Origin of the sequence: Allobosea sp. (assembly GCF_030695125.1) — a bacterium.
In the GTDB taxonomy this organism is placed as follows: Bacteria; Pseudomonadota; Alphaproteobacteria; order Rhizobiales; family Beijerinckiaceae; genus Allobosea.
The window spans coordinates 222,365-447,451 of sequence record NZ_JAUYTP010000029.1; the positions used below are offsets into that span (position 1 = coordinate 222,365).

Consider the following 225,087-nt stretch of genomic DNA (forward strand, 5'->3'; position numbering starts at 1 on the left):
GATGATGATGCGCGGCAGGCGTGCCGGATCGAGCGCACCCTCCTCGAGGTCGAACTGCCAGGAGCGATTCTGCTGCGCCATCAGTCGCCGCTGCAGCCGGTTGGCAAGCCGCGCGACGACGCCCTGCAGATGGGCGAGCTGCTTGTCGAGATAGGCCCGCAGCCGCGTCAGCTCCTCGGCGTCGCAGAGGTCTTCCGCCGTGACGACCTCGTCGAACTTGACCGTATAGGGCTTGTAGTCGGTCTGCGGCCGGCCGTCGTTCTTGGACTCGCGCGGGCGCGGCGCCTCGCCGGCCTCGTCGGCTTCCGAGTTCTCGTCCTCATCGTCCCAGTCGCCCGAGGGCGCGTCGGAGGCTTCGCTGGCCCCCTCCTGCAGCTCCTCGGTGGCATCATCCGAGACCTCGACCTCGGAGCGCTCGCCGGCGCTTTCCTGTTCGGCCTCGCCGTCCTGCTGCTGCTGTTCTTCGGAGGACTGGTCCTTGTTGTCCTCGTCCTCATCCGAATCCTCGCCCTGCGAGGTCTGCTCGGCCATGTCGAGAGAGGCCAGCATGTCGCGCACCGTGCGGGCGAAGGCGCGCTGGTCCTCGACCGCTTTCGCAAGGCGATCGAGATCGCCGCCGGCCTTGGTCTCGATCTGCTCGCGCCAGAGATCGACCAGCTTCTCGGCCGCCTTGGGCGGCTTCAAGCCGGTGAGCCGCTCGCGCACCATCAGGGCGAGAGCGTCCTCTAGCGGCGCGTCCGCGCGGTCGGTGATCTCCTCATAGCGCCCGCCGCGATGGTAGCGATCCTCCAGCATGGCAGTGATGTTGCCGGCCATACCGGCCATCCGCCGCGAGCCGACGCATTCGACGCGCGCCTGCTCGACGGCGTCGAACACGGCACGTGCCGCATCCCCCTCGGGCGCGGCGCGGCGATGCACGCTGGCGTCGTGACAGGCCAGCCGCAGCGCCATCGAATCGGAATGGCCGCGCAGAATCGCGATGTCCTGCGCCGTCAACTTGCGCGGCGGCTCGGGCAGGCGGGCGCGGTCGCCGACCAGCGAGGGTTTATCGGCCGCGAAGACGATCTCCATCTCCGGCTTGCGGGCGATTGCCTTCATCGTCGAGGAGATCGCGCGCTTCAGCGGCTCGGCTGGCGCTTCCTTGGTCGTGCCCGGCTTGCGGTTTGAAAGGGTCATAGCGCCTTCGCGAAATGGTGGATCCGGTGGCCCGCGACGGGATAGTCCTCCATCACGCCATATTGCCGATAGCCCAGCTTCGGATAGAAATCCGGCGCCTGGAGGCTCATCGTACTCAGATAGACGCCCCGCGCGCCATGCTCGCGCGCGGCACTCTCGGCCATGGCGACCAGGGCCTCGCCATGGCCCTTCCCGCGATGCCCCGCGTCGATCCAGAGCAGATCGACATGGAGCCACTCCCACTTCAGCTCGCCGATCAGCCCACCGACGATCACGCCGTCATCGTCGCGCAGGCTGAGCGCCAGCGGCGCGCTGTTGCGCGCGCCAACGACCGCCGCGTTGTAGGCGCTGAGCCCGGCGACAACGGCCTCCCTCGTCGCCGCGACATCGGTTTCGCGCTGGAGGGTCGCCATGGCGGGGACGCCCGTCAGCTCAGGACCACGTTCGCCGCGCTCTCCGGCAGTTCCTTGCCGAAGGAGCGCTGGTAGAACTCGGCCACCAGCGTGCGCTCCATCTCGTCGCATTTGTTGAGGAAGGTGACGCGGAAGGAGAAGCCGATATCGCCGAAGATCGCGGCATTCTCGGCCCAGGTGATGACCGTACGCGGGCTCATCACGGTCGAGAGGTCGCCGTTCATGAAGGCGTTGCGGGTCAGGTCGGCGACGCGCACCATCTTGTCGATGACGCTGCGGCCTTCCGGCGTGCCTTGGAAGTGCTTCGACTTCGCCAGCACGATCTCGACCTCGTTGTCATGCGGCAGATAGTTCAGCGTAGTCACGATCGACCAGCGGTCCATCTGGCCCTGGTTGATCTGCTGCGTGCCGTGATAGAGGCCCGACGTGTCGCCGAGACCGACCGTGTTGGCGGTGGCGAAGAGCCGGAAGGCGGGGTGCGGGCGGATGACGCGCTTCTGGTCGAGCAGCGTCAGCTTGCCCGACTGCTCGAGCACGCGCTGGATCACGAACATCACATCAGGGCGGCCGGCGTCGTATTCGTCGAAGACGAGCGCGATGTTGTTCTGCAGCGCCCAGGGCAGGATGCCGTCCTGGAACTCGGTGATCTGCTTGCCTTCCTTCAGCACGATCGCGTCCTTGCCGACGAGGTCGAGACGGGAGACGTGGCTGTCGAGGTTCACGCGCACGCAGGGCCAGTTGAGGCGCGCCGCGACCTGCTCGATATGGGTCGACTTGCCGGTGCCGTGATAGCCCGAGATCATCACGCGCCGGTTGTGGGCGAAGCCCGCCAGGATCGCGATCGTGGTGTCGTGGTCGAAACGGTAATCGGGGTCGAGATCGGGCACATGGGCCTCGGTCGTCGAATAGGCCGGCACCTCGAGGTCCGAATCGATCCCGAAGGTCTGGCGCACCGACAGCTTCATGTCGGGCAGGCCGGCGGCAGTCGTCGTTGTCATCATCAAGTCTCCGGGCGTGGGAGCGTGACCGGAAACCGACCGGTTGTCCCGACGCCGACCGAGGAGGGAGGCAATGCCCCTAATTAGAGGCAAAGCCCGGCAGCGGCAATTCGCAAAGCGCCGGGTCGGCTGTTCGCAAGAGGCATGCCTGAAGCCTCGAACGCCCGTCAGCCACGCTGCGCCAGCAGCCGCTTCACGAGGGCCGAGACCTGGCCCGCCCCATTGCGATCGATCGCCGCGCCGGCAGGGGCGTCACCGGCCAAAGCCGCAGCGACCGCAGTGGCGAAGGACGCGGCCGTAGCCGCTTCCGGTCCCGAAAGCCGCAGGCAACGCGCCAATCCGGCCCGCTCCATCGCCTCCGCGCGCAGGTTTTGCTCGGTTTCGGCGCCTTCGTCGAACGGCATGACGAGGGCGCGGCACCCGGCCTCGACCAGGTCGAGCACCGTGTTGTAGCCGGCCTGGCTGATCGACAGCGCACAACCGGACAGCAGCTCCGGGAAGTCAGGACGGGCCCGCTCAACGATGACGTTTGGCGAGGCCGATTGCCGCAGTGCGGCGAAATCACCCTCGGAAACACCCCGTCCGGCGAGAATCCGCCAGCACCGGGAGGGATCGCCGAGCCGCGCCGCAACGATAGAGAGCCGAAACAAGGGCAGCGCCGCCCCCGAGCCGCCGCCGGAGACGAGAATCTCCCCTGAACCGTCACCCATCCGGGCCAGGCGCGGGGAACCCCTCTCCTGTAAGGAAAGGGGCAGGGGTGAGGTGTCGGCCCCTGGACCAGCGGGGCTACGCCCTGATGGCGAAGGCGGTGAGGTCACGGCCACAGTGTCGGGTGGCCGACCCCTCACCCTGCCCTCTCCCTTTGGGAGAGGGTTCCCCGCGCCTATCGCGGCAACCGCCGCCAGATACCCCGTGTAATGCAGCCGTGCCGCGAGCGCGGGCGAGACGGGCCAGGACGCCTCCAGCGGCAGGAAATCCCGGTCGCCATGCACGAGGACGCCGTCGAACAGCTCCGCCAGCCGCGCCTCCGCCTCTGCGATCCGGTCCGGCCGTGGCGTCACCAGCACGTCGCGGACGGAAGCCAGCACCAGGGCGCGCGGGTTGGCGGCCTTGGCCGCCGCGATCAGCCCGAGGAATTCGTCGGCCAGCTGCCGCCGGCCGAACGGGAAATGCTCGGTGATCACCACATCGGGCCGCAGCGTCGTCGCGAGCCCTGCAAGTACAGCCTGCCGCTCCGCCCGTCGCGAGGCCGTGATCGGCCGGCCGTCCTCGTCGAGCAGATTGCGAAAATCGACGCCCTCGACCTGCACCGGCGGCAATTGCACGAAAGCGAAGGGCTCGTCCGCCATCGCCCGCAACGGCATGCCGCCGCTGGCGAGCGTCACGGCAAAACCGCCCTCAGTGAGCGCCCGGGCGAGATGGGCGGCCCGCACCAGATGCCCGCTGCCGAGCAGATGCGTCACCGCGATCAGAACCGTGCCCGACACGCCGGTCGCGCTCACGGCGAAAGCCCGGCGGAGGCCCGCAGCCGCGCGGCGATCGCGTCGAGACCGGCCGACGCCGAGAACGCGCCCGTCAGCCGCCGATGCGCGCCCTGCCCCAGCACCGTCCGTCGTGCGGGGTCGGCCGCCAGCTCGGCCAGCGCGCGGGCCAGCGCGTCGATGTCGCCGGGTGGCACCAGGAGCCCCTCGAGGCCCTCCCGCACGAACTCGGGAATCCCGGCGAAGTCCGTCGCGACGATCGGCAGCGCCTGGCTCGCCGCCTCCATCACCACATTGGGCAGGCCGTCGCGGTCGCCGTCGCCGGCCTGCTTCGAGGGCAGGACGAACAGCTCGGCCTCGCGCAGCGCCGCGATGACATCGCCCTGCGCCTTCGGGCCCGCCCAGGTGATGCGGTCACTGATGCCCAGATCGGCACCGAGCGCCTGCAGCGCCTTCAGCTTCTCGCCGCCGCCGATATGCGTCAGGCGCCAGTGCAGGCCGGCGGGAAGCTGCGCCAGCGCCGCGAGCAGATCGTCGAAGCCCTTCTTCTCGACCGCGCGGCCGATGGTGACGAAGCGCACCGGGTCGGTGGGTTGGCTGCCGTCGCGGGCCGGCCGGGCCTGCGGCTCCGGAAAGCGCGCCAGCTCCAGCCCGTGATAGACCAGCGCGACCTTGTCCGGGCGGTCGGCCAGCCGCTGCAGCTCGCGATAACCGTCCTGCGTGCAGGTGACGCCCCAGGCGGCCGCCGCGATCTTCTCGCGCTTCTCCCAGTCCGGCGTCGTCCAGATGTCCTTGGCATGGGCCGAGAACGACCAGGTGATCCCGCGCAGCACCGCCGCATAAGCGATCACCGAGGCCGGCGTGTGCAGGTAATGCACATGCAGATGCGTGATCCCGGCCGGCAGTTCGTGCGCCATGACGCAGGCCTGTCCGAAGCGGCGCACCCGGTTGCGCGTGCGGTCGCGGGCGAGATCACGCAGGAAGGCCGGCAGCAGCCACAGGAAGCCCGGACGCAGCAGCGCCGACATCACGCCGCGCAGGACGCGGCCCGGCTCCTCATGCAGATACTCCGGCAGATAGCTCACCGGCGCGGTGATCTGGTTGTGCATCAGATGGCGGGCGACATCGGTCGGCCGGCGCAGCGACCAGATCGCGAAAGGCAAGCCGCGCTGCTGCAGACCCAGCAATTCCTGCGCGATGAAGGTCTCCGACAGCCGCGGATAGCCCTTCATCGCAATGGCGATGCGAGGAGTTGTCATCGCCGGCCGATCAGCATGAAGCGGGTGTAGTTCTTGGTCGGCAAGGCGCCCGCAAACAACGTCTCCGACAGCCCCGCCTGCGCCTGAAACGCTTCGAGCGAGGGCACGCAGCTCCGATGGTCGGGCTCGCGCACGTAGTCGTTGGACTGGAGCAGCATCGGCAGCCCGTGCGGCAGGGTCGACATCCAGCCGGGCACATCCACCAGATGCTCGCAGCTGGTGTTGATGACGAGGCCGGGCGCAGGCGTCTGCGCGGCGAAATCGAGCGTCGTCATGTCGGCGGTTAGCGCGCGGAAATGCCCCGAGGCCACGTGCCGGCGGTTCAGCCGCTCTGCGACCGGCGCGCAGACCGGGTCGAGATCGACGCTCACGACCGCAGGGATCGCCAGCCGCGCGTCGTCGAGAAGCAGGGCGCCGAGCACGCCATACCAGGCGCCGAGCACCCAGACCGGCCCCTGCGGCTGCGGCAGGACGTCGGCCAGCGCATCGACCAGCCAGCGCTTCGAGCCGATCTGCTTGTGGTTGAAGGCGATCCAGAGATCTTGCGGCATCCCGTCGGCGACGAGGCGCGCGAGATCGGCCACCACGCCATTGCCGGTGAGGGCTGCGACGCCGCGCAGAATGTCATAGAAGGCGTCGGGAGGCGTGTCGTGAGTCATGCCGGATCGGGAGGCGGTTTGAAGGTGGCGGGACCATATGCAAGCACGCCGGCAAAGGCCAGCGACGCGCCCGCCGGCACGCTCCTGCCCCATCTGGCGAGCCCCGCCGCAGCCCTGCGGCAGGTGCTCGCCGCCCATGCGGTGCGATCCTGCGCGCATATCGTCGAGATCGGCGGCGCCGGCCTGCCGATCACCGGCTTCCTGACCCATCGCCCCGACAGCGTGACCGTGATCGACCCCAAGATCCCGGATTTCGCCGCTGAGACTCTGAACGGCGCGCCCTGTCGCCTGCGCCACCGCGCCGCCAAGCTCCAGGAGGTCGAGATCGAGCCTCCGGGCCCCTACGCCCTGATCCTGCTCGGGCTCTCGCTCAAGCCTTTCGGGCGCAGCGGCGCGACGCCGCCACAACTGCTGGCCCTGGCGGCCGACGCGCAGGTGTTGGTGGTCGACTACGCGCTCGATCTGGAACGCGCCCAGGGACAGATCGGCGCGCTGGCCGCGACGCGCGACGCCGCGCCGACGATCGATCTGGCGTTGACGATCAACGACGAGGCGCTGCGGGCCGCCGGCTTCGACCGCCGGCGCTTCCTCGTCTTCGGTCCCGCCTGAGGCGGGACGCAGAGCCGGCACCGCCTCAGGCGCCGGAGCCGTCGGAGGGCTCGGATGGCCGCGCGACCGCCTTTTTGCGCGGCGCTCTGCGGGCCTTGGCCGGCACGGGATCGGCTGGCATCGTCTCCAGCGCCGTCACCTCGACCTCCGGTGCCAACCGGACGGTGCCGTCTCCAGCCGCGAGCCGATCGCCAGGCTCAGCGTCGGCTTCGACGGACACGGCGACGATTTCGGCTGCAACGCCCGCATCCTCATGCGTCTCGGCCAGTTCCGGCGCGCTGGCGAAGCCGACGGCGCCGAGCGGTTTCTCGCGCCCCCGGATCGCGATCTTCAGCGAGGTCGTGCCGCGATAGCTGCGGCCGCTGGCTCGGATCGTGTCCTCCGAAACGAGGATGTCGGCCAGAACACGGCGCGTCGCCAGTTCGAGTTGCGTCGCCACCGCCACGGTCTCCCCGACCGTGATGTCGCGCCGGCCGAGGCTGTCGTTCTCGACCGCGCCGGTGATCGCCTGGCCGCTGTGAATGCCGATGCCGATGCGCAGCGGCAGCGGCAGCGCCGCCCCGAACTCCCGGTTCAGCGCCTCCACCGCGCGGACGATGTCGCCAGCAGCGGCGATCGCCGTCTGCGCGCTCTTGGCCGGCGTGCCCTCGAGGCCGAACACCGCCATGAAGCCGTCGCCATAGAAGGCGTCGATGCGCCCGCCATGCGCCGCGATGGCCTGCGCCATCTCGTCGAAGAAGCGGTTGAGCAGGCCGATCAGCTCCTGCGGCAATTGCCGCGCCGACAAGGCCGAGAACGCGCGCAGATCCGCGACGAGAACCGTCAGACCGCGCTTGCCCATGCCGGTGTCGGGCGTAAGCTGGCCCGGCGTCGTCGCGCTCAGCCGCGAGGCCAGAAGGATCTGCACCTGGAGATCGTCCCGCGGCCGGATCTGGCAGGCCAGGCGAACCCGATCGGGCGCCGCGATCCGCCGCAGCAGCTTGGCTTCATTGGCCCCCGGAGCCGGAAGATCGTCGCCGCCATCCAGAACCAGCACACGGCAGGTGGCGCAGCGCGCCCGCCCGCCGCACAGGGCCGCATGGGGAATGCCGAAGCGCCGGAACATCTCCAGCACGGTCAAACCGGGCGCGAGCTTGCGGACGCCATGACCGACGAAGCGCACGGTGATCTGTCGCGTCGTCCGGACCCGGAATTCGCGAATGCCGACGAACAGGACGAAGCTGCCGACGAGGCCGTAGAACACCGTCTTCGCCCAGGTCACGTTCTGGTTGAACATGGCGATCTGGGCATCGGTCACGAATTCGGGCGCCAGCGCCATGCGGGCCGCCTCCCGCCCGCCGACGGCAAAGCCGATCAGCGACAGGACCGGGATCAGGATCGCCCCGAGCAGGAAAGGGTCCCGCCAGCGCTGGTAGCTGTCGCGCGCCCGCAGCGTGAAATGCAGGCCGATGATGCCATGCGCCCAGACCAGCAACAGCAGCAGGGTTTGCGAGGTCGCCAGGCCAGGCCAGAGACGGCGCAGAACGGCCGGGTAGCTCTCGTCGAGATGGAAGAGGCTGCCCATCACCCGCGTGCCGACGATGTGGTCGACGAGGAACAGCGGAATCGCCAGGCCCAGCCCGATCTGCAGCATCTCGCGCGCCGGCATCTTGAAGGTCCGCCGCTGCGCGACGCGCACCATCGCGAAGAACGGGTGCACGATCAGCGCGCCATAGAGCAGCACCGTCCCGAACCAGGAATGCCAGAGCCAGTATCGCCAGGACTGGACCTCCTCCATCGCCGCGACGCCGGCGATGCCCGCGGCATGATTGAGGAAATGGGTCGTGGCGAAAAACAGCAGGACCATGCCCGAGGCGAAGCGGATGTCGCGGCTCCAGGACGAAACCTGGTCCATGCCCCCGCCCATGCCGGTCCGACGCCCCCCGGCAGTCTGCTGCAGGCTCATGAGGTCACCTGGATCGTCAATGCACCTGCTCCGCACGCAGCGTGAAATCGGCCAGCCGGTAAAGCCGCGAGGCGAGGTCGCGCGACAGAGCCAGGCTGAAATCGGGGATCGTTTCGAGCAGCTCGAAGAACAGATCCTTCGGCAGCCGCAGGGCCGTGACGGCCGTCTTGGCGGTCACGGCGCCGACATAGTTCTGCCCCGTCAGCAGAGGCACGTCGCCGAGCAGGCTGCCCGAATGAAGGCTCAGCCTGCGACCATGGCCCTCGGCCGTCAGATGCTTGAGTTCGAGATCGCCCTGCAGGACGACGAAGACGCATTCGGGCTTTTCGCCCTCGGCGATGATCTGCGTGCCGGCATCGAAATGCAGCTTCTCTCCCATCAAAGCCACGAGCTTCAGGCGCGGTAGCGGCAGGGCGCGAAACAGCGGCAACTGGCGCAGACACGAAATGTCGGTTTCGAGGGTCATCGTCTCGCCTCCATCGGCTCGCGGCCGCCTCGTCCTGGGGCCGGGAAGGCGGCGGCATCGTCGGTCGCCCCGCCATCGCTCTCGAATGCCCCGCTCGGGCCATTGAAGACGATCCGCTGGGGGATGTCATCGACCAGATCGGCGTCCGCGACCAGAAGGAACAGGGTCATGCCGTCGCAATGCTCCCGCAAGCGGCGGACGATCATCTCCGGCTCGGCCGATGTCCCCAGGAAGGATCCGATGTCGAGAACCGCGACCTGCGGCGCCTTGATCAGCGCCTGCGCGAGCGGAATGGCGAGCCTCAGCCGCGTCGGCAGGAAGCGCCCGCGGATGCCGCAATCGGTGTCGAGGCCGATCCGGTAGAGATCGCCGTCGAGCCCCGCCCGCGCCAGCGCCTTGCGCACGATCATCGCCACCTTCTTGCGGGCGTCGGGAATGCCGTGACCGATGCGCCCGAACATCAGATTGTCGCGCAGGCTGGCGCCCAGCATCACCTTGCCCGTGTCGTAGAAGTCGACATCCTCCGCCGCATCGGCCGGGAGATGCAGCTTGAAGCTAACCCGCGCCCGCAGGATGCGCCGCTGCAGCCGGTCGTCGAGCAGATTGAGGCGGTGCCTGGGCTCGATATAGCCCAGCGCCAGCGCCACGAAGTCCCGCTCGGCCACGGCGTCGAAAGGCAGCCGCATGTCATGCTTGGTCAGCAGCGTCGCCAATTCGTTGAGGCGGTCGAAATCGAGCCCGGAGCCGAAGGAGTAGCGCTCGAACAGCGCATGCCCGAGCGGCAGGCCGGCGAAGATTTCGACCACGGTGGAGGCGATGCGCGAGCCGACCTCGACCAGCGGCTCGACCAGCGACTCCGCCTTCAGGATCGCATGCGCGTAGGGCTCGAACAGGAGCGTCTCATTGGCGAAACGCACGCCCCGGCGCGCACCGAAGATCAGGTTCTCGGCGATCGAGGCGTTGGTGTTGTAGCGGTCGGGATCGAAGGGCGTGATCAGGCCGGTCTGATTGCTGCGGGCGAGCTCGTCCGCCACGGCCCGGCGTGCATCGGTGATCTTCGCCTTGGCATCCTCGCTCAACACGCCGGTGACCTTCCCGTCGAGGCCCAGCTCATAGACGTCTTCGGCACAAGCCAGCACGTCGAGCACCGCCTTGACGCGTGCCGCAAGCTCCGCATCGTCGGCCACGCCGGCGCCCTCGTAGTCGGTCCAGTCGGCCTCGAAGGACAGGGGCGTATTGCCGGAGCGGATGGCCTCGACGAAGCGGCGATGCTCGGCCGGCGTGATCTTGCCGCCGGGCCGGATGCCGGGCCGGCGCCGCTTCAGCGGCAGCAGGATGTTGTCGCGGATCGTGCCCGCGATGATTTCGGTCTCGCTCCCGGCATAGCCGATCAGGTGGCTCGCCCGCTCGACCGACATGCGCGCCAGCGGCGCCCCGTCGATGAGGACCCGCCCGGAATAGTTCATCGCCTGCCGCCCGAGAATGCGACCCAGAACCTCCAGAGCCCCACCCGTCGGGCCGATCACGGCGACCACGCCCGGTCGCTCGATCCGCGCCGACAGCGGCATCAGCAGGGGCTGCCCGCGATTGTCGAGCATCTGGACGCCGTCGAGCCGGATGTCCCCGGTCGGCGGCAGGCGCACGACGCCCTCCTTCTCGTCGAGCTGGACGGTGTCGTCGGTGTTGAACTGGGCGATGACCTGTTCGTACTTGATCGAGACGTCGTTGCGCTGCTGGTCCCAGTCGATCAGCTCCTTGATCGGCGGCGGCAGGTCGCGATAGGCGGCGATCACAGCGACGAGCTGGCCGATGTCGAGGCGGCCCTGCAGCGCGAAGAACCCGCCGATCGCGTAGAAGAAGAACGGCGTGATCTGGGCCAGCAGATTGTTGAGGAACTTGACGGCGAATTTGCGCTTGAACAGCGCATAGCGGATGTCGAAGAGGCGTCCCAGCCGCCCGGCGATGTCGGATTGCACATAGATCGTCGCGCCATGGCCCTGGATCGTCGGCCCCGCATCGACGATCTCGCCGATCCGGCCTGCGAGCTGGCGCGAGGCGATCTGCCGTTCGCGACCCAGCCGCAACTGCTCGCGCCGCAGGATCGGGACGATGATCGCCTGCGCCAGCACGATCAGCAGCGCGATCGACCCGAGCCAGACGCTCTGCACCATGATGAAGGTCAGCGCGGTCAGCGCCTGGCTGAGCAGGAAGACCGGCTGGATGAAGGCGTCGCCCACGAAGCCGCCGATGGGCTCGACCTCGTCCTTGATCATGCTGGCGACCTCGGCCGGCTTGACCGCGCGGATATCCTCCGGCCGAAAGCGCATGAGCTGGCTGAACAGGTCGTATCGCATGCGCCGCAGCATGCGCTCGCCGAGAATGCCCTTGCGGACGTTGATGACGTATTTGAAGGTGCCGTTGATCAGGACGAGGAACAGGAAATAGAAGCTCAACCCGAGCAGCAGCCCGACCTGACCGACCTCGAAGCCCTCGAAAAGCTTGAAGCTGGCGCCGCCGAGGAAGGAGGGCAGGCCGAGCGTGACGTCGAGCAGCGTCGCGCTGGTCTTCCCGTCCTTGAACGCCCCGCCCTGGATGGCGTCGTTGACGATCCGCTTGGGCACGTCGAAGGACGCCCAGTAGAACGGGATCGAGGCCAGGATGATGAGCAGGACGACGATCTGCTCGCCGCGGCTCTTCTCCCAGACATAGCGGAAGAGATTGGTCTCCAACGGGGATCCTCGCCGGCGCGTCGGACCCTGCGCCCGCGTCCTGACCTGACGCTCTTATGTGTGCCAGCTTCGCGCGAAGCGCAATGTGGCGCCTCCTCCGTTCGCAGGACGGCGGCGAGCGCCTCCGACGGTCGAAGCGACCGGCTTGAGAGCGTCGACGGCCGCCGCACGGCTGGGCCCCGTTGAGGCACGGGTCCCGTTGCGCCGCTGTCATGCCGGCCGGGCAATCTCGGCTCGAATGACGCAACCCGGTCGAAACCCGTTGGCAACGCGGCCGTTTAGACGTCTAGTGGCGTCATGGTCTCATCAGGAGGCGACGAGGCGTTCCAGCGGAAACGGCTGATGGATACTCTGCGGATCAGCGATTTGCGTATCGGCTTCACGGTCCACGGGCTCGCCCGCGAGGTCGTGAAGGGCGTCAGCCTGCGCGTGCCCGCGGGCAAGACCGTGGCGCTGGTCGGCGAATCCGGCTCCGGCAAATCGGTGATCTCGCAGGCCATCATGGGGCTTCTGCCGCGGGCCGGCGCGGTCACCGGCGGCGAGATCCTGTTTCGCGACCCGCAACAATCCGATTCTCAAATCGACATCGCGCGGCTGCCGGCCGAGGGCAAGGAGATCCGCGCCCTGCGCGGCGGCCGCATGGGCATGATCTTCCAGGAGCCGATGTCCTCGCTCTCGCCGGTCCACACCATCGGCAACCAGATCGAGGAAGCGCTGCTGCTGCACCGGCCGATGTCCAAGGCGGAGGCCCGCGGCCTGATCGAGACCATGCTCGGCCGTGTCGGCTTCAAGGACCCGGCGCGCGCCTTCGGGCTCTATTCCTTCGAGCTGTCGGGCGGCCTGCGCCAGCGCGCCATGCTCGCCATGGCGCTGATCTGCCAGCCGGCTCTGCTGATCGCCGACGAGCCGACGACCGCCCTCGACGTCACCATCCAGGCCCAGGTGCTCGACCTGATGCGCGATCTCCAGGCCGAGATGGGCATGGCGATCCTGCTGATCACCCATGATCTCGGCGTCGTCGCGAACATGGCCGACGAGGTGGTGGTAATCTACCATGGCGAGATCATGGAAAGCGGCCCGGTCGAGGACATCTTCCGCCGCCCGCGCCACCCCTATCTCAAGGCCCTGCTCAAGGCCTCTCCGCATTTCGACATGGCCGAGGGCGAGCGGCTGGTCGCGCTGCGCGAGGCCAGGCCGCGCCCGCCCGCCGCGCCGCGCGCGATGGTGCCGCCGCAGCCCGGCGTCGAGGCCGCTCCGCTGCTGCGCGTGCGCGGCCTGCGCAAGGCCTATACCACCGGCTCGCGCAGCTTCTTCGGCAAGGGCACGCAAGCGACGGTGCTGGCGGTCGACGATGTCGGCTTCGACATCCAGCGCGGCGAGTGCCTCGGCCTCGTCGGCGAGAGCGGCTGCGGCAAGACCACCGTCAGCAAGATCGTGATGCGGGCCGTCACCCCCGACGCCGGCACGATCGAATTCGACGATGGCCGCGAGAAGGTCGATGTGCTCGGTCTGGAGGGCGAGGCGCTGCGCGCCTTCCGGCCGCGCGTCCAGATGATCTTCCAGGACCCGGTCTCGTCTTTGTCGCCGCGCATGACCGTGATGAACATCCTGCGCGAGCCGCTGGTCGTCCACGGCAAGGGCAGCGGCAGCGAGCAGACGGCGCGGGTCAGGGCGCTGATGGAGGATGTCGGGCTCGATACCCGCTTCCTCAACCGCTACCCGCATTCGTTTTCCGGCGGCCAGCGCCAGCGCATCGGCATCGCCCGCGCGCTCGCCCTCGATCCGGACCTGATCATCTGCGACGAGCCGGTCTCGGCGCTCGACGTCTCGGTCCAGGCCCAGATCCTCAACCTGCTCAAGGATCTGCAGGCCGAGCGCGGGCTGACCTTCCTGTTCATCTCCCACAACCTCGCCGTGGTGAACTACATGGCCGACCGGATCGCCGTGATGGCCAATGGCCGCATCGTCGAGATCGCCCCGCGGCATGCGCTGTTTGCCCGGCCGATGCACCCCTACACCCGGGCGCTGCTCAAATCGGTGCCGTTCGCCGATCTCGACCGCAAGCTCGACTTCAAGGTGGCGGCGCCCGGCGGGGCCTCCGACGCGACCCATTGGGCGCCCGCCTTCCGCCGCGATCCGCAAGGCGAGGCGCTGGCGCATCTGCCGCTCGGCGACGGCCATTTCGTGCTCGCCCGCCCGGGCGCCGATATCCGGGAAATGGCCTGATGCGGGAGACGGTTCGATGACCGCGCGACGCCTCTCGTGCCCGACCCGTCGCGGCGCGCTGTTGCTGGGCTCGGCCGCCCTGGCGGCAGCCGGTCTGCCGCGCCTTGCCCCGGCCGCCTCGACCACGCCGGCGCAGCTGATCGACAGCCCGTTCTTCGCCCGTCAGGTCGCGGCGGGCACCCTGCCGGCGGTGGCGCAGCGCGTGCCCTCCTCGCCCCGCATCGTCGATATCTCGGGCGAGGACCGGACGCCCGGCCGCCATGGCGGCACCATGCGCATGCTGATGGGCGACCAGCGCGACATCCGCATGATGACGCTCTACGGCTACACGCGCCTCGTCGGCTACGACGACAACCTCGAGATCGCCGCGGACGTGCTGGAGAGCTATGAGGTCGAGGAAGGCCGCATCTTCACCCTGCGGCTGCGGCCCGGCCATCGCTGGTCGAACGGAGCCCCGTTTACGGCGGAAGATTTTCGCTACTGGTGGGTCAATGTCGCCAACAACCGGCGGCTTTCGCCGGGCGGCCCGCCCCAGGCCCTGCTGGCGGGCGGCGAGCCGCCGGTCTTCGAGGTGCTCAGCGAAACCGCGATCCGCTACAGCTGGAGCAAGCCGAACCCGATCTTTCTACCGGCACTCGCCGGCGCGCAGCCGACCTATATCTGCATGCCATCGGGCTATCTGAAGCAGTTCCATATCGACTTCGCCGACCCGGTGACGCTGCATACGCGTGTCCGGCAGGCCCGCGTGCGCGACTGGGGTGCGCTGCATGAGCGGCTCTCGCGCATGTACCGGCCGGAGAATCCCGATCTCCCGACGCTCGACCCCTGGCGCAACATCACCCCTTTGCCGGCCGAGCAGTTCACCTTCCAGCGCAACGCCTTCTTCCACCGGATCGACCAGAACGGCCGGCAGCTGCCCTATGTCGACGAGGTCACGCTGACCATCGGCACCAGCGCGCTCGTGCCGGCCAAGGCCGCCGCCGGCGAGGCCGATCTCCAGGCCCGCTACCTGCGCTTCGACAACTATACCTTCCTGAAGGACGCCTCGAAGCGGATGAACTTCGACGTCCGGCTCTGGAAGCGGGCCGAGGGCTCCTATTTCGCGCTGATGCCCAACATGAACGCGATCGACCCGGTCTGGCGCGATCTCAACCGCGACCTGCGCTACCGCAAGGCCTTGTCGGTGGCGATCAACCGCAAGGACATCAACCACGTCATCTTCTTCGGCCTGGCCAAGGAGAGCGGCAATACCGCCTTGCCCGAAAGCCCGCTCCACAACGCGGACTTCGCGAAGCTGTGGATGCAGCACGATCCCGCCCTCGCCGACCGGCTGCTCGACGAGGCCGGCCTGGACAAGCGCGCGCGCGACGGCATCCGCTTGCTGCCGGACGGCCGCCGGCTCGAATTCACCATCGAGACCGCTGGCGAGAGCACCGAGGAGACCGACATCCTCGACCTGATCAAGCAGGACCTCTACGCCGTCGGCATCAAGATCTACCCGCGCTCGACCCAGCGCGACGTCTTCCGCCGCCGCATCACCGCCGGCCAGACCGTCATGTCGGCCTGGGCGGGCATGGATAACGGGCTGGTGGCTGCGGATATGGAGCCCGACGCCATGGCGCCGACCAGTTCGGCCCAATTCAACTGGCCGCGCTGGGGCCAGTTCCTCGAGACCGGCGGGCGCGAGGGCGAGGAGCCCGACGTTCCCGAGGTCCGCGAACTCGTGGCGCTCTATCACGCCTGGCGCACCACCGCGACGCAGAGCCAGCGCCGCCAGATCTGGCAGCGGATGCTGGAGATCAATGCCCAGCAGCTCTTTGCGATCGGCGTGGTCAACGGCACGCTGCAACCGGTCGTCGTCTCGCGCGACCTGCGCAACGTGCCGCAGAAGGGGCTCTACAGCTTCGAGCCGGGCGCCTTCTTCGGCCGTTACATGCCCGACACCTTCTGGTTCGACACCAACAAGACCGCCGGTCTCGACAAGGCCAAGGGCTGAACCATGCTGCTGAAATACATCCTCAAGCGCATCCTGGTGATGATCCCGACGCTGCTGGTCACCAGCGCGCTGATCTTCACGGTCATCAACCTGCCCGAGGGCGATTATTTCGAGACGCTGGCCGCGGAGATGCAGGCCCAGGGCGAGAAGGCCGATCTTTCGCGCATCGAGTTCCTCAAGAAGGAGTACGGCTTCGACCGGCCGGTGGCCGAGCGCTATGTCTGGTGGGTGCTCGGCCTGCTCCAGGGCGACATGGGCTATTCCTTCGAATATCAGCGTCCCGTGCGCGAGATCGTCGGCGACCGTCTGATGCTGACGATGATCGTCTCCTTCGTCACGATCATCGTCACCTGGGTCGTCGCCTTCCCGATCGGGATCTACTCGGCGACGCATCAGTACAGCTGGGGCGATTACGGCCTGACCTTCGTCGGGCTGCTGGGGCTGGCCGTGCCGCATTTCCTGCTGGCGCTGGTCTTCATGTATTTTGCCAATGTCTGGTTCGGCACCTCGATCGGCGGCCTCGTCGATCCGCAATATCTCAACCAGCCGATGAGCTGGGCCAAGGCGGGCTCCGTGCTGGAGCATCTCTGGATTCCCGTGATCATCATCGGCGCCGGCGGCACGGCGGGCATGATCCGCGCGGTGCGCGCCAACCTGCTCGACGAACTGCAGAAGCAGTATTACGTCACCGCCCGCGCCAAGGGGCTGCCGCCCGGCAAGGCGCTGCGCAAATACCCGCTGCGCATGTCGCTGAACTTCTTCGTCTCCGACATCGGCGACATCCTGCCCTCGATCGTCTCGGGCGCCGAGATCGTCGCCATCGTCCTCTCGCTGCAGACGACCGGGCCGCTGCTGATCCGCGCCCTGCAGAGCCAGGACATGTATCTCGCCGGTTCGTTCCTGATGTTCCTGTCTTTCCTGACTGTGATCGGCGTGCTGATCTCGGACATCGCGCTCGCGATCCTCGACCCGCGCATCCGCCTGCAGGGGGCGGCGACCAAGTGAGCCCGATCGCACAAACGAGCCCGCTCTCGCCCTCGACCTTGCCGCCCGAAGGCGCGCCCCTGCCGCACACGGCCTCGACCGCGCCCTTCGAGCCCAATGCGGTCGAGACGATGACGCCAGCGCAGGAGCGGATCTACCTCGCCTCGCAATGGCAGCTGATGTGGTGGAAGTTCCGCAAGCACAAGCTCGCGGTCATCTCCGGCTTCGTCATCCTGGTGATCTATGCCATGGCGGCCTTCGCCGAGTTCCTGGCGCCCTATCACTATACGACGCGCAACACCGACTTCATCCGGGCGCCGCGGCAGGAGGTCCATCTCTTCCACGAAGGCCGCTTCCTCGGCCCCTTCGTCTATCCCTACACGCAGCGCCTCAACATGGAGAACCTGAAGCGCGAATACGACGTCGATCGGACCCGCCCGCAGCCACTGCGCTTCTTCTGCAAGGGCGACGACTACCTGTTCTGGGGGATGATCCCCGGCAACCGTCGTCTCGTCTGCGCGCCGGAGGACGGCACGCTCTTCCTGCTCGGCACGGATCGCCTGGGCCGCGACATGCTCTCGCGCATCCTCTATGGCGGGCGCATCTCGCTCTCGATCGGCCTGCTCGGCGTCTTCGTCTCCTTCGTCCTCGGCGTCATTATCGGCGGGATCGCCGGCTATTACGGCGGCAAGGTCGATCTCGTGGTCCAGCGCCTGATCGAAATCGTCCAGTCGCTACCGCATATCCCGCTCTGGCTGGCGCTCGCCGCGATCATGCCGCCCTCCTGGAGCCCGCTGCTGGTCTATTTCGGCATCACCGTCATCCTCGGCCTGATGGACTGGACCGGGCTGGCGCGCGCGGTGCGCTCGAAACTGCTGTCGCTGCGCGAGGAGGATTATGTCGTCGCCGCCCAGCTGATGGGGGCCAAGCCCGCCCGGATCATCGGCCTGCATCTGGTGCCGGGCTTCATGAGCCATCTCATCGCCTCGGCGACGATCACCATCCCCAAGACCATCCTCGGCGAAACGGCGCTGAGCTTCCTGGGGCTGGGCCTGCGGCCGCCGATCACGAGCTGGGGCGTGATGCTCAACGAGGCGCAGAACATCAACGTCGTGGCGCTCTACCCCTGGCTGCTCTATCCGGTCGTGCCCGTCATCCTGATCATCCTGGCCTTCAACTTCCTCGGCGACGGCCTGCGCGACGCAGCCGACCCCTATCGCTGAGGCCCGACCTTTTTATTGAGCCCGACGCCCGGTGCGCATCGCCTTCCATACCCCGCTCAACGCCTATGATGATGGCCGCATCTCGGGCGACCGCCGCATGGCGCGCCAGCTCGTCGCCGTGCTGGAGGGGCTCGGCCACGCGGTCGAGCCCGTGCTCGGCGCACGCGATTTCATGCCGACGCCGGAACCCGACCGGCTGGCGCGCCACCAGGCGCAAGCCGCGGCCCGGGCCGACGCCATGCTTGCGCGCTGGGAGACCGGCGAACCGCCGCCCGAGCTCTGGTTTTCCTATCACAACTACTACAAGGCCCCCGACCTGCTGGGTCCGGCCATCGCGGGTCGTCTCGGCATTCCCTATGTCGTCGCGGAGGCCAGCGACGCAGCGCGCCGCGCCAGCGGCGAATGGGCCGCCCATACGCGTATCGTGCGGGCCGGCCTCGCCGCCGCCGACCTGCATCTCTGCTTCACCGATCGTGATCGGCAGGGTCTCGAACCCTGGCGCACGGCCCACAGCGCGCTGATGGAACTGCCACCCTTCATCGCCCTCCCGGACGAGCCACCCGCCGCGGCAGGCCAGGCGACTGTTCCGCGCCTCGTCACAGTCGCGATGATGCGCGAGGGCACCAAGGAAAACAGCTACCGGGTGCTCGCCCGCCTGCTCGCCGCCCTGACGGACCGGCCCTGGACGCTGACCATCATCGGCGACGGCCGCAAGCGCGGCGACATCGAGCAGGCCTTCGCCGGCCTGCCTGCGGGGCGGATCGCCTGGCGCGGCGCCATTCCCCATGATCGCGTCGTCGCCGAACTCGCCGGACACGACATCTTCGTCTGGCCGGGCGTCCGTGAGGCCTATGGCCTCGTCTATCTGGAGGCGCAGGCCCTTGGCCTGCCGATCGTCGCCTTCGACAGCGGCGGCGTCTCGGCCACCGTGCGCAACGGGGCGACCGCCCTGCTCGCCCCCGAGGGCGACGAAGCCGGCTTCGGAGAGGCCTTGCGCAGGCTGCTGGGCGACGCCGATCTGCGCCAGGCGATGGGCGCCACCGCGCGCCGCTTCGCCCTGACCGAGCGCAATCCGGCGCAAGCAGCGCTCATCCTCGAACGGGCGCTGGCGGTCGCAGTCGCCAACCGCGCCGCCCGCGCGGCGTCCCACCCGCAGACGCCGCGATGACCGGCAGCGACACGTCACTCTGGAGGCCGCTCCAGGTCGAACTCGACCGCTGGAGCGTCGCTGGGCGCGCGATCAAGCTCTGGCTGCGCGACGACGACGCGGTCGCGCCCAGCCCGGCGCTGAACCGGCTGGCGGCGCTCGGCGAACGCTTCGCGCTTCCAGTCCTCCTGGCCGTCATCCCGATGCTGGCCGAGCCCGCCCTGGCGGCGAGCCTGCGGGCGATGCCGCTTCTCCTGCCCTGCCAGCATGGCTGCTGGCACCGCAACCATGCCCCCGCCAGCGCCAGGAAGAGCGAGTTCGGGTTGCAGCGCCCGGCCGAAGAACTTCGCGCCGAGATCGACGAGGCCCGCTTGCGCCTGGAGGATCTGCTCGGCCCCGCGCTCCTGCCGGTCTTCGTGCCACCCTGGAACCGGATCGACCCCGCCCATGCCGCCTTGCTCCCCGGCCTCGGCTTTGCCGGGCTCTCCTGCTTCCGGGGTTTCGGCCTTGGCCCCTCGGGTGGCCCGCATCTGGCCAACACCCATCTCGACATCATGGACTGGGGCGGCGGCCGCATCGGGCGCACGCCGCAGGATCTGGTCGCGGAAGCCTGCCGGCTGCTCGCGGGCCAGCGCGACGCGACGGCGGGCGATGCGGAACTGGGCCTGCTCCTGCATCATCGCGACCACGATGCGACGGCCTGGGCCTTTCTCGACTCGTTCCTGGGCTGGACCCGCCACCATCCGGCGATCGTCCCGACCGATCCGCGCCATCTTTTCCAGATCCCAGTTCCCTCCTGACGTTTGGAGAGCTAAATTGCGGGAACCCGGCCCCTGCAAAAACGTTGTGCGCGTATGAAAAACCTGATCGCCGCCCTTCTTGCCACCGCGACTGTCGCCGCCTGCAGCGCTCCCCCCCGGCCGCAGTTGGAGGGCATGCCGAGCGCCACACCGGCCAAGCGCATCGCCATCGTCGGGAGCGAGGTCGTGCTGCCCGACGGCACCCGCGCCCCGATGGATGCCACCGGCGGTTTCCTGCTGCCTAATGGCGAGCGCGTGCTGCGCGACGCCCGCGGAGCACTTGTGCTGCCCAATGGCAACCGTTGCCTGCCCGATGGGCGAGGCTATGTCTGCCCTTGACCTGAATTAGGGCGCCGACCCTGCGTCAGCGGGCTTGGAGCGAGGCTGACCGCGCGCTATAAGAGGGCCGCGTATTCTCAGGTGCGTTCGTCCTCGGCATGAGGTCGTCTGACCTATCTGCGGGGGGCGACGCGGATATGCCTTTCAATGTCGTCGATCTCGCGAGTGCCGAACGGGCGCCGCGAAGCTCCCATGCGCCGCGCGTCCTGATCTACAGCCACGATACATTCGGCCTCGGCCATATCCGCCGCTGCCGGGCGATCGCGAACTCGCTCGTCGCGAGCTATCCTCATATATCAGTGATCATCGTCTCGGGGTCGTCGGTGATCTCGAGCTTCCAGTTCGGCGACGGCGTCGATTACGTCCGCATCCCCGGTATCGAGAAGCAGAGCGACGGCCGCTACGGCCCCCACCATCTCAATCTCGATCTGAACGACACGATCCGGCTGCGCACCGACATCATCAAGCAGGTGGTGTTGTCGTTCGATCCCGACGTCGTCATCGTCGACAAGGAGCCGATCGGCCTGCGCGGCGAACTCGTGCCCGCACTCGACATCCTGCGCCGCCGCGGAGCGCGGATCGTGCTTGGTCTGCGCGACGTGCTCGACGAACCCGCCAAGCTGCTCGAGGAATGGCGTCAGAGCGGCGCCGTCGAGGCGCTCGGCCAGATCTATGACGACATCTTCGTCTACGGGCTGGAGAGCATCTACCAGCCGCTCGCGGGCCTGCCGAACCCGCATCTCTACGCCCACAAGATCCGCTACACCGGTTATCTCAAGCGCGCCGTGCCGAGCCCCGTGCCGCCGACCCGCTATCCGCGGATCACCAAGGGCCCCTTCATCCTGGTGACGCCCGGCGGCGGCGGCGACGGTGCCGGCGTGATCGACTGGGTGATTTCGGCCTATGAGGCCGATCCGACCATTGCCCTGCCCGCCTTGATCGTGTTCGGGCCCTTCATGTCGCGCGAACGCCGCAAGGATTTCTCCGAGCGCATCGCCCGCATCCCCAAGCTCGAGAGCCTCGGCTTCGAGCCGCGCCTCGAATTGCTGATGAACCGGGCCCACTGCGTCGTGGCGATGGGCGGCTACAACACGTTCTGCGAGGTGTTGTCCTTCGACAAGCCGGCCCTGATCGTGCCGCGCGTCAAGCCCCGCCTTGAACAGGCGATCCGGGCCGAGCGCGCCGCGCAGCTCAAGCTGGTCGACGTGCTGCACGATCCGCTCGAAACCGGCAGCGGCGAGCGCGATGCAGGCGTCATGGCCGCAGCCCTCCATGCGCTGCCCCAGCGCATGCCACCCTCGCAAGCTTTCGTGCCGAACCTTCTCGACGGCCTGCCGACGGTCAATCGCGCCCTGGCGGACGATCTCTCGATGCCGATCCGCGGGCGAATCCTCGCACAAAATGCCGCGCTGACGAGTTAGACGCGTCGTTGCTGCGGATCGTCGGGGTCGACGCCTCCGGCGATGGACAAGCGGAGATAAACTTTCCAATATATCAGGCATTGCAAGACGGAGTGCCGCGCGCCGCCGCCATTCCGGAGGAGATGCCCGTCATGGCCGCCCTGCACTTCAAGAATTTCGCGCTGCTCGAGCCCGATTTCGGCGACGTCCGCGCCGGTTATGAATTGCTGGTCGAGGGCGACACGGTCCGCGAGCTCTCCGACAAGCCGATCAAGGCGGACTTCGCCGACGTCGTCGATTGCGGCGGCCGCACCCTGATGCCGGGCCTGATCGACAGCCACGTCCACGTCTTCCTCTCCGAGGTCGTCATCCGCTCCATGGAGAGCATGCCGCTCACCCTGATGACGGCCCGCGCCATCGGCCTGATGAAGCGCATGATCGACCGCGGCTTCACCACGGTGCGCGACACCGGCGGCGCCGACTGGGGCATCAAGGAGGCGGTCGAGACGGGTCATGTTGCCGCCCCGCGCCTGTTCATCGCCGGCCAGGCGATCGGCCCCACCGGCGGCCACAGCGATCCGCGCCGGCGCACCGATTTCGGCACGCGCTGCCAGTGCTGCAACGCCATGGCCTATACGATGAACGTCTCCGATGGCGTGTCTGCCGTGCGCAAATCGGTGCGCGAGCAGATGCGCCAGGGCGCCGACCACATCAAGATCATGATGTCGGGCGGCGTCGCCTCGCCCTACGATCCGCTCGATTCGCTGCAGTTCAGCCTCGACGAGGTCCGCACCGCCGTCGAGGAAGCCGCCGCCTTCGGCCGCTATGTCTGCGCCCATGCCTACACGCCCGAGGCGATCACCCGCGCCGCCCATTGCGGCGTGCGCGCCATCGAGCACGGCAACCTGATCGACGACGCCTCGGCCAGGCTGATGGCGGAGAAGGGCATGTTCCTCACCGCCAATCTCGTCGCCTATTACGCCATGAAGGAGCGTGCCTCGGAATTCGGCATGAGTGGCGACATGCTCGCCAAGAACGACCTCGTCATCGATGGCGGCCTGCGCTCCCTTGAGATCTGCAAGCGCGCCGGCGTGCCCGTGGCCTATGGCTCGGACCTGCTCGGCCAGCTCCAGGTCGACCAGTCCCGCGAGTTCCTGTTGCGCCGCGAGGTGCTCTCGCCGATCGAGATCATCCGCTCGGCAACCACCGTCGGCGCACAGCTCCTGCGCATGGAGGGCAAGCTTGGCACGCTGCGTGCTGGGGCTTATGCCGATATGATCCTGGTCGACGGCAATCCGCTCGAGGATCTCGGTCTGTTGCAGGATCAGGGCGCGCGGCTGCCCGTCATCATGAAGGGCGGCGTGTTCCACAAGAACACGCTGCAGTGAGAGCAGATTGAATGCGTAGGAAAACACGCCGTCATCCTGGACAAGCGGCGAAGCCGCGCAGTTCCGGGATCCATCATAGGGCTCGACTGCGCCTCATGATGGATCCCGGCGCTCCGCTTCGCTTCGGCCGGAATGACGGCGTCCTGTCCGGCATCGCCGGAGAAACCCAATGAGCGCCAGCACCCGCCCGAGCCTGGGCAGCGTCGCACTCAACGCGGCGGCGGGCCTGTCGCTGCTCTACATCCTGCTGCCGCTGATCTTCGTCACCTGGCTCGCCTTCTTCCGGCAGGAGATCCCCTCCTTCCCGCCTGAGGGCTATTCGCTGAAGTGGTTCGCCGCGGCGGCCAACAACCAGCCCTTCATCAACGGCTTCCTGCTCAGCCTGCAGGTCGGCGTCGCGGCAACGCTGCTCGGCCTGCTCGTCGGCGTGCCCGCGAGTCTCGCGCTGGTGCGCCACCGCATCGTGCTCGGCCCTCTCTTCAACACGCTGTTGCTGATGCCGCTGGTGATGCCGGGCATCGTTTTGGGCACAGCGATCTACGTCTTCCAGATCGAGACCGAGATTGCGACCGGCCTGCCGGTGATGGGCTCGCAGGGCGGGCTGATCGCCGCGCATACGCTCGTCGTCATTCCCTGGGTGGTGCGCCTCGTCACGGCCAGCCTCGTCGGCTTCGACCGGACCATCGAGGAGGCCGCGCAGAATCTGGGTGCCGGCCCCTTCACCACCTTCCGTCGGGTGACCCTGCCGAGCATCCGGCCGGGCATCGTCGCGGCCGGTCTCTTCGGCTTCGTCACCTCCTTCGGCAATCTGGAGATGAGCCTGTTCCTGGTGGGACCGGGCCGCACCACATTGCCTATCGCCATCCTGCAATATCTCGAATGGAAGATCGATCCGACCGTGGCAGCCGCATCCCTGATCCAGATCGTCCTCATCGCGGTCGCGATGATCATCACCGACCGCTACGTCAAACTGAGCCGGGTGGTCTGAAGACGATGGCACGGCTTTCGATCGAGCATCTGCGCAAGACCTATGGCGACCTGACGGTCGTCGACGACGTCACCATCGACATCGCCGACGGCGAGTTCCTCGTCCTGCTCGGCCCCTCCGGCTGCGGCAAGACGACGACGCTGCGCATGGTCGCCGGCTTCATCGCCCCCAGCGCCGGGGCCATCACCATCGGCGAGCGCAGCGTCACCGCGCTGCCGCCCTGGAAGCGCAATTGCGGCCTCGTCTTCCAGAGCTATGCGCTGTTTCCCCACATGACGGTGGCGGAGAACGTCGCCTTCGGCCTGGAGATGCGCAAGGTTTCGCCGGCCGACCGCATCCCGCGCGTCGCCGAGGCCCTGCGCCTCGTGCAGCTCGCCGGCTTCGACGAGCGCTATCCGCGCCAGCTCTCCGGCGGCCAGCAGCAGCGCGTCGCGCTGGCGCGCGCGCTCGCGATGGAGCCCGATGTGCTGCTGCTCGACGAGCCGCTGTCCAATCTCGACGCCAAGCTGCGCCAGGAGGTCCGCGTCGAGATCCGCGACCTGCAGCGCAAGCTCGGCCTGACCACCATCATGGTCACCCACGACCAGGAGGAGGCGCTGACCATGGCCGACCGGCTGGTCGTCATGGAAAAGGGCAAGGTTCGCCAGATCGGCAGCCAGCGCGAGCTTTACGAGAAACCCGCCGACCGTTTCGTCGCCGGCTTCATCGGCCGCAGCGCCTTTCTCGATGGCGAGATCACCGCGCCGGGCCGCTTCCGCACCAGGGGCGGGGTCGAGATCGGCTGCGCAGCGGCGACCGGCACCGGCGCAGCAACGCTCGCCCTGCGGCCGGAGCGCATCGCGGTCGGTGGCGAGGCGCAAGGCCTTCACAACCATTTCCAGGCCCGTGTCGAGCACGCCTCCTATCTCGGCGCGATCCTCGACATCGACGTCAGCCTCTCCGGCCATGACCGGATGCTGTTGCAGATCCCGAACAAGGCCGGCGTCGCCGAGCCGAAGCCGGGCGAGACCATCACCATAGGCTGGGCCGAAGACGCCGGGCTCGTTTATCCGCGCGAGGCCTGAATCCAGGCTTCGTCGGGCGTCCAACAGGGGAGTTTGAACATGACCACATTCGACAGACGCGATCTGCTCAAGGGCGCCGGCGCCGCCGCGCTCGTTTCCGGGCTCGGCGCCCCGGCTCTCGCCCAGGCGGCCGGCAAGGTCGTGGTCGGCACCTGGGGCGGCGACTATGCCCGCCTGCTGACCAAGAACATCGAGGACCCGATCCTCAAGCCCAAGGGCATGGAAGTGGTGCAGGACCAGGCCGGCGACGCGCCGCGCCGCGCCAAGATGGTCGCCGAACGCCGCCTGCCGCGCGGCACGGTCGACATCCAGGGCCTCTCGGCCGCCAACATGTATGAGATGAACGAGGCCGGCGTCATCGAGACGATCGACTACGCCAAGATCCCCAACGCCAAGAACCTGATTCCGGCGATGAAGTATCCCTATGGCGTCGGACACATCTATTCCGGCAACGTGGTGATCTACAATCCCAAGGTCATCACGGCAGCCCCGACCGGCTTCAAGGACTGGCTCGACCCCAAGCACGGCAACAAGATCGGCTTCATCGACATCCAGTACCAGTCGATCATGATCGCGGCCTCGCTCGCCGGCACCAATGGCGCCAGCATGAACGACCTCGACAAGGCCAAGGAAGTGCTGATGGCCGTCAAGAAGGCCGGCGCCCGCGTCTACCCGACCAACGAAGCGTTCGCCGCCGCGATGAAGAACGAGGAGATCGGCATCAGCGCGATCTGGAAGGCGCGCGTCGTGCAGTGGCAGAACGCCGGCATCCCCTGCGAGGCCGTCTCGCCGGTGGAAGGCATCCCGATCTATGTCTCGGGCTTCGTCATCCAGAAGAACGCGCCCAACAAGGACAATGCCTACGCCTACATGAATGCGATGCTGGAGAAGGCGCCGCAGGAGGCCTTCGCGGTCGACATGGGCTATAACGGCACCGTCACCGGCCTCACCGTCGCGCCTGATCTGCAAAAGCGCATCGGCTTCACGCCCGAGGAGGAGAAGAAGCTCCGCGACCTCGACTACGCCTTCCTCGCCAAGAACGATTCGGCGATGAAGGAGTGGTGGGACAAGGTCTTCAAGGCGTGATGAACGCGGCTGGCACGTCATTCTCGGGCGGCGCTTTGCGCCGCCCCGAGAACCTCGTCACGATGAAGGCGCGGTCGTCCGCGTCCGCGTCCGGAGATGCTCGGGTCGAGCCCGAGCATGACGGAGCCATGCCATGAGCACGACCGCTCCCGAACCCGTCGCCGGCGCGCGCACCGGCCTGGCCGGCCTGCTCGTCGTGCCGGCGACGCTCTTCGTCGCGATCGGGCTTCTTGGCCCGATCGCGATCCTGTTCCGCTATTCGCTCAACCAGTTCATTCCCGGCCAGTTCATGGTCGACGGGCTGACGATCGAGAACTACGTCAAGTTCTTCACCGACGGCTATTATCTCAACGTGCTCGCCCGCACCGTGCGCGTCGCCGTGGTCTGCACGGTGGCGTGCCTGATCATGGGCTTCCCGCTGGCCTATGTGCTCGCGCGCACCCAGAGCCGCTTCAAGAACCTGCTGATCATCGCGGTCGTGTTGCCGCTCTTCGTCGGCAATGCGGTCCGAGCCGCCGGCTGGATGACCGCGTTCGGCAGCAGGGGCGCTCTCAACGCCTCGCTGATGGGCATGGGGCTGATCGACCAGCCGCTTGAGATCATGTTCACCGAGAACGCCGTGCTGATCGGCATCATCGCCGTCAACCTGCCCTTCATGGTGCTGACGCTGCAGAGCGTGATCGAAGGCATCCCGCGCAATGTCGAGGAGGCCGCCTTCAGCCTCGGCGCCGGGCCGGCCGCGATGTTTCGCCGCGTGCTTTGGCCGCTCGCTTTGCCCGGCATCCTGGCGGGCACCATCCTGACCTTCATCCTGGCGATGAACGCCTATGCCACGCCGGTCCTGCTCGGCGGACCCCGGTTCCAGATGATGGGGCCGCTGGTCTACGGCCAGTTCGCCCAGCAGAACAACTGGCCCTTCGGCGGCGCGATCTCGTTCATCCTGATGACGGCGACGATCATCCTCACCGTCGCGGCGCATCTGATCGTGCAGCGGCGCTATCGCTGATCCGGGCCGCGCGCCTGCGGCCCAGCGTCACTGGCCCCCGCGCTGGTCAAGCGCGCGGGGGCCCTTTAAGGGCTGATCCATGACATTCACAGGCTCCCTCGTTCCAGTCGCCGTCGGCGCTGTCGCCGTCGTTCTCGTCCTCGGGCTGGCGAACATGCTGCGCGGCGGCAGCGCCGGTACCTCGCAGAAGCTGATGCGCCTGCGGGTGATCCTGCAATTCGTCGCGATCCTCGTCATTCTCCTCGTGCTGTGGTGGCGCAGCGCCTGAGCCGGCGTCGCCCGCACCGCGCAGGCGCGTGCGGCGTCACAGAGCGTTTCCACAACCCACAGTTTTCACAAGACCCTGATATTTAACGCTTAATGCTTGCCGGCCGTGTCTGCCCCCGGCCCGCCGCCGCAATCGAGCCATAATCTCGTCATGAGTTTCGGCGATCCGTTAACCTCAATCCCGCCGACACAAAGAACAATTTGCCCATGTTTCGCGTCGCGTTGCTGCTCCTGGCCGGTTCCCTGATGGCGTGGCCCGTCGCCGCGCCCGCGCAGGGTCTCCCGGCCGGTGCCTCCAGCTACGCACCGACGGGCGAACCCGCACCCGCCCTGTCCTGGGAAGCGCGCATCGGCGCCGCCGTCGCCAATCCGGGCGGCCGCGAGAGCGGGCTGCTCAACTTCAGCGGCGAGATCGCGACGCCGCGGCCCTTCACCCTGACAGACCGCTTCGCCAACGCCTTCATGCCGCGCTTCCATCTCGGCACCAGCGCGAATTTCAACGGCACGCGCTATGCCTATGCAGGCGCGACCTGGACGCTCGATCTGACCAAGACCGTCTTCGCCGAGGCCAGCTTCGGCGCGGCTGTCAACGACGGCAAGACCGGCGCCATCATCCCCCAGGACCGTCTCAACCTCGGCTGCAATTCGGGCACCCGCGAGGCCGCCGCGCTCGGCGTCCGCCTCAACGACCGCTGGAGCCTGGTCGCGACGCTCGAGCATTTCAGCACGGCCGGCTGCTCCGACCGCACCCAGCCCCGCGGCCCCGCCAATGTCGGCGCGCGCCTGGGCTACACCTTCTGATAGAAGGCCTCTGCGCTCACGCGACACCTTCCGTCCCGCGCGCGGCGCGCTATAAGGCGGTCATGGTCAAGCTCAATCGAATCTACACCCGCACCGGCGACGACGGCACCACGGGTCTGACGACAGGCCCCCGGCGCCCGAAATACGATCTGCGCGTGGCCGCCTATGGCACGATCGACGAAACCAATGCCTGCATCGGCATCGCGCGGCTGCACGCCGCGCTCGAGGATCCCGCCGTCGATGCCATGCTTGGCGCGATCAGCAACGACCTGTTCGATCTCGGCGCTGACCTGTCGACCCCCGATACGGGCGAGCCGCCGGCCTATGAGCCGCTGCGCATCGTCCAGGCTCAGGTCGAGCGGATCGAGGCCGATATCGACCGGCTCAACGAGGAACTTCCGCCTTTGCGCTCCTTCGTCCTGCCCGGCGGCACGCCGGCGGCGACGCATCTGCATCTGGCGCGCACGGTCAGCCGCCGCGCCGAGCGGCTGATGACCGAACTGGCCCAGACGCAAGGCGAGATCGTCGGCGAGCCGGCGCTGCAATACGTCAACCGCCTGTCCGACTTCCTCTTCGTCGCGTCGCGCTATCTCAACGCCAAGGCAAAGGGCGACGTGCTCTGGGTGCCCGGCCAGAACCGCTAGCGCCAGGGGTGTTCATACCCCTGCATGACGGTGTGCCGCTGCGCTTCATGCGCGCGCCTTACGTCTCCTATGCGCTGATCGCGACCTGCGTCGCAGTCTATCTGCTGATGACGCTGTGGCAGAGCACCGAAGAGCAGATCGCGGTCGCTGCCGGCTTCGGGCTGATCCCCTCCGTCTTCTTCGGCGCGGCGCAATTGCCGGCGGATCTGGTGCAGGCGCCGCCCTGGCTGACGCTGTTCAGCAATGTCCTGCTGCATGTCGGCCTCGCGCATCTGTTCGGCAACATGCTCTTCCTCTGGGTCTTCGGCGACAATGTCGAGGACGCGATGGGCCATCTGCGCTTCCTGCTGTTCTTCGTCCTTTGCGGGCTCGGCGGCTCGCTGGCGCATGCGCTGATGAATCCGACCTCCGACCAGCCGCTGGTCGGGGCCTCGGGCGCCATCTCGGGCGTCATCGCGGCCTATCTGATGCTCTATCCGCGCGTGCGGATCTGGGGGCTGGCCTTCAACTGGATTCCGCTGCGCATCACCGCGCTCTATGCGATCGCGGCCTGGATTCTGTTCCAGCTCGTGCAGGGCCTGGTCGATCCCGATGGCCATGTCGGCTGGTGGGCCCATCTCGGCGGGCTTGGCACCGGAGCGGCTCTGACGCCGCTGTTCATCCACCGCCGCATGACGCTGTTCGGGCGCGCCGCGCGCGGCTGAGGCGCGCCCTTGGGGCATCGTGCATGGGCAAATCGCGGCGTTGACAAGCGCAAACGGCCGTCGTTACGGTCCCACCGCATTCCAGCCGAGAGCCGCGATGCCGCCATCCTGCCGCCGGTCGCAACGCGGCCTCGAACAGGGTGCAGGGTGCGGCTGAGACAGCCTCTTTTCTGAACGGTGATGATGACGATGAAGATCCTGGTGCCCGTCAAGCGGGTTGTCGACTACAACGTGAAAATCCGCGTCAAGGCGGACGGTTCGGGCGTCGAACTCGCCAACGTCAAGATGTCGATGAACCCCTTCGACGAGATCGCCGTCGAGGAGGCGCTGCGCCTGAAGGAAGCCGGCAAGGCAACCGAGGTCGTCGTGGTCTCGATCGGCCCGGCGCAGGCCGCAGAGACGATCCGCACCGGGCTGGCCATGGGCGCCGACCGCGGCATCCTGGTCAAGGTCGACGGCCCGGTCGAGCCTCTGGCCGTCGCCAAGCTGCTGAAGAAGGTCGTCGAGCAGGAAAGCCCGCAGCTCGTCATCCTCGGCAAGCAGGCGATCGACGACGATTCCAACCAGACCGGCCAGATGCGGGCGGCCCTGCTCGGCTGGCCGCAGGGCACCTTCGCCTCGAAGGTCGTGGCCGGCGACGGCGAGATCGACGTCACCCGCGAGGTCGATGGCGGCCTGCAGACGGTCGGCTTGAAGCTGCCCGCGATCGTCACCACCGATCTGCGCCTGAACGAGCCGCGCTACGCCTCGCTGCCCAACATCATGAAGGCCAAGAAGAAGCCGCTCGACGAGACCTCGGCCGAAGCGCTGGGCGTCGATGTCGCGCCGCGCCTCAAGGTCATCAAGACCGTCGAGCCGGCCGGCCGCTCGGCCGGCATCAAGGTCGGCTCCGCTGCCGAACTGGTGTCCAAGCTCAAGAACGAAGCCGGAGTTCTCTGATCATGACGACGCTGCTTCTCGCCAAGCACGACAATGCCAGCCTCAACGAGGCGACCCGCAAGGCCCTGACCGCCGCCCGCCAGCTCGGCGCCCCCGTGCATGTCCTCGTCGCCGGCCACGGCGCAAAGGCTGTGGCGGACGCCGCCGCCAGGCTCGACGGCGTCGAGAAGGTGCTGCTCGCCGATGACGCCGCCTATGCCCATCGCCTGGCCGAGCCTTTGGCCGCGCTGATCGTCTCGCTCGCCGGCGCCTATGACGCGATCGTCGCGCCGGGCACCACCACCGGCAAGAACGTGATGCCGCGCGTGGCCGCCCTGCTCGATGTGATGCAGGTCTCCGAGATCACCAAGGTCGTCTCATCAGACACCTTCGAGCGGCCGATCTATGCCGGCAACGCCATCCAGACGGTGCAGGCGACTGACGCCAAGAAGGTCATCACCGTGCGCGGCGCGTCCTTCCAGGCGACCGCCGACGGCAGTGCCACCGCTCCTGTCGAGGCGGTCGCCGCAGCCGGCCATGACGGCCTGTCGAGCTTCAAGGGCGAGGAGGTCGCCAAATCCGACCGTCCCGAGCTCGCCTCGGCCAAGATCATCATTTCCGGCGGCCGCGCGCTGGGGTCGTCGGAGGCCTTCGGCAAGATCATCGAGCCCGTCGCCGACCGTCTCGGCGCGGCCATGGGCGCCTCGCGCGCCGCGGTCGATGCCGGCTTTGCCCCCAATGACTGGCAGGTCGGCCAGACCGGCAAGGTCGTCGCCCCGGATCTCTACATCGCGGTCGGCATCTCCGGCGCGATCCAGCATCTCGCCGGCATGAAGGATTCGAAGGTCATCGTCGCCATCAACAAGGACGAGGAGGCGCCGATCTTCCAGGTCGCCGATTACGGCCTCGTCGGCGATCTCTTCACCCTCCTGCCCGAGCTCGACGCCGAACTCGCGAAAATCGGCAAGTGAACTCGGGTGCGCCACGCGCCTGTGATTGATATATGAAGAGGCTGCCCTTCGGGGCAGCCCGTATCCGTTTCCGCCATGGAAGCGATGACACCGGAGATGGAACAGACCATGTCGGCTCAGGCGATCAGGACGATCGGCATCATCGGCGCGGGCCAGATGGGCAACGGCATCGCCCATGTGGCGGCCGTTGCCGGCTTCGAGGTCAGGCTGCACGACCTCGCCGAGGAGCGCATCAACGCCGCGCTGGCGACGATCGACGGCAACATGGCCCGCCAGGTCGCCAAGGGTGCGATCGGCGACGAGATCCGGCGCGACGCGATGGCGAAGATCGTCGCGGCTCCGGGTCTGGAGGGCCTCGCCGATTGCGATCTCGTCATCGAGGCTGCGACCGAGAGCGAAGAGACCAAGCGCAAGATCTTCACCGCCGTCTGCCAGCACATCAAGCCCGAGACGATGCTGGCCTCGAACACCTCCTCGATCTCGATCACGCGGCTGGCGGCGGCGACCGACCGGCCCGAGCGCTTCATCGGCATTCATTTCATGAACCCCGTGCCGCTGATGCAGCTCGTCGAGCTGATCCGCGGCATCGCCACCGACGACCAGACCTTCGAGCTGGCCAAGGAGTTCGTCGGCAAGCTCCACAAGACCGTCTCGGTCTCCGAGGATTTCCCGGCCTTCATCGTCAACCGCATCCTGTTGCCGATGATCAACGAAGCCGTCTACACGCTCTATGAGGGCGTCGGCTCGGTCGAGGCGATCGACACCGCCATGAAGCTCGGCGCCAACCACCCGATGGGCCCGCTCCAGCTCGCCGACTTCATCGGCCTGGACACCTGCCTCTCGGTCATGCAGGTCCTGCATGATGGCCTCGCCGATTCCAAATATCGGCCCTGCCCGCTGCTGGTGAAATATGTCGAGGCCGGCTGGCTCGGCCGCAAGACCAAGCGCGGCTTCTACGATTACCGCGGCGAGAAGCCGGTCCCGACGCGCTGAGTTCGGCGCAGGATCTCCTGCTCATCGGAAACGCGCCGTCATCCCGGGCGAAGCGAAGCGTAGACCCGGGATCCATTCCTGAACCTCTCAGAGCTGCGTTCCGGCATGGATCCCGGATCGGCGCGGCTACGCCGCTTGTCCGGGATGACAGCATGGTTGGCGTCGCGCGACATTGGCCACGCCATGTCCCGACGGCCCAATCGCCGCACCCCTTCACATTCCTGTCGTCCCGCGCTTACATTGATGTCGAGACGGGTTGAGTCCCGTCCGATGAAGCGGAGGTGCGGCGGGTTTGACGGCGCATGTGATGCATCCGATGGCCTCACCGGACAGTTGTCCGGCGCTGGTCCTCAACGCCGATTTTCGGCCGCTGAGCTATTATCCCCTCTCCTTGTGGAGCTGGCAGGATGCGATCAAGGCGGTCTTCATGGACCGCGTGAACATCGTGTCCGAATACGACACGGTCGTCCGCAGCCCGAGCTTCGACATGCGGCTGCCCTCGGTCGTCTCTCTGAAGACCTATATCAAGCCCTCGCGCACGCCGGCCTTCACCCGCTTCAACGTCTTCCTGCGCGACCGCTTTTCCTGCCAGTATTGCGGCACCCGCGACGATCTCACCTTCGACCACGTCATTCCGCGCTCGAAGGGCGGCCTGACGACCTGGGAGAACGTCGTGGCGGCCTGCTCGCCCTGCAATCTGCGCAAGGGCGACAAGATGCCGGCGACCGTCGACATGTTCCCGATGCAGAAGGCCTACGCCCCGACGGTCAACGACCTGCACCGCAACGGCAAGCTCTTCCCGCCGAACTACCTGCACGAGAGCTGGCTCGACTATCTCTACTGGGACTCCGAACTGGAGCCGTGAGGCCGCGCGCTATGCGCTTCGCCGCCTGACGAGACCGCCCAGCGCCAGCCCCAGCAGCGCCAGCGAAGCCAGCGCGTTCCAGCCGGCCAGCGACAGCCCCAGAAACCGCCAGGCGGCTTCCGAGCAGGCGACGACGCGTGTCGTCTGGAGCTGCTTCATGAAGTCCTGCACGCCCGCCGCGACCGGCGCGGCCGCGCCGCCGCAGTCGTTGGGGCCGACGAACCAGCCCCATTCGACGCCGGAATGGTAGAGGCCGAGCCCGGTGCTCCAGGCCATCAGCCCGGCCAGCCCGAGCAGGACGAGCCCTTGCAGCCAGGCCGAGCGCGCCAGGACGAGACCAGCGGCCGCCAGCCCCATCGCGGCGTAATGCGGCAGGCGCTGCTCGAGGCAGAGCTTGCAGGGGCGCAGGCCCCAGACGATCTCGAAGAACCAGGCGCCGGCGATCAGGGCCAGGCAGCACAGGCCGATCAGCGCGATCAGGCGGGCGGGCGTGATCACCGGGGTCCGCACGTCAAGGGCAGAAGATGTCATCGGCGGGCTCGGCGGCAGCGATCGGCGGGAAACGGCCGGACGCAATCCTGCAACCGGCTTTGCGGCCGAAATACAGCATCGGGGTCGTGACCGCAGCCCCTGCGCGATGACTTTTCCGGCGAGACCCTGGATCCGCGACAGCTGACCCTGTTCGGCGGGAGCACCGATCCTGGGGCGGGCCGACAACGCGACGGCGACGGGCGCTTCCACTTTTTGCCGCCCACCGCCCGATTGACCGGCGGCGGTCGATCGCTATAGTCCGGCCCGCCCGCAAGGGGCCCCTGTGGCGGAATTGGTAGACGCGCTCGACTCAAAATCGAGTTCCGCAAGGAGTGCTGGTTCGATTCCGGCCAGGGGCACCACCTCATTTTCAGCCATTTTCATGCCTCCTATCATCTTAAAGGGCATGGAGATTTGCGCGGTTCGATATCCTTCGCCGCGCGCATAGGGCAGCTTCTCCGCAAACACTAATTTCAGCACCGCACGACGATCTTCGATGTGTGGAGAATGCCAAAGCTTGCAAGGACTTGCGAGGAAGTCGAAGGCGGTTCGATACGTCTCGCTAAAGCTCTTTAGCGGCTTACCGCAATTCGCGATCCGATCGCGCATCACCGCCTTCTGCATTTCAAGATCCTTGATCCGCTTTTCATACGCGCGGACAACGGAATCGCTCGTCGCATCGACGATGCGATCGAGAAGCTGATCGACTTTCTTCTCGACGAGTTTGATTTCGCTTTCGAGCGACGCGCCTTGGGTGCGCGCGTTCATCAGCTTCGCGTCCCACTGATCGCGAAACATTTCGAAGGCGAGATTGAAGAGCCCTTCGGTCGGTTGAAGCGCGTTTAGCAGCGTCTCAAACTCGCCCTCGATCTTATCGCGGCGGATGGACTTGCGAGCTTCGGGGCAACCGCGCGTGTCGCAGAGATAATACGGATAGCGCGCGCTTCGGCCTTTCGACCAGCACGCGGTCAACGGCTCCGAGCACGTCGCACAGCAGACAAAACCGCGCAGCGGAAAATCCGCCGACTGGTCAACACGCGCAGGGACTTTGGGTTTCCCGTAGCGACGCTCTTGAATCGCCTGCCACGTCGCGAGCGAGATCAGCGCCTCATGCTTTCCTGGCACAAGATGCAGACCCCACCCCTCATGCGTAATGTGACCGGCATAAACCGAGCGATCGAACATTTCCTCGACGCGTCCGATATGCACTTCGTTGTTGCTGTTGCGCGGATAGGCAGGCTGGCTTTCAAGGAAGCGCTTCACCTCGGTCATGGATTGCAGTCGACCGCTGGCGAACCCTTCGAGCGCATCCGCTATAATCGATGCAAGCGGCTCATGCCTCACCAGTAGCTTGCCGTGCCCGGCGATACGTTCGAACCGATAACCGATCGGGGCTTTCGTTACCCAATATCCGTTCATCGCGCGGGCGCGCATCCGGTTTTTAGTCTGTTCGGCATTCTTCCGGCGCTGATGCTGGGCGACGGTCGCTAGGATGTATTCCTGCAATTCGCTATCGGCATCCTCGCCGAACTCGACGGAAGGGGATTCCAAAATGCCGCCCACCAGACTGATGGCGGCGCGCAGCTCCATGTGAGCCTTCATCCCTCTGGCAAGACGAGAGATGTCATCGACGATCACGACATGCGGTGTACCGCGCTGCTTTTTGAGATAGGCGAGCATCGCCTTCATGGCGGGACGATCTGTCAGGCTCCCGGACACATCGTCCCTGAAGACCTCGACCACCACGTAATTCCTGTGGCCCGCGAACTCCCGGCACCGCCCCTCTTGGCTGCCCAAGCCATCGCCCTCGCGAACCTGTTTGGCACCGGATACACGGCAATAGATGACGGCTTTTTGTATTTTGGCGGGATTCATGGGCTAGCGCTTCTCCTTCCGGCGCCCTCGGCCAGCGCCTTTTTGGAACGCAGCCCTCAGGGCTCTATCTCCTGGGTTGATGTGATGACCCGAGGATACCACAGCCGGGAATCGCGATTCACGCGCAACCTGAATTTCATCCCCATCCTTGATCGCAAGCTGCGCGGCGTCGTCGCCGAAGGCGCGATCGACGGACGAACGCATGATCTGGCCGACCATGCGCACCAGCTCGCGTTTGCTCTCAATCGGCAGATTGAGGTGCGCGAGGTGATGCAGATAGCGATCGGCATCGATACCAACGGCAGCATGTTCGCCGGAGGCCGGTTCAATCTTTTTCATGACGGCCTCCTTTCCATTTCGAGCCAAGGCAAAAGAGAAAGCGTACCAAAAACGGGGTCAAATTACAAGGACTTTATTCCTATTTGCTATAAGGCTCCCGATCCGACGCCGCAGCGTCTGCGACGTTGGATTGATGGAAAAACATAAGCAGCAGTGTAACTTAGCTCCAGATATCGGCCAGCCAGCGCCGGAGCACTTTATACAAGGAGATTGAGCCGATCGCGGCAGCGCTGTGCTTCTAACCCGCTGATAAAAGAGTGGAAATCAGCCCATGGGAAAGTCCGTCAAACCGAAAGCCAAACGGCCCGCCAATCGCTTCTATCATTTGGCGAAAGTGAGCGAATATCAGTTCAAGCGGGTGCTCTGGAGCTTCGTGCTCGACAGGCCGGTGGCTGAGGCCGCGAAGACCATCGACCTCAGCGCAAACAGCATCCAGGCGATCTACGCCAAGCTCCGCGTGTTTTTCACGGAGATCGGCGTGTTTAGAGATATCTATGAAGGCGGCGATCCTCGGGACGGAACCGCGAAGGGCGAAGACTACGAGGGCTTCGAGCACATGCTGATCCCGTTTCACATCAAGCGCGTGAAGGGGAAGCGGCGAACGAAGTTCACGACGATCGACGATGTCGATTACAATTGGAACGAGAGCTTCTGGCGCTTTCACTATTGGATTTTGACCGAAGGGCGACCGTCCGAGGCGATCCATCGGATGCAATACGCGCACTTGCTCGCGCAAATCAGGCTATGCGGTCCCATCGGCTTGCCGCCTCGAAACCGGGAGCGAGGAATCGAATTGGACAAGCATCATTTCAACCAGCGCCTCTTGTGGTTGGAGCGAAACTCACCCCAATTCAGCTATGAGGCCGCCCGCGCCCAACTACGGGATTATCGCGAGAGAAACGCGACGGACTTCGATAAGGACTGAGTGCATCCGGCCATGCGCCTGGGCTCAGATAAGAATATTTGTGATTTTCGCTTATTTTTGATATGATAGTGGAAATAGGAGGTGCCCCATGGCGACCATGACAATTTCCCTGCCCGATCCGATGAAGGACTGGATCGAGGCGCAAATCAAGGAAGGCGAATACGCCAGCACGAGCGACTACGTCCGCGACCTGGTTCGCCGCGACCGCGAGCGCCGCGCGCATCCCGAACTCTCGCTCGACGACCTTCGCCGCATCGTGGATGAATCCCGCGCCAGCGGCATCAGCAAAAATTCGGTGTCCGACATCGTCGCCCGCGCCAAGAAGCAGGCAAAGGCCGACGGGTTCCTGAGTGAGTAGCTACGACCTCACCGAACGCGCCGAAGCGGACCTCTTCGATCTGACGCTCTATGGCATGAAGCTATTTGGAGCCCGGCAGGCGGAGGCCTATGCCGCCGACCTTGAACGCATATTTCAATTGATCGCCGACACGCCCCGCATGGGCCGCAAGGCTGATGGCATCCGACCCGGCGTGAGACGTCACGAGCACGGATCACACATCATCCTGTATCAAGAAGCACCGAGCGGCATCACCGTTCTGGCAATCGTTCATAAGAGCAGCGTGAAGCGCCTGGCCCTGTAAGAACGCTGGCATGACCCGCTGTGCATCATCCCTGATTTTGAGACCGGCATACGCCTAAGGAAGAATGCAAGATGTGCGGTGTAGTACCGCAATCTTGGCAGGGGGCCGCTGCGCGCCCCCGTGCACCCCCAAGCCATTGGCGCATTCCGGCATCGAGCCTTCATGCGCCAAGCGAAACGTCCGCCGTTTCATCGCGCTTGGGAAAGGCCTCCGTGCCCCTCCCCAAGACCCCGCCCAGGCCACCGTGATTGCCGATGGAGCGCAACCAGGGACGTATGCCGCCCTGCATCTTCGCCACACTTTCATGCGTGGCACCAGCGGGCTGCAGCGTCATGAAATTAGATGGCATCGTCCATGACAACCGCAGAGCGCTCCTCCATCGCGTATTCCCCGTATTGACTCGGCCGCTTCCACACGCGGGTTTTAATGAACCAGGCAATTTTTAAACCTTCCGGAACGCGGTTCAAAAGCGTCTCGAATATCTCCTTCTCCAGCTCCGCTACCGCCCCGCACCGCGTGTTGCCCCCTCGTGGATAGGTTGGCCTCCATGCGTCATTCCAAATCCTAGTGGTTGCAAAGTGCTCGTCTTCAACGCCCAACTCAAGCGCTCCCCCTCGCACTTGAATGAATGCGTCTCGAGGTAGGCAATAGGGCGTAACGATAGGGAGCCCGAGTGCAAAATAGTCCGCATTCCAGTAGCCATGCGGAAGAGGCAGGAGCGAAGAGCATACCGGGGCAGCCCATCCGGCCTTACCCTCTCGCCTCATATCTTCGATCTTCGTGTTTTGAGCGATGCCGTCAACGGAAATTCGGTCAGTGTTCAACGTGAAGTCCATCGGTTCGTAAAGCCCGCGCTTCTCATCCAACTCGAAATCGGGCGTGACGAAGTAGGCTCCCACATACACCTCCCCATACTTCATGAGGTCCAAGGGGAAAGGACTTTTCACCGAGACGCACCGCATTTTCGAAGACCGACCCGCACGGACCCAATCGGTAAGGACCGCGCCAAGCACGCTTCCCTCCCTCAAGCAGTTTTCAGGCAGATCAAACAAACAATCAGGCTTCGCGCCCGGATCGAGATCGAAGATGCCACCGACGGCGGGGATGTGATCCAGAAGATAACCCGCAGCTTTCGAGAATGGCATTCCCCATTCGACAACCGCGTGCGCGAATGTACGGATATGCGCGGAGCGGTAAGCTTCGGTCTGCCGCTGCAGATACTGACCCATCACTTCCCCGCGCGTCTCGTCATACCCATCGAAATAATTGGGGTATAATGTCAAGCCGATACTAAATTCTTCACACAAATGCTTCCACTCCCACGCCCATTGCCGGATGAATGGCAGTGATGTCATGCGCTGAAGCTTCCGAAGCTCGTTATATAGCACCGGCGGGACGTGACTGCCCTTATGTTTGATAAAGTAATCATCGGGCTCGAACTCGTCTGGTACTTGACCGGAATGTGCTGTCTCCCAACCACCGAGCTCCGCCCCCGCTCCAAAGATTTTCTGAAGTAGCAAATCAGCAAGTATTGATGGGCGCCTGATCCTCTCAACGATATCGTTCCTGGCTGGCCGTGCGTGGCTGTCTGTTAGGAGCAGTAGCGTGAGCACGGAGCAAATTTCCGACTCCGTGTTGCACCTTTCTAGAAACCTCATAAGCTCGGACGTTATGCTGGCCCGGGTACTTTCGTCGTGCAATAAGCTTCGAATTTCGCGTGCGGCGCGCCATCGTACCATCGGCACCGGCCATTTGAGCCGCAGCACGAGCAACGCCGTCGTCGTAGCGATCACTGTTCCTACCGAAGCCATGTAGCCTCCTCGATAGGCTGATCTTTAGTTTCGGCTATGAGCGTAGATACGAATTCCGACGTGACATCTTGTGCCAGCGCTGTCTGACCAACGGCCAGAAGGAAACGAACGAGGTGGCGGAACCCAATCGAGAAACCGTGGCCTCGACGCGCATAGAAATCCAATGGTGTCGATGTATCGCGGATGAAGTCCTTCCAGCGCTCAGGATAGACGCGTGCTGCGTTCTCAAGGCGCGCTTCAACCTCTTCCTTGGATGTAAAATAGCTCGCCCAGCCATGACGTCGGATATGGCCCATTACCAGCCAATGATAAGCCGAATCTCTTCCCTCTGATTCAAGGCTAATCTCGAACACAGTATCCAGACATTCTTCAACATGATAGGTCATGTTGTCACTTTCAAAATACGACTTTACCGATGCAATCGCTTGGCGAGACTTCTTCTTGGCATGCCAATAGCGAAGCCAACGTTCAATAAAATTCTTCTTTTGACTATAGTGAAAATGTGGCCTGCCGACGGTCTTTGCGATACCGGAAAAATCGTCGGGACCAAATAAAGTTGGGTCCTGTCTCGTAATATTAATTTCTTCTTCAGTTAAATCTCGATCAGGCGTCGAGTGCTCACGTTTGGTCGGAGCAGCAGATCCACCTAAGAAAGCTATCTGCTTAGCAAGCAACGCTTGGGCATCAGGTTTATCCGCTGCCCGTTTCGCCAATTCATCAAGTGTCGCCTGATCCACAAGCGTCCCAATAAGGGCTTCGAATTCGCGGCTATCCAATTCAGAAAACTTAATGAAATTTTCTAAGCATTGATTAGCATAATACCATTCGTCGCCATCAAGGTGGTGTTCATAGAATTTTGGCAAGAGATGCGGTAGTGCGTAAGAAACTAATTCAATAAGCTCTGATCGTGCGTGGCGTGTCTCATCTCCATCGGTGAAATCTGTAATACAATCGACGATCGGAGTAATTTTCGAAATCCACTCTGCGGTTTTGCCTGGGTCAACGCGATGGACTTCTTCGATACTGTCAAGAACCTCGAACGCAAAAGTATCCTTCCGATGCCCGTAGCCAATCAGGCATGACGCCGCTCTGCGTATCAATGCTCCTGCATTACCAAAGCCATAAAGATGCGAGAGCGAGGCATATTTCGTCCACTGCTCTGCCCTCTCGTTGAACTCTGAGACCTTGGAAGCTAAATCTTTTGACAGATCATCAAGGAGGCATTTGGCGGCCTCGGCACTCAGGTAAGGGATACGGTTTTCGACGTTAGCCTCGATCAATAACTCGTCGACCCAATGAACTGACGCCCGTGCGATCGCAAACTCATCTGCCGAAATGCCAACCACGTTCTTATCTGGTAGGCCGATCAGGTGAATGTCCAGAGCAATTGACGTCAGCAATTTTTTAAACGCGAAGTAGAGAGCTTGTTCTGTGTCGTTGCGGCCCGTGAATGATACGCTTGCGATATCTGCGGCAGCCAAGAAGGGCGTAGAGTATGTCCATGGAATCCGTCCAGATATTAGATCCGCCGCGCAACTTTCAATGCAATCTAGTACAGTATCAATGAAGCCGAGGTCGCCGCGCACTAAGCCAGGATAGATCAGTGAAAAGGGCCCTTCAGCCAATATATTAGCACGGACAGCGATCCAAAACGAATCAACAAAGAAATTGTGCATATCTACGCTGTCTGCTGGCGACGAGCGCTCCCGAGTCAGATTCGTGGGCAGTGGAGGCACGAAAGCGCTGGATCTTACAGACGGGGCCTTATGCGATAGCCAAGCCGCCGCAAACGGCAAGTGATTGAATTTTCCCCGTTTGAGACGCTGAAGCGGATCAGCTCCCAAGAATAGCGCTGCTCTCAAAATGTGTTGTTGAATTATCCGTCGCTGATCAATCCATTTTGATCCCTTAAGTGAATTTTCAACTGCCTCTAGCGCCTCGATATCATGTACTTTTGCTAATAATTCGACATAACGAATGATATGCGCAGAGGGTTGACGATACCCATTGAGAAAAGCCATTATTCTTACGACCCGCTCCTTGCCACCAAGAGCCGCAACGTCCAAAAAAGCATGCGAGAGCTTGGTGAAATCATCTACAGGTCGATGACGAAGAACGATCCACGTGTTTATTCGTCGACCAAGCTCCGCATAGCATCCTTCGACAAGATCGCTACGCAGGGCTTCCGGACCGTGACGCGCGAGCGCACTGAGTTCGTCGTTCGTCAGATGACCGAGTGCGTCGAGAAGATTGATCGCCTGCTGGCGATTATCTGCCACAGCCAGAGCTGCGCCTCGGAAAGGACCGAAATCCCAAGCCTGATACTCTCGAACATTGCTCACCCGAGTCTTTATCGCTCTCAGTCGCACGGTCGCAGGCAGATCGACATTTTGAAACGTGAGACGCTCAGCTGCAGAGAGAATGTCCTGGATTTGCGATTCTGGCCACCCGCTGGCTAATGAATCGACAGCCCACTCCCGGGTCGTGCCGCCGAGAAGCGGCGCTGTGTTGCCGGCGGCAGCCTGCATCAACCAAAGCCATCCCCACCGCCAATAATCCGGCGCTTCCTTATCGAGCCAGTGTACAATTCTAGGCAGGAGCGCCGCGTAACGCTCTTCATGATCGGCGCGCTCCCTAACCCATGCAAAAATGCTTCCATGGAATGGCATCATTCCAGAGTTGTGGGGCTCAAGAAGAAATGAGACTTCGCCGTATTCCCCTATACATGCGCGGATGCCCGAGCTTGGCCAAAAAAAATCAGACCCCGCGAGCATGTGAAGAATATTACGTGAAGGTTCGCTGATGCGAAGCCACAAGCTTTGATAATATGTTCGAATGTCACCGTCGGGACACTGCGGCAGCGCCAGTACGGCATCGTTGTCTAATGGCTTCCCCGATCGAACCAAACTCTCAAAAGCATAGATTAAATGAAGAGGGTGGCCATGACTTATTTGAAAGAGTGCGGTACCGATCTTGTCGACCTCTTCCGCACGCCGACCGCTCCATCGAAGGTTGAGGGGGCGGGCTCGGTCTTGCCGTTCGAGCCATCTGCGGACTGCGACCTCGTCCATACGTGGTATCTCAATCCAGTCATCATCCTTTGCATTGATAAGTAGCTTCGAAGGCAGTCGGTCGTCGGCCACGCGCTGAGTTCCGACAATCAACGACAAATTGTCGGGTAGCGGAAATAACACGTTGAAGAGGTGGTTGAGCTGGTCGGTCCGATGCGTGTCCCGATAGACGTGGTCAAGCCCGTCGACAAATAGATAGAGCCGTTTCCCCTCGCGCGCGAGATTCTCGGCAGCGATTCCTAGACCAAGCCTCAGATTCTCTGTGTCGTCGGTTACGCCTGCCGTGAATTCGGGATATCGGCTGAAAAGTTGATCATAGAGCGAGACAGCAATGTCGGTATATGACGCCCGATTTGCACTCGAGCTTTCTGACGATATGAAATAGTGGTGCCGCAGCACCGCATTGCCTTGTGACTGCAATTCGCGCGTAAGGTAGCTGAGATACGTGCTCTTACCCCGGCCCGGCGTGCCCCACATTATTGTCAATGGGGTTGTCTCGTCTACGATCCGCGTTCGAAACGCTTCGTCGAAAGACGAGGAAGGCGGAGCATAATCGTCAGGAACGAAATATTCTTGGCTAATTGGCCGTGGGCGCTTCCGCGAGATTAATCTGACGACATGATCTCTAAGTATCCTTCCGTCAGGCGGCGGCTCACGTTGAAGAATGGCCCATCGTGTAACCTCGTTACGCAGAAGCAACCACCCAAATAGATCAGTATCGGTAGGCACGATTCGGTCACGTAAGGATAATTCTAATTGGTCGAGATTGGGAAGACTTGAGTTAAATGAAAACGTCTCAAAGAAAGCCTCCATCATGGCCCTGCCGCCGCATTCGGCTTCAAGGCGAATCAGCACGTCGGCATCGACCTTCGCGAGATCAACGAACGATCCGTTGAGGCAAGCTGAAAAGGCGGGTGTCGGGACTCTATTCGTCTTAAGTTGCGCGCTATGGATTGGACCGTTCGTCTTGGCGCGGGCGAGAGACTTGGCCCATTTTGCCAGCATACTAGTCCCGTTCTCTTTCTTGGAAAGAAGGTAATCCCAATCGAGAGCATATTCTTCGGCGTTAACGGTAAACTTGACTTGCACATATTCGACAGACCCGTCCTTGCGTTTGGCAACGACATCGTCCAGAGCCTTCACATTCGGATCGTCGGACTCAAGCTGGACCCACTCAAACAATTCCGGATCGCGATAGTGCCTAATAAGAAGGTCGATCCCCACTAGATCCTGATATTCGTACCCGGCGCGCGTGATCGCGCTATATTTTATGGTTTTGTTCCCGGCCAATTATCCACCCCGTCCTACTTGGTAGGCCACACGATACTGAAGCGCTACGTGAAACTTATGCCCTCGTTCAAGGCGAAGTCCACTTGCGTTTTCAATTATCGAAATTTTGGCAGACTTTTGGATTGGGTTAAATAGGCAAGTTTTTCCGGCTTGAACTGGATATTCCGCAACAGGCCGCTCAGCTCGGGCCGTTCCCAAAAACTCGGCACATCGATGACAAAATACCCATGATCGCGCGCTTCCAATAGGGCTGACTCGCCACCCGTCGCCGCGCGAATGTCCTCGACCTGGAGCAACGGGCGGGGCTGCTCCGACAGATTGTCACCCGAGCCGTTCACCTGGTTCTGGCTCACATTGAATCCGCGCACCATCACGCTCGTCTTGCCCGAGCGATGCTCGATATCGCGTAGCGTCTCATTGTCCGGTAGACCGCGATAGAGCGTGTGCGCGACGGCCTTTTTCCAGATCCGCACGGTTTCCTTGCCGTACTTAGCTTCGATCTGCGCCGTGGCGTTCTGGAACACGCCGAGGAAATTGATCCCGCCCTGGCGATAGAGGGTTAGGATTTCATAGAAGTTGGAGACATAGAGCTGTCCCCATTCCTCGCCGACGAGAAGGGCGCGTAGTGGCCCGTGCGCATCGGCAAAGCGCTCAACAATGGCCGCCGTCATCGCGCCGACGAAAGTGCGGCTTGTCTCACTACGGGCCGATCCAATGATAAAGAGCGCCGTGCGCTCGCGCTTCATATCGGCAGGGTCGAACGTGTTGCGATCAGTGGCCGTGCGCGCCGCACTACCAGGCTGATACGCGCGCAGTCGCTCGATGATGACGGAGTTGTAGGCATTCCATTGATCCTGGGAGCCGGTCAGGCTCGCAAGCTGCTGGCACATGCCCCAATCATCCTCCATCCGGCTGTCAGACGCCCAGACGAGGAAATCGTCGCGAATATCTTCGCGGTTTCTTGCGAAGAAATCCCACAGCCCGCCCGCTGTTGATGGCCAGCGGTCTGTGGGATTTAAGGCGGTGATCTTGTTGTAGGTCGAGAACGCCGTACGGACGCCTTGCCCGATCCAGCGGTGATTAGGATTGGGATCGACCGGCACGAGATAGCTCGCGCAGTCATAGGCGACATCGCCGACAATGCCGCGCAGCTCGGGCCGGGCGGCGACTTCGAGCAGCCCCGTGTTGAAATTGAAGCTCTCGGACGGATAGCCATAGAGCCGGTCAGGGTTGATGAAGCGGACACGGTAGCCTTGCCGCTCCAGCGTCTTCCAACACACCCAGGCCAACTCGGCATCCTTGGGATCGGTGATGATCTTCGTCAGGTGCGCCGTACGCGGCGATACGAGATTGACGCCGAGGAACCGGGCCAGCTTTCCCTTACCGGCCTGCGCATCGATGGCGACAGGCTCGGTGCCGTCATAGATGACGGGGCGGCCCCGGAAGAAGCCTAACTCGATGCCAAGGCGCAGATGGCGCGACGGCGAGGAAAGCGTCAGCTCATTCATATCAGCCCCGCATCCTTCAAGGCCTGTTCGTCATTGAGCTGGGCGTGACCGAGCGAGCCACTCGGATTAGCAACGAGCATCGCCTGGAGCTGCGCGGCGGCCTGGTGTTCGGCCCGCAGCCGCGCAGTCCGCATCTGTTCGGCGTCTTCCCACGCAAGCCGCTGCTGCGCGTGGGATTCGAGCATCCAGAAGAACTGATAAATCTGGACGAGCCGTCCGATGCTCATCGCCCATCCTCATCGTCCCAACTGGCGAAGCGGAAGGGCACGCGCGACGGCTCATGCTGTTGCGGCGGCGTGATCTGCTGGCTCGGTGGAATGATCGTCTGGTTCGGCGGCGCGGGTTGATTGTCTTCCTGCGCCCAGAGAATTTCTAAGCCGATGGAGCCGAGCGTGTATCCACCCAGCAGGATGTAAGGCACGGCCTGATCCTGAATCCAGAAACCGAAGACGATCGCCGCGAAGACCGAAAACGCAGCCGCGACAAGCGCGCCGATCAATCCGCGATAGACGAACGCTCGGGCCACGTCCGGCATGAGCGTTGCGGAGCCAAGCGTCAGGGGCGAATTCCAGGCGAAGAAGCAGCAGAGCGTCATGATCAGCGACGCAAACGCTGCGATGATGAAGGCGAAAATCGCCATCGCGTAAATGGCCGCGCCCAGGAAGGCGACGACCATAATGAGGCCTTTGGTTTCGTCGTTTTGTTGAGACATCGACCTTCTCCATTGTGAGAGAGACGCTATCGTTCGAGGCGTAGTCCGAGGCCCGCGCGCTGCGATCGTTCCGGCGTTTGGCTGTGCCCGCGCGAGAGGATGAGGAAGCGGCCAATCTCCCGCCGCAGCTCGCGAAGCTGCTGCGCCTGGCCGTGCCGAAGCTCTTTGAATTGCGCCTGGAGGGCGGCGCGCTGATCGCGTTGCCGATCGATCAGAGCCTGGCGTTCCTGCGCTTGCTTCTGGCGGGTTCGTTCCGCCTCGGCTTCATTCAGAGCGCGGGCTTTCTGGTAGTCACCCGTCAACCGGTGCCACAGACCTTTCAGGCCTTTGGGCAACCGCGCAGCCCGCGCGCGATTCTGTTCATCCCAATCGCGCCGCTGCCGTTCATCGAATTTGGCGCGCTCGTCGCGATGGTGATGCGTCATCTCCATCTTGGCATGGCCGAGCGTCGCCGAACGCTTGAGGAAGCGTGTGCGCGATTCCTCGACATGACGACGAATCGCCGGAGTCATCCGCGCGCCAATCGTCTTCTGTGTCGCCTCGACGGTTGGCAGATCGCCGTCACCGAGGCGCTCGCGAACCTCTTTCGTTTTGAGGCCGAGCATCTTGGGAAGTGAATACACCTCGCCTTGATGATCGAGGACGACGAAGCCGCGCTTGTCGCCCTTGGCGAGGAAGAAGCCGCGTTCTTCGAGCGCGCGCCCCAGCGCCTTGCGATCGTCAGACATCGCCCAGCATTCTTGCATGGACTGTTTGAGCCAGCGCGGATCTCCCCCCTGGCGCTTGGCCTGTTGCCATTCGGCGAGCGTAAAATTCTTTGGATCGCGCTTGGCGGAATCTCGGATTCCGTCCGGCATCTTCCAACCGTGTTCGAGATAGAGGCCGCGCGAAAGTTCCGTCAGGCGGTTCTTGAAGAACGACATCGGGCGCGCCGTCATCGTCTCCGCGTCGATCCGGCTCCAGACGCAATGGGCGTGACGACGCCCTTCCTTTTCATGGAAGACGATCGCACGAGGCTGCCCCTCAAGGCCGAGCCGCTGTTCGATCGTGTCGATCGCGCGTTCGAAGATCGCGGGAGGGACGCGCTCTTGTTCAGGCGGGCTCAATGACAGCGAAAATAGATACTGGCTGCATTTGGTGCCCCGGCTGATCGCCTCAGCTTCCTTGAATGCGCCTTTCAGATCGTCGGCAGCAAAGCCGCGCAACTGATGCAACGCGACATGCTCATTGTCGTCGAGCTTCATGAGATGCGCGGCCAGATTCTGGCCGAATGCACGCTGCGAGCCTTTAAGGATCATCGAAGCGCTCCGAGAACAGGCCGAGCGCGATCATCATCATCGTGCGGATGTGCTGGATTTGCTGAGACGCGATCAGGAGCGTCGCTTCGGTGTCGGGATCGACGGCCAGCGCGCCGACTTCGGCAGCGCGAGCCAGGCTGGCAACATTGCGCGCTAGGTCCGACTTGCCGAGCAGCGCCAACGCATGTGCGAAGGCTTCCCGATCTTCGATAATGGAGCCGGTGCGACGCGTCCGCAGCGGCTGCTTATCGAACAGCTTCGCTTTGATGAACGACGACAGCGGCGCTCCGTTCGCCCGGTCGATCAAATAGGCGCGCTCTTGCTCTGTCAGGCGGAGGCTGAACGGCGGCGGACGCTTACTGGCAGAGTTTCCAGAAGGTGTTGGGAGCTGGGTCATGACCGGCTACCCTCACGGTGAGGGCGGCTTGAGCCGCGCCAGCGATGTGTCCTTAAGGACGTGTTCCCATTGAGCTAATTCATCGAGGACGAGGTTTGCTTCCCACCCGGGAAAGCGCACCATCTCTTTTTTCAGCCATAGCCGCGCCGCCGGGACTGGTGCCGCTTGTGGAAGGGGTGCTGCACGTCTCGTCGGGCTGGGCCGCTCAATCGGCCTTGATGTTGGCATCCCTGGCGATCGCCTTCATCGCCTCGATTTCCGCCGTGATCTCGCGCGGCCAATCCGTGTAGACGCGATGGACCGGCTCGAAGCCGGATTTCGTCATCGAGGCCCGAGCGGCGGGGTCGCGCAGCACATCGGCGAGGGCTTCGCTCAGCCTCGCCTTCGCCTCGGCGGGAATGCCCCTGGCGGTGACGAGCGCGATCCAGGAGGACAGATCGATGCCGCGATAGCCGAGCTCCTGCAGCGTCGGCACATCGGGCAGCATCGCCGAACGCTGGGCCGAGGTCACAGCCAGAGCGCGGATCTTGCCGCCTTCGATCTGCGGCCGCGCCGCGACGATCGTGTCGATCAGGAACGGGACGTGCTTGCCGACGAGATCGTTCATCGCCGGGCCGCTGCCGCGATAGGGCACATGCGCCATCCTGATGCCCGCGACCGACTTGAACCACTCGCCGGCGAAATGCGAGACCGTCGCCGTTCCAAACGACGCCAGGGTCAGTTTGTCAGGCTCGGCCTTGGCCACCACCACCAGGGCCTTGACGTCCGCCACCGGATTGTCGGCATAGGTCACCAGCGCCGGATTGGCGGTCGCGATCTGGGCCAGCGGCTCGAAATCCCGGGCGGCGTCATAGGACAGGTTGGACATTACCGCCGGATTGAGCGTGAAGGTCGAGTTCGAGCTGATGAACAGGGTGTAGCCGTCCTTCGGAGCCTGCATCAGCGCCTGCACCCCGATGATCGTCCCCGCGCCGGGCCGGTTCAGCACGATGACCGGCTGCCCCAGCCGGGTTTCGAGCTCCTTGGCGAGAAACCGGCTCAGCACATCGGCCGCCCCGCCCGGGGCGTAGGGCGCGATGATCTGCAGCGGCCGGTCGGGGAATTTCGCCTGAGCCAGCGCGGCCAGCGGCGTCAGCATCGCCCATCCCGCCAACAGGGTCGTCGCAATCCGCCTGATCATGGTGTCCTCCCGTTGCGAGGTTCGTCGCGCCTCTCGTTCCGGAAAATTAATTGATCGATCAATCGTTGCAATGTCAAACATGATGCCGACAATGCGCGCCATGTCCGACAACCCTCCCATGCCCGAACAGGCGGCTCTCGAAAACTTGCTGACCTTTCGGCTGGTTCGTTTCAATGCTGCGTTGAACCGGCAGAGTGTTCGCCTGCTGCGCAAGGCGGGAAACCTCAATATCCCCTTGTGGCGCATCATCTCGTTTCTGGCCGCCCATGGCGCCATGACCGGCCGCCAGCTTGCCGAGATCGCCGGGCTCGACGCAGGCCTGACCAGCCGCTGCCTGCATGATCTGACGGCGCGGGGGATCGTCGTCTGCGAACGGCGCGAGGGCGACCGGCGCGCCCTCTGGGCGCGGCTTACGGAGGAGGGTCGGGCGCTGGAGGCCAGGGTGCGACCGGTGATGCGGGCCCGGCATGACAGCCTGCTTGCGGCGCTCGATGAAACAGAGCGCCGTCAGATCTTCGTCATTCTCGAAAAGCTCAGGGAGGCCGTGCTCAAGGGCTGACACAGGCGCGGAGCAGCAGCGGCAAACCCGCGAGGGCCGTCACAGCGCGCGCGCACCGGTCCCGTCGAACACAGGCGGAGCCCGCTCCAGGGCGTCAACCCCAGTCTTCGGCGTCGTCCTCGTGCCGGGCTTCCCAGGTGTCGATCGCCTCGACGAGGCCGATCAACTCGGCCTCCTCATCCGAGCCTTCGGCCGGCGTGCCCAGTTCCACGACACGCTCCTTGGCGCGCTCGCAATCATCGGCGCACCGCACGATGGCCTTCTTGACGCCGCCCGTCATGGCGCATCCTCCTCCAACGCGAGCGCCGGATGGTTGCGGGTCTCATAGGCGACCATCGCGGCGTTGATCGCGAAAAACTCGTCCTGATCGGGCCCGTCCACGGGGTTCTCGCCGAGCGCGCTCAACCGCGCGATGGCGTCCGCGTAATCCTCGCTGGTGTCGATCGTCATGACGCGGGTCGATCTCCTGTAGCCGTCGACACGCAACCCATGGCGCGACGGATCGTTCCCGCACAGGGTCGCCAGCGCCGCAGCCGGGGCGTCAACGCATCAGCCCCGCCGCCCTCAGCGCGTCCTCGATGACCTTGCCGGGGCCCGAGGCCTGTCTCGCCGGGGTGAGCCGATGCGGAAACCCGTCGCGGGGGGACGGCCGCGCGGCGAAGCCCGTCTCGGCATCGGCGCTTTCATGGTCCGTGTCGGTCGCCGCGACCGCGTCGGCAATCTGCCAGAAAGCCGCGATGTGACGGGTCGAGGAGATGCCGGCGTTCAGCATATAGGGCCCGGCCGCGCCGATGCCGTCACCGGCCTGGATCGGCGCACCATGGCCCATCCCGGCAATGGCGAAGGCTTCGACCCTGGCCATGCCCGCGCCGTCGCGCCAGATCCTGTGGCGATGGGCGCCCAGCGCCTGCGTCTCGGTCGCAGCCACCTCCAGACCGTGGACGCCCCGCCATTGTGACAGCACGGCCTCCCCGGCGGCGGGCGCGACCGTGTGGTCCTGCATGCCATGCCAGATCGAGAGCGAAGGCCAGGGTCCGGTATGGGGCGAGGCAGCCAGCACGGCATCGACCAGCGCCGCCTCCGCGGGCAGCCCCTGTCCGCGCATGCGGGCCATCGCCTCCGGAACGGAGGCCGCGCAGCCGAAGGGCAGGCCGGCGATGACGGCGCCGCCCGCGAAGATGTCGGGATGGGTCGCCAGCATCACAGCCGCCATCGCCCCGCCGGCCGAAAGGCCGGTGACGAAGACCCGCCGCTCGTCGAGGCCATGCGCGTCGATCAGGCTACGGATCATCTGCACGATCGACAGGACCTCGCCGCCATTGCGGTGGATATCGTCGGGAGCGAACCAGTTGAAGCAGAGATGGGGGTTGTTGGCCCGCTGCTGCTCGGGAAACAGCAGGGCAAAGCCGTGGCGGTCGGCGAGCTGCGACCAGCCGGAGCCGTGGTCGTAATCGGCCGCGCTCTGCGTGCAGCCATGCAGCACGACGACGAGCGGTGCGTTGGGCGCCAGCAGATCGGGCAGATAGGTGTAAGCCTTGAGTGCGCCGGGGTTTGATCCCGACAGGGTCAATTCGGACAGACGCGTCGGGGATGCTGCGGCGCGCCCCATGCCCCGTGCGGCAGACAGGCGGGCGATCGTTTCGGAAAGGCTGGGCATGATGCGCTCCTGCGCTGGCCAGCCCCTGATGGCACCGACACATCCCTTGAACGCAAGCCTACGCGATTTTGTTGCGATGCAACATCCTGGAGGATGCGATCGTCCAACGCGGAGATTGCGTTGCCACCGCCGCATCGTGGAAGCTGTCGATCCCCGTCGCGCGTCGTCCACCGCCCAGCACCGAGGCCGCCCTTGCGTATCCTGATGATCAATCCCAACACCACGGACGAGGTTACCGCCCTGATGGCGCGGGTACTCGCGCCGCAACTGCCCGCGGGCGTCACGCTCGTGCCCGTGACGGGGCGTTTCGGGGCGCGCTACATCGCCAGCCGCACGGCCGCTTCGATTGCCGGCCATGCGGCAATCGATGCCTATGCGCAGCACGGCCGCGACTGCGACGCGGTCTATCTCGCCTGTTTCGGCGACCCCGGCCTGCTGGCGCTGAAGGAACTCGCGCGCGTGCCGGTGATCGGCATGGCCGAGGCGAGCTGCCTCGCCGCCGCAAGCCAGGCCGAGCGCTTCGCCATCGTCACCGGCGGCGAGCGCTGGGCCCCGATGCTGCAGGAGTTCGTCACCATGCTGGGGCTGGGCGAGCGTCTCGCCGGCATCGAGACCGTCGCTCCGACCGGCGCCGAGATCGCGCGCGATCCCGATGGCGCGATCGCCCTGCTCGCGCAGGCCTGCCGGCAGGCGGCGGCGCGCGACGGCGCCGGTGCGGTCATTCTCGGCGGCGCGGGGCTGGCGGGGCTGGCCGCGCGCCTGCGCCCCCATCTCGACATGCCGGTGATCTGTTCGGTCGAGGCCGGCCTCCAGGCCGTGCTGGCGGCGCTGCGCGACCCGCCGGTCAAACCGACGACCGGCGACCTCGCTTTGCCCGCGTCGATCGGCAGCACCGGGCTTTCGGACAGCCTGGCGGCATTGCTGGAACGTCCGTAAGCCCGAGTCTGCTGGCTTGCGTTACCGATGCACAGACACGGGGCCGTCATCCTGAGCTTCGCGAAGCGAAGTCCCGGGATCCATCATCGGGCAGGACAGCGCTCCATGATGGATCCCGGACTGCGCGGCTGCGCCGCTCGTCCAGGATGACGGGATTGACTTAGAGCCGGAACAACCGGCTCTGGCGAGATCGGCGCTTCAGCCCTTCTTGGCGAGCGAGATGCCGTTCTGCGAGGCGACCCAGTCCGACAGCATCGGCACGTAATCATCGCCCTTGCCGGCCGCGACGGCGGTTGCGAAGCTGTTCTTCACCGCATTGCCGATCGGGTTCGGCACCCCGGCCGCGTTCGCCACGCTTTCGAGATAGCGGACATCCTTCAGGGCATTGACCAGCGTGAACTTGTGCGCGTCGCGGTCGCGCTCGAGCACGTACTGCATGAAGGTCTGGTAGAAGCCGCAATCCATCCGGCTGCCGCGCAGCACGCTGTCGAAGGTCTGCGGCGTGATGCCGATCTTGGAGGCCAGCGTCAGCGCCTCGGCATAGATCGCCGCATAGCCCATCGACAGGAAGTTGTTCAAAAGCTTCATCTTGTGGCCGTCGCCGACGGGGCCGAGATGCACCACCTTCTGCGCCCAGGCCTCGATCGCCGGCTTGATCCGCGCGAAAATCTCCGGCGTCGTCCCCACCATCGCCGAGAGCTGGCCGAGCGCGGCCTGGGCCGGCGTGCCGCCAAGCGGTGCGTCCGCCAGATGCAGCCCCTTGGCCTCCAGTTCCGCGGCGATCCGCACCGTCACGGTCGGGTCCGATGTCGAGCAGTCGACGATCACCGTGCCGGGCTTGGCGCCCGCCGCAATGCCGTCTGGCCCGTTTACGACCGCCTCGACCTGGGCCGAGCCGGTGACGCATAGGAAGATGATCGTGGCGTTCTGGGCGAGTTCACGGGGCGTCTTGGCTTCCTTCGCGCCGCCGGCGACGAGGGTCTCGACCGGCTTGCGGTTGCGATGCCCCATTACGGTGACGGCAAAGCCCTTGTTGAGCAGGCTCTGGGCCATGCCCTGCCCCATCAGGCCGACGCCAATGAAGCCCACTGATTCTTTGGTTGCAGTCATCTTCAAATTCTCCAGTTTATATGAGAAGCACAAAGCGATGTGACGGAACGCCTGACCAAGAATGGGTCGCCAGGTCGAATCCGGCGCCGGAGATGAGCGTCATGACCAGCAGCGGCCCCGTCAGCGCCGGGTCTTCCGGCAAGCCGCCGACCGCTCTTCCGGTCGCCCGGGGCCGTGTCACCTTGCAGATCATCGCCGACCGTCTCGCGGTCTCGACGGCAACCGTGTCGCTGGCCCTGCGCGGCTCGCCGCTGGTGGCGGAGGCGACGCGCGCGCGGGTCCAGCAGATGGCCCGCGAGATGGGCTACAGCTACAACCGCAGCGCCGCCTCCTTGCGCACCGACCGCACCAATATTCTCGGCGTCGGCTTCCACGACATCACCAACCCGTATTTCGCCGAGCTTTTGGCGGCGATCGAAGAAACCACCACGGCCCATGGCCGCTCGATCCTGCTCGGCACCTATGGCGAGGACCTCGAGCGGCAGGACCGCGTCCTCAACACGCTGAAGGAATACCGCCCGGACGGGATGATCCTCTGCGCCGCGGGCGGCTCGACGCCGGAGACCTTCGCTCATCTGATCGCGGCCGGTGTTCCGATCGTCCAGCTCTCGCGCGAGATCACGCCCGATCTCGACTTCGTCGGCTCCGACGACCGCCACGGCACGATCCTGGCGATGGAGCATCTGATCGGTCTCGGCCACCGGCGCATCGCCTTCATCTGCCAGAACCAGAAGATCTCGACCGGCGCCAACCGCTACCGCGGCTACTGCGAGGTTCTGGCGCGCAACGGCATCCCGGTCGACCCGGCGCTGGTCTATCCCGGGCATGGCACGCGCGAGAACGGCTCCAAGGGCATCCAGGCGGTTCTCGATGCGCAAGATCCGCCGACGGCGGCGGTCTGCATGAACGATCTCGCCGCCTTCGGGGCCATGCTGGGGCTGCGCCATCGCGGCCGCGAGGCGGGCCCCGACTTCTCGATCATCGGCTGCGACGACGTTCAGGAGGCGGCGCAGTGGTACCCGGCCCTGACGACCATCCGCAATTTCCAGGACGAGATGGGCCGCACCTCGGCCGAATTTCTGATCAGCCGCATCGCCGATCCCGCCGCGCCGCCGCGCCGGCTGCTGCTGACACCTGCCCTCGTCGTCCGCGGCACGACCGCCCCGGCCCGCGCTTGAGACCAGGGCGCGTGGCTCATGCATCGTTGGCGGGCTTGGCGTTGAGGGCGCGATAGGCGCGCACCACCTGCGAATCGTCGCGCCCGCCATGGCCCAGGCCCGACGAGGCCAGGAACATCTGGTGCGCGGCGGCCGCCAGCGGCAGCGCGGTCTTCGCGGCCCGTCCGGCATCGAGCACGATGCCCAGATCCTTGACGAAGATGTCCACCGCGCTGGACACGACCGGGTCGGGCTCATGCATGCGCGGGCCGCGGTCGCGCAGCATCCAGGAGGAGGCGGCCGAGCCGCCCATGATCTCGAACAGCAGCTTGCCGTCGATACCCGCCTTCTCGGCGAGCGACAGCGCCTCGGCCGCAACCGCGATATGGACGCCGCAGAGGAGCTGGTTGACGGTCTTCACCGTTGCGCCCTGGCCCGGCTTCTGGCCGACATGGAAGACCTTGTCGCCCAGCGCCTCGAGCACGGGCCTGGCAAGCGCGAAGCTCTCGTCGGGCGCCCCGACCATGATCGACAGGGTCGCGGCGCGCGCGCCGACGACGCCGCCCGACACCGGCGCATCGATGAAACGCCGCCCGCTCTTTGCGACCTCCGCCGCGATCGCCTCGACCTCGCCCGGCGGGCAGGTCGCCATCAGGACCACGAGCGCGCCGGGCGCCAGCGCCGCCAGCGCCCCGGCCTCGAACAGCACGGAGCGCGCCTGCGCGGCATTGACCACCATCAGCACGATCGCCCCGGCGCCGTCGGCCGCCTCCCGCGCACTCGCCGCGGCATGTCCGCCCGCATGTACCAGCGCCTCGCGCGCGGCCTCGCGCATGTCGAAGCCGGTGACGCGGAACTGGCGCTTGACCAGGTTCTCGGCCATCGGCGCGCCCATGGCGCCGAGCCCGATGAAGGCGATGGAGGTCGGTGTGGTCGGCATGCGCTCGCAATGTCCTCTGCTGACGTCGTCCCGGGCGCAACACGGTGCTCACCGGGATCCAGGCCAAAGCCTAGACGATCAGCGGCCTTGACTGAATCCCGGCGGCGCCGGGTGTCCCCCTGCGGCCGGCATGGCGACGCGGGGCGCCCTGCAGGTCCCCCGCGCCGCCGGACGCGGCCTACTCCTTCACCGCTCCGGTCATCGCCGACACGTAATGCTCGACGAAGAACGCGTAGAGGATCACCAGCGGCAGCGAGCCGATCAGCGCCCCCGCCATCAGCGAGCCCCAGCGGAAGATGTCGCCATCGACGAAGTTGGAGATGATCGCCACCGGCACGGTCTTGTTGTGGTCCGACGAGATGAAGGTCAGCGCGTAGATGAACTCGTTCCAGCACAGCGTGAAGGCGAAGATGAAGGCCGAGATCAAGCCGGGGATCGCCAGCGGCAGCACGATCTTGACCAGGATCTGCCAGCGGCTCGCCCCATCCATCAGCGCGCATTCCTCGAGCTCGTAGGGAATGGTCTTGAAGTAGCCCATCAGCAGCCAGGTGCAGAACGGGATCAGGATGGTCGGATAGGTCAGGATCAGCGCGAAGGGCGTGTCGAACAGGCCATAGGCGTGGATCACGGAAGAGAGCGGGATGAACAGGATCGAGGGCGGCACCAGATAGGCGAGGAAGATCAGCCCGCCCACCGTCGCCGCGCCCTTGTAGCGGATGCGGGTGATCGCATAGGCCGACAGCACGCTGGCGAAGATCGAGAGGAAGGTCGCGGCGGTGGCGACCATCATCGTCGTCATCAGCCAGCGCGGATAGGCGCTCTCGAACAGCAGCTTGTAGATATGCTGGAAGGTGGGCTGGCTGACCCAGAGCGGGTTGCTGTTCTCGAGGTCGAGCAACTGCGCGTCCGGTTTGATCGAGGTGATCACCATCCAGTAGAATGGGAACAGCAGCACCACGAGGATGATGGCCAGCGGCATGTAGACGACCACAAGCTTGCGCGGCAGCGTCTCCAGATAGGCCATACCCTCGCGATGGTCGGACAGCGTGCCCGGGGCGGCGCTGGTCTTCAGGGCGGCGTCAGTCATTGCTCTCTCCCTGCTGCCATTTACGGCGCTGAAGGCCAAACCAGCTGACCATGATCGCGGCCAGGAGGAAGGGCACCATGGCGGTGGCGATGGCCGCGCCCTCGCCCAGCCGGCCGCCGAGGATGCCGCGCTGGTAGGACAGCGTCGCCATCAGCTGCGTCGCGTTGACAGGGCCGCCGCGGGTCATGGCCCAGATCAGCTGGAAATCGGTGAAGGTGAACAGAACCGAGAACGTCATCACCACGGCGATGATCGGCGTCAGCAGCGGATAGGTCACGAAGCGGAAGCGCTGCCAGCCCGAGGCGCCGTCGAGCGTCGCGGCCTCGTAGAGCGAGGGCGACACGGTCTGCAGCCCGGCCAGAAGTGTGATGGCGATGAAGGGGATGCCGCGCCAGATATTGGCGAAGATGACGCTGCACTGCGCCAGGAACGGGTCGCCGAGCCAGTTGATGTACTGGCCCTTGTCGAGAAAGCCCCATTTCTGCAGCAACCAGGTGAAGATCGAGAACTGCGTGTCGAAGATCCACCAGAACGCCACCGCCGACAGCACGGTCGGCACGATGAAGGGGATCAGCACGATGGCGCGGATGAACGCCTTGAACGGCATGTGGTTGTTCAGGAGGATGGCGAGATAGAGCCCGATGGCGAACTTGAAAACCGAAGCGACCGCCGTATAGGCGAGCGTGAAGGCCGTCGCGTTCAGGAAGTCGCTGTCCTCGAGCAGGTACTGGTAGTTCTCCAGCCCGATGAAGCTGCCGCCGCGGCCGATGCGCATGTCGGTCATGCTCATCCACATGCCCAGGATCAGCGGCCAGGCCAGGAAGAACAGCAGGAAGATCATGGTCGGAACCATGAACCAGAAGCCCAGCCAGTTTCGGTTGACCATCAGCCTTGTCCAGGCGGTGGTCTCCGGCGGTGCGGCGAACGAGCCTGAAGCCATCGCGAGCGCTTCCTCGATAAAGGGGTGTCGTCCCCCCGGCAGCGCGAACGGCGCCGGGAAGAGGACCCGTAGACGTGGATGAAAGGCCCTCCCCTCGGCGCCGGTCAGGCGCTCCGGCCGGCGTTGCCGCCGGCCGGAAAGGGTTCGGTCAGCGGTAGATGCGCTGCAACTGCCGTTCGGCGAGCTGCATGGCACCCGCAGCCGTCTCGCGACCGGTGCAGAAGCTCGCGAACATGTCGACGACGATGAAGTCGGCCATCGCGGTCGCCGCCTTCTCGTCGAGCTTGCCGCGGTGACCCGCGACGAGGCTGCGCTTGGAGGCGTCGCGGAACACCTTGTTCTTCGGGTCCTTTGTCCAGACCGGATTGTTGTCGAAGGCGTTCAGCGTATGCGTGAGATAGCCGGCCGCCGCTTCCAGCCACGGGTTGAACTGCTCGGCTTCCAGCATGTAGGCCATGAACGCTTTGCAGGCGTTCGGGAACTTCGTGTAGGTCATCGCCATCATCGGGAAGCAGAGCTGGATCTCGGTCGGCTTGCCCGCCGGGCCGATCGGCCAGTAGGCGTGGTCCATGTCCGCCGCGATTTCCTTCTGCTTGGGATCGTTGGACGCGTTCGCCGCGGCATAGATCGAGATGCCGTTGGCAGTCAGCCCGAGTTCGCCGGACAGGAACAGACGGTTGTTGGAGGCGTCGTTCCAGGCCGCCGTGCCCTGGATGAAGGTGTCGTACAGCGCCTTCGAGTAGTTCAGCGCCGCTTCCGTCTCGGGCGAGCGGATGATCACCTTGCTGTTCTCGTCGACCTGCGCGGCGTTGTGGCCCCACAGCAGCCAGTAGGCGTAGGAGTTGCCGTCGCCCGAGGCGCGGCCGAGCGGGAAGCCGGCCGGCGTGTTCTTGGCCTTCAGCGCCTTGCAGAGTTCCAGGAACCCGGCCGTCGTCTGCGGCACCTCGTTGAAGCCGGCCGCCTTGATCTGCGAGATGCGGTAGTTGATGTAGCCGCCGTTGATCGCCGCGGGGATCGCGATCCACTTGTTGCCGAGCTTGCCATAGGCCTCGGCCACCGGCACCCAGCCGCCATACTTCTTGCCGAGATAGTCGGCGACGTCGGTCACGTCGACGCAGCGGTTCGGGAACAGGTGCGGCGTCGAATACAGCGACCAGAAAATATCCGGACCCGTGCCGGTGTTGGCGGCGACGGATGCCTTCGGCTGCATGTCGTCGAAGGATTCGGAGGTCACCGTGACGCGCACGCCCGTGGCCGCGGTGAAGGCGGCGACGATCTTGTTGAACGCCTCGTCCTCGGCGACGACGAAGCGACGCCAGCGCATCACGTTGAGGGTCGCGCCCGCCTCGGGCTTGAAGGGCGAGGCCTGCGCCCAGGCCTTGGCCCAATCGGTCATGCCGGAGCCGACGAGGGCGCCGGCGCCCGCTACGCCGGCGAGGCCCTTCAATGCGGAACGTCGTGTCGGTTTGGTCATCAGCGTCCTCCCATGGACTGGTTTTTCGGCCCGGGGGTCTGAAGCGCCCCGCTTGCCCGGTGGTTCATCGCGCGCTGGGGGTTGCTCCCCCATGCGCGCGGATGATTCAGATTACGGCGCCAGGCGCTTGCCCGTGCCGGCGTCGAAGAGATGCGTCACATTCGTGTCGGGCGTGATCCCGATGAATTCCCCCGGCTTCGCACTGATGCGCTCGCGGAACACGCAGGTCAGGCTCTGGCCGCCGCAGCGGACCACGACCTGGGTTTCAGAGCCCATCGGCTCGACGACGACGACTTCGGCCTTGAGACCGTTCTCGTCGAGCTGGATATGCTCGGGCCGGATGCCGAGCACCGCCGCCTTGCCGTTGGAATCGGCGGGATGACGGCCGATCGGCCAAATCACGCCCCCTTCCGTCTCGAAGCCGGTGGCGCCGATCGTGCCCTTGAGCAGGTTCATCGAGGGCGAGCCGATGAAGGCGGCGACGAACAGGTTGGCCGGACGGTCGTAGAGTTCGAGCGGAGCGCCCATCTGCTCGACGATGCCGTCATGCATCACCACGATCTTGTCGGCCATGGTCATGGCCTCGATCTGGTCGTGCGTCACATAGACGGTGGTGGTCTTCAGGCGCTGGTGCAGCTCCTTGATCTCGGTGCGCATCTGCACGCGCAGCTTGGCGTCGAGGTTGGAGAGCGGCTCGTCGAACAGGAAGACCTGCGGATCGCGCACGATGGCGCGGCCCATCGCGACGCGCTGGCGCTGGCCGCCGGAGAGCTGGCGCGGATAGCGGTCGAGCAGTTTCTCGAGCCCGAGGATCGCGGCGGCCTTGCCGACGCGCTCGTCGATCTCGGTCTTGGGGGCCTTCCGCAGCTTCATCGAGAAGGCCATGTTGTCGGCGACCGTCATATGCGGATAGAGCGCATAATTCTGGAAGACCATCGCGATGTCGCGCTCTTTGGGCGGCACATCGTTGACGACACGGGGGCCGATGCGGATCTCGCCGCCCGAAATGTTCTCCAGCCCGGCGATCATGCGCAGCAGGGTCGACTTCCCGCAGCCGGACGGGCCAACGAGAATGACGAATTCGCCGTCGTCGATATCGATGTCGACGCCATGGATGACCTGCGTCGAACCATACGCCTTGCGCACGTCGGCAATCTGGACTGAGGCCATCTGGGCCCTCTCCTCAAACGTCGTTTCCCCGTGGACCCGGTGGTCCGCCTGTGTCGGGCGGAGTCCAAGTCGCGTCGTCTACCGGCCTGTTGCGACCGATCGATGAAGGTTCCCGTCGGCTAAGGACCCCGCTTCGGCGAGCCGGAGCGATCCCTTGCGTCGGGCTTCATCTGCGATAAAGTCATACCATACAGACAGGCGTGTCAAGCGCCGGCCGAATGGCAGCGGACGGGCTGCTGAAACGGGGGAGGCGCCAGACGATGCGGGTGCGCGACTATTCGCGGCCGACGACCCTCAACCCCGACCGCCTCTTCGGCCAGGTCGCCCAGAAGCTCGCCGTCGCCATCATCACCGGCGCGATCAAGGCGGGCGAACTGCTTCCCGACGAGGATGGCCTGCGCGCCGACATCTCGGTGTCGCGCACCGCCTATCGCGAGGCCGTCAAGGTGCTCACCGCCAAGGGGCTGGTCGAGGCGCGCCCCAAGAGCGGCACGCGGGCGGCGCCGCGCGACAGCTGGAATCTGCTCGATCCCGACGTTCTGGCCTGGCATTTCGAGGCCGACCCGAACGAGAAATTCATTCGCGATCTCTTTGAGTTGCGCCGTTTTGCCGAGCCCGCGGCGGCGCGCCTGGCCGCGCAGCGCCGCACCCCCGCCGACATCGCCCGCATCGAAGCCGCCTTTCGCGGAATGGCCGACAACCAGCCCTATGACGACGTCACGATCCGGGCCGATCTGGCCTTCCACGAGGCCGTCTTCACCGCCTCCCACAACGCCACGCTGATGTGCCTGGCGAGCGCCGTCGCCGCCACCGTGCAATGGTCGCTGCTGCTCAAATCGATCGACGACCGCGAGTTCTTCATCGCCTCGCTGGTCGACCACGAGCGGGTGCTGGACGCGATCGTCCAGCGCGACGGCGATCTCGCCTCGGCCCGGATGACGGCGCTCGTCATCGACAGCCTGAACACCACGCTCGCCCTGTTGACGCCGCTTGCGACGGCGCCCATCCAGAAAACCGCGTGATTAAATCATATTATATCGGCGCCCAGGGCGCTGTTTCGGCGGCGCGGCGCGTGGTTCACAGGCCCGGCGCTCGACCCGACCGCGAAGTGGCTTCCCTGCCGCGGCCATCTCCGGCATTTAAACGATTCATATCAGCCTGATCAAGCCGCCCACCCTTCACCCGAAGACAATGGAAACGCCTCCCATGACACGGCCCGACGCCACCGACATCCTGATGACCGGCCCTTTGATGGCCTATGCGGCCGACCAGTTGAAGGCCCGCTTCACCGTCCATGAGCTGTGGAAGGCCGACGACAAGCAAGCCCTGCTGCGGGAGGTCGCCGGCAAGGTGCGCGGCATCGCCGGCGGCGGCCATATCCGCATCGACGGCGCCCTGTTCGACGCGCTGCCCAAGCTCGAGATGATCGCGAATTTCGGCGTCGGTTACGACAATGTCGATGCCGCCGAAGCGGGCCGTCGCGGCCTCGTCGTGTCCAACACCCCCGATGTGCTGACCGACGAGGTCGCCGACCTCGCCATCGGCCTGCTGATCTCGACCGTCCGGCAGTTGCCGCAGGTCGATCGCTATCTGCGCGAGGGCAAATGGCTGACCGCGGCCTATCCGCTGACCACCTCGCTGCGCAAGCGCAAGGTCGGCATCGTCGGGCTGGGCCGCATCGGCAAGGCGGTGGCGCACCGGATCGAGGCCTTCGGCCTGCCGATCGCCTATCACGGCCGCTCGCGCCAGGCCGACGTGCCCTATCGCTACTACCCCTCGCTGGTCGAGATGGCCCAGGATGTCGACACGCTGATCTCGGTCGCGCCCGGCGGCGCCTCGACGCACCACATCATCAATGCCGAAGTGCTGAAGGCGCTGGGTCCCAACGGCATCGTCGTCAATGTCGGCCGCGGCACCGTGATCGACGAGAAGGCCCTGATCGAGGCCCTGCAGAACAAGACCATCCTCTCGGCGGGCCTCGACGTCTTCGAGGACGAGCCGCGCGTGCCGGCCGAGTTGATCGCGATCGAGCATGCCGTGCTTTTGCCCCATGTCGGCTCGGCCTCGGTCCACACCCGCGAGCAGATGGGCCAGCTGCTCGTCGACAACCTGTTCTCCTGGTTCGACGGCAAGGGCCCGCTGACGCCCGTGGCCGAGACGCCATGGACAAAGGCCTGACCCGCCACCCAGGCCCGACCCGGCCCCGAGGCCTGACCGGGGTCATGCGGCGCGGCGCGCTGGCGGCGCTGCCGCTGGTGGCGGCCGCCCTGCTGCCGGCCGCCGCTCTCCAGGCCCAGACCGCGCCGCCCCCCCGTGGCGCGGACCGGGCGCCGGAGGCGATTCGCACCATGCTCGGCGCCTGGGATCTCGACATCCCAGGCGCCTCGCGCGGTTGCACGGTCACCTTCGGCGCCGAAACAGATGCTCATGGCCGCCAGCTGCGCTTTCCCGCTACCTGCCGTCGCGCCCTGCCGCTGCTGAACACCGTGACCGGCTGGGCGCGCGCGCCCGACGGCACGGTCCAGCTGCTCGATGCGGCGGGCAAGCGCGTGATCGCCTTCGGCAACGGCTCCGCCGAGCGTGGTTTCACCGGCACCGGCACGGACGGCCGCACCTACGCCCTGTCGTCGAAGGACCATCCCCGCGCGGCGCGCCGCCCCGCACCCAGCCCTGCCGAGCAGGCTGCGACCGCAGCCCAGCAGCCGACCCCGGTGGACATGGCCCGTACGCCGGCGCCGGAAACGCTGCCCGGCCTCTATCAGATGATGCGCCAGCAAGGGCGGGAGGCCTGCCGGATCGTGCTTGCCCCGGCGACGGCGGGCCCCCAAACCTCCGCACCGGCCGCCTTGGCCGGCCCCTGCCCTGACACCGGCCTCACCATCTTCGACCCTGTCGCCTGGCGCTATGGGGCGGGCCGGCTCGCGCTGGTCGCCCGTAAGGGGCACAGCGTCGAGCTGATTTTCGAGAACGCCCAGTGGCGCAAGGACCCGGCGGTCGGGGCGCCGCTGCTGCTGCGCAAGGTCCAGCCCTGACAAGCCGCGCGGAGCCTTCCGCCCTTGGTCGCGGTTGCCGGTGCGCGCATCTGACCTTACGTTAACGTATGCTCGAGTTGGCCCACGCGTCTCTGGCGATCCGCGTCGATCGTTCCTAGATGCCCCCCCAGGCGCCCGGAGCTTGGCGCAACGGAAAAAGGGATCGCCGATGTTCAACGCCAAATCACTTCTCGATGCCCTGGTCAGCGCCGGCACCCAGGCCGGCAAACCCGGCGGTCAGGGCCAGACCGGATCTCTCGGCTCCCTCCTCGGGGGATTGGCCGAAAAGGTTCAGCAGAGCGGCGGCGTTGGCGGACTTGCGGGCATGGCCGGCCAGATCCTGACCCAGGCGACGCAAGGCGTCGGCGACGCCGCCCGCCAGACCGGCGTGCAGCAGAAAGCCGGCGAGGCGCTCGGCCAGGTCAGTGGCGGACGCTCGGCGCAGGACGTGCTGGCCCAGGCCAAGGCAATGTTCGATAAGAACCCGGCCATGGCCACCGCCGTGCTCGGCGGTCTCGGCGCGCTGGTCTTCGGCTCGTCGACCGGCCGGGCCGTGGTCGGCTCGGCGGCGAAGCTCGGCGGCATGGCCCTGATCGGCGGCCTCGCCTACAAGGCCTACCAGAACTACCAGTCCGGCAAGCCGATGCTCGATGTCGGCAGCAGCCCCGAGCTGCTTCCCGCGCCGCGCGGCACCGGCTTCGAGCCGGAGGCGGCGAGCCAGGCGAACGCGCTCGTCTTCATCCGCGCCATGATCGCCGCCGCCGCCGCCGATGGCTCGATCGACGGCGACGAACGCGCCGCCATTCTCGGCGGCCTGCGGGAGGCCGGCTTCGATCAGGAAGCGAATGAGTGGCTCGAGGCTGAAATGGCCAATCCCGCCTCGATCGACGCGTTGGTCGAGGGCGCGGAAAGCCCCGAACTCGCGGCCCAGATCTACACGGCGGCCCGCATCGCGATCAATCCGGACACGGCCAGGGAAAAGGACTTCCTCGCCGGGCTCTCGGCCTCGCTGGGTCTCGATGCCGAACTCGTCGCCAATATCGACGTCGCCGCCAGCGCCGCGAAAGTCTGATCGCGCCGCGGTTTTCGGCGTCCTCTCGTCCCGTCGCGCCCTCGCCATCCGGCGAGGGCAGCATCAGGCTGTGCCGCATCGTGCGTCGCAGCCGCCCCGGCGCCATCGCGGCCGGTCGTCAGCCCGGCGTTAAGCATCGCAGCGAAATGGCTGCACGCAGGGGTCTGCATCCATCGAGATTTAGGATTTATCGGCGAGTAAGGCAGGAGCCATCACGGCCCACTGCCGCAACACCCTCGCCCGGACCCGTCATCGGCTCCCGGACGCTGTCGCGGCTCACGGAGAGAAGAGACCGGCACATGTCTTTGACGGCGATGCTCAGAGCGATGCGACCGCATCACTGGCTCAAGAACGGGCTCGTCTTCGTTCCGATCCTGCTCAATCACGATGTCTTCGACATCGCCGCGCTGAGCCATGGCGCCATCGCCTTCGTCGCCTTCAGCCTGATGGCCTCGGCGATCTACCTGCTCAACGACATCATCGATGTCGAGGCCGATCGGCGTCACCCGACCAAATGCAAGCGCCCGCTGGCCGCCGGGGAGATCACCGAGCGCCAGGCCTACGCGGCGGTGCCGCTGTTGCTGGCGGCATCCTTCGCGCTGTCCTGGCTGCTGCCGCAGCCGAGGCTCTTCCTGATGGCGCTGGGTGCCTATCTGGTGCTGGCCCTGGCCTATCTCTTTGTTCTCAAGCGCAAGCTGCTCGTCGACGTGCTGGGGCTCGCCGCCCTGCACACGCTGCGCATCCTGGCCGGCAACGCCGCGGGCTCGATCCCGCTGTCGTCCTGGCTGCTCGCCTTCTCGATGTTCCTGTTCCTCAGCCTGGCGCTGGTGAAGCGCTATGCCGAGCTGCGGATCACGCAGGACCAGTCCGGCCTCAAGAAAGCCGGACGCGGCTACCAGGCCGAGGATATCGAGGCGCTCTCGCAGCTCGGCATGGCGTCGGGCTGCACCTGCGCGCTGATCATGGCGCTCTATGTCGACAGCGACGCCGTCAGGGAACGCTACACCCATCCCGAGGTCATCTGGCTGCTTTGCCCGATCATCCTCTACCAGATGGCCCGGATCTGGTTCCTGGCGCGGCGCGGGCAGATGCCGGACGATCCGCTGGTCTTTATGATCCGCGACTGGCGCAGCCAGGTCACCGGTGCGGCGGTGGTGGTCATCATGATCGCCGCGACGCTGCTGCCGTGACCCTGCCCTTGCCCGAGATCGGATCCTGGGGTGGCCTGCGGGCCCATGACACCACGACACTCGCGCCCGAGGCCTGGCTCGTCGACCCGGCTCCGCAGCGGGGGCCGGTCCTGGCCTATGGCAATGGTCGCTCCTACGGCGATTCCTGCCTGAACGATGGCGGGCGGCTGATCATCGCGCGCAGCCTCGACCGCGTGCTCGCCTTCGACCGGGAGAGCGGGCTCGTCACCTGCGAGGCGGGCGTCCTGCTCGACGATCTCCTCAACCTCGTCGTCCCCACCGGCTGGTTTCCGCCGGTCACCCCCGGCACCTGCTTCGTCACCATCGCCGGCGCGCTCGCCAATGACGTCCATGGCAAGAACCACCACCGCGCCGGCACCTTCGGCCGCCATGTCCGGGCGCTCGAGCTGGTCCGCTCCGACGGGCAGCGGCTGACCTGCGCGCCCGACATCAACCCGGCGCTCTTTGCCGCAACCATCGGCGGCATGGGCCTGACCGGCCTGATCACGCAGGTCACGCTGCAGCTCATGCCGGTGGCGTCGGCCGAGATGATGCAGGAAACCATCCATTTCGGCGGGCTCGACGCATTCTTCGCCATCGCCGCCGCCTCCGATGCGACGCATGACTACACCGTCGCCTGGATCGACGCGCTCGCCGGCGGCCGCAATTTCGGGCGTGGCGTCTTCTTCCGCGCCAACCATGCCCCCGCCTCGGGCGAGCCGCCGCGCCAGCCGGGGCGCCGGCTGCCTTTCCCGATCAAGCCGCCCTTCCCGCTGATCAACGGCCTGACGCTGCGCGCCTTCAACCTGCTGTACCGGACGGCGCAACCGCGCTCACCCGCCCCGCGCCGCATTCCCTATCGTCCGTTCTTCTATCCGCTCGACCGGGTCGCCGACTGGAACCGCGCCTATGGACCGGGGGGGTTGCGCCAGTTCCAGTGCGCGATTCCGATGCCGGCGGCACGGCAGACGGTGGAAACCATGCTGCGCCGGACGCTGGCGGCAGGGGAGGCATCCTTCCTCACGGTCCTCAAGCTGTTCGGAGACATGCCCTCGCCCGGCATGATGTCGTTCCCGATCGCCGGCGCGACGCTGACGCTCGACTTCCCCCATCGCGGCGCGCGCACGGAAAAGCTCCTCACCGAGCTCGATGCGATGGCCATGGCCGTCGGCGGCCGCGTCAACCCCTACAAGGACGCGCGCATGTCGCCCGCGACCTTCGAGGCCTCCTTTCCGCACTGGCGCGACTTCGCCGCGCATGTCGATCCGGGCTTTTCCTCGAGCTTCTGGCGGCGCGTGACGGCAGGCTGAATCGGCGTCGCCCGAATGCCGCGCGACGCGCCTCAAAAAATCCTCCGCCTCCTTTGAACCGCCTCGTCCCTCGCCGCGACCAACGGTCATGGAGAGCGAATGGTTCGCTCCCGACAGACTTCAGGGAGATCGAGCCGATGACCCGCTTCAAGACCTTCGCGACCGCCACCCTTGCCGCTCTCACCCTCGCCACCACGCTCGCGGCCACTTCTGCCGAAGCCCGCCCGCGCCACTGGGGCTATGGCCGTGGCCCGGCCATCGGGGCCGGCATCGTGGGGGCGCTCGCCGCCGGGGCCCTCGTGGCCGCTGCCACCCGCCCCGCTTACGGCGGCTACTATGCCCGCGGCCCCGTCCGCCAGTGCGACCTGGTCGAGCGCATCAACCGCTATGGCGAGGTCGTCGGCTACCGCCGGGTCTGCGGCTACTACTGAGCGGCTCTCCGGGGCCAGGAACCCCGGCAGGACCCGCTGATAGTCGCCTCCCCCGTTCGAGACCTCCCGATACGACTTGGGCTCCCCGGTTTCCCGGAGAGCCCTTTTTCGGTGGCTCCGTGGCGAGTTGCCGGTGCGTCAGGCGACGCGGGCGAGCTCCGCCTTGGCGTCGTTGATCGCCTGCTCGCGCGCCTCGGGGCCGTAGCCCAGTTTTTCGGCGCGCACGAAGGTGACGTCGCTGATTCCGATGAAGCCCAGCATCGTGCGCAGATGCGGCTCCTGCGAATCCAGCGCCTGGGTCGGACCGGAGCTGTAGATGCCGCCGCGGCTCTCGACGACGATGGCGCGCTTGCCCTCGAGCAGGCCGACCGGGCCCTTCTCGCCGTATTTGAAGGTCACGCCGGCCCGCAGCACATGGTCGAACCAGGCCTTGAGCGTCGAGGGGATGCCGAAATTATACATCGGCGCGCCGATGATCACGGTGTCGGCCGCCTTCAGCTCGGCGACGAGCGAATCCGACAGGGCCTTCGCCGCGCGCTGCGCCTCGTTGGCGGGCTCGGCGCCACGGATCGCGGCGGTGGAATCGGTGGTCAGATGCGGCACGGGGTTGGCGCCGAGATCGCGCTCCACCACGACCAGCGCGGGATCGGCCGTGCGCAGGCGGGCGACCGTCTCGTCGATGAGCTGCTTCGAGACCGAAGCCGCACCGGCGGCGCTGCTGTTGATGACGAGAAGATGGGACATGGTGCTTGATCCTGAAACCGGGAACGGGTTCGATGCCGCTGATGTAGCGGCGCGCGTCCAGCAACGGAATGCGCAAGCCAAGCACCAAACTGTTGCATCCATGGGAACACCGTCATGTCCGAGCTGGACGACATCCGCAGCTTCGTCGCCGTGGTCGAGAGCGGCGGCTTCGGGCGGGCCGGGCATCGGCTCGGCCTGTCCAAGTCGATCATCAGCCGTCGCGTCGCGCGGCTGGAGGCCGAACTCGGCACGCGCCTGCTCAGCCGCACCACGCGCGGCATCGCCGCCACCGAGGCCGGCCTCGAATTCAAGGCGCGCGGCGAGCGCATCCTGGCGGATCTGGCCGAGGCCCGCGACGCCGTCGCCCAGCAGGCGGGCGGGGTCGTCGGGCGGCTGCGCCTGTCGATGCCCCTGACCTTCGGCAACCGGCATGTCGCGCCGATCCTCGGCGAACTCGCAAGGCGCCATCCCGGCCTCGAACTCGATGTCGAGGCCAGCGACCGCTATGTTGACCTGATCGGCGAGCGCTTCGACGCCGCCATCCGCATCGGCACGCTGAAGGATTCGAGCCTGATCGCCCGCAGGATCGCGCCGATCCATGGCATCATCCTCGCCAGCCCGGCCTATCTCGCGGCACGGGGGCGGCCCGCGACCCCGGTCGATCTCGCCGGCCATGACTGCCTGCTCTACACCGGCACCAGCAATCCCGACTGGACCTTCCGGGTCGGCCGGCGCCGCGTCTCGGTTCGCCCGGCCGGGCGCCTGCGCTCCGACAGCGGCGAGACGCTGCTGGACTGGGCCAAGGCGGGGCTCGGCATCGTGCAGTTGCCAACCTTCATCGCCAGCGACGCCATTCGCGACGGCGCGCTGGAGCCGCTGCTCTGGGACTTCCCGCTGCAGGAACACGCGCTCTTCGTCGTGAGACCACCGGGAGCCTATGTGCCGGGCAAGGTCCGCGTGCTGATCGACCTGCTGGTCGAGCGTTTCGGCGGCGCGCCCTATTGGGACCCCTGCCAGGCGGCGGCGCGCGAGCGCGGCGTCACGCTGGGGTTCAAGCCGGGTTTCGAGGCCGAGGAAGAGGATCATCAGCCGGCGTGATCGGGCTCATCACCCGATTTCGCGTGGCTTTGCGCAGCCGCCCCGGCACTCTGCGGCCTGCCCGGACGGAGACCGCCGATGCTGCTCGTGGGAATGCTCGATAGCCCCTATGTCCGCCGCGCCGCGGTCACGGGCACCCTGCTGGGGGTGGAATTCGAGCACCGCTCGGTCTCGGTCTTCCGGCACATGGACGAATTTCGGGCGATCAACCCGCTGATCAAGGCGCCGAGCCTTGTGACGGACGACGGCACGGTGATCAGCGAATCCCTGCTCATCATCCAGCATTTCGAGGATCTCGCCGGCCGCTCGCTGCGCCCGGTCGAGGCCAGCGCGCGGATACGGGACCTGTCGCTGACCGGCATCGGCATCGTCGCGGCCGACAAGGCGGTCGCGATCGAATACGAGCGCAAGAGGCCAGAAGGCCAGCGCCATGCGCCCTGGCAGGAACGGATCGTGGCCCAGCTCCACACTGCACTCGACCTGCTCGATGAAGCAGCCCTGGGCGGCCAAATCGCGGCCGGTCCCGAATTGCTGCCCAGCGACATCGCTGCCACGATCGCCTGGGGCTTCTGCCGCTTCGTGATCCCCGACTTCGCCCCCGCCGAGCGCTGGCCGGCCCTGGCGGAACAGGCGCGCACCTGCGAGGCGCTCGACGTCTTCAAGCACTGGCCGATCGACCGGGAATAGCGGTCCAGAACGCCGACATCGGCCGTTTCGCGTTCACCATGCCGAAAATTGCCGCAGTTCCGGCACCCGGCCCCTCTTGCAATCGGGCGCTGAAGACGCGATTTCCGGGGTGAGTTAGGGAAGAATCGCCTCCTGGTCGGTCCCGCGCACCCAGCGCTGACAGCAGGAGATGACAATTGGCTCGTTCCAAAAAAGCCGGCGCAACGTCCGGCCACGGTGAAGTCCGCCGGCTCTGGCCCGCGGAACGCGACCTCTTCAAGGCGCATCTGCTGAGACTCGACGACATCACCCGTCGCGAGCGCTTCGGCACGGCCGTCAATGACGGCTTCCTCGAAAACTACGCCGTCACCACCTTCGGCGTCGGCGGGCTGGTCTATGCCTATATCGAGGATGGCGCGGTGCGCGGCGCCGCCGAATTGCGCGGACTGGAGGACATCGTCGCGCAAACCGGCGAAGCCGCCTTCAGCGTCGAGAGCGGCTGGCGCCGGCGCGGCATCGGCGGAACGCTGTTTGGCCGGCTGATCACGGCCGCCCGCAACCGCGGCATCCGTACGCTCTACATGACCTGCCTGCCCGAGAACGCGGCGATGCGTCGGCTCGCGCGCAAATACGAGGCTGATCTCGCCGGCGGTTATGCCGATGTCGAGGGCGTGATCGCCACCGGCGGCCCGACACCCTTCACGATCCTGGACGAAGCCTTCGACACGGCGCGGGGCTTTGCGGCGCTGGCGCTGTCGCTGCAGCGGCGCTTCTGGCGGCCGGCATTCTTCGGGCGCTCGATGGGTGCGTGAGCCGCTGGCGGCTTACCGGCTGAGCGAGAGCGCCGCGCCCGATTTCGTCACGGCGCCGTCCATCGCGCCCCCGCCGCTGGTGCGCAACCGGGCCACGACCGTGCCGCCCTGCTGATAGAGATAGACCTCGCCATCGCGATAATCCCAGGCGGTGACCCGCTGCAGATCGCGGTTGGAGCAGCCCGAGGCGTTGGCGCGGTAGAGGTCGAGCGCCGGCGCACTCGACAATTGCACGCGGCAGGAACTCCCCGTCGCCTCCTTGGCGGTCCAGTTGCCGATCACACCATCGCGGGACGACACTGCGGGCCGCGCCGGGCTCGACCCGGCGCCGAGCGTCGCGATCTGGCCGCTACCGCCCCGCAAGGTCGGCACTTCGGTCGGCTGCGGCGCGGCTGGCGGCGGCGTCTCCTGCGGCATGCCGGGGGCGGGGTTGTAATAGGGATCCTGCGGCGCGGGCAGCGCGCCGGGCTGGGCCGACGCCACCGGATAGCCCCCCGGCGGCGGCAGCGGCTCGGACGTCACCGGGGCGGAGGTGATCGGCGGCGAGGACGGCAGGCCCGGCTGGCCGAAGGCTTGCGGCGCGGGGCCGCCGAAACGCTGGGAGCCGGCGCAGGCGGTCAGCGCCAGCAGCGGCAGCAGGCCGATGGCTTTCAGGGTCATGGCCATGGTCGCGGTCTTCTTGGTCATGAGGCGTCGGTTCCGATCGATCATGCGGTGCAGGCCTGCCGCTTGCGGCGCGGGAAGCAGGCGAATCTAACGTATTTCGCTGAACGTGACATGAGCATCTCTGTGCCGCGCGTCCAGTGGCCTTACGGCGTCGGTTGCGAACCCGCCGCGATCGATCTGGTTCCCGGCCGCGCCACGGCGCATAATCGGCCGCCAGACAGGAGAAGCTGCAGCCGATGCCGCCCGCCCCGAACCCCGCCCCCCCCCGCCCGACCCTGACCGCGCTCGCGCCGGCCTCGATCGCCAAGCCCTTCGCGCGCTACAGCCACGGCGTCGAAGTGCCGGCCGGACACCGGCTGGTCGCCTGCTCGGGTCAGCTGGGGATCGCGGCCGATGGCGCGATCCCCGAGGATGCGCGGGCGCAGGCCGATCTCTGTTTCGCCAACATCGCCGCGATCCTGGCCGAGGCCGGCATGACGCTGGCCGATATCGTCCGCATCAACGCCTATGTCACCGACCGCGCTTATATGAAGGGCTACATGGAATCGCGTGACGCCCATGTCGGCACGCCCCCGCCCGCCTCGACGCTGATGATCGTCTCGGGCTTTACCCTGCCGGCCTTCAAGGTCGAGATCGAGATCCTCGCGGCAGCGGTTTAACCCCAACCTCGATGGTCAGCCCTTGCGGACCATTAGCACGGCGGCGAGAATCGCGATGCCGCCGAAAGCCTGCGCCGGCGAGGGCTGTTCGCCGAAGATCGCCCAGGCGGCGAGCACCGAGACGAGCGCCGGCCAGACCATGACGAGCGAGGCCGCGCTGGCGCCGTACTGGCCGAGCGACAGGGTGATCAGGCCCTGGCCCAGCGCGTGGGAGACGAGGCCGAGCGCGATCACCGCGAGCCAGCCCTGCAGGCTCGAAGGCAGGATCGTCTCGCCCAGCGCCAGCGCAGCGACCAGACAGAAGACCGCGCAGATCGCGCTGGAAATCAGGCTGATGCGGCCCGCCTCGGCCCTGTCCCGGGCGCGGCGGACGGCCATGATGTAGGCGGCATAGGACAGCGCGGCGCCGACGGCCAGGCTGTCCCCGAACAGGCTGCCGGGCACGGCCGCCGCCGAGCCGGCCAGTTTCGGCAGGACCAGCATCAGCGCGCCGCCGATCGCGAGCGCCAGCGCGCCGAGGATGCGCCGGCTCGGCCGCTCGGCGAACAGAAGCCAGCCGCCCAGCACCACCGCCACCGGCGAGAGATTGCCGAGCAGCGAGGCGTTGGCGATCGTCGTGAAGCCGAGCGCGGCATTGTAGAGAACGACATCGACGCCGAAGGCGAGGCCCGCCAGCACGATCGGCAGCCATGCGCCGGCGGCCGCGCTCGGGCGACCCGGCCGCCGCCGCTCCAGCGCCATCCACAGGGCGAGCACCGGCAGGGCGAAGATCATCCGCCAGAACCCGGCTGCCGCCGGCCCGACATCGGCGAAGCGCACGAACACGCCCGAGAAGCCGATGCAGGTCGCGCCCGTGAGCAGCGCGAGGAACATCGCGAGCGCTGGCGCGGTCGGGGCTGGCAGGGCGGTCGCGGGGGCGGACATGGATGGGACCTGATGTGACCGTTGCGAGCCCTCATCCTGAGGAGGCCGCCCTTGCGGCCGTCTCGAAGGATGGTCCAGGAGGCTCCGAAGATTACTGGAGCATCCTTCGAGACGCGGCCTTTCGGCCGCTCCTCAGGATGAGGGCTGAGGATGGTGCGTGACCAGGATCGCTCTACCCCGTTCCCATCCATCGGAAAAACGGATTATTCTGATTTAACCATTCTTGAATCCGATCGACGGAGACCCTGCCATGTCCGTGCATTTCGATCTGGCGGCGCTCGACATGCTGGTGGCGGTGGTCGAGAGCGGCGGCTTCACGGCGGCCGGCGCGCGGCTCGGCCGCACGCAATCGGCGATCTCCGTCCGCATCCAGGATCTCGAAAACCAGCTCGGCCACCGGCTGCTCGAGCGTTCGCGCCGCGGCGTGGTCCCGACGCCGGCCGGCGAGCGGCTGCTCGCCCATGCACGGCGCCTGCTCGCGATCCAGCGCGAGGCGCTCGACGATCTCGGCGGCAGCGGCACCTCCGGGCGCCTGCGGATCGGCATTCCCGACGACTATGTCGACGCCTTCCTGCGGCCGCTGATCGCGCGCTTCGCCGCCGAGCATCCCCGGGTCGAGCTGGAGCTCCATTGCGACCTGTCGAAGCGAATCGAGCCCGCCGTCATGGCCGGCGAATTCGATCTCGCGGTGGTGACGCAGGACCCCAGGCGCCCGGTCGGCGAGGTCGTCAGGCGCGAGCCGGTCGTCTGGATCGCGGCGCGCGGCCACCGGCCGGAATTGCAGGAGCCCCTGCCGCTGGCGCTGTTCTCGGAGGGGTGCCGCGTGCGTCCGCGCCTGCTGGCGGCGCTGGCGGAGGCCGGGACCGACCATCGCCTCGTCTTTTCCTGCTCGCACACCTCGGGCATGCTGTCGGCGGTCGAGGCCGGATTCTGCGTCACCGCCGTCACCGAGAGCGCCGTGCCGCCGACGGCGCGACGGCTGGGCCCGGCGGAGGGGCTGCCGGCGCTGTTCGAGCTCTCGGTCGGGCTGATCATGGGCCCGCAGCCCGGGCTGGCGGCGCGCCGCTTCGCCGATGCGCTGCGCGAGGAGATGGCGGCGCCGCGGCTGGCGGCGTGAGGCGCGCCCGTCATTCTCGGGCGGAGCGGAGCGCAGACCCGAGAATCTCCGGCCCGAGATGCGCGGGTCTGCGCCCGAGCATGACGCGCCGCATTGCCCTTTGCCCCCGCGATCACTACTGAGAGCCCATGAAATTCCTCGACCAGGCCAAGATCTATGTGAAGGCGGGAGACGGCGGCGCCGGCTGCGTCTCCTTCCGCCGTGAAAAATTCATCGAGTTCGGCGGGCCCAATGGCGGCGACGGCGGGCGCGGCGGCGATGTCATCATCGAATGCGTGCAGGGCCTGAACACCCTGATCGATTTCCGCTTCCAGCAGCATTTCAAGGCCAAGATCGGCGGCCACGGCATGGGCGCCGACCGGCACGGCGCCAATGGCGAGACCAAGATCCTAAAGGTCCCGCCGGGCACGCAGATCTTCGACGAGGACGGCGAGACACTGGTCGCCGATTTGACCGAGCCCGGCCAGCGCTTCGTCCTGTGCAAGGGCGGCAATGGCGGCTTCGGCAACGCCTATTTCAAGACGGCGACCAACCAGGCGCCGCGCCATGCCAATCCCGGGCTGGTCGGCGAGGAACGCTGGGTCTGGCTGCGGCTGAAGCTGATTGCGGATGCCGGGCTGATCGGCCTGCCCAACGCCGGAAAATCGACCTTCCTGGCGACCGTCACCGCCGCCAAGCCCAAGATCGCCGACTATCCCTTCACGACCCTGCATCCGGGGCTCGGCGTGGTGCGGGTCGACGGGCGCGAGATGGTGCTGGCCGACATTCCCGGCCTGATCGAGGGCGCCCATGAGGGCCATGGCCTCGGCGACCGCTTCCTCGGCCATGTCGAGCGCTGCCGCGTGCTGCTGCATCTGGTCGAGGGTACCAGCGAGCACGCTGGCAAGGCCTATAAGACCGTCCGCAACGAGCTCGCGCTCTACGGCGAGGGGCTCGCAGAGAAGCCCGAGATCGTGGCGCTGTCGAAGGTCGATGCGCTCTCGCCGGAGCTGCTGAAGGAGCAGATCGCGCGGCTCAAGCGCGCCGCCAAGCGCATGCCGATCGTCCTGTCGTCGGCGTCGGGCGAAGGCGTCGAGGCAGCCTTGCGCGCCCTCTTCACCTATGTCGAGGAGGCCCGCAAGGACGAGGCGCGCCAGAACGCGCCGGCCGAGGACATCGGCTGGCGGCCCTGAGGACCGCCAGCCCGACGCCTGTCAGCGCGTGGCGCGACGGGTCGTGCGCACGACGGTCGGCGCGCTGACCGCCCCGACCGCGCCACCGACGACGGCGCCGACAGGGCCCGCGACGAGCGCGCCCGTTCCGGCGCCGGCGGCCGCGCCGCCGATGCGTTGATCGGTGGTGTTGCCGCAGGCGCCGAGCGCGAAGGTGCAGGCGGCCAGCAGGCCCAGGGTCGAGAGCTTCATGGTTTTGAACGGTCCAGCGTGAGAATGGGTTGAGAACGGGCGGCCGGGTCGATGGTTCCGTCGGGCACCCCACCGGCCGCGTGATCGACGCGCGGAGTCGCGAATTTCATACCGCCGCGCGACCATTGGCCTTGCGATCTCCGCAGAAATCCGTATACAGCCGGCATCGCATCAGCCGCAGCATTCGCGTGGTCGATGAGGGCCGGTCGCCCGGTTCGCGTCGTCGCTTGGTATTGGGCTGGTTTCGTTCGGCACGCTTTCGTTTTTGACCGGTTCGCCCCGTCGGGGCGGATCGATGGAGTTGAGACCATGAAGATCCGCAATTCGCTGAAGTCGCTCCGCGCCCGCCATCGCGACAACCAGCTCGTGCGCCGCAAGGGCCGCGTCTACATCATCAACAAGGTCCAGAAGCGCTTCAAGGCGCGCCAAGGCTGAGGCTGCGGCGGCCTTTCGGCCGCCAGCTTCGTCTTGTGGACGGCAATCAGCGGGGCGCCCTGGGGCGCACCCGCCTTTTTGTTATGGGCCTCTCGCCGAGACGTGATCCCCCGGTGAATTGACGCCTGCGTGCGGCCGGCTAGAGTTGCGCCATGATGATCGCACGCCCGTTGTCCGCAGCGCTTCTGCTGGCGGCTCTCCTTCCCGCTGGTCCGGCGCAGGCGCAGAGCGCGCCGCCGCAGCGCCCCGGCGCCGTGGCGCCCGCTGACAAGGACGACACCCCGGCCGCGACGCCTGGCACCATGCGCGGGCCTGCCGCGACCCTGGAGAAGCTGTTCGAGCGACTGGCCGCCGCCAAGACGCCGGAAGAGGCGAAGGGCGTCGCCAATCTGATCCAGCGTCGCTGGGCGCGCTCGAATTCCCCCACAGCCGACCTGCTGATGACACGCGCCCAGACGGCGATGAAGGGCAAGCAGCTCGATCTCGCCATCGAATTGCTCGACCGCGTGATCAGCCTGGAGCCGGACTGGGCGGAAGCCTGGAACCAGCGCGCCAATGCGCTGTTCCTCGCCGGCGACCCGATCCGCTCGATGCTCGACATCGGCGAGGCGCTGAAGCGCGAGCCGCGCCATTACGGGGCGATGATGGGGCTCGGCACCATCCTGCGCCAGCAGGGCGACGACAAGCGCGCCATGGTCGCCTATCGCCGGGCGCTCGAGGTCTATCCGCAACTGGAGGCCGTCAGGAGCGCGGTCGATTCGCTCAAGATCGAGGTCGACGGCCGCGACGCGTGACGGCGTCGCAGAACCGAAGGCGGGTCTGCCACGTAGGAGGAGCATGCTGACCCGCGTCCTGCTCGCCGTCTTTGTGCTCGTCCTCGCCGGCCTGTACCTCTGGTCCGAATGGCTCGGCGCCCAGGTGGCGCAGCGTCACCCGCCGACCGGCAGCTTCGTCGCAGTCACCGGCGGCCGGCTGCATTACCGCGAAACCAAGCCCGCGGGCGAAGCACGCGGGACGGTCGTGCTCATCCACGGCGCCTCCTCGAACCATGCCGATCTGCTGGCGGCGCTCGGCCCCGATCTCGCCCATTACCGCATCGTCGCGCTCGACCGGCCTGGCCATGGCTGGAGCGACCGGATCGAGGGCGATGCGATGGCCGATCCGGCGCGCCAGGCGGCCACGCTCATGCAGGGGCTCGACGTGATCGCGCCCGAGCGCTTCGTCCTGGTGGCACACTCACTGGCCGGGGCCGCCTCGACCCGGATCGCGCTCGACCATCCGCAGCGGCTGCGCGGGCTGGTGCTGCTCGGCGCGGTCACCCATCCCTGGCCCGGCGGCATCGCCTGGTATCACCATCTGACGGTCTGGCCGCTGGTGGGACCGGCCTTCGCCCGGCTCGTCGGGGTCCCCGCCGCCAGCCAGATGCTGGAGCCCGGCGCGCAGAGCGTGTTCGCGCCGCGGCCGGTCACGCCGGGCTATCTCCAGCGGGGCGAGATTGAGCTGCTGTTGCGCCCGGCGACCTTCCGCGCCAATTCGCAGGACATTGCCGCGACCCTCGACTTCGTCAGCGCGCAGGCGCCGCGCTATCGCGAACTGACCGTGCCGGTGGTGGCGATCACCGGCGACAGCGACGCGATCGTCTCGCCGACCATCCACTCGGCCGCGATCGCGCGACAGGCGCCGCAGGGCCGCTTCGTGCTCCTGCCCGGCGTCGGCCACATGCCGCACCACGCGGCGCCCGAAATCGTGGTGGATGCGATCGATCAGATGGTCGGGCCGCGCTCGGGCCTGGCGAGCCTCGCGGGGCCCTGAGCCGCCCTGCGACTTAAGTCATAAGACTTTTGTCGTCCTTCTCGCGGCTGCCGGATTATCACACCTTACCCCGCGTTTAATTGCAAGTCTGACGTAGCGACGCCACCCCCGCGCCCTGCCGGCACGGGGCCAGAGACGTATACGCACGTCATAACGGGGGAACGTCCATGCCACCAGACGACAAGATCAAAGCCCATTGGGCCGAGACCCAGCGCCTGACCTACATCATGCTGGGGATCTGGGCGTTTTTCGCCTTCTTCATTCACATGTTCGCGCCCGCGCTCAACGGCGTGAAGATCGCCGGCTTCCCGATGGGCTTCTACATGGCCGCCCAGGGTTCCCTGATCGTATTCGTTGCCCAGCTGTTCTGGTTCGCCAAGGCCCAGGACAAGGTGGACCGCAAATACGGCATGGCCGAAGACGATTGAGGGGAACGAGATCATGTCGGCAGGAGCACAAAAAGGCGATTTCACCGCCAATCTGGGACGCGTCTACGGCGTCTACACGGGCGGTTTCGTCGCATTCGTCATCTTCATCGGGGTTCTGGAGCGCGCTGGCGTTCCCAACCACATTCTCGGCTATCTCTTCGTCGCCTTCACCATCGGCGTCTATGCCGCCATCGGCATCATGTCGCGCACCATGCAGGTCGACGAATACTACGTCGCCGGCCGCAAGGTGCCGTCCTTCTACAACGGCATGGCGACCGCGGCGGACTGGATGTCGGCCGCCTCCTTCATCGGCATGGCCGGCACGCTCTATCTGCTCGGCTATGACGGGCTGGCCTTCATCCTGGGCTGGACCGGCGGCTATGTGCTGGTGGCGACGCTGATTGCGCCTTATCTGCGCAAGTTCGGCTGCTACACGGTGCCCGACTTCCTGGCCTTCCGCTTCGGCGGCAATGCCGCGCGCATCGCCGGCATCGTCGTGCTGATGAGCTGCTCCTTCACCTATGTGGTGGCGCAGATCGTCGGCACCGGCCTGATCGGCGCGCGTCTGCTCGGGATGAGCTTCGAGGTCGCGGTCTTCGTCGGTCTCGTCGGCATCCTCGTCTGCTCCATGCTCGGCGGCATGCGCGCCGTCACCTGGACGCAGGTCGCGCAGTACATCGTGCTGATCATCGCCTATCTCATCCCGGTGGTGATCCTTTCGACCCAGAAGTTCGGCATCCCGATCCCGCAGCTCACCTACGGCACGGTTCTCTCCGAGATCCAGATCAGGGAAGCGGCGCTCGGCGTCTCGGCGGCGGCCTCTCATTCCGTGCCCTTCGCTCGCTACGACCCCCTGAACTTCTTCGCCCTCGTGCTCTGCCTGATGGTCGGCACGGCCTCGCTGCCGCACGTCCTGATGCGCTACTTCACCACGCCGTCCGTGCGTGAGGCGCGCAATTCGGTCGCCTGGACGCTGCTGTTCATCTTCATCCTGTACTTCACGGCGCCGGCCTATGCCGCCTTCGCGAAGCTCGAAGTGTTCACCAACGTCATCGGCAAGCCTCTGGGCGAACTGCCGGGCTGGCTCTACAGCTACGGCAAGATCGGCCTGATCCAGGTCTGCGGCACCAACGCCGTCGACCTCGCCACCATCACCGCAGCCTGCGGCAAGATCGCCGGCCATACCGGCATCCTGCAGCTCGCCAACTTCACCATCCAGGCGGACGCGATCGTGATCGCGACGCCCGAGATCGCGGGCCTGCCCTATGTCGTCTCCGGCCTCGTCGCCGCCGGCGGCCTCGCGGCGGCGCTCTCGACCGCCGACGGCCTGCTGCTGGCGATCGCAAACGCGCTCTCGCATGACGTCTATGCCAGGATGATCAACAAGAACGCGCCGGTGGCGAGGAAGCTCGTCATCGCCCGCGTCATTCTGATCCTGGTCGCGCTGATCGCCGCCTGGGTGGCTTCGCACCGCCCGGCCGACATCGTCGCGATGGTCGCCTGGGCCTTCTCCCTGGCCGCCGCGGGGCTGTTCCCGGCGCTGGTCATGGGCATCTGGTCGAAGAAGACCACCGCGGCCGCGGCCGTGGCGGGCATCTGGGCCGGCTTCCTGGCGACGCTGATCTACCTCGTCGTGACCCGCTACTTCCCGGGCTTCGGCGTCAATGTGCTCGGCATGTATTCGAACGTCCACCCGATCACCGGGGCGGCGCTCGTCGACATCGCCAAGCTCAAGGCGGAGCAGCCGCAGATCTTCGAGCAGGGCTGGGTGGCGATCAACCATCCGCTCGCCTCGCGGGTCGGCTACTTCAACGTCGCCAACATCTCGGCCGGCCTGTTCGGCATGCCGATCGGCTTCCTGACGATGTACATCGTCTCGAAGTTCACCACGGCGCCCAACAAGGAGCTGCAGGACTTCATCGACGACATCCGTCAGCCGCGCGGCGCCCCGGTGATGATCGAGAAGTGAGCCTGGAACCGCGGGCGCTCGCCGCCCGCGGTCCCTCCTCTTCGGGGGCGGACCACGGTCCGCCCCCTTTTTTGTGAACGCGCGAATCGCACGCTTGCCTGCCCTGCCGATGTCGGGCACAGGCAGAGCCGATCTCGACAAAAGCAAGGATGAATCCTGAATGGCCGATGTCGACAGCCAGGGCCTGTTCTGGCTCTATCAGGCTCCCAATCTCGCGCTCGCGGCGCTGATGTACACGCTGCTGGGCCGCTTCCTGCTGTCGCTCGTCTTTCCCGACGACAGCCAGAAGGTGATCTGGAAGACCTTCCGGCAAATCACCCAGCCCGCGATCGCCGCCGTGAAGATCGTCACGCCCGGCGCGGTGCATGAGCGCATCGTGATCCTGCTCGCCTTCGTCTGGCTGCTCTTCATCCGCATGGTGCTCTTCATCGGCTTCGCCGCCGCGGGCTGGCTGCCGACCATCGTGGGGGCGCCCAAGCCATGACTGACGATCGCGAGGACATTCTCCGCCGGGACGGCATCGTCATCGGCATCGCCGGCATGTCGCTGCTCAACGGCATGCATTTCTCGGCCTATTTCGACCCCGTCTTTATCCTGATGAAGCAGTTCGCGCCGGGCTTCTTCATCTCCTCGCCGCTGTTGATCTTCTACTTCACCTCGCTCTTCATCTCGGCCCTGACGCTCGCCATCGGCGGCATCCCGGCCGCGATCTACGAGCGCGGCAAGGGTCTGGAGACCAGCAACGCGACCTCGATGTGGATCTGGCTCGGCGGCATCATGCTGCTGACGATCCCGACCCTGCTGCAGATGACGGCCCGCCCCGCCTGACGCGACTGCGCGCGCGACGATCACGCGATTTTGTGGTGTCGCGCGCCGGCGCGCCGTTTTAGCCTTCCTCCCGTTCGGGAGAAGGCAACGACATGGACCCATCACGCGTGCGGGAGCTGGCGCTGTTGTCCGTCTCGCGCGGCTGCGGCTTTGCCGGCCTCGCCATCGCCTGTTTCATGGTCGGGCTGGCGGGCTACCCGGATGTGGCAATGGAGAGCGGCGCCATCCTGATGATGGCGACCGCCGCCATCCTCGCGGTCAAGGCCGACCTCTCCGTCGCGCGGCCCTATCAGCGCACCGAGCTCTGGATCCTGCTGTCGCCCGAGGAGCGTCCGCGCGCCGAATTCGCCCAGCAGTTGATCGGCCGCTGCCTGAGCGAGGTCTACAGGCGCTTCGCCTTGTATTTCTGGCTCGGCGGCGTGCTCTGCTTCCTGGGGTCCTTTGTGCTGCCGGAGTGATCCTCAGGCCTTCTCGACATGCTCCTTCGCCACGAAGGCGATGCGGACCATGTTGGTGGCGCCGGGCGTTCCGAACGGCACGCCGGCCACGACGATGATGCGGTCGCCGAGCTTGGCGAATTTCTCGCGCACGGCGAATTTGCAGGCGCGCGAGGCCATGTCGTCGACGTCGCTGGCATCCTTCGTCACCACCGAATGAACGCCCCAGACCAGTGTCAGCTGGCGCGCCGTGGCGCGGTTGGGCGTCAGCGCGATCACGGTCGAGTTCGGCCGCTCGCGCGCGATGCGGAAGGCGGTCGAGCCCGAGGAGGTCCAGGCGGCGATGACCTTGAGCTTCAGCGTATCGGCGATCTCATGGGCCGCCTTGGCGATCGCGTCGGCACCGGTCGCCTCCGGCTCGGCGCGCTGGGCCTCGAGGATCGAGCGATAGACCGATTCGCTCTCCACCTCCTCGGCGATGCGGTTCATCATCGACACCGCCTCGATCGGGAACTGGCCCGCCGCACTCTCGGCCGAGAGCATCACCGCATCGGCGCCCTCGAACACGGCGGTGGCGACGTCGGAGACTTCCGCCCGCGTCGGCACCGGGCTGGTGATCATGCTCTCGAGCATCTGCGTGGCGACCACGACGGGCTTGCCCTTCCGGCGGCACATCCGGGTGATGCGCTTTTGCGTGCCCGGCACCTTCTCCAGCGGCATCTCGACGCCGAGATCGCCGCGCGCCACCATGATCGCATCCGACGCGTCGATGATCTCCTCCAGGCGGATCAGCGCCTGCGGCTTCTCGATCTTGGCGAGCGCCAGCGCCCGGCCGCGCACGATCTTGCGCAGATCGGCCATGTCCTCGGGCCGCTGCACGAAGGACAAGGCGATCCAGTCGACCCCCGCCTCGGCCGCGGCTTCCGCATCCGAGCGATCCTTGTCGGTCATGGCCGAGACGGCGATGGTGGTGTCGGGCAGGCTGACGCCCTTGCGCGAGGACAGCCGGCCGCCGACGACGACGCGGGTCAGGGCTTCCGTCGGGCTCGCCTTCTCGACGATGAGGCGCAGCTTGCCGTCGTCGAGGATCAGCGTGTGGCCCGGCTCGAGCGCGCTCAGGATCTCGGGATGGGGCAGATGCACGCGCTTCAGCGTCCCGGGCGCGGGATCGGAATCGAGCGTGAAGCGGGCGCCGTTCTCCAGCGTCACCCCGCCATCGCCGCCGAAGGCACCGACGCGCAGCTTGGGCCCCTGCAGATCGGCGAGGATGCCGACCGGCCGCCGGAACTGCGTCTCCAGCGCGCGCAGCATCGCCACCTTCTCCGGCAGCGTCTCCTTCTGCGTATGGCTCATATTGATGCGGAAGACATCGACGCCGGCCTGGAACAGCTTCGCGCACATCTCGGGGGTCGAGGAGGCGGGCCCCAGTGTGGCGATGATCTTGATGCGGCGCTCGCGCTTCATGGATGGTTCCCTCAGGGCCGTGCGGGCGCGCCGCCGGTGGTGTCGGTGAGCTGGATCGTCCAGCTCTTCTGTTCGCCGGTATCGACCTCGAAGAAGCCGGCGCGGTCGTAACCCCGCGCCAGACAGTCTTCTATCCCGCGAATCGTGAATTCCTTGTTGCGGGTACACATGACGGATTTGCCGGTCCATTCGCCGCCACGGTCGTAATCGACCGCGTGGACGTAATAGAAGCGCGCGGCGAGCGTGCCTCGCAGCAGCGTCTCGCAGGCGCGCGGGCCGATGTTCCACCAGCCTTCGGTGATCCAGCCCTGCGCGTCGCGATAGCCAATCGCGACGCCGACGCGGCTGGGCGTGGTGTTGCACATGCGCAGATCGGCGAAGGCCGGAGCCGCTCCCGCGAGCAGGCCGGCGGCCAGCAAGACGAGGCGCAGGATCGAGCGGTGGTTGCGGTTCATCGTCAGGTTCGATCGGTCGGTCAGCGGGGTTCGATCAGGATGATGCGGCAATCGTTGACATTGGTCAGCGTCGGACCGGTCTGCAGCAGGTCGCCCAGCCCCTCGAAGAAGCCGGTCGAATCGTTGTCGGCGAGCGATCGGGCGGGATCAAGGCCGCGCGCCCCGGCGCGTGCCAGCGTCGTCGCGTCGATAATCGCGCCGGCCGGGTCGCTCGCCTCGCCGCCGCCGCCATCGGTGCCGTCCGTGTCCCCCGACAGCGCGACGATGCCCGGCGCGCCGCCCAGTGCGATCGCCAGCGCCAGCGCATATTCCTGGTTGGGCCCGCCGCGGCCGCTGCCGCGCAGCGTCACGGTGAGCTCCCCACCCGACAGGATCGCCGCCCGCTGGCCGGCGCGCTGCAGCGCCAGCGCGCGCTCGGCATGCTCAGCCGCCACCTCGCGCGCTTCCCCTTCGAGGTCGGCGCCGAGATCGAGAACCGCATAGCCCGCCGCTTCGGCGGCGGCATGCGCTGCCGCAATCGCCTCGCTCGGGCGGGCGATGATCCTGAACGTGGTGCGGGCAAAGGCGTCATGGCCGGACTTGGGCGTCTCGCTGGTCTCATCGTCCAGCAGCGCGCGGGCCGCGGCCGGGAGATCCAGGCCATAGCGCGCGACGATGGCGCGGGCCTGGTGCAGCGTCGTCGGATCGGGAACCGTCGGGCCCGACGCGATCGCCGTCGGCTCGTCCTGGGGCACGTCGGAGATGGCGAGCGTCAAAAGCTGGGCCGGCGCCGCGGCCAGCGCCAGCCGCCCGCCCTTGATCCGCGACAGCCGCTTGCGGACGATGTTCATCTCGCCGATCGGCGCGCCCGAGCGCAGCAGCGCCTTGTTGACCGCCTGCTTCTCGGCAAGCGTAAGGGCGCCGGCCGGCGCGACCCAGTTCGCCGAGCCGCCGCCCGAGAGCAGCACGAGCACGAGATCCTCAGCCGTGGCGGAGGCGGCGAGTTCGAGCGCGCGCGCGGCGCTGTCGATGCTGCCCTGGTCGGGCACCGGATGGCCGGCCGCGACCATCGGGATCTGGCGGGTTTTCGCCTCGTAGCCATGCCGTGCGACGGCGTGGCCGACCAGCCGCTCGGCCGGGAACCCCGCATCGAGATAATGCGCCTCGGCCAGCGCTGTCATGCTGCCCGCAGCCTTGCCCGCAGCGAGCAGGATCAGACGGCCGGCGTCGGGTGCCGGAGGCAGATGCGCCGGCAGGCAGCCGGCCGGGTGAGCACGCGCCACGGCCGCGTCGAACACGGCCCGGGCTTCAGCGCGCATCCGCTGGATCTGGTCGCTGTCTCGCTGCAAGGCCGCCCCTTCATGCCCCATGATCGCGTCGACCGGATCGACCGCAGGCCGATTCTTCTAGGCGGCGGCGCGCCCGGCGTCATCAGGGTTTTGCGGCAATAATCATACTTATGAAACCGCCCCGCCCTCCGGCCCGAATCCTGCGGCGCCGACCGGGGGTCTGCCGCATCGGGCTGTTGAGAGTTGGCTGCGATCGGCCGCTTGCGGCTTGACGCCGGGGCCCGGGCGGTGCGAACCCTCCGGCCAAATCTCCCCACCGCAGTTTTGACGGCATCATCGAGAAGGACATCAGATGGACGATCCGGTTCAGGGCGACCAGCTCAAGAGCATCGTGGAGCGCATCGAGCGTCTCGAGGAAGAGAAGAAGACCATCGCCGACGACATCAAGGAGGTCTACGCCGAGGCCAAGGGCAACGGCTACGACGTCAAGGTGCTCAGAAAGGTCATCGCCATCCGCAAGCGCGACGCCAACGAGCGCGCCGAGGAGGAGGCGATCCTCGACCTCTACCTCCAGGCGGTCGGCGAGAGCGCCTGAGCGACCCACCCTTCGTAAGAATTGAAACGCCCGCCCCGGTCTCCCGGGGCGGGCGTTTCTCGTTTTGAAGGCCGGCGCGGAGGCGAAAGGCCTCAGCCCTTCGAAACCGCGACCTTGCGCAGGTAATCCGTGACGATGCGGGTGATGCCGCGCGAGAGCAGGTCGTCCAGCGCGTTGATGAAGGTGTCGCAATCCTCGCGCGTCGCGATCAGCGGCGGCTCGAGCCGGATGACGTTGCGGTTGTACTCGGTAAAGGCGACGAGCACGTCGTAGTCCTTCAGCAGCAGCGCCCCGATGAAGCCGCAGAGCGAGCCCTTCAGCTTGTCGTCGAGCAGCGCGACCATGTGCTTGAGCCCGAAGGGCATGGTCTCGCTGATGTCCTGGAACTCGACGCCGATCATCAGGCCGCGCCCGCGGATTTCCTTGAGCAGGCTCGGATACTTGACCCGCAGCGCGTTGAGCCGCTCGATCAGGTAGTCGCCCTGGCGCTGCGCATTGCCCATGAGGTCTTCCTCATAGAGCACGTTGAGTGCCTCGATCGCGGAGACGCAGGCCTCGCCCATGCCGCCGAACGTCGCCTGGGCATGGATCAGCGCGGTCTTCGGCTTGCCATAGGCCTTCATGTAGAGCTCGCGGCGGGCGATCATCGCGCCCATCGCGGCCTTCGAGCCGCCGAGCGCCTTGGCGAGCGCGGTCACGTCCGGCACCACCCCGTCGCGCTCGAAGGCAAAGAACTGGCCGGTGCGCCCGAGACCGCACTGCACCTCGTCGGCGACCCAGAGCACGCCATGCTTGTCGCAGAGCGCCCGCAATTCGCGCCAGAAGCCGAGCGGCGCCTCGATGATGCCGCCGCCGCCCTGGATCGTCTCCATCACGACGATGCCGATCGACGGGTCGCTCTCCAGCGCCTGGCGCACCGCCTCGATGTCGCCGAAGGGCACCTTGACCCGGTTCTCGACCAGCTTGAACTGCGACTGGTAGAGCGTCGAATCCGTGACCGAGAGCACGCCCTTGGTCTTGCCGTGGAAGGAGTTCGCGGCGTGCAGGATCTTGGACTTGCCCGGCCCCTGCGCCTGCTCCGCGACCTTCAGTGCGGCCTCCATGGCCTCCGAGCCGGTCGAGCCGAGGAAGACCATGTCGAGATCGCCGGGCGAGATCGCGGCGAGATTGGCCGCCAGCGCCGAGGCGTATTGCGACATGAACGCCATGCAGATCTCATGGCGGTTCTCGTCCTGGAATCTCTTCCGGGCCGCGACGATGCGCGGGTGGTTGTGGCCGAAGGCGACCGAGCAGAACCCGCCGAAGAAATCGAGGATCTTGCGGCCGTCCTTGGTGATGTAGTGCATGCCCTCGGCGCGATCGACGAGGATCTTGTCGAAGCCGAGCAGCTTCAGGAAATGCACCTGGCCCGGGTTGATATGGCTGGTGAAGAGCTCCTTCACCGTCTGCACGTCGAGCTGCTTGGCCTCCTCGACGCTGTACAGCTTCGGGCGGGCCGGCGTGGCCATGTCGTCGGTCTTGAAAGCGGGCATGCTCATGCGGCGACACTCCTGGGCGCTTGCTGGGAGGGCGCTTTGGCCCGGCGATATTCGGTGTAGGCGGCGAGCAGCATGTCCTCGTCGCGGTGCAGCGGCTTCCAGCCCAGCTCGCGCTTGGCCTTGGAGGTGTCGAGGATGCAGATCTCGTCGGCGATCATGTACTGCTCGGGGTCCATGATCGGCATGTTGATCGCATCGAGTGCGTTCAGCGTCAGCTTCACCAGCGGCGCCGGGGTCGGCAGCAGGATCGACTTCGAGCCGGCATGCCTGATCAGGTCGCCGAGCAGCTTCTTCACCGGCGGCGGATCGTCCGAGCCGAGATTGTAGGCCGAGTTCGGGAAATCCGCCTTCCAGGCCGCGACGCAGGCGCTGGCGCAGTCGAACACCGAGATGAACTGATAAGGGTTCTTGCCGGACCCGATCATCGGCACCGGCAGGTTGAGGTCGATCAGCTTGAACAGCTTGACGAGGATGCCGAGCCGCCCCGGCCCGATGATCAGCCGCGGGCGGAAGATCGGGATCTGGAACCCGCGGTCGCGATAGGTCTGGGCCAGCGTCTCGGTCGCGAGCTTGCTCTCGCCATATTCGCCGAGCGGCTTGGCGGGATGCGTCTCGTCCTGCGGCACGGTCACCGAATGGCCGTAGATCATGTCGGTGGTGAAGTGGACGAGCTTGTGGGCGCCTGCCTTCTCCATCCAGCTCAGGATGTTCTGCGTGCCGTGATAGTTCACCGGCCAGAAGAAATCGTGCCGCTCAGCGCGGGTCACGATCGGCGAAAGCATCTTGGCCGAGAGGTTGTAGACGAGGTCGTCCTGGCGCAGCGGGATGCCGGCGACGCTCTGCGCATCCGTCACGTCGATGCGGTGAAACGGCACCTTGGCATAGTGCGGATGCGGGCTCTTGACGATGTCGGCGACCAGCACCTCCTCGCCCATGGCCGCAAGATCGGCCGCCAGATGCGAGCCGACGAAGCCGTCGCCGCCGATGATGATGTGCTTCACGCGTGCTCTCCGTCTCGACGGGGCAGCCGCGGGCGCTGGGCGCGCACCGGAACGGGGACGGGGACCGGCTGGGGCTCCAGCAGGGCACCGAGGCGCATGAACAGGCGAACGATCAGATCCATGATGTCCCTCAGCTTTGTGCGATGAAGATGGTGCCGAGCACGATGAAGCCGATGCCGGCGATCCGGGCCGCGCTCATGTCCTCGTTGAAGATGAAGTAGGCGTAGGCCGCGACCACGACATAGGCGAGGCTCAGGAACGGGTAGGCGTAGGAGATCTGGACCTTCGAGAGCACGACCAGATGCGAGGCCATGCTGATGACGAAGGTGCACAGACCCGCAAAAACGAAGGGGTTGAAGACCACGCGGAAGACGGTCGCGATCAGCCCGTCGCCGGGAACGTCGAGCGTCCCCACGCCGGTCATGCCGCGCTTCAGCATGAGCTGCGCCGCGGCGTTGGTCAGCACCGTGAACAGGATCAGGGGGATATAGGCGTTCATCGGCGCATAAACTTTTTCAAGGTCATCCGCTTTTTCCAAAGTCATCGGGCGGCAGGCGTCTCGCTGGGCCTCTGGATGACGTGGAAAATACTTCAAATGCGTTGCGCTGAGGGTCTTACCTCGGCGTAACGTTAAGATGATCCTGACGCGATCCCGGAAAGCCGCGGCTACTCCGGACTCGGCCCGGCCTGTATCCAGGTCCGTCCCCGTACCGAGATCCCCAGCGTCTTGATGCGCGAGGCCAGCGTCGTCGGCGGCAGGCCGAGGATCGCGGCGGCTCCGTTGGCGCCGCTGATCTTGCCGCCGGCGCTCTCCAGCGCCGCCAGGATGCTGATGCGATCGCGCTCGCGCCGCTCGCTTTCGGTCAGGATCGCGCCCGCGGCAGGAGCCGGCGGCAGGGTCGCGGCCGGGTTGCGCCCGCCTTCGGGCAGGGCGATGAAGAGCCGCCCGTTGCGGGCCAGGATTGCGGCGCGCTCGATGACGTTCTGCAACTCGCGGACATTGCCCGGCCAGTCATAGCCGCGCAGCCGCGCGACATCGCCCTCGCTCAGTTTCAGCCCCTCCGTCTTCAGCTTGCGCTGCGCCCCGCCTAGGAAATGCAGCGCCAGCAACGGGATGTCCTCTGGACGCTCGCGCAGCGGCACCGAGACGATCGGGAAAACGTCGAGCCGGAAATACAGATCCTCGCGGAAGCGCCCCTCCCGCACCTCGCGCCGCAGATCCTTGTTGGTCGCCGCGATGATGCGCACGTCGACATGGCGCGTGCGCTCCTCGCCGACGCGCTCGAACTGCCCCTCCTGCAGCACGCGCAGCAGCTTGCCCTGGAGTTCGAGCGGGATCTCCCCGACCTCGTCGAGGAAGAGCGTGCCGCCATCGGCCAGTTCGAAGCGGCCGATGCGGTCGCGCAGTGCGCCGGTGAAGGCCCCCTTCACATGGCCGAAGAACTCGCTCTCGAAGAGTTCGCGCGGGATCGCGGCACAGTTCACCCGGATCAGCGGCCGCACATGGCGCGCGCTCGCCTCGTGGATCGCGCTGGCGATCAGCTCCTTGCCGGTGCCGGATTCGCCGGTGATCAACACGGCCGCATCGGTGCGTGCCACCAGATCGACCTGGCTCAGGATCTTCTGGATCGCGCCCGAGCGCCCGACGACGCCGCGATGATTGCGCTCCAGCCGCATCTCCTCCTGCAGATAGGCGTTCTCCTGCTGCAGCCGCTCGCGCAGGCTGTCGACCTCGGCCAGCGCCGCCCGCAGGCGCTCGTCGGCCTCGTGACGCTGGCTGATGTCGCGGAAGATGATCACCGCCCCGACCAGCCGTCCGCGGTCGCGGATCGGCGTCGAGGTGTACTCGACCCAGAAGCCGGAGCCGTCCTTGCGGAAGAACATCTCGTTCTCGACATGGTGGACCGCCCCGTCGCGGAAGGCGGCGTAGATCGGGCATTGCTCATGCGGATAATGCGTGCCGTCGGGCCGGTGGTGATGCACGCAGGCATGCATGTCCCGCCCGATCAGCTCGCCCGTCTCCCAGCCCAGCATCGCCTCGCCCGCCGGATTGACGAAGGTGGTGCGCCCCTCCGCATTGACGCCGAAGATGCCCTCGCCCGCCGCGCGCAGGATCAGCTGGTTGCTGCGCTCGATCTCCTGGAACAGCCGCTCGGTGCGCCGCCATTCGGTCAAACCCGCGCGCAGATGCTCCTGCGCGTCGGCGTCGAGATCGCGCCGGTGCCGCGCCTCAAGATCGTAGAGCGTCAACAGGATCGACGGATCGGGCTGGGTCAGAAGCCGCGCACCGATGCACTCGGCATGGAGCGCCTCGCCATCGGCCCGCTGCGGCGACAGCGAGCGTGTCCAGTAGCGGCCCTTGTGCAGCACGGCTTCGGTGAAGACCGTCAGCACCGCCGCCTGGCCCGGAAACACGGATAGCACCGAGGCGCCGACGAGGTCGCGCTCCGGCGGCGTCAGCAGGCGCCGCGCCTCTTCATTGGCCGCCAGGATTCGGCCCGTCGTCACATCCACCGCCAGCGCGGCGTCGATCATGCTCTCGAACAGCCAGGTCGTCTGCGGGAGAGCGGGCGAAACGGTCACGGCGGCTCACGAGTTTTCGTTATCGGGAACACGAATTCTCGTCATTCACGAGATATCGTCAAGCGCGCCGTGCGGCTAAGTCCCTGATTTTTCGGCCCCTAGGCCTGCCGGCCGGGTTGGCCCGCCGCTTGCTAATCCGCTTGCAGCGACCAGCCGCCCACTCGATCAGCCGGAGGACACGCGCATGGCCTTGTTCAAGAACCCGTTCGACGCCGACCGCCGTATCCGCCGCGGCTGCGATTGCGGCCGGCACGAGAGCCAATCCGCGCATGAACGGGCGATTCGCGCCGAGGCTGTCGAGGTATCAGCCGGCGAGGACGGGCGCTATCAGCGCGTCGTCGAGAACGCCGTGATGCGGGCGCTGTTTCCACAGGATGCGCAGCGCCGCTTCTTCCTGAAGCAGGTCGGCGCCTCGACAGCTCTGGCAGCGATCTCAAGCCTGTTCCCGCTGGCAGCTGCCACCGAGGCCTTCGCCCAGGCGGTGCCGGAAAAGAAGGACCTCAAGGTCGGCTTCATCCCGATCACCTGCGCGACGCCGATCATCATGGCCTCGCCGATGGGCTTCTACGCCAAGCACGGCCTGAACGTCGAAGTGATCAAGACCGCCGGCTGGGCCGTGATCCGCGACAAGACGATCAACAAGGAATACGACGCCGCCCACATGCTCTCGCCGATGCCGCTGGCGATCTCGATGGGCGCGGGCTCGAACCCGATTCCCTACACGATGCCGGCGGTCGAGAACATCAACGGCCAGGCCATCACGCTGGCGATGAAGCACAAGGACAAGCGCGATCCGAAGTCCTGGAAGGGCTTCAAATTCGCCGTGCCCTTCGACTATTCGATGCACAACTACCTGCTGCGCTACTATCTCGCCGAGAACGGCATCGATCCCGACACGGACGTCCAGATCCGCGCCGTGCCGCCGCCGGAGATGGTCGCAAACCTCCGTGCCGACAACATCGACGGCTTCCTCGCGCCCGATCCGGTCAACCAGCGCGCGGTCTTCGACGGCGTCGGCTTCATCCACATGCTCTCCAAGGAGATCTGGGACGGGCATCCCTGCTGCGCCTTCGCGGCTTCCAGAGAGTTCGTGACGCAGACGCCGAACACCTATGCCGCGCTCCTGAAGGCGATCATCGACGCGACCGCCTTCGCCTCCAAGGCCGAGAACCGGAAAGCAATCGCCGAGGCGATTGCGCCGGCAAACTACCTCAACCAGCCGGTCACCGTGGTGGAGCAGGTGCTGACCGGGACCTATGCGGACGGGCTCGGCAACATTAAGCGCGACCCCAAGCGGATCGATTTCGACCCCTTCCCCTGGGAGGGTTTCGCCGTCTGGATTCTCACCCAGATGAAGCGCTGGGGCCAGATCAAGGGCGATGTCGACTATGCCCGGGTGGCGAAGGAGGTCTTCCTCGCGACCGACACGGCGCGGCTGATGCAGGAGGTCGGACTCACCCCGCCGGCCTCGGGTTCGAAGACCATCGTCGTGATGGGCAAGACCTTCGATGCGACCAAGCCGGAGGACTACATCAAGAGCTTCGCGATCAAGCGGACGTGAGGCGCGCCGTCTTGTCCAAATCGGCCCAGACCCTCAGCCCTCATCCTGAGGAGCGGACGCAGTCCGCGTCTCGAAGGATGCTCCAGTGCGCTCTGAACCATCCTTCGAGACGCCGCTTCGCGGCTCCTCAGGATGAGGGCTCGCATGGGGCGGATGTCCTGACATGACCCTCCCCCTCAACATCCGCGCACTGGTACTCTCGCTGGCGATCCTCGTCGTCTTCCTCGCCGCCTGGCATGTTGCCGTGCAGTCGGGCGGCAGTGGAGCAGCCGCTGACATCGACCCCGAATACGCCAAGCTGATGGGCCAGCAGGTCACGCAGGGCAAATCGGCCATGCCCGGCCCGCTCGACGTCGCCGCGACGATCTGGGGGCACCTGCGCGACCCGTTCTACGACAAGGGCCCCAACGACAAGGGTCTCGGCATCCAGCTCGCCTATTCGCTCGGGCGCGTCCTGCTCGGTTATGCGCTGGCCGTGCTGCTGGCGATCCCGCTCGGCTTCCTGATCGGCATGTCACCACTGATCTCCCGGGCGCTCGACCCGTTCATCCAGGTCCTGAAACCGATCTCCCCGCTCGCCTGGATGCCGCTCGCCCTCTACACGATCAAGGATTCCAGCGTCTCGGCGATCTTCGTGATCTTCATCTGCTCGGTCTGGCCGATGCTGCTCAACACCGCCTTCGGCGTCTCCGCCGTGCGCAAGGAATGGCTCAACGTCGCCCGCACGCTCGAGGTCGGCCCGATCAGGCGCGCCTTTACCATCATCCTGCCGGCCGCCGCACCGACGATCCTGACCGGCATGCGCATCTCGATCGGCATCGCCTGGCTGGTCATCGTCGCCGCCGAGATGCTCGTGGGCGGCACCGGCATCGGCTATTTCGTCTGGAACGAGTGGAACAACCTCTCGATCACCAATGTCATCGTCGCCATCACCGTCATCGGCGTGATGGGCATGATCCTGGACCAGACGCTCGCGCGCCTCCAGCGCGCCGTCACCTATCCGGATTGAGGCGACCATGAGCGACAGGTTCATCTCGATCGAGGGCATCGCGCGCCGCTATCCAAAGGCCGGCGGCGGCTCCACCACCGTCTTCGAGGACCTCTGGTTCTCGATGAAGAAGGGCGAGTTCGTCTGCGTCATCGGCCATTCCGGCTGCGGCAAGACGACCGTGCTCAACATCCTCAACGGGCTCGACGCGCCCGATGACGGCGCGGCCATCGTCGATGGCAAGGCGATCGAGGGCCCCTCGCTCGACCGCGCCGTGATCTTCCAGGGCCATTCGCTGCTGCCCTGGCGCAGCGTGCTCGGCAATGTCGCCTACGCGGTCGCGGCCAAGCATCGCGACTGGCCCAGGGCGAAGGTCACGGCCCATGCCATGGCCTTCATCGAGAAAGTCGGCCTCAAGGGCTCGGAGCTGAAGAAGCCCTCGGAACTCTCCGGCGGCATGAAGCAGCGCGTCGGCATCGCCCGCGCGCTCTCGATCGAACCCAAGATGATGCTGATGGACGAGCCCTTCTCGGCGCTCGACGCGCTCACCCGCGGCACGCTGCAGGACGAGGTCCGCCGCATCTGCCTGGAGACCGGCCAGACCGCCTTCATGATCACCCATGACGTCGACGAGGCGATCTATCTCGCCGACCGCATCGTGCTGATGACCAATGGGCCCCACGCCATGATCGCCGAGATCGTCGAGAACCCGCTGCCGCGCGAGCGCATCCGGACGGAAGTCCATCACCACCCCGACTACTACGCGCTGCGCAACCACCTGATCGACTTCCTCGTGGTGCGCTCGAAGAGCTTCAAGGACGCCGTGCCCGAAGGCTATGACCGCCGCCACCCGCCCGTGGTGCGGCCGACCGCTGGCGGCAGCGGCCCCGGCGCAGGCCGCAAGGCGGCGTAATGACCGTCCGTACAGACGCGGCGTCATCCCGGGCGACCGCAGATCGACCCGGGATCCATTCCGGAACGGATCAGGAATGGATCCCGGATCTCCGCTTCGCTGCGTCCGGGATGACGGCGCGACTTTCGATTCGAACGACAACAAACACGCCAAGGAGACCGACCCCATGAAGCGCGAAGAGCTCACCGAGAAGATCCTCGACATCAAGCGCGAGAAGGGCTGGAGCTGGAGATACATCACCGACGAAATCGGCGGCATGTCCGAGGTGCTGATCGTCGGCGCCCTGCTCGGCCAGATGAAGCTGGTCAAGCCGCTCGCCGAGAAGGCCGCCGCCCTCTTCGGCCTGACCGAAAACGAAAAGCGCATGCTCAACGAGGTGCCCTATCGCGGCACCGGCACGCCGATGCCGCCGACCGACCCGCTGATCTACCGCTTCTACGAGATGGTGATGGTCAACGGCCCGGCCTGGAAGGCGCTGATCGAGGAGGAGTTCGGCGACGGCATCATGTCGGCGATCGACTTCAACATCGAGTTCGAGCGTGAACCGAACCCGAAGGGCGACCGCGTCAAGATCGGCATGTCCGGCAAGTTCCTGCCCTACAAATACTACGGCAACGAACAGGGCATCCCCGATTACGGCTTCAAGGAAAGCTGAAACGCGGGCCAGAGGCGGGAGCGAGGCTCAGTCCTCGCGGCCGTTGCCCCGGCGGATGCGACGCACCGCCGCCCAGACGCCCAGCAGCGCGACCGGCACGAACAGCGCGGTTGCGACGCCGGGCTCGATCTTGAGCCAGCCCGTATCCTTCGCGCCCTTGGCGAGATAGCCGAACAGGCTGACGATGTAATAGGCGATCGCCGCGACCGAGAGCCCCTCGACCGTCTGCTGCAGGCGCAATTGCAGCCGCGTGCGCTCGTTCATCGCCGCCAGCAGGTCCCGGTTCTGCTGCTCCAGTGCGACGTCGACGCGCGTGCGCAGGAGATTTGCGGCGCGCGCCAGCTTGGTCGCCAGATCGGCCTGGCGCTCCTGCAGCATCTGGCAGGTCCGCATCGCCGGCGCCATCCGCCGTGCCAGGAAGGCGGCAATCGTCGGCCAGCCGCCATGGCCCTGCTCGCCGATGGCGACGAGCCGCTGCTGGACGATGTTGTCATAGGCGCGGCTCGCCCCGAAGCGGTAGTTCGAGGAGGCCGCTTCCGCCTCGAGCTTCGAGGCCAGCGCCGTCATCTCGTCGAGCAGCGCATGGTCGGCCGCCAGCCCGTCCGTCTGCGTCATCGTCCCGGCGATGCGCACCAGCGTCTCCTCGGCGCTGCGCACGGAGGGGCCGATCCGCTGCGATTCCGGCATGCCCAGCAGCGCGAGCGTTCGATAGGTCTCGATCTCGAGCAGGCGCTGCGCCAGCGCGCCCGCCCGGGCCGGGGTCAGTTCGCGGTCGAGCACCAGGATGCGCACGAAACCGTCCGCGCCCGCCCGGAAATCGGTCGCCGCGATCGCCCCGCCATTGTCCACCAGCGCGGCGGCCAGGCTCGCCGCGTCGAACAGCGCGCCGAGGTCCGGCTCGGCCGCCGCCGGCATCAGGTGCAGGTCGGCCGCGACCAGATGCGGCCCCGGCTGCGGCAGGCCGCGCATGCCATGCGGCAGCGCGCTCGTCGGCGGCAGGAACGGCGTCGCATCCGCGCCCGGCAGCTCCCAGCTATAGGTGGTGAACTCGCTGTGCTGCTCCCAGCGCAGGCTGGTTTCGCCGAAGCGGGCGCGATGATGCTTGGCCTCGTCCAGTGGGCCCGGCACGCCCCGCTCGGCGCAGAAGCGGCCGAGCGCCGCACGGTCGGCGGCCGCCTGCCGGGAATCAGTCATGAAGGCGAAATGTAAAAGCCGCCGCGGTGTCTCCAGCGGCGAGAACGGCCGCGCATGCACTTCGCCGAGGATGGCGCCCCGCTCCGGATGGGGCACGAGCTGTGTTGACGCGTCCTGCACGGGTCCTGTCATGCCCCCTCCTCCCGCGGCCGGCCATTCGGCCTCGCCTGCGACAAGCTTGCGTCATCCCCTCGCGCGGAGCCAGCCCTAAACGCAGCCGCAGGGCAGGCTGCGACGCTGCTGCCGCAGATGGTCGCTATCGCCAGCGAGGCTATGATCTTCGCCCGCAGGAGCCTGCCGATGCCCCTCCCCAACCGCGTCGCCCCTGACGGCAGCCTCTTTTCAGACCCGGCGCGGGGCCTGTTCCTGGGCAATCGCGGCGGGCGCTTTCACGACCCCGCCACGCGCGACCGGCCGCAGCGGACCTATGCCAGCCGGCAATGGCTCTGCTGCGTGCTCGCGTTCAAGGATCGTCGCAGGCCGGTCTGGGGCCGCGGCTATACCGAGATGTTCTTCTGCGACGAGGTCACCGCGCTCGCCGCGGGGCACCGCCCCTGCATGGAATGCCGCCGCCAGGATGCGCTGACCTACCGGGCCGCTCTGATGCGCGGGCTGGGATGGCAGGATGCTCCGGCCTTTCCCGAGATCGACAGGCTGCTCGACGGCCAGCGACGCAGCGGCCGCGCCAAGCGCGCTCATGTCCTGCCGGCTGAAACGCTTCCGGACGGCGCCGTCTTCGGCGACGGCTCCCGCTGGCTGGCCGTGAGGGGGGCGGCCGCGCTGGTCTGGTCGCCCGCGGGCTATGTCGGCAGCCAGGCACGGCCCTGCGGCCCGGTGACGGTGCAGACGCCGCCGGCGACCCTCGCGGCGCTCGCCGCCGGCTATGGGCCGGTCTGGCATCCGAGCGCCGCGTCGATCGGCGCGCGAAGCCGCGGCGATTGACTATTTTTGCAGGATCGATCCGGAGGCTTGTTTCGGCCGCGCCCTGGCCCATTCTGTGCCGTCGCGGCAACGGTCCGCGTCGGGAAGCGGGGGACGCGACGATGAAGACGATACTTGGGGCATGCGCGCTGGCGGCGATGCTGGCCATTTCTGCACTGGCGAGCCAGGCGCTTGCGGGCGCGGTCCCGATCACCAGTGCCGAGCCCGTCGCCGTGGTCACCATTCCCGACGACTGGGCGCAGTCCAGGGTCGAGCGCGGGGTTCAGATCAAGACACCCGACGAGGAGATCTACATCTGGTTCGAACTGGTGCCGGCCGACCAGATCGACGCGCTGCAGAAAGAACACGATGCCTATTTCGCGCGGGAGGGCGTCAAGTTCACCGGCGCGACCGAAACCCTGACGCGCGAGGTCAATGGACGGCCCTGGTCCTTCACTGAACTGAAGGCGACGAGCAGCGACGGCCCCTCCATCATCCGCTATCTCGCGATCAATCCCAAGGTTGCCAGCGGCAAGATCATCATGATGACCTACTGGGCCTCACTGGAGGGCCATGCCGCGCATGAAGCAGCCATGAAGGCCGTGATCGACAGCATCGCCTTCAAATGAGAGCGGACCGGCCTCGACAAGCGAGGAACCTTCGGCCGGCAAGCGGCGTTGCTGGAGCACAACCCGTCACATTAACACTGGGGCTGCTTCAATGCGTTCAATTGCTCTCTGGCTCGTCGGCATTCCGATTCCGATCATCCTCCTGCTTTGGTTCTTCATGTAACTGACGCCCGACGATGACATGATGCGGCATGGCCGGGCTCGCCCCGGCCATGTTTCGTTGAGGGGGTGATTCTGGCCGGTCGCTTGGCATGGGAGCGGGCGCGACCGCTTCATGACGCATTGCAGCATTGCGCTGGGGCGCCATCGCATCGTCATCGCGAACCCCCTATATGCGGCCATGCTCCCGATCATTTCCGTCTCCGGCCTCTCCAAGACCTATGCTTCCGGCTTCCAGGCCTTGAAGAGGGTCGACCTCGCCATTCATAAAGGCGAGATCTTCGCCTTGCTCGGCCCCAACGGCGCCGGCAAGACCACCCTGATCAGCATCATCTGCGGATTGGTGAACCCGAGCACCGGCACCGTGCATGCCGACGGCCACGACATCGTCGTCGATTACCGTGCCGCCCGCGCCACCATCGGCCTCGTGCCACAGGAGCTGACCACCGACGCCTTCGAGACCGTGCGGGCGACCGTCGCCTTCAGCCGTGGGCTCTTCGGCAAGCGCAAGGACCCGGCGCTGGTCGAGCAGGTGCTGCGGGATCTCTCGCTCTGGGACAAGCGCGACGCGCAGATCCGGACATAGTCGGGCGGCATGAAGCGCCGCGTCATGATCGCCAAGGCGCTGGCGCATGAGCCGCGCATTCTCTTCCTCGACGAGCCGACGGCGGGCGTCGATGTCGAGCTGCGCCAGGACATGTGGCAGCTGGTACGCAAGCTGCGCGACAACGGCGTCACCATCATCCTGACCACGCATTACATCGAGGAGGCCGAGGAAATGGCCGACCGTGTCGGCGTGATCAGCAAGGGCGAGATCATCCTGGTCGAGGACAAGACCGAGCTGATGCGCAAGCTCGGCCGCAAGCAGCTCACCCTGACCCTGCAGAGCCCGCTGGACGCCGTGCCGGAGACGCTTGCAGGCTATGACCTCGCGCTCGCGGCCGGAGGCGAGGAGCTCGTCTTCACCTACGACACCAAGGCCGAGCGCACCGGGATCACCGCCCTTCTGCAGGGGCTGGGTGACGTCGGCATCCGCTTCAGCGATCTGCGCACCAGCCAGAGTTCGCTCGAGGATATCTTCGTCAGCCTGGTTCGGGACCGCTCATGACAACGCCCGACAGGACGTCTCCGATGGTCAACTGGCAGGCGATCGCCGCGATCTACCGCTTCGAGATGGCCCGCACCCTGCGCACGCCACTGCAGAGCGTCGTTTCGCCGGTGCTCTCGACCTCGCTATATTTCGTCGTCTTCGGCGCCGCCATCGGCTCGCGCATGCAGGCCATCGACGGCATCGCCTATGGCGCCTTCATCGTGCCCGGGCTGATCATGCTGACGCTGCTCACCCAGAGCATCGCCAACGCCTCCTTCGCCATCTACTTCCCGAAATTCACCGGCACGATCTACGAACTGCTCTCCGCGCCCGTGGCCTGGTGGGAGGTGGTGATCGGCTATGTCGGCGCCGCCGCCACGAAATCCATGGTTCTGGGCCTGATCATCCTGCTCACCGCGACGCTGTTCGTGCCCATCCGGATCGAGCATCCGCTCTGGATGCTGCTCTTCCTGGTGCTGACGGCGGTCACCTTCAGCCTGTTCGGCTTCATCGTCGGCATCTGGGCCGACGGCTTCGAGAAGCTGCAGGTCATCCCGCTTCTGGTGGTGACGCCCTTGGCCTTCCTCGGCGGCTCGTTCTACTCGATCGAGATGCTGCCGCCGCTCTGGCGCACGATCGCGCTGTTCAACCCGGTCGTCTACCTGATCAGCGGCTTCCGCTGGAGCTTCTTCGGCATCGCCGATGTCGGGGTCGGCGTCAGCCTGGGCATGACGCTCGTCTTCCTCGCCATCTGCCTCGTCGCCACCGCCTGGATCTTCCGCACCGGCTACCGCCTCAAGAACTGAGGCGATAGCCGGATCGTCGGAAACCTCAGCTGCTGCTGCGCGTCGCCTGCCAGTCCTGGCTCTGGCCTCCGGCCTCGTGGCGACCGGTCATGCGCCCCTCGGTGACGGTGCCGGTATAGCGCCGGCCATCGGCCATGAAGCTGATCTGGCTGCCCTGCATCTTGGCCTCCGAGATCGGCACCGCCTTGCCGCCGCGCGTCAGCGTGCCTTCGAGCATCTGGAAGCTCTGGGTCAGACGCAGATCGCCATCCCCGAGCCGCCAGGTGCCGGCGACCTTGGCGGGCACGATCCAGAAATGCGCCCGGCAGAAATTGACGCAGTTCTCCGCCAGAACCGCCGTCTCATCGGGCGTCCATTCATCCATCGTGAAGCTGTTGGAGACGACGCGCGTGCCGGGCTTCATGTCCAGCAGCGTCGGGCGCAGCCGCAGGTTGAGCTCGGGCAGCAGGAACAGCGTGACCACGGTCGCTTCCGAGAAGTCCGAGACGAAGATGTCCCCCTGGTCGAAGCGGACCTTGTCGGCCACGCCCTCGGCCTCGGCATTGCGCCGCGACAGGGTCACGAGATCGGGGTTGTACTCGATCCCGCGCGCGGTCAGGCCCCGCTTGGCGGCCGCGATGACCGTGCGCCCGTCGCCGGAGCCGAGATCGACCAGCTTGTCGTCCTTGGTGACCTTGGCCATGTCGAGCATGCGCTGGACCAGCGCATCCTGCGTCGGCACCCAGACGACGTCCTTGCCGGCCTGTCCCGACTGCGGAACGTAGTCGGGGGCTGTCGTGGTCGCCTTCCCCGCCTGGGCGGGCTGGGCGTGGGGTTGGACGGCCCCCAGCGCGAAAATCGAGATCGCACAGGCTGCGGTCAGCATACGCAACGTCTTCATCATCTCTCTCCTGGTTGAACGAGGATCGGTTCTTGCGGGCGCGCGATGGAAGGCCTGTCGGCGAGCGCCGGGGCCTCGCCTTCGATCCCGGCCCGCGGGCTCTGGAACAGCAGCAGCGGCAGGCCGGCCAGCACGACCGCCAGCCCGATCAACGCGCCGTTGCCGGTGTAGGCGAGGCTCGCATGCAGCATGTAGACGCAGCTCAGGCAAAACAGCGCCGGCGTCAGCGGATAAAGCGGCACGCGGAACGGCAGCGCCCGGTTCGGCTCCCGCCAGCGCAGGATCGGCAAGGCCAGGCCCACCAGCAGCAGGAAGGCCCAGAAAACCGGCGCGCTGTAGTCGACCATCGCCTGGAAGCCGTCGCGGCTGGCCGCTCCGAGCGCGACCAGGAGAAGCGCGACGGCGCCCTGCGCGAGCAGCCCGTTGGCCGGCGCCCGCCCGCGCTGGTCCCACTCGCCGACGCGCGGCAGCAGGGTGATGTCGCGCGCCATGGCGAAATAGACCCGCGCGCCGGTGAAGATCGTCGCGTTGAGCGTCGACAGCGCCGCCACGACGATGGCGGCGCTGACGATATACGCCCCGGTCTCGCCGGCGACGAGCCGCATCATGTCGGTCGCGACCGCCTTCGAACCGCGCAGGCCGTCCAGCCCGAGAATGGCCAGCAGCGCCGCATTGGCCAGGAGGTAGAGCGTCACCAGAACGGCCGTGCCGATCACCAGCACGCGCGCCATGTTGCGGCCGGGATTGCGCAACTCGCCCGAGAGATAGGCCGCCTCGTTCCAGCCGCCATAGGTCAGGAGCACGAAGATCATCGCCAGGCCGAGCGCCGCCGTTGGTGGCGCGGTCGCCACCGGCGGCACCGGGGCGCCGGCGCTGCCGAGGAACCCCCAGACGATGATCGCGGCGATGAGCCCGACCTCGATGAAGGTGACGACGATCTGCAGCGTCTTGCTCTGCAAGGTGCCGATGACGTTCAGCGTGGTCAGCGCCACGATCGCCAGCGCGGCATAGATCGCCGAGCCGTAGGGACCGAGCGGCAGGATCTGGGCGGCATAGTCGCCGAGAACGAAGGCCACCGCCGCGATCGCGCCGGTCTGGATCACCGAGCCACGCGCCCAGCCGAACAGCACCGCCATCGGCCGACCATAGGCGCGTCCGAGAAAATGATATTCGCCCCCGGCATGCGGATGGGCGGCGGCGAGTTCGGCGTAACAGAGTGCTCCGATCAGCGTGACGAGGCCGCCGGCGACCCAGACGCCGAGAAAGGCCGCCTCGCTGCCGACGCTCCCGGCGACGAGGGACGGCGTTTTGAAGATACCGATGCCGACGACGATGCCGACCATGATAGTCACCGCATCGAACACCGACAGGGTCGGTTGCGGATCGGCCTTGTTGAACTCTGACAAATTGGCCCCCTCTGCGAAAGTCGCGCAGAGGGGAACGCATCAATGCGGCGGAGGACACCCCATCCCGCTTCACGAAGCCGTTCGATTTGATCACGGGAACGTGAACGCGCACTTTTGGAGCGTTGATTCGAGCGGTGGGCCGTGAGCGGGCCTCAGGCGGCCTTCATGTCCGCGAAGAACGTGCCCACCGCGCCGCGCAGCACCTGCGCCTCGCGCGCCAGGTTTTCGGCCGTCGTCAGCGCCCGGTTGGCCGACAGCATCGCCGATTGCGAGGTCGCGGTCACGCTGGCCATCTGATGCGCCACGCCCGCCGTTCCCGATGCCGTCGCCTGGGCGCTGACGGCGATCTCGGAGGTCGCCATCATCTGCTGCGAGGTTGACCCGGCGATCGCGACGGTGTGCTGCGCGACCTCGCCCATGACCCGGGCGATGGTCCCGATCGCCGCCACCGCGCCTTGCGTCTCGGTTTCGAACACCGCGATCCGCGCCGCGATCTCGTCGGTGGCCTGGGCCGTGCGGCTGGCGAGCAGCTTCACCTCGCCGGCGACGACGGCAAAGCCGCGCCCGGCCTCGCCGGCCCTTGCCGCCTCGATCGTCGCGTTCAACGCCAGCAGATTGGTCTGCGCGGCGATCTCGCGGATCAGGCCGAGGACGCGCGCGATGCTGTCGGCGGCGCCCAGCAGATTCGAGACCGTGGCCCCGGCGCGGGCTGCGTCCTCGGCAGCGGTTCTGACGACGCTGTCGGTATGGGCGATGCGATCGGCGATATCGGCGATGGATTCGGAGAGCTCCTCGGACGCCGCCGCGATCGAGCCGACATTGTCGGAGGCGTCGAGGGCCGCGCCGCGGGCCTCGTCGGCCTGCGCGGTGGCGCTGATCGCCACCGCATTGAGGCTGCGGGCGGTCTCCTCCATCTCGTCGACGCTGATGCGCACCGTATCGAGCACCGCGTCGATGCGGACATTGAACTCGGCCGTCAGCTCTTCGCGCCTCGCATGCCGACGCAAACGAGCCGCATCCTGGGCCTGCATGTCCTGCTCCAGCGCGGCCCGCGCCAGCGCCGTCTCATGGAACACCACGACGGACCGCGCCATGTCGCCGATCTCGTTGCGCTGGTGGAGCGAGGGGATGTCCGCGAGGGGCTCGCCCCGCGCGAGGCGTTCCATCGTCAGGGCGAGGCGACGCAGCGGGCGGGCGACGCGGTAGTGCACCAGTGGCACCGCCACGCCCAGCCCCAGCACGATCAGCAGGCCGCCGCCAACCGCCTGCAGCCAAACGGCGTCGCGCTGCAACAGCTCCCGCTCCGCTGCGGTGGCTGCGGAGAGGCTCTCATTGCGCGCCGCCGCCTGCTTCAGCGTGGCGTTCAGCGCCTTGCGGTTGTTGCGGTTGTCCTCGTTGTTGCCGAATTCGGAGGCTGCCGCCGGGCCCTGCTCGCGGCCGCGCCGGACCAGTTCGGTGCGGAATTCGATGAAGGCCACGAGCTGGGCGGAAACGGCCGCGTAGACAGCCTTGTGCTCAGGCGGCACCAGCCTGCGCGCGCTGGCGATGAGCTTGGCGATTTCGTCGAGATTGGCCAGAAGCGGGACGGCGAAACGTTCGGCGTCCTGCGCATCGGCGCTCATGTAGATGCCCCGCGATTCCATGACGACGGCATTGACCAGGCCGTTGACCCGCTCGGCGACGAGGGTGCGCTGTGAAACGATATCCATCTCGTTGGACAGGGCGGCATAGCGCGACAGGGTCAGCACGCCGATGCCCACGACCAGCCCCGCGGCGAGGGCAAACACTCCAAAGGCGCAGAGGATCGACGTCGATATCTTGTGCAGGCCGAACATCGCTTCAGCTTCCGGTCGAGACGCAACTCATCCCGCGTCGCTCGCAAGATGCCTCTAAACCGTTAAGGCTAACTAACCTAACGGCACGGGATCAAGGCAGGCGGCCTGCGCGCCTGCGCACGAGCGCCCAACACACCGCCCAACACACCGCCCAAGACCGGCAAAGACCGGCCCGCTGATTGACTTCGCAGCCCCCATCCTGTTCTCACAACCGCCATGACCGACATTCAGACCTCCGCCGCGCCGGCAGGCGACGCTGCCCCGCATGAACGCCGCCGCACCTTCGCGATCATCTCCCACCCCGACGCCGGCAAGACCACGCTGACCGAGAAGCTGCTCTATTTCGGCGGCGCGATTCAGCTCGCCGGCGAGGTGCGCGCCAAGCAGGGCCGGCGCCAGACCTCCTCCGACTGGATGAAGATCGAGCGCCAGCGCGGCATCTCGGTCGTCACCTCCGTGATGACCTTCGAATATGGCGGCCATGTCTTCAACCTGCTGGACACGCCGGGCCACGAGGACTTCTCGGAGGACACCTACCGGACGCTGACCGCGGTCGACTCCGCCGTGATGGTGATCGACGCCGCCAAGGGCATCGAGGCGCGCACCAAGAAGCTGTTCGAGGTCTGCCGGCTCAGAGACATCCCGATCGTGACCTTCATCAACAAGGTCGATCGCGAGACGCGCGACCTGTTCGACCTGATCAACGAGATCGAGACGACGCTGGCGCTCGACGTCGCGCCGATGACCTGGCCGGTCGGGCGCGGCCGCGAGTTCGTCGGCACTTATGATCTCAAGGCCAACAGCTTCCGCCGCAACCAGAAGGGCGACGAGAGCGCGCAGGACCTCGCTGTGTCGGGCCCCGACGACAAGCTCTTCGACGAGCTCCTGCCCCATGGCGCGGCCGAGACCTGGCGCGAGGAGGTCTTCCTCGCCAGCGAGGGGCTGAAGCCCTTCGATCTCGAGGCCTTCCGCGAGGGCCATCTGACGCCGCTCTATTTCGGCGCGGCGCTGCGCGACTACGGCGTGCGCGACCTGATCGACGCGCTCGGTGCGCTGGCGCCGAGCCCCCGGGCCCAGGTCGCCGACAAGCGCACGATCCAGGCCGGCGAGCCGAAAATGACCGGCTTCGTGTTCAAGATCCAGGCGAACATGGACCCCAACCACCGCGACCGCATCGCCTTCATGCGCGTCTGCTCGGGCAAGCTTTCGCGCGGCATGAAGGCGAAGCTCGTGCGCACCGGCAAGCCGATGCCGCTCAACGCGCCGCAGTTCTTCTTCGCGCGCGACCGCTCGATCGCGGAGGAGGCTTTCGCCGGCGACATCGTCGGTCTGCCCAACCACGGCACGCTGCGCATCGGCGACACGCTGACCGAGGGCGAGGACGTCGTCTTCAAGGGCGTGCCGTCCTTCGCGCCGGAAATCCTGCGCCGCGTCAAATTGAAGGACGCGATGAAGGCCAAGAAGCTGCGCGAGGCGCTGCAGCAGATGGCCGAGGAAGGCGTCGTGCAGATCTTCCTGCCCCATGACGGCGCGCCCGCCATCGTCGGCGTCGTCGGCGCGCTGCAGCTCGACGTGCTCAAGGAACGCATGGATGTCGAGTATTCGCTGCCCGTCGATTTCGAGCCCTGCCAGTTCGCGATCGCGCGCTGGGTCTCGTCCCCCGACAAGGCGGCTCTGCAGAAATTCGTCGGGCTGAAGCCCTCCTCGATGGCCGACGACCTCGACGGCGACCCGGTCTTCATGGCCTCCAGCCAGTTCACGCTCAAATACGACGCCGAGCGCGCGCCCGAGGTGACGTTCTCCGACATCAAGGACTACCAGAAGGTCGCGAAGGCCTGAGAACCCGGCATGTGAGCCCTGTGGCTTTAGGGCCACAGGAAGGCGAAGGCTCGTTTCGATTTGATCCCGGTCAAATCAATTGGGGCGGGATTGGGGCTGTTGGGGACATGAGCTGCGGGCGCCCTCGCGCATCGCGCTCGATGATCCCTGGGGGCTTTCGCCATGTCACGCCATCTTCGCCTTTCCCTCTGCGCTGCGCTGCTCGCCGGCACGGCCCTGACCTCCACGCAAGCCGCCGATCTGCCTTCGGCCAAGACCGCGCCGATCCTGACGCAGTGGAGCCCGTGGATGATCCGCGGCCGCGCCCTCTTCGTGATTCCGCAGGAAAGCGCCAAGCTCAAGCTCGGCGGCGCGCCGATCCTCGGTGGCGATGTCGACATCTCGAACTCGGTCGTTCCCGAGCTCGACATCACCTACTTCTTCACCAGGAACATCGCCGTCGAACTCGTCCTCGGCGTCACCCCGCATAATGTGAAGGGCTCCGGCACGCTCGCCGGCGCCCGCATCGGTTCGGCCTGGCTGCTGCCGCCGACCCTGATGCTGCAGTATCACTTCACCGATCTCGGCGCCTTCAAGCCCTATGTCGGCGTCGGCGTGAACTACACGGTGTTCTTCAACGAGAAGGCCAAGGGCGGCTTCACCAATTTCGATCTGAAGGACAGCTTCGGCCTCGCCCTCCAGGTCGGCTTCGACTACATGATCGACAAGAACTGGGGCATCAACTTCGACGTGAAGAAGGTCTTCCTCGAGCCCAAGGTCAAGGTCAACAACGGCCTCATCACCGGCAAGGTCAAGATCGACCCCTGGATGATCGGCACCGGCGTCACCTATCGCTTCTGATTCAAGCGTTCGGCTGGGGGGCTGAAGGCTGGGGGGCAACGCCGCCTGGCGGAGAAAGGGAGCGGCTCGCCGCTCCCTTTTTCGTTGCACCGCTCAGCGACCGGTCGTCGCAAAGCCGAGCGGGATCGCCGTCGTCGATTTCAGCTCCTCCATTGCGAACATCGAGGTCACGTCATTGAGATCGATGCGCGAGATCAGCTTCTTGTAGAGCACGTCATAGGCCGCGATATCCGGGACGCAGGCCTTGAGCAGGTAGTCGATCTCGCCGCTCATCCGGTAGAAATCGACGATCTCCGGCAGGTCATGCACGGCGGCGTGGAAGCGTTCGAGCCACTCCATCGAATGCCGCGCCGTCTTGACCGCGATGAACACGGTGACGCCCGCCTGCAGCTTGCTCCGGTCGAGCAGCGCGACGCGCTTGCGGATGTAGCCGGCGGCTTCCAGCTTCTGCACCCGCCGCCAGCACGGCGTCGCGGACAATCCGACCGCCTCCGACAACTCGGCCAGCGGCAGGCTCGCATCCTCCTGCAGACAGGCCAGAATGCGCAGATCGAAGCCATCGAGCTTGGCCATGAACCCTCCCGGAAAACGGAAACTGAATGTCGCGATCTCGATAGAAAGCGCAATCAGTTTCTCAAAAAACTGCCGGTGACGCCAGAGAATTTCGAATTTCGTCGACGCGCCCGCCAGAACGCAAACCCGTTCCACCCCGTTCCGCTTATGCTCTTAGCCAACGACGAAATCGGACTGGAGCGACGGCATGCAGGGTTTTCTGAACGCGGAGCGGCGCGGTGCCGTCCTCGCCAACCTGCGCACCGACGAGGGCACGCTGTCGCGCGACTATCTCGCCGCCGCCCGCTCGGTCCTGCGCGAACTTGTCGCGCTGCCCGATCTCGTTGCGCGCCTGCCGCTTGAGCGCAATCCCGGCGGCTACACCCGCAATCTGCTGGCCGGCAATGAGGCCGTCAGCGTCTGGGCGATCGTCTGGGCGGCCGGCGCGACCACCTGCATCCATGACCACCACTGCTCCTGCTGCTTCGGCGTCGTCAGCGGCACCGTCACCGAGACGTGGTATCGCGCCATCGACGCGCAGCGCGCCGTCGTGACGGAGCAGCATGACCGCCAGCCCGGCTATGTCGCCTGCATGCTGCCGACCGGCCCCAACATCCACCGCATGCGCAATCTCGGAACTGAAGACGCGATCTCGATCCACATCTACGGCTTCGACCACGAGGCCCACGCCTCCTCGATCGAGACGCAATACACCGCCGTCGAGGGCTGACGTTTCGTCGAAACAACCTCAGCCCTCATCCTGAGGAGCCATTTCGCCAGAAATGGCGTCTCGAAGGATGCGTCAGGAGGCTCCCGAACGGCTGGAGCATCCTTCGAGACGCCGCTGACGTGGCTCCTCAGGATGAGGGCTGCGGGGCTGATCGCCTTGGCGTCCCGCGCGGGGACAAGCCGCCCCGCCAATCCCCGCTCGCATGCCCCCGGCGATGATGGCCCCTCGTCACGAGGGAGCCCGCCATGCCGATGCGAGGATCAAGCGCAACCGCAGCGCCGGTGCAGCCCGCAGCCCTGTCCGTCACCACGGAGCGCCTGCTGCGCCTCGCGCCGGCCGGCAAGCGCGCGATCGTCGAGGGTATCGCCGCCGATTTCGACAGGCTGGCGGCCGCCGCCGACATCACCACGCGCCTGCGGCTCTGTCATCTGCTGGCCCAGGCGGCCCATGAGACCGACCGCCTCCGCACGCTGGAGGAGTATGGCGGCCCGGCCTATTTCGCCCGCTATGACGGCCGCAGCGATCTCGGCAACACGAAAGCCGGCGACGGCGCGCGCTATCATGGCCGCGGCATCTTCCAGCTCACCGGCCGCGCCAATTACCGCCGCTACGGCGCCCTGATCGGTCTGGATCTCGAGGGCTCGCCCGAACGGGCGAAGGAGCCGGCGGTCTCGCTTGCCATCGCCTTCGCCTATTGGCGCGACCGCGGCTGCAACGCGGCCGCCGATGCCGACGACATCGTCGCGGTGACCCGGCTGATCAATGGCGGGCGCAGCGGACTGGCGCAGCGCGCCCAGTTGCTGGCGCTGGCGAAGACGATCTGGGTGTAGCGCCGCTCCCCGTCATTGCGAGGAGCGCAGCGACGAAGCAATCCAGAGGCCGCGCGCTCGACGTCCTCCTGGATGGCTTCGCTTCGCTCGCAATGACGGTTCCGTCTTTTCAGCCGTGCCCGGCCTTCAGCGCCTGGTCGAGATCGGCGTAGAGGTCCTCGAGATCCTCGATGCCGGTCGAGAGGCGCAGCAGGTCGGGTGGGCAGGGCGAGCCTGCACCCTCGATCGAGGCGCGATGCTCGATCAGGCTCTCGACACCGCCCAGCGACGTCGCGCGCTTGTACAGTTCGACATGGGCGGCCGCCTTCACCGCCGCCGCCTCGCCGCCGACCACCTGCACCGAGAGCATGTAGCCGAAGCCGCCTTCCATCTGGCGCGCGGCGATGTCGTGGCCGGGATGCTGCGGCAGGCCGGGATAGAGTACGCGCGCCACCAGCGGATGGGCCGAGAGGCGCTGCGCCAGCGCCATTGCCGAGGCGCTCTGGCGCTCCTGCCGGACGTGGAGCGTGCGCATGCCGCGCATCAGCAGATAGGCCTCGAACGGGCCGAGAATGCCGCCCTGGCCCTTGCGCACGGTCTTGATGCGGTTCCAGAATTCATCGTCCTCGCGGGCGCAGAGCGCGCCGGCGACCACGTCGGAATGGCCGTTCAGCACCTTGGTCGCGGCATGCATGACGATGTCGGCGCCGAGCTGCAGGGGGCGCGTATGCACCGGCGAGGCGCAGGTCGAATCGACCGCGAGCTTGGCGCCGGCCTTGTGCGCGATTTCGGCGGCCGCCGCGATGTCGGTGATCGTCCAGAGCGGGTTCGACGGCGTCTCGGCCCAGACCAGCTTGGTCCGGCCAGGCTTCACGGCGGCGGCCAGCGCGGCGAGATCGTCGGTCTCGACGAAGTCGACGACGAGGCCCCAACGGGTCGCTTCCGTCAAAAGCCAGGAGCGCAGCGCCCAGTACATCACCTTCGAGGCGACGACATGGTCGCCCGGCGAGAGCGCCTGGAAGACGGCGGTCGCCGCCGCCATGCCGGAGCCGAACAGCAGCGCGCCGGCCTTGGCCTGCTCCAGCATGGCGAGCACGCTCTCGGCCTCGCGCGTCGTCTCGTTGTCGGGCCGGCCATAGATGAAGCCGCCGGAATAGCCGTTGTCCTCGTCGCGGATATAGGTCGTCGAGACATGGATCGGCGGCACCACGCCCTTGGTCAGCGGGTCGATCTTGCCCATGGCCTGCGCGGCGAGGGAGCGGGGGTGAAGCGGGCGCTGGGGCATGGGGAAATCCGAGACAGTTCCAAGAGGGACTAAAACGACGACATTGAGCCGACGCATCTGGCGCAGGCGGGGGGCGGGACGCAAGGGGGACGCGAGCCGTGCGCGCTTGCCTCATGCGCAGATTGGCCCCATGTCAAAGGCATGAGCACATCGTCATCCAGCCCCGCTTCGCCCCCCGCAGGCTCCGCGCCGCGACCGTTCTGGATCGATGCGCTGATCGCGATCGTGCCTGTCGTCGCCGTTTCGGTTCTGGGCAACGCCGTCACCATCCCGCAGGTGCTGACCTGGTATCCGACGATCGCCAAGCCGCCCTTCAACCCGCCCAACTGGGTCTTCGGCCCGGTCTGGACGACGCTGTTCCTGCTGATGGCCTACGGGGTCTACCGGATCCTGCGCAAACCGGCGGGCACGCCCGGCAAGACCGCGGCGCTCATCGCCTATCATGGGCAGCTCGCGCTCAACCTGGCCTGGTCCTGCGTCTTCTTCGGGCTCAACAGTCCGCTCGGCGGCCTGCTGGTGATCGCGCCCTTCCTGGCGATGATCCTCGTCACGATCGCGCTGTTTGCCCGTATCGATCGGCTCGCGGCCAACCTGCAATGGCCCTATGTCGCCTGGGTGTCCTTCGCGACGCTGCTCAACGTCTCGATCTGGTGGCTCAACCGCTAAAGGCCGATCACCCGATCGAGCGCTCGATCACGTTCATCACGGCCGCGCGCAGCTCTGCGATGGTGAAGGGCTTGGTCATCACCTCCTCCACGATGGCGTCGAGGCTGCGCGCCCGTTCGCGCTGCTCGGCATAGCCGGTCATCAGCATGATCGGCAGGTCCGGAAAGGCCTGCTTGGCGGCCAGCGCCAGCGCGATCCCGTCCATCATCGGCATGCGGATATCGGTCAGCAGGAGGTCGAAGCGGCCCTGCTCGGCCATCAGCGTGTCCAGCGCCTCGGCCCCGTCGGCCGCCAGCAGGCAGGAATGGCCGTCCATCGACAGGCCGCGCGCGACCAGCGTCCGCAGCGGCTCCTCATCATCGACGACCAGAATGCGCGACATTGCCTCAGATCCCCGGCAGGCCGGCCTGGTCGGCCGTTTCGATGACGCCGACATAGGGCAGTTGCCGGTAGGAATGGGCGACGTCCATGCCATAGCCGACGACGAAGTAGTCCGGGCATTCGAAGCCGACATAATCGGGCACGATGTTCACCGCCCGCTTGCCGGGCTTCTCCAGCAGCACGACGGAGGACACCTTCGAGGCCCCGCGCGCCGCCAGGAGATCCTTGGCGAAGGCCAGCGTCCGGCCCGATTCGAGGATGTCGTCGATCAGCAGCACCTCGCGGCCGCGGACATCGCTCTGCACATCGCGCAGGATCTCGACCTGGCCCGAAGACACCATGGCGGCCCGATAGCTCGAGAGATGCACGAACTCGACCTGCGGCGCCATGCCGACGCGGTGCATGGCGCGGATCAGGTCCGCCACGAACATGAAACTGCCCTTGAGCACGGCGACCACCAGCAGATCCGGCGGTGCCGTCGCGGCGATGGCCTGCGCCATCTCCTCGTTGCGGCGCGCGATCGCGGCCTCGTCGTAAAGCACCCTGATGCGCCGCAGCTCCGGCATGGTCTCGTCTTCCTTTTCGCGCCGCGCCCCGCAATGCCGTAGCGGCAGGGCAGTCAGGCGCGATTCAAGCGTCTCGCTTGGTCATGCAGAGATTTAAAGCGCCGGAACCGAACTGGATAGGGCCGTGCGCCAAAAGCAGCATGCCCGCGAGCGCGCGTCGCGACCTCAGTTGCGGGCCGCGCCCGCTGGCGGCGCACCGGATGCGGCAAAACGCACCAGAACGGATTGCCCCGCCGCCGGTGGCGACGCCAGCCGGGCGCGGAAGCGCATCAGCTCCGAGGGCTGCAGTTCCTGGCGCGGCGGGTCGGTCTGCCAGCTGTAGAGCGTCTGGCCGGCCGCATCCTTGACCGCGACCTCGATCGGGGGAACCCGGGTGTTCGATCTGGTGATGTTGGTGACGTCGCCCTCAACGATGAGGAAGCGCCCCATCTCGTCCTCCACGAGGCCGCTCTCGACATCGCCGAGCTTGAGCCCGCGAACATTGACGTCATAGCCCAGAGCCTCGAACACGGCGGCCAGCTGCGGCGCGGCGCTCACGGCGAGGTCGCGTTGCCAGAAGAGGCCGCCCAGCAGGACGATCCCGGTCAGGGAGAGGGTCGCGGCGATGACCACGGCTGGCGGCGGCTTGGTCTTGGCCTTGCCCCGCGGCTTGCGCGCCGGCCGGCCGCCATGGCGCTTGCTCCGCGGCTGAGGCGCGTCGGCGTCGACCGCCGGCGCGTCGGCATCGGACGGCAGCGCGCCGCCGGCGGCCTGCGCCTCGACCGCCGCCCGCTCGAGCTCCTCGTTGAGCATCGCCTGCGTCTCTTCGGCGCTCGGGGCCGGCGGCAGGTCCGGCTCCGGCGCGACATGCCAGAGCGTCTGGCAGCTGGCGCAGCGCACCTTGCGGCCATCGGGGCCGAGCTTGGCGCCGTCGAGCTCGTAGCGGCTGGCGCAGGATGGGCAGACGATCAGCATGACGGTGGCCGGCGGCTCCTTTGCGGGTCCGGGCCGGACCCTGCCGCCTGAGGATGGACGTCTCGGCGGATGCGTCCTTCATTGATGGCGATCATGGTTAACGCCCCGTGAAGAACTCTCGCCCATGCTGGACGCGACGGTTCGCTTTCCGGTCTTTCCGGCAAGGGGTGTAGGATCGGCGACGCAGATTCGCCAGCCTCCCGAGCGGAGATTGGACCGGGAACGAGACGAGGAAACTGGGATTGGTTCGGTTCGAGAATGTCGGCCTGCGATATGGCATGGGCCCGGAGGTGCTGAAGGACATCAACTTCAGCATCGAGCCGCGCTCGTTCCAGTATCTGACCGGGCCCTCGGGCGCCGGCAAGACGACCCTGATGCGCCTCGTGCTGATGGCGCTGCAGCCGACCCGCGGCCTCGTCAACCTGTTCGGGCAGGATGTCTCGCGGCTGGACGCAGCCACGCTGACGGCCTTTCGCCGCCGCATGGGCGTCGTCTTCCAGGATTTCCGCCTGCTCGATCATCTCACCCTCTACGAGAACGTCGCCCTGCCGCTGCGCGTGCTCGGCAAGGAGGAGACGAGCTATCGCGCCGAGGTCGTCGAACTGCTGCGCTGGGTCGGGCTCGGCGAGCGCATGCATGCTGTCCCTCCCGTGCTCTCGGGCGGCGAGAAGCAGCGCGCCGCCATCGCCCGGGCCCTGATCGGGCGGCCTGAACTGCTGCTGGCCGACGAACCGACGGGCAATGTCGATCCCGCGCTGGGGCGCCGGCTGCTGCGGCTGTTCATGGAGCTGCAGTCGCTGGGCACCGCGGTGGTGATCGCGACCCATGATCTCGCCTTGATGGAGCTTTACGACGCGCCGCGCCTCGTGCTCGCCGACGGACATCTCCATGTCGATGCCTGACCCCGGCCACCCCGATCTCGAGCGCGACGACCGCCCGCTGCCGAGCAATCTGCGGCGCGACCAGCCGCTGGTGCCCATCGACACGGTCGCCGGCCGCGCCTTGATGGCGGTGATCGCGATTCTGACCTTTCTCGCCGCCTTGAGCGCGGGCGCCGCCGTGCTGGCCGCCCGCGCCTCGGAACAATGGCGCGGCGCCGTCGCCAACGAGATGACGATCCAGATCCGGCCGGATTCGCGCCGCGACATCGAGGCCGACATCGCGCGCGCCGTCGCCATGGCCCGCACCGTCGACGGCGTCGCATCGGTTCAGCCGGTGCCGCGCGCCGAATCCGACAAGCTGCTCGAGCCCTGGCTCGGCACGGGGCTGGACCTCGTCGAACTGCCGGTGCCGCGGCTGATCGTGCTGAAGCTGCGCTCCGGCGCCGGCCCGGATCTTGCTGCCTTCGGTGCGGCGCTGCGACGCGAGGTTCCCACCGCGATCCTCGATGACCACCGCCTCTGGATCCGAAGGCTGTCGACCATGGCGAGCACCATCATCCTGTCGGGCGCCGCCGTCGTGCTGCTGGTGCTGGCGGCGGCCGCCCTGGCGGTGGCCTTCGCCACCCGCGGCGCCATGGCCGGCAGCCGCGACAGCGTCGAGGTGCTGCACCTCGTCGGCGCCGACGACGCCTTCATCGCCCGCGAGTTCCAGAGCCGCTTCGTCAGGCTCGGCCTGCGCGGCGGGGCGGTCGGCGGCGCGGCCGCCATCCTCGTCATCGCCCTGCTGGGCATCCTGTCGTCGCGCTGGAGCGCCGAGCCCGAGGCCGAACAGCTCCAGGCGATGTTCGGCGCCTTCGAGATCGGCTGGGCCGGCTATGTCGCGGTGGTGCTGGTCGCGGTCGTCGTCGCCGCGATCGCAGGGCTGGTTTCGCGCATCACCGTCCGGCACCACCTGCGCGATCTCGCCGGAGGGGCGGCCTGATGGCGATCGACCGGCAGACCCGCGCGGACCACCCCCGGACCTCTGCCGCGCTTATGCCCGATTGCCGCTCTAGCCTGACACGATCATGGCGATGATCGGTTTCAGGCAGGAGCGACCCGCCCGCGTCGCACGCAACTCCCTCGCAGGCCGCGCGGCGCTTCCCGCCGCCACGCGCGGGCGTGCCCGGTGGGGGCGCGCGCTTCTGCTGATCGGCCTGGTCTTGCCTCTCGTCGCGGGCCTGGCGCTCCTGTTCGGCTATGTCCGCTTCGCCTCGGGCATCGTCGCCCGCGAGCCGGTTGCCGTGCCGCGCACCGACGCCATCGTCGTCGTCACCGGCGGCTCCCAGCGCGTCGGCGACGCCATCGGCCTGCTCGGCGCCGAACGCGGCTCGCGCCTCCTGATCAGCGGCGTCAACGAGAAGACCGGCCGCGAGGAGCTGGCGAGGCTGATCCCCTCGGCGCGCGAGCTCCTCTCCTGCTGCGTCGATCTCGACTATCGCGCCCGCAACACCATCGGCAACGCCATCGAAGCCCGCCGCTGGGTGCGCGGGCACGGCTTCCGCTCGTTGCTGGTCGTGACCTCGAATTATCACATGCCGCGGACGATCGCGGAATTCGCCCATGCGATGCCCGGGCTGCGGCTGGTTCCGCATCCCGTGGTGACCGACCAGATCGACACCGGCGGCTGGTGGTATCGCTGGAGCACCATCAGGGTGCTCGTGCCGGAATACGGCAAGTATCTCGCCGCAAGGCTGCGCAGCACCATCGAGACCGATCCCGAGACCTCGCGTCTGTCGATCATCATCGGCGGGCGCAAGCCGGTCTCGGCTGTGCCGACCGAGTTCCTCGGTCCCGAGCATGAAAGACGCAGCCAGCTGAAAAACAGCCATCATGACGGCTGACCGCCACCCCGACGCTTGACGGCCGCCGGGCGGCACGCTCTTTGCGCGCCATGCTCGTCCTGCGCTCCCTCGCCTTCAACATCCTGTTCTACGTGAACCTGGCCCTCTGGCTGGTATTCGGCGCGATGCCGGCGCTGCTGCTGCCGCGCCGGTTTCTGCTCGCCGTCACGGTCGCCTGGGCCCATACCGCGCTCTGGCTGATGCGCGTCGTCGCCGGCACGCGCTACGAGATCCTCGGGCGCGAGAACATTCCCGAGGGCGGCCTCATCGTCGCCGCGAAGCACCAGTCTTTCTGGGAGACCTTCGTGATGATGATGCTGTTCAAGGACCCGATCTTCATCCTCAAGCGCGAGCTGATCTGGATTCCGTTTTTCGGCTGGTGCCTGAGCAAGTTCAAGATGATCCCGGTCGATCGCGGCGGCCGCGCCCGTGCGCTGGCGCAGGTCACGCGCCGCGCCAAGACCGAGTTGCGCGACAATGGCCGCCAGCTGCTGATCTTCCCCGAAGGCACCCGCCGGCCGGCCGGAGCGGAGCCGGCCTATAAATTCGGCGTCGCCCATCTCTATGCCGAACTCGGCCTGCCCTGCGTCCCCGTCGCGCTCAATTCCGGCCTGTACTGGCCGCGCCGGAAGTTCCTGCGCCGGCCCGGGACGATCCGCCTCGAGATCCTGCCGCCGATCGCGCCGGGCCTCGACAAGGCCGCGTTCCAGACCCTCCTGCAGGAGCGTATCGAAACCGCCAGCGACCGGCTGCTGGCCCAGGGGCGCGCCGAACTCGCCCGCCTCGGGCTCGATCCGCTGGCGCAGGCTCCTGACACGCCCCGTCAGCAGAGCTGATCCCCGCGCCTCACGAGGCTTGACTTGGAGACCGTCCGTTCTCATTTTGTTTTGAGAACAAAGGACGAACGACATGGCCGCTCTCGCTTATCGCCAGCAGACCTCTCGTCAGCAACGCCCCGCCTTCGACCAGCGCCAGCGCGATCTGTTCGCGCAGGAACTCGGCGCCGGCGCCGCTCTGGCTGAAGACCACGCGCCGCATCCGCGCGAACTGCCGATGCGCAGCACCGCTGGTCTCGGCGAGCGCCGCTTCACCGCCTGGCGCGGTCGCTCCGGCCGGCGCTATGTCGCCTCGATCTTCGCGCTCGGGGACGACCATGCGCTCGGCTTCACCGATGCGGTGCTGCTGGCGGTCTCCGCCGACCGGCGCATCCTGGCCGCCCGCGACAGCGGCCCCTTCGGCGTCGAGGCCGCGTTGACCCGCTGGCAGCGCGCCATCGCGGCCGCCGGCGCCGCCGAGATCCACGTCCATCTCCTGGCCGAGGACGGCGTCAGCCGCCGCGCCGCCCTGCTCGACCTGATGCCGGAGGTGTGAGAGCCCGACCCGGGGGATCTCACAAGGAAACCACGCCGTCATCCTGGGCGACCGAAGGTCGTCCGGGATCCATCATCGAGTACCTCAGTAGCCCTATGATGGATCCCGGCCTGCGCCGCGGAGCCTGTCCTCGGGCCTGCCGAAGGCAGGACCCTGGGGCGGATTGGCCAGGATGACGGGGGAGGTTGGGAACCGCCCGCGCGCTACAATTTAGGCCGCGGCGCGGCGCCCGGCGACAGCGCCTGCGCCAGCCCGGCCAGGACAGGGTCGAAGATGCCCATCTTGCGCAGATGCTCGTCGGTGAGCAGGACGTAGTCGGGGTTCTCGCCCGAGCTGCCCCGGCCATGCCGCACCAGTTCGAGCTGCTGCTCGCGCGGCAGGCGCCCGGCATATTGCAGGTGCCGACGGTCAGCGACATAGACCAGCGCCGTGACGTTTCGGCCATCCTCCAGCCGCACCGGCATCCGGCGCTCGAGATAGACCGCCGTCGCCTGCTCGCGGGCGCGCAGGTAGTCGACCGTCTCCTGCGCCTGCGCGGCCGCCACCCGGAAGGCCAGCCCCCGACAGACGCCGCCGCGGTCCAGACCCAGGACCAGCCCCGGCCGCTCCGGCGTGCCGCGATGGACATGCGAGAAGATGCACAGCGAGCGGTGGTAGCCATGCAGCCGCGCCGGCACGCTCTCCTCGAAGGCAAAGCCCGGCCGCCAGATCAGCGAGCCATAGCCGAAGACCCAGAGCTCGGTGTCCCCGAACGCGGCTGTCATGCTCGTCCCATCCCCTGCGAACCCATAATTTGGCCGCGCCGGTCTGTTTGATGCCGGGACCGCCCCGGCGGCTGGCGTCCGTCCCCGGCGGGAGCTAACAATCCTGCCGCATCAGCGCAATGGACCATCCCCGCATGACCGAACCCGCTTCCAGCCGCAGCACCCGTGTCTGGCTTTACGCACCCTTCGTGCTCCTGGCGCTCGTCGCCGCAGGCTGGACCGGCTTCTGGTTCGTCGTGCGCGCCCGCGTCGTCGACGCCGTCGACACCGCGCTGGCCAAGGAGGCCGGGCTCGGCCGCAGCTGGACCTGCACAGACCGCTCGGTCACCGGCTTCCCCTTCCGCGTCGAGTTGCGTTGCGGCACGCTCGCCCTCGCCTCGGCCCGCTGGGGCGAGGCCGTGCGCGTCCAGACCGGACCGGCGGTCGCGGTGGGCCAGATCTACACGCCCAACCTCGTCATCGCCCAGATCACGGGACCGCTGCAGGCGACGCTGCCGGAGGGGCGCAAGCTCGATCTCGGCTGGACGCGGCTCGAGGCCAGCCTGATGCATCGCAGCGGCGATCCCGAGCGGCTCTCGCTGGTGCTGACCGCGCCGACCGCGAGCCTGACCGCGCCGGGCCTGACGCCCGAGACCTGGCGGGCCACCGCGCTGGAAGCCCATCTGCGCCGCAATCCGACACGCCCCGCCGCCGATCAGGCGGTGGATCTCGCCATCGCCACCAAGGGCTCGGTGCTGCCGGCACTCGACGCGCTGCTCGGCACCAGCGAGCCCGGCGACGTCGACATCCAGGCGACGCTGACCCAGACCAAAGCCTTCCGCATCGGCCTCAACCCCGATGCACTCGAAGCCTGGCGCATCAGTGGCGGGCAGATCGAGCTGACGCGGCTGGTCTCGGTCAAGGGCCCGGCCCGGATCGAGGCGACCGGCCAGTTCCTGATCGACCAGACCCACCGCCCGGCCGGCCAGCTCCAGGCCTCGCTGGCCGGCATCCGGCAGATCGCCGGCATTCCCGTCGGCGGAATCGCGGCCGGCCTCGGCGGGCTTCTGGGCGGGCGCCTCAGCGCGCAGCTGCCGGGCGTCGCACCGGGTCTCACCGCACTGCCGCCGATCGTGCTGCGCGAGGGCCGCGCCTATCTCGGCCCGATCCGCCTGCCGCTGCAGCCGCTGCCCGCCCTTTATTGAGGCGCGACCACCACCAACCGCACTGTCATCCCGGACAAGCCGCGTCAGCGGCGCCGATCCGGGATCCATGCCGGAACGGTCAGGAATGGATCCCGGGTCTCCGCTTCGCTGCGCCCGGGATGACAGCGCGTGTGTCCTGATCAGAATCCCTTCGAACAGGACGCAACGAAAAAGGGGCGCGGAAAACCGCGCCCCTGAACCCGTCTTTGCCTTGAGAAACCACTACGCCGCAGGCAGGGCCGCGCGCGGCGATTCGATCCGCACCAGCGCCTTCTTGACCGCGTCCTGCACCTTCTCGAAGGCGCGCACCTCGATCTGGCGGACACGCTCGCGCGACACCCCGAACTCCTCCGAGAGCTGCTCGAGCGTGATCGGGTCGTCGGCGAGGCGACGCGCCTCGAAAATGCGCCGCTCGCGCGGGTTCAGCACCTCGAGCGCCTCGCGCAGGGCCGAATGGCGGTTGTCGGCCTCTTCCGAATCGGCGAGGCGGCGTTCCTGGCTCTCGCTGTCGTCGACCAGCCAGTCCTGCCACTCGCCGTCGCCATCCTCGCGCAGCGGCGTGTTCAGCGACGCGTCCCCGCCGAGGCGGCGGTTCATGTCGATGACGTCCTGCTCGTTGACGCCGAGCTTGGTGGCGATGCTCTTGACCTGATCGGGGCGCAGATCGCCCTCGCCCAGCGCCGAGATCTTGCTCTTGGCCTTGCGCAGGTTGAAGAACAGCTTCTTCTGGTTGGCGGTGGTGCCCATCTTCACCAGCGACCACGAGCGCAGGATGTACTCCTGGATCGAGGCCTTGATCCACCACATCGCATAGGTCGCGAGCCGGAAGCCCTTGTCGGGCTCGAAGCGCTTGACCGCCTGCATCAGGCCGACATTGCCCTCCGAGACAACCTCGCCGATCGGCAGGCCGTAGCCGCGATAGCCCATGGCGATCTTGGCCACGAGCCGCAGATGCGAGGTCACGAGCTTATGCGCCGCTTCGCGGTCGCCATGCTCGCGCCAGCGTTTGGCCAGCATGAATTCCTGATTCGGTTCCAGCATCGGGAACTTGCGAATCTCGTCGAGATAACGTGAGAGTCCGCCCTCGGCGGACAGGACGGGCAGCGAGGCACTCGCCATGCGCGTTCTCCTTCACGGGCCCCCGCCTCGCGGCAGACCCACCGCGCGATCAACCTTCGCGCAGGTTCGGATGTCGTAAACAGACCTAACGTCTCAACCTTACGCAGGTTCAATCGGGCCGGTTCAATTGCGGCGCCCCCTTGGCCATCCGCATCCGATAATCACAATATGCGAGGACAGCTTGGCCGAAAATGGGCAAGCAAGCCAGATCGGCTCACAGAGCCGCGAGCGCAGCTTGCAGCTTTGCAAACTCGGCCGGCAATTCCGACTCAAACAGCATCTCCTCGCCGGTCACCGGATGCTCGAACCCCAGCACGGCGGCATGCAGCGCCTGGCGCCCGAGCCCGGTCAGGGCGGCTCGCGCGGCCTCGGGCAGGCGGCTGGCCTTGGTGGCAAAACCCGAGCCGTAGAGTGCGTCGCCCAGCAGCGGATGGCCGACATGGCTCATATGGACGCGGATCTGATGCGTGCGTCCGGTTTCCAGGCGGCATTCCACCAGACTGGCCAGCGGTTCGGTCTCCTCGCCGCCCTTGAGCAGCGGCGGGTAACGTTCGATCACCGTATAGTGGGTGATGGCCTCGCGCCCGCGATCCTCGCCGACGACCATCATCTTCTCGCGGTTCTTGTTCGACCGCTCGATCTGCGTGGTGATCGTTCCGTGCGGGCGGCGCGGAAAGCCCCAGACGATGGCGAGATAGGCCCGCTGCAGCGGCCCGGTGCGGCCGTGATCGGCGAACTGCTTGGCGAGCTTCTGATGCGCGCGATCGTTCTTGGCCACGACGAGCAGCCCGCTGGTGTCCTTGTCGAGTCGGTGGACGATGCCGGGCCGGCGCACGCCGCCGATGCCCGAGAGGCTCATCCCGCAATGGGCGATCAGCGCATTGACCAGCGTGCCGTCCTCATGGCCGCCAGCGGGATGCACGACCAGCCCCGCCGGCTTGTCGATGACGATGAGGTGGTCGTCCTCATAGACGACGTCGAGCGGGATATCCTGCCCGACCGGGTCCGGCGGGCGCGCGGCGGGAATCACGAGCGCGATCTCGTCGCCCTCGACGACCTTCCGCTTGCCATCGGGCACGACGACGCCGTTGAGGCGCACCCCGCCCTCCTTGATGACCTGCTGCAGCCGCGCCCGCGAGATCTCGCTGGCGAGCATGGCAAGCGCCTTGTCGAGGCGTTCGCCAGCCTGCTCGGCGCCGACATGCAGGAGAGTCCCGCCGTCGGCGGGCTCCGCTTCGATGGTGGTTTGCGGTGTCATGACCGACGCTATAGGCCGGGCGGCTTCGCGCCGCACGCCTTTTCGCGTCCCAGCCGGCGCAACCTCACCCGAACAGGCGGAACTTGCCCTTCTTCTCCTCGACCGGGGCCGCATCGTCGAGCCCCGGATCGTCGGGCGCATGCGACACCGGGAAGATCACCGGCTTGGGCCGCGTATCGGCAGCAGTTGCTGCCGCCGGCCCGGCGGCGGCCTTCGACGGCTCCGGCTTGGTCTCGGCGGCGGGGGGCGGCGCAGCCGCGGTCACTAACTCGGCCGCAGGCCTGGTCTCGACCGCGGGCTGGGCCTCGACCGGAGCGGCGATTGCCGCTGGCGCAGGCGGCTCGGGCTGCGGCGCGGCCGGCGCCGGGGCCGGGGCCGGCTTGTCCTGTGCCGCGGGCTCGGGAGCGGGCGGGGGCGGCGGCGGGGCGGAGGCAGGGGCAGGCGCCGCAACCGCGATGATCGCAGCTTCCGGCTCGATCACCTGCGCCCGCGCTTCGATCAGCGGCGTTGAATCGTCGAGGTCGGCCAGCACGTCGTCCAGCGCCGGCGCATGGCTGCCGAGCGTTGCCGGCGGCACGGTCCAGACGAAGGCGTCGAGCCGCCCCGAGATCGGCGAGACCGGCATCCAGGTGTCGGACACCAGCCCGTCGGCGACCCAGGCCGCGTCGCGCGGCGCGCGCGTCGCCCGCGCCAGCCATTCGCGCACCCGGCCGGCCGCGCCGTGCTCGGCCTCCTCGAGTTCGGCCATCAAAAGGCAGGCCCTCACCGAGGCGCCGCCAGCCAAAAGCGGCTTCAGCGTGCTGCGCGCCTTGGCGAAATCGCGGGCATGGATGGCAGCGCCCGTCAGCGCCAGGACGCCCTCCGGATCGGCCGGGCGCAGCTTGGCCAGCGTGGTGGCGCGCACGAGGCGGTCCTGGGCGCTGTCCCCGGGGCGCACGTCGAGATAGGCGGCGGCGAGATCGGGATGCGAGACCTCCTTCCAGGCGGCCTCGAGCAGCTTCACCGCCTTGCGGATGTCGCCGCGCTCGGCGAGCATCCGCCCGGCGAGCGCCGCAGCGGGCGTCAGGCCCGGCGCGAGCTTGACCGCCTCCAGGGCGGCGGCGAGGGCCTTTTCCGGCGCGCCGCCGCGCGCCTCCAGCGCCTCGGCCGCCAGCAGCACGGCCCGCTGACGCTTGGCGTCGGCCTTGTCGGCCAGACGCAGCGCCGCGCGGCGCTCGACGGCGGTGCGCGCCGCCTGCCAGTCGCCGGCGCTGGTGTGGAAATCGAGCAGGGCGTCATTGGCCCAGGCCAGCGAAGGCGAGCGCCGCACCGCATCATCGGCGAAGGCGCGCGCGGCGGCCATGTCGCCACGGCGCTTGGCCTCGACGAACAGGCCGCGCAGGCCGAGCACGCGCGTTTCGGGCTGGTCGAGCATTGTCTTGAACGCGGCTTCCGCCCGGCCGCGGTCGCCCGAGAGCTGGGCAGCCTGCGCCTCCAGCAGCAGCGTCAGCGGCGCGTCGCCGGCATAGCGGCGCGCATCGACGGCATGCCGGCTCGCCGCGATCGGATCGCCCGCGCCGATCGCGACCATGCCGCGCGACACCGCCTCGAATCCGCGCGCCCGGCGCCGGGCCCGCGAGGCGAAGCTGAAGGCGCTCGGCAGGCCCAGGACGAAGCGCAGCATCCCCCAGCCCAGCATCGCCAGCATCGCCAGCACGACGATGCCGATGACGCCGATGGCGACGCTGGTCTCGATCCGGTAGCCCTGCCAGAGCACGGAAACCTCGCCCGGTCGGTCGGCGAGCCAGACGGCGCCGACGGCCAGCGCGGCAAAGACGGCGAGATAGAGCAGTACGCGAACCATGGAACCCCTATCCTCCGTCAGCCGGCCACGCCGAGCGCGGCCACTGCATCCTGTGCGATTTTTGCAATCGCCGCATCCGCCGCGCCGCGCTGGCGCAAAGCCTCGCCGAAAGCCGCGCTGGCGCGCCGCGCCGGCTCGGGCAGCTGGCCCCACAGCGCCGCGGCGGCGACGATATCACCCCTGGCGATCGCGCTCTCGAGCCGCGTCGGCAGCGTCGCGGGATCGCTGTTGCCGGTCTCGCCGACCGGACGGATGCTGACGACCCGGCTGGCCAGCCCGAGCAGACGCTCCTGCCAGCCGGCCGTCGCCGGCATCAATTCGCGGGCGAACATCGCGCGATGGCTGCGCAGTTGCGCCAGCAGCGCGTCCTTCGTCGGCGCGCCGGAGGCGGCGACCGCATTGAGCGCCGCGATCTGCTCGGGCGCGCCGCCGCCCTTGGTCAGCGCGGCGAGATCGCCGGCGAAGGGCTGGCCCGAAGCGAGCGCGGTCTGAACCCGCTCCGCCAGCACGATGCGCGCCGCAGCCAGCCCCTGCGGGCTCGGGCCGGCGGCGGCCTTGGCCAGGGTTTCGACGGTGCCGATGCGGGCGGCGTTGCGCTCCAGCTGCTGGCCGAGCGCACTGGCGGCGGCCTCGGCGCGCTTGGCCTGTTCGTTCAGCCCCGCGATGGCGCCGGCATCGGGCGCCTGCTGGCGGGCCACCTCCTCGGCGCGCGCCGTCGCGTTCTGCGCCGCAGCGCCTGCCTTCGCCGCGGCTTCGGACGCGGCGGCGGCCTTGCGACCGAGATCGGTCGCGGCGCTTTGCAGCGTGTCGAGGCGGCTCTGGAGCTGCGCGATCTGTTCGGGTGAAACCGCGGGCGCGCTGCGCCCCAGCATCAGCATGACGAGCCCGGCGCCAGCGACACCGCCGACGAGCCCCGCCAGAGCCAGCGCCGGCAGACGCGACCGCGCCGGCTCCGCCGGCCTGGGCGACGCCGCCATCTCGGGCGGAGCGGAGGCGCTGGCCGGAGCCTCGGGACCGGACCCGGACTCGGGCGTGACGCCGCCGGCGAATTCCTGCGGCAAGGCCTCGGTCGGGAGCAAGGCTTCGGTCGGGAGAGAGGCTTCGGTCGGGAGCGCCGCCCCCGACGCCGTGTCGCTCGACACAGCCGGAGGCGCTTCGGCGGCAGCGGAGGCCTCGACCGTGGCGGCCGCATCGCCAGCCGGCCCGGGCGCCGTCTCGGGCGCCGGCTCCTGAGCGGTCAGGTCGATTGTCGGCGGCGTCCGGCCTGATCGGCCGCCCACCCTGCCCTTCGGCTTGCTGCCGGTTTTCGCCTCGGCATCGGCGCTGGCGGAGCCGTCGGACCGGCCGCTCGGCGTATCGGGATCGTTCATCGCGTTCTCGTCCGTCTCGACGCCCGACGGCGCAACCGCGCCATCTGTAGCATCCTCGCCGACGCGATTGCGAGCGGACACTTGGTCCAAAGCAGCCAGCAGCGCCGCCTCCTCGGGATGTTCGGCCACCAGGATCGTGCTCGCGCCGGCCGCGATCAAGGGGCCCGCGACATCCGCCGACAGCGCGACATGGGTGAGATCGAGCAGCGCCTCGGCGACGCCCGCTTCGCGCGCCAGCGCCAGGCAGGTCTGCACGCCGCGCGCCGAATAATGCAGCGCGCCCTCGACGCGCCCCTGGCGCAGGGCCTCCACCGCCGCATCCGGGAAGGCCGCAACGGCCTGCGCCGCATAGGCCTCCCAGACCGTCACCCCGAAGCCGGCTTCGGCCAGCCGCTCGCCGACATCCTCGTGCCGGTCGCGCCCGACGATCAGCAGGAGCCGCGCGGGCGCGGCGAGACTGTCGCCGATCAGCCCGATGAGCGCGTGGCGATTGCCGTCGGCGCTGCGCGCATCGGCGAAACCGGCCTCGCGCACCTTGGCGGCGCTGCGTGCGCCCACCGTGAAGACCGGCAGGTCGCGCCAGGCCGGCGGCAGGTCGGCGAGCGCGGGAACCGCATTGCCGCTGGTCAGCACGAGCGCGGCGAACGGCCCCTCCGGCGCGGGCTCCGGCAGGCGCGAAACCGCAAACAGCGGCGCGAGGACCGGCTCATGGCCGTGCACGCGAAGAGCGGCGGCGGTGCGCTCGGCCTCGGCCGGAGGGCGGAACACGAAGATGCGCATGCGTTTTTCCTATGACCTCGTCTTCATCGGCGCGGCGCCACGCGCCGCATCAATCCCGCGGACAGCCCGAACGCGCAAGCCGGCACCATCCGCGACGTCTCGCTCGAGCCTTGCCTCACCAGGTCCTGCCTCACCCAAGCGCCGATCGGCCCTTCGGTTCCCTTGCCGGTTGGCATAGCCCGCCTTCCCCTTGGCCTTCTGCCCGCTCGCGCACTATAGGGGGAAGTGTCGGCGCGCGATCGCCGGGCCTTCATCAGCCGGCGTTCGCCCGCTCCACCCGTTTCCGGGACTTCATCGACCGATCATGCGCGTTTTGGGCATAGAGACGACTTGTGACGAGACCGCGGCCGCCATTGTGTCGGTCGAGCGCTCCGGCGAGGTCAAGATTCTCTCGAACGAAGTGCTGAGCCAGATTGCCGCCCATGCAGCCTTCGGCGGCGTCGTGCCCGAGATCGCGGCGCGCGCCCATGTCGAGGCGATCGACCGCGTCGTCGCCCGCGCCTTCGAGACCGCCGGCCTGAAACCCACCGAGATCGATGCGGTGGCGGCCGCGGCCGGCCCCGGCCTCGTCGGCGGCGTCATGGTCGGGCTGACCACCGCCAAGGCGATCGCGCTGGTGACGGGCAAGCCCTTCATCGCCATCAACCATCTCGAGGCCCATGCCCTGACGGCGCGGCTGACCGACGACCTCGCCTTCCCCTATCTGCTGCTGCTGGTCTCGGGCGGCCACACGCAATTGCTCGCGGTGCGCGGCGTCGGCGATTATCTCAAGCTCGGCGGCACCATCGACGACGCCGTCGGCGAGGCCTTCGACAAGATCGCCAAGATGCTCGGCCTGCCCTATCCCGGCGGCCCCTCGGTCGAGCGCGAGGCGCTGAAAGGCGATCCCGAGCGCTTCGACTTTCCGCGACCGATGCAGGGCCGGCCCAATCCCGACTTCTCGCTCTCGGGCCTCAAGACCGCGGTGCGGCTGGTGGCCGAGCGCATCGCGCCGCTCTCGGACCGCGATGTCGCCGATCTCTGCGCCTCCTTCCAGGCGGCGGTGGTCGATGTGCTGGTCGATCGCACGCGGGCGGGCCTGCGCGGCTGCGCCGCGGCCGGGATCACGCCGACCGCGCTGGTGGTGGCGGGCGGCGTCGCCGCCAACCAGCCGATCCGGCGCGGGTTGACGCGGCTCGCCACGGAGGGCGGCCTGCCGATGGTCGCCCCGCCGCTGCCGCTCTGCGGCGACAATGGCGCGATGATCGCCTGGGCCGGCATCGAGCGCCTGCGGCTCGGCATGCTCGACGATATGAGCGCGCTGGCGAGGCCGCGCTGGCCGCTCGACGCGCTGCGGCCGCATGAGACAGGGCCGTCACCGGCGCCCGTGACCTGAATGACGGCGGGCGCGTTCGGCACCATCGGCGTCATCGGCGCCGGCGCCTATGGCGCAGCGCTCGCTCTGGCCGCCGCCCGCGCCGGCCGGACCGTTTCACTCTGGGCCCGCGACGCCGCGACGATCGCGGCGATCGAACGGACCCGGCAGGCCCCGCGCCTGCCCGGCGTCGCGCTGCCCGCTGCCGTCACCGCGACGACCTCGCTGGCGGCGCTCGCCTCCACCGACGCGCTCCTGGTGACTGTGCCGACGCAGAGCCTGCGGCAGGTCTGCGAAAGGCTGGCGCAGATCCTGCCCGCCGGCCTGCCGGTGATCTCCGCCGCCAAGGGCATCGAGCAGGCGACCGGCCTGTTCACCACGCAGGTGATCGCGCAGGCCTGTCCGGGCGCGACCCCTGCGATCCTGTCGGGCCCGAGCTTCGCCGCCGATATCGGGCTGGGTCTGCCCACAGCGGTGACGCTCGCCGCGCAGGATCCCGGTCTCGCCCAGGCCCTGGCCAAAGCGCTGAGTTCACCGGCCTTTCGCATCTATCACAGCGCCGATCCGCGCGGCGTCGAGATCGGCGGCGCGGCCAAGAACGTGCTCGCCATCGCGGCGGGCATCGCGATCGGCCTGGGCTATGGCGAAAGCGCCCGCGCCGCGCTCGTGGCGCGGGGCTTCGCCGAACTGCGCCGCTTCGGCGCGGCCCATGGCGCGCAGGGTGAGACGCTGATGGGGCTGTCGGGGCTCGGCGACGTCGTGCTGAGCTGCGCCTCGCCGCAATCGCGCAACTTCGCCTTCGGTCTGGCGTTGGGTCAGGGGCGCAGCGTCGCCGACGCCGCGGGCGGCGCTCTGGCGGAAGGCGCCTTCACCGCCCAGATACTGGCGCAGATGGCCCGACGCGGCGGGGTCGACATGCCGATCGCGGAAGCGGTCGCCGGCATCATCGACGGCACGATCGGCGTGCGCGAGGCGGTCACCGGGCTGCTCGCCCGGCCGCTGCGGGCCGAACGGGAACGGGAGAGCGAGTGATGGCGGGCGACTGGTCTGATCTGACGAAGCGGGTGGCGCGCGGCATCGCCGAGGTGCGCAAGACGACCGGCTCGGACCTCGTCGCCGAGAGCGAGCCCGTGCCGCTGGCGGGGCGCCTGGCCCAGCCGGTGATCCAGCATCGCCGCCGCCGCGCGGAGGGCACGCATCGCTTCGTGCTGATCCTGCCCTTCGGCGAGGCCGAAGTCCGCGTCGAGCTCGAGCCGCAGGACTACGCCGCGCTGACCCGCGAGATGGTCCGCTTCTGGAACGTGCAGGGGCCGGAGGCCTCCAAGCCGCCGGTGCCGCAGGCCGACGAGGGCGAGTAGGCAATCGGCAGTAGGCAGTAGGCAGTAGCGCCGGATTTCGGTATCGACGACCCACTGCCCACTGCCCACTGCCCACTGCCGAGAACCGTCCCATGGCCCATTGGCTCGTCAAATCCGAACCCTCGAAATGGTCCTGGGACCAGCAGGTCGCGGCCGGCGCGGCCGGCACGCATTGGGACGGCGTCAAGAACCACACCGCCAAGCTCAACCTGATGGGCATGAAGCGGGGCGAGCAGGTCTTCTTCTACCATTCCAATGAGGGGCTCGAGGTCGTCGGCATCGTCGAGGTGATCAAGGAAGCCTATATCTGGATCCCCGGCGAGCCCTGGGTCCTGGTCGATTTCAAGGCCGTGAAGCCCCTGCCGAAGCCGGTGACGCTGGCGCAGGTCAAGGCCGAGCCGAAGCTCGCCGAGATGTCGCTGGTGAAATCCTTCCGCCTCTCGGTCCAGCCGGTCACCGACGCCGAATGGGACATCGTCTGCAGGATGGGCGGGCTGTAAGCCGCCCTCATCAACCGGGTTTTCTCGGAGCCGGCCTGCCCCTAGGGGTAGTGATGGCCGTAGTCGGGATGCGCCCGCAGAGCCTGCGGACGATAAGGCCGCTGCTCGTCGAGGATCGGCACAGCGGGCGCCTTGAAGCGCGGCGGCACGGTGCGGAACACCGGCCGCCCTGCCTGCGAGGGCGTGGGTGGGATGAAGGCCTCCCGCGTGCCCGGCGTGAACGGAATCCAGCCGCTCCTGAGCTGGTCGTGCTGCTTCCCGAGCGGGTCCGGCGCCAGCGATGCCGGCAGGGCGGGGTCGACGATCAGCGGCTGCGGAATCGTGGTCGCCTCGGTCAGCATCCAGTCCAGCGTGATGTCGGACAGGCCCATCTTCAGCCCGTAGCCGCCGCCGACATCGGTGTGGACGCCGGCGAACCAGATTTGCTTGATCCGGTCGGGATTCGCCGCATCCTCCTCCCACAGTTCCGGCGCGAAGGTCTTGCGGTTCTCGTCGATCGCCAGCGCCTGGCGGCCATGGGGCACGCCCTTGTTCAGCCGGTTGTTGTTGAAGCTGTGCCGGCCGAGCGTGAAGCCGTTCAGCCCCTTGACGCCGAGCGCCCGCACCGTGTCCCAGACGCCGACGAAGGTCGGCGGCAGTTCCTCCGAGCCGTAGCGCCGCCGGAATGCGTCGGCGGCCTCGTTGCGCCTCGCCTCGTCGCGCTCCTGATAGACGCTTTTCACCGCCTCCTCGGCGATGGCGCGGACCTCGTGGGCGAGGCTGCGCTGCAGCTCGCTCCAGCCGGTGAGCTTCGGCAGGCCGGGCGGCACGCCGCACAGGCCGATGGCGCCGCCGAGGCTGCGCACCGTATAGGCACCCCGGCTGAAGCCGAACAGGAAGACCTGGTCGCCGGGCTCGTAGCTCAGCAGCAGCGCCGTGTAGCAGTCGACGATGTTGGTGGTGATGCCGTAGCCCGTGGCCTGCGACAGGATGTTGAGGGCGCGCCGGAACGGCCCCGGCTTCTCGCCGTCGGGATGGGCGCCCAGCCCCGGATCGTAGAAGCAGACCTGGCGCGCCGGATCGACGTCGCGGGTGTGCTTGTAGAGCCGGTAGACATTCGTCCAGTTGATCGGGTTGTCGCCGCCGGCCTGCCCCGTGCCGTCCGAGAAGATGCAGATGTTTTTGGACATGATCCGCCCCCGAAGTCTGCTCCGGCGATGCTAGCGCATCCCCGCTCAAACACAATCATGGGTTGCGTTCTGGGGGCGGGGATGGGGGCCTCTCCCCCGAAAGTGCGAGGCCGCGCGTCTTGCTGCGCCGCGCCATGGCTCTATGATGCCGACGGAGAAGAAGAGGCCCGGACGTGCGCGTCCGCATCGCCGCAAGGCCCAAGTCTGGGGAACCGCCTGCCATGACCGAGATCATCTACGACGTGCCGGCCGCATGGGCCAAGACAGCCTGGGCGAGCGACGCCAAGTACAAGAAGATGTATGCCGCCTCGATCAAGGACCCGGACGCCTTCTGGGGCGAGCAGGGCAAGCGGATCGACTGGTTCAAGCCCTACACCAAGGTGCGCAACGCCAGCTACAAGCCCGGCAAGGTCTCGATCAAATGGTACGAGGACGGCACCACCAACGTCGCCTATAACTGCGTCGACCGGCATCTGGCGACACGCGCCAAGCAGACCGCGATCATCTGGGAGGGGGACGACCCCTCCGAATCCAAGAAGATCACCTACGGCCAGCTTTACACCGAGGTCTGCAAGTTCGCGAACGTGCTGAAGGCGCGCGGCGTCAAGAAGGGCGACCGCGTCACCATCTACCTGCCGATGATCCCGGAAGCGGCTTACGCGATGCTGGCCTGCGCCCGCATCGGCGCGATCCATTCGGTGGTGTTCGGCGGCTTCTCGCCGGATTCGCTGGCGAGCCGCATCGAGGATTCCGACTCGAAGATCGTCATCACCGCCGATGAGGGCCTGCGCGGCGGCCGCGCGGTGCCGCTGAAGAAGAACGTCGATGCCGCCAGCGACAAGGTCAAGGGCGGCATCCCCACGGTGATCGTGGTCAGGCGCACCGGCGGCCATGTCACCATGCAGGAGGGCCGCGACCTCTGGTATCACGACGAGGCGGCCAAGGCCTCGGGCCATTGCCCCCCGGCCGAGATGAAGGCCGAGGACCCGCTCTTCCTGCTCTACACCTCGGGCTCGACCGGCAAGCCCAAGGGCGTGCTGCACACCACGGCGGGCTATCTCGTCTACACGTCGATCACCCACCAATACGTCTTCGATTACCATGACGGCGAGGTCTACTGGTGCACGGCCGATGTCGGCTGGGTCACCGGCCACAGCTACATCCTGTACGGGCCGCTCGCCAATGGCGCGACGACGCTGATGTTCGAGGGCATCCCGACCTACCCGACGATCTCGCGCTTCTGGGAGGTCATCGACAAGCACAAGGTCAACACCTTCTACACCGCCCCCACCGCGATCCGCTCGCTGATGGGCGCCGGCGAGGCGCCGGTGAAGAAGACCAAGCGCAAGTCGCTGCGCCTGCTCGGCTCGGTCGGCGAGCCGATCAATCCGGAAGCCTGGGAGTGGTATCACCGCGTCGTCGGCGACCGCCGCTGCCCCATCGTCGACACCTGGTGGCAGACCGAGACCGGCGGCATCCTGATCACGCCGCTGCCGGGCGCGACCAGGCTCAAGCCGGGCTCCGCGACGCGGCCCTTCTTCGGGGTGAAGCCCGAGATCGTCGATGCCGAGGGCAAGGTGCTGGAGGGCGCCTGCGAGGGCAATCTCGTCATCGCCGAGAGCTGGCCCGGCCAGATGCGCACGGTCTATGGCGACCACAAGCGCTTTGAGGAAACCTATTTCGCGACCTATCCGAACAAGTACTTCACCGGCGACGGCTGCCGGCGCGACGCCGACGGCTATTACTGGATCACCGGCCGCGTCGACGACGTCATCAACGTGTCGGGCCACCGCATGGGCACGGCCGAGGTCGAATCGGCGCTGGTCGCGCACCCGTCGGTGTCGGAGGCCGCGGTCGTCGGCTATCCCCACGACATCAAGGGCCAGGGCATCTACGCCTATGTCACGCTGATGACCGGCGAAAAGCCGAGCGAAGCGCTGCGCAAGGACCTCGTCGCCTATGTCCGCAAGGAGATCGGCCCGATCGCCTCGCCCGACCTGATCCAGTTCGCGCCCGGCCTCCCCAAGACCCGCTCGGGCAAGATCATGCGCCGCATCCTGCGCAAGATCGCCGAGGACGAGTTCGGCGCGCTCGGCGACACCTCGACGCTGGCCGACCCCGCCGTCGTCGACGACCTCATCGAGAACCGCCAGAACAAGCGGGTGGGCTGAGCGGTCTCGGACCCACCAGGTCATCCCGGGCGGGGGCAACAAAAGCCCTGGCCCGGAAAGACGCGGTGGCGAGAGCGTGCAGCGCTTTCACGAAAACCACGCCGTCATCCCGGACAAGCTGCGAAGCAGCGCAGCTCCGGGATCCATCGTAAGGCTCCGGAGCCCTCCGATGGATCCCGGGGCAGGGCCGGGATGACGGTGTGTTTCCGGTGAAACCCGCGATGCCCCGACGCCGGGCATAGCGGAGACGGCTTATCCCCGCCGTCCGCACCCATGCCTAAGCTCCCCCCGTTCCGCCCGACCAAGGGGGCTGTCGCGAGGCATCGTGCGGCCGGGCGGAATGCGGTGTTCGGGAGGAGCGGCCCTCGCAAGGCCGGCGCCCGGAGGGGCTGCTCGTCGCCGGGGCCTTCAGCCATCCCGGTCGTGACCGACCTTAATCGGCGGCGAGCGAAACCACAGAGAACCGCGCGCGGAGCCGGACGGCGGGCAGCCCGCCGCCTCGACACTCGACATCGACACTCGACATCGGCACGCGGCCCAAGCCGCCGCGCCGCCCGGCTCCGCGCACCCCATTGGGGATGTGAGTGAAGCGAAACCCTGCGGCGGGAGCCGGTCGGGGGTTTGGGTATGGGCGGCAGTGGATCAGGCTGCGCTTCCGGCCGGGAAAATAGCGATCTCGACAGGTGCTTGTTCGACCCTTCGCGCTATCGGCGGCGGCCACCAAGTGTGAAAATTTCGGCAGAGTTCGTTTGATTTGAATCAGAAGCTTCCCTAATTTTTGGACGCATGCGCACCAAATTATCCGGCGCGGGTTCGAAATAAGCTCCTGCAATACCTGTCAACGATACAATATCCGCCCTCGAAATTCCGATATCTCGGACAAGCTCATCACGGGTGACAATATTATCTCCGAGCATCATCTCGATAGAGTCTTTCAGATTTTGAGGTTTCTCAATTTCCAATACGTCATCAAGCGGCTCTCTGGAACGCCACTTCCGATAGCTATAGTACTGCCAAAGACGGCGCTCGTAATCGTGCGAAAATTTGTCAAGATTGGCCAATCTCTTAATCTGAGCAGCCACCGAGACCTTCCATTTCGATTTCACAGAAAGCATCGCATCAAGAGAAAGAGAATATATATCATCTTCATAAGCTTCAGCAGGAAGCAAAAATGCTCCAGCGAACATCATCGCTTGCTCTTCAATAAGCTTGAAATTCTCCTGTAGATCTTTTTGATTGACCGCCTTATGAAGTACAATATGCGCTAGCTCATGAGCCGCGTCCAGTCTCCGTCGAACGCCAACCCGCTTATCCTGAGCAAGAAGCATATAGGGACGTTCTTTCAGGAAAGACCATCTCGACAAACCATCCAGCTTCGGCGACCCAATCTGGTCTTCCGCCACAACGATTCCAGCATTCTCAATTACAAGAAGAAGATCATCAATTGGCCCGTCACCAATATCCCAATGATCACGCAACGAATTGGCAGCAAATTCAATATCCTCTTTCCTTAAGCTTAAAAAATCATGACCCTCCATTAAGTCCGGAATATCGACGTCAGGTAGCTCAATATGATTAGAAATGGCCTCTTCAATAGCCTCGACGAAGCCAAGGCGTGCTCTAGCCTTGGCCCTCATCAACTCAAGTTCTCCTACGAGTGACCTGAAAAATGAAGCCGAGTGTTCTTGCTCCAACGGCTTGAAAAACCAGCTTGTCTCGACCTGGAGCGCATCGGCCAGACGCGGAAGCACCGCCGGCTCCGGCCGTTGCGACTGATCTTCGTTTTCCCATTTCGAAATCGTCGGCGGCACGCGATCGATTAAGCTCGCGAGTTCACCTTGCCGCATCGCACGTGCTTCGCGGGCCATCTTCAAACGGCTCGGCACGAATCCTTCAACACCCGCGGGCATAGATCACTCCCACGCACCCTTCGGTCCAATCTTGAGGACCGCATAGTTTGCGTTCCATTAACCCTGCTTCGGCGCCAGAGGTTTCACCCTCACTTTAAGCTTTTTGCGTTCGAGAACACGGCGCTTTGGCATCTTGCCTTCAGAAACCTTGTCGCGCAGCAGCCGAATCAAGTATTCAAGGCTCCATTGATAGTAGGTGCCTTTAAGGTTAGCCGACGGCACCATCAACCCCATATATAGGGGAGTATCCGGCGCTTTAACGGACGATTCAACGACTACCAAAGCGCCGAATGCGCCTTTGGGAATTACGGTTGATACCGAAGCTTTGGAATCGCCGAAGAGAGATGTCTGTGGATTTAAAGCAGCGTTGCGGGCCACAAGGCTGTGTACGTAATTTCCTCGACTTCTAAGGCGGCGTGCCGAGCGGTTCGTTTGTCGATCAACCACTCCCAAGCTGATAGAAAACGCTCCAACCCTAGCAATCGGGTAACTCCATGTTGGCGGCAAAGTCGTTCCCGTGCTGGCAACCATACCGGCGCTCGTCGCCGCTCTTCGGAAAGCATCATCCATTAAAGCGCGACGCAGGCTGCCCCGTGCATGAATCATGGGACGGTTACGGCCGGGCACTGCTCGTGCCGAATCCGCGAATGACACGGTCAGATTTTCAGCGACGCTCTGGAAAAACGCGAGCAGCTGAGCGGGGCTCTCCCGTCGCATCAGCAATTCCAAAGCCGCGTGCCTGCTGTGAGATCCCACCGAAACGCCCCTTTCGGATAAATGACATTGCAACATTTATCTTTCGTAAGGGTGGGGCGTCAAGTCATTTCGGTGATTGTGGCTGCCCTACCCTTACTCCGCCGCCAACCTCGGCGGCGGCAGCGGCAGCTTCATCTGCGCCGCCCCCGCCTCCCCCGCCGCCGCATGCCCGTGCTCCGGCATCGCCTCCCACAGGCTTTCATCCTCCGCCTTGCTGAAGAAGCGGCCGAAGAGCCAGGACGTGCCCTTCGAGAGATCGTCCATCACCGCGTAGAAGGACGGCACGAAGACGAGGCTGAGCACGGTCGAGACGAGCAGGCCGCCGATCACCGCGATCGCCATCGGCGCGCGGAACTCGCCGCCATCGCCGACGCCATAGGCTGAAGGGGCCATGCCGGCCGCCATCGCGATCGTCGTCATCACGATCGGCCGCGCCCGCTTGCGCCCGGCTTCCAGCAGGGCGGTGCGGCGGTCCTTGCCGCGGCCCTCCTCCTCGACCGCGAAATCGACCAGCATGATCGCGTTCTTGGTGACGATGCCCATCAGCATCAGCAGGCCGATATAGACCGGCATCGACACCGGCTTGCCGGTCGCCAGCAGCGCGATGACCACCCCGCCGAAGGAGAGCGGCAGCGAGAGCAGGATCGTGATCGGCTGAAAGACCGAGCCGAAGAGCAGGATCAGCACGGCCAGCACCAGCATCAGCCCGGTCGTCATCGCCTGGATGAAGCCGGCGACGACCTCGCCCTGGATCTCGGCGTCGCCGGTGGCGGCGATCCAGACGCCCGGCGGCAGCCCGACCTCGCTGACGATCCGGTTGAAGGTCTCCTGCGCCGTGCCCAGTTCGAACCCGCGCTTGAGATCGGCGCCGATGGCGGCGCGGCGGACGCGGTCATAGCGGTCGATCGAGGACGGCCCCTCGCCGAAGCCGATCTCGGCCACGGCCGTGAGCGGAATCGAGACGCCGCTCGTATTGGTGACGCGCAGCGCCGCGATGTTGCGGATGTCGGCGCGGGCCGCCTCGTCGAGCTGCACGCGGATCGGCACCAGCCGGTCGCCGGCGTTGAACTTGGCGAGATTGGCGCCGACATCGCCGATGGTGGCGACGCGCACGGCCTCGGAGATCGCCTCGGGCGTGACGCCGAGGCTGGCGGCCGCCTCGAGCTTGGGCCGCACCGTCAATTCCGGACGCGACAGCGAGCCCGAGGTCGCGACGTTGAGATAGCCGTCGACCTTGCGCATCTTCGTCTCGATGCGGGCCACCGCCTCGTCCAGCGCCGCGCCGTCCTTGGAGAGGATCGAGAACGCCATCTCGCGCTCGCCGCGCTCGTTGACATACCAGGCGCGCACATCCGGCACGCTGGCGAGCTTCTCGGCGATGACGACCTTGAGGTCCTTCTGGCGGGCGGTGCGCTCCGACTTGGGCTTGAGCTTGATCGTCACGGCGGCGCGGCGCACCTCGCGCTGGCCGGTCGGCGAGGAGCCGCCGAGCACGAAGACCTGCGTCACCTCGGGGATGGTGCGCAGCGCATCGACGATCTGGTCGGTGGTGACGCGGGTGTCCTCCAGCGTCGAGCCCGGCGGCAGCTCGACCGAGGCGACGACGCGCGAGGTGTCCTCGTCCGGAATGAAGCCGGTGGGCAGCAGCGTCGTGGCGTGGATCGAGCCCCAGAGGAAGGCGAAGCCCAGCACCAGCGTGACATAGGACATGTTGAAGGGGATCGTGCGCCAGCGCCCCGTGCCGTCGAAGCGCGGCAGCAGCGGCAGCCGCCTTGCGGCGATGGTCGCCTTGAGCAAGCCGACATAGCCGCGCATGACGAGGCCGTCCTTGGCCTCCTCATGCTTCACCGGCTTCATCAGATAGGCCGCCATCATCGGCGTGATCAAGCGCGCCACCAGCAGCGAGAACAGCACCGCGACCGCGACCGTCAGGCCGAACTGGCGGAAATACTGGCCGGCGACGCCGCCCATGAACGACACCGGCGCGAAGATCGCGACGATCGTCAGAGTGATCGCGATGACCGCCAGCCCGATCTCGTCGGCCGCCTCCATCGCGGCGCGATAGGGCGATTTGCCCATCTTCATGTGCCGGACGATGTTCTCGATCTCGACGATGGCGTCGTCGACGAGGATGCCGGTGACCAGCGTGATCCCGAGCAGGCTGACGAGGTTGAGCGAGAAGCCCATCAGCTCCATCGCCCAGAAGGTCGGGATTGCCGAAAGCGGCAGCGCGATCGCGGTGATCAGCGTCGCCCGCCAGTTCTTCAGGAACAGGAAGACGACGAGCACGGCGAGCGCCGCGCCCTCCAGCAGCGTCGTCATCGCCGCCTTGTAGTTGCCATAGGTGTAGGCGACCGCGTCGTCGATGGGCTTCAGCGTGATGTCCGGGAAGCGCTTGTTCAGCTCGGCGATGCGGGCCGCGACGACCTCCTTCACCGAAAGCTCGCTCGAACCCTTCGCGCGGAAGACCGAGAAGGAGACGACCGGGCTCTTGTCGAGCCGGCCGAAGGAGCGCGGCTCGGAATTGCTGTCCTCGACGCGGCCGAGTTCCTTGAGCCTGACCTCGCGGCCGCCGCTCAGGATGATCTTGGTCTCGGCCAGTTCGGCGACGGTTCGCGCGCCCGCCAGCGTGCGGATTGCCTGCTCCTGCCCACCGACCTCGCCGCGCCCGCCGGCGAGATCGACATTGGTCGCGCGGATCTGGCGGTTGACCTCGCCGGCCGTGGTGCCGAGCGCCAGCAGCCGGTCGGGGTCGAGCGAGATGCGGATCTCGCGATCGACGCCGCCATAGCGGTCAACCCGGCCGACGCCCTTGAGGCCCTGCAGTTCGCGCGCGACGACGTCGTCGACATGCCAGGAGAGCTGTTCCAGCGTCATGCCGGCCGAGAAGGCGCCATAGCTCAGGATCGACTGCCCCTCGACATCGATGCGCTGGATGATCGGCTCGTCGATCGTGCGCGGCAGGTCGGCGCGGACCTTGGCGATCGCATCCTTGACGTCGTTGACGGCGCGGTCGGTGTTGGTTTCGAGCCGGAACTCGATGACCGTCGAGGACTGCCCGTCCGTCAGCGTCGACATCACGTGCTTGACGCCGGTGATGTTGGCGACCGCGTCCTCGACGCGCTTGGAGACCTGGCTCTCCAGCTCCGAGGGCGCGGCGCCCGACTGGGTGATCGTGACCGAGACCAGCGGCACGTCGATATTGGGGAAGCGCGTCACCGGCAGCTTCGAGAAGGACAGCAGGCCGAGCACGCAGAGCACGACGAAGAGCAGGATAGAGGGAACCGGCTTGCGGATCGACCAGGCGGAGAAGTTGATGTTCACCAGCCACTCCCGTCAGTTCGTCGCGACGGGGGTGATGACATCGCCGTCGCGCACGAAGGTGCCCGCCCGCGCCACCACGGTCTCGCCGGCGACAATGCCCGATGTGATCTCGGCGCGCCCGTCCCCCGCCAGCCCGAGCTGGACCTTCTTGGTCGTCACCTTGCCGTCGGTGACGCTCTGCACGGTCGCGCCGGTGCGGGCATAGGTGATCGCCGAGAGCGGCAGGGTGACGACGGTGCTGCGGCCGGTCTCGATCACGCCGCGCGCAAACGAGCCGATCGCCACCGGCGGGTTGCCGGTGAGCGCCACCCGCACGCGCCCGAGCCGCGAGGCCTTGTCGACCTCGGGCGCGATCAACCGGATCGTGCCGGCGAGCGCCTGCGTCGCCCCGGCGGGCGTCACCGCCACGGGCTGGCCGAGCTTCAGGCCGGGCAGCTCGACCTCGGCCACCTCTGCCTCCAGTTCCACGGCACCGTCCGCGACGATCCGGAACAGGGGTTCGGCCGCCGACATGGCGGCGGTGGCGCCCAGCTTGGCACTGCGGCGGCTGACGATGCCGCCCTGCGGCGCCTTGATCTCGGTGCGGCCGAGCTTCACCTCGATGTCGCGCCCCTGCGCCTTCGCCAGCGCCATGTCGGCGGTCGCGATCGCCAGCGCCTGCTTGGCCGAATTGAGCTTGGCGGCGGCCGCGCGAGCCACGGCGTCGCGCTGGTCATAGGTTTCGTTGGAGACGTTGCCGCTGCTGCGCAGGGCCTTGGTGCGGTCGAAATTGTTGTTGGCGGCGACGAGATTGGCCTGCGCCTCCGCGATCTGGGCGTTGGCCTGGGCGATGGAGGCGTCGGCGCGCGCGATATTCGCCTCGTTCTGGCTCTGCTGGACCTCCAGCGTCGTGCGCGAAAGCCGCGCCAGCACCTGCCCGGTCGAGACGCGGTCGCCCTCCTCGGCCAGGATCGCCACGATCGACAGCCCGTCGACCTCCGGCTGCACCAGCACCTCGTCGCGCGCGATCATCGAGCCGGAGACGACGACGCTCTGGACGATTTCGGAGACGATCGCCCTGGTGACGGTCACGGAGGGGCCGCCAGAAGACGGCGCCGGCACGGGTGCAACCGGCGTCTGGGCCCGGGCCGGACCGGCGACCAGACCCGTCGCCAGCAGCGACACGACGGCAAAACGCATGATGGCGGGAACAGACGACATGAGGCGGAATTCCAGGCTCGAAGCGTGCGAAGGGGTCGGCATCGGCGTTTTCATGGCTATACGCTCCCGGAGGCGGGTTGGAGCAACACATGGGCGAGTCCGCGCATCGCCTTGAACAGGGTCTCCGCCGCCATGGCGGGATCGAACTGGGGATCGGTGGCGCGGCGGCACAAGAAGCCGTCCGCCATCATGAAGATGGCCTGCAGGAACCGCGCATCGTCGAGATTGGACGGCAGTTCGCCATTGGCCTTGGCGCCTGCGATGGCCTGCGCCAATCCGCCGACGAGCGTGCCGTCGATAGCGGCGCACATCTGCGCCATCGCCGGGTTGCGGGCCGCCTCCGCCCAGATCAGCAGCGCGATGATCGATTTTTCGCGCGGCTCATTGACGAGGTGGCGACGTCCGAGAGCCTCGAGCTGATCGAGCACGCTGCCCTTGGCCGGGTCGAGGTCGGCGAAGTCGGCTGCGATGAGCGTGCGGTCGCGCTCGGCCATGCCGGCGATGATCGCGTCCTTGGAGGCGAAGTAGCGATAGAGATTGCCGGGGCTCATCCCGGCCTCGGCGGCCACGTCCTGCATCGTCGCGGCATGGAAGCCGGCGCGCGCGAAGACATGCTCCGCCGCATCGAGGATGCGCGTCTGGCGTTCCGACGGAGCGCGCTCCGGCGCGACGGTGGCGATCGAACTTGGCACGCGAAACCTTGCAGGCATGAGAATGAACGTTCATTCTCATGCCTGCAGGGGCGCGCCGAGTCAAGCGGAGCGCTGCAAGCGCCGGCCGCGGCTTGCCATGGCGGCGCGCAAAAGGGGCCTCGACATGCACGCCAGGCGGCCTTGGCATACCCGGCCCGGCCCACAAATTGCTTGCCACCCCCCTGCGACCACCACATTCTGAGCTCATGCCGGCGTTCGCGGCGGATATCACCTCGACCGAGGCTCACCAGCGATCTTGATCTCGCAATGAACCACCATGCCTTTCCGGCGCGCCCGCAGCGCAGGGCCCGCGCGCGCCGCGGCCTGCGTCATGCGCCCGCGCTCAAGCCGGTGCTGATCGTGCTGCACCAGGAGCACTCGACGCCCGGCCGCGTCGGGCGCCTGCTCCAGGCACGCGGTCATGCGCTGGACATCCGCAAGCCCCGCTATGGCGACCCGCTGCCGGCGACGATGCGCGAGCATGCCGGCGCGGTGATCTTCGGCGGGCCGATGTCGGCCAACGACCCCGATGATTTCGTCAAGACCGAGATCGACTGGATCAATGTCTGTCTTGCGGAAGACGCCTCCTATCTCGGCATCTGCCTGGGCGCCCAGATGCTCGCCAGGACGCTCGGCGGCACGGTCTACACCCATCCCGAGGGACGCGCCGAGGTCGGCTATTACGGCCTCGACCTGACCGACCACGGCCGGGAGCACGCGACGGAGGCCGGGTTCGCCTGGCCGAAGACCGTCTATCAATGGCACCGCGAGGGCTTCGACTGCCCGCCGGGCGCGCAATGCCTGGCGACGGGCGGCGACTTCCCGGTGCAGGCGATCAAGGCGGGGAGCCGGGCCTATGGCGTCCAGTTCCACCCCGAGGTGACGCCCGCCATGATGTGCCGCTGGTCGGTGCGCGGGCATGAGCGCACCCTGATGCCGGGCGCCCAGCTGCGTCATCTGCATCTCGAAGGCTGGTACCAGCATGACCCGGCGATCCGGCTCTGGCTCGACGGCTTCCTCGACCACTGGCTCAAAGCTCCAGCAGAAACCGAAACCGCGTGACCCGTACAGCTCTCGTTCTCGGCGCCGGCATGGTCGGCGTCTCCTGCGCGCTCGCCCTCCAGAAGCGCGGTTTCACCGTCACACTGATCGACCGGCGGCCGCCTGGCCGCGAGACCTCCTACGGCAATGCCGGTGTGCTGGCCCGCTCCTCGCTCGTGCCGCTCAACAATCCCGGCCTGTTCGGCAAGCTGAAGAGCTATCTCGGCAACCGCCACCCGGCGCTGAACCTCGACTGGAAGCGGGCCCTGACGCAGCCGGGCTGGCTGCTGCGCTTTCTCTGGGAGGCGCGTCCCTCGCAGGCCGCCGCCCGCATCGCCGCGCTCGGATCGCTCACCGCCAGCACGGTCGAGCGCCACCGCGCCTTGATGACGGAGGCCGGAATCACCGATCGCCTGCGCGAGACCGGCACGCTCAAGCTCTGGCGCACGGAGGCCGGGCATGCGGCGGCGCAGGCCGAGCATGACTTCCTCGCGGCGCATGGCATCGCCTCGCAGGTGCTCGATCGCCAGGGCATTTCCGGCGTCGAACCGGCGCTGAACCCGATCTTCCATGCCGGGCTGCTCTGCCTGGAGAACGCCTCGGTGGATTCGCCCGGTGCGGTGACGCAGGCCTATGCCGAACTGTTCGTGCAGCGCGGCGGGCGGATCGAACAGGCGGAAGCTCAGCGGCTGGAGCGCAGCGCGTCCGGCTGGCGGGCGCAGGCGGGATCGACCGTGTTCGAGGCCGACATCGCCGTCGTGGCGCTCGGGCCCTGGAGCATGGATCTGCTGGCGCCACTGGGCCTCGATCCCAAGCTCGACGTGGAGCGCGGCTATCACCGCCATTTGCGGGCGAAGCCGGGAGCCAAACTGTCGCGGCCGGTCTACGACGTCGACGCCGCCTATTTCATGGCGCCGATGGAGCAGGGCTACCGCGTCACCAGCGGCGTCGATCTCAGCCATCGCGACGCACCCGACAACCACCGCCAGATCGACCAGGTCACGATGAGCGCGCGCGAGGCCTTTCCGCTCGACGAATTCGCCGGGGACACCTGGCGCGGCGCGCGGCCGACGCTGCCGGACTCAATTCCGATGATCGGCGAGGCGCCGCGCAACCCCGGCCTCTGGCTCGCCTTCGGCCACCAGCATCTCGGCTTCTCGACGGGGCCGATCACAGGCGAGATCGTCGCGGCGCTGGTCTGCGGCGAGGCGCCGCCGATCGACCCGACGCCGTTCAGGCCGGGGCGGTATCTCTGAACGTCACGCGGTAGAACCACGCCGTCATCCCGGACAAGCCGCGAAGCGGCGCTGATCCGGGATCCATTCCAGAGCGCTTGCCGGAGAGGGCCCGGAATGGATCCCGGGTCTCCCTGCGGTCGCCCGGGATGACGCGCGCTAAGACGGCACGGCAAACGCTAATCCGGTCGCCCTCAGACCTGCCGCGTCACCATCATCTTCTTCACTTCAGCGATCGCCTTGGCGGGGTTCAACCCCTTCGGGCAGGCATTGGCGCAGTTCATGATCGTGTGGCAGCGATAGAGCCGGAAGGGGTCTTCCAGATTGTCGAGCCGGTCGCCGGTCGCCTCGTCGCGGCTGTCGATCAGCCAGCGATAGGCCTGCAGCAGGGCGGCAGGGCCGAGATAGCGGTCGCCGTTCCACCAGTAGCTCGGGCAGGAGGTGGTGCAGCAGGCGCACAGGATGCACTCGTAGAGACCGTCGAGCTTCTCGCGATCCTCCTTGCCCTGAGCCCATTCCTTCTCGGGCGCCGGCGTCGTGGTCTTGAGCCAGGGCTCGATCGAGGCGTGCTGGGCGTAGAACTGCGTCAGGTCCGGCACCAGATCCTTGATCACCGGCATATGCGGCAGCGGGTAGATCGCGACCTTGCCCTTGGACCCGCACTCATCGATGCCGGTGGTGCAGGCCAGCCCGTTCTTGCCGTCCATGTTCATGGCGCAGGAGCCGCAGATGCCCTCGCGACAGGAGCGGCGGAAGGTCAGCGTCGGGTCGATCTTGGACTTGATCCAGATCAGCGCGTCCAGAACCATCGGCCCGCAATCCTCGCGGTCGACGAAATAGGTGTCGGTGCGCGGATTCTCGGTGTCGTCGGGGCTCCAGCGATAGACCTTGAACTCGGTCAGCTTGCTGGCGCCAGCCGGCTTCGGCCAGGTCTTGCCCGCGACGAGGCGGGAGTTCTGCGGAAGATTGAATTCGGCCATCTGTCAAATCGTCCTCAGTACACCCGCGCCTTGGGCTTGATGTACTCGATGTCGTTCGAGAGCGTGTAGGTGTGGACCGGGCGGTCGTCGAGCGAGACGGTGCGGGCCGTGTCGTCGATCCAGGACAGGGTGTGCTTCATCCAGTCCTTGTCGTCGCGGTTGGGATAATCCTCGCGGGCATGGGCGCCGCGGCTCTCGGGGCGGTTCAGGGCCGAGTCCATGGTGACGACGGCCTGGGTGATCAGGTTGTCGAACTCGAGCGTTTCGATCAGGTCCGAATTCCAGATCAGCGAGCGGTCGGTCGTGCCGATATCGGTGATGCCGCCCCAGATCTCGTGGATCTGCTTGTGGCCCTCTTCCAGCGTCTCGCCGGTGCGGTAGACCGCGCAATTGTCCTGCATGGTCTTCTGCATGCGCCCGCGCAGCTCGGCCGTCGGCGTCGAGCCCGAGGCGTTGCGATACCGATCGAGGCGCGACAGCGCGAGATCGGCCGAGTTCTTCGGCAGTTCCGGCTGGCTCTCGCCGGCCGTCACCGTGTCGGCGCAGCGCAGGCCGGCCGCACGGCCGAACACCACGAGGTCGATCAGCGAGTTCGAGCCGAGACGGTTGGCGCCATGGACGGAGACGCAGGCCGCCTCGCCGATCGCCATCAGGCCGGGCACCACGGTGTCGGCATTGCCGTCGACCTTGGTCAGGACCTCGCCATGGAAGTTCGTCGGGATGCCGCCCATGTTGTAATGCACCGTCGGCAGCACGGGAATCGGCTCGCGGGTGACGTCGACACCGGCGAAGATCTTGGCGCTCTCGGAAATGCCCGGCAGGCGCTCATGCAGGATCTTCGGGTCGAGATGGTCGAGATGCAGGTAGATGTGGTCCTTGTTCTTTCCGACGCCACGGCCGCCGCGGATTTCCATCGTCATCGAGCGTGAGACGACGTCGCGCGAGGCGAGGTCCTTGGCCGAGGGGGCATAGCGCTCCATGAAGCGCTCGCCCTCGGAATTGGTGAGGTAGCCGCCCTCGCCGCGGGCGCCTTCCGTGATCAGGCAGCCGGCGCCGTAGATGCCGGTCGGGTGGAACTGCACGAACTCCATATCCTGCAGCGGCAGGCCGGCGCGCAGCACCATGCCGCCGCCGTCGCCGGTGCAGGTATGGGCCGAGGTCGCCGAGAAATAGGCGCGGCCATAGCCGCCGGTCGCCAGGATGGTCTGCTGCGAGCGGAAACGGTGCAGCGTGCCGTCATCCATCTTCAGCGCGATGACGCCGCGGCAGTGGCCGTCCTCGTCCATGATCAGGTCGATGGCGAAGTATTCGATGAAGAACTCGGTGTTGTAGCGCAGCGCCTGGCCATAGAGCGTGTGCAGCATGGCATGGCCGGTGCGGTCGGCGGCGGCGCAGGTGCGCTGGGCCGGCGGGCCTTCGCCATATTCGGTGGTCATGCCGCCGAAGGGGCGCTGGTAGATCTTGCCGTCCTCGGTGCGCGAGAAGGGCACGCCCCAATGCTCGAGCTCATAGACGGCGGCCGGCGCGTTGCGCACGAGATACTCGATCGCATCCTGATCGCCGAGCCAGTCCGACCCCTTGACGGTGTCGTACATGTGCCACTGCCAGCTGTCCTTGCCCATGTTGCCGAGCGAGGCGGCGACGCCGCCCTGGGCCGCGACGGTGTGCGAGCGCGTCGGGAACACCTTGGAGATGCAGGCGGTGCGAAGCCCGGCCTGCGAGCAGCCGACGGTGGCGCGCAAACCCGCGCCGCCGGCGCCCACCACCACCACGTCGAAGGTATGGTCGGTGATCGCATAGGCCTGGCCGGTATAGGCCGGGACCTGACGTGACTTGGTGATCGCCATCGGATCAGCCTCCAAAAGAGAGCTTCAGCACCGCGAAGGCGCAGGCCGCGCCGATTGCGATCGCGAAGAAGGTGTTGGCCATCACGGCCGCGATCTTGAGGCCTTCACCATGGATGTAGTCCTCGATGATGACCTGCATGCCGAGCCGCATATGGACACAACCGGATACGACGAAGAGCAGCATCAGGATCGCCACCAGCGGGTGCGACAGAATGGCCAGCGCCGCCGGATAGGGCTTGCCGACCAGCGCGATCGCGACCCCGAGGAACACCAGGGTCAAGACCAGGTTGGCGACCGCGGTGACGCGCTGCAGCCAGAAATGCCCGGTGCCCGACTTGGCCGAGCCGAGGCCGCGGACGCGGCCGAGCGGCGTGCGCATCGATGAGTTGGAGTGCATCGTCTCGCTCCTCAACGAACGGCGTAGGCGACGATCCAGACGAGCAAGGTCAGCCCGCCTGAAGCCACAACGCTGTATTTGGCCATGTTCATCCGGGTCTGCGGATCATAGCCGCGGCCCATGTCCCAGACGAAGTGGCGCAAGCCCCCGATCATATGGTGCAGCAGGGCGAAGGAATACAGAAACAGGACCAGACGGCCGAACAGCGAGCCCGCGACCGCCTGTGCCATGTCGAAGGCCGCAGGGCCCGACGCCGCCGCCACGAGCCAGGCCGCGATCAGCACGGTGCCGGCATAGAGCGCCACGCCGGTGACGCGATGGGCGATCGACATCGCCATGGTCCAGGACCAGCGATAGATCTGCAGATGCGGCGAAAGCGGGCGCGCCGCCTGTTTGACCTCGGCCAAGATCGTTCTCCGACTCGCGCAGCCCGGTAAGGGGCCTACCCATTTGGGATTGTTCTAGAGTGTCTGGTTCTGTAACGAAACCGGAACGCTGCTGCAATGCGGCATGAAGGCAGCGAAGTGACAGAATACACAATCTGTCACTCGTAACGAAATCTTAACGCGGCAGCAGCGCCCAGTAGTCGAGATCGAGGATCACATCCGCCTCGTACTGCGCCCCCGTCTTCAGCGGATGGTCGGCGCAGGGCCGGTTCTTGGTGGCCACGAGCCGCAGCCGCAGCGCGCCGACATCCGCGCGGCCGGGCAGCGGCGCCGTCTCCAGAACCTCGCTCCAGGCGAAGACGGTATCGCCGGCAAACAGCGGCGCGACATGGCGTCCGCCATTGATCGCGGCGATGTGGAAGGCGTTGCCGAGCCCGTTGAAGGACAGCGCCCGCGCCAGACTGATGACATGCCCGCCATAGATCAGCCGCTTGCCGAAGCGGGTGGCGCGCGCGCCATGTCCGTCGAAATGGACCTTCGCCGTGTTCTGGTAGAGCCGCGTCGCGATCTGGTGCTCGGCGTCCTCGACCGTCATGCCGTCGATATGGTCGATGCGCTCGCCTGTCGCGTAGTCGCCCCAGCGGAAGGGGCTGCCGGCCAGCGCGTCGTCATAGGCCGAGAGGTCGAGCGCCGGGCAGCCCTCGCCGAGTTCCTCCGGCGGGACGGCTTGGGGCAGTTCGGGCACCTGCTCGGCATGGGCCGCCGTCCCCGGCTGGCGCTTGCGCACCAGGACCCAGCGCGCATAGCTCAGCACGATCTGACCGTGCTGGTTGCGGCCGATCGAGCGGACATAGACGATGCCGGCATCGCCCGCCGAGGTCTGCTTCAGCCCGATCACCTCGGAGGTGGTCGAGAGCGTGTCGCCGGGAAAGACCGGCTTCAGGAAACGGCCATCGGCATAGCCGAGATTGGCCACCGCGTTGATCGAGATGTCGGGAACCGTCTTGCCGAAGACGATGTGGAAGACGAGGAGGTCATCGACCGGGGCGGCCGGATAGCCCACGGCCCGGGCGAAAGCATCCGAGGACTGCACCGCGAAGCGCGGGCCGTAGAGGGCGGTGTAGAGCGAGACGTCGCCCACGGTGACGGTGCGCGGCGTCGCATGCACGATCGCGTCGCCGAGATGGAAATCCTCGAAGAAGCGCCCGGCGCTCGTCTTCGGCAGGGGGGTCTGGGTCGATCCGGGCATGGGCTCGCTCGCGATGGTCAGCCAGCGATTGTGCGCCGCAACGGGCGGCGGCGTAAAGGCCCGGCACCTGAACGCGGGTCATCCCGGACGCAGCGAAGCGGAGATCCGGGATCCATTCCGGAGCGCTGACCGGAGGCGTTCCGGAATGGATCCCGGGTCTCCCTGCGGTCGCCCGGGACGACGCAGCGTATCCCAAGCCCCCCGAGCGATCGTAAGTCCTCAGACGAACTGCCCGTGGCAGTGCTTGTACTTCTTGCCTGAGCCGCAAGGGCAGGACTCGTTGCGGCCGACCTTGCCCCAGGTCGAAGGATCGGCCGGGTTGCGGTCGAGCACGGCGGTGTCGGCCTCGAGCGCCGCGAACTGCATGCCCCCGGAACCGTAATCGCCGAAGGGCGAGGGCAGCGCGTCCTGCTGCGGCGGCGCCTCGTCGGGCTGCTCGAAGCGGACCTCGATGCGCATCAGATTGCCCGTGACCTGCTCGCGCAACCGCCCGATCAGCGAATCGAACAGCTCGAAGGCCTCCTGCTTGTATTCGTTCAGCGGGTCGCGCTGGGCGTAGCCGCGCCAGCCGATGACCTGGCGCAGATGATCGAGCGTGACCAGATGCTCGCGCCAGAGCGTGTCGAGCGTCTGCAGCAGGACCTGCTTCTCGACATAGACCATCACCTCTTCGGTGTTGCGTTCGATGCGCGCGGCATAGTCCTCGTCGGCGAGCTTGCGGATGCGCTCGCGCAGCTCGGCATCGGCGATGCCCTCTTCCTTCGCCCACTCCTCGATCGGCAGATCGAGATTGAGGAACTGCATCACGCCTTCCTTCAGGGCGGCGGTGTCCCACTGCTCGGGATAGGCCTCCTCGGGGATGTGGCGCGTCACCAGTTCGTCGGCGACGCCCTGGCGCATGTCGTCGATCGTCTCGCGCACGCTGGCCTGGCGCATGAAATCGCGGCGCTGCTCGAACACGACCTTGCGCTGGTCGTTCATGACGTCGTCGTATTTGAGGATGTTCTTGCGGATGTCGAAGTTGCGCGCCTCGACTTTCCCTTGCGCCTTCTCGACCGCCTTGTTGATCCAGGGATGGACGATCGCCTCGTCCTCCTTGAGGCCGAGCTTGGTCAGCATGCCGTCCATGCGGTCCGAGCCGAAGATCCGCATCAGATCGTCCTGCAGCGACAGGAAGAACTTGGAGCGGCCCGGATCGCCCTGGCGGCCGGCGCGACCGCGAAGCTGGTTGTCGATGCGCCGGCTTTCATGGCGTTCGGTGCCGACGATGTAGAGCCCGCCGGCCTTGAGCACGCGCTGTTTGAAATCGGCCACCTCGGCGCGGATCTCCGCCTCGCGCCGCGTCCGCTCCTCGCCGTCGGGCATGTCGCCGAGATCGTGCTTGATGCGCATGTCGGCATTGCCGCCGAGCTGGATGTCGGTGCCGCGGCCGGCCATGTTGGTGGCGATGGTGATGACGCCCGGCGCACCCGCCTGCGCCACGATATAGGCCTCCTGCTCGTGGAAGCGGGCGTTCAGCACGGCGAAATAGTTCGAGGGCTTGCCCTGGCGGGCGGCCGCATAGATCGGCTCCAGCGCGTTATCAGCCGAGAAGTCGATCTGCTGGAATCCGTCCTTCTGCAGCATCTCGGCGACGAGTTCCGAGCGCTCGATCGAGGTCGTGCCGACGAGCATGGGCTGGCCGAGCTTCTGGGCCTCCTTGATCTCGCGAATGACGCCGCGGACCTTCTCCTCGAAGGTGCGGTAGACCTCGTCATCCTCGTCCTTGCGCGAGACGGGCACGTTGGTCGGGATCTCGACGACCTCGAGCTTGTAGATCTGGAAGAACTCGTCGGCCTCGGTCGCCGCCGTGCCGGTCATGCCGGCGAGCTTCGAATAAAGCCGGAAATAGTTCTGGAAGGTGATCGAGGCCAGCGTCGCGTTTTCGGGCTGGACGGTGACGCCCTCCTTGGCCTCGAGCGCCTGGTGCAGCCCTTCCGAATAGCGCCGGCCGGGCATCATGCGGCCGGTGAATTCGTCGATGATCACGACCTCGTCGTTGCGGACGATGTAGTCCTTGTCGCGGGTGAACAGCGAATGCGCCCGCAGCGCCTGGTTGATGTGGTGGACCAGCGTGACGTTCTGGGCGTCGTAGAGGTCGCCCTCCTTGAGCAGCCCGGCCGTGCGGAGCAGCTCTTCCATATGCTCGTTGCCGGCCTCGGTCAGTGACACCGCGCGCTGCTTCTCGTCGATCTCGTAGTCGCCCTTCACCAGCCCGGGCAGGACCTTGTCGATCGTGACATAGAGGTCCGACTTGTCGTCGAGCGGGCCGGAGATGATCAGCGGCGTGCGGGCTTCGTCGACCAGGATCGAATCGACCTCGTCGACGATCGCGAAATGATGCCCGCGCTGGCTCATCTGGCCGACGTCGTACTTCATGTTGTCGCGCAGATAGTCGAAGCCGAACTCGTTGTTCGTGCCGTAGGTGATGTCGCAGGCATAGGCCCGCTGGCGCTCCTCGTCCTCGATGCCGTGGACGATGATGCCGACGCTGAGGCCGAGGAAGTTGTAGAGCCTGGCCATCCACTCCGCGTCGCGGCGGGCGAGATAGTCGTTGACCGTGACGACATGGACGCCCTGGCCGGCGAGCGCGTTGAGATAGGTCGGCAGGGTCGCGACCAGGGTCTTGCCCTCGCCGGTCTTCATTTCGGCGATGGCGCCTTCATGCAAGACCATGCCGCCGACGAGCTGCACGTCGTAGGGGCGCTGGCCGAGCACGCGCTTGGCCGCCTCGCGCACGGTCGCGAAAGCCGGCACCAGGAGATCGTCGAGCTTGGCGCCCGCCGCGATCTGCTCGCGAAAGGCGGTGGTGCGCGCCTGCAGCGCCTCGTCGCTCAGCGCGGAAACCTCTTTCTCCAGCGCGTTGATCGCAGCGACCCGGGGGCCGTAGCCCTTGACGCGCCGGTCGTTCGACGAGCCGAAGAGTTTCTTTGCGAGCGCGCCAAGCATGTTGGGCCTTTCGGTGGTATGGTCTTGGGGCCGCGCGGCTCATGCGCCGCGTCCCAGCCGGAAACCTGAATTCTCAATGCGACCGCGTGTTTAGACGCGCGCGGGGGCGGGGTCCAGCACTGCCTTGCAACGCTTTTCACCTCTCGCGGGGTGCCGAGCCGCAGATGGGCGGGATTGCGGGAGATGTAGGGTTTGCGCGCGACGCTTCCAAGACCGGAACCGGCGGGCACCGCGCAACCTTGCGGCAGCCGCGTCGGCGCTGCCCCGGGGGCGGTCCAGCAAAGCTTCGTGAGGCCGCGATCCCGAGGCTTTTCGCGCCTTGCCTTTGCCGCGTTCAACTGGCAGTGCAGCCGCGATCGAAGATTTCGGCTCTGTTTCGAAAAAAGGGCATCCCCATGAAATTGTCTCGCCTCGGCATGCTCTCGCTTGGGCTCGCGCTCGTCGCGACGCCGGTCTTCGCGCAGGCCGACAAGGTCGTTGCCAGGGTCGACGGTATCGCCATCACCGAGCGTGAGATCGGGCTCGCGACCGAGGACCTCGGCGAGCGGCTCGCGCAGCTTCCCGACGAGCGCAAGCGCGACGAGGTCATCAACTATCTCGTCGACCTGAAGCTGGGCGCCAAGGCCGCGATCGCCGCCAAGACCGCCGACGGCCCAGACTTCGCCGCCCGCCTCGCCTATTTCCGCGAGAAGATCCTGCTCGACCAGTATCTGACCGCCGAGGCCAAGAAGGCCGCGACCCCGGAAGCCGCGCGCAAGCTTTATGACGAAACCACCAAGGCGATGGCGCCGGAGGAAGAGGTCAACGCCCGGCACATCCTGGTCGAGGACGAGGCCCAGGCCAAGGCCGTCGCCGAGCGCCTGAAGAAGGGCGAGGACTTCGCCAAGGTCGCCGCCGAGCTCTCCAAGGATCCGGGCTCCGGCAAGGAAGGCGGCTCGCTCGGCTGGTTCACCAAGGACCGCATGGTGCCCGAATTCGCCGAGGTCGCCTTCAAGCTGAACAAGGGCCAGGTGTCCGACCCGGTGAAGAGCCAGTTCGGCTGGCACGTCATCAAGGTCGAGGACAAGCGCAGCAAGCCTCTGCCCGATTTCGCGATGGTGAAGCCGCAGATCGACCAGTATCTCGAGCGCAAGGCGCAGCAGGACATCATCGTCGCGCTGCGCGACAAGGCCAAGGTCGAGCGTCTCGACCAGCCGGCCGCGCCCGCGACGCCTGCTCCGGCCGAGCCGAAGAAGCCCTGAGCGAGCGCTGACTCGCGAATGAGCCTTTGACATGGCCCGCGCCCGACGCGGGCCATGTTCGTTTCAGACGAGATCGTCGAGCTTCACGCGCAGGGCGCCAGCGATCTTCTTCATCGTCGCCAGCGTGCCCTCGCGCTTGCCGGTCTCGATCTGCGAGAGATAGGGCTGGGCGATGCCCGCCTGCGCGGCCAGCGCGCTGACAGTCAGCCCGCGATGCTCGCGCCAGACCCGCACGAGGTTTTCGCCCGCGAGGATGCGATCGACCATGGCGGAGGGCACAAACTCCTCCTCGCCCGCGGCGAGACGACGTTTGGCCTCGTCATAGGCCAGCACATCCTCGGCCATTTCGGCAGCGTCGCGCAGCCGCTCGAACGTCGCTTCCGGAACCACGATCATCCGCTCTCCGCCGGGTCGGACGATGACCTCGAATCCCTCATCCATATGCTGTCCTCCTCAGTCGTAGATGCGGCTGCGATGGCCGATATCGAGGATGTCGAGGACGGCGCCGTCCTCATCGAAAATGACGCGATAATCGCCGATCCGCAGGCGATAGCCGTCGCGCCCCTGAAGCTTTCGGACATTCGTAGCCAGACTCGCGGGAGCCTCCGCATATTGTTCGATCTTGCCTCGGATGCGCGCCGCCGTCCCCATCGGTAGGGCGCGCAAGGCCCTCAATGCCTTCGTCTGGTAGACGATCCGCCGCATGGGACGAGCTATAGCATATCGCTATGGACGAGCAAGTGTCGTGCGGGCGCACCTTGCCTTCGCGCCGCCCCTACGGCACACCGGCCTCCCGCACAGGAGACGCCACCATGGCCGGCAAGGATGTTCCCGTTTCCCCGCTCGCGCCGAAGCGCCAGCCCAAGGTTCCGCCGGTTCCCGGCGTGCGCTTCGCCACCGGCGAGGCCGGCATCAAGTACAAGGGCCGCACCGATGTCTGGCTCGCTCTGCTCGACGAGGGCACGCAGGTCGCCGGCGTCTTCACCCGCTCGAAATGCCCCTCCGCGCCGGTCGACTGGTGCCGCGAGAATTTGAAGCAGGGCTCGGCGCGAGCCGTCGTCGTCAACTCCGGCAACGCCAATGCCTTCACCGGGCTGAAAGGCCGCGATTCCGTCGCGCTGACCGCGAAGATCGCGGCCAAGGCCGCGGGCTGCAAGCCTGAGGAGGTCTTCATCGCCTCGACCGGCGTGATCGGCGAGCCCCTCGACGCGACGAAGTTCGAGGGCGTGCTCGAGGTTTGCGCCAAGCGCGTGGCGGACGGCCCCTGGATCGACGCCGCCCGGGCGATCATGACGACCGACACCTTCCCCAAGGCGCTCTCCCGCAAGGCCAAGATCGACGGCCATGAGGTCGTGCTCGCCGGCATCGCCAAGGGCGCCGGCATGATCGCGCCCGACATGGCGACAATGCTCTCCTTCGTCTTCACGGATGCGCCGATCGCCGCGCCCGTGCTGCAGGCGCTGCTCTCCAAGGGCGTGAAGGGCTCCTTCAACGCCGTCACCGTCGACAGCGACACCTCGACCTCGGACACGCTGATGCTGTTCGCGACGGGCAAGGCCGCGGCGCGTGGCGTGCCGGCGATCACCGAGATCGGCGATGCCCGACTCTCGGGATTCAAGCGCGCGCTGAACGCGCTGCTGCTCGAACTCGCCCATCTCGTCTGCAAGGATGGCGAGGGCGCGCGCAAATTCGTCGAGGTGCGCGTCGCGGGCGCCGCATCCTCGCGCTCGGCCAAGCGCGTCGCGCTCTCGATCGCCAATTCGCCGCTGGTCAAGACCGCGATCGCCGGCGAGGACGCCAATTGGGGCCGCGTCGTCATGGCCGTCGGCAAGGCCGGCGAGCCGGCCGACCGCGACCGGCTCGACATCTCCTTCGGCGACATCAAGGTGGCGCAGCAGGGAGCGCGGGCGCCGTCCTATGACGAGGCGGCGGTCTCGACCTATATGCGAGGCGAGCACATCGTCATCACCGCCGATCTCGGCCTCGGGCGGGGCAAGTCCACGGTCTGGACCTGCGACCTGACCAAGGCCTATGTCGAGATCAACGGCGACTACCGGTCCTGATTGCCGGGGTTGCTGTTCAAGCCCTCATCCTGAGGAGCCGCGAAGCGGCGTCTCGAAGGATGCTTCAGGAGGCGCCGGTGACATCTGGACCATCCTTCGAGACGGCCCTGCGGGCCTCCTCAGGATGAGGACTCACGCGACATGACGCCGGGGCTCGCGGGTTCACCCACCACCCCCAGCCGCGCCTTCGTCGTCGGGCATCTGCTGGTCTGCTCGTTGTTCTGGGGCTCGAGCTTCCTGTTCATCAAGCTGACGGGGGGCGCGATCTCCCCGCTCGCGCTCGCCGCCGGGCGCGGGCTGATCGGGGCCGCTGCACTGGCGGCCTATGTCGTCTGGCTGGGCCAGAGCCCGATCCCACGCCGCGACGAGATCGCGCACTGGCTCGTGCTCGGCACCACCAATGGCTGGGTGCCCAATGTGCTGGTCGCCTATGCGCTGGTGCAGCTGGCGAGCGGCCCGGCCGCGATGATCCAGGCCGGCGGGCCGCTGGTGACGGCTGTGTTCGCGCATTTCCTGTTCGCGGAGGAGCGGATGGGCGCGCGCCGCCTCGTCGGCATCGGGCTCGGCATGGCCGGGGTCGCGCTGCTGATCGGCCCGCGCTTGGTCGAGGGCGGCGGCACGGCGCTCGGCGTGCTCGCCATGGTTGGCGTCATGCTCGGCTACAGCATCGGCAATCTCTATGCGCGCGCCATCCCTGCCTCGGCGGGCGATCCGGCGCGGCTGGCGCTCGGCCAGCAGGTCGTCTCCGGCCTCGTCGCGCTTGGGCTGACGCTGGTCTTCGCCGGCCCCGCCGCCTTCGCGCCGATGGCGGATCATATCTCGGCCATGCTGGCGCTCGGCCTGCTCGCCACCGCCGTGCCGATGGCGGTGTTCATGCGGCTGATCCGCGCCGCGGGACCGACGCGGGCTGCGATGACCGGCTATCTCGTGCCGACGGTGGCGACGATCCTGGGCATCGTCGTGCTCGGGGAAACGCTGGAGTTGCGGCAGATCCTCGGCGGTTGCATCATCCTCGCCGGCGTCTTCCTGGTGACGACGTCGCAGCGTGCGGCCAGGTCTGCTTGAGAGGACGAGCGGCATGAGGATGGAGCTGGGGGTCGTTCTTGCCTTGGCGTTGTCGGGGTGCGTCGAGCGCAAGCCGGCGACCGTCGCGTTTTCGGTCGAGGAAGCGGCCTTCATCAAGAAGACCGGCACGACCACGATCACCGGCCATGCCTTCCGCACCAAGCCGAGCGGTGTCGTCGTGAACGCGGCCGGGCAGTTGGTCCGTCTCGTGCCGGCCACAGCCTATGCCCGCGAGCGTTTCGCCAATTTCTACGGCACGCGCAAATTCGTGCCGCATCGCGACTATCCCCGCGACGACAACCCCGACGCCGCCTATGGCGAGTACAGCCGCACCACCAAGGCGGAGTCGAATGGGCGCTTTGTCTTCGAGAAGGTCGCTCCGGGCGATTACTTCGTCACCACCCAGGTGATCTGGGGCGACGAGGATGCGCTCACGCGCGAGGGCGGCTCGGTCTATGACAGCGTCACCGTGACGGGTAAGGAGACGCAACCCCTGCACGTCATCCTCTCCGGCTACTGAGTCCTGCACCCGTGAAGCTTCTCCTCGTCGTCGCCTGCGCCCTGATCGATTCCGACAACCGCGTGCTGGTGGCACAGCGGCCCGAGGGCAAGGCACTGGCCGGGCTGTGGGAGTTCCCCGGCGGCAAGCTGGAGGCGGGCGAGCGGCCCGAACCTGCGCTGATCCGCGAGCTTTCCGAGGAGTTGGGCATCACGGTGAAGGAGGCGTGCCTGGCGCCGCTGACCTTCGCCAGCTTCGCCTATCCAGAGTTCCACCTGTTGATGCCGCTCTATATCTGCCGGCGCTGGGAGGGGCAGGTCGCCTCCCGCGAGGCGCAGGCGCTAAAATGGGTCCGCCCCGGCAAGCTGCGGGAGCTCGCCATGCCGCCCGCCGACGAGCCGCTGATCCCGCATCTGATCGATCTGCTGGGGGCGTGAGCGCCCGCGCTCCGGTCATCAACCGACAGTCATCCTGGGCGACCGAAGGTCGACCGGGATCCATCATAGGGCAGACAGGGCGCCCTATGATGGATCCCGGCCTGCGCCGCTGCGCGGCTTGTCCAGGATGACGGGCTTCGTTCAACCGCGAAGGAGGGCGCTAGATATCGATGAAGTGTCAGGCGCGATTCAGCCGTCGTTCTGACGCGCCAGCTGAAACCGCTCGAACCGCTCCAGCTCCGTTTCGATCAGCGCCTTCCGCTCCGGGCTCTCTTGCCCGTCGAGCCAGGTCCATTGCTGGATCAGGAGCCGCCCCGCCTGGCGGTCGGTCTTCAGGTCGAGCACAGCCACGACCGTATCGCCGATCAGCACGGGCAGGCCGAAATAGCCGAAGACGCGTTTTTCCTTCGGCAGATAGGCCTCGAAGGTGTGGGCATAGCCGAAGAACAGCTTTAGGCGCTTGCGCTGGATGATCAGCGGGTCGAACGGCGAGAGGATGTGGACGAGGTCGGGCTGCGGCGCCGCAGGTTCCGGCCCCCCGCGCGGCATCCAGTGCGGCACGGTCGAGTCTTCGACCGTCACCGGCAGCAGCTCCCCGCGCTTCACGCGAGCCTCGATCAGCTCCGCCACCGCCGCCTTGCTGGGCGCATCGAGATGGCAGATCGAGTCGAGGCTGACGACGCCTTGCGCGCGCAGCGCCCGGTCGAGCCTGTAGGCGGGGACCTGTCGTTCGGAGGCCGGAGTCGGGCGCTTGTCCCAGCCGAAATGCCGGTCCGTCAGTTCATAGGTCTTGAGCATGCCGGCGCGGGCCGCAATCACCAGGTCGCCATCGTAGAAGGCGCGCTCCAGCAGCCCCTTGGAGGGCTTCTTGCTCGCCCAGAGATGGGCCCTCTCGACCAGCACGTCGCTATCGATGTCGCGAATGGTCAGCGGCCCGTCCTTGCGGATGCGGGCGAGCAGCTTGCGCGCCTCCTCGCGCCCGCCGACGGCCGACCAGCGCCGCGGTTCGGCGCGATGCGCCTTCATCGCCCCGAGGAAGAAGCGGATGTCGCGCAGCGGCACATAGGAGAGCGCATGGGTCCAGTATTCGAAGACGCTCTTCTCCACCGACTGCGCCTGCGCCAGATGGCCCCGTTCATAGGCGGGGATGCGGCTGAACAGGATGTGGTGGTGGCAGCGCTCGATCACGTTGATCGTGTCGATCTGGACATAACCGAGATGCTCGACCGCCGCCCTCGTGGCCTGCGCCCCCGCACCGAAGGGCTCGCGCGTGTCGAGCCGCTGCGCCCGCAGCCAGAGGCGTCGCGCCTGTTGGCGCGAGAGGGTGATCGTCTTGGGCGGGCGGGGCGGCATGGCAGGCCTGTGCTGAGGCGTTCGGGGAATGCTGACGGAGTTTAGACCGCACCGTCCAGTCTTCTGTCAGCAGGCGCGCAGCCCCGGCGGCTGTCACGGCGGGAACAGCGGCCGCGCGCCAGCCTCCCTAACACTCGCATCCATCGGCGAAGCGGGTTCGCCGGCGCCCGGGATGCCGCCATGTTCCGCAAGACCCTCATCATGGCCCTGATCGTCCTGGTCTCGGGCGGCACGGTACTGGCGAAGGCCCCTCTGGACCCTGGCCGCGGCAAGACCTCCACCATGCGCCATGGTCTCGCCGAACAGACGGCACCCCAGCGCCTGCTGCGCTTCAAGGCGACGCGTGCCGTCCATCTGCGGACGGCGGAGATCGAGACGCTGCGGGTGGCGAGGGGGTGAGAGGCAGCCGCACGGCCGATGAAGCCGCTCCATGGCGCGCTGAACCGTCTTCATCCCTTCGTCGTCATCCTGGACCAGCGGCGCAGCCGCGCAGGCCGGGATCCATCATAAGGCGGCGTGTCTGCCCCATGATGGATCCCGGTCGACCTTCGGTCGCCCACGATGACGGCGCCGTTGTGCGAGATCCTCAGATGGCAGCCGCTGCGGCATCAAGCGCCGCTCGACAGCGCCTCCCGCAGCGCCTCGGGCGTCACCTCCGCCATCGCCATGGCCAGCTTGACGGCCTTTGTCTTCTCGCCGGGATTCATCACCAGGATCACCGTCTCGGTGCCGGGACAGGCGGGATCGGCGCAGAGGATTTCGTTGACCGCGATGGCGGCCGCCTCGGGCAGCCCGGCGATCTCCCGCACCAGCGCCTTGATCCGGCCGGCCTGCTCGGCGGCCTGCGCCTTGTCGGGGCCACCCTTGCCGAAGAGGCCCAGCCGCATCGCCGCGCTCTAGGCTGCCGGCAGGGTCAGCACGCCGGCCGCGCCGTCTTCCGTGCCGAATGCCAGGCGTTTGCCACCCTTGTCCCAGGCGAAGGCGGTGATGCCGCTATCGCGCAGCGCCGGGCGCACCAGCAGTTCGGAGGCGTCGGTCAGGCGGATCATCAGGATGCAGCCATCGTCATAGCCGACCGCCAGCACCAGCGCCTTGGGGTGAAAGGCGACGCGGGTGACCTTGGCGTGGCGGGCGCCGCATTCGCGCGGTGCCTTGCCCTGCGGCCCCTCGCCCTGGAACGGCCAGACGATCGCGGCATCGGCCCCGCTGGATGCCAGCCAGAGCCCATCATGCGACCAGGACAGCGAGCGCGGCTTGGCCGGATAGCCGGTCATCCTCATATGGCTCGGCTTGTCGCCGAGCCTCCAGCCATGCAGCGCGTTCTCCGGCATCGAGGAGACGACGAAGCGCCCGTCCGGCGACCACATCACGTCGAGATGGGCGCCCTTCCATTCCAGGAACTCGGGCTTCGCCTCGGTCGCCGGATACCAGAGGCTCACCCCGTTCATCTGGCCGATCGCGAGCCGAAAACCCTTCGGCGCGAAGACCAACCCCTGCGGCGTCGTGCCGACATCAAGCGACGTGACCCTGCCCTTGTCGTCGCGCGCATGGACGGTCTTGGCCGTGTTCCAGGCGATGCTGCCGGAGCCCGAGACCGTCACCGCGTCGACCCAGCGGCGTTTCTCGTCGCGGGCGATCTCGGTGGAGGCGCCATCGGCCGTCGTCGCCACCACGCGGCCGTCATCGCCGCCGGTGATCAGCCGCTCGCCATCGCTGCAGGTGCACAGGATGCCGCCGGCATGGACCTCGGTCGAGTCGAGGACGCCGTCGCTCCAGCGCAGCACGCGCCCGTCCGCGAGCGCGAGCGCCAGCGTCGATTTGAGCCAGTGGGCACCAACGACATGCGCCCCGGCCTCGACGGGGACGACATGCTGGCGCAGCGAGACGGGGGCGGTGGTCGTGTTCATGGGCAACGCTTTAGCTTCGACCGCGTGTTTGGCAAATCATTGTCATTCCGGGGCGGCCCAAAGGGTCGAACCCGGAATGACAGAGGGCTCACGCCGCGCAGGCTTCGAAACCCTGGCGCAGCTCGTTCTCGTTGAGGTCGCGCCCGATGAAGACGAGGCGCGAGGAGCGGGTCTCGCCGTCCTTCCAGTCGCGCTGGAGATCGCCGTCGAGGATCATGTGCACGCCCTGGAAGACGAAGCGGCGCGGCTCGCCCTTGAAGGCGAGGATGCCCTTGGAGCGCAGGATGTTGGGGCCCTGCGCCTGGGAGATGTCGTTGATCCAGGGCATGAACTTCTCGGGATCGACATCGCCGGGAATCGTGAACGACATCGAGCGCACCGCGTCGGAATGGTGGTGGTGATGCCCGGATTCGAGGAAGTCCGGCTCGATGTCGAGAATGCGGTCGAGATCGAAGGCGTTGCGGTCGAGCAGCTGGTCGATCGGCACGTCGCAGCGCGTCGTCTTGTGCAGCTTGGCATAGGGGTTGATGGCGCGGATCGCGGCCTCGACCGAGGCGAGTTCCTCCGCCGTCACGAGATCGACCTTGTTGAGGACGATGACGTCGGCGAAGGCGATCTGGTTCTTGGCTTCAGGCGCATCCTTCAGCCGGTCCCTGAGCCACTTCGCGTCGGTCACGGTGATGACGGCGTCGAGCTTGGTGGCGTCGCCGACATCCTGGTCGACGAAGAAGGTCTGCGCGACCGGGGCGGGATCGGCCAGGCCCGTCGTCTCGACGATAATCGCGTCGAACTTGCCCTTGCGCTTCATCAGCCCGTCGAGAATGCGGATCAGATCGCCGCGCACGGTGCAGCAGATGCAGCCATTGTTCATCTCGAAGACCTCCTCGTCGGCGCCGACGACGAGGTCGCCATCGATGCCGGCCTCGCCGAACTCGTTGACGATCACGGCGAATTTCTTGCCGTGGTCCTCGGTGAGGATGCGGTTCAGCAGCGTGGTCTTGCCGGCGCCCAGATAGCCGGTGAGCACGGTGACGGGGATTTTCTCGGACATGGTCGATCCTGCTTCACATAAGGTCCCGGCTGGACGCACAGCCGTAAGTCACACCCTCGCCCGTCATCCGGATGAAGCGAAGCGGAACTCCGGGATCCATCGTAGGGCGTCATTCTCGGGCTTGACCCGAGAATCTCATGACCAGCGAGCTGGTTTTCGAGATGGTCGGGTCAAGCCCGACCATGACGCAGTCCAAGGATCTCGGATCGGCGCTGCTTCGCAGCTTGTCCGGGATGACGATGTGGCTTTGGGATAGTCCTCAGGCCGGGCCGGCGGCGAGCGCCTTTTCGATCTGGCTTATATTGTGTTTCATCATCGCGATGTAAGTCCCGGCCGGGCCGGCCGCGTCGGAAAGCGCGTCGGAGTAGATCCGTCCGCCGAGCCTGGCGCCGCTTTCGCGCGCGATCTGCTCGACCAGCCGCGGATTGGTGACGTTCTCGAGGAACACGGCCGGCACCTTCTCGGCCTTCACCTGCCGGATGATGCGCCCGACATCCCGCGCCGAGGCCTCGGCCTCGGTCGAGACGCCCTGCGGCGCGATGAACTGGATGCCATAGGCCTTCACGAAATAACCGAAGGCGTCATGCGAGGTGATCGCCTTGCGGCGGTCAGCGGGAATGCGCGCAACGGCGGCGCGGATCTCGCCGTCCAGCGTCTCGAGCTGCGCCAGATAGCGCGTGGCATTGGCCTCGTAAGCCTCCTTGCCGGCCGGATCGACCTTCACCAGCGCGTCGCGGATATTGGCGACATAGATCCTGGCATTGGCGACGCTCTGCCAGGCATGCGGATCATCCTGGCCTGCATGGTTGTGGCCATGCTTGTCCTTCTTGCCATGGTCGTGATCGTCGGCTTCGTTCTGCAGCGGCGTGATGCCGCTCGTCGCAGTCGCAACGGTCGCCTTTGCGCCCGACGATTTGATCAGCCGGGTCATCCAGCCCTCGAACTTCAGCCCGTTGACGACGATCAGTTTGGCGCCTGCCATCGCCTTCGCATCCGCGGGTGTCGGCGAATAGACATGCGCATCGCCATTGGGCCCGACCAGCGTGGTCAGCACGACACGATCGCCACCGACCTCCTTCACGAAATCGCCGAGGATCGAGAAGCTCGCGACGACGGGCAGTTTTTCCTGGGCGATGGCGGCGATCGGGGCCTGGGCCAAGAGCAGCCCGGCGACGAAGGCGCCAATCAGGACGCGACGGTTCGGCATGGGAATCTCCAGCGAAGAATGAAACACTATAACATCACTACGCCTTGAGATGCGGGCGAGGCAAGAGGCGTCTCAGCAGCCCGCCCTGCGAGCCGATCAGAAGCGAACCGAGATAAAGGGCTCCCGCCGCGAGGATGATGGCGGGCCCCGCGGGCAGATTGCTGCCCGCCGAATAGGACACCACCAGCCCGGCATAGCCCGCGACCATGCCGAAGCCGCTGGCGAGCAGGATCAGCCGGGTGATGTCGGCGGTCCAGAAGCGTGCGGCCGCCGCCGGCAGCATCATCAGCCCGACAGCGAGCAGCGTGCCCAGCGCATGAAAGCCCGCGACCAGATTGAGCACGACCAGCGCCAGGAAGGTCAGATGCACGACGCCGCCCGAGCGGCTGACCGAGCGCAGGAAGCCCGGATCGACGCATTCCATCACCAGCGGCCGATAGAGCGCCGCCAGCGTCAGAAGGGACACAGTCGCGACGCCCGACAGCAGGATCAGCACGTCGTCGTCGAGCGCCAGCACATTGCCGAAGAGGACATGGAAGAGATCCACCGCCGAACCGCGCAGCGAGACGATGGTGACGCCCAGCGCCAGCGAGATCAGGTAGAAGGCGGCCAGCGACGCATCCTCCTTGATCACGGTGACACGCGCCACGGCGCCGGCCGCGAGCGCCACCGCAAAGCCCGCCGCGAGCCCGCCCAGCGTCATCGCCGGCAAAGAGAAGCCGGCGACGAGATAGCCGATCGCGGCACCGGGCAGGATGGCATGGGCCATGGCGTCGCCGGTCAGGCTCATCCGGCGCAGCATCAGGAACACGCCGATCGCGCCGCCCGACACCGACAGGGCGACGACGCCGACCAGCGCCCGGCGCATGAAATCGAACTCGGCGAAGGGGCCGATGAAGAGGTCGTAGAGCATGCGAGCCTGTGGTCAGTTCAAACGCGCCGTCGTCCCGGGCGGAGCGAAGCGCAGACCCGGGACCCATTCCGGAGCGCTGGCAGGAAGGGTTCCGGAATGGATCCCGGGTCTCCCTTCGGTCGCCCGGGATGACCCGGCATAGGATCTCTCAGAGACGACGGACGCGGATCAGGCTCACGCCGCGTCGCGCTCGCACGGAGCGGCGTGGCTGTCGAAGGCCTCGACCATGCGGCGCGCCTTCAGGAGATTGGCGGCGGTCAAGACCTCGCCGGTCTCGCCCCAGGCCACCGTCTCGCGCGCCAGCAGCAGCGTCTGCGGGAAGGCGCGGCGCACCGTCTCGATGTCGTGAAGCACCGCCACCACGGTGCGGCTCTCGCCATGCCAGCGCTGGACCAGGGCCAGAAGATCGGCGGTGGTGCGCGCATCGATCGCGGTGAAGGGCTCATCGAGCAGGATGATGTCGGCGTCCTGCAGCAGAAGGCGGGCAAACAGCGCCCGCTGCATCTGCCCGCCGGAGAGCGCGCCGATCGGCCGGCGCTCGAAGCCGGTCAGGCCGACCGCGGCGATGGCCGCCTCGATCTTGGCCGCAGCTCCACGGCCGATGCCGCCAAAGATGCCGGCGCTGTTCCACAATCCCATCGCGACGAGATCGTAGACATGGATCGGAAAGGAGCGGTCGAGCTCGGCCGATTGCGGCAGATAGGCCAGGCGCCGGCCGCGCGCGAGGGCAATGTCGCCGTCCAGCGGAGACAGCGCGCCAGCGATGCCCTTGAGCAGGGTCGACTTGCCGGCACCGTTGGGGCCGACGATGGCCGTCAGGCTGCCCGAGGCGATCTCGCCCGAGAGATGATGCACGGCTGGATGGCGGTCATAGCCCAGCGTCAGATCGGTGAGGCGGATGGCGGACACGGCAGACGTTCCCATCGTCACGCGATCACGGCGAAGGTCACCACCCAGAGCAGCGCGACGATGCCCGCAGCCAGCCCGACGCGCGCCGCCGCCGACAGGCGTAGCAGCGACCAGCCCGGAGTTTCCGGGACGGCGTGGGACATCGCGTGCGCGTGATCAAGATGGGCCATACGCGATGATATAATGTTACGCAGGCCGATGGGCAAGCGGACTGAGAGTGCGCGCGGGGCATCTGCCGGCACATTGCCCAACAGATTTAATGGCGTTACATATAATCGTGGATATCGTCTTCGACAGCGCCAAACGCGACGCCACGCTGCAGGAGCGCGGGCTGGATTTCGCCAGAGCCGCAGAAGTTTTCGCTGCCAAGACATTCACGCAGCCAGACCAGCGGATCGACTATGGCGAGGAGCGCTTCGTGACCGCAGGCCGGCTCGACGGTCAGATCGTTCGTCATGGTGTGGACTTGTCGTGGCAGCGCGCGCCGCATCATCAGTATGAGGAAAGCCAATGAGCGCGAACAAGCAAGATACCAAAGCCGCCTGGGTTGACCCCGACGACGCACCCGAACTGACGGATGAATGGTTTGATGGCGCGGATGTTCACGACGGCGGCGTGTTGACCCGACGCGGCCGGGGAAGGCCCAGGGTTGCAACACCCAAGCAGCAGATCACCTTGCGGCTCGATGCCGATATCATCGAACGCTTTCGCGCGACGGGCCCCGGCTGGCAGGCGCGGATCAACGAGGCGCTGCGCAAGGCGGGGTAAACAGCCTCAGAACGGCAGATACTGATACAGCCAGGTCTCGGTCAGGACCGTGTCGCCCGCCTTCATGAAGCAGCGCATCTCGACGGGGTCCTGGCCCTCCACCGTGAGGTCGAACTGCGCCCGCCAATGCCCGGGCACGTCGTTGGGCACGGCTTCGGCGAAGATGTAGGAAAACGACCCGCGCGAGGCCGAGAGCACGACCTCCGGCTTCACGCCGAAGGGGATGGCCTCCAGCGCCGGGCCCCTGAACTCGATCATGAATTTGCGCACGCCCTTGGGGCGGGTCGTGCCGGGCTGGCCGCCATTGCCGAGCCTCGTCGCGACGACGCGGCCGAGCGGCGTCGGGAACGGCTCGTCGGCGAGCCAGTGCAGCTTGTAGCGCAGGGCATAGGATGCGCCGGCCTTCGCCGGGCCGGCCGGCACCCACATCGCGACGATGTTGTCGTGGATCTCGTCGTCGGTCGGGATCTCGATCAGCTGGACGGCGCCCTTGCCCCAGGACCCTTGCGTCTCGACCCAGAGGCTCGGCCGGCGCTCGTAGAACACGCCGTCGAGGTAATGCCCGATTTCGCGATCGCGCTGCATCAGCCCGAAGCCGCGCGGGTTCTCGTCCATGAAGGAGGACACCATCGTCCGCGACGGGTTGTTGAGCGGCCGCAGAGCGCGCTCGCCCGTGCCGGTCCAAAGCGCGAGACCGTCGGAATCATGCACTTCGGGGCGCCAGTCGACCGCGGTCGCCTTGGCCTTCTCGGAGTACCAGTACATCGAGGTCAAAGGCGCGATGCCGAGCCGCTCCACGTCCTTGCGGAGATGGATCTCGGTCTCGATCTCCATCGTCACGCCTTTGCCGCGGTGCATGCGGAAGCGATAGGCGCCCGCCACGCTCGGCCCCGAGAGCAGCGCGTAGACCACGACATGCTCGGCGCCGGGCTGCGGCGTCTCCAGCCAGATATGGGTGAAGTCGGGAAATTCCTCGGCCTTGCCGCCGACAGCGGGGTCGATCGCCAGCCCGCGCGCCGAGAGGCCATACTGGTAGAGTTCGCCGATGGCGCGGAAATAGGAGGCACCGAGGAAGGCGACCCAGTCGTTCTTCTGCCAGTCGAGCTTCTCGCCCTTGCGGCCGGGATGTCCCGAGCGGCTCTCCTGGAAGCGGAAACCGGCAAAGCCCGCGCCCCGCGGCAGCTCGCGCGCCGGCGAATCCTGGGGCATCTCGAAATAGCTCTCGTCATAGACGATCTCGCGCGCCCGGCCGGCGTCGAGCACATGCATCCGCACCGGCTTCTGGAAGAAGCGGCCGAGATGGAAGAAGGTCACCGGCCAGGGCGAAGGCCCGTCCGCCCACAACGCCGTCTCCGGCTTGAAGCGGATCTTGCCATGGGCGTCGTAGTCGATCCGTTCCAGCACGTCGGGGCGCGGGCTCGGCGGCGCCTGATAGGGCCGCGACGCCATCTCGCGGGCGCGCGCCTTCAGGGCCTCGAAGCTGAACGCCTCGGTCTCGCCGAGACGCAGGCCCTGCTGCGCCAGCGCCTGCGGCGAAAAGCCGAGCGCGGCCAGCGCCGCTGTCGCACTGGCGCCGGCCAGCAGCAGGCGGCGGTCGGGGCGGGGCGGACGGGCGCTGGACTGCATGCGGGCGGGCTCGTTGGGCTGGAGGAGGAAACGACGGTCGCAGGAAATCGGGCTAGCCTGTCCCGATCGCAAGGGCAACCGGGCGGCGAATGTCTCTCGATGGACGGCAATCATGGCGAAAGCGTCACGCCAGACCGGCCTCCATCCGCGAAAGTCGCGGATCGCGGCTTTCAATTCGATGCCGGCGTGATTTACAAATGCAGCAAGACCGGTCTTTCCAGGCCGGCAGTTCATCGGGAGGTTTTCATGAAACAGTTCGTATCCGGCCGGCGACTCGCCGGCATCGCCACCGCGGCCCTGATCGCGCTCGCCCCGGCCAGCGCCCGCGCCCAGGACTTCATCAACGTGCTGACCGGCGGCACCTCGGGCGTCTACTACCCGCTCGGCGTCGCGCTCTCGAAAATCTACGGCGACAAGATCAAGAATGTCCGCCCGACCGTGCAGGCCACCAAGGCCTCGGTCGAGAACCTGCAGCTGCTCCAGCAGGGCAAGGGCGAGATCGCCTTCACGCTCGGCGATTCGCTCGCCGCAGCCTGGGCGGGTGACGAGGAGGCCGGCTTCAAGACCCCGCTGAAGAAGCTGCGCGGCATCACCGCGATCTACCCCAATTACATCCAGATCGTCGCGTCCAAGGACAGCGGCATCAAGACCCTGGCCGATCTCAAGGGCAAGCGCCTCTCGGTCGGCGCGCCGCGATCCGGCACCGAGCTCAACGCCCGCGCCGTTCTCACCGCCGCCGGCATGAGCTACAAGGACCTGAGCAAGGTGGAGTACCTGCCCTTCGCCGAATCGGTCGAGCTGATGAAGAACCGCCAGCTCGACGCCACGCTGCAATCGGCCGGCCTCGGTGTTGCCTCGCTGCGCGATCTCGCGACCTCGGTCGAGATCGTCGTCGTCGAAGTGCCGGCGGCCGCCGTCGAGAAGGCCGGCCCGCCCTTCGTCAAGGCCGCGATCCCGGCCAATACCTATACCGGCCAGACGACAGCGGTCCCCGCCGCGGCGGTGATGAACTACCTCGTGACCCATGAGGGCATGAAGGAAGAGACCGTCTACGAGATGACCAAGGCCATCTACGAAAACCTCGGCGATCTCGGCGCCGCCCACGCCGCCGCGCGCTCGATCAAGCTCGAAGGCGCGCTGGAGGGCATGCCGATCCCGCTGCATCCGGGCGCGGTGCGCTACTTCAAGGAAAAGGGCCTGAAGGTCGGCTCCTGAGCCGATCCTGCAGCCAATCTGACGGGCGGGGCCGGTTCATCCGGCCTCGCCTTTTCTCTGAGCGGAAGACGTGACCATGAGCAAAGACGAGACGCAGCCTCTGGCAGTGCCCGATATCGGCGGCGTTCACACGCAGTCGCCTGCGGTCATCGTCGATCCCGAGCATGGGCTTCCCCCCGGCTTCGGACCCGGCTGGCAGGGCCGGCTGCTGTTCTGGATCGCGGTCGCCTTCTCGCTCTTCCAGATCGCCACCGCCTTCAACGTCCCGCTCGACCACCGGCTCATTGGCATCACCCTGGTCGATGTCCTGCGCGCGACAATGGCGGTCTGGCTGGTCTGGATCGTCGTTCAGGCCGTCCGGTCACGGCCCTATCTCGGCATGCTGCTCGCCTGGATTCCCATCGTCGTCGTGGTCGAGCTTCTCGCCCGCTTCGGCGGCTCGCTGCCCAACCAGATCCTGCGGACGCTGCATGTCGGATTCCTCTGCCTGGTTGCCGGCGGTCTGCTGGCCCAGCACAAGAGCGAAACCACGACTGCCCGCATCCTGGCCTGGTCGCTCGCCGGCATCGGCTTCGTCATCGGGCTCTATCACTGGGCTCTCTATGAGGAACTCGTGGCGCGCGCCGGCGAGGTCACGCCGGCCGATCTCGTCGTCGGCATCAGCGCGATTGCCGTGCTCTTCATCATCTGCTGGCGTTTCATGGGGCCGGCCCTGCCGATCGTCTCGGGGCTTTTCCTGGCCTATTGCCTGTTCGGGCAATGGCTGCCGGCGCCGCTGAACCATCGCGGCTATTCGCTCGAACAGGTGATCGAGCACATGGCCTTCGGCACGGAGGGCCTCTACGCCACCCCGACCGGGGTTTCGGCCACCTTCATCTTCCTGTTCATCCTGTTCGGGTCCTTCCTGGAGCGGGCCGGCATGATCCAGCTCTTCACCGACATCGCCATGGGGCTGTTCGGCAGCGCCCGCGGCGGACCGGCCAAGGTCGCCGTCTTCTCATCGGCGATGATGGGCACGATCTCGGGGTCGGGCGTGGCGAACGTCGTCTCGACCGGCCAGTTCACCATTCCGCTGATGAAGCGTTTCGGCTACCGCGCCGCCTTCGCCGGCGGCGTCGAGGCCACCGCCTCGATGGGCGGGCAGATCATGCCGCCTGTGATGGGCGCGGTCGCCTTCATCATGGCCGAGACGATCGACGTGCCCTATGCCGAAATCGTCCAGGCGGCGATCGTGCCGGCGATCCTCTACTACACGGCGGCCTTCCTCGCCGTGCATCTGGAAGCCGGAAAGCGCGGGCTGGTCGGCCTGCCGCGCGAGGAATTGCCGAGCGCCAGCAAGGCGCTGGCGACGAAATGGTACCTGATCCTGCCGCTGGCGGTGCTCGTCTACCTGCTCTTCTCCGGCTACACACCGCTCTTCTCCGGCTCGGTCGGCCTGGCGCTCACCGTGGTGCTGATCCTGGGCGGCTCGCTGGCGCTGGGGATCGGGCCGATCGCGCTGCGGGTGCTGTTCTGGGTCGGACTCGGCCTGCTCTGCGCCTTCTTCTTCTGGTACGGCATCCTGGTCATGGTCGGGGTGGTGCTGCTGCTCATCCTCGCCAGCCTGATGACGCGGGGCGGCGCCGAGACGGTCGCCGCGTGCCGCGAGGCGCTCGCCGACGGTGCGCGCCAGGCTATCCCGGTCGGCGTCGCCTGCGCCGTGGTCGGCATCGTCATCGGCACGATGACGCTGACCGGCGTCGGCACGATCTTCGGCAACGCGGTCGTCGCGGTCGGCGAGAAGTCGCTGTTCCTGGCGCTGGTGCTGACCATGATCGTCAGCCTGATCCTCGGCATGGGCATCCCGACGATCCCCAACTACATCATCACCTCCTCGATCGCCGCGCCGATCCTGCTCAAACTCGGCGTGCCGCTGATCGTCAGCCACATGTTCGTGTTCTATTTCGGCATCATGGCGGACCTGACGCCGCCTGTGGCGCTGGCCGCCTTCGCGGCGGCGCCCATCGCCAAGGAATCCGGCTTCAAGATCTCGTTCCAGGCCGTGAAGATCGCCATGGCCGGCTTCGTCATCCCGTTCATGGCGGTCTACGACCCCGCCCTGATGCTGCAGCCGGTGCAGGGCGTCACGGGCTTCGCCTATGTGGTGGGCGCAGCCTACATCATCGGCAAGGCGCTCCTGGCGATCACGCTCTGGGGCGCGGCGACGATCGGCTTCCTGAAGCGCGACATGGCGGTGTGGGAGCGGCTGCTCGCGGCCGCCGCAGCGGGCTCGCTGGTGACGGCGCTGCCGATCACCGACGAGATCGGCTTCGGCCTGGCCGCACTCCTGATCGGCCTGCATCTCTGGCGCGCCCGGACGGCAGAGCGCGTCGCCGCATGAGCCGGGCCCGGGCATGAGCTTGTCGCGCAGATGAGCCTCTGCCTGGCGGCCGGCGCTCTCATGGTGTCGCTGGGCGCGGGCGAGATCACGCTCGCCTGGCGTCATTCGGTTCAGAAAACGCTGTGGGAGGAGGTCTGGCGGGACACGCCCGCCGGGCTCGTGATGACGGAGGCGCGCATCCAGGGCTCGGGCGCCGGCATGGAGGCGCCGCCGGAGGCTAAGCTCATCGAGGGGTTCTGGCGCTGGAGGCCGGCACTCCCGCCCCAAAGCGAGATCGTCATGCGCCGCTCGGGCGCCACTGCCGATTGGCAGGTCTGTGTGCCTGGCGCCTGCCGGCCGATGGGGGACTATCTCCCGCCTGAAGCCGATCCGGTGGTTCTGAAGCGCTGCTCCTGAGGGCCTGCCCCTGAAGGCTCAGCCGCCTTCGGTCAGCCGCTCGACCTTGATCACGCGGCGCATCAGATTGAGCATTCCATAAGCCGCGAAGCCCGAGAACACTGCCATCAGCGCATAGCTGATGATCGGACCGAGCTCGAACAGACCCGCCAGCGCCCAGCCCGAAGCCAGCGCGACGCCGAAGAGTTCGACGGCGATCAGGATGCCCAGCGAAACCACCATGATCAGGTTGCGCCAGTTGGTGCGCCTTGCGGCCATGTCGTCAGTCCTCGGTCGTGGCGCGCGGGAGATGCCACTTTTCGGGCGCAAGCTCTAGCGAAGCCGGCTCCAGCATGCAACAAAATCGCGCCGTCCGGCTGAAATGGTTGCTCCCGCCAAGCTTGAAAAGACCCTGATGATCGATACGCCTGTCTTCGGTTCGGCAGCCTGCGCCGCGCCCCACCATCTCGCCTCGGAAGCCGGGCGCGCCATTCTCGCCGAGGGCGGCAACGCCATCGAGGCGATGGTTGCGATGGCCGCGACCATCTCGGTCGTCTACCCCCATATGAACGCGATCGGCGGCGACGGTTTCTGGCTGGTCCACGAGCCCGGCGGCAAGATCCACGCGATCGAAGCCTGCGGGTCGGCCGGAGCGCTCGCCACCATCGATCGCTACCGCGAGAAAGGCTACGACGTCATCCCCCAGCGCGGGCCGGACTCGGCGCTGACGGTCGCGGGCGCGGTCAGTGGCTGGGAGGCGGCGCTGTCGCTCTCGACGGCGCTCGGCGGCCGCATGCCGCTGAAGGATCTGCTGGCCGACGCCATCCGCCACTGCGACGAAGGCTATGAGGTTTCGCCCTCCGAACTGCGGACCTGGCCGCAGCAGGTCGAGGCGGTGAAGGAGGCGATCGGTTTCAGCGACTTCTTCTGGCCGGGCGGGGAGCAGCCCAAGGCGGGTGCGCGGCGCAAGCCCGAAGCGCTCGGCGCGACCTTCCGCCAGCTCGCCGATGCCGGCCTGTCCGATTTCTACCGTGGCGATATCGGCCGCGAGATCGCCGCCGATCTCGACAGGATCGGCGCACCCGTGACCCGCGCGGATTTGCAGGCGTACCGGGCCCGCATCGTTCCCCCGCTCTCGATCAGGCTGCCGGGGTTGAGCGTTTACAACTGCGCCCCGCCGACCCAAGGGGTGGCGGCACTGATGATCCTTGGCATCTTCGAGAAGCTCGGCGTCGCCCGCGCCGAGGGTTTCGACCACCATCACGGTCTGGTCGAGGCGACCAAGCGCGCGTTTGCGATCAGGGACAGGATCGTCACCGACCCGGCCTTCGCGACGGTGGATCCCGAGAGCGTCCTGACCGACGCTGTCTTCGCCCGCGAGGCCGCCGCGATCGACCGGAAGCGCGCCGCCGCCTGGCCGTTCAAGACCGGCGAGGGCGACACGGTCTGGATGGGCGCGATCGACGGCTCGGGCCTGGCCGTCTCCTATATCCAGTCGATCTACTGGGAATATGGCTCGGGCTGCATCCTGCCGCGCACCGGCATCAACTGGCAAAACCGCGGCGTCTCCTTCTCGCTCGACGCCAAGGCGCTGAACCCGCTGCAGCCGGGCCGCAAGCCGTTCCATACGCTGAACCCGGCGCTTGCCCGCTTCGACGACGGCCGCATCATGTCCTATGGCGCGATGGGCGGCGACGGCCAGCCCCAGTTCCAGGCTCAGATCCTGTCGCGCTACCGCCTCGGCCAGAGCCCAGCGGCCGCCGTCGACGCGCCGCGCTGGCTCTTCGGCCGGACCTGGGGCGCGGGCTCGCTCTCGCTCAAGCTCGAAAGCCGCTTCGACCCGATGCTGCTCGCCCGCCTGACCGGCGCCGGGCATCCGGTCGAGGAGTATTCGGAAGCCTATTCCGACCAGTTCGGTCATGCGGGCATGCTGGTCAAGCACCCGAAGGGCCATGTCGAGGCGACGCATGATCCGCGCTCCGACGGTGATGCCAAGGGCTGCTAAGGGGTGACCACCATGCTCGTCGACGATCCGTTCCGCTGCTTCGTTCCCTATCCGCAGGCGCCCGTGAAACACGCGCCGACCGGCCCGCTCGCGGGGCTGACGCTGGCGGTGAAGGACCTCTACGACGTCAAGGGCTACCCGACAGGGGCCGGCTCGCCGCTCGTCCTCGCCCAGTCCGGCATCAAGACCAAGACCGCGCCGGTGGTGAAGGCGCTGCTCGAGGCCGGCGCCCGCTTCGTCGGCAAGACCCATACCGACGAGCTCGCTTTCTCGCTGAACGGCAAGAACGCGCATTTCGGCTCCCCCATCAATCCGGCGGCGCCGGATCGCATCACCGGCGGCTCCTCCTCGGGCTCAGCGGCGGCCGTCGCCGGGCGGCTCGCCGATATCGGGCTCGGCTCCGACACGGGCGGCTCCGTGCGGGCGCCCGCCAGCTATTGCGGCCTCTTCGGCATCCGCCCGAGCCATGGCCGGATCTCGCTGAAGCGGGCCTGGCCGCTGGCCGACTCGTTCGACACCGCGGGCTGGTTCGCGCGGGACGGCGAGGTCTTCGCCCGCGTCGGCGAGGTGCTGCTCGGCAAGGACAAGCTCGCCTTGCCGGTGACCCCGCGGCTGCTGCTGGCCGACGACCTCTTCGCCCAGGCCGTCCCGGAGGCGGAGACGATCCTGCGCAACGTCGTCCAGCGCATCGTGCCGCAGCTCGGCGAGCCCGAGACGGTGAAGGCGGTGCGCGATCTCGATGCGCTGTACTGGGCCTTCCGCTGGCTGCAGGGCCGCGAGGCCTGGGCGGCCGACGGCGCGCTGATCGAACGCCTGGCCATGCCGCTGGGGCCCGGCGTGACCGAGCGCTTCGCCTTCTCCAAGGCGATCACCGATGCCGACCACGCCAAGGGCGAGGCCGTCCGCAAGGCCTTCCGCACGCGGCTGGCCAAGCTGCTCGGCCAGGACGGGGTGCTGATCCTGCCGACCGTGCCCGACATCGCCCCGCTCGTCAGCGCGCCGGAAGACCAGCTCGACGATTTCCGCAACCGCGCGCTGCGCCTGCTCTGCCTCGGCGGCCTCTCGGGCTTTCCGCAGGTGACGGTGCCGGTCGCACGGCGCGAGGGTGCTCCGCTGGGCCTGTCGCTGCTCGGGCCGAAGGGCTCGGACAAGTCGCTGATCGCCTTCGCCACGACCTTCGAGCGCGCCGCGCGGGTGCGGATCGCCTGATGGTCCGGACGGGAGAAAGCCCATGAGCGGCGACCACCATCACGACCACGATCACGACAACCACTTCACCCCGATCGAGGCGCGGGTGAAGGCGCTGGAATCGCTGATGGTGGCGAAGGGTTATGTCGATCCGGCCGCGCTCGACGTCATCGTCGACATCTATGAGACCAAGATCGGCCCGCGCAACGGCGCCCGCGTCGTGGCGCGCGCCTGGACTGATCCCGCCTTCGCGGCGCGGCTGAAGGCGGACGGCACGGCGGCCGTCGCCGAGCTCGGCTTCGGCGGGCGCGGCGGCGAGCACACCGTCGCCTGCTTCAACACCCCGCAAGAGCACAACCTGATCGTCTGCACGCTGTGCTCCTGCTATCCGTGGCCGCTGCTCGGCCTGCCGCCGGTCTGGTACAAATCCCCGCCCTATCGATCCAAGGCGGTGCTCGACCCGCGCGGCACGCTCGCCGATTTCGGACTGACGCTGCCGCAAGGCCAGCGCATCCGCGTCTGGGATTCGACCGCCGAGACGCGCTTCCTCGTCATACCCATGCGCCCGGCCGGGACCGAGGGCTGGTCGGAGGAGAAGCTCGCTTCCATCGTCAACCGCGATGCGATGATCGGCACCGGGCTGCCGCGGGTGCAAGATGCTGACGGGGAGACTGCGTCATGAACGGCGCCCAGGACCTCGGCGGGCAGATGGGCTTCGGCCCCGTGCGCCCCGAAACTGACGAGCCGATCTTCCATGCAGACTGGGAGAAGCGCGTTCTGGCGATCAATGTCGCGGCCGGCGCCATGGGCGCCTGGACGATCGATGGCATCCGCGCCGCCCGCGAGAGCCTGCCGCCGGCGCAGTATCTCTCCTCCTCCTATTACGAGATCTGGCTCGCCGGGCTGAACCGGATGCTGGTCGAGAAGGGCTTTGTCACGCCCGAGGAGCTGGAGCAGGGCCAGCCGCTCGCACCGGCGAAGACGCCCAAGCGCGTCCTCAAGGGCGAGGAGGTCGCCAACGTTCTGCGCCGCGGCTTCCCCTATGAGCGCGAGGCGGAGGCCCCGGCGCGCTTCGCCGTCGGCGATGCGGTCCGCACCATCATGATGCACCCGCAGCACCACACCCGCCTGCCGCGCTATGCCCGCGGCAAGGCCGGCGTGATCGAGCGGATCACCGGCTGCCATGTCTTCCCCGACACCGGCGCGCAGGGGCTGCCCGAGACGGCGCAATGGCTCTACACGGTCGTCTTCAGCGGCCCCGAACTCTGGGGCCGCGACGCCGACCCGACATCATCGGTCTCGATCGAGGCCTGGGAGAGCTATCTTGAACCGGCCTGACGCAAACCACGCAGTCGCGCTCGCCGCCGACACGCCGATCCCGCGCGATGCCGACGGCCCGGTCTTCGCCGAGCCCTGGCAGGCTATGGTCTTCGCGCTCGTCGTGCAGTTGCAGGAGCGCGGAATCTTCACGGCCGAGGAATGGGCGCAGGCGCTCGGCACTGAGATCCGCGAGGCGCTGGCCAAAGGCGGCTGCCGCGACGGCTCTGATTATTACGAGCGCTGGTGCGAGGCGCTGGAGCACCTGCTCATCGAGAAGGGCCTCGCCTCGCATGACGGCATCGACAGCCTGGCGGCGTCATGGGCGCGGGCAGCCGAGGCGACGCCGCATGGACGGCCGATCCTGATCGAGAACGATCCGCAGCCCCCTCAGTCCTCATCCTGAGGAGCTGCGAAGCAGCGTCTCGAAGGATGCTCCAGGAGGCCCCGGTCACATCTGGAACATCCTTCGAGACGCAAGCCTGCCGGCTTGCTCCTCAGGATGAGGGCTGGAGTGGGACGGATCGCCCGGTTACGCCACCCCGAGCGACAAGAGATCATGCACATGCACGAGCCCGACCGGCCGCTGATCTGAATCGGCGACGATCAGCGCGGTGATGCGCAGCCGGTTGACCATCTCCAGCGCCTCGCCCGCCAGCGCGTCGGGCGCGATGCGGCGGGGGTTGGCGCTCATCACGTCCCGCGCCCGCTGGGCAAGACCGCCGCCCATCAGCTTGCGGCGCAGATCGCCATCGGTGACGACGCCGGCCAGCGCTCCATCCGCATCGATCACGATGGCGCAGCCGAAGCCCTTGGCCGAGATCATCGCGACCACGTCGGCCACCGCGGCGTCGAGCCCCACGATCGGCAGCGCCGCATCGCGATGCATGATGCTGGCGACCGTCTTGAGCTGCGCGCCGAGCTTGCCGCCGGGGTGGTAAACGAAGAAATCCTGCCGCGAGAAGCCGCGCGCCTCGAGCAGCGCCACCGCCAGCGCATCGCCCAACGCCATCTGCATCGTCGTCGAGGTGGTCGGCGCGAGCCCGTTCGGGCAGGCTTCCTCCGCCTTCGGCAGGAGCAGCGTCACATCCGCCTCGCGGCCGAGCGCGCTGTCGGCATTGGCGGTGATCGCGATCAGGCCGACCCGGAAGCGCCGCGTATGCGCGACGATGGCGGCAAGCTCCGCCGTCTCGCCCGACCAGGACAGCGCGATGACGACGTCATTGGGCTGCACCATGCCGAGATCGCCATGGCTGGCCTCGGCCGGGTGGACGAAATGCGCGGGCGTACCGGTCGAGGCCAGGGTCGCAGCGATCTTGCGCCCGACATGGCCGGACTTGCCCATGCCGGAGACGACGACGCGCCCGCCCGCGGCCTGGATCATCGCGACGGCGGCGCCGAAGGGCTCGCCCAGGCCATTGCCGAGCGCGGCGTGGAGCGTGTCGAGCCCGGCGCGCTCGGTGGCGATGGTGCGGAGCGCGGAGGCGCGGATATCGGCTGTCATGGCGCGCGCTCTAGCACAGGGAACGCCCGGCTTGCCAGCATCGGCCCTCGGACCCGCCATGCGTTGACGCCCCGTTAACCGCATTCGTTCTAAATCCGTTAACCATGCGCGCTCTCCCGGGCGCGCCGAAGAGCTCATGCCTGGAGCGATCGAGCCCCGTGTTTGCCCGCGCCCCCCTGCTTCTGACCAGCGTCGCCGCCGCCAGCCTCGTGCTGGCGACGACCGTCGTGTCGGCGCAGCAGGCACGCCGAACCCCATTGCGCCCGACCGTTCCCGCCTATGTCGCCCAGCAGCCGCCCCGGGAGCAGCGGGTTGTCCCCGCGACGCCCGATTCGGTCGGCGATCCCGCCGCCCTGATCCAGAACCAGCCTTCGGCGATTTCACGCACGGCTCCGGCCAATGCCAGCCGCTCCGTCAGATCAAGCGGCGTGCGCGGCGTCACGCAGCGCCAGTTCCGGCCGCCGCAGCCGACGGTCACCGGCCTGCCGCCCGCCACGCCGCCTCCGCCGCCGGTTCGCCGCAGCGCGACGGTTCCGGAAGACCCCTATGCCCCGCTTGGCCTCAGGGTCGGCAGCGTGGTGCTGCGCCCCGCGCTCACCAACGGCGTCGGCTATGACACCAACCCGCAGCGCACCGCCGGATCGACCCGCAAAGGCTCGCCCTTCAGCCGGCATGACGGCGAGGTCGAAGTCCAGTCGGACTGGAACGTGCATGAGCTGACGGGCCGGCTGCGCGCCGGCTACAGCGAGTTCTACCGCGACCGCGAAGCCTCCCGCCCCGATGGCGAGGGCAATCTCCAGCTCCGGCTCGACGCGTCCCGCGACACCCGCATCCTGCTCGAAACCCGGGCCCGGCTCGACACGCAGCGCCCCGGCTCGCCGGACCTGACAGCCGCCGTCGTCGGCCGTCCGCTGGTCTATCAGTACGGCGCCTCGGCGGGCGTCACGCATGACATCAACCGCCTGCAGATGACGCTGCGCGGCTCGGTCGACCGCAGCGACTATGAGGATGGCAAGCTGAGCAATGGCGGCATCGTCAGCCAGCGCGACCGCAACCAGACCCAATACGGCCTGCGCCTGCGCGCAGCTTACGAGGTGACGCCGGGCTTCAGGCCCTTCGTCCAGGGCGAGGTCGACACCCGCGAATTCGACGAGGCGGTCGATTCGAGCGGCTACCGGCGCTCCTCGGACGGCGTCACCGGCCGCGTCGGCTCGACCTTCGAGATCAGCCGCCAGCTCACCGGCGAGGTCTCGGCCGGCTACCAGAACCGCAAATACGACGACAGCCGGCTGCGCAACCTGAAAGGGTTCGTCGGCGACGCCGCGATCCTGTGGTCGCCGACGCCCTTGACCACCGTGACCCTGCGCGGCACCGCCGAACTCGGCGACACCACCGTCGCGGGCTCCTCGGGCACCACGGCGCGGCGCGCCTCGCTGGAGATCGCCCATGCGCTGCGCCGCAACCTCATCGTCATCGGCTTCGGCAGCTTCAACCGCACCGAATATGAAGGGCAGAACCTGCGCGAGGATTCATCGACGATCGGCGCCCGGGTCGAATACAGGCTGACGCGGACCTTCGCGGTGCGCGCGAGCTTCACCCATGAGCGGCTGAATTCGAGCGCGCAGGGCTCCGACTATACGGCCAATGTCGCGCAGGTGGGCTTGAGGGTGCAGTTCTGACCACCCGCATCATTCCCGGGCTTGACCCGAGAATCTCGGAAACCAGCGCCCTCCGGTCATGAGATGGTCGGGTCAAGCCCGACCATGACGCGGAAGCCCCGCTACTCCATCCCTTCCAGTTCGATGATCATCCCCTCAATCATCGTCAGGCCGATCTGCCAGAAGGCGGGATCGCGCGCGTCGAGCCCGAAGGGCGCCAGCAGTTCGGCATGGTGCTTGGTTCCGCCCGCCGAGAGCAGGGCGAAATAGCGCTCCTGGAAGCCCTCCGCCGCGTTCTGGTAGACGCCGTAGAGCGAGTTCACCAGGCAATCACCGAAGGCATAGGCGTAGACGTAGAAGGGCGAATGGATGAAGTGCGGGATGTAGCACCAGAACGGCTCGTAGTCGGGGCCGAGCCGGATCGCGGGCCCCAGGCTTTCCGCCTGAACGCTCATCCACAGTTCGCACAAAGCCTCGGCGGTCAGCTCGCCCGATTTGCGCGCCTCATGCACCTTCCGTTCGAAGGAGTAGAACGCGATCTGGCGCACGACCGTGTTGATCATGTCCTCGACCTTGGCGGCCAGCATCGCCTTGCGCTGCTTGGGGTCCTGCGTGCCGTCGAGCAGCCGCCGGAAGGTCAGCATTTCCCCGAAGACGCTCGCGGTCTCGGCCAGCGTCAGCGGCGTCGGCGCCATCAGCGCGCCATTGGGCGCGGCCAGCACCTGATGCACGCCATGGCCGAGTTCATGGGCGAGCGTCATCACGTCGCGCGGCTTGCCCTGGTAATTCACCAGGACATAAGGATGCGCGGAGGGCACCGTCGGGTGAGCGAAGGCGCCCGGCGCCTTGCCCGGGCGCACCGGCGCGTCGATCCATTTCTCGTCGAAGAAGCGCCGGGCGATGTCGGCCATCTCAGGCGAGAAGGCGCCATAGGCGTCGAGCACCGTGTCGCGCGCCTCCGTCCAGGGGATGGTGCGCTGCTCGACCTTCGGCAGCGGCGCGTTGCGGTCCCAGAAATCCAGCGCCTCGCGCCCGAACCATTTGGCCTTCAGCTTGTAGTAGCGGTGCGACAGCCGCGGATAGGCGTCCCGCACGGCGGTGACCAGCGCGTCCACCACCTCGCGCTCGACGCGGTTGGCGAGATGGCGCGAATCCGCGACATCCTCGAACTTGCGCCAGCGGTCGGAGATTTCCTTGTCCTTGGCGAGCGTGTTGGTGATCAGCGCGAAGATGCGCAGATTGGCGCGGAAGACCTCGCTCAGCGCCTCGGCCGCGGCCTTGCGCACCGCGCCGTCGGTATCCTGCAGCTTGTTCAGCGTCAGTTCGAGCGTCAGCTCCTCGCCGCCCATCCGGAAGCGCAGGGAGGCGATGGTCTCGTCGAAGAGCCGGTTCCAGGCGGCGTGCCCGGTCATCGACTTCTCGTGGAACAGCGCCTCGATCCGGTCCTCCAGCTGGTGCGGCTTGTCCTTGGCCAGATCCGCCAGCCAGGGCTGCCAGTGCGACAGCGGCCCCTGCGCGGCGATGTTCGCCAGCAGCGCCGGGTCGATGCGGTTGAGTTCGAGCTCGAAGAACAGCAGCTCCGTCACCGCCGCGTTGAGCTTGTCCTGCGTGTCGCCATAGAACTTGGCGCGCTGCGGATCGGTGGTGTCGCCGGCATAGACCAGGCCCGCATAGGCGCCGATCCGCCCCAGCAGATCGCTGAGCCCCTCGAAAGCCTTGACCGCCTCGGCCAGCATCGCGCCGGCCTCTCCATGCTCGGCCAGCGTGCCGAGCTTGCCGCGATAGAGCGAGGCGAAGCTCTGCGATTCGCTGAGCGCCCGGTCGAGATCGGCCTGCAGGGCCGCCGAATCCATCGCGGGATAGAGATGGCTCAAATCCCATTCGGGCAGGGGGCCGAGCGCCTTGGCGGTGGCCGCCGCCGTCGCGGCGGCGCTGGCGTGCATCGGCCTGTCGAACGCAATCGTCATCTGATGGATCCCCTCGCGGACATGGCGGGCTTTGTACTCATATGCGCGGGGCGGGTGAGCGGATCAACGCCGCTGTGCGACCGATCGTGTCGCGAGCGCGCGCTTAAGCGCCGCTTAACCGTTCTGGCCGAGGATGCCCCAGAACGGAACAGCGATTCCCGCCGTGAATCGTCTCGGTTCCGCATTGCCTGCCTATCGAGGTGTCATGACCGCCACCGTCCTCGTCGTTGACGACGATCCCGTCCAGCGCCGCCTGCTCGACGCCATGCTCAAGCGTTCCGGCTACGACGTCGTCGCCGCCGAGACCGGACACGCCGCCATCCAGCTTCTGGCCGGCCCCGAAGGCGACCGCTTCGACGCCATCGTGCTCGATCTCGTCATGCCCGAGCTCGACGGCATGGGCGTTCTCGCCGCTTTGCGCGAGCGCGGCATCGAGACGCCGGTCATCGTGCAGACGGCCAATGGCTCGATCGAGACCGTGGTCCAGGCGATGCGCGCCGGGGCGATCGACTTCGTCGTCAAGCCGGTCGGCGCCGAGCGCCTCCAGATCTCGCTCAAGAACGCGCTCAAGCTCGGCGCGCTGGAACATGAGCTGCGCCATATCAAGCGGCGCGCCTCCGGCACGCTCGGCTTCCGCGACCTCGCGACCAAGAGCGCCGACATGGCACGCGTCGTGCGCCTGGCCGAGCGCGCTGCCAAATCCAACATCCCGATCCTCGTCGAAGGCGAATCCGGCGTCGGCAAGGAGGTGCTGGCGCGTGCGATCCAGGGCTCCAGCGACCGCAAGGGCAAGCCCTTCGTCACGGTCAACTGCGGCGCGATCCCGCATAATCTGGTCGAATCGATCCTGTTCGGGCATGAGAAGGGCGCCTTCACCGGCGCCACCGAACGCCATATCGGCAAGTTCGTCGAAGCCAGCGGCGGCACGCTCTTCCTCGACGAGGTCGGCGAACTGCCGCTCGACGCGCAGGTGAAGCTGCTGCGCGCCATCCAGGAAGGCGAGGTCGATCCCGTCGGGGCCAAGAAGTCGGTGCGCGTCGACATCCGCATCATCTCGGCGACCAACAAGAGCCTGCTCGATCAGGTCAAGGCCGGCGAATTCCGCGAGGACCTCTATTACCGCCTCAATGTCTTCCCGATCACGCTGCCGCCGCTGCGCCAGCGCCGCGAGGACATCGCCGATCTGGCGCGCGGCTTTCTCGCCCGCTTCGCCGCCGAGGAGGGCAAGAAGCTGCGCGGAATCAGCGCCGAGGCGCTCGCCCTGATCAGCGGCTATGATTGGCCGGGCAATGTCCGCCAGCTCGAGAACGCGATGTTCCGCGCCGTGGTGCTGGCCGACGGCGATGAACTCACCATCGCCGAATTCCCGCAGATCGCCGCGCAGATGGAGGGCTACGACGTCCGCATTCCGCCTGCGCCGGCTCTGGGTCCCGCGGAAGCGCGCAACGACACGCCGCGCATCATCCAGATGCCGGTGCGCGACCCCAACGCGCTCGATCTCGTCGCCGGCTCCGACATGCGCACCCTCGACGACCTCGAGCGCGAGATCATCAAATTCGCGCTGGCGCATTACCGCGGCCACATGTCCGAGATCTCGCGCAAGCTCGGCATCGGCCGCTCGACCCTCTATCGCAAGCTCAAGGATTACGGGCTGATCGAGGCCGAAGCGTCCGCGGATGAAACCGACGCGGCCTGAGCCGCGACGAACCGAATGGCGGCGCCTGTTGCGCTGCCGCATCTTGTCGAAACAGCCCGAGTCACGCAGGAATGCGGCTCTCGGCTAAAATTTATGGGAATAGCGACCATGCGTCGTCGCCATTGGGCGGATCTGGCCTGCGTCTCGGCGCTCGCCCTCGCGCTGAACGCCCCCGCCGCTTTCGCCGAAGGCCCCGGCGTGATCGACCCCACGCTGGGCATCCCGCTGCCGGAGCAGCCCGCGCTCCTGCTGCTCGATGATGAGAAGCCGAGCACCAACCCGGCCGCCACGGCCCCGGCCGAGCCGGACTCGGCGGCACCGCCGGATGCGCAGACCGCGACCCTGCCCCAGGCCGAGCCCGGCATGGTGACAGGCGCGGTCACGCCCTCGGCCAGGCCCGAGACCACGCTGATGGCACCGGAGCCGCAGCTCGCCCCCGTCGCGGTTCCCGACGAGCCGGTGACGCTCGATATCCCGCAGATCGACCTGCCGCCGGCAGACCCCGCGCTCGTGGCACCGCAGGCCGCGCCAGTGTTGCGCAGCGCCGAGCCGGCCATCGCCCCGCCCGATCTGCCGAAGGTCGTCGTCGATCTGCCGGCGGCGTCTTCCGATCTCGCTGCCCAGATCCTGGCCCGCGCCCCCGAGGCGCTGGCCCTGCCGCGCCTGGGCGAGCGCGAGCGCGCCGAGATCCTCGCCGCTTACGAGGCCAACGGCCACAAGCCGCTCTGGATCGACGGCAAGGGCTGGAGCGCGGCCGGCCTGCGCCTGACCGAGAAGCTCGGGCGCGCCGGCGAAGACGGGCTGAGGCCCGGCGATTATCCGCTGCCGGCCTTCGAGGCCAGCGACAAGGGCAGCCTCGCCGAGGCCGATGTCAGGCTGTCGGCACTCGCCGTGCTCTATGCCCGCGATGCCCGCGGCGCGCGCGTCGATCCGCGCCGCCTGTCGAAGCTGCTGACGCCGACCCTGTCCCTGCCCTCCGCCACCGAGGTTCTCTCCGAGCTGGCGGGGGCGGCGGATGCCGGCGCCGTGCTCGCCGCCTACAACCCGCCCCATGAGGGCTATCGCCGGCTCAAGGCCAAGCTCGCCGAACTGCGCGAGCACCAGGACGACACGCCGCTGGTGCGCATCCCGTCGGGGCCGGCGCTGAAGCTCGGCATGCGCGACGATCGCGTGCCGCTGGTGCGCGCCCGGCTGGGCCTGGGCCCGACCGAGGAGCCGGTCTTCGACCGCTCGACCGCGACCGCGCTGGCCACATTCCAGAAACAGGCCGGCCTGCCGGCCACCGGCATCCTGGGCGCCCAGACGCTGGCGGCGCTCGGCACGCCGGCCACCGCGCGCGGCGAACAGGATATCGTCGCCCAGATGGAGCGCTGGCGCTGGCTCCCGGCCGATCTCGGCACCGACCACATCATGGTCAACGTCCCTGAATTCCGGGTTCGCGTCATCCGCCAGGACAAGATCGTCCACGAAACCCGCGCGATCGTCGGCAAGCCCGAGACCGCAACGCCCATCTTCTCGCACAAGATGGACCACGTCATCGTCAACCCGTCCTGGTATGTGCCCCCGTCCATCCTGCGGAAGGAGTTTCTGCCGGGGCTCGCGGCCGATCCCGAATACGCCGCCAAGCGCGGCTATGTCGTGACGCGCGGCAAGGGCGGCATCTCGGTGCGCCAGCCGCCGGGCGAGCGCAACGCGCTCGGCTGGATCAAGTTCATGTTCCCCAACGACCATGCCGTCTACCTGCACGACACGCCCAACCGCCGGCTCTTCGCCAACGAGAAGCGCGCCTTCAGCCATGGCTGCGTGCGTGTCGACAACCCCTTCCTGCTCGCCGACCAGGTGCTGGGGCCGGAATGGACGCAGGAGCGGCTGAAGCGGCTGATCGGCTCGGGCGAGCGGCGCATCAACCTGCCGCAGCCGCTGGCGATCCACCTCGTCTACAACACCCATGTCGTCGGCGCCGATGGCGCGCTCACCACCTTCGAGGATCTCTACGGCTTCCACCGCCTGGTACGGCAGGCGCTCGAACAGCGCGGCTGAAGCCGGCGTCTTCGGGGGAGGCGGCAGGCCGGGCCGACAGCGGGCGTGCTGCCTGACCCTGCCGGATCGTCGCGAGGCACCGTTTCGCCACGATCCCCCGATAGCCAGATTTGCGCAGAAACGAATGGCGTGCCGATTGCCGGCTTGCTAACGACTCGTTAACGCTTCTCCGCAACTGTTCGTTCACGTTCATCGCGCCGCTAAGGCCGGGGCATCGAGACGGGTCAGGCAGATTGGGCAGCTTAAACGCCATGCTTTCGGGACGAGCTTCGTGGTGCACGAAGCACGCTCTCCGCCGGGCCTTGACATGGGGTGTCGCGGCCGGCGCGCTGCTGCTCGGCGTGCGCGGCACGCAGGACGCCGTCGCCAATGGCGACACCCGCACGATCTCGATCAAGCACATGCACACCAAGGAGGAGACGACCGTCACCTTCAAGCGTGACGGGCGCTATGTCGCCGAAGGCCTCGAGAAGCTGAACTGGGCCCTGCGCGACTGGCGCACCGACGAACCGATCCGCATGGATCCGCGCCTCTTCGACGTCGCCTGGGAGGTCCAGCGCCAGGTCGGCTCCGAGCAGCCCTTCCATGTCGTCTCGGCCTATCGTTCGCCGGGCACCAACTCGATGCTGCGCCGACGCTCGCGCGCCGTCGCCAAGCACAGCCAGCACACGCTCGGCAAGGCGATGGATTTCTATCTGCCCGACGCAGCCACGGCGCGCATCCGCGAGGCCGGCATGCGGCTGCAGCGCGGTGGCGTCGGCTTCTATCCCGGCGCCCACACCCCCTTCATCCATCTCGACGCCGGCTCGGTGCGCTCCTGGCCGCGCATGACGCGCGACCAGCTCGTGCGCCTGTTCCCGGACGAGAAGACCGTCCATCTCCCTGCCGACGGCCAGCCGCTGGGCGGCTACGAGATCGCCAAGGCCGAGATCCTGTCCGGCGGCGGCGCGGTGGCCGGCTATGCGGCGGCCGATCTCGACGAGGGCGCGGTGATCTCCTCGGGCCGCAAGAGCCTCTGGGCCTCCCTGTTCGGCGGCGACGAGGAAGAGGCCGACGCCCGCCCGACCCGCGGCCGGCGCGTCGCGCCCAAGCCGCAACCGACCGTCATGGCCTATGCCAATACGGGTTTTGTCGACAGCAACGCCTCCGATGGCGGCCGCTTCGCCGTGGCGGTGGCCGCGCCGACAGCGCCTGCGACGCGCGCGCTCTCCCAGGAGCGTGCCGAGCGCCTGGCGCCGCGCGCCTCAGAGCCGCCCGCGGCGCAGGCCGTCACTGCCGCGCCCCCTCCGCCCCCGCCGGACAACCGGCCGGCGCTGGTCGATGCACCGCTGCCCTTCGCCCGCCCGCGCGGCCTGACGCTGCCGCAGCAGCCGGGCGAGGCCGAGGGCGCCGTCCAGGTCGCCGCCCTCCCCGCCAGCGGCGGCGCGCTGGCCTTCGCCCCCGCGACGGCCGTCCCCGACCAGAAGCTGATCCTCGCCGCCTTGCCGCCACGCCGGCCCGGCGAGATCACGACACCGCCCGAAACCGTCCTCGCCGGACGTCCGACCAACGCACCCTTGCCGCCGGTGCGACCGACCGCGCTCGCGCCCTTCGCACTGGCCGGCAACTCGACCCCGCTGAACGCAGCGGGCCAGCCGGGCCTGCGCGGCTGGGAGATCGGGGCGCAGCCCGCTGCACCCGAGGGCCGGCTTGTCGCCGTCAGCCATCCGCTGCCGCCGAGCCGCCCCCAGAGCGGCGGCGTGACCGTCGCCGCATCGACGCCCGCGCCGGCAGCAGCACCGGCACGGGCCGCCCCCACGCCCATCGTCGCGCAATACGACGCCGACCGCTCCGGCCTCGATTCGCTCTTCGCCGCGGTCGCCCGGACGCCCGCCCCGTCCGGCAGGACCGTCACGGTCGCCACCGCGCGCACGAAGACCAACGCCGCCGCTCCCGCGCCGATCGCGGGGCCGAGCCCGGCCGCGGCGCTGGGCTTCAGCCATGCCGAGCCCAACGACGCCCGCACCGGCTCCTTCAGCGGCCCTGCCGTCCGGCCTTTGCCGACGAATTTCATCCAGAACTGAGCCCGACCGCGCGGCATTAACCGATTGCTGACCTCGTTGGCGCCACACTGCAGGCGATTCGCCAACAGTGAGAGTGACATGGGACAGGTTTTGCAGTTTCGACTGCCGCAAGTGCGGGACGAGGTCCCGGTCGGGGCCACGCTCGATCTGTTGTCGGCGGTGGACTTCGCGCTGCGCGATCTGATCGACATCGGCAACCACGTCACGCTGGACGCGGTGCGCGAACAGGCCGCGGCCTGCCACGCCATGCTGTCGGCCGCCTATGACGCCGAATTCGGCCACGGCTGAAGGCGCATGCGAGCCGAGGCCGGATGCGAGCACCGGCCGCAAGTCTCTCGTGATTTCAAGCGATCGCCGTTTCGGGGGGTGATCCCACCAAGACCCCGATACCGCACGATTCAGCGGTCTTCAAAGGGCCTTGGTGGAGCTGAGGGGAATCGAACCCCTGACCTCTGCAGTGCGATTGCAGCGCTCTCCCATCTGAGCTACAGCCCCGAGGCGATGGCCTTCTAGGCCTTGCGTCGCGTGTCTGTCAATCGCCCGCGCCATGAGTTTCGCCGAGCGGCAGGGGACAAGCCGCGGCCGTTCAACGATGATGAGGAATGCCGATGCGTGCCGTTCTCGACGTGGTGATGCTCGCCTTGGACATCTACACATGGCTGCTGATCATCTCGGCCGTCCTGAGCTGGCTGATCGCCTTCAACGTCCTCAACACCCGCAACCAGTTCGTCGCCACCGTCTGGGACATGCTCTACAAGATCACCGAGCCGGTGCTGCGCCCGATCCGCAACCGGCTGCCCAATATGGGCGGCATCGACCTCTCGCCGATCATCCTGCTGCTGCTGATCTTCTTCGTCCAGCGCGTCATCCAGCTCTATCTCTACCCCGCCGTGTTCTGAGGTGACGCCGCCCTGGTCCGTCACCGGCGACGGGCTGCGGCTGAACGTCAGACTGACGCCACGCGGCGGCAAGGACGCGATCGACGGCGTCGAGACCCTGGCCGACGGCCGCTCCGTCCTCAAGATGCGGGTCCGCGTCGCACCCAGCGACGGCGAGGCCAATGCGGCGCTGATCGCGCTTCTGGCGCGCGAACTGGACCTGCCGCGTCGGGCCGTGACGCTCGTCGCCGGCGCGACCGCCCGGCTCAAGACCCTCAGCCTGAGCGGCGACGCCGCCACCCTCGCCGCGCGTCTGCAGGCGAAGATCGCAGCGTGATGACCGGCCCCCGTCGCTCCCGCAGTGCAGCATTCGCTTGACGAAACCGCCCGCCTCCTGTTCGAAGAGGCCATGGATCTCCCTGCATCGCCCTTTCCCGACCGGCTGACGGAAGGCTACCGCGCTTTCCTCGACGACCGGTTCGACCGCGAGAAAGACCGCTACGAGCAGCTCGCCGAGACCGGCCAGACCCCGAAGATCATGCTGATCGGCTGCTGCGATTCGCGCGTCTCGCCGGAGGTCATCTTCGACGCGCGGCCCGGCGAGATGTTCGTCGTCCGCAACGTCGCCAATCTGGTGCCGCCGTTCTCGCCCGACGACCAGCTCCACGGCACCTCGGCGGCGCTCGAATACGCCGTGCAGGCGCTGCGGGTCGAGCATATCGTCGTGCTCGGCCATGGCCGCTGCGGCGGCATCCGCGCCTTCGCCGACGATGCCCAGGGCCCGCTCTCCTCGGGCGATTTCATCGGCAAATGGATCACGCTGATCGGGCCTGCCGCCGAGCGCACCGGCGGGCGCGGGCGCCACGAGACGCTGGACGGCTATGTCGAGCGCCTCGCCTTTTCCTCGATCCAGCAATCGCTGACCAATCTGCGCACCTTCCCTTGCGTGCAGATCCTCGAGGGCAAGGGCCGGCTGCACTTGCACGGCGCCTATTTCGCCGTCGCCACCGGCGTGCTGATGCTGCTCGACCCGCTCACCGGCCAATTCGTCCCCGCGATCGGCGAGTTGCCGCGCAAGGCGATGCCAATCCGCTGCGACTAACGCAGCCGGATCGTCGCCAGCAGGACCTGCCCCGCCTCGATCCGCAGCGCGACATCCGTCGCCGCATCGATCCGCAGCGCATGGCCGCCAGGAACCGCCACATCGGCCTCACCGCAGCGCGCCCGAACCGCCTCACCCGGCGCGTAGAGGATATGGATGCCGCCGGTCAGGCTCATCGCCTCCCCGGCGCGCGGAACGACGAGATCGGCGCTGCACAAGGCCCGCTCGACGATCAGGTTGACCACCTCGACGGGCCCGTTCTCCAGCCGGCTTACGAGGGGAAGGCCGCCATCGTAGCGCACGGGGCGGAATGCCACGCGCAGATCGATCGCGCCCTCGGCTCCGTCCAACACAAGCCCCGAACCGACGATCACCGCCTGCAGCCGCTCATAGCCGGTCAAGTCCGAGAACGGCCCGGGCTGGACGATTGCGGTGCGGCCGAGCCGCCAGATCATCCCCTCCCAGCCGGCCGGATCGGCGCCCTCGGCGCAGGCATCGGCGATGTCGACCGTGATGCCGCCGCCGTTCTTCCAGGGCTTGCTGCGGAAACTTCCCGGGGCCAGGGGCGTCAGGATCGGCGGCGTCGGCAGGGTTTCGGTCATCGGGGGTCTCGCGTCAGGGCTCGTCGCCCAGGGGATGCAGGTCGCGCACCATGCTCTTCAGGCGGTCGTCGAGGATATGGGTGTAGATTTGGGTCGTGGCGATGTCGGCATGCCCCAAAAGCTCCTGCACGACGCGCAGATCGGCGCCGTTCTGCAGCAGATGGCTTGCGAAGGCATGGCGCAGCACATGCGGGCTCAGGCTGGCCGGAAGTCCCGCCGCCCCGGCGAGAACCTTGAGATCGCGGCCGAAGGCCTGGCGGGTGAGATGGCCGCTTTCGCCCTCGGCAGGAAACAGCCAGCGGCCGTCGGCCGCGCCGCTGTCGCGCAGCGCGCGGAGCCAGGCGCGCGCCGCCTCGCGCGCCGGCTCGTTGAGCGGCACCAGCCGGTCCTTGTCGCCCTTGCCGCGAACCACGAGGAAGCGCTCGCGCGTCGTCGCGGCCGACAGCGGCAGCGCGATCAGCTCCGAGACGCGCAGCCCCGTGGCATAGAGCATCTCGATCAGGCAGCGCATGCGCAGCGCCCGCAGCCGCGCCGCCGGCGTCAGCCCCTCGCGCTCGCAGGCCGATCGGGCGGTTTCGATCAGCCGGTCGACATCGGCGACCGAGATCACCTTGGGCAGCGGCCGGCCCAGCCGCGGCCCCTCGATCGCGGCCGCCGGGTCGCCGGGCGAAAACCCTTCAGTATAGAGAAAGCGGTGGAACTGGCGCACGGCCGAGAGCCGCCGCGCCGCCGAGGAGGCCTTGAGGCCGCGCGCGGAGATGTCGGCGAGCCAGGCCCGGATGTCGTCGGCCGCCACGGAATCAAGCGCCCGCCCGCCGAGGAATTCGAGATAATCGTCGATGTCGCGCTGATAGGCGTCGAGCGTGTTGCGGGCGGCGCCGCGCTCGGCGGCGAGCATGTCGAGAAAGCCGTTGCGCCGCGCCTGGGCGATTCGGCTCATTTCGGCTTCAGCTTGGAGGGCGGCACCGTCTCGACGATCTCCCGCGGCACCGGCTGGACGAAGGTGACCAGCGCGACCATGCCGCCGAAGACCAGCCCGCCCAGCAGGGCGAGGAAGGCGACGAATCGAAACAGCGTCGGCACGGTGAGGCTGAACCCTTGAGGCGATGTCCGGAGATGGACCGGTTGGCCCATCTTTTGGAAAGATGGCGGGCCCGGCAAGGGCTGCAAGGCCACAAGCCCGGCAAAATCGGCACGGCGCGGGACATGACGCGGCGCGATCGCTCATGCTAAACGGGCGCTGGGGACAAACGCCGCATGACGACCGTCGCAACGCTCGACCAGCCCGATACCGAGGAATGCCAGGTGGATCGCGAGACCTTGCGCGCCGCGATCGGCCAGCGCGCGATCGTGCTCGTGGGCATGATGGGCTCGGGCAAGAGCTCGGTCGGCCGCCGGCTGGCGACACGACTCGGCCTGCCCTTCGTCGACGCCGACACCGAGATCGAGACCGCCGCCGGCATGACGATCTCCGAGATCTTCGCCCAGCGGGGCGAGACCGAGTTCCGCAATGGCGAGCGCCGTGTCATCAGCCGCATCCTGACCACGCGCGCGCCTTTGGTGCTGGCGACCGGGGGTGGCGCCTTCATGAACGCCGAGACGCGCGCCCGCATCGCCGATCTCGGCATCTCGATCTGGCTCAAGGCCGAGCCGGAGGTGCTGATGCGGCGCGTGCGCAAGCGCTCGAACCGGCCCCTGCTCCAGACCGCCGACCCCGAGGCGACTTTGCGCGCGATGCTGGCCGAGCGCGAGCCGGTCTACGCCCTGTCGGACCTGACGCTGGTCTCGCGCGACGACCCTCATGATGTGGTGGTGACGGCGGCGATCGCGGCGCTGGACCGGCATCTCGGCGCCCATCCCGACCGAAAGCCGGTGTCATGACCATCCCTGCCGACGAGAAGCCCGGCGTCCGGATCACGGTTCCGGTCGCGCTGGAAGGCCGCGCCTACGACATCCAGATCGGGCGCCACCAGCTCTGCGAGGCGGCGGCTCTGATCGCGGCGATGGCGCCCGGCGCCAAGGTCGCTGTCGTCACCGACGAGAGCGTGGCGGCCCTGCATGCGCCGGCCCTGGAGGCCTGCCTGCAGCAGGAGGGCATCGGCTTCACCCGCATCACCGTGCCGCCGGGCGAGGCGACGAAATCCTATGCCCGCTTCATCGGCCTCTGCGACGCGCTGCTGGCGGCGAAGATCGAGCGCGACGACCTCGTCATCGCGCTCGGCGGCGGCGTCGTCGGCGATCTCACCGGGTTTGCGGCGGCCGTGCTGCGGCGAGGCGTGCGCTTCGTGCAGATCCCCACGACGCTGCTGGCCCAGGTCGATTCCTCCGTCGGCGGCAAGACCGGAATCAATTCCAGCCATGGCAAGAACCTGATCGGCGCCTTCCACCAGCCCTCGCTCGTGATCGCCGACACCGCGTTGCTCGACACCCTCAGCGAGCGCGAGTTCAAGGCCGGCTATGCCGAGGTGGTGAAATACGGGCTGATCGACGATCCCGCCTTCTTCGACTGGTGCGAGGTCAACTGGAGCCGCATCATCGAAGGCGGCCCCGAGCGCGACCATGCGGTGGCCGTCGCCTGCCGGGCCAAGGCGGCGATCGTCGCCCGCGACGAGCGCGAGGAGGGCGACCGCGCCTTGCTCAACCTCGGCCACACCTTCGCCCATGCGCTGGAACGGCTGACCAACTACGATTCGACGAGGCTCGTCCATGGCGAGGCGGTGGCGATCGGGCTCGCACTCGCCTTCCGCTTCTCGCAGCGTCTGGGCCTCTGCCCGGGCCAGGACGCGAGCCGCGTCTCGCGCCATCTCGACGCGGTCGGCCTGCCGACCACGCTCCAGCAGGTGCCGGGCGGGGCCGGCAGCGCGGCGGAGATCGTCGCCGCGATGGGCCAGGACAAGAAGGTCCGGCGCGGTGTGCTGACCTTCATCCTGGCACGCGGCATCGGCCGGAGCTTCATCGCGCATGGCGTCGCGGCGGAGGAGGTGATGGCCTTCGTCGAGGCGGAACTCTCCGCCAACGGGCCGGCGCGCTGACGACACCGTATGGCGCTGAGGAACGCCCTCGTATCTGTCGTCCTCCGACGGCCTGAGCCCGAATTCCTGCCCATCGTAGAGCCCGAGCGCCGTTGAGACGCCCCGGACCGGCCTGACCGGCCGCCCGCTCGCGCTTCCGTACCAGCGCCCCCCGCCACCCCTCCAGTACGAACCCACGGCATAAGACCCTGCGTGCGTCGCGGGCGGTCCCTCCGGCGCGCGCCAGCCTCGCGAAAGCGTCGCCGCGTAGACGGTTCAGCAGCAGATGATCACGAGTCAAGGCAGCTGGGTCGGACAGAATGCAGTCGAGGCGCCCTCTTACACGAACGTTGCTGCCGGCCATGGTGCTGACGCTCGGCATCGGCGGGACGGCCGCGCAGACCCGGACGCCGAGCCCGGCGACCGCCATCGCCACCGCCTCGACATCCGATGCCGCGAGCTTCTGTGCCGCCATCCGCGACCCCGCCGCCGAGGCCCGCTTCGCCTGGCAGGCGAACACGCTGAAGGGGCTCGAGGCCCGGCTCGCCGATACGCTGAAGAAGCTGGAGGAGCGCAAGGCCGAGCTCCAGCTCCTGACCGACCAGCGCGCCGCCGAGGTCAAGCAGGCCGAAGCGCGGATGACCGAGATCTTCTCGCGGATGCGCCCCGACGCCGCCGCGCTGCAACTGGCGACCATGGACCAGGGCGTCGCGGTGGCGGTGCTCGGCAAGCTGACCCCGCGCGCCGCCAGCGCCGTGCTCAACGAGATGGAGGCCTCGCGCGCCGCCCAGCTCGCCGAGGTCATGGGCGGCCGGCGCAACCCTCTCAACGGCAGCACGCCCTCAACCGGAGTCCAGACCCGATGAAGGTCCTCATTCTCGCGGCTTGCGCCGCAACGCTCGCCGGCTGCGGCATGGACATGGCCGAGGTCAACCGCGAGCCGCAGCTGTCCCGCGTCGGCAGCGGGCTCGTGACCCAGCGCGACGCCATCCCGCTGGGCACGCCGACGGGCCGGGGCGTCGATGTCGCCTTCAACTCGATCTACACCCGCCAGAGCGAGGACCTCTTCCGCGACACCCGCGCGATGAAGACCGGCGACGTCGTCACGGTGAAGATCTCGATCAACGACAAGGCCAAGCTCGACAACAAGTCCGACCGCTCGCGCAACTCGGCGGCGAAGTTCGGGCTCGGCTTCCTCGCCGATTTCAACGGCGCCTCGGGCGACGCCTCGGCCAGCGCCAATGCCAGCTCCGATTCCTCCTCGCGCGGGCGCGGCCTGACCGACCGCTCGGAGGAGGTCGAGATGTCGGTCGCCGCGGTCGTCACCGAAATCCTGCCCAACGGCAATCTGGTGATCAACGGCTCGCAGGAGGTGCGGGTCAACTACGACATGCGCGTGCTGAACGTCACCGGCATCGTGCGCCCGCGCGACATCACCGGCAATAACACCGTCTCCTACGAGAAGATCGCCGAGGCGCGGATCGCCTATGGCGGGCGCGGCCGCGGCATGGAGGTGCAGCAGCCGGCCTGGGGGCAGCAGGTCTTCGACAAGGTCACCCCCTTCTGATGGCGCCGTCGCTGACCAGCCTGCCCGGCCCGGCCAAGCGCCGCGGGACTTCGCGCCAGGCGCTGCTCACTGCTGCGCCGTTCCTGATCCTGACCGCGCTCGCCGCAGGAGCCGGCACGCTCTGGGGCCTGCGCGTCGTCGGCACGGTCGAAAGCACGGTGATGAAGCGGATGGAGGCCGCGACGCCCGATCTCGCGGTCAATCCGCAGATGACCGGGACGCTGGTTCTGAAAAGGCTGTCGCCGATCGTGACCAATCTGGCGGCGCCCGCCAACACCTGGGTGCGCCTCGAAGCCGCGCTGCTGATGGAGCAGAAGGCGGCCGCGAGCGCCGATCCGCTCGTCGGCGCGATCAGCGAGGACATTCTCGGCTTCCTGCGCAGCGTCACAGCGCAGCAGATGGAGGGCGCGGCGGGGCTGCGCAACCTGCGCGAGGACCTGCTCGAACGCATCGCGATCCGCTCCAAGGGCGTCGTGCGCGACATCGTCATCGAAACGCTGGTGGTGCAGTGATGCGGGCCCTCGCAGCGCTTCTGATCCTGCTGGCCGGCATCGTCGGCGCGCAGGCGCAATCCTTCGGCCTCGACGGCCTGCTGCCGCAGGGTGGCGCCTCGGCCTCGGGCCGCATCGTCCAGATCGTGGCGATGCTGACCATCCTCTCGGTCGCGCCGGGGCTGCTGATGATGGTCACCAGCTTCACCCGCTTCGTGATCGCGCTGTCCTTCCTGCGCTCGGGGCTGGGCCTGCAGTCCACGCCGGCCAACCTGATCCTGATCAGCTTGGCGCTGTTCATGACCTTCTTCGTGATGGCGCCGACCTTCGACCGGGCCTGGCAGGACGGCGTCCTGCCGCTGGTCGAGAACCGGATCGGCGAGGCCGAGGCCTATGCCAAGATCACGGCGCCGTTCCGCGACTTCATGCTGGCGCAGACAAGACCGCAGGATCTGCGCCTCTTCGCCGACATGGCGCCGCCGAGCATCCGCCCGGTCGACCCGACTGTCGCGGTCGACCTGCGCGTGCTGATCCCGTCCTTCATGATCTCGGAACTGCGGCGCGCCTTCGAGATCGGCTTCCTGATCGCGCTGCCCTTCCTGGTGATCGACATGATCGTGGCGACGATCGTGATGTCGATGGGCATGATGATGCTGCCGCCGACGGTGATCTCGCTGCCCTTCAAGGTGATTTTCTTCGTGCTGATCGACGGCTGGAACCTGCTGATCGGCGGGCTGGTGCGGTCGTTCAGTTAGCGACGCACGGCATCATGTCCCGGCTCGGAAGCTCACCGCCATCCTGGGCGGCCGAAGGCCGACCGGGATCCATCATCGAGCGCCGTCGAGCCCTATGATGGATCCCGGCCTGCGCGGCTTCGCCGCTGGTCCAGGATGACGGCGCGGCGAGGATCAGATCCGAGCCCCTCAGGCCCATTCGCCCTTGCGGAACACCGGCACGCGGCGGCCGTCGGCATGGACGCCGTCGATGTCGACGAGGTCCGACCCGATCATCCAGTCGATATGGATGAAGCTCTTGTTGCCGCCCTGGGCCGCGACCTGCTCGGGCGTCAGCTTGCCGCCATCGAGGAAGCATTTCGAATAGCACTGGCCGAGCGCGATGTGGCAGGAGGCGTTCTCGTCGAAGAGTGTGTTCAGGAACAGGATGCCGCTCTTCGAGATCGGGGAGGAATGCGGCACCAGCGCCACCTCTCCGAGCCGGCGCGCGCCCTCGTCGGTGTCGAGCACCTTGGCGAGCACATCGGCGCCGCGGCTGGCCTTCGATTCGACGATTCGGCCGGCCTCGAAGCGCACCTGGATCTCGTCGATCAGCGAGCCCTGATAGGAGAGCGGCTTGGTCGAGGAGACGTAGCCCTCCACCCGCAGCGCATGGGGCGTGGTGAAGACCTCCTCGGTCGGGATGTTGGGATTGCAGGTCACGCCGTTCTTGGCGGTCGAGGCGCCGCCCTGCCATTCATGCCCGTCGGCGAGGCCGACGGTCAGGTCGGTGCCAGGTCCGGTGAAATGCAGCGCGTGGAAGCGCTGGCCGTTGAGCCATTGCGTGCGAGTCTTGAGCGTCGCGTTGTGCGCGGCCCAGGCGGTGACGGGGTCCCCGTCCGCCACGCGCGAGGCGGCAAAGATCGCGTCCGCGAGCTTGCCGACCGCGACCTCCGCGGCGTCGCCGGGGAAGACGCGCCGCGCCCAGGCGGCGGTGGGATAGGCCAGGATGTTCCAGTTGATGTCGAAGCCCGCGATCTTCTCCAGCGCCGGCTGATAGGCGACCGAGTTGGCCTTGCTGGCGCGTGAGACCTTGGCCGGGTCCTGCTCCGCCATCAGCATCGGGTCGTCGCCGACGATGGCCAGCCGCGCGGTGTTGTTGGCGAAAGCCTTGGCGACGCCCTCATGCAGCCAGCCGGCGGCGCGGTCGAAGCTCGCATCATTGGCATAGCGGTAGCGCGCCAGCGTCACCTCCTCGTCGGAGAGGATCGGCGTCACCAGCCCGGCGCCGGCCTTGTAGGCGTGCTCGGCGATCTTTCGGACCAGCGGCAGCGCCGTGACGGGTGCGGTGAGAAACAGGTCCTGCCCGGGCTGCAGATTGAGGCCGACGCGGACGGCGGCCTGGGCCAGCCGGTCGAGCTTGTCGGGGTCGATCGTTGCGGAGATGGGGCGCTGATGGATGGTCATGACAATGCCTGGGCTCGTGGTGTCCGCGGAATCTAGTGCAGAGCGGCCCGCGCGCCAATGGACCGGCGCCCCCCGGATATGCACGATGGCGCCGTTCCCGCGAGCGACTGCTCGCTTCTGTTCCGCATGAGACCGCCATGTTCCTGCTCAACACGCATCCCGATCATCGCAAGCCGCTGCTGCCGGCCGATGCGGAAGGCCTCGGGGTCACCGGTGCGGCGCAGGTCGAGCGGCAGATCAGCCGGCGCGACAATTATGCCGTGACACCGCTGCAGGCGCTGCCGGCCCTGGCCAGGGAGCTCGGTGTCGCGGCGATCCACCTCAAGGACGAAGGGCACCGGCTCGGGCTCGGCAGTTTCAAGGCGCTCGGCGGCTCCTATGTCGTGGTCAGGCTGGTGCTGGAGGAGGCCGCGCGCCGGCTGGGACGCCCCGTCGAGATCGGCGAGTTGCAGACGCCTCCGGTCAGGGAGGTCGCGGCCTCCATGACCTTCTCCTGCGCGACCGATGGCAACCATGGCCGCTCGGTCGCGCAGGGCGCGCAGCTCGTCGGCGCGCGCGCGGCGATCTTCGTTCATTCCGGCGTCAGCGAGGAGCGCATCGCCGCGATTGCCCGCTTCGGCGCGACAATGATCCGGGCGGAAGGCACCTATGACGATTCGGTGGCCGAGGCCGCGCGGGTTTCGGACGAGAAGGGCTGGATCGTCGTTTCCGACACCTCCTGGCCGGGCTATGAGCGCATTCCCGGGCTGGTGATGCAGGGCTATACGGCGCTGGTCGCCGAGGCGCTGCGCCAGATGCCGCAACCGCCGACGCATGTGTTCGTGCAGGTCGGCGTCGGCGGCATCGCGGCGGCCGTCGCGGCGCATTTCGCCCTCGTGCTGGGCGACGAGCGGCCGGTCTTCGTCGCGGTCGATCCCTCGCGCGCGGCCTGCATGTTCGAGAGTGCGCGGGCCGGCGAGCCGGTGAAGGCCACGGTCGGCGAGCCGACGGTGATGGCGATGCTCGACTGCTACGAACCTTCGCTCGTCGCCTGGCGGATCCTGTCGCGGGTGGCGGACGCCTTCATGACGGTCGAGGACGAGGAGGCGGTCGCGGTGATGAACCGGCTGGCGCGGCCGGCCGGCGACGACCCCGTCATCGTCGCCGGCGAAAGCGGTGGCGTCGGGCTCGCCGGGCTGATCGCCGCCGCCGCCGATCCGGCGATCCGGGCGCAGCTGAAGCTCGACGCGACCTCGCGCGTCTTCGTCGTCAACACCGAGGGCGCGACCGACCCCGACCGCTATGCAGAGCTGGTCCACGCCAAGGCCGCCTGACCTCAACCACCAGGCGGCGGCATGCCGTGCCGGCATGCCGCCCGCACGATCGGCGCACGGGGCAGCGCTGGTCGCTCTGGCCTAAGCTCCCGCCGCGCGCCGGCTGGCATGGCGGGCGCAGCCTGGCCTTCGAGGGGAATTCAAAGATGACCGTTGCCGCAGAGGTGCCCTACCGCACGCAGAACTGGACGCTCAGCAAGCCCATGGCGAGCGGGCGCAACGGCGTCGTCGTCTCGCAGAACCGCGAGGCGGCCGAGGCCGGCGCCGCGATCCTCGAGGCCGGCGGCAATGCGGCTGATGCGGCGGTGGCGGCCTGTTTCGCGCTGGCCGCGGTCGAACCCTGGAACAGCGGGCTCGGCGGCATCGGCTTTGCGGTCGTGCTCAAGGCCGGCGAGACCAAAGCGAAGGTCGTCGATTTCGGCCCCGTTGCGCCGCGCCGCGCCGATCCTTCGGCCTACCCGCTGACAGGCGCGATGAAGAACGACCTCTTCACCTGGCCCGAGGTCGTCGGCGACGTGAACATTCACGGACCGCTCTCCTTCGTGATCCCGTCCTCCGTCGCCGGCTACGCCCAGCTGAAGGAGAGCTTCGGAACGGCGATGCCGATCGCCGACCTGCTGGCGCCCGCGATCACGCTCGCCAGGCGCGGGCTGGCGCAGGACTGGTACACGACGCTCAAGGTTTCCTCCTCGGCCGCCGTGCTGCGGCTCTACGCCGAAAGCGCGCGGATCTATCTGCCCAACGGCCTGCCGCCGGTGCCGCCCTATCAGGGCAAGCCGGGTTTCTTCCGTCTCGGCAGCCTTGCCTCGACGCTGGAGCGGCTGGCTTCGGCCGGGCTCGACGATTTCTACAAGGGTGAGATCGCCGGCCGGCTCGTCGCCGACATCAAGGCGATGGGCGGCGTCGTCGATGCGCAGGATCTCGCGGGCTGCAAGGCGATCGTGCGGGACGCGCCGACGATCGACTGGCGCGGCACCCATCTCGTCCACACCGCAGGCGGGCTCACCGCTGCGCCGACGCTGGAAGCGGTGGTCGAGGGCATGGATGCGACGCGGCCCGGTCCCGGGGGGCCCGACGCGGCCTGGTTCGCCAGCCTGTCGCGGGTGATGCGTGAGGCCTATGCCAGCCGGCTCGAGGGGCTGGGTGCGGCGAAGGCGGCGACCGAGCCCGGCGACACCTGCACCACCCATCTCACGGTGGTCGATGGCGAGGGTACGCTGGTCACGGTCACGACGACGCTGCTCTCCTCGATGGGCAGCCGCGTCGTGCTGCCCGACACCGGCGTGCTGATGAACAACGGCATGATGTGGTTCGATCCGCGCCCCGGCAGCGCCAATGCGATCGCGCCCGGCGCCCGGCCGCTCTGCAACATGTGCCCGGTGATCGTGACCCCGAAGACGGGCCCCGGCCCGCGCTATGCCGGCGGCGCCTCGGGCGGGCGGCGGATTCTCGCGAGCGTCTATCAGATGCTGGCCTGGACGGTGGATTGCGGCATGGGGCTGGATCAGGCGGCGCATCAGCCGCGCATCGACGTCTCGGGCCCGGACCAGACCAGCGCCGATCTGCGCCTGCCGGCCGACACACTGGCCGAGCTGGAGGCGGCCGGGCCGGTGGTCGTGGTCGAGCACGGCGTGCTGCCGATCAACTTCGCCTGCCCCAACCTCATCCGCGTCGATGCGGATGGGGCGCAGGGCATCAGCGACGTGATCTCGCCCTGGTCGGCGGCGGTGGCGGCGAGGAGCTAACCTGCAACGGCGTCATGGTCGGGCTTGACCCGACCATCTCGTAAACCAGAGACATCTGGTCATGAGATTCCCGGGTCAAGCCCGGGAATGACGTTGTCTGCGCACGCTGCGTCACACCCGCTTCAGACCCCAGGGATAGGGCGCCGAGCCCTTCTGCATCCCGGTCAGGGTCTTGCGGTAGGCGGTGCGGATCATGAAGACGCCGAGCGGGATCGTCGCAGTGTCCTCGAGCGCGAGCCGGCCGAGCGCGGCGGCGGCCTTCTTCTGGGCGGCCTCGTCGGGCGCATAGAGCCATTCTTCCGCGAGCGCCTCGGCCTTGGCGCTGTCATACCAGCCGAACCACCCCTTCGTGCCCTGGCCGCGCACCAGATAGGACAGAGCCGGGTTGCTCCAGCCCATCGCCGAGCCGGTGGTGTGGAAGATGCTCCAGCCCCCCTTCTCGACCGGCTCGCGGCTGTTGCGGCGCTGGATCACCGTGCCCCAGTCGCTCGTGACGAGATCGACGGTCATGCCGATGCTCTTGAGCAGTTCGTAGGTCACGTCGCCGAGCGGTCCGATATCGGGGAAGTCGGTCGGACTGATGATCACGACCTTCTCGCCGTTGTAGCCGGAGTCCTTCAGCGCCGCCTTCGCCTTCTCGACGCTCTGGGGCATCAGGTCTTCCTGCTCGCCGTCGTAATAGGGCGTGCCGCGGAACCAGAGATTGCGCGAGGTCTTCCAGATCGAGGTGTCGTCGCCCTGGGTGGCGCGCATATAGTCTTCCTGGTTCACCGCCAGGCGGACGGCGGCGCGGACCTTGGGATTGTTGAAGGGCGGCTGCAGATGGTTCAGTCGCATGATCGCGCCGCGGCCGGATTCGTCGGTGACCTCGCGGGTGATGTCGGCGCTTTTGGCGAGCATCGGCTGGAGATCGCTGAGAGGGCGCTCCCACCAATCGACCTCGCCCTTGATCAGCGCATTGGCGGCCGTCGCCGGGTCGGGCAGGATCTGCCATTCGACGCGCTTGAAATTCGCGACCTTGCCGCCGGCATTGCGGCTGGGGGGCTCGGCGCGGGGCTTGTAGGCCTCGAACTTTTCATAGGCGACCTTGCTTCCCGAAACGAACTCGGCCGGGATGAAGCGATAGGGGCCGGACCCGATGACCTCGGTGATCTGCTTGGTCGCCTCGGTCTGGGCCAGGCGCTCCGGCATGACGAAGAGCGGCGAATCCGCCTTCGCCAGCACATCCAGCATCATCGGGAAGGCGCGGGTCAGCTTGATCTCGAAGGTCCTGTCGTCGATCGCCGCCGAGGACTCGATCACCCGCGCCAGGAGCTGACCGTACGGGTCTCGCTGGACCCAGCGCTTCAGGCTCTGCAGGCAGTCGGCGGCCTTGACGGCCGCGCCGTCATGGAAGGACAGCCCGTCGCGCAGCTTGAAGCGCCAGCTCTTGCCGTCGGCGGCGACCTCATGGCCCTCGACCATCTGCGGCTGCGGCTTGCCAGCAAGATCCAGCCCGTAGAGCGTGTCATAGACATAATAGCCGTGGTTGCTGGTCACGGTCGCTGTCGTCCAGACCGGGTCGAGCGCCGAGAGATTGGCCTGCGGCACGAATTTCAGCGTGGTGGCGGACTGCGCCGCGGCGCGTCCGGCGAGAGCCGGGCCTGCGAGCGTCAGGGCGGTCGCGCCCTTCAGGAACGTGCGACGTTTCATGGAAGTCCCCCGTGTGGATCGTGGTGGCATCGGACATCCGCGTCGCGATGCCTGTCTTGGACGTTCCTGCTCCAGGCCGGGGCAGGCGCTGTTGCATGGCGGCGACGGCTCAGTCGAAGCCGAGGAAGCCCGGCGTGTCCGCGATGCGAGGCCCGGCCGCGAGTTTGACGATGTCGGGCACGGGGCGTGCCGTCAGCGCGTCGCCGGCGAGCGCCGCCTCGAGCGCGGCGGCCACAGCCAGCACCTTGGCGTCGCCGCCGCGCGGGCCGACGATCTGCAGGCCGAACGGCATGCCGGCGTCGTCGAGCCCGACTGGCAGCGAGATCGCCGGGTGGCCGACGGTGGTGACGGCATAGGCCAGCGCCAGCCAGTGGAAATAGGTCCGCGTCGGCTGGCCGTCGATCTCGGCCGGGTAGAGCTCCGACCAGGGCCGCGGGCTCAGCGTCACGGCCGGGGACAGGATGACGTCGTAATCAGCGAAGAAGCCCTGCCAGCGCTGGTAGATCGCGGTCTGCTGCTTCAGCGCGCGGGTGATGTCGAGCGCGCCGTAGCGCAGCCCTTCCTCGACATTGACGCGGACATTGGGGCCGACCATCTCGGGCGTGTCGCGGACCTTCTCATACATGCCGGCGAGGAAGGCGATCGAGCGCAGCACCTCGAAGGTCTCGTCCATGCCGGCGCAGTCCGGCGTCGCCTGCTCGGTCGCACCGAAAAGCGAGGAAAAGGCGCCAACCTTGTCGGCGAAGACCTTGCGGATGTGCTTCTCGGTCGGCGCGAAGCCGAAATCCGGCGTGATCGCGACCTTGAGCGAGGCGAGGTCGATCGTGGCGGGCCTGGCGAAATCCTCCGGGCGGCGGATCGTCCGGCCGTGGATCGTGGTCGCCAGCGGGTCGGCGGCATCGTCGCCGACCATGGTCGAGAGCAGCAGGCAGAGATCGGGGACGGTGCGCGCCATCGGCCCCAGCACGGGCAGCGGGTTCCAGCCGATCGGCCGCTTCTCACTGGGCACCAGCCCGGGCGAGGGGCGGAAGCCGACGATGCCGTTGAAGGCGGCGGGATTGCGCAGCGAGCCGCCGGTGTCCGAGCCGGTCGCGATGGGCACCATGCCGGTGGCGAGCGCGACGCCGGAGCCGCCCGAGGAACCGGCGGCGGATTTCGTCGGGTCGAAGGGGTTGCCGGTGGCGCCGTAGACGGCGTTGCGGGTGTTGGCGCCGGCGCCCCATTCGGGGGTGTTGGTCTTGCCCAGCACGATCGCGCCGGCCTCGCGCACCTTGGCGACAATGAGCTGGTCCTCGTCGGGAACATGGTCGCGATAGAGCTGGCTGCCATAGGTGGTGCGCAGCCCGGCGACGTTCTCGAGATCCTTGATGCCGATCGGCAGGCCGTGCAAAGCGGGCAGGGCGTCGCCGCGCATCGTCGCGGCGTCTGCCGCCTTCGCGGCGGCGCGGGCACGCTCGTCGTCGCGGGCGACCATGGCGTTGACGGCGGGATCGACGGCGTCGATGCGGGCGATGCAGCTTTCGAGCAGTTCGCTCGCCGAGAGTTTCTTGGCGCCGATCAGGGCACGCGCCTCGACGGCGCTGAGATCGCAGGGATTGGTCAAGTGGTCAGGCCTCTCATTGAGGACCGCGCGACGCAAGAGGCGTGCCTGGGGTCCGGCGAGGCCAGTCTACGCCAACGCCCGGAGGGGGGAAGTGCCGCCGGCGCAGGGAGCGGCCGCGTCGCGCTCAACCGGCGATCAGCTTCCCTGCCCGCCGATCCACAGGCCAAACAGCAGCGTCGCCCCCAGAACCGCGACAAAGGCCGCCGCCAGCAGTTCCAGGCCGGCAACGAGCCGCGCGCCGCGCAGCGACGAGCCTCCTGCCAGCTTCAGCGCGGTGAACTTGAAGAAGACGGCCAGCGAAGCGAGCGCGCCCGTGGTCAGCGCCGTACCGAGCGCCATGGCGAAGGTCGCCGCGATGCCGGCCCAGAGCAGCCCCTGCGATGCGGCGAAGACCAGGATGACGAGCGCCCCCGCACAGGGGCGCAGCCCCGCCGCCAGCACGACGCCGGCCATCTCGCGCCAGTTCCGCAGGCGGGCCATCTCGTCGGGCGTCGGCATGTGAACATGATCGCAAGCCGGATCATGCGCCTGCGCGCCATGGCCGAGCGCCAGCAGCGCGCCGGCCTTGCGCCAGAGCACGAAGGTGCCGACGAGCGCCACCAGCGCAAAACTCGCCCGCTCGACGATGTCGGTCGTCACCGCCATCGTCTGGGCGGTCTGGCGCAGGGCGATGGTCAAGGTTCCCACCAGCGCGATGGCCACCAGCGCCTGCAGGATCGCGGCGGCGAAGCTCAAGGCCAGCCCGCGTCGCAGGCTGCGATCATCGGCAACGATATAGCCCGAGATCACCGCCTTGCCATGGCCCGGCCCGGCCGCGTGGAAGACGCCGTAGGCGAAGGCGAGGCCCAGCAGACTCCAGAGCGCAGCGGGGCTGCCTGCGACGGCCTTCAGGCTCGCCGTCAGCTCGCGATAGAAGGTCGATTGCCAGGCGAGGATCATGCCGCCGATCCCGGTCGTCGCGGGCGCCGCCTCGCGCGGCAACGGCACGCCGAAGGGGTTGCGCGGCGGCGGGGGCGGCGGCGGGCTCCAGGCGGAGATGATGGCGGCAAGCAGGGCCAGGCTGCCGGCGATCAGCGCGATGGCGAGCGCCATCACGATCAGACGCCTCGACAGGGCCGGCCAGGGCAGCATCGCCATGCGAGGGGTGCTCAGGGACATCTCGGGCTCGGGGGCATCTCGCACTCCAAGACGTCTCGCATCAGGGACATGCGACGAGCGCGCGCGTGGTGACCTGCAGCCCGCTGGTATCGGGCGTGGCGGTGATGTCCTCCTGCGCCAGCTTCTGCTGGATCGCGGGATCGAGCTTCGGCGGGCGGGCGACGCGCACGATGCAGCCTTTCGGAGCGTCGCGCATGATCACGGCGTCCGGCGCATCGACGATGTCGAAGGCGACGAAATAACTCGGATCGCCGATCTCGATGCCGAAGGAGCGGTTGGCATGGGCCGGACTCTTCAGCGGCAGCGTGTAGGTCAGCGTCAGGATCTTGTTGTCGAAGACGAGCCCGGCTTCGACGGGCGTGCCGAATTCCTGCGACTTGCCATTGGCCTTGGCGACGGTGAAGAAACCGACCTCGGGCAGCGATTCGACATTGATCTTGGCGAGTTCGACGAGTTCGTCGGGCGTGAGCTTGCCGTCGCGGTTCTTGTCGAGTCCCTGGGTGATATAGGCGGAATAAGCCTCGTCGAAGCTCCAGATATGCTTCAGCGCACGAACCGCACCATCGGGCCCGTAAAGGATTTCGGCCCTCGCGCTGACGAAGACATGCGGATGCGCCGCGGCCGGCACGGCGAGGCCTGCCAGAGCGATGCAGGCCGCGAGGGCTGCAAAGGCGGTGCGTCGGGCCACGGGCGATGTCCTCGGCATGGGCGCAAGCTCGCGCAGCATGGTTAACGCTGGGTTAATTCCGCATCGGCGCCAACGGCACCTGGGCGAGACAGCGGGATCGCTGAAAAACGCGGCCGAATCGCGGCGGCGATGCTTTCCATTGACGACGCAGGTCCCGATCTTGAGTTTCCCGCCGCGTTCGAACGATAGTACAGGGGCGGTGGCCGCGCTGGCAAACGCACCTCGCTTGCGGAGGAGACGCCTCGATCGTGATCCTGCCCGAAGAGCTACGGCGCATTGCCGCCTGGTCGCGCGATCTGCGCCCGGAAGAGTTCGAGGAGGCGCGGCGCGGCATCTCGTTTCGCAGCTATGGCAAGGGCGCCAATATCTGCCATGTCGGCGACCGGCTGGAGGCGTGGACCGGCGTCGCCGAGGGGCTGGTGAAGATGTCGACGACCTCCAAGACCGGCAAATCGGCGACGCTCGCCGGGATGCGCGCCGGGGCCTGGTTCGGCGAGGGCACCGTGATCAAGGGCGAATTGCGCCGCTATGAACTGGTGGCGCTGCGTGAAACCCGGCTGGCGCTGATGCGGCGCTCCACCTTTCTCTGGCTGTTCGAGCATTCGGCCGCCTTCAACCGTTTCCTCGTCCACCAGTTCAACGAGCGGCTGGCCCAGTTCATCGCGCTGGCGGAAACCGAGCGCACGCTCGATTCGACCGGGCGGCTGGCGCGCAACCTCGCCTGGCTGTTCAACCCCACGCTCTATCCCGACGAGGGCCGCACGCTCGAGGTCAGCCAGGAAGAGCTCGGCCTGCTCGCCGGCATGTCGCGGCAGATCGCCAACCAGGCCCTGTCGAAGCTCGCCGATCTCGGCCTGCTGGAGATCGGCCATGGCAGCGTGACGATCCTCGATGTCGAGCGACTGGCGCGCTATGAGGGATAGGCAAGGGTCACACGCGAATCCCGGCGACGCGCCGGGGCTGAGGTCGGTCCGCAAGAATCGTCACGGCGACCGGCGGGCGCGCCACCCACGCATGCGGATTCGGACCGCAGAACGGCTTTAAATTCGCTCTACGCCTTGCGCCTCAAGCTGGTGAAGCCCGACGAGGCGATCGTCCTGCCCGAGATCATCTCCAAGGAGCCGCTCGGGCCGGTCGTGCGCAGCAGCGACATGCCGTGGTTCAACCTGGTCAAATGGATGCATGTTGCCATGCTGAACGCCGAGGATCTCGGCGTGACCAAGGCCAATGTCGAGCAGATGCTGACCTCGACGAACCCCGAGATTCGGCGCCTCCTGGGTGCCGAGGGCAAGTTCGGCGAGGCGATCAGCATGACGCCGGACTGGGCCTACCGGATCGTCAAGCATGTCAGGAACTATGGCGAGGCGTTCAAGCGCAATGTCGGCCCCAGCTCTCTCCGGAAGATCGCCCGCGGCAAGAACGATCTCTGGACCAAGGGCGGCCTGCAATACGCGCCGCCGATCCGCTGAGATCCTCAAGGCCCGTCACCGCCGAGCTGACGGGGCATGCCTGAACGGGCTCCGGTTGCGCTGGTCTCCTGCGACCATCGCGGCCGGAGCTTTTTTGCGTTCTGGTCCGCTGGACCGGTCAAACAACACGGCTCATACGACGAGGGGGCAAAGTCACGGCCTGCTCGACGCCAGTCGCAAATCAGCACTCTCGGAGTCTTCGCCGGGAGCAAAACAGAAGTCCCCAAGACGATAGCCATCAAATGTCCGATTGTCTGTCAAGCCCCCCCTTGCAAAGCTCATGCGTGGCTGCGAGGCTTGCATCAACGACAAGGACCGAACGGTCCGAACGAAGGCCGGTGCCATGCACGCCGGCTGCTCAGGGTGGAGACGGACGATGGCAAGCGCGAGCGCCGGCCAGGCGGATACCTTTCCAAAATTGCTGCTGCGCAACGGGCGCGAACGCGGTGGCCGCGTCGCGTTCCGCCACAAGGATCTCGGCATCTGGCAGTCCTGGAACTGGGCTGAGGTGACCGAGCAGGTCCGCGGCTTCGCCCGGGGCCTGCAGAGGCTCGGCCTCAAGCGCGGCGAGAAGGTCGCGATCATCGGCTACAACCGGCCGCGCCTCTACTGGACGATGGCGGCGGCGCAATGGCTCGGCGCCGTTCCCGTGCCTGTTTATGCCGACAGCGTCGCCGACGAGATGGCCTATGTGCTGGATCATGCAGAGGCAGTCTTCGCCGTGGTTCAGGACCAGGAGCAGGTCGACAAGATCCTCTCGATCGCCGAGCGGCTGCCGAACCTGCGCCACATGCTCTACGACGAGCCCCGGGGCCTGCGCGACTACGACCACGACACGTTGCATCCAATCGACGAGGTCATCGCGTCGGGCCGTGCGGACCTCGCCTCCGACCCCGAAGCCGCGCCGGCGCTGGAGCGCGAGATGCTCGCGGGCCAAGGGGCCGATCTCGGCATCATCCTCTACACCTCGGGCACGACGGGCCGGCCCAAGGGCGTCATGCTCAGCCACACCAATGTCATCACGGCCGCCGAGATCGGCTGCCAGTTCGACGGGCTGACCGAGAGCGACGAGATCATCGCCTATCTGCCGATCGCCTGGGTCGGCGACCATGTCTTCTCCTATGCGCAGGCGATCGTCGCCGGCTTCTGCGTCAACTGTCCGGAAGGGCCGGAGACGGTGATCGAGGACCGCCGCGAGGTCGGCACGACCTATGCGTTCGCGCCGCCGCGCGTCTTCGAGACCATGCTGACCCTGACCATGGTGCGGATGGAGGATGCCGGCGCGCTCAAGCGGAAGATGTTCCATTACTTCCTGCGCGTGGCGAAGGAGCATGGCGAGAAGATCCTGAACGGCGAGAGCGTGCCGCTCGGCGCGCGGCTGCTCTACGGGCTCGGCGATGTGCTGGTCTACGGACCCTTGCGCAACCGCTTCGGACTGACACGGATCAAGGTCGGCTACACCGCCGGCGAGGCGATCGGCCCCGAGCTGTTCCGTTTCTACCGCTCGATCGGCGTCAACCTGAAGCAGCTCTACGGGCAGACGGAAGCGGGCGTCTACATCACCATGCAGCCCAATGGCGAGATCCGGGCCGACACGGTCGGGCGGCCGGCGCCGCTGGTCGAGATCAAGATCGACGACAATGGCGAGGTGCTCTACCGCTCGCCCTCGATCTTCGGCGGCTACTACAAGGATCCGGAGAAGACCGCCGAGACGATGACGGCGGACGGCTATGTCCGCTCCGGCGATGCCGGCTTTTTCGACGAGGAAGGCCACCTCAAGATCATCGACCGGGCCAAGGATGTCGGCAAGCTCAACAGCGGCGATCTGTTCCCGCCGAAATACATCGAGAACAAGCTGAAATTCTATCCCAACATCAAGGAGGTCGTCGCCTTCGGCCAGGACCGCGACTTCGCAACCGTCGCGGTCAACATCGACCTGACGGCGGTGGGCAACTGGGCCGAGCGCAACAACGTCGTCTACGCCTCCTATCAGGAGTTGGCCGGCCACGATCTGGTCTACGACATGATCGCCCAGCATGTGGACGAGGTGAACCGCTCGCTCGCCGCCGAGCCGCTGATGGGCGGGGCCCAGATCAAGCGTTTCCTGATCCTGCACAAGGAGCTCGACGCCGATGACGGCGAGCTGACGCGGACCCAGAAGGTCCGGCGCGGCTTCATCGCAGAGCGTTATGCGCCGCTGGTCAACGCGCTTTATGACGGCTCGGAAGCCGCCGACATCTCGACCGAGGTCACCTTCGAGGATGGCCGCAAGGGCGTGATCTCGGCCCGCGTCAAGGTCCGCGACGTCAAGACCTACCCTGCGACCGCGCCCGAGCGGCCGGCGCCTGCGAGGGCTGCGGCATGAACGCGGAACCGCTCACCATGACCGGCGCCCCCGTCCGCGAGGTTCTGCTCTCGGTCGAGAATGTCTCGCTGCGCTTCGGCGGCGTGAAGGCGATCTCGGACGTCTCCTTCGACATCCGCAAGGGCGAGGTCCGCGCCATCATCGGCCCCAACGGTGCCGGCAAGACCTCGATGCTGAACTGCATCAACGGCTTCTATCAGCCGCAGGAAGGGCAGATCACCTTCAAGGGCCAGCGCCGCGACAAGATGCGCCCGCATCGCGCGGCGGCTGCCGGCATCGCCCGCACCTTCCAGAACGTCGCCCTGTTCAAGGGCATGTCGACGCTCGACAACATCATGACCGGGCGCACGCTGAAGATGAAGCGCGGTTTCTTCTGGCAGGCGCTGCGCCACGGCCCGGCGATGAACGAGGAGATCGAGCATCGCCGCGTGGTCGAGGACATCATCGACTTCCTGCAGATCGAGCACATCCGCAAGCTGCCGGTCGGCAAGCTGCCCTACGGCCTGCAGAAGCGCGTCGAGCTCGGCCGCGCCCTGGCGATGGAGCCGGAGCTGCTCCTGCTGGACGAACCGATGGCGGGCATGAACCTCGAGGAGAAGGAGGACATGTGCCGCTTCATCCTCGACGTGAACCAGCAGTTCGGCACCACCATCGCCTTGATCGAGCACGACATGGGCGTGGTCATGGACCTCTCCGACCGCGTCGTCGTGCTCGAATACGGCCGCAAGATCGCCGACGGCACGCCGGCCGAGGTCAAGGCCGACCAGAAGGTGATCGATGCCTATCTGGGAGTGGCGCATTGATGAACGCTTTCCGCTCACATTCGTCCTCTCCTGCCGTCATCCCGGGCGCAGCGAAGCAGAGACCCGGGATCCATTCCGGAATCTCTCCGGATGGGCTCCGGAATGGATCCCGGATCGGCGCCGCTACGCGGCTTGTCCGGGATGACGCCGCATCGTGCGTAACGTCGGAGGGAGCGAACCCATGAGCGACGTCGCCGCACGGCCCGCGCCGAACCTTCTCGCCAATGGCTGGGTCAAGGCCGGGCTGATCCTGGCCGCCATCGTCGTCGCCGCGGTCGTCGGTTCGCGGCTCGATTCCTCCGGCACGCTCTACAAGATCTTCATCGACCCGTTCGACCAGATGGCGGCAGCGCCCGATCTGCTGGTGCAGACGATCTGGGAGGGGCTCGTTACAGGCGTGCTCTATGCACTCATCGCGCTCGGCTTCGTGCTGATCTTCAAGGCCTCGGGCGTGTTCAACTTCGCCCAGGGCATCATGGTGGTGTTCTCGGCGCTGACGCTGGTGGGCCTCTACGAGATGGGCGTGCCGGCCTTCCTGGCGGTGATCCTGACGCTCGGCGTCATGTTCCTGCTGGCGGTGACGATCGAGCGGGTGGTGCTGCGGCCCCTGGTCAACCAGCCCGACATCATCCTGTTCATGGCGACCTTCGGGATCACCTATTTCCTGATCGGGCTCGGTGAATCCGTCTTCGGCGGCAACCCCAAGCAGATGATCGCCGAACAGCTCTACCTGCCCAAGGGCGCGATCGACCTGAAGATCCTCGGCGGGCTGGTGACGCTGCAGAAGATCGACATCGCCGCGGCCATCATCGCCTCGGTGATGATCGCGGTGCTGGCGCTGTTCTTCCAGTACACCCGCATCGGGCGGGCGCTGCGGGCGGTGGCCGACAGCCACAAGGCGGCGCTGTCGGTCGGCATCTCCTTGAACCAGATCTGGGTGATCGTCTGGTTCACCGCCGGCATCGTCGCGCTGATCACCGGCATCATGTGGGGCGCCCGCTCGGACGTGTCCTTCGCGCTCGAGATCGTGGCGCTGAAGGCGCTGCCCGTCCTGATCCTTGGCGGCTTCACATCGATCCCCGGCGCGATCATCGGCGGGCTGATCATCGGCATCGGCGAGAAGATGGGCGAATTCTACTGGGGGCCGCTGATCGGCGGCGGCATCGAGAGCTGGCTCGCTTATTTCATCGCGCTGGGCTTCCTGCTGTTCCGGCCGCAGGGCCTGTTCGGCGACAAGATCATCGAGCGGATTTGAGGGCCGAGACATGTTCTATCGCGAGGCCGGCCAGTTCAAATCCACCTACCAGGCCGACATGGCGGTGTTCCCGATCCGGCAGGACCGGATCGGCCTGGCGATCATCCTCGCCATCGCCTTCGTTGTGATCCCCTATTTCGGCGACGACTTCTTCATCACCTCGGTGATGATCCCCTTCCTCGTCTTCTCGCTGGCGGCGATCGGGCTGAACATCCTCACCGGCTATACCGGGCTGATCTCGTTGGGCACGGCGGCGTTCATGGGGGTGGGCGCCTATGCCTGCTACAAGATGACGACGCTGTTTCCGGGCGTGAACATCATCGTGCTGATCCTGGCCTCGGGGCTGTTCTCGGCGGCGATCGGCGTGCTGTTCGGCCTGCCCTCGCTGCGGATCAAGGGCTTCTATCTCGCGGTCGCGACGCTGGCCGCGCAGTTCTTCCTGCAGTGGTCCTTCGTGCGCGTGCCCTGGCTCTATAATTACAACGCCTCGGGCGCGATCGAGGTGCCGCAGCGCCTCGTCTTCGGCGTGCCGGTCACCGGCGCGCTGGCCACGCCCGAGACGCGCTATTTCGTCTGCCTCGGCATCGTCGTGGTCCTGACCTGGTTCGCCTCGAACCTCGTCCATGGCAAGATCGGCCGCTCCTGGATGGCGGTTCGCGACATGGACATCGCCGCCGAACTGATGGGCATCAAGCTGCTCAACGCCAAGCTGCTCGCCTTCGCGGTCTCGTCCTTCTATGCCGGCGTCGCCGGGGCGATGATGATCTTCCTCTGGTATGGCGGCGGCGAAGCGGCCGATGCGTTCTCGATCCGCCTCTCCTTCAACATCCTGTTCATGGTCATCATCGGCGGGCTGGGCTCCCTGATCGGCTCCTTCTTCGGCGCCGCCTTCCTCTCGATCCTGCCCACCGCGATGAAGTTCGGCCTGCCGGCGCTGGGCGTGCCGATGGCCGGCGCCACCGCCGAGCATGTCACCTTCATGCTGATCGGCGGGCTGATCATCTTCTTCCTGATCGTCGAGCCGCATGGCCTGGCGCGGCTCTGGCAGATCGGGAAGCAGAAACTACGGACCTGGCCGTTCCCCTACTGATCCAAGGGCAACGGCAAAGACGACGATCCGCGTCGGCCTTCAAGGACGCGGACGACAAGCAGACCGGCAGGGCCTCGACGCCACCGCCGGAGGGAAACGAACGGAGGACGACACCGATGAAGACACAGCATCTGATGAAGGGCGCCGCACTCGGGGCGCTGCTGGCCGCGGGCAGCTTCGCGGCTCCCGCTCACGCACAAGACAGCGTCTATGTCTCCAACAACGCCTATCGCACCGGGCCGTTCGCCGGCTCGGGCATCCCGATCGGCGACGGCATGCGCGACTACATGACGATGATCAACGAGCGCGACGGCGGCGTGAACGGCGTCAAGATCGTCTATGAGGAGTGCGAGACCGGCTACGACACCAAGAAGTCGATCGAGTGCTACGAGCAGGCGAAGGGCAAGAACACGATCGTCTACTCGCCCTGGTCGACCGGCGCGACGCTGGCCGCGATCCCGCGCGCCCATATCGACAAGATCCCGATCCTGTCGATGGCCTATGGCCTGTCGGCCTCGGCCGACGGCAACGCCTTTCCGTGGGTCTTCATCCCGCCCTTCACCTACTGGGACGGCGCGTCGCTGATGGTGCGGCACATGGCGGCCGAACTCGGCGGCATGGACAAGCTCAAGGGCAAGAAGCTCGGGCTGATCCATCTCGATGCGCCCTTCGGCAAGGAGCCGATCCCGGTGCTCGAGAACCTCGCCAAGAAATACGGCTTCGAGGTCAAGCTCTATCCAGTCGCCGCGGCCGACATGCAGAACCAGGGCTCGCTCTGGCTCGCAATCCGGCGTGACAGGCCCGACTACCTCTATAACCAGGGCTGGGGCGCGATGAACCCGACCGCGGTGAAGGAGGCGATCAAGAACAACTTCCCGATCAACAAGCTGGTCGGCGTCTGGTGGGCCGGCGGCGACGACGACGCGCGCGCCGGCGGGGCGGAGGCGAAGGGCTACAAGTCGCTCAACCTGAACGCGGCCGGCACCAACTTCCCGGTCATCCAGGACATCCAGAAGTTCGTCGTCGACAAGGGCAAGAGCCTCGCGCCGAAGGAGAAGGTCGGCGAGAACCTCTACAACCGCGGCGTCTACAACTCGATGCTGCTGGTCGAGGGCATCCGCAACGCACAGCGGATCACCGGCAAGAAGGTCATCACGGGCGAGGACATGCGCCGTGGGCTCGAGTCGCTGAACATCACCGAGGCGCGGCTCAAGGAGATCGGCATGGAAGGCTTCGCCACGCCGACCACCATCTCCTGCACCGACCATTCCGGCCACAGCAAGGCCTATGTCGCGGAGTGGGACGGCACGAAATGGACCAAGAAGGGCGACTGGCTTGAGCCGATGAAGGACGAGGTCCGGCCGCTCATCGAGGCCGCCGCCAAGGACTACACCGAGAAGGCCGGCAATTGGCCCAAGCGGACCGAGGCCTGCGACAAGCCGTAATGAGCTGAAGCGGCAGCCGGGGAGATCCGGCCGCCGCACCCTCGTCGTCATCCCGGACAAGCGGCGTAGCCGCGCCGCTCCGGGATCCATCGCAAGGCTCGACAGCGCCCTATGATGGATCCCGGGACAAGCCCGGGATGACGTCGAGCTTTGTCCAAGCCAGCATGCTGGCAGCCGCCGGGAGACCGCCATGTCCACCGCCACACTCGCGCAGCCGACCGCCACGACCCCTGCAGCCGACAACATCCTGTCGCTGAACAACATCGAGGTGATCTACGATCACGTCATCCTCGTGCTGAAGGGGGTCTCGCTGCATGTCCCGCGCAAGGGCATCGTCGCGATTCTCGGTGCCAACGGTGCCGGCAAGACGACGACGCTGAAGGCGATCTCGAACCTGCTCAAGGCCGAGCGTGGCGAGGTCACCAAGGGCTCGATCGTGTTCGAGGGCGAGCGCGTCGACCGCATGTCGCCCAACGAACTGGTCCGCCGCGGCTGCATCCAGGTGATGGAGGGCCGCCATTGCTTCGGCCATCTCTCGATCGAGGAGAACCTGCTGACGGGCGCCTTCACCCGCCGCGACGGCAACGCCGCGATCAAACGCGACCTCGAGAAGATGTATGAGCTGTTCCCGCGCCTGAAGCAGCGCCGCAACTCGCAGGCGGGCTACACCTCGGGCGGCGAGCAGCAGATGTGCGCGGTCGGCCGCGCCTTGATGTCGAAGCCGAAGATGATCCTGCTCGACGAGCCCTCGATGGGGCTGGCGCCACAGATCGTTGAGGAGATCTTCGAGATCGTGCGCCGTCTCAACGCCGAGGAGGACGTCTCATTCCTCGTCGCCGAGCAGAACACCAACATGGCCCTGCGCTACGCGACCTATGGCTACATCATGGAGACCGGCCGCATCGTCATGGATGGCGAGGCTAAGATGCTGCGCGAGAACGAGGACGTGAAGGAGTTCTATCTCGGCGTCTCCGAAGGCGACAAGAAGTCCTTCCGCGAGGTGAAGAGCTACAAGCGCCGCAAGCGGTGGCTGTCGTGAGCGCGCTTCTCCTTCCCAGCCCTCATCCTGAGGAGCAGCCTTCAGGCTGCGTCTCGAAGGACCGTCCAGACATCTCCGGAGCCTCCTGGACCATCCTTCGAGACGCTGCTTCGCGGCTCCTCAGGATGAGGGCTGCGCGGGATTCTACGTCCCTATGCCATCAATGAGGCCTGTCCGATGACCGAGCATCACGACGCTCTCGAAACCCGCGCGCCGGATGAGCGCGAGGCCGATCTGTTCGCCCGTCTTCCGGCCGTGCTGGCGGCGGCGATGCAGGCCCCCGCCTATGCGCGGCGCCTCGCCGGGATCGACCCGGCCGCGATCACCGACCGCAACGCCCTGTCGACGCTGCCGGTGCTGCGCAAGGCGGAGCTGCCGGGCCTGCAGAAGGAAGCCTGGCCGTTTGGGGGCTTCGTGCCCGTGGCGCCCGGCGGTTTCGGCCGGCTGTTCACCTCGCCGGGGCCGATCTTCGAGCCGGAAGGCACCGGCGCCGATCCCTGGGGGGCGGCGCGCGGACTGTTTGCGGCCGGCTTCCGGCCGGGCGACATCGTGCTCAACACCTTCGGCTACCATCTGACGCCGGGCGGCTTCATCATGGACTCCGGCGCGCGGGCCCTGGGCTGCGCCGTGATCCCGGCCGGGCCGGGCAACACCGAGCAGCAGATGGAGGTGATCGCCGCCTACCGGCCATCGACCTACGCCGGCACGCCCGATTTCCTGAAGATCCTGGTCGAGGCCGCGCAGAGCCGCGGCGTCGACATCTCCTGCATCAGGCGCGCGGTCGTCTCGGGCGCCGCCTTCCCGCCCTCGCTGCAGGCCTGGGTGCGGGATCGCGGCATCGATGCCTACCAACTCTACGCCACCGCCGATCTCGGCATCATCGCCTATGAGACGGCAGCCCGCGAGGGGATGGTGCTGAACGAGAACCTGATCGTCGAGATCGTCAGGCCGGGCACCGGCGATCCGATCGAGCCCGGCGAGGTCGGCGAGATCGTCGTCACCAATCTCGATCCGCACCATCCGCAGATCAGGCTTGCCGTCGGGGATCTGACCGCGATCATGCCGGGCCTGAGCGCCTGCGGGCGGACCAACGCCCGGATCAAGGGCTGGCTCGGACGCGCCGACCAGACGGCCAAGATCAAGGGCATGTTCGTGCGGCCCGAGCAGATCGCCGAGATCGCACGCCGCCACAGCGAGATCCACAAGCTGCGCCTGGTCGTCGGCCGCGCCGACGAGGCCGACACGATGACGCTGAAGGCGGAAATCTACGCCGAGCCTCCGGGCCTCGTCGACGCGATGTCCTCGAGCCTGCAGCAGGTGACCAAGCTCCGGGGCGTCGTCGAAATCCTGCCGCTGGGCGCCTTGCCCAATGACGGCAAGGTCATTGCCGATGAGCGGCCCGTAGGCTGAGACCTGCCGGGCAAAGGCGCTGGGACCGGCGCGCTACCAGTCGATGCCGCGCTCGCCTCTGGTCGCGAGCCATGCATTGGCCCGCGAAAACGGCCGCGACCCGAAGAACCCGCGCCGCGCCGAGAGCGGCGAGGGATGGGCGCTGGCGATCACGAGATGGCGGACCTCGTCGATCAGCGTGCGCTTGGCCTGCGCGGGCTTGCCCCAGAGAATGAAGACGACATCGGACCGCTCGCGCGAGACGGCGGCGATGATCGCATCCGTCAGCGCGCCCCAGCCGAGCCGGAGATGCGAGCCCGCCTTGGAGGCGCCCTCGCGCACGGTGAGCGCGGTGTTGAGCAAGAGCACGCCCTGTTGCGCCCAGCGGGTCAGGTCGCCATCGGCGGGCGGGGCCAGACCGAGGTCGTCACTGCGTTCGCGCTGGATGTTGACCAGCGAGCGCGGCAGGGGCGGCGGGCCGACATAGGAGAAGGCCAGCCCATTGGCATGGCCCGGGGTCGGATAGGGGTCCTGCCCGAGAATGACGACGCGAACATCGTCCAGCGGCGTCAGGGCCAGCGCGGCGAAGATGCGCGCGGGCGCCGGCGCGACGACATGCCCGTCGCGGCGCTCGGCATCGATGGCGGCGCAGGCGCGCATCGCCGCCGCGCCCTCGGCGAAAACAGGCAGATCACGCCACCCCTTCGCCGCATCGCTCGCCAGAAAGGCCGCGAGCGCGGTGCGGCAGCTCACTTCAGGACGATCCGGCCCTCGACCTTGGCATCGACCGTGCCGAGCTTGCGCAGATAAACCATCACCTCATTGGCCATCAGCTTGCCGTCGGTGAGGCCGATCAGCGTCTTGCCGCGCCCCAGCGCCGTGTAGCCGTCGCCGCCCTCCAGCATGAAGTTGTTCGAGGCGACGGTGTACTTGCCGGCCGGGTCGATCGGCTGGCCATCGACCGTGATCGACAGCACGCGCGAGCCCTGGGGCTGCTTCAGATCCGCTTCGAATTTGAAGCCGGAGATGACCGGGAAGCGCCCGGCACCCTGGGGCGCGTCGCGCAGGCCGTTCTCGAGCGCGTCCTTGATGTCCTTGCCGGTGATCTCGACCATCACGGTCGCATTGCCGAAGGGCAGTTCGCTCAGCACGTCGCGACGGGTCAGCTTGTGGCCGGCCGGATACTGCTTGTTGGCGCGAATGCCGCCGGCATTGGTGATTGCAAGCTTGGCGCCGGTGGCGGCGCGGATCGCGTCGGCGATGAGGTTGCCGATCGCGGCTTCCTGCGTGCGGATGACGCCGGTGCGGGAATCGAGCGGGGCGGCGAGCACGGCAACGTCGATGTCGAGCTCCTTGGAGAGCTCGGATTCGTAGCCCTTCACCAGCGCGGCGACCTCGGGGTCGGGCGTGGCGGACCGGGAGTCGTTGACTCGGAAGGTCGGCGTCCAGGAGACCTGACGCGCCGCGCCTTCGCCGCGCACGCTGACGGCGATGTCGATCGCGGTGACGTAATTGCCCTCCTCGTTGGACTCCACCATCACGACCTTGCCGTCATAGGCGATGGCGAGGTCGTGGTCGTGGCCGGTCAGCAGGATGTCGACGACGCGCGAGCGCACGATCTCATTGTCCATGGCGCGGTCGGCATGGACGACGGCGACGAGGATGTCGGCGCCCTGGCTCTTCAGCACCTTGGCTTCGCGGCGCAGCGCCTCCATGGTCGAGGAGAACTTCAGGTCGCCGGGATTGGAGATCTGCGGCGTGGGATCGAAGGTCGTGCCGATGACGCCGACCTTGAAGCCGCCGAGCTCGAAGATCTGCGAATCCTTGTGTCCCGGCAGCGGCTGGCCAGCAGCGTCGCGCAGATTGGCGGCGAAGGTCGGGTAGGTCTGGGCAGCGGTAAGCTTGAGATAGTTCTCCTTGCCGAAGTCGAACTCGTGATTGCCGGGCACGAAGACGTCGAGCCCCATCTTGTTCTGCATCGCGACGATGTGGGCGCCCTGGTCGAAGCCGGACATCAGCGAGGGCGAATAGCAGTCGCCGGCGTGGCAGAAGAGCAGCGGCACGCCCTTGGCGCGCTCGGCCCGGGCGATGCCCGCGGCCCGCGCGAAGCCGCCACGGCCCTTGTCGTCGCTCATCTTGTAGATGTCGTTGACCAGCAGCAGCGTGAAGGCGGGAGCGGGCTGCTGCGCGATCGCCGCCGGGGCGGTGGCGGCGAGCGCGGCCGGCGCGGCGATGACGCCGAGAGCGTTGCGGCGGGTCAGCTTGGTCATGGGGTGGTGCCTCTGCTTGAGAACGGCTCCAGAGTAGCAAAGCTCGCGCCAGTCTGACCAGCAGGACCCGACACTTTTCGGCATCCCCGCACTTTGCCGCGCCGTCCTCGGCTCTCCAGTGTCGCACCCCTTTGCCGAGACTGGACGAAACCGCTAACTCGTCTAAATCACGCCTGCGGCCCGTGGTCCCTTGCCAGATGGGATGACGCGCTGCAGGCCTATGGTTTGCCCATCGGCCATCCCCGGAAACCGCGCTCGCGTTTCCGGGGCCGATGCCTGAAGGACATCTGCGATGACAGTCGAGACCAAGCCGGCCCCCGTGCAGCACGCCAGCGTGCTCCCGCCCGACCATCCGCCGGTCAAGACCGGGCGCATCGGCGTGCTGATGATGAATCTCGGCACGCCCGAGGGCACGACCTACTGGCCGATGCGGGCCTATCTCAAGGAATTCCTCTCCGACCGCCGGGTGATCGAGACCTCGCGCTGGCTGTGGTGGCCGCTGCTCAACCTCGTGATCCTGACAACCCGCCCCAGCCGCAAGGGCAAGGACTACGCCTCCGTCTGGAACAACGAGCGCGACGAGGGGCCGCTGAAGACGATCACCCGCTCGCAGACCGAGCAGGTCGCGGCGCGCCTGGCGCCCGACCATGGCGAGCGCATCGTCTTCGACTGGGCGATGCGCTACGGCCTGCCGGATGTGAAGAGCCGCCTCGAGGCCCTGCTCGCCCAGGGCTGCGACCGCATCCTGATGGTGCCGCTCTACCCGCAATATGCGGCGCCGACCTCGGCCACCGCCTGCGACCAGGCCTTCCGCGCGCTGATGACGATGCGCTGGCAGCCCGCCGTGCGGGTGGCGCCGCCCTATCACGACGATCCGGCCTATATCAAAGCGCTGGCGGATTCGATGCGCGCCTCGCTGGCCAAGCTCGATTTCGACCCGGAGGTGATCCTGTGCTCCTTCCACGGGATGCCGAAGGACTACCTGCTCAAGGGCGATCCCTATCATTGCCACTGCGCCAAGACCTGGCGGCTGCTGCGCGAGGAACTCGGATACAGCCGCGAGCGCTTCCGCTTGACCTTCCAGTCGCGTTTCGGGCCCGACGAGTGGCTGAAGCCCTATACCGACGAGACGGTGAAGTCGCTGGCCTCGTCTGGCGTCAAGTCGATGGCGATCGTGGCGCCGGGCTTCTCGGCGGATTGTCTGGAGACGCTGGAAGAGCTCGATGTCGAGAACCGCGAAATCTTCATGCACAATGGCGGCAAGCAGTTCGCCTATCTGCCCTGCCTGAACGACTCTCCCGAAGGTGTCGATGCGATCGAGGCCGTGGTGCGCCGCGAGTTGCAGGGCTGGGTCTGAGCGGGCTGGGCATCAGCCCGCCCGGCCACGAAATCCGCCACGATCGCGGCGACCTGGCGCGATTGCAGGATACGGCGGTGCCCTAGCCCCTGCATCGCCTCGATCCTCACGAAAGGCCCGGCCTGGGCCAGCGCCTGCGCGTGAGAAAACGCCACCTCCTTGTCGTCGCGGCAATGCACGACCAGCGACGGCCTGCCAAACAGCGCAAGCTGATCCCGGCCCTCGAAGGCGGTGACCGGGACACCGGCGACATTGTGGATGCGCGCCTCCATCGCCGCCTGCCCCCGGCCACCCAGGCCGAACGCCGCGCCGAACCCCCGCGCCACCTGCGCCATCGACGATGGCGGTGCGATCATCGCCAGCCGGGCGGCGCTGACGCGCGGCTGGGCCGGCACCGTCCCGGCCAGCGCGGCAAGCGCGATCGACCCGCCAAACGAATGCGCCACGATCGCGTGGATCGGGGCGAAGGCGCGCGCCACGGCCGCAAGGCTCGCCACCCCGATCGGCAGATTGAGTTCGATCCCGGTGGATTCACCATGCGCGGGCAGATCGAAGGTCACGACCCTGAACCCGGCCCTCAGCAGCGGCTGGACGAAGGCGCTCATGAAGGCGGCCTCCCCGGTCCAGCCATGCAGCAGGATCACCGAGGCACGGGGCACGCCGGCCTCCGCCGCTCCCGGTTCGAAGACATGAGCCGATACGGAGCCGCACGGATACGGCACCGAGACCCGGGCCGCTCCTGCCAGGCGCGCCGAGGCGGGCTTGGTCGCCGGTCCGCGACCGGCTCGCGACTTGGGGCGCAGCGGTGTACAAAAGGCGCGGAAAGCCAGCCGGCCGGCGAGAGCCGGCGCGACCGCGCTCACGGCGCGGTTGAACGGCTTGAGCAGAGGGAGGAGCGACAAGACCATGGCGGCGACCCTATTTTGTTCAGCCCTGAACGAGTATGTTCATCCATGAACAAAAAGCAAGAGCGCGCGGCGGGCGAAGCTCCCCCTCTGCGGCCCTGGGACCTGCCGCGCTTTCGCAACTGGCTCGCGGTCGCGCGCGTCCATCAGCTCTGGAAGAAGGTCTTCGGCGAGGCGATCGCGCCCTTGGGGATCCAGGTCGCGCATTACGACGTTCTCGCCAACATCGCTCATGTCCCGGGACTGACGCAGCAGGCCCTGGCCGAGAAGCTGCTCGTCGGCCGCAGTGCGATGAGCATGCTGCTGCCCGAGCTCGAACGCCGCGGCCTGATCGAACGCCGCCCGGACGAGACGGACCGTCGCGTCCGGCGGCTCTGGCTGACCCCGCAGGGAACGAAACTGACCGACGAGGCCATGGCGATCCATGTCGCCCGGCTCGAGGCGATGATGGAGGTCCTCAGCGATACCGAATGCGACGCCGTCGGCGAGATGATGCGCCGCATCGCAACGGCGCTGGCGCGATAGGTCGCGGCCGAGCGGCCATTTCTGATGTCGGGCGGATGGCCAGAGGTTACTTCGCGGGAGCGAAGATGCCGATGCTGCTCGCGGTGATGTCAAAGGAGAGCGTGCCGACCACCGTCGGGTTGCACCAGTTCGAGGTGAAGCCGCCGCCCGCATTGCCGCGACTGATGCCGCGGGGATCGGAGGTCAGCGTGAAACATTCGGTCTTCGACAGGTTGGTGTCGTGATAGCGGACGTCCGCCGTCAGGTTCTTGTAGGTATAGGACACCCCGACATTCCAATAATTGTAGTCGGGCAGGCGGATCGGCACCGGGAAGGCGATATTGGTGTTGGTCGTGCCGAGCCAGTAGCGCCCGAACTCGCCTGACACCGACAAACCTTCGATGAAGGGCAGGTTGTATTTGGCGGTGGCCGACGCGTAGGTACCGGCCGCGCCAGTTCCCAGCCAGTCCCAGGCGTGGAAGACGTTGGCGCCGACGACGACCTTGTCGTCCCAGTTATAGGAAACCTTGCCGACGACTTCGGTGAAGTCCGTATTGCGCGGGGTCCAGATCACCCCAAGCGAATCGATGAAACGCTTCTCCCCGGGATAATAGTACTGGATCACGCCGAAATCGAAGCTGACGGGGCCGAATTTCGGCCGGATACCCGCCGTGAAATCCACCTCGGCCGGGGGATTGGTGGCGAGATCGACATTCGATCCCCAGACGCCGATATAGAACAGGTTGTCATAGAACTGCAGTTCGACACCGCCCTGGATCGCCGGCTTGCGGTCGGTCTGCGAAATACCGCGGAAATTGTAGTCGGTCACGCCCTTGATGCTGATCGCAGCATCGATCCAGGTGATGCTCGGCGGGATCGGCGCGGCCGGCGCAGCCTTGCGGCTGGGGAGATCGGAGGCCTGGGCCGCCCCGGCGAAAGCCGCCAGCGACAGGGTCAGGCCAGTGAGGGAAGACCGGACGAAATCGAAAGCCATGATCTGCTCCGTGCGAAGGCAGGCGCGAACGCTCGCGCATTTCCGCCATCAAGAAGGCGGCCGTTCGCCACATTCGGCAAGACGAGCTTTTTGGCAGCCTGTCGCGATTTTAAGCAAAAGGCCCCGCAAAGCGGGGCCTTGATGCCTCAGACAAAGGCTGAGCCGACGAAACAGGACGAAGTTGTATTTTCGTCACAACCACCGGTAGGGGCGCATCGCTCTCAGCGCGTGGTCGGTTGGCTGGCGAAGGCGGCCGCCGGAAGATCCAGCTGCGTCGTGCGCAGCTTGTCGGAACGGCGAGGCGGCAGAGGCGCCAGCACATTGGTCGGCGTCGTCGGCACGACCGAGGCGACGGGCGCCGAGCCGGGCGCTTCGGCCGGCTTGCTGCCGCCCAAGAGCGGCACGAACCCCAGGGCGCGCCGGTAGAACGGCTCGCTCTCGGCCGAAGCCGTTCCAAACGATCCGGTCGTCACGGGAGCCGGCGTGGCGGCACCCGGCAGCACCTTGGCGAGTTGCGTCGCGGCCGGCTGGGTATCGGCCCGCGCAGGCTCGGGCTTGACCGCATCGGGCTTGGCCGCTTCGACCTTGGCGGCCGGGGGCTCGGCTGCGGCCGAGACGGCGGCCAGCACGGCCTCGTTATCGGCCGATTCAGCCCGGATCGTGGCCTTGGCCTTGCCCCTGTCGTCGAGGACGACGACACGCGGGCCGCTGGTCAGCGCGTCGGGCCGGCTGATGCCGACATCGCGCGAGGCCCAGGAGACCGAGCGGTTGAGCGTATCGGACCCGTTGGCGACGAGCGTGCGCTTGAAGGAATTGTGCTGATCGCCATCGTCATAGATCAGCTTGATCGCGGGCGTGCCCTTGGCGACGAGCGCGGCGACCTGGACCTCGTCCTGCTGGCGCTTCTGCTGCAAGGCCTGCGCGACCGACGGATCGCTGGTGTTGCCGTTGAAGACGTAGCGCCCGCCGGAGACGCCGACCTGCGGCTCGTCGCGCGTGACCTCGAAATAATCGGTGCCTTCCTTCAGGTTCTTCCAGAAGGCGATGTTGGTGTCGAGCCGGTGCTTGGCGAGGTTTTCCGGCGTCATCCGGAACGGCAGCGCCTGCATCTGCACCGCCTTCTGGCCGGCGTTGTGCGCCTCGCGCACCAGCGCATAGATCTCGCCGATTTGGTCGTCGGTCATCGAATAGCAGCCTGCCGAGGAGCAGGCGCCATGCACCATCAGATGCGACCCGGTGCGGCCATGCGAGCGGTCGAAGGCGTTGGGGTAGCCCATGTTGAACGAGACATAGAACGCCGAGTTCGGGTTCATCTGTGCCGGGCTGATCGCATAGAAGCCCTCGGGCGCCATCCGGTCGCCCTCGCGGATCTTGGGGCCGAGCTGACCCGACCAGCGGCACATCGGGAACGTCTTCAGCAGCGCGTACTGGCCGTTGGGCTTGCGCTTCCAGATCTCGAGCTCCGATTCCTTCTTGTAGGAGCGGATCAGGATCGGCTGGTCCTTGCTCATGCCCTTCTCGGACATGAGCGCGTAGGTCGCAGACGGAATCGGGATGTGGTGGCGGGCCGAGCCGCGATAACGGTCGTCTTCGCAGGCCGCCACGGTCAACGCCACGACAGCTACCAGCGCGAGGTGCTTGAATGCCACGTCGTCAATCCCATCGAACGGCCGGCCAGAGGCACGACACTTGACTTCGCAAGACGGCCAAATTGTGCCCGCCGCCCCGTTGTAGATACGTTAGCCTTGAGGCTTCCTTACCACAGCCCCCCCGATCAAGGCCACATGGTCAAAGCCTGGTTAAATGCCCCGGTCTTCGCCGGGCGGCGGCAGGCCTCCGCTCCGAAGGCTCAGAGGCTGCGTCCGATCGCGAGGAACTTTTCCGCCCGCCGATCGACGATGTCGTCGGGCGAGAGCCCGGCCATGTCGGACAGGGCCGAAGCCAGGGCGTCGCCGGCGCGTCCAATCGCAATCTGCGGATCGCGATGGGCGCCGCCGGTCGGTTCGCTGACGATCCGGTCGATGATGCCGAATTTCAGCAGGTCCTGAGCGGTGATCTTCATGCCGGTGGCGGCATCCTGCGCCCGCCCCGTGTCACGCCACAGGATCGACGCGGCGCCTTCGGGCGAAATCACCGAATAGATCGCATGCTCCAGCATCATCACCCGGCTCGCGGCCGCGATCGCGATGGCGCCGCCCGAGCCGCCTTCGCCGATCACCAGCGCGACGCTGGGGGTGCGCAGCCCCAGGAAGGCATCGGTCGAGCGGGCGATCGCCTCGGCCTGGCCGCGCTCCTCCGCCTCGATCCCCGGATAGGCGCCCGCCGTGTCGACGAAGCTCAGGACGGGCAGCCCGAAGCGGCCGGCGAGTTCGATCAGGCGCACCGCCTTGCGGTAGCCCTCGGGCTTGGCCATGCCGAAATTGTGCCGGATCCGGGTTTCGGTCGAATCGCCCTTCTCCTGGCCGATGACGCAGACGGGCTCGCCCCGGAAGCGGCCGAAGCCGCCGACGATTGCCTCGTCCTCGCCGAAGGTGCGGTCGCCCGCCAGCGGCGTGAACTCTTCGATCAGGGCGGCGCAGTAGTCCTTGAAGTGCGGGCGCTGCGGATGGCGCGCGACCAGCGTCTTCTGCCACGGAGTCAGCGACGCGTAGAGATCCTTCAGCGCCTGGCCGGCTTTGGCCTCGAGCCGGCCGATCTCATCGGCCAGCGCATAGCCCTCGCCCTTGGCGTCCAGGGCCCGCAACTCATCCGCCTTCGCCTCGAGTTCGGCGACCGGCTTCTCGAAATCCAGGTAGCTTCGCATCGTGATCCAATTCAGGTTTCGCGCCGGGGCGGTCCTCGGCGCGTCAAGCGTCATGCGGGACCGGGCTCGCGAAAAGCGGCGGACCTTGGCCGCGCCCCGGCTTTTTTGTCAACCCGGCGGCGCGCCGTCGCGGTGAGCGTCGGTGCGCCGGGTCGGGCTCGGCTGAGGCAGCAGGATCGGGCGGAAGGCGAAGCTGCGGCGGGTCGCGCGCAGCGGAATCCGGCGGTAGACCTGCTTGGTCGCGTCGATGACGTGGACGCCCGCAAACGGCAGCGAAAGCCCGGCGCCCAAGCGCTCCCAGGCGGCGGCCGACCGCATCATCAGCCGACGCCGCAAGGGCGGGACATAGAGTGCCTCCGTCCAGTTTTCGGGGGCGAATTCGGCCGCGCGCATCAGCGCCTCGATCTGCGAGCGGCTGAACGGGCGTCCCTGACCGAAGGGCGTGCCGTCCATGCGCGCCCAGAGCCCGCGCCGGTTGGGCACGACCAGGATCATCCGCCCGCCGGGCGAGAGCACGCGGCCCGCCTCCTCCAGCAGATCGTCGGGGCTTTCCGTCTCTTCGAGAGCATGGACCAGGACGACCCGGTCGACCGAGGCCGTCGGCAGGGGCAGCAGCGTCGGCTCGACCAGCGCCGAAGCGGACAGGCCGCAGGATGGCCAGTTCACCACGCCCTGCGCCGCCGGCATGAAGGCGATCACGCGCTCGGCCTGGAGCCCCAGAACGGAGAGATACGGCGTCGCATAGCCGAGCCCCAGCACGCGCTGGCGCGCGCAGTCGGGCCAGAAGCGCAGCATCGCCGTGCCGATGAAGCGCCGCGCCACATGGCCGAGCGGGCTGGCATAGAAGGCTCGCAGATCGGCGACGTCGAGGGGCATGCAGGCGGAAGATGTGGTGCTGCGCGCCCGCGCGCAAGGGCAAGCCATGGCAGCTCATGACAGCGCCGGCGCCGGCGAGGCTGGCCTCGGCTGGCGCCATTCGCTATCTCCGAAAGACAGCCGCGTTCCGGAGAACCCCATGCCGCTCGATCTCCACGTCTTCCGCACGCTCAGCGACAATGCCGGCGCGCTCATCCGCGATCCCGCCACGGGCGCCTGCGCGGCGGTCGACGCACCCGATGCCGGGCAGGTCCTGGCCGAGGCGAAAGCCAAGGGCTGGGCGATCACCGACATCTTCGTCACCCACGCCCATGCCGACCACACCCAGGGCGTGGCCGCGTTGAAGCGCGCGACGGGCGCGACAGTCTGCGGGCCGGCCGATGCGGCGGCCTCGGCCCCGCTCGATCGCGTCGTCGGCGAGGGCGACATCGTTCGCCTCGGGGGAGACGACTTCGAAATCTGGCACACGCCGGGGCACGCCCCCGGGCATCTCAGCTTCGTCTCGCGCAGCGCGAAGCTCGCCTTCGTCGGCGACGTCGTCTTCGTGATGGGCTGCGGGCGCGTCCAGCCGGGCCAGATGGCGGCGATGTGGACCTCGCTGTCGCGGCTGATGGCGCTGCCCGGCGACACCCGCCTGCTCGGCGGGCATGACTATACCCTCTCCAATGCCCGCTTCGCCGCGGCGATGGAGCCTGCCAATGCCGTGCTCGCGGCCAAGCTCGCCGAGGCCGAGGCGGCCAAGGCGGAGGGGCACTTCTGGGCCCTGACCAGCGTGGCCGAGGAGGCCGCGACCAACCCGTTCTTCCGGGCGGGCGAGGCCGCGCTGGCGGCAGCGGTCGGGCTCGCAGGCGCCGCGCCAGGCGATGTCTTCGCCGCCCTGCGCGAAGCCAAGAACCGGTTCTGAGGGGCTCTGTCATGACCCTGAATGGACTGACCGCCAAAGAAGTGATCCGGCTCCTCGAGCTCAAGCCCCATCCCGAGGGCGGGCATTACCGCGAGACCTTTCGCGACCCGCGCGAGGTCGACGGGCGCAGCGTCGGAACCGCGATCTACTACCTGCTCGATACGGGCGAGACCTCGGAATGGCATCGCTGCGACGCGGCCGAAATCTGGCACCATTATGCCGGCGCGCCACTGGTGATCAGCGTCTCCCCCAATGGGCATGACGCCTCCGCCCATCATCTCGGCAGCGACCTCGCGGCTAGGCAGCGGCCGCAATTCGTGGTGCCGGCCGGCTGGTGGCAGAGCGCGACCTCGCTGGGCGCCTGGACGCTCGTCGGCTGCACCGTGGCGCCGGGTTTTTCCTTCGAAGGCTTCGAGATGGCGCCGCCCGGCTGGCGGCCGACCCCGCGAAAGGCGGGGCAGGGATAACGGCGATGGCGGCGGATGAAGGAACGGGGACCGATCTCGCCCTGATGCTCGATTGCGAGCGGCGCATCGTCAATGCCTGGCCCTCGCCGGCGACGCTGCTGATCGACGACTGGGTGGTGCGCTTCGCAGGCGGCTATTCGGGCCGGGCGAATTCCGCCTCGCCGCTGAAGCCCGGCGCAGAGCTCGACGAGGATACGCTGACGCTGATCGAGGAGCTCTATCGTTCAGACGGATTGCCGCCCTGCATCCGCCTGACGCCCCTGGTCGGCGAGGCGACGCTGGCGATGGTGAAGGCGCGCGGCTATGCCGTGCGCGACGCCTCCTTCGGGCTGATCCGGGCGCTCGACGACATCGAGCCCGAGATCGAGCCCGACCTCCAGATCGAGGCGCGCCCGAGCGCCGACTGGATCGCCGGCGTCGCGGCGCGCCAGAGCGGCATCAAGGCCGATGCCGGCAAGCTCGCGGCGATCGTGGAAGGCGTGCGGCTGCCGGCGGCCTTCGCGACCTGGCTGATCGCGGGTGAGCCGGTCGCCTTCGGGATGAGCGTCGCCGAGCGCGGCATGGCCGAGATCGGCAGCGTCGTGGTCGATCCCGCCCATCGCGGCCATGGCCTCGGCCGGCGGCTCATCGCCGGCCTGATGGGCTGGGCCCGCGCCATGGATTGCCAGCAGGCCTATCTCCAGGTCGACCAGACCAATGCGGTCGCGCTGGGACTGTATCGCTCGCTCGGGTTCCGGGAGCTCTATGCCTATGAGACGCGGGTGCTCGACCTGGCGGGGTGACAGGGCGTCGTTCTCGGGCTTGACCCGAGAATCTCCGGCCAAATGAGGCGCCGGAGACATCTGATCACGAGATGCTCGGGTCTTCGCCCGAGCATGACGCGGTGGCCCTCAGCCCAGGCTGGCACGCTTCATGAAGGCGCCGCCCTTCATGATCAGCGGGATGTGCTTGCCCTGGCGGGTGAGCAGCGAGAGGTCTTTCAGCGGGTCGCCGTCGACGACGATCAGGTCGGCATGGGCGCCGGGCGCGATCGTGCCGATCTTGCCCTCGAGCTTGAGCAGCTTCGCCGCGACGTGGGTAGCCGAGCCGATCACCTCGTGGGCCGGCAGGGCGCGGCCGCGGATGACGAACTCCTCGGACTGGTATTTGTGCATCTCGCCGAGCAGGTCTGAGCCATAGGCCATGGCGAGGCCGGCCTTCTTCATCACCGCCAGCGAGTTCATGCCGGCCGAGCGGACGACGTCGACCTTGGCGACCGAATCCGGCGGGAAGCCGAGCTTGGGGCCGTCGGTGACGAGCTTGTCGTAGGTCACCAGCGTCGGCACCGCGACGGCGCCCTTCGAGGCGGCGAGCTTCGCCGTCTCCGCCTCGATCAGGTTGCAATGCTCAAGCGAGTGGACGCCGGCCTCGACGCAGCGGCGGATCGCCTCGTCGGTGTAGACATGGGCGGAGACATAAGTGCCCGCCATCCGCGCCTCCTCGACGATCGCCTCGAGTTCGCTGACCGAGAAGCCGAGGAAGTGGATCGGGTCGGTCGGCGAGGCGCAGCCGCCATTGGCCATGATCTTGATGAAGTCGGCGCCGCCCTTCATCTCCTCGCGGGCGGCGCGGCGGACCTGGTCGAGCCCGTCGCAGATGCGCCCGAGCGCGCCGAGGCGGTGGCGCGTCAGCGGCGTCGCGGCGTCGTCATAGCGGCCGCGGAAATCGGCATGGCCGCCTGTCTGGCTCAGCGCCTTGCCGGAGATGACCAGGCGCGGCGTCGGGAAATGGCCTTCCTCGGTCGCCTGCTTCAGGCCGAAATCGGCGCCGCCGACATCGCGCACCGTGGTGAAGCCGCGCATCAGCATATCCCGCATGATCACGAAGGAGCGGGCGGTGACGAGGGAATCCGGCAGCTGCGCGTTGCGGCCGAGATC

The 225,087-nt window shown here is 67.3% G+C and carries 215 protein-coding genes, 2 tRNA genes and 2 pseudogenes (2 of these 219 only partly in view); 123 read left to right on the top strand and 96 right to left on the bottom strand.

Annotated features, from left to right (window positions below; all coding sequences use genetic code 11):
• The 6 genes from cobT to Q8S38_RS09500 form a co-directional block, all read right to left on the bottom strand.
• Positions 1–1,176 carry the 5' portion of a cobaltochelatase subunit CobT gene (gene cobT / locus Q8S38_RS09475; RefSeq protein WP_305680169.1) on the bottom strand. Its footprint begins 726 nt before the window's first position, so only the first 1,176 of its 1,902 coding nucleotides appear in the window; the start codon lies at positions 1,174–1,176; its stop codon lies off the left edge, out of view.
• Positions 1,173–1,589 (bottom strand): GNAT family N-acetyltransferase, encoded by a 417-nt coding sequence (locus Q8S38_RS09480; RefSeq protein ID WP_305680170.1) that lies wholly within the window; start codon positions 1,587–1,589, stop codon positions 1,173–1,175. The genes cobT and Q8S38_RS09480 overlap by 4 nt, the downstream gene beginning before the upstream one ends.
• 14 nt (positions 1,590–1,603) lie before the next feature.
• Positions 1,604–2,590: a cobaltochelatase subunit CobS gene (gene cobS / locus Q8S38_RS09485; protein ID WP_305680171.1), complete on the bottom strand. Its 987-nt coding sequence runs from the start codon at positions 2,588–2,590 to the stop codon at positions 1,604–1,606.
• Between the two features lie 164 nt (positions 2,591–2,754).
• Positions 2,755–4,050, bottom strand: a complete 1,296-nt coding sequence (locus Q8S38_RS09490) for a glycosyltransferase family protein (RefSeq protein ID WP_305680172.1) — start codon at positions 4,048–4,050, stop codon at positions 2,755–2,757.
• A gap of 35 nt (positions 4,051–4,085) precedes the next feature.
• Positions 4,086–5,327, bottom strand: coding sequence for a glycosyltransferase (locus Q8S38_RS09495; RefSeq protein ID WP_305680173.1), 1,242 nt, complete (start codon positions 5,325–5,327; stop codon positions 4,086–4,088).
• Positions 5,324–5,986: a class I SAM-dependent methyltransferase gene (locus tag Q8S38_RS09500; RefSeq protein WP_305680174.1), complete on the bottom strand. Its 663-nt coding sequence runs from the start codon at positions 5,984–5,986 to the stop codon at positions 5,324–5,326. Before Q8S38_RS09500 ends, Q8S38_RS09495 begins: the two co-directional genes overlap by 4 nt.
• A gap of 24 nt (positions 5,987–6,010) precedes the next feature.
• On the opposite strand from Q8S38_RS09500, the gene Q8S38_RS09505 reads away from it, so the two are divergent.
• Positions 6,011–6,595, top strand: coding sequence for a hypothetical protein (locus tag Q8S38_RS09505; RefSeq protein ID WP_305680175.1), 585 nt, complete (start codon positions 6,011–6,013; stop codon positions 6,593–6,595).
• A 25-nt stretch (positions 6,596–6,620) separates the two neighbouring features.
• Here the strand turns inward: Q8S38_RS09505 and Q8S38_RS09510 are convergent, their stop codons facing one another.
• From Q8S38_RS09510 to Q8S38_RS09520, 3 genes are read right to left on the bottom strand one after another with little or no spacing between them, the layout of a single operon-like run.
• A complete protein-coding gene (locus tag Q8S38_RS09510; protein ID WP_305680176.1) occupies positions 6,621–8,540 on the bottom strand; it encodes an adenylate/guanylate cyclase domain-containing protein in 1,920 nt (639 codons plus the stop codon).
• Positions 8,541–8,556: 16 nt separating this feature from the next.
• Positions 8,557–9,006: a cyclic nucleotide-binding domain-containing protein gene (locus Q8S38_RS09515; RefSeq protein ID WP_305680177.1), complete on the bottom strand. Its 450-nt coding sequence runs from the start codon at positions 9,004–9,006 to the stop codon at positions 8,557–8,559.
• Positions 9,003–11,735, bottom strand: a complete 2,733-nt coding sequence (locus tag Q8S38_RS09520; RefSeq protein ID WP_305680178.1) for an ABC transporter transmembrane domain-containing protein — start codon at positions 11,733–11,735, stop codon at positions 9,003–9,005. The genes Q8S38_RS09515 and Q8S38_RS09520 overlap by 4 nt, the downstream gene beginning before the upstream one ends.
• Before the next feature lie 342 nt (positions 11,736–12,077).
• Between Q8S38_RS09520 and Q8S38_RS09525 the strand changes: the two genes are divergently transcribed.
• From Q8S38_RS09525 to Q8S38_RS09625, 21 genes are all read left to right on the top strand, one after another.
• Positions 12,078–13,961, top strand: a complete 1,884-nt coding sequence (locus Q8S38_RS09525) for an ABC transporter ATP-binding protein (protein WP_305680179.1) — start codon at positions 12,078–12,080, stop codon at positions 13,959–13,961.
• A 16-nt stretch (positions 13,962–13,977) separates the two neighbouring features.
• Entirely contained in the window at positions 13,978–15,957 is a 1,980-nt protein-coding gene (locus Q8S38_RS09530; protein WP_305680180.1) for an ABC transporter substrate-binding protein, read from the top strand.
• Between the two features lie 6 nt (positions 15,958–15,963).
• Positions 15,964–16,962: an ABC transporter permease gene (locus Q8S38_RS09535; protein WP_305680506.1), complete on the top strand. Its 999-nt coding sequence runs from the start codon at positions 15,964–15,966 to the stop codon at positions 16,960–16,962.
• 5 nt (positions 16,963–16,967) lie between these two features.
• Positions 16,968–18,164, top strand: a complete 1,197-nt coding sequence (locus tag Q8S38_RS09540) for an ABC transporter permease (RefSeq protein ID WP_305680507.1) — start codon at positions 16,968–16,970, stop codon at positions 18,162–18,164.
• Between the two features lie 31 nt (positions 18,165–18,195).
• The gene (locus Q8S38_RS09545) at positions 18,196–19,332 is read left to right on the top strand and encodes a glycosyltransferase family 4 protein (RefSeq protein ID WP_305680181.1); all 1,137 of its coding nucleotides are present in this window, start codon (positions 18,196–18,198) and stop codon (positions 19,330–19,332) included.
• Positions 19,329–20,111 carry a polysaccharide deacetylase family protein gene (locus Q8S38_RS09550; protein WP_305680182.1) on the top strand — a complete coding sequence of 261 codons (783 nt, stop codon included), beginning with the start codon at positions 19,329–19,331 and terminating at the stop codon, positions 20,109–20,111. The genes Q8S38_RS09545 and Q8S38_RS09550 overlap by 4 nt, the downstream gene beginning before the upstream one ends.
• 135 nt (positions 20,112–20,246) lie before the next feature.
• Complete coding sequence (locus Q8S38_RS09555; RefSeq protein WP_305680183.1) at positions 20,247–20,450, top strand: hypothetical protein; 204 nt, start codon at positions 20,247–20,249, stop codon at positions 20,448–20,450.
• Positions 20,451–20,587: 137 nt separating this feature from the next.
• Entirely contained in the window at positions 20,588–21,871 is a 1,284-nt protein-coding gene (locus Q8S38_RS09560) for a glycosyltransferase family protein (protein ID WP_305680184.1), read from the top strand.
• A 131-nt stretch (positions 21,872–22,002) separates the two neighbouring features.
• Entirely contained in the window at positions 22,003–23,238 is a 1,236-nt protein-coding gene (locus Q8S38_RS09565) for a metal-dependent hydrolase family protein (RefSeq protein ID WP_305680185.1), read from the top strand.
• A gap of 169 nt (positions 23,239–23,407) precedes the next feature.
• The gene (locus Q8S38_RS09570; protein WP_305680186.1) at positions 23,408–24,226 is read left to right on the top strand and encodes an ABC transporter permease; all 819 of its coding nucleotides are present in this window, start codon (positions 23,408–23,410) and stop codon (positions 24,224–24,226) included.
• A 5-nt stretch (positions 24,227–24,231) separates the two neighbouring features.
• The gene (locus Q8S38_RS09575) at positions 24,232–25,290 is read left to right on the top strand and encodes an ABC transporter ATP-binding protein (protein ID WP_305680187.1); all 1,059 of its coding nucleotides are present in this window, start codon (positions 24,232–24,234) and stop codon (positions 25,288–25,290) included.
• Between the two features lie 39 nt (positions 25,291–25,329).
• Entirely contained in the window at positions 25,330–26,376 is a 1,047-nt protein-coding gene (locus tag Q8S38_RS09580) for an ABC transporter substrate-binding protein (RefSeq protein WP_305680188.1), read from the top strand.
• A 133-nt stretch (positions 26,377–26,509) separates the two neighbouring features.
• A complete protein-coding gene (locus Q8S38_RS09585) occupies positions 26,510–27,382 on the top strand; it encodes an ABC transporter permease (protein ID WP_305680189.1) in 873 nt (290 codons plus the stop codon).
• 79 nt (positions 27,383–27,461) lie between these two features.
• The gene (locus Q8S38_RS09590) at positions 27,462–27,650 is read left to right on the top strand and encodes a twin transmembrane helix small protein (protein ID WP_305680190.1); all 189 of its coding nucleotides are present in this window, start codon (positions 27,462–27,464) and stop codon (positions 27,648–27,650) included.
• A gap of 206 nt (positions 27,651–27,856) precedes the next feature.
• On the top strand, positions 27,857–28,450 hold the full coding sequence (locus tag Q8S38_RS09595) for an acyloxyacyl hydrolase (RefSeq protein WP_305680191.1): 594 nt from the start codon (positions 27,857–27,859) through the stop codon (positions 28,448–28,450).
• Between the two features lie 62 nt (positions 28,451–28,512).
• On the top strand, positions 28,513–29,094 hold the full coding sequence (locus Q8S38_RS09600) for a cob(I)yrinic acid a,c-diamide adenosyltransferase (RefSeq protein WP_305680192.1): 582 nt from the start codon (positions 28,513–28,515) through the stop codon (positions 29,092–29,094).
• A gap of 8 nt (positions 29,095–29,102) precedes the next feature.
• Positions 29,103–29,798, top strand: a complete 696-nt coding sequence (locus Q8S38_RS09605) for a rhomboid family intramembrane serine protease (protein ID WP_305680193.1) — start codon at positions 29,103–29,105, stop codon at positions 29,796–29,798.
• A gap of 189 nt (positions 29,799–29,987) precedes the next feature.
• On the top strand, positions 29,988–30,737 hold the full coding sequence (locus tag Q8S38_RS09610) for an electron transfer flavoprotein subunit beta/FixA family protein (protein WP_305680508.1): 750 nt from the start codon (positions 29,988–29,990) through the stop codon (positions 30,735–30,737).
• Positions 30,738–30,739: 2 nt separating this feature from the next.
• Positions 30,740–31,687: an electron transfer flavoprotein subunit alpha/FixB family protein gene (locus Q8S38_RS09615; RefSeq protein ID WP_305680194.1), complete on the top strand. Its 948-nt coding sequence runs from the start codon at positions 30,740–30,742 to the stop codon at positions 31,685–31,687.
• Between the two features lie 96 nt (positions 31,688–31,783).
• Positions 31,784–32,680: a 3-hydroxybutyryl-CoA dehydrogenase gene (locus Q8S38_RS09620; protein ID WP_305680195.1), complete on the top strand. Its 897-nt coding sequence runs from the start codon at positions 31,784–31,786 to the stop codon at positions 32,678–32,680.
• A 307-nt stretch (positions 32,681–32,987) separates the two neighbouring features.
• A complete protein-coding gene (locus Q8S38_RS09625) occupies positions 32,988–33,545 on the top strand; it encodes an HNH endonuclease (RefSeq protein ID WP_305680196.1) in 558 nt (185 codons plus the stop codon).
• A gap of 9 nt (positions 33,546–33,554) precedes the next feature.
• Here Q8S38_RS09625 and Q8S38_RS09630 read toward each other — a convergent pair whose 3' ends face one another.
• Entirely contained in the window at positions 33,555–34,076 is a 522-nt protein-coding gene (locus Q8S38_RS09630; protein ID WP_305680197.1) for a disulfide bond formation protein B, read from the bottom strand.
• A 277-nt stretch (positions 34,077–34,353) separates the two neighbouring features.
• On the opposite strand from Q8S38_RS09630, the gene Q8S38_RS09635 reads away from it, so the two are divergent.
• Positions 34,354–34,438, top strand: a tRNA-Leu gene (locus Q8S38_RS09635).
• A 496-nt stretch (positions 34,439–34,934) separates the two neighbouring features.
• Here Q8S38_RS09635 and Q8S38_RS24990 read toward each other — a convergent pair.
• A pseudogene (locus tag Q8S38_RS24990) lies at positions 34,935–35,951 on the bottom strand (recombinase family protein); the annotation flags it as partial.
• Between the two features lie 610 nt (positions 35,952–36,561).
• On the opposite strand from Q8S38_RS24990, the gene Q8S38_RS09645 reads away from it, so the two are divergent.
• The 3 genes from Q8S38_RS09645 (at position 36,562) to Q8S38_RS09655 (ending at position 37,856) form a co-directional block, all read left to right on the top strand.
• The gene (locus Q8S38_RS09645) at positions 36,562–37,215 is read left to right on the top strand and encodes a hypothetical protein (RefSeq protein ID WP_305680199.1); all 654 of its coding nucleotides are present in this window, start codon (positions 36,562–36,564) and stop codon (positions 37,213–37,215) included.
• 88 nt (positions 37,216–37,303) lie between these two features.
• Entirely contained in the window at positions 37,304–37,573 is a 270-nt protein-coding gene (locus Q8S38_RS09650; protein ID WP_305680200.1) for a type II toxin-antitoxin system ParD family antitoxin, read from the top strand.
• The gene (locus Q8S38_RS09655) at positions 37,566–37,856 is read left to right on the top strand and encodes a type II toxin-antitoxin system RelE/ParE family toxin (protein WP_305680201.1); all 291 of its coding nucleotides are present in this window, start codon (positions 37,566–37,568) and stop codon (positions 37,854–37,856) included. The genes Q8S38_RS09650 and Q8S38_RS09655 overlap by 8 nt, the downstream gene beginning before the upstream one ends.
• A gap of 338 nt (positions 37,857–38,194) precedes the next feature.
• Here the strand turns inward: Q8S38_RS09655 and Q8S38_RS09660 are convergent, their stop codons facing one another.
• From Q8S38_RS09660 to Q8S38_RS09695, 8 genes are all read right to left on the bottom strand, one after another.
• Positions 38,195–39,469, bottom strand: coding sequence for a hypothetical protein (locus Q8S38_RS09660; protein WP_305680202.1), 1,275 nt, complete (start codon positions 39,467–39,469; stop codon positions 38,195–38,197).
• A gap of 185 nt (positions 39,470–39,654) precedes the next feature.
• A complete protein-coding gene (locus tag Q8S38_RS09665) occupies positions 39,655–44,028 on the bottom strand; it encodes a P-loop domain-containing protein (RefSeq protein ID WP_305680203.1) in 4,374 nt (1,457 codons plus the stop codon).
• Between the two features lie 95 nt (positions 44,029–44,123).
• Positions 44,124–45,536: a type IV secretory system conjugative DNA transfer family protein gene (locus Q8S38_RS09670; protein WP_305680204.1), complete on the bottom strand. Its 1,413-nt coding sequence runs from the start codon at positions 45,534–45,536 to the stop codon at positions 44,124–44,126.
• Positions 45,533–45,763, bottom strand: a complete 231-nt coding sequence (locus Q8S38_RS09675; RefSeq protein WP_305680205.1) for a hypothetical protein — start codon at positions 45,761–45,763, stop codon at positions 45,533–45,535. The genes Q8S38_RS09670 and Q8S38_RS09675 overlap by 4 nt, the downstream gene beginning before the upstream one ends.
• Positions 45,760–46,248, bottom strand: a complete 489-nt coding sequence (locus Q8S38_RS09680) for a hypothetical protein (RefSeq protein ID WP_305680206.1) — start codon at positions 46,246–46,248, stop codon at positions 45,760–45,762. The genes Q8S38_RS09675 and Q8S38_RS09680 overlap by 4 nt, the downstream gene beginning before the upstream one ends.
• A 26-nt stretch (positions 46,249–46,274) precedes the next feature.
• Positions 46,275–47,546 carry a relaxase/mobilization nuclease domain-containing protein gene (locus tag Q8S38_RS09685; RefSeq protein WP_305680207.1) on the bottom strand — a complete coding sequence of 424 codons (1,272 nt, stop codon included), beginning with the start codon at positions 47,544–47,546 and terminating at the stop codon, positions 46,275–46,277.
• Positions 47,536–47,943: a hypothetical protein gene (locus Q8S38_RS09690; RefSeq protein ID WP_305680208.1), complete on the bottom strand. Its 408-nt coding sequence runs from the start codon at positions 47,941–47,943 to the stop codon at positions 47,536–47,538. The genes Q8S38_RS09685 and Q8S38_RS09690 overlap by 11 nt, the downstream gene beginning before the upstream one ends.
• Before the next feature lie 205 nt (positions 47,944–48,148).
• The gene (locus Q8S38_RS09695) at positions 48,149–49,123 is read right to left on the bottom strand and encodes a Bug family tripartite tricarboxylate transporter substrate binding protein (RefSeq protein WP_305680209.1); all 975 of its coding nucleotides are present in this window, start codon (positions 49,121–49,123) and stop codon (positions 48,149–48,151) included.
• Here Q8S38_RS09695 and Q8S38_RS09700 point away from each other — a divergent pair.
• Positions 49,122–49,682 carry a MarR family winged helix-turn-helix transcriptional regulator gene (locus Q8S38_RS09700; protein WP_305680210.1) on the top strand — a complete coding sequence of 187 codons (561 nt, stop codon included), beginning with the start codon at positions 49,122–49,124 and terminating at the stop codon, positions 49,680–49,682. The two genes, Q8S38_RS09695 and Q8S38_RS09700, sit on opposite strands and share 2 nt — an antisense overlap.
• A 94-nt stretch (positions 49,683–49,776) precedes the next feature.
• On the opposite strand, the gene Q8S38_RS09705 is transcribed toward Q8S38_RS09700, so the two are convergent.
• The 3 genes from Q8S38_RS09705 to Q8S38_RS09715 form a co-directional block, all read right to left on the bottom strand.
• The gene (locus Q8S38_RS09705) at positions 49,777–49,962 is read right to left on the bottom strand and encodes a hypothetical protein (RefSeq protein WP_305680211.1); all 186 of its coding nucleotides are present in this window, start codon (positions 49,960–49,962) and stop codon (positions 49,777–49,779) included.
• Positions 49,959–50,132 (bottom strand): hypothetical protein, encoded by a 174-nt coding sequence (locus Q8S38_RS09710; RefSeq protein ID WP_305680212.1) that lies wholly within the window; start codon positions 50,130–50,132, stop codon positions 49,959–49,961. The genes Q8S38_RS09705 and Q8S38_RS09710 overlap by 4 nt, the downstream gene beginning before the upstream one ends.
• A gap of 91 nt (positions 50,133–50,223) precedes the next feature.
• Positions 50,224–51,339 (bottom strand): extracellular catalytic domain type 1 short-chain-length polyhydroxyalkanoate depolymerase, encoded by a 1,116-nt coding sequence (locus Q8S38_RS09715; protein WP_305680213.1) that lies wholly within the window; start codon positions 51,337–51,339, stop codon positions 50,224–50,226.
• A gap of 192 nt (positions 51,340–51,531) precedes the next feature.
• On the opposite strand from Q8S38_RS09715, the gene Q8S38_RS09720 reads away from it, so the two are divergent.
• Positions 51,532–52,275: an aspartate/glutamate racemase family protein gene (locus Q8S38_RS09720; RefSeq protein WP_305680214.1), complete on the top strand. Its 744-nt coding sequence runs from the start codon at positions 51,532–51,534 to the stop codon at positions 52,273–52,275.
• Positions 52,276–52,473: 198 nt separating this feature from the next.
• Here Q8S38_RS09720 and Q8S38_RS09725 read toward each other — a convergent pair whose 3' ends face one another.
• Complete coding sequence (locus Q8S38_RS09725; RefSeq protein ID WP_305680215.1) at positions 52,474–53,385, bottom strand: NAD(P)-dependent oxidoreductase; 912 nt, start codon at positions 53,383–53,385, stop codon at positions 52,474–52,476.
• A gap of 101 nt (positions 53,386–53,486) precedes the next feature.
• Here Q8S38_RS09725 and Q8S38_RS09730 point away from each other — a divergent pair, with 101 nt between their 5' ends.
• Positions 53,487–54,563: a LacI family DNA-binding transcriptional regulator gene (locus Q8S38_RS09730; protein ID WP_305680216.1), complete on the top strand. Its 1,077-nt coding sequence runs from the start codon at positions 53,487–53,489 to the stop codon at positions 54,561–54,563.
• Between the two features lie 16 nt (positions 54,564–54,579).
• On the opposite strand, the gene Q8S38_RS09735 is transcribed toward Q8S38_RS09730, so the two are convergent.
• The 5 genes from Q8S38_RS09735 to Q8S38_RS09755 all read right to left on the bottom strand — a co-directional run bounded on the left by Q8S38_RS09735 (position 54,580) and on the right by Q8S38_RS09755 (position 60,153).
• The gene (locus tag Q8S38_RS09735) at positions 54,580–55,482 is read right to left on the bottom strand and encodes an NAD(P)-dependent oxidoreductase (RefSeq protein WP_305680217.1); all 903 of its coding nucleotides are present in this window, start codon (positions 55,480–55,482) and stop codon (positions 54,580–54,582) included.
• Positions 55,483–55,660: 178 nt separating this feature from the next.
• A complete protein-coding gene (locus Q8S38_RS09740; RefSeq protein WP_305680218.1) occupies positions 55,661–56,569 on the bottom strand; it encodes a carbohydrate ABC transporter permease in 909 nt (302 codons plus the stop codon).
• Positions 56,562–57,509, bottom strand: coding sequence for a carbohydrate ABC transporter permease (locus Q8S38_RS09745; RefSeq protein WP_305680219.1), 948 nt, complete (start codon positions 57,507–57,509; stop codon positions 56,562–56,564). Before Q8S38_RS09745 ends, Q8S38_RS09740 begins: the two co-directional genes overlap by 8 nt.
• A gap of 148 nt (positions 57,510–57,657) precedes the next feature.
• On the bottom strand, positions 57,658–58,983 hold the full coding sequence (locus tag Q8S38_RS09750; RefSeq protein ID WP_305680220.1) for an ABC transporter substrate-binding protein: 1,326 nt from the start codon (positions 58,981–58,983) through the stop codon (positions 57,658–57,660).
• A gap of 111 nt (positions 58,984–59,094) precedes the next feature.
• Positions 59,095–60,153: an ABC transporter ATP-binding protein gene (locus tag Q8S38_RS09755; protein ID WP_305680221.1), complete on the bottom strand. Its 1,059-nt coding sequence runs from the start codon at positions 60,151–60,153 to the stop codon at positions 59,095–59,097.
• Between the two features lie 260 nt (positions 60,154–60,413).
• On the opposite strand from Q8S38_RS09755, the gene Q8S38_RS09760 reads away from it, so the two are divergent.
• From Q8S38_RS09760 to Q8S38_RS09790, 7 genes are all read left to right on the top strand, one after another.
• Entirely contained in the window at positions 60,414–61,175 is a 762-nt protein-coding gene (locus Q8S38_RS09760) for a FadR/GntR family transcriptional regulator (RefSeq protein ID WP_305680222.1), read from the top strand.
• A gap of 184 nt (positions 61,176–61,359) precedes the next feature.
• The gene (locus Q8S38_RS09765; RefSeq protein WP_305680223.1) at positions 61,360–62,331 is read left to right on the top strand and encodes a 2-hydroxyacid dehydrogenase; all 972 of its coding nucleotides are present in this window, start codon (positions 61,360–61,362) and stop codon (positions 62,329–62,331) included.
• Positions 62,316–63,185, top strand: a complete 870-nt coding sequence (locus Q8S38_RS09770; RefSeq protein WP_305680224.1) for an AprI/Inh family metalloprotease inhibitor — start codon at positions 62,316–62,318, stop codon at positions 63,183–63,185. The genes Q8S38_RS09765 and Q8S38_RS09770 overlap by 16 nt, the downstream gene beginning before the upstream one ends.
• A gap of 169 nt (positions 63,186–63,354) precedes the next feature.
• Positions 63,355–64,257, top strand: a complete 903-nt coding sequence (locus Q8S38_RS09775) for a tellurite resistance TerB family protein (protein ID WP_305680225.1) — start codon at positions 63,355–63,357, stop codon at positions 64,255–64,257.
• A 299-nt stretch (positions 64,258–64,556) separates the two neighbouring features.
• Entirely contained in the window at positions 64,557–65,447 is an 891-nt protein-coding gene (locus tag Q8S38_RS09780; RefSeq protein ID WP_305680226.1) for a UbiA family prenyltransferase, read from the top strand.
• Entirely contained in the window at positions 65,444–66,757 is a 1,314-nt protein-coding gene (locus Q8S38_RS09785; protein ID WP_305680227.1) for an FAD-binding oxidoreductase, read from the top strand. The genes Q8S38_RS09780 and Q8S38_RS09785 overlap by 4 nt, the downstream gene beginning before the upstream one ends.
• Before the next feature lie 137 nt (positions 66,758–66,894).
• Positions 66,895–67,188 (top strand): hypothetical protein, encoded by a 294-nt coding sequence (locus tag Q8S38_RS09790; protein WP_305680228.1) that lies wholly within the window; start codon positions 66,895–66,897, stop codon positions 67,186–67,188.
• A 138-nt stretch (positions 67,189–67,326) separates the two neighbouring features.
• On the opposite strand, the gene Q8S38_RS09795 is transcribed toward Q8S38_RS09790, so the two are convergent.
• Complete coding sequence (locus tag Q8S38_RS09795) at positions 67,327–67,932, bottom strand: FMN-dependent NADH-azoreductase (protein WP_305680229.1); 606 nt, start codon at positions 67,930–67,932, stop codon at positions 67,327–67,329.
• Positions 67,933–68,046: 114 nt separating this feature from the next.
• Between Q8S38_RS09795 and Q8S38_RS09800 the strand changes: the two genes are divergently transcribed.
• The 3 genes from Q8S38_RS09800 (at position 68,047) to Q8S38_RS09810 (ending at position 70,508) form a co-directional block, all read left to right on the top strand.
• A complete protein-coding gene (locus Q8S38_RS09800) occupies positions 68,047–69,030 on the top strand; it encodes a LysR family transcriptional regulator (RefSeq protein ID WP_305680230.1) in 984 nt (327 codons plus the stop codon).
• A gap of 78 nt (positions 69,031–69,108) precedes the next feature.
• Positions 69,109–69,717, top strand: a complete 609-nt coding sequence (locus Q8S38_RS09805) for a glutathione S-transferase family protein (protein WP_305680231.1) — start codon at positions 69,109–69,111, stop codon at positions 69,715–69,717.
• 176 nt (positions 69,718–69,893) lie between these two features.
• Positions 69,894–70,508 carry a GNAT family N-acetyltransferase gene (locus tag Q8S38_RS09810; protein ID WP_305680232.1) on the top strand — a complete coding sequence of 205 codons (615 nt, stop codon included), beginning with the start codon at positions 69,894–69,896 and terminating at the stop codon, positions 70,506–70,508.
• A gap of 12 nt (positions 70,509–70,520) precedes the next feature.
• On the opposite strand, the gene Q8S38_RS09815 is transcribed toward Q8S38_RS09810, so the two are convergent.
• A complete protein-coding gene (locus Q8S38_RS09815; protein WP_305680233.1) occupies positions 70,521–71,195 on the bottom strand; it encodes an AprI/Inh family metalloprotease inhibitor in 675 nt (224 codons plus the stop codon).
• A gap of 215 nt (positions 71,196–71,410) precedes the next feature.
• On the opposite strand from Q8S38_RS09815, the gene Q8S38_RS09820 reads away from it, so the two are divergent.
• Positions 71,411–71,833, top strand: a complete 423-nt coding sequence (locus tag Q8S38_RS09820; protein WP_305680234.1) for a RidA family protein — start codon at positions 71,411–71,413, stop codon at positions 71,831–71,833.
• A 15-nt stretch (positions 71,834–71,848) separates the two neighbouring features.
• Here Q8S38_RS09820 and Q8S38_RS09825 read toward each other — a convergent pair whose 3' ends face one another.
• The gene (locus Q8S38_RS09825) at positions 71,849–72,757 is read right to left on the bottom strand and encodes a DMT family transporter (RefSeq protein WP_305680235.1); all 909 of its coding nucleotides are present in this window, start codon (positions 72,755–72,757) and stop codon (positions 71,849–71,851) included.
• Between the two features lie 250 nt (positions 72,758–73,007).
• On the opposite strand from Q8S38_RS09825, the gene Q8S38_RS09830 reads away from it, so the two are divergent.
• Positions 73,008–73,874 (top strand): LysR family transcriptional regulator, encoded by an 867-nt coding sequence (locus tag Q8S38_RS09830; protein ID WP_305680236.1) that lies wholly within the window; start codon positions 73,008–73,010, stop codon positions 73,872–73,874.
• Positions 73,875–74,002: 128 nt separating this feature from the next.
• Entirely contained in the window at positions 74,003–75,046 is a 1,044-nt protein-coding gene (obgE, locus tag Q8S38_RS09835) for a GTPase ObgE (protein WP_305680237.1), read from the top strand.
• Positions 75,047–75,067: 21 nt separating this feature from the next.
• Here the strand turns inward: obgE and Q8S38_RS09840 are convergent, their stop codons facing one another.
• On the bottom strand, positions 75,068–75,277 hold the full coding sequence (locus tag Q8S38_RS09840; RefSeq protein WP_305680238.1) for a hypothetical protein: 210 nt from the start codon (positions 75,275–75,277) through the stop codon (positions 75,068–75,070).
• 309 nt (positions 75,278–75,586) lie between these two features.
• Between Q8S38_RS09840 and ykgO the strand changes: the two genes are divergently transcribed.
• The 8 genes from ykgO to Q8S38_RS09880 all read left to right on the top strand — a co-directional run bounded on the left by ykgO (position 75,587) and on the right by Q8S38_RS09880 (position 81,207).
• The gene (gene ykgO / locus Q8S38_RS09845; RefSeq protein WP_038363015.1) at positions 75,587–75,712 is read left to right on the top strand and encodes a type B 50S ribosomal protein L36; all 126 of its coding nucleotides are present in this window, start codon (positions 75,587–75,589) and stop codon (positions 75,710–75,712) included.
• Positions 75,713–75,864: 152 nt separating this feature from the next.
• Positions 75,865–76,506, top strand: coding sequence for a tetratricopeptide repeat protein (locus tag Q8S38_RS09850; protein WP_305680239.1), 642 nt, complete (start codon positions 75,865–75,867; stop codon positions 76,504–76,506).
• A gap of 43 nt (positions 76,507–76,549) precedes the next feature.
• A complete protein-coding gene (locus Q8S38_RS09855; protein ID WP_305680240.1) occupies positions 76,550–77,524 on the top strand; it encodes an alpha/beta fold hydrolase in 975 nt (324 codons plus the stop codon).
• Between the two features lie 167 nt (positions 77,525–77,691).
• Entirely contained in the window at positions 77,692–77,952 is a 261-nt protein-coding gene (locus tag Q8S38_RS09860; RefSeq protein WP_305680241.1) for a DUF4212 domain-containing protein, read from the top strand.
• Between the two features lie 13 nt (positions 77,953–77,965).
• Positions 77,966–79,921 (top strand): sodium:solute symporter family protein, encoded by a 1,956-nt coding sequence (locus Q8S38_RS09865; protein ID WP_305680242.1) that lies wholly within the window; start codon positions 77,966–77,968, stop codon positions 79,919–79,921.
• Positions 79,922–80,081: 160 nt separating this feature from the next.
• Positions 80,082–80,405, top strand: a complete 324-nt coding sequence (locus Q8S38_RS09870) for a hypothetical protein (RefSeq protein WP_305680243.1) — start codon at positions 80,082–80,084, stop codon at positions 80,403–80,405.
• Positions 80,402–80,749, top strand: coding sequence for a hypothetical protein (locus Q8S38_RS09875; protein ID WP_305680244.1), 348 nt, complete (start codon positions 80,402–80,404; stop codon positions 80,747–80,749). Before Q8S38_RS09870 ends, Q8S38_RS09875 begins: the two co-directional genes overlap by 4 nt.
• A gap of 92 nt (positions 80,750–80,841) precedes the next feature.
• Positions 80,842–81,207 carry a hypothetical protein gene (locus tag Q8S38_RS09880; RefSeq protein ID WP_305680245.1) on the top strand — a complete coding sequence of 122 codons (366 nt, stop codon included), beginning with the start codon at positions 80,842–80,844 and terminating at the stop codon, positions 81,205–81,207.
• Positions 81,208–81,210: 3 nt separating this feature from the next.
• On the opposite strand, the gene pyk is transcribed toward Q8S38_RS09880, so the two are convergent.
• Genes pyk through Q8S38_RS09895 form a run of 3 tightly spaced genes read right to left on the bottom strand, consistent with a single transcriptional unit; the run spans position 81,211 to position 84,403 of the window.
• Entirely contained in the window at positions 81,211–82,650 is a 1,440-nt protein-coding gene (gene pyk / locus Q8S38_RS09885; RefSeq protein WP_305680246.1) for a pyruvate kinase, read from the bottom strand.
• A gap of 11 nt (positions 82,651–82,661) precedes the next feature.
• The gene (locus Q8S38_RS09890; protein ID WP_305680247.1) at positions 82,662–83,105 is read right to left on the bottom strand and encodes a DUF1036 domain-containing protein; all 444 of its coding nucleotides are present in this window, start codon (positions 83,103–83,105) and stop codon (positions 82,662–82,664) included.
• 20 nt (positions 83,106–83,125) lie between these two features.
• Positions 83,126–84,403: a glycerate kinase type-2 family protein gene (locus Q8S38_RS09895; RefSeq protein WP_305680248.1), complete on the bottom strand. Its 1,278-nt coding sequence runs from the start codon at positions 84,401–84,403 to the stop codon at positions 83,126–83,128.
• Between the two features lie 322 nt (positions 84,404–84,725).
• On the opposite strand from Q8S38_RS09895, the gene Q8S38_RS09900 reads away from it, so the two are divergent.
• Complete coding sequence (locus Q8S38_RS09900) at positions 84,726–84,968, top strand: DUF2312 domain-containing protein (protein ID WP_305680249.1); 243 nt, start codon at positions 84,726–84,728, stop codon at positions 84,966–84,968.
• A 92-nt stretch (positions 84,969–85,060) separates the two neighbouring features.
• Here Q8S38_RS09900 and Q8S38_RS09905 read toward each other — a convergent pair whose 3' ends face one another.
• The 4 genes from Q8S38_RS09905 to Q8S38_RS09920 form a co-directional block, all read right to left on the bottom strand.
• Positions 85,061–86,506 (bottom strand): aspartate aminotransferase family protein, encoded by a 1,446-nt coding sequence (locus tag Q8S38_RS09905; protein WP_069056796.1) that lies wholly within the window; start codon positions 86,504–86,506, stop codon positions 85,061–85,063.
• The gene (locus tag Q8S38_RS09910) at positions 86,503–87,507 is read right to left on the bottom strand and encodes an NAD-dependent epimerase/dehydratase family protein (RefSeq protein ID WP_305680250.1); all 1,005 of its coding nucleotides are present in this window, start codon (positions 87,505–87,507) and stop codon (positions 86,503–86,505) included. Before Q8S38_RS09910 ends, Q8S38_RS09905 begins: the two co-directional genes overlap by 4 nt.
• Before the next feature lie 130 nt (positions 87,508–87,637).
• Positions 87,638–88,006, bottom strand: a complete 369-nt coding sequence (locus tag Q8S38_RS09915; RefSeq protein WP_305680251.1) for a DMT family transporter — start codon at positions 88,004–88,006, stop codon at positions 87,638–87,640.
• Positions 88,007–88,173: 167 nt separating this feature from the next.
• Positions 88,174–90,042, bottom strand: a complete 1,869-nt coding sequence (locus Q8S38_RS09920) for a sigma 54-interacting transcriptional regulator (RefSeq protein ID WP_305680509.1) — start codon at positions 90,040–90,042, stop codon at positions 88,174–88,176.
• 232 nt (positions 90,043–90,274) lie between these two features.
• Between Q8S38_RS09920 and Q8S38_RS09925 the strand changes: the two genes are divergently transcribed.
• From Q8S38_RS09925 to cynS, 4 genes are all read left to right on the top strand, one after another.
• A complete protein-coding gene (locus Q8S38_RS09925; RefSeq protein WP_305680252.1) occupies positions 90,275–91,651 on the top strand; it encodes a CmpA/NrtA family ABC transporter substrate-binding protein in 1,377 nt (458 codons plus the stop codon).
• Between the two features lie 163 nt (positions 91,652–91,814).
• Positions 91,815–92,660, top strand: a complete 846-nt coding sequence (gene ntrB, locus Q8S38_RS09930; RefSeq protein WP_305680253.1) for a nitrate ABC transporter permease — start codon at positions 91,815–91,817, stop codon at positions 92,658–92,660.
• A 7-nt stretch (positions 92,661–92,667) separates the two neighbouring features.
• Positions 92,668–93,552, top strand: coding sequence for an ABC transporter ATP-binding protein (locus Q8S38_RS09935; protein WP_305680254.1), 885 nt, complete (start codon positions 92,668–92,670; stop codon positions 93,550–93,552).
• A 166-nt stretch (positions 93,553–93,718) separates the two neighbouring features.
• Complete coding sequence (gene cynS / locus Q8S38_RS09940) at positions 93,719–94,207, top strand: cyanase (RefSeq protein WP_305680255.1); 489 nt, start codon at positions 93,719–93,721, stop codon at positions 94,205–94,207.
• 27 nt (positions 94,208–94,234) lie between these two features.
• Here the strand turns inward: cynS and Q8S38_RS09945 are convergent, their stop codons facing one another.
• Positions 94,235–95,533, bottom strand: coding sequence for a DUF3422 family protein (locus Q8S38_RS09945; RefSeq protein ID WP_305680256.1), 1,299 nt, complete (start codon positions 95,531–95,533; stop codon positions 94,235–94,237).
• A 168-nt stretch (positions 95,534–95,701) separates the two neighbouring features.
• On the opposite strand from Q8S38_RS09945, the gene Q8S38_RS09950 reads away from it, so the two are divergent.
• From Q8S38_RS09950 to Q8S38_RS09965, 4 genes and pseudogenes are all read left to right on the top strand, one after another.
• A complete protein-coding gene (locus tag Q8S38_RS09950) occupies positions 95,702–96,343 on the top strand; it encodes a hypothetical protein (RefSeq protein WP_305680257.1) in 642 nt (213 codons plus the stop codon).
• A gap of 101 nt (positions 96,344–96,444) precedes the next feature.
• Positions 96,445–96,951, top strand: a complete 507-nt coding sequence (locus Q8S38_RS09955) for a hypothetical protein (protein WP_305680258.1) — start codon at positions 96,445–96,447, stop codon at positions 96,949–96,951.
• A gap of 340 nt (positions 96,952–97,291) precedes the next feature.
• Positions 97,292–98,218, top strand: a pseudogene (locus tag Q8S38_RS09960) (ABC transporter ATP-binding protein).
• Positions 98,215–99,006 carry an ABC transporter permease gene (locus Q8S38_RS09965; RefSeq protein WP_305680259.1) on the top strand — a complete coding sequence of 264 codons (792 nt, stop codon included), beginning with the start codon at positions 98,215–98,217 and terminating at the stop codon, positions 99,004–99,006. The pseudogene Q8S38_RS09960 and the gene Q8S38_RS09965 overlap by 4 nt, the downstream one beginning before the upstream one ends.
• Positions 99,007–99,031: 25 nt before the next feature.
• Here the strand turns inward: Q8S38_RS09965 and Q8S38_RS09970 are convergent, their stop codons facing one another.
• From Q8S38_RS09970 to Q8S38_RS09980, 3 genes are all read right to left on the bottom strand, one after another.
• A complete protein-coding gene (locus tag Q8S38_RS09970) occupies positions 99,032–99,886 on the bottom strand; it encodes a methyltransferase domain-containing protein (RefSeq protein ID WP_305680260.1) in 855 nt (284 codons plus the stop codon).
• Positions 99,886–101,292, bottom strand: a complete 1,407-nt coding sequence (locus Q8S38_RS09975; protein WP_305680261.1) for an APC family permease — start codon at positions 101,290–101,292, stop codon at positions 99,886–99,888. The genes Q8S38_RS09970 and Q8S38_RS09975 overlap by 1 nt, the downstream gene beginning before the upstream one ends.
• A 152-nt stretch (positions 101,293–101,444) precedes the next feature.
• Positions 101,445–103,127, bottom strand: coding sequence for a methyl-accepting chemotaxis protein (locus tag Q8S38_RS09980; protein WP_305680262.1), 1,683 nt, complete (start codon positions 103,125–103,127; stop codon positions 101,445–101,447).
• A 216-nt stretch (positions 103,128–103,343) separates the two neighbouring features.
• On the opposite strand from Q8S38_RS09980, the gene Q8S38_RS09985 reads away from it, so the two are divergent.
• Together Q8S38_RS09985 and Q8S38_RS09990 are read left to right on the top strand one after the other, a co-directional pair.
• Complete coding sequence (locus tag Q8S38_RS09985) at positions 103,344–104,966, top strand: peptide chain release factor 3 (RefSeq protein WP_305680263.1); 1,623 nt, start codon at positions 103,344–103,346, stop codon at positions 104,964–104,966.
• Positions 104,967–105,128: 162 nt separating this feature from the next.
• Complete coding sequence (locus Q8S38_RS09990; protein WP_305680264.1) at positions 105,129–105,806, top strand: OmpW/AlkL family protein; 678 nt, start codon at positions 105,129–105,131, stop codon at positions 105,804–105,806.
• A gap of 93 nt (positions 105,807–105,899) precedes the next feature.
• On the opposite strand, the gene Q8S38_RS09995 is transcribed toward Q8S38_RS09990, so the two are convergent.
• Positions 105,900–106,379 carry an Lrp/AsnC family transcriptional regulator gene (locus tag Q8S38_RS09995; protein WP_305680265.1) on the bottom strand — a complete coding sequence of 160 codons (480 nt, stop codon included), beginning with the start codon at positions 106,377–106,379 and terminating at the stop codon, positions 105,900–105,902.
• Positions 106,380–106,566: 187 nt separating this feature from the next.
• On the opposite strand from Q8S38_RS09995, the gene Q8S38_RS10000 reads away from it, so the two are divergent.
• Together Q8S38_RS10000 and Q8S38_RS10005 are read left to right on the top strand one after the other, a co-directional pair.
• Positions 106,567–107,088 (top strand): cysteine dioxygenase, encoded by a 522-nt coding sequence (locus tag Q8S38_RS10000; RefSeq protein ID WP_305680266.1) that lies wholly within the window; start codon positions 106,567–106,569, stop codon positions 107,086–107,088.
• Between the two features lie 245 nt (positions 107,089–107,333).
• Positions 107,334–107,918 (top strand): glycoside hydrolase family 19 protein, encoded by a 585-nt coding sequence (locus tag Q8S38_RS10005; RefSeq protein ID WP_305680267.1) that lies wholly within the window; start codon positions 107,334–107,336, stop codon positions 107,916–107,918.
• Positions 107,919–108,027: 109 nt separating this feature from the next.
• Here the strand turns inward: Q8S38_RS10005 and Q8S38_RS10010 are convergent, their stop codons facing one another.
• The gene (locus Q8S38_RS10010; protein ID WP_305680268.1) at positions 108,028–109,182 is read right to left on the bottom strand and encodes a trans-sulfuration enzyme family protein; all 1,155 of its coding nucleotides are present in this window, start codon (positions 109,180–109,182) and stop codon (positions 108,028–108,030) included.
• 141 nt (positions 109,183–109,323) lie between these two features.
• Here Q8S38_RS10010 and Q8S38_RS10015 point away from each other — a divergent pair, with 141 nt between their 5' ends.
• Positions 109,324–109,848, top strand: coding sequence for a TspO/MBR family protein (locus Q8S38_RS10015; RefSeq protein WP_305680269.1), 525 nt, complete (start codon positions 109,324–109,326; stop codon positions 109,846–109,848).
• A gap of 7 nt (positions 109,849–109,855) precedes the next feature.
• Here Q8S38_RS10015 and Q8S38_RS10020 read toward each other — a convergent pair whose 3' ends face one another.
• The 3 genes from Q8S38_RS10020 to Q8S38_RS10030 form a co-directional block, all read right to left on the bottom strand.
• Complete coding sequence (locus Q8S38_RS10020; protein ID WP_305680270.1) at positions 109,856–110,230, bottom strand: response regulator; 375 nt, start codon at positions 110,228–110,230, stop codon at positions 109,856–109,858.
• Between the two features lie 4 nt (positions 110,231–110,234).
• A complete protein-coding gene (hpt, locus tag Q8S38_RS10025) occupies positions 110,235–110,795 on the bottom strand; it encodes a hypoxanthine phosphoribosyltransferase (protein WP_305680271.1) in 561 nt (186 codons plus the stop codon).
• A gap of 165 nt (positions 110,796–110,960) precedes the next feature.
• Complete coding sequence (locus tag Q8S38_RS10030; RefSeq protein WP_305680272.1) at positions 110,961–111,749, bottom strand: zinc-ribbon domain-containing protein; 789 nt, start codon at positions 111,747–111,749, stop codon at positions 110,961–110,963.
• Between the two features lie 242 nt (positions 111,750–111,991).
• On the opposite strand from Q8S38_RS10030, the gene ftsE reads away from it, so the two are divergent.
• The 5 genes from ftsE to Q8S38_RS10055 all read left to right on the top strand — a co-directional run bounded on the left by ftsE (position 111,992) and on the right by Q8S38_RS10055 (position 115,884).
• A complete protein-coding gene (ftsE, locus tag Q8S38_RS10035) occupies positions 111,992–112,651 on the top strand; it encodes a cell division ATP-binding protein FtsE (protein ID WP_305680273.1) in 660 nt (219 codons plus the stop codon).
• Positions 112,638–113,612, top strand: coding sequence for a cell division protein FtsX (locus Q8S38_RS10040; protein ID WP_305680274.1), 975 nt, complete (start codon positions 112,638–112,640; stop codon positions 113,610–113,612). The genes ftsE and Q8S38_RS10040 overlap by 14 nt, the downstream gene beginning before the upstream one ends.
• An 85-nt stretch (positions 113,613–113,697) precedes the next feature.
• The gene (locus Q8S38_RS10045; protein ID WP_305680275.1) at positions 113,698–114,513 is read left to right on the top strand and encodes a YdcF family protein; all 816 of its coding nucleotides are present in this window, start codon (positions 113,698–113,700) and stop codon (positions 114,511–114,513) included.
• 50 nt (positions 114,514–114,563) lie between these two features.
• Positions 114,564–115,349, top strand: a complete 786-nt coding sequence (locus tag Q8S38_RS10050) for a lysophospholipid acyltransferase family protein (RefSeq protein ID WP_305680276.1) — start codon at positions 114,564–114,566, stop codon at positions 115,347–115,349.
• A 73-nt stretch (positions 115,350–115,422) separates the two neighbouring features.
• Complete coding sequence (locus tag Q8S38_RS10055) at positions 115,423–115,884, top strand: hypothetical protein (protein WP_305680277.1); 462 nt, start codon at positions 115,423–115,425, stop codon at positions 115,882–115,884.
• Between the two features lie 203 nt (positions 115,885–116,087).
• On the opposite strand, the gene Q8S38_RS10060 is transcribed toward Q8S38_RS10055, so the two are convergent.
• Positions 116,088–116,648, bottom strand: coding sequence for a gamma-glutamylcyclotransferase (locus Q8S38_RS10060; RefSeq protein ID WP_305680278.1), 561 nt, complete (start codon positions 116,646–116,648; stop codon positions 116,088–116,090).
• Positions 116,649–116,782: 134 nt separating this feature from the next.
• Here Q8S38_RS10060 and Q8S38_RS10065 point away from each other — a divergent pair, with 134 nt between their 5' ends.
• Positions 116,783–117,832 (top strand): DUF2125 domain-containing protein, encoded by a 1,050-nt coding sequence (locus Q8S38_RS10065; protein ID WP_305680279.1) that lies wholly within the window; start codon positions 116,783–116,785, stop codon positions 117,830–117,832.
• A 222-nt stretch (positions 117,833–118,054) separates the two neighbouring features.
• On the opposite strand, the gene rpoH is transcribed toward Q8S38_RS10065, so the two are convergent.
• The 4 genes from rpoH to Q8S38_RS10085 all read right to left on the bottom strand — a co-directional run bounded on the left by rpoH (position 118,055) and on the right by Q8S38_RS10085 (position 124,202).
• Positions 118,055–118,951 carry an RNA polymerase sigma factor RpoH gene (gene rpoH / locus Q8S38_RS10070; protein WP_305680280.1) on the bottom strand — a complete coding sequence of 299 codons (897 nt, stop codon included), beginning with the start codon at positions 118,949–118,951 and terminating at the stop codon, positions 118,055–118,057.
• 214 nt (positions 118,952–119,165) lie between these two features.
• Entirely contained in the window at positions 119,166–120,209 is a 1,044-nt protein-coding gene (locus tag Q8S38_RS10075) for an RluA family pseudouridine synthase (RefSeq protein WP_305680281.1), read from the bottom strand.
• Between the two features lie 64 nt (positions 120,210–120,273).
• Positions 120,274–122,052: a heme biosynthesis protein HemY gene (locus Q8S38_RS10080; RefSeq protein ID WP_305680282.1), complete on the bottom strand. Its 1,779-nt coding sequence runs from the start codon at positions 122,050–122,052 to the stop codon at positions 120,274–120,276.
• A gap of 17 nt (positions 122,053–122,069) precedes the next feature.
• On the bottom strand, positions 122,070–124,202 hold the full coding sequence (locus Q8S38_RS10085) for a uroporphyrinogen-III synthase (protein WP_305680283.1): 2,133 nt from the start codon (positions 124,200–124,202) through the stop codon (positions 122,070–122,072).
• A 304-nt stretch (positions 124,203–124,506) separates the two neighbouring features.
• Between Q8S38_RS10085 and tsaD the strand changes: the two genes are divergently transcribed.
• From tsaD to Q8S38_RS10105, 4 genes are all read left to right on the top strand, one after another.
• A complete protein-coding gene (gene tsaD / locus Q8S38_RS10090) occupies positions 124,507–125,577 on the top strand; it encodes a tRNA (adenosine(37)-N6)-threonylcarbamoyltransferase complex transferase subunit TsaD (RefSeq protein ID WP_305680284.1) in 1,071 nt (356 codons plus the stop codon).
• Positions 125,578–126,588, top strand: a complete 1,011-nt coding sequence (locus Q8S38_RS10095; RefSeq protein ID WP_305680285.1) for an NAD(P)H-dependent glycerol-3-phosphate dehydrogenase — start codon at positions 125,578–125,580, stop codon at positions 126,586–126,588.
• Positions 126,588–126,914 (top strand): hypothetical protein, encoded by a 327-nt coding sequence (locus Q8S38_RS10100; protein ID WP_305680286.1) that lies wholly within the window; start codon positions 126,588–126,590, stop codon positions 126,912–126,914. The genes Q8S38_RS10095 and Q8S38_RS10100 overlap by 1 nt, the downstream gene beginning before the upstream one ends.
• Positions 126,915–127,006: 92 nt before the next feature.
• On the top strand, positions 127,007–127,414 hold the full coding sequence (locus tag Q8S38_RS10105; protein WP_305680287.1) for an EVE domain-containing protein: 408 nt from the start codon (positions 127,007–127,009) through the stop codon (positions 127,412–127,414).
• A 41-nt stretch (positions 127,415–127,455) separates the two neighbouring features.
• Here the strand turns inward: Q8S38_RS10105 and Q8S38_RS10110 are convergent, their stop codons facing one another.
• Positions 127,456–128,583: a DUF2235 domain-containing protein gene (locus Q8S38_RS10110; protein ID WP_305680288.1), complete on the bottom strand. Its 1,128-nt coding sequence runs from the start codon at positions 128,581–128,583 to the stop codon at positions 127,456–127,458.
• 221 nt (positions 128,584–128,804) lie between these two features.
• Between Q8S38_RS10110 and acs the strand changes: the two genes are divergently transcribed.
• A complete protein-coding gene (acs, locus tag Q8S38_RS10115; RefSeq protein ID WP_305680289.1) occupies positions 128,805–130,754 on the top strand; it encodes an acetate--CoA ligase in 1,950 nt (649 codons plus the stop codon).
• 704 nt (positions 130,755–131,458) lie between these two features.
• On the opposite strand, the gene Q8S38_RS10120 is transcribed toward acs, so the two are convergent.
• From Q8S38_RS10120 to Q8S38_RS10140, 5 genes are all read right to left on the bottom strand, one after another.
• Entirely contained in the window at positions 131,459–132,622 is a 1,164-nt protein-coding gene (locus Q8S38_RS10120) for a helix-turn-helix domain-containing protein (RefSeq protein WP_305680290.1), read from the bottom strand.
• A 99-nt stretch (positions 132,623–132,721) separates the two neighbouring features.
• Complete coding sequence (locus tag Q8S38_RS10125; RefSeq protein ID WP_305680291.1) at positions 132,722–133,393, bottom strand: hypothetical protein; 672 nt, start codon at positions 133,391–133,393, stop codon at positions 132,722–132,724.
• Positions 133,394–133,513: 120 nt separating this feature from the next.
• A complete protein-coding gene (locus Q8S38_RS10130) occupies positions 133,514–136,744 on the bottom strand; it encodes an efflux RND transporter permease subunit (RefSeq protein ID WP_305680292.1) in 3,231 nt (1,076 codons plus the stop codon).
• A 12-nt stretch (positions 136,745–136,756) separates the two neighbouring features.
• Positions 136,757–137,944 (bottom strand): efflux RND transporter periplasmic adaptor subunit, encoded by a 1,188-nt coding sequence (locus Q8S38_RS10135; protein ID WP_305680293.1) that lies wholly within the window; start codon positions 137,942–137,944, stop codon positions 136,757–136,759.
• 56 nt (positions 137,945–138,000) lie between these two features.
• Complete coding sequence (locus tag Q8S38_RS10140; protein ID WP_305680294.1) at positions 138,001–138,636, bottom strand: TetR/AcrR family transcriptional regulator; 636 nt, start codon at positions 138,634–138,636, stop codon at positions 138,001–138,003.
• Positions 138,637–138,903: 267 nt separating this feature from the next.
• Between Q8S38_RS10140 and Q8S38_RS10145 the strand changes: the two genes are divergently transcribed.
• Positions 138,904–139,698: a glutamine amidotransferase gene (locus tag Q8S38_RS10145; RefSeq protein ID WP_305680295.1), complete on the top strand. Its 795-nt coding sequence runs from the start codon at positions 138,904–138,906 to the stop codon at positions 139,696–139,698.
• A complete protein-coding gene (locus tag Q8S38_RS10150; RefSeq protein ID WP_305680296.1) occupies positions 139,695–140,933 on the top strand; it encodes an NAD(P)/FAD-dependent oxidoreductase in 1,239 nt (412 codons plus the stop codon). The genes Q8S38_RS10145 and Q8S38_RS10150 overlap by 4 nt, the downstream gene beginning before the upstream one ends.
• A gap of 173 nt (positions 140,934–141,106) precedes the next feature.
• Here Q8S38_RS10150 and Q8S38_RS10155 read toward each other — a convergent pair whose 3' ends face one another.
• From Q8S38_RS10155 to secA, 6 genes are all read right to left on the bottom strand, one after another.
• Positions 141,107–141,892, bottom strand: a complete 786-nt coding sequence (locus Q8S38_RS10155) for a succinate dehydrogenase iron-sulfur subunit (RefSeq protein WP_305680297.1) — start codon at positions 141,890–141,892, stop codon at positions 141,107–141,109.
• 14 nt (positions 141,893–141,906) lie between these two features.
• Positions 141,907–143,739: a succinate dehydrogenase flavoprotein subunit gene (gene sdhA / locus Q8S38_RS10160; protein WP_305680298.1), complete on the bottom strand. Its 1,833-nt coding sequence runs from the start codon at positions 143,737–143,739 to the stop codon at positions 141,907–141,909.
• A gap of 4 nt (positions 143,740–143,743) precedes the next feature.
• Positions 143,744–144,136, bottom strand: coding sequence for a succinate dehydrogenase, hydrophobic membrane anchor protein (gene sdhD / locus Q8S38_RS10165; RefSeq protein ID WP_305680299.1), 393 nt, complete (start codon positions 144,134–144,136; stop codon positions 143,744–143,746).
• 11 nt (positions 144,137–144,147) lie between these two features.
• Positions 144,148–144,543 (bottom strand): succinate dehydrogenase, cytochrome b556 subunit, encoded by a 396-nt coding sequence (gene sdhC, locus Q8S38_RS10170; protein ID WP_305680300.1) that lies wholly within the window; start codon positions 144,541–144,543, stop codon positions 144,148–144,150.
• Between the two features lie 154 nt (positions 144,544–144,697).
• Complete coding sequence (locus tag Q8S38_RS10175) at positions 144,698–145,771, bottom strand: MaoC family dehydratase (RefSeq protein ID WP_305680301.1); 1,074 nt, start codon at positions 145,769–145,771, stop codon at positions 144,698–144,700.
• Positions 145,772–145,990: 219 nt separating this feature from the next.
• Positions 145,991–148,759: a preprotein translocase subunit SecA gene (gene secA, locus Q8S38_RS10180; protein WP_305680302.1), complete on the bottom strand. Its 2,769-nt coding sequence runs from the start codon at positions 148,757–148,759 to the stop codon at positions 145,991–145,993.
• A 395-nt stretch (positions 148,760–149,154) separates the two neighbouring features.
• Here secA and Q8S38_RS10185 point away from each other — a divergent pair, with 395 nt between their 5' ends.
• Positions 149,155–150,000: a peptidylprolyl isomerase gene (locus Q8S38_RS10185; protein ID WP_305680303.1), complete on the top strand. Its 846-nt coding sequence runs from the start codon at positions 149,155–149,157 to the stop codon at positions 149,998–150,000.
• A 63-nt stretch (positions 150,001–150,063) separates the two neighbouring features.
• On the opposite strand, the gene Q8S38_RS10190 is transcribed toward Q8S38_RS10185, so the two are convergent.
• Both Q8S38_RS10190 and Q8S38_RS10195 read right to left on the bottom strand, forming a co-directional pair.
• On the bottom strand, positions 150,064–150,441 hold the full coding sequence (locus tag Q8S38_RS10190; RefSeq protein ID WP_305680304.1) for a helix-turn-helix domain-containing protein: 378 nt from the start codon (positions 150,439–150,441) through the stop codon (positions 150,064–150,066).
• Positions 150,442–150,453: 12 nt separating this feature from the next.
• Positions 150,454–150,705 (bottom strand): type II toxin-antitoxin system RelE family toxin, encoded by a 252-nt coding sequence (locus tag Q8S38_RS10195; RefSeq protein WP_305680305.1) that lies wholly within the window; start codon positions 150,703–150,705, stop codon positions 150,454–150,456.
• A gap of 107 nt (positions 150,706–150,812) precedes the next feature.
• Here Q8S38_RS10195 and argJ point away from each other — a divergent pair, with 107 nt between their 5' ends.
• From argJ to mutT, 4 genes are all read left to right on the top strand, one after another.
• Positions 150,813–152,063 carry a bifunctional glutamate N-acetyltransferase/amino-acid acetyltransferase ArgJ gene (argJ, locus tag Q8S38_RS10200; RefSeq protein ID WP_305680306.1) on the top strand — a complete coding sequence of 417 codons (1,251 nt, stop codon included), beginning with the start codon at positions 150,813–150,815 and terminating at the stop codon, positions 152,061–152,063.
• 141 nt (positions 152,064–152,204) lie between these two features.
• Complete coding sequence (locus Q8S38_RS10205; RefSeq protein WP_305680307.1) at positions 152,205–153,128, top strand: DMT family transporter; 924 nt, start codon at positions 152,205–152,207, stop codon at positions 153,126–153,128.
• A 13-nt stretch (positions 153,129–153,141) separates the two neighbouring features.
• The gene (locus Q8S38_RS10210) at positions 153,142–153,648 is read left to right on the top strand and encodes a peptidase associated/transthyretin-like domain-containing protein (RefSeq protein WP_305680308.1); all 507 of its coding nucleotides are present in this window, start codon (positions 153,142–153,144) and stop codon (positions 153,646–153,648) included.
• Between the two features lie 11 nt (positions 153,649–153,659).
• Positions 153,660–154,064: an 8-oxo-dGTP diphosphatase MutT gene (gene mutT, locus Q8S38_RS10215; protein ID WP_305680309.1), complete on the top strand. Its 405-nt coding sequence runs from the start codon at positions 153,660–153,662 to the stop codon at positions 154,062–154,064.
• Between the two features lie 189 nt (positions 154,065–154,253).
• On the opposite strand, the gene Q8S38_RS10220 is transcribed toward mutT, so the two are convergent.
• A complete protein-coding gene (locus Q8S38_RS10220) occupies positions 154,254–155,417 on the bottom strand; it encodes a winged helix-turn-helix domain-containing protein (protein WP_305680310.1) in 1,164 nt (387 codons plus the stop codon).
• 180 nt (positions 155,418–155,597) lie between these two features.
• Between Q8S38_RS10220 and Q8S38_RS10225 the strand changes: the two genes are divergently transcribed.
• Complete coding sequence (locus Q8S38_RS10225) at positions 155,598–155,816, top strand: hypothetical protein (protein WP_305680311.1); 219 nt, start codon at positions 155,598–155,600, stop codon at positions 155,814–155,816.
• 209 nt (positions 155,817–156,025) lie between these two features.
• Here Q8S38_RS10225 and Q8S38_RS10230 read toward each other — a convergent pair whose 3' ends face one another.
• From Q8S38_RS10230 to Q8S38_RS10260, 7 genes are all read right to left on the bottom strand, one after another.
• Positions 156,026–156,304 (bottom strand): hypothetical protein, encoded by a 279-nt coding sequence (locus tag Q8S38_RS10230; protein WP_305680312.1) that lies wholly within the window; start codon positions 156,302–156,304, stop codon positions 156,026–156,028.
• A gap of 9 nt (positions 156,305–156,313) precedes the next feature.
• The gene (locus Q8S38_RS10235; RefSeq protein WP_305680313.1) at positions 156,314–157,324 is read right to left on the bottom strand and encodes a WD40 repeat domain-containing protein; all 1,011 of its coding nucleotides are present in this window, start codon (positions 157,322–157,324) and stop codon (positions 156,314–156,316) included.
• Positions 157,325–157,412: 88 nt separating this feature from the next.
• Positions 157,413–158,375 carry a CobW family GTP-binding protein gene (locus tag Q8S38_RS10240; protein WP_305680314.1) on the bottom strand — a complete coding sequence of 321 codons (963 nt, stop codon included), beginning with the start codon at positions 158,373–158,375 and terminating at the stop codon, positions 157,413–157,415.
• 259 nt (positions 158,376–158,634) lie between these two features.
• A complete protein-coding gene (locus Q8S38_RS10245; RefSeq protein WP_305680315.1) occupies positions 158,635–159,582 on the bottom strand; it encodes a metal ABC transporter substrate-binding protein in 948 nt (315 codons plus the stop codon).
• A gap of 37 nt (positions 159,583–159,619) precedes the next feature.
• The gene (locus Q8S38_RS10250; protein ID WP_305680316.1) at positions 159,620–160,495 is read right to left on the bottom strand and encodes a metal ABC transporter permease; all 876 of its coding nucleotides are present in this window, start codon (positions 160,493–160,495) and stop codon (positions 159,620–159,622) included.
• Positions 160,496–160,669: 174 nt separating this feature from the next.
• The gene (gene aztA / locus Q8S38_RS10255) at positions 160,670–161,419 is read right to left on the bottom strand and encodes a zinc ABC transporter ATP-binding protein AztA (protein WP_305680317.1); all 750 of its coding nucleotides are present in this window, start codon (positions 161,417–161,419) and stop codon (positions 160,670–160,672) included.
• A 2-nt stretch (positions 161,420–161,421) separates the two neighbouring features.
• On the bottom strand, positions 161,422–161,547 hold the full coding sequence (locus Q8S38_RS10260; protein ID WP_305680318.1) for a hypothetical protein: 126 nt from the start codon (positions 161,545–161,547) through the stop codon (positions 161,422–161,424).
• Positions 161,548–161,681: 134 nt separating this feature from the next.
• On the opposite strand from Q8S38_RS10260, the gene Q8S38_RS10265 reads away from it, so the two are divergent.
• Both Q8S38_RS10265 and Q8S38_RS10270 read left to right on the top strand, forming a co-directional pair.
• Positions 161,682–161,918 (top strand): BrnT family toxin, encoded by a 237-nt coding sequence (locus Q8S38_RS10265; protein ID WP_305680319.1) that lies wholly within the window; start codon positions 161,682–161,684, stop codon positions 161,916–161,918.
• Positions 161,915–162,172 carry a BrnA antitoxin family protein gene (locus Q8S38_RS10270; protein ID WP_305680320.1) on the top strand — a complete coding sequence of 86 codons (258 nt, stop codon included), beginning with the start codon at positions 161,915–161,917 and terminating at the stop codon, positions 162,170–162,172. The genes Q8S38_RS10265 and Q8S38_RS10270 overlap by 4 nt, the downstream gene beginning before the upstream one ends.
• A 6-nt stretch (positions 162,173–162,178) precedes the next feature.
• On the opposite strand, the gene Q8S38_RS10275 is transcribed toward Q8S38_RS10270, so the two are convergent.
• Positions 162,179–163,798: an OpgD/OpgG family glucan biosynthesis protein gene (locus Q8S38_RS10275; protein WP_305680321.1), complete on the bottom strand. Its 1,620-nt coding sequence runs from the start codon at positions 163,796–163,798 to the stop codon at positions 162,179–162,181.
• A gap of 246 nt (positions 163,799–164,044) precedes the next feature.
• Between Q8S38_RS10275 and Q8S38_RS10280 the strand changes: the two genes are divergently transcribed.
• The 3 genes from Q8S38_RS10280 to Q8S38_RS10290 all read left to right on the top strand — a co-directional run bounded on the left by Q8S38_RS10280 (position 164,045) and on the right by Q8S38_RS10290 (position 167,789).
• Complete coding sequence (locus Q8S38_RS10280) at positions 164,045–165,013, top strand: TAXI family TRAP transporter solute-binding subunit (RefSeq protein ID WP_305680322.1); 969 nt, start codon at positions 164,045–164,047, stop codon at positions 165,011–165,013.
• A 76-nt stretch (positions 165,014–165,089) separates the two neighbouring features.
• Positions 165,090–167,393: a TRAP transporter permease gene (locus Q8S38_RS10285; RefSeq protein ID WP_305680323.1), complete on the top strand. Its 2,304-nt coding sequence runs from the start codon at positions 165,090–165,092 to the stop codon at positions 167,391–167,393.
• Between the two features lie 30 nt (positions 167,394–167,423).
• A complete protein-coding gene (locus tag Q8S38_RS10290; protein ID WP_305680324.1) occupies positions 167,424–167,789 on the top strand; it encodes a DUF1850 domain-containing protein in 366 nt (121 codons plus the stop codon).
• Between the two features lie 18 nt (positions 167,790–167,807).
• On the opposite strand, the gene Q8S38_RS10295 is transcribed toward Q8S38_RS10290, so the two are convergent.
• Complete coding sequence (locus tag Q8S38_RS10295; protein WP_305680325.1) at positions 167,808–168,047, bottom strand: hypothetical protein; 240 nt, start codon at positions 168,045–168,047, stop codon at positions 167,808–167,810.
• Positions 168,048–168,183: 136 nt separating this feature from the next.
• On the opposite strand from Q8S38_RS10295, the gene Q8S38_RS10300 reads away from it, so the two are divergent.
• From Q8S38_RS10300 to Q8S38_RS10320, 5 genes are read left to right on the top strand one after another with little or no spacing between them, the layout of a single operon-like run.
• Positions 168,184–169,773, top strand: a complete 1,590-nt coding sequence (locus Q8S38_RS10300) for a gamma-glutamyltransferase family protein (RefSeq protein ID WP_305680326.1) — start codon at positions 168,184–168,186, stop codon at positions 169,771–169,773.
• A 12-nt stretch (positions 169,774–169,785) separates the two neighbouring features.
• Positions 169,786–170,982, top strand: coding sequence for an amidase (locus Q8S38_RS10305; protein ID WP_069056832.1), 1,197 nt, complete (start codon positions 169,786–169,788; stop codon positions 170,980–170,982).
• A gap of 22 nt (positions 170,983–171,004) precedes the next feature.
• Positions 171,005–171,643, top strand: coding sequence for a nitrile hydratase subunit alpha (gene nthA / locus Q8S38_RS10310; protein ID WP_305680327.1), 639 nt, complete (start codon positions 171,005–171,007; stop codon positions 171,641–171,643).
• Positions 171,640–172,299, top strand: a complete 660-nt coding sequence (nthB, locus tag Q8S38_RS10315; protein WP_305680328.1) for a nitrile hydratase subunit beta — start codon at positions 171,640–171,642, stop codon at positions 172,297–172,299. Before nthA ends, nthB begins: the two co-directional genes overlap by 4 nt.
• Positions 172,286–172,684, top strand: coding sequence for a nitrile hydratase accessory protein (locus Q8S38_RS10320; RefSeq protein ID WP_305680329.1), 399 nt, complete (start codon positions 172,286–172,288; stop codon positions 172,682–172,684). Before nthB ends, Q8S38_RS10320 begins: the two co-directional genes overlap by 14 nt.
• A gap of 126 nt (positions 172,685–172,810) precedes the next feature.
• On the opposite strand, the gene Q8S38_RS10325 is transcribed toward Q8S38_RS10320, so the two are convergent.
• Complete coding sequence (locus tag Q8S38_RS10325; protein ID WP_305680330.1) at positions 172,811–173,782, bottom strand: KpsF/GutQ family sugar-phosphate isomerase; 972 nt, start codon at positions 173,780–173,782, stop codon at positions 172,811–172,813.
• Between the two features lie 158 nt (positions 173,783–173,940).
• Between Q8S38_RS10325 and Q8S38_RS10330 the strand changes: the two genes are divergently transcribed.
• A complete protein-coding gene (locus tag Q8S38_RS10330; protein ID WP_305680331.1) occupies positions 173,941–175,461 on the top strand; it encodes an outer membrane beta-barrel protein in 1,521 nt (506 codons plus the stop codon).
• Positions 175,462–175,562: 101 nt separating this feature from the next.
• Here Q8S38_RS10330 and Q8S38_RS10335 read toward each other — a convergent pair whose 3' ends face one another.
• Complete coding sequence (locus tag Q8S38_RS10335) at positions 175,563–177,407, bottom strand: M3 family oligoendopeptidase (RefSeq protein ID WP_371125863.1); 1,845 nt, start codon at positions 177,405–177,407, stop codon at positions 175,563–175,565.
• Positions 177,408–177,612: 205 nt separating this feature from the next.
• On the opposite strand from Q8S38_RS10335, the gene Q8S38_RS10340 reads away from it, so the two are divergent.
• The 4 genes from Q8S38_RS10340 to Q8S38_RS10355 all read left to right on the top strand — a co-directional run bounded on the left by Q8S38_RS10340 (position 177,613) and on the right by Q8S38_RS10355 (position 183,494).
• On the top strand, positions 177,613–179,103 hold the full coding sequence (locus tag Q8S38_RS10340) for a sigma-54-dependent transcriptional regulator (RefSeq protein ID WP_305680332.1): 1,491 nt from the start codon (positions 177,613–177,615) through the stop codon (positions 179,101–179,103).
• 108 nt (positions 179,104–179,211) lie between these two features.
• A complete protein-coding gene (locus Q8S38_RS10345) occupies positions 179,212–181,143 on the top strand; it encodes a L,D-transpeptidase scaffold domain-containing protein (protein WP_305680333.1) in 1,932 nt (643 codons plus the stop codon).
• Between the two features lie 302 nt (positions 181,144–181,445).
• Positions 181,446–183,206 (top strand): peptidoglycan L,D-endopeptidase MepK, encoded by a 1,761-nt coding sequence (locus tag Q8S38_RS10350; protein WP_371125864.1) that lies wholly within the window; start codon positions 181,446–181,448, stop codon positions 183,204–183,206.
• A gap of 78 nt (positions 183,207–183,284) precedes the next feature.
• Positions 183,285–183,494, top strand: coding sequence for a hypothetical protein (locus tag Q8S38_RS10355; protein WP_305680335.1), 210 nt, complete (start codon positions 183,285–183,287; stop codon positions 183,492–183,494).
• Between the two features lie 131 nt (positions 183,495–183,625).
• Here the strand turns inward: Q8S38_RS10355 and Q8S38_RS10360 are convergent.
• A tRNA-Ala gene (locus tag Q8S38_RS10360) sits at positions 183,626–183,701 on the bottom strand.
• A 113-nt stretch (positions 183,702–183,814) separates the two neighbouring features.
• On the opposite strand from Q8S38_RS10360, the gene Q8S38_RS10365 reads away from it, so the two are divergent.
• The 3 genes from Q8S38_RS10365 (at position 183,815) to Q8S38_RS10375 (ending at position 185,186) form a co-directional block, all read left to right on the top strand.
• Entirely contained in the window at positions 183,815–184,105 is a 291-nt protein-coding gene (locus Q8S38_RS10365; RefSeq protein WP_305680336.1) for a YggT family protein, read from the top strand.
• Between the two features lies 1 nt (position 184,106).
• Entirely contained in the window at positions 184,107–184,421 is a 315-nt protein-coding gene (locus Q8S38_RS10370; RefSeq protein ID WP_305680337.1) for a DUF167 family protein, read from the top strand.
• A gap of 72 nt (positions 184,422–184,493) precedes the next feature.
• A complete protein-coding gene (locus Q8S38_RS10375; RefSeq protein ID WP_305680338.1) occupies positions 184,494–185,186 on the top strand; it encodes a carbonic anhydrase in 693 nt (230 codons plus the stop codon).
• On the opposite strand, the gene Q8S38_RS10380 is transcribed toward Q8S38_RS10375, so the two are convergent.
• Genes Q8S38_RS10380 through Q8S38_RS10390 form a run of 3 tightly spaced genes read right to left on the bottom strand, consistent with a single transcriptional unit; the run spans position 185,183 to position 186,871 of the window.
• On the bottom strand, positions 185,183–185,788 hold the full coding sequence (locus Q8S38_RS10380) for a HutD/Ves family protein (protein ID WP_305680339.1): 606 nt from the start codon (positions 185,786–185,788) through the stop codon (positions 185,183–185,185). The two genes, Q8S38_RS10375 and Q8S38_RS10380, sit on opposite strands and share 4 nt — an antisense overlap.
• A gap of 13 nt (positions 185,789–185,801) precedes the next feature.
• Complete coding sequence (locus tag Q8S38_RS10385) at positions 185,802–186,728, bottom strand: site-specific tyrosine recombinase XerD (protein WP_305680340.1); 927 nt, start codon at positions 186,726–186,728, stop codon at positions 185,802–185,804.
• Positions 186,725–186,871, bottom strand: a complete 147-nt coding sequence (locus tag Q8S38_RS10390) for a histidine kinase (protein ID WP_305680341.1) — start codon at positions 186,869–186,871, stop codon at positions 186,725–186,727. Before Q8S38_RS10390 ends, Q8S38_RS10385 begins: the two co-directional genes overlap by 4 nt.
• A 174-nt stretch (positions 186,872–187,045) precedes the next feature.
• On the opposite strand from Q8S38_RS10390, the gene Q8S38_RS10395 reads away from it, so the two are divergent.
• The 6 genes from Q8S38_RS10395 to fliP all read left to right on the top strand — a co-directional run bounded on the left by Q8S38_RS10395 (position 187,046) and on the right by fliP (position 191,612).
• The gene (locus tag Q8S38_RS10395) at positions 187,046–187,669 is read left to right on the top strand and encodes a shikimate kinase (RefSeq protein ID WP_305680342.1); all 624 of its coding nucleotides are present in this window, start codon (positions 187,046–187,048) and stop codon (positions 187,667–187,669) included.
• Complete coding sequence (aroB, locus tag Q8S38_RS10400) at positions 187,666–188,820, top strand: 3-dehydroquinate synthase (protein WP_305680343.1); 1,155 nt, start codon at positions 187,666–187,668, stop codon at positions 188,818–188,820. The genes Q8S38_RS10395 and aroB overlap by 4 nt, the downstream gene beginning before the upstream one ends.
• Before the next feature lie 341 nt (positions 188,821–189,161).
• Positions 189,162–189,665: a MotE family protein gene (locus Q8S38_RS10405; protein ID WP_305680344.1), complete on the top strand. Its 504-nt coding sequence runs from the start codon at positions 189,162–189,164 to the stop codon at positions 189,663–189,665.
• Positions 189,662–190,366, top strand: a complete 705-nt coding sequence (gene flgH / locus Q8S38_RS10410) for a flagellar basal body L-ring protein FlgH (protein WP_305680345.1) — start codon at positions 189,662–189,664, stop codon at positions 190,364–190,366. Before Q8S38_RS10405 ends, flgH begins: the two co-directional genes overlap by 4 nt.
• Entirely contained in the window at positions 190,366–190,878 is a 513-nt protein-coding gene (locus Q8S38_RS10415; RefSeq protein WP_305680346.1) for a flagellar basal body-associated FliL family protein, read from the top strand. Before flgH ends, Q8S38_RS10415 begins: the two co-directional genes overlap by 1 nt.
• On the top strand, positions 190,878–191,612 hold the full coding sequence (gene fliP, locus Q8S38_RS10420) for a flagellar type III secretion system pore protein FliP (RefSeq protein ID WP_305680347.1): 735 nt from the start codon (positions 190,878–190,880) through the stop codon (positions 191,610–191,612). The genes Q8S38_RS10415 and fliP overlap by 1 nt, the downstream gene beginning before the upstream one ends.
• Before the next feature lie 168 nt (positions 191,613–191,780).
• Here the strand turns inward: fliP and Q8S38_RS10425 are convergent, their stop codons facing one another.
• Positions 191,781–193,037, bottom strand: a complete 1,257-nt coding sequence (locus tag Q8S38_RS10425; RefSeq protein WP_305680348.1) for an aminopeptidase — start codon at positions 193,035–193,037, stop codon at positions 191,781–191,783.
• Positions 193,038–193,174: 137 nt separating this feature from the next.
• Here Q8S38_RS10425 and Q8S38_RS10430 point away from each other — a divergent pair, with 137 nt between their 5' ends.
• Both Q8S38_RS10430 and Q8S38_RS10435 read left to right on the top strand, forming a co-directional pair.
• Positions 193,175–194,350, top strand: coding sequence for a diaminopropionate ammonia-lyase (locus tag Q8S38_RS10430; RefSeq protein ID WP_305680349.1), 1,176 nt, complete (start codon positions 193,175–193,177; stop codon positions 194,348–194,350).
• A gap of 146 nt (positions 194,351–194,496) precedes the next feature.
• The gene (locus Q8S38_RS10435; protein WP_305680350.1) at positions 194,497–196,095 is read left to right on the top strand and encodes a gamma-glutamyltransferase; all 1,599 of its coding nucleotides are present in this window, start codon (positions 194,497–194,499) and stop codon (positions 196,093–196,095) included.
• A gap of 111 nt (positions 196,096–196,206) precedes the next feature.
• On the opposite strand, the gene Q8S38_RS10440 is transcribed toward Q8S38_RS10435, so the two are convergent.
• The 4 genes from Q8S38_RS10440 to Q8S38_RS10455 form a co-directional block, all read right to left on the bottom strand.
• Complete coding sequence (locus Q8S38_RS10440; RefSeq protein ID WP_305680351.1) at positions 196,207–197,787, bottom strand: ABC transporter substrate-binding protein; 1,581 nt, start codon at positions 197,785–197,787, stop codon at positions 196,207–196,209.
• Between the two features lie 109 nt (positions 197,788–197,896).
• Positions 197,897–199,390 (bottom strand): amidase, encoded by a 1,494-nt coding sequence (locus Q8S38_RS10445; RefSeq protein ID WP_305680352.1) that lies wholly within the window; start codon positions 199,388–199,390, stop codon positions 197,897–197,899.
• A gap of 135 nt (positions 199,391–199,525) precedes the next feature.
• Positions 199,526–200,548, bottom strand: coding sequence for a nickel/cobalt transporter (locus tag Q8S38_RS10450; protein WP_305680353.1), 1,023 nt, complete (start codon positions 200,546–200,548; stop codon positions 199,526–199,528).
• Positions 200,549–200,588: 40 nt separating this feature from the next.
• Complete coding sequence (locus tag Q8S38_RS10455) at positions 200,589–201,236, bottom strand: DUF1007 family protein (protein ID WP_305680354.1); 648 nt, start codon at positions 201,234–201,236, stop codon at positions 200,589–200,591.
• Between the two features lie 248 nt (positions 201,237–201,484).
• On the opposite strand from Q8S38_RS10455, the gene Q8S38_RS10460 reads away from it, so the two are divergent.
• The 9 genes from Q8S38_RS10460 to Q8S38_RS10500 all read left to right on the top strand — a co-directional run bounded on the left by Q8S38_RS10460 (position 201,485) and on the right by Q8S38_RS10500 (position 212,112).
• Positions 201,485–202,159, top strand: coding sequence for a Crp/Fnr family transcriptional regulator (locus tag Q8S38_RS10460; protein ID WP_305680355.1), 675 nt, complete (start codon positions 201,485–201,487; stop codon positions 202,157–202,159).
• Positions 202,160–202,294: 135 nt separating this feature from the next.
• Positions 202,295–202,705, top strand: coding sequence for a type 2 periplasmic-binding domain-containing protein (locus Q8S38_RS10465; RefSeq protein WP_371125865.1), 411 nt, complete (start codon positions 202,295–202,297; stop codon positions 202,703–202,705).
• 376 nt (positions 202,706–203,081) lie between these two features.
• Positions 203,082–205,070, top strand: coding sequence for an AMP-dependent synthetase/ligase (locus tag Q8S38_RS10470; protein ID WP_305680356.1), 1,989 nt, complete (start codon positions 203,082–203,084; stop codon positions 205,068–205,070).
• A gap of 17 nt (positions 205,071–205,087) precedes the next feature.
• The gene (locus Q8S38_RS10475; protein WP_305680357.1) at positions 205,088–205,873 is read left to right on the top strand and encodes an ABC transporter ATP-binding protein; all 786 of its coding nucleotides are present in this window, start codon (positions 205,088–205,090) and stop codon (positions 205,871–205,873) included.
• A gap of 340 nt (positions 205,874–206,213) precedes the next feature.
• Positions 206,214–207,128 carry a branched-chain amino acid ABC transporter permease gene (locus Q8S38_RS10480; protein WP_305680511.1) on the top strand — a complete coding sequence of 305 codons (915 nt, stop codon included), beginning with the start codon at positions 206,214–206,216 and terminating at the stop codon, positions 207,126–207,128.
• Between the two features lie 10 nt (positions 207,129–207,138).
• On the top strand, positions 207,139–208,218 hold the full coding sequence (locus tag Q8S38_RS10485) for a branched-chain amino acid ABC transporter permease (RefSeq protein ID WP_305680358.1): 1,080 nt from the start codon (positions 207,139–207,141) through the stop codon (positions 208,216–208,218).
• Positions 208,219–208,334: 116 nt separating this feature from the next.
• Positions 208,335–209,663: an ABC transporter substrate-binding protein gene (locus Q8S38_RS10490; RefSeq protein ID WP_305680359.1), complete on the top strand. Its 1,329-nt coding sequence runs from the start codon at positions 208,335–208,337 to the stop codon at positions 209,661–209,663.
• 190 nt (positions 209,664–209,853) lie between these two features.
• Positions 209,854–210,702, top strand: a complete 849-nt coding sequence (locus Q8S38_RS10495; RefSeq protein WP_305680360.1) for an ABC transporter ATP-binding protein — start codon at positions 209,854–209,856, stop codon at positions 210,700–210,702.
• 177 nt (positions 210,703–210,879) lie between these two features.
• Positions 210,880–212,112: a phenylacetate--CoA ligase family protein gene (locus Q8S38_RS10500; RefSeq protein ID WP_305680361.1), complete on the top strand. Its 1,233-nt coding sequence runs from the start codon at positions 210,880–210,882 to the stop codon at positions 212,110–212,112.
• A 33-nt stretch (positions 212,113–212,145) separates the two neighbouring features.
• Here Q8S38_RS10500 and ung read toward each other — a convergent pair whose 3' ends face one another.
• Both ung and Q8S38_RS10510 read right to left on the bottom strand, forming a co-directional pair.
• A complete protein-coding gene (ung, locus tag Q8S38_RS10505) occupies positions 212,146–212,844 on the bottom strand; it encodes a uracil-DNA glycosylase (protein ID WP_305680362.1) in 699 nt (232 codons plus the stop codon).
• Positions 212,841–214,361: a bifunctional metallophosphatase/5'-nucleotidase gene (locus tag Q8S38_RS10510; protein ID WP_305680363.1), complete on the bottom strand. Its 1,521-nt coding sequence runs from the start codon at positions 214,359–214,361 to the stop codon at positions 212,841–212,843. The genes ung and Q8S38_RS10510 overlap by 4 nt, the downstream gene beginning before the upstream one ends.
• Before the next feature lie 292 nt (positions 214,362–214,653).
• Here Q8S38_RS10510 and hemH point away from each other — a divergent pair, with 292 nt between their 5' ends.
• Positions 214,654–215,718: a ferrochelatase gene (gene hemH / locus Q8S38_RS10515; RefSeq protein WP_305680364.1), complete on the top strand. Its 1,065-nt coding sequence runs from the start codon at positions 214,654–214,656 to the stop codon at positions 215,716–215,718.
• Here the strand turns inward: hemH and Q8S38_RS10520 are convergent.
• Complete coding sequence (locus tag Q8S38_RS10520; protein ID WP_305680365.1) at positions 215,634–216,626, bottom strand: alpha/beta fold hydrolase; 993 nt, start codon at positions 216,624–216,626, stop codon at positions 215,634–215,636. The genes hemH and Q8S38_RS10520 overlap by 85 nt on opposite strands.
• Positions 216,627–216,671: 45 nt before the next feature.
• On the opposite strand from Q8S38_RS10520, the gene Q8S38_RS10525 reads away from it, so the two are divergent.
• The gene (locus Q8S38_RS10525) at positions 216,672–217,148 is read left to right on the top strand and encodes a MarR family winged helix-turn-helix transcriptional regulator (RefSeq protein ID WP_305680366.1); all 477 of its coding nucleotides are present in this window, start codon (positions 216,672–216,674) and stop codon (positions 217,146–217,148) included.
• 46 nt (positions 217,149–217,194) lie between these two features.
• Here Q8S38_RS10525 and Q8S38_RS10530 read toward each other — a convergent pair whose 3' ends face one another.
• The 4 genes from Q8S38_RS10530 to Q8S38_RS10545 all read right to left on the bottom strand — a co-directional run bounded on the left by Q8S38_RS10530 (position 217,195) and on the right by Q8S38_RS10545 (position 221,800).
• Positions 217,195–218,121 (bottom strand): TorF family putative porin, encoded by a 927-nt coding sequence (locus tag Q8S38_RS10530; RefSeq protein ID WP_305680367.1) that lies wholly within the window; start codon positions 218,119–218,121, stop codon positions 217,195–217,197.
• A 221-nt stretch (positions 218,122–218,342) separates the two neighbouring features.
• Positions 218,343–219,770 (bottom strand): hypothetical protein, encoded by a 1,428-nt coding sequence (locus Q8S38_RS10535; protein ID WP_305680368.1) that lies wholly within the window; start codon positions 219,768–219,770, stop codon positions 218,343–218,345.
• Between the two features lie 200 nt (positions 219,771–219,970).
• Positions 219,971–220,924 (bottom strand): acetyl-CoA carboxylase carboxyltransferase subunit alpha, encoded by a 954-nt coding sequence (locus Q8S38_RS10540; RefSeq protein ID WP_305680369.1) that lies wholly within the window; start codon positions 220,922–220,924, stop codon positions 219,971–219,973.
• Between the two features lie 108 nt (positions 220,925–221,032).
• Positions 221,033–221,800, bottom strand: a complete 768-nt coding sequence (locus Q8S38_RS10545) for a class I SAM-dependent methyltransferase (protein ID WP_305680370.1) — start codon at positions 221,798–221,800, stop codon at positions 221,033–221,035.
• A 139-nt stretch (positions 221,801–221,939) separates the two neighbouring features.
• On the opposite strand from Q8S38_RS10545, the gene gloB reads away from it, so the two are divergent.
• The 3 genes from gloB to Q8S38_RS10560 are packed head-to-tail and all read left to right on the top strand — an operon-like array spanning position 221,940 to position 223,953.
• Positions 221,940–222,704 carry a hydroxyacylglutathione hydrolase gene (gloB, locus tag Q8S38_RS10550; RefSeq protein ID WP_305680371.1) on the top strand — a complete coding sequence of 255 codons (765 nt, stop codon included), beginning with the start codon at positions 221,940–221,942 and terminating at the stop codon, positions 222,702–222,704.
• 11 nt (positions 222,705–222,715) lie between these two features.
• Positions 222,716–223,171, top strand: coding sequence for a cupin domain-containing protein (locus Q8S38_RS10555; protein ID WP_305680372.1), 456 nt, complete (start codon positions 222,716–222,718; stop codon positions 223,169–223,171).
• Between the two features lie 5 nt (positions 223,172–223,176).
• A complete protein-coding gene (locus tag Q8S38_RS10560; RefSeq protein WP_305680373.1) occupies positions 223,177–223,953 on the top strand; it encodes a GNAT family N-acetyltransferase in 777 nt (258 codons plus the stop codon).
• A gap of 108 nt (positions 223,954–224,061) precedes the next feature.
• Here the strand turns inward: Q8S38_RS10560 and Q8S38_RS10565 are convergent, their stop codons facing one another.
• Positions 224,062–225,087 carry the 3' portion of a metal-dependent hydrolase family protein gene (locus Q8S38_RS10565; RefSeq protein WP_305680374.1) on the bottom strand. Its footprint extends 210 nt past the window's final position, so the window shows 1,026 of its 1,236 coding nt (coding positions 211–1,236); its start codon lies beyond the right edge, outside the window; its stop codon occupies positions 224,062–224,064.

Bases quoted from the DNA above. Each gene is read 5' to 3' on its own strand.
- Q8S38_RS09620 (WP_305680195.1), top strand. From the start codon at position 31,784: ATGGAACAGACCATGTCGGCTCAGGCGATCAGGACGATCGGCATCATC.
- Q8S38_RS09650 (WP_305680200.1), top strand. From the start codon at position 37,304: ATGGCGACCATGACAATTTCCCTGCCCGATCCGATGAAGGACTGGATC.
- Q8S38_RS10055 (WP_305680277.1), top strand. From the start codon at position 115,423: ATGGCCGCTCTCGCTTATCGCCAGCAGACCTCTCGTCAGCAACGCCCC.
- Q8S38_RS09570 (WP_305680186.1), top strand. From the start codon at position 23,408: ATGAGCGCCAGCACCCGCCCGAGCCTGGGCAGCGTCGCACTCAACGCG.
- Q8S38_RS09510 (WP_305680176.1), bottom strand. From the start codon at position 8,540: ATGAGCCTGCAGCAGACTGCCGGGGGGCGTCGGACCGGCATGGGCGGG.
- Q8S38_RS10440 (WP_305680351.1), bottom strand. From the start codon at position 197,787: ATGAAACGTCGCACGTTCCTGAAGGGCGCGACCGCCCTGACGCTCGCA.
- Q8S38_RS09585 (WP_305680189.1), top strand. From the start codon at position 26,510: ATGAGCACGACCGCTCCCGAACCCGTCGCCGGCGCGCGCACCGGCCTG.
- secA (WP_305680302.1), bottom strand. From the start codon at position 148,759: ATGCTTGGCGCGCTCGCAAAGAAACTCTTCGGCTCGTCGAACGACCGG.
- Q8S38_RS10545 (WP_305680370.1), bottom strand. From the start codon at position 221,800: ATGCCCCTCGACGTCGCCGATCTGCGAGCCTTCTATGCCAGCCCGCTC.
- Q8S38_RS10040 (WP_305680274.1), top strand. From the start codon at position 112,638: ATGTCGATGCCTGACCCCGGCCACCCCGATCTCGAGCGCGACGACCGC.
- Q8S38_RS10260 (WP_305680318.1), bottom strand. From the start codon at position 161,547: ATGTCCCACGCCGTCCCGGAAACTCCGGGCTGGTCGCTGCTACGCCTG.
- aroB (WP_305680343.1), top strand. From the start codon at position 187,666: ATGACCATCCCTGCCGACGAGAAGCCCGGCGTCCGGATCACGGTTCCG.
- Q8S38_RS10095 (WP_305680285.1), top strand. From the start codon at position 125,578: ATGACGGCGGGCGCGTTCGGCACCATCGGCGTCATCGGCGCCGGCGCC.
- Q8S38_RS10335 (WP_371125863.1), bottom strand. From the start codon at position 177,407: ATGACGATTGCGTTCGACAGGCCGATGCACGCCAGCGCCGCCGCGACG.
- Q8S38_RS09800 (WP_305680230.1), top strand. From the start codon at position 68,047: ATGTCCGAGCTGGACGACATCCGCAGCTTCGTCGCCGTGGTCGAGAGC.
- Q8S38_RS10380 (WP_305680339.1), bottom strand. From the start codon at position 185,788: ATGACCGAAACCCTGCCGACGCCGCCGATCCTGACGCCCCTGGCCCCG.
- Q8S38_RS10185 (WP_305680303.1), top strand. From the start codon at position 149,155: ATGAAATTGTCTCGCCTCGGCATGCTCTCGCTTGGGCTCGCGCTCGTC.
- Q8S38_RS10230 (WP_305680312.1), bottom strand. From the start codon at position 156,304: ATGCGGCTGGGCCTCTTCGGCAAGGGTGGCCCCGACAAGGCGCAGGCC.
- Q8S38_RS09495 (WP_305680173.1), bottom strand. From the start codon at position 5,327: ATGACAACTCCTCGCATCGCCATTGCGATGAAGGGCTATCCGCGGCTG.
- Q8S38_RS10365 (WP_305680336.1), top strand. From the start codon at position 183,815: ATGCGTGCCGTTCTCGACGTGGTGATGCTCGCCTTGGACATCTACACA.
- Q8S38_RS09805 (WP_305680231.1), top strand. From the start codon at position 69,109: ATGCTGCTCGTGGGAATGCTCGATAGCCCCTATGTCCGCCGCGCCGCG.
- acs (WP_305680289.1), top strand. From the start codon at position 128,805: ATGACCGAGATCATCTACGACGTGCCGGCCGCATGGGCCAAGACAGCC.
- Q8S38_RS10005 (WP_305680267.1), top strand. From the start codon at position 107,334: ATGCCGATGCGAGGATCAAGCGCAACCGCAGCGCCGGTGCAGCCCGCA.
- hemH (WP_305680364.1), top strand. From the start codon at position 214,654: ATGACAGTCGAGACCAAGCCGGCCCCCGTGCAGCACGCCAGCGTGCTC.
- Q8S38_RS10050 (WP_305680276.1), top strand. From the start codon at position 114,564: ATGCTCGTCCTGCGCTCCCTCGCCTTCAACATCCTGTTCTACGTGAAC.
- Q8S38_RS10030 (WP_305680272.1), bottom strand. From the start codon at position 111,749: ATGCTGATCGTCTGCCCATCCTGCGCCAGCCGCTACGAGCTCGACGGC.
- Q8S38_RS09825 (WP_305680235.1), bottom strand. From the start codon at position 72,757: ATGTCCGCCCCCGCGACCGCCCTGCCAGCCCCGACCGCGCCAGCGCTC.
- Q8S38_RS09860 (WP_305680241.1), top strand. From the start codon at position 77,692: ATGCCACCAGACGACAAGATCAAAGCCCATTGGGCCGAGACCCAGCGC.
- Q8S38_RS10495 (WP_305680360.1), top strand. From the start codon at position 209,854: ATGTCCACCGCCACACTCGCGCAGCCGACCGCCACGACCCCTGCAGCC.
- Q8S38_RS09955 (WP_305680258.1), top strand. From the start codon at position 96,445: ATGAAGACGATACTTGGGGCATGCGCGCTGGCGGCGATGCTGGCCATT.
- Q8S38_RS09970 (WP_305680260.1), bottom strand. From the start codon at position 99,886: ATGAAGACGTTGCGTATGCTGACCGCAGCCTGTGCGATCTCGATTTTC.
- Q8S38_RS10540 (WP_305680369.1), bottom strand. From the start codon at position 220,924: ATGCGAAGCTACCTGGATTTCGAGAAGCCGGTCGCCGAACTCGAGGCG.
- Q8S38_RS10250 (WP_305680316.1), bottom strand. From the start codon at position 160,495: ATGCTCTACGACCTCTTCATCGGCCCCTTCGCCGAGTTCGATTTCATG.
- gloB (WP_305680371.1), top strand. From the start codon at position 221,940: ATGCCGCTCGATCTCCACGTCTTCCGCACGCTCAGCGACAATGCCGGC.
- Q8S38_RS10155 (WP_305680297.1), bottom strand. From the start codon at position 141,892: ATGGCCGAATTCAATCTTCCGCAGAACTCCCGCCTCGTCGCGGGCAAG.
- Q8S38_RS09830 (WP_305680236.1), top strand. From the start codon at position 73,008: ATGTCCGTGCATTTCGATCTGGCGGCGCTCGACATGCTGGTGGCGGTG.
- Q8S38_RS10120 (WP_305680290.1), bottom strand. From the start codon at position 132,622: ATGGCCCGCGAAGCACGTGCGATGCGGCAAGGTGAACTCGCGAGCTTA.
- Q8S38_RS09645 (WP_305680199.1), top strand. From the start codon at position 36,562: ATGGGAAAGTCCGTCAAACCGAAAGCCAAACGGCCCGCCAATCGCTTC.
- Q8S38_RS10480 (WP_305680511.1), top strand. From the start codon at position 206,214: ATGGCGGCAGCGCCCGATCTGCTGGTGCAGACGATCTGGGAGGGGCTC.
- Q8S38_RS09695 (WP_305680209.1), bottom strand. From the start codon at position 49,123: ATGATCAGGCGGATTGCGACGACCCTGTTGGCGGGATGGGCGATGCTG.
- Q8S38_RS10235 (WP_305680313.1), bottom strand. From the start codon at position 157,324: ATGAACACGACCACCGCCCCCGTCTCGCTGCGCCAGCATGTCGTCCCC.
- Q8S38_RS09680 (WP_305680206.1), bottom strand. From the start codon at position 46,248: ATGTCTCAACAAAACGACGAAACCAAAGGCCTCATTATGGTCGTCGCC.
- Q8S38_RS10530 (WP_305680367.1), bottom strand. From the start codon at position 218,121: ATGGCTTTCGATTTCGTCCGGTCTTCCCTCACTGGCCTGACCCTGTCG.
- cynS (WP_305680255.1), top strand. From the start codon at position 93,719: ATGAAGCGCGAAGAGCTCACCGAGAAGATCCTCGACATCAAGCGCGAG.
- Q8S38_RS10080 (WP_305680282.1), bottom strand. From the start codon at position 122,052: ATGGTTCGCGTACTGCTCTATCTCGCCGTCTTTGCCGCGCTGGCCGTC.
- Q8S38_RS10220 (WP_305680310.1), bottom strand. From the start codon at position 155,417: ATGCCGCCCCGCCCGCCCAAGACGATCACCCTCTCGCGCCAACAGGCG.
- Q8S38_RS09550 (WP_305680182.1), top strand. From the start codon at position 19,329: ATGACCGGCAGCGACACGTCACTCTGGAGGCCGCTCCAGGTCGAACTC.
- Q8S38_RS10500 (WP_305680361.1), top strand. From the start codon at position 210,880: ATGACCGAGCATCACGACGCTCTCGAAACCCGCGCGCCGGATGAGCGC.
- Q8S38_RS10385 (WP_305680340.1), bottom strand. From the start codon at position 186,728: ATGAGCCGAATCGCCCAGGCGCGGCGCAACGGCTTTCTCGACATGCTC.
- Q8S38_RS09685 (WP_305680207.1), bottom strand. From the start codon at position 47,546: ATGATCCTTAAAGGCTCGCAGCGTGCATTCGGCCAGAATCTGGCCGCG.
- Q8S38_RS09515 (WP_305680177.1), bottom strand. From the start codon at position 9,006: ATGACCCTCGAAACCGACATTTCGTGTCTGCGCCAGTTGCCGCTGTTT.
- Q8S38_RS09690 (WP_305680208.1), bottom strand. From the start codon at position 47,943: ATGACCCAGCTCCCAACACCTTCTGGAAACTCTGCCAGTAAGCGTCCG.
- Q8S38_RS10485 (WP_305680358.1), top strand. From the start codon at position 207,139: ATGTTCTATCGCGAGGCCGGCCAGTTCAAATCCACCTACCAGGCCGAC.
- Q8S38_RS10520 (WP_305680365.1), bottom strand. From the start codon at position 216,626: ATGGTCTTGTCGCTCCTCCCTCTGCTCAAGCCGTTCAACCGCGCCGTG.
- Q8S38_RS09840 (WP_305680238.1), bottom strand. From the start codon at position 75,277: ATGAAGCTCTCGACCCTGGGCCTGCTGGCCGCCTGCACCTTCGCGCTC.
- Q8S38_RS10470 (WP_305680356.1), top strand. From the start codon at position 203,082: ATGGCAAGCGCGAGCGCCGGCCAGGCGGATACCTTTCCAAAATTGCTG.
- Q8S38_RS09865 (WP_305680242.1), top strand. From the start codon at position 77,966: ATGTCGGCAGGAGCACAAAAAGGCGATTTCACCGCCAATCTGGGACGC.
- Q8S38_RS10245 (WP_305680315.1), bottom strand. From the start codon at position 159,582: ATGCCGAACCGTCGCGTCCTGATTGGCGCCTTCGTCGCCGGGCTGCTC.
- Q8S38_RS09595 (WP_305680191.1), top strand. From the start codon at position 27,857: ATGTTTCGCGTCGCGTTGCTGCTCCTGGCCGGTTCCCTGATGGCGTGG.
- sdhA (WP_305680298.1), bottom strand. From the start codon at position 143,739: ATGGCGATCACCAAGTCACGTCAGGTCCCGGCCTATACCGGCCAGGCC.
- Q8S38_RS09900 (WP_305680249.1), top strand. From the start codon at position 84,726: ATGGACGATCCGGTTCAGGGCGACCAGCTCAAGAGCATCGTGGAGCGC.
- Q8S38_RS09755 (WP_305680221.1), bottom strand. From the start codon at position 60,153: ATGGCCTCAGTCCAGATTGCCGACGTGCGCAAGGCGTATGGTTCGACG.
- Q8S38_RS09710 (WP_305680212.1), bottom strand. From the start codon at position 50,132: ATGACGATCGACACCAGCGAGGATTACGCGGACGCCATCGCGCGGTTG.
- ntrB (WP_305680253.1), top strand. From the start codon at position 91,815: ATGACCCTCCCCCTCAACATCCGCGCACTGGTACTCTCGCTGGCGATC.
- Q8S38_RS10190 (WP_305680304.1), bottom strand. From the start codon at position 150,441: ATGGATGAGGGATTCGAGGTCATCGTCCGACCCGGCGGAGAGCGGATG.
- Q8S38_RS09565 (WP_305680185.1), top strand. From the start codon at position 22,003: ATGGCCGCCCTGCACTTCAAGAATTTCGCGCTGCTCGAGCCCGATTTC.
- Q8S38_RS10085 (WP_305680283.1), bottom strand. From the start codon at position 124,202: ATGCGCATCTTCGTGTTCCGCCCTCCGGCCGAGGCCGAGCGCACCGCC.
- Q8S38_RS09920 (WP_305680509.1), bottom strand. From the start codon at position 90,042: ATGATCGACGCCGCGCTGGCGGTGGATGTGACGACGGGCCGAATCCTG.
- Q8S38_RS10225 (WP_305680311.1), top strand. From the start codon at position 155,598: ATGTTCCGCAAGACCCTCATCATGGCCCTGATCGTCCTGGTCTCGGGC.
- Q8S38_RS09700 (WP_305680210.1), top strand. From the start codon at position 49,122: ATGGTGTCCTCCCGTTGCGAGGTTCGTCGCGCCTCTCGTTCCGGAAAA.
- Q8S38_RS09820 (WP_305680234.1), top strand. From the start codon at position 71,411: ATGCCGCCCGCCCCGAACCCCGCCCCCCCCCGCCCGACCCTGACCGCG.
- Q8S38_RS09500 (WP_305680174.1), bottom strand. From the start codon at position 5,986: ATGACTCACGACACGCCTCCCGACGCCTTCTATGACATTCTGCGCGGC.
- nthA (WP_305680327.1), top strand. From the start codon at position 171,005: ATGAGCGGCGACCACCATCACGACCACGATCACGACAACCACTTCACC.
- Q8S38_RS10340 (WP_305680332.1), top strand. From the start codon at position 177,613: ATGACCGCCACCGTCCTCGTCGTTGACGACGATCCCGTCCAGCGCCGC.
- Q8S38_RS09915 (WP_305680251.1), bottom strand. From the start codon at position 88,006: ATGAACGCCTATATCCCCCTGATCCTGTTCACGGTGCTGACCAACGCC.
- Q8S38_RS10060 (WP_305680278.1), bottom strand. From the start codon at position 116,648: ATGACAGCCGCGTTCGGGGACACCGAGCTCTGGGTCTTCGGCTATGGC.
- Q8S38_RS10300 (WP_305680326.1), top strand. From the start codon at position 168,184: ATGATCGATACGCCTGTCTTCGGTTCGGCAGCCTGCGCCGCGCCCCAC.
- Q8S38_RS09715 (WP_305680213.1), bottom strand. From the start codon at position 51,339: ATGCCCAGCCTTTCCGAAACGATCGCCCGCCTGTCTGCCGCACGGGGC.
- Q8S38_RS10100 (WP_305680286.1), top strand. From the start codon at position 126,588: ATGGCGGGCGACTGGTCTGATCTGACGAAGCGGGTGGCGCGCGGCATC.
- Q8S38_RS09850 (WP_305680239.1), top strand. From the start codon at position 75,865: ATGATGATCGCACGCCCGTTGTCCGCAGCGCTTCTGCTGGCGGCTCTC.
- Q8S38_RS09760 (WP_305680222.1), top strand. From the start codon at position 60,414: ATGCGGGTGCGCGACTATTCGCGGCCGACGACCCTCAACCCCGACCGC.
- Q8S38_RS09780 (WP_305680226.1), top strand. From the start codon at position 64,557: ATGTCTTTGACGGCGATGCTCAGAGCGATGCGACCGCATCACTGGCTC.
- Q8S38_RS10325 (WP_305680330.1), bottom strand. From the start codon at position 173,782: ATGACAGCCGATATCCGCGCCTCCGCGCTCCGCACCATCGCCACCGAG.
- Q8S38_RS10560 (WP_305680373.1), top strand. From the start codon at position 223,177: ATGGCGGCGGATGAAGGAACGGGGACCGATCTCGCCCTGATGCTCGAT.
- Q8S38_RS09870 (WP_305680243.1), top strand. From the start codon at position 80,082: ATGGCCGATGTCGACAGCCAGGGCCTGTTCTGGCTCTATCAGGCTCCC.
- Q8S38_RS10195 (WP_305680305.1), bottom strand. From the start codon at position 150,705: ATGCGGCGGATCGTCTACCAGACGAAGGCATTGAGGGCCTTGCGCGCC.
- Q8S38_RS10290 (WP_305680324.1), top strand. From the start codon at position 167,424: ATGAGCCTCTGCCTGGCGGCCGGCGCTCTCATGGTGTCGCTGGGCGCG.
- Q8S38_RS10205 (WP_305680307.1), top strand. From the start codon at position 152,205: ATGACGCCGGGGCTCGCGGGTTCACCCACCACCCCCAGCCGCGCCTTC.
- Q8S38_RS09610 (WP_305680508.1), top strand. From the start codon at position 29,988: ATGAAGATCCTGGTGCCCGTCAAGCGGGTTGTCGACTACAACGTGAAA.
- Q8S38_RS10490 (WP_305680359.1), top strand. From the start codon at position 208,335: ATGAAGACACAGCATCTGATGAAGGGCGCCGCACTCGGGGCGCTGCTG.
- Q8S38_RS09965 (WP_305680259.1), top strand. From the start codon at position 98,215: ATGACAACGCCCGACAGGACGTCTCCGATGGTCAACTGGCAGGCGATC.
- Q8S38_RS09590 (WP_305680190.1), top strand. From the start codon at position 27,462: ATGACATTCACAGGCTCCCTCGTTCCAGTCGCCGTCGGCGCTGTCGCC.
- Q8S38_RS10425 (WP_305680348.1), bottom strand. From the start codon at position 193,037: ATGACCATCCATCAGCGCCCCATCTCCGCAACGATCGACCCCGACAAG.
- Q8S38_RS10305 (WP_069056832.1), top strand. From the start codon at position 169,786: ATGCTCGTCGACGATCCGTTCCGCTGCTTCGTTCCCTATCCGCAGGCG.
- Q8S38_RS09630 (WP_305680197.1), bottom strand. From the start codon at position 34,076: ATGACATCTTCTGCCCTTGACGTGCGGACCCCGGTGATCACGCCCGCC.
- Q8S38_RS09730 (WP_305680216.1), top strand. From the start codon at position 53,487: ATGACCAGCAGCGGCCCCGTCAGCGCCGGGTCTTCCGGCAAGCCGCCG.
- Q8S38_RS10555 (WP_305680372.1), top strand. From the start codon at position 222,716: ATGACCCTGAATGGACTGACCGCCAAAGAAGTGATCCGGCTCCTCGAG.
- Q8S38_RS09945 (WP_305680256.1), bottom strand. From the start codon at position 95,533: ATGACAGGACCCGTGCAGGACGCGTCAACACAGCTCGTGCCCCATCCG.
- Q8S38_RS09995 (WP_305680265.1), bottom strand. From the start codon at position 106,379: ATGGCCAAGCTCGATGGCTTCGATCTGCGCATTCTGGCCTGTCTGCAG.
- Q8S38_RS09855 (WP_305680240.1), top strand. From the start codon at position 76,550: ATGCTGACCCGCGTCCTGCTCGCCGTCTTTGTGCTCGTCCTCGCCGGC.
- Q8S38_RS10110 (WP_305680288.1), bottom strand. From the start codon at position 128,583: ATGTCCAAAAACATCTGCATCTTCTCGGACGGCACGGGGCAGGCCGGC.
- Q8S38_RS10135 (WP_305680293.1), bottom strand. From the start codon at position 137,944: ATGTCGTCTGTTCCCGCCATCATGCGTTTTGCCGTCGTGTCGCTGCTG.
- Q8S38_RS09480 (WP_305680170.1), bottom strand. From the start codon at position 1,589: ATGGCGACCCTCCAGCGCGAAACCGATGTCGCGGCGACGAGGGAGGCC.
- Q8S38_RS10415 (WP_305680346.1), top strand. From the start codon at position 190,366: ATGGCGCCGTCGCTGACCAGCCTGCCCGGCCCGGCCAAGCGCCGCGGG.
- Q8S38_RS10145 (WP_305680295.1), top strand. From the start codon at position 138,904: ATGAACCACCATGCCTTTCCGGCGCGCCCGCAGCGCAGGGCCCGCGCG.
- Q8S38_RS10000 (WP_305680266.1), top strand. From the start codon at position 106,567: ATGCAGGGTTTTCTGAACGCGGAGCGGCGCGGTGCCGTCCTCGCCAAC.
- Q8S38_RS09980 (WP_305680262.1), bottom strand. From the start codon at position 103,127: ATGTTCGGCCTGCACAAGATATCGACGTCGATCCTCTGCGCCTTTGGA.
- Q8S38_RS10270 (WP_305680320.1), top strand. From the start codon at position 161,915: ATGAGCGCGAACAAGCAAGATACCAAAGCCGCCTGGGTTGACCCCGAC.
- Q8S38_RS10065 (WP_305680279.1), top strand. From the start codon at position 116,783: ATGACCGAACCCGCTTCCAGCCGCAGCACCCGTGTCTGGCTTTACGCA.
- Q8S38_RS09795 (WP_305680229.1), bottom strand. From the start codon at position 67,932: ATGTCCCATCTTCTCGTCATCAACAGCAGCGCCGCCGGTGCGGCTTCG.
- Q8S38_RS09580 (WP_305680188.1), top strand. From the start codon at position 25,330: ATGACCACATTCGACAGACGCGATCTGCTCAAGGGCGCCGGCGCCGCC.
- Q8S38_RS10175 (WP_305680301.1), bottom strand. From the start codon at position 145,771: ATGCCCGGATCGACCCAGACCCCCCTGCCGAAGACGAGCGCCGGGCGC.
- Q8S38_RS09555 (WP_305680183.1), top strand. From the start codon at position 20,247: ATGCCGAGCGCCACACCGGCCAAGCGCATCGCCATCGTCGGGAGCGAG.
- fliP (WP_305680347.1), top strand. From the start codon at position 190,878: ATGCGGGCCCTCGCAGCGCTTCTGATCCTGCTGGCCGGCATCGTCGGC.
- Q8S38_RS09775 (WP_305680225.1), top strand. From the start codon at position 63,355: ATGTTCAACGCCAAATCACTTCTCGATGCCCTGGTCAGCGCCGGCACC.
- Q8S38_RS10295 (WP_305680325.1), bottom strand. From the start codon at position 168,047: ATGGCCGCAAGGCGCACCAACTGGCGCAACCTGATCATGGTGGTTTCG.
- Q8S38_RS10210 (WP_305680308.1), top strand. From the start codon at position 153,142: ATGAGGATGGAGCTGGGGGTCGTTCTTGCCTTGGCGTTGTCGGGGTGC.
- Q8S38_RS09745 (WP_305680219.1), bottom strand. From the start codon at position 57,509: ATGGCTTCAGGCTCGTTCGCCGCACCGCCGGAGACCACCGCCTGGACA.
- cobS (WP_305680171.1), bottom strand. From the start codon at position 2,590: ATGATGACAACGACGACTGCCGCCGGCCTGCCCGACATGAAGCTGTCG.
- Q8S38_RS09990 (WP_305680264.1), top strand. From the start codon at position 105,129: ATGTCACGCCATCTTCGCCTTTCCCTCTGCGCTGCGCTGCTCGCCGGC.
- Q8S38_RS09815 (WP_305680233.1), bottom strand. From the start codon at position 71,195: ATGACCAAGAAGACCGCGACCATGGCCATGACCCTGAAAGCCATCGGC.
- Q8S38_RS09895 (WP_305680248.1), bottom strand. From the start codon at position 84,403: ATGCGCGCTGAAGCCCGGGCCGTGTTCGACGCGGCCGTGGCGCGTGCT.
- Q8S38_RS09765 (WP_305680223.1), top strand. From the start codon at position 61,360: ATGACACGGCCCGACGCCACCGACATCCTGATGACCGGCCCTTTGATG.
- ykgO (WP_038363015.1), top strand. From the start codon at position 75,587: ATGAAGATCCGCAATTCGCTGAAGTCGCTCCGCGCCCGCCATCGCGAC.
- Q8S38_RS09905 (WP_069056796.1), bottom strand. From the start codon at position 86,506: ATGAGCATGCCCGCTTTCAAGACCGACGACATGGCCACGCCGGCCCGC.
- Q8S38_RS10285 (WP_305680323.1), top strand. From the start codon at position 165,090: ATGAGCAAAGACGAGACGCAGCCTCTGGCAGTGCCCGATATCGGCGGC.
- Q8S38_RS09770 (WP_305680224.1), top strand. From the start codon at position 62,316: ATGGACAAAGGCCTGACCCGCCACCCAGGCCCGACCCGGCCCCGAGGC.
- Q8S38_RS09670 (WP_305680204.1), bottom strand. From the start codon at position 45,536: ATGAATGAGCTGACGCTTTCCTCGCCGTCGCGCCATCTGCGCCTTGGC.
- Q8S38_RS09705 (WP_305680211.1), bottom strand. From the start codon at position 49,962: ATGACGGGCGGCGTCAAGAAGGCCATCGTGCGGTGCGCCGATGATTGC.
- Q8S38_RS09950 (WP_305680257.1), top strand. From the start codon at position 95,702: ATGCCCCTCCCCAACCGCGTCGCCCCTGACGGCAGCCTCTTTTCAGAC.
- Q8S38_RS09530 (WP_305680180.1), top strand. From the start codon at position 13,978: ATGACCGCGCGACGCCTCTCGTGCCCGACCCGTCGCGGCGCGCTGTTG.
- Q8S38_RS10105 (WP_305680287.1), top strand. From the start codon at position 127,007: ATGGCCCATTGGCTCGTCAAATCCGAACCCTCGAAATGGTCCTGGGAC.
- hpt (WP_305680271.1), bottom strand. From the start codon at position 110,795: ATGCCGGAGCTGCGGCGCATCAGGGTGCTTTACGACGAGGCCGCGATC.
- Q8S38_RS10435 (WP_305680350.1), top strand. From the start codon at position 194,497: ATGACCGTTGCCGCAGAGGTGCCCTACCGCACGCAGAACTGGACGCTC.
- Q8S38_RS09560 (WP_305680184.1), top strand. From the start codon at position 20,588: ATGCCTTTCAATGTCGTCGATCTCGCGAGTGCCGAACGGGCGCCGCGA.
- nthB (WP_305680328.1), top strand. From the start codon at position 171,640: ATGAACGGCGCCCAGGACCTCGGCGGGCAGATGGGCTTCGGCCCCGTG.
- Q8S38_RS09925 (WP_305680252.1), top strand. From the start codon at position 90,275: ATGGCCTTGTTCAAGAACCCGTTCGACGCCGACCGCCGTATCCGCCGC.
- Q8S38_RS09985 (WP_305680263.1), top strand. From the start codon at position 103,344: ATGACCGACATTCAGACCTCCGCCGCGCCGGCAGGCGACGCTGCCCCG.
- Q8S38_RS10015 (WP_305680269.1), top strand. From the start codon at position 109,324: ATGAGCACATCGTCATCCAGCCCCGCTTCGCCCCCCGCAGGCTCCGCG.
- Q8S38_RS09875 (WP_305680244.1), top strand. From the start codon at position 80,402: ATGACTGACGATCGCGAGGACATTCTCCGCCGGGACGGCATCGTCATC.
- Q8S38_RS10010 (WP_305680268.1), bottom strand. From the start codon at position 109,182: ATGCCCCAGCGCCCGCTTCACCCCCGCTCCCTCGCCGCGCAGGCCATG.
- Q8S38_RS09675 (WP_305680205.1), bottom strand. From the start codon at position 45,763: ATGAGCATCGGACGGCTCGTCCAGATTTATCAGTTCTTCTGGATGCTC.
- Q8S38_RS09935 (WP_305680254.1), top strand. From the start codon at position 92,668: ATGAGCGACAGGTTCATCTCGATCGAGGGCATCGCGCGCCGCTATCCA.
- obgE (WP_305680237.1), top strand. From the start codon at position 74,003: ATGAAATTCCTCGACCAGGCCAAGATCTATGTGAAGGCGGGAGACGGC.
- Q8S38_RS09600 (WP_305680192.1), top strand. From the start codon at position 28,513: ATGGTCAAGCTCAATCGAATCTACACCCGCACCGGCGACGACGGCACC.
- Q8S38_RS10395 (WP_305680342.1), top strand. From the start codon at position 187,046: ATGACGACCGTCGCAACGCTCGACCAGCCCGATACCGAGGAATGCCAG.
- Q8S38_RS09740 (WP_305680218.1), bottom strand. From the start codon at position 56,569: ATGACTGACGCCGCCCTGAAGACCAGCGCCGCCCCGGGCACGCTGTCC.
- Q8S38_RS10355 (WP_305680335.1), top strand. From the start codon at position 183,285: ATGGGACAGGTTTTGCAGTTTCGACTGCCGCAAGTGCGGGACGAGGTC.
- Q8S38_RS10075 (WP_305680281.1), bottom strand. From the start codon at position 120,209: ATGACACCGCAAACCACCATCGAAGCGGAGCCCGCCGACGGCGGGACT.
- Q8S38_RS09575 (WP_305680187.1), top strand. From the start codon at position 24,232: ATGGCACGGCTTTCGATCGAGCATCTGCGCAAGACCTATGGCGACCTG.
- Q8S38_RS10405 (WP_305680344.1), top strand. From the start codon at position 189,162: ATGGTGCTGACGCTCGGCATCGGCGGGACGGCCGCGCAGACCCGGACG.
- Q8S38_RS09615 (WP_305680194.1), top strand. From the start codon at position 30,740: ATGACGACGCTGCTTCTCGCCAAGCACGACAATGCCAGCCTCAACGAG.
- Q8S38_RS10375 (WP_305680338.1), top strand. From the start codon at position 184,494: ATGGATCTCCCTGCATCGCCCTTTCCCGACCGGCTGACGGAAGGCTAC.
- Q8S38_RS10475 (WP_305680357.1), top strand. From the start codon at position 205,088: ATGACCGGCGCCCCCGTCCGCGAGGTTCTGCTCTCGGTCGAGAATGTC.
- Q8S38_RS09625 (WP_305680196.1), top strand. From the start codon at position 32,988: ATGCATCCGATGGCCTCACCGGACAGTTGTCCGGCGCTGGTCCTCAAC.
- Q8S38_RS09890 (WP_305680247.1), bottom strand. From the start codon at position 83,105: ATGAACCGCAACCACCGCTCGATCCTGCGCCTCGTCTTGCTGGCCGCC.
- Q8S38_RS09750 (WP_305680220.1), bottom strand. From the start codon at position 58,983: ATGACCAAACCGACACGACGTTCCGCATTGAAGGGCCTCGCCGGCGTA.
- flgH (WP_305680345.1), top strand. From the start codon at position 189,662: ATGAAGGTCCTCATTCTCGCGGCTTGCGCCGCAACGCTCGCCGGCTGC.
- Q8S38_RS10510 (WP_305680363.1), bottom strand. From the start codon at position 214,361: ATGACCAAGCTGACCCGCCGCAACGCTCTCGGCGTCATCGCCGCGCCG.
- pyk (WP_305680246.1), bottom strand. From the start codon at position 82,650: ATGAAGCGCGAGCGCCGCATCAAGATCATCGCCACACTGGGGCCCGCC.
- Q8S38_RS10430 (WP_305680349.1), top strand. From the start codon at position 193,175: ATGTTCCTGCTCAACACGCATCCCGATCATCGCAAGCCGCTGCTGCCG.
- Q8S38_RS10345 (WP_305680333.1), top strand. From the start codon at position 179,212: ATGCGTCGTCGCCATTGGGCGGATCTGGCCTGCGTCTCGGCGCTCGCC.
- Q8S38_RS10525 (WP_305680366.1), top strand. From the start codon at position 216,672: ATGAACAAAAAGCAAGAGCGCGCGGCGGGCGAAGCTCCCCCTCTGCGG.
- tsaD (WP_305680284.1), top strand. From the start codon at position 124,507: ATGCGCGTTTTGGGCATAGAGACGACTTGTGACGAGACCGCGGCCGCC.
- Q8S38_RS09735 (WP_305680217.1), bottom strand. From the start codon at position 55,482: ATGCCGACCACACCGACCTCCATCGCCTTCATCGGGCTCGGCGCCATG.
- Q8S38_RS10020 (WP_305680270.1), bottom strand. From the start codon at position 110,230: ATGTCGCGCATTCTGGTCGTCGATGATGAGGAGCCGCTGCGGACGCTG.
- Q8S38_RS09525 (WP_305680179.1), top strand. From the start codon at position 12,078: ATGGATACTCTGCGGATCAGCGATTTGCGTATCGGCTTCACGGTCCAC.
- Q8S38_RS09880 (WP_305680245.1), top strand. From the start codon at position 80,842: ATGGACCCATCACGCGTGCGGGAGCTGGCGCTGTTGTCCGTCTCGCGC.
- Q8S38_RS10045 (WP_305680275.1), top strand. From the start codon at position 113,698: ATGGCGATGATCGGTTTCAGGCAGGAGCGACCCGCCCGCGTCGCACGC.
- Q8S38_RS10450 (WP_305680353.1), bottom strand. From the start codon at position 200,548: ATGTCCCTGAGCACCCCTCGCATGGCGATGCTGCCCTGGCCGGCCCTG.
- Q8S38_RS10240 (WP_305680314.1), bottom strand. From the start codon at position 158,375: ATGTCCGAGAAAATCCCCGTCACCGTGCTCACCGGCTATCTGGGCGCC.
- Q8S38_RS09725 (WP_305680215.1), bottom strand. From the start codon at position 53,385: ATGACTGCAACCAAAGAATCAGTGGGCTTCATTGGCGTCGGCCTGATG.
- Q8S38_RS10280 (WP_305680322.1), top strand. From the start codon at position 164,045: ATGAAACAGTTCGTATCCGGCCGGCGACTCGCCGGCATCGCCACCGCG.
- Q8S38_RS10275 (WP_305680321.1), bottom strand. From the start codon at position 163,798: ATGCAGTCCAGCGCCCGTCCGCCCCGCCCCGACCGCCGCCTGCTGCTG.
- argJ (WP_305680306.1), top strand. From the start codon at position 150,813: ATGGCCGGCAAGGATGTTCCCGTTTCCCCGCTCGCGCCGAAGCGCCAG.
- sdhD (WP_305680299.1), bottom strand. From the start codon at position 144,136: ATGCACTCCAACTCATCGATGCGCACGCCGCTCGGCCGCGTCCGCGGC.
- aztA (WP_305680317.1), bottom strand. From the start codon at position 161,419: ATGGGAACGTCTGCCGTGTCCGCCATCCGCCTCACCGATCTGACGCTG.
- Q8S38_RS09790 (WP_305680228.1), top strand. From the start codon at position 66,895: ATGACCCGCTTCAAGACCTTCGCGACCGCCACCCTTGCCGCTCTCACC.
- rpoH (WP_305680280.1), bottom strand. From the start codon at position 118,951: ATGGCGAGTGCCTCGCTGCCCGTCCTGTCCGCCGAGGGCGGACTCTCA.